This is a genomic window from Tenacibaculum sp. 190130A14a, from assembly GCF_964048965.1.
GTDB classification, from domain to species: Bacteria; Bacteroidota; Bacteroidia; order Flavobacteriales; family Flavobacteriaceae; genus Polaribacter; species Polaribacter polynesiense.
Genome location: NZ_OZ040189.1, coordinates 1,557,131 through 1,787,816 on the forward strand (window position 1 = coordinate 1,557,131; position 230,686 = coordinate 1,787,816).

Annotated in this window: 187 protein-coding genes, 4 tRNA genes, 1 other RNA gene and 1 pseudogene (2 of these 193 cut by a window edge); 114 read left to right on the forward strand and 79 right to left on the reverse strand. The window is 31.7% G+C overall.

From position 1 onward, the window contains the following. The 3 genes in view from dnaA to ABNT22_RS07685 are tightly spaced (at most 10 nt apart) and all read left to right on the forward strand, a layout consistent with a single transcriptional unit that may run on beyond the window. Positions 1-181: the 3' portion of a chromosomal replication initiator protein DnaA gene (gene dnaA, locus ABNT22_RS07675; protein ID WP_348715371.1), read on the forward strand. Its footprint begins 1,244 nt before the window's first position; 181 of the gene's 1,425 nt are visible here — the last part of the coding sequence; the start codon falls outside the window, past its left edge; the stop codon is at positions 179-181. Between the two features lie 10 nt (positions 182-191). Continuing rightward, on the forward strand, positions 192-635 hold the full coding sequence (locus ABNT22_RS07680) for a low molecular weight protein-tyrosine-phosphatase (RefSeq protein ID WP_348715372.1): 444 nt from the start codon (positions 192-194) through the stop codon (positions 633-635). 4 nt (positions 636-639) lie between these two features. Further along, positions 640-1,344 carry an SAM-dependent methyltransferase gene (locus ABNT22_RS07685; protein ID WP_348715373.1) on the forward strand — a complete coding sequence of 235 codons (705 nt, stop codon included), beginning with the start codon at positions 640-642 and terminating at the stop codon, positions 1,342-1,344. Positions 1,345-1,357: 13 nt separating this feature from the next. Here the strand turns inward: ABNT22_RS07685 and ABNT22_RS07690 are convergent, their stop codons facing one another. After that, positions 1,358-2,266: a lysophospholipid acyltransferase family protein gene (locus tag ABNT22_RS07690; RefSeq protein ID WP_348715374.1), complete on the reverse strand. Its 909-nt coding sequence runs from the start codon at positions 2,264-2,266 to the stop codon at positions 1,358-1,360. Positions 2,267-2,353: 87 nt separating this feature from the next. On the opposite strand from ABNT22_RS07690, the gene ABNT22_RS07695 reads away from it, so the two are divergent. Further along, positions 2,354-3,004 carry a rhomboid family intramembrane serine protease gene (locus tag ABNT22_RS07695; RefSeq protein ID WP_348715375.1) on the forward strand — a complete coding sequence of 217 codons (651 nt, stop codon included), beginning with the start codon at positions 2,354-2,356 and terminating at the stop codon, positions 3,002-3,004. Positions 3,005-3,052: 48 nt separating this feature from the next. Here the strand turns inward: ABNT22_RS07695 and ABNT22_RS07700 are convergent. The 4 genes from ABNT22_RS07700 to ABNT22_RS07715 all read right to left on the reverse strand — a co-directional run bounded on the left by ABNT22_RS07700 (position 3,053) and on the right by ABNT22_RS07715 (position 4,168). Beyond that, positions 3,053-3,125, reverse strand: a tRNA-Gly gene (locus ABNT22_RS07700). Between the two features lie 41 nt (positions 3,126-3,166). Continuing rightward, positions 3,167-3,239 (reverse strand) — tRNA-Gly (locus tag ABNT22_RS07705). Positions 3,240-3,281: 42 nt separating this feature from the next. Beyond that, positions 3,282-3,354, reverse strand: a tRNA-Gly gene (locus tag ABNT22_RS07710). Between the two features lie 367 nt (positions 3,355-3,721). Next, positions 3,722-4,168 (reverse strand): GNAT family N-acetyltransferase, encoded by a 447-nt coding sequence (locus ABNT22_RS07715; protein WP_348715376.1) that lies wholly within the window; start codon positions 4,166-4,168, stop codon positions 3,722-3,724. Positions 4,169-4,296: 128 nt separating this feature from the next. On the opposite strand from ABNT22_RS07715, the gene ABNT22_RS07720 reads away from it, so the two are divergent. From ABNT22_RS07720 to ABNT22_RS07740, 5 genes are all read left to right on the forward strand, one after another. Further along, entirely contained in the window at positions 4,297-5,184 is an 888-nt protein-coding gene (locus ABNT22_RS07720) for an MBL fold metallo-hydrolase (protein ID WP_348715377.1), read from the forward strand. 421 nt (positions 5,185-5,605) lie between these two features. Next, on the forward strand, positions 5,606-6,253 hold the full coding sequence (locus tag ABNT22_RS07725) for a response regulator transcription factor (RefSeq protein WP_348715378.1): 648 nt from the start codon (positions 5,606-5,608) through the stop codon (positions 6,251-6,253). A 60-nt stretch (positions 6,254-6,313) separates the two neighbouring features. Beyond that, complete coding sequence (locus tag ABNT22_RS07730) at positions 6,314-6,496, forward strand: hypothetical protein (protein WP_348715379.1); 183 nt, start codon at positions 6,314-6,316, stop codon at positions 6,494-6,496. Beyond that, complete coding sequence (locus ABNT22_RS07735; protein ID WP_348715380.1) at positions 6,468-7,154, forward strand: hypothetical protein; 687 nt, start codon at positions 6,468-6,470, stop codon at positions 7,152-7,154. The genes ABNT22_RS07730 and ABNT22_RS07735 overlap by 29 nt, the downstream gene beginning before the upstream one ends. Before the next feature lie 88 nt (positions 7,155-7,242). Continuing rightward, positions 7,243-7,425 (forward strand): hypothetical protein, encoded by a 183-nt coding sequence (locus ABNT22_RS07740; RefSeq protein WP_348715381.1) that lies wholly within the window; start codon positions 7,243-7,245, stop codon positions 7,423-7,425. A 27-nt stretch (positions 7,426-7,452) separates the two neighbouring features. Here ABNT22_RS07740 and ABNT22_RS07745 read toward each other — a convergent pair whose 3' ends face one another. From ABNT22_RS07745 to ABNT22_RS07755, 3 genes are read right to left on the reverse strand one after another with little or no spacing between them, the layout of a single operon-like run. Next, on the reverse strand, positions 7,453-8,289 hold the full coding sequence (locus ABNT22_RS07745) for a hypothetical protein (RefSeq protein WP_348715382.1): 837 nt from the start codon (positions 8,287-8,289) through the stop codon (positions 7,453-7,455). A 28-nt stretch (positions 8,290-8,317) separates the two neighbouring features. Beyond that, on the reverse strand, positions 8,318-9,370 hold the full coding sequence (locus tag ABNT22_RS07750; protein ID WP_348715383.1) for a hypothetical protein: 1,053 nt from the start codon (positions 9,368-9,370) through the stop codon (positions 8,318-8,320). 6 nt (positions 9,371-9,376) lie between these two features. After that, the gene (locus tag ABNT22_RS07755; protein ID WP_348715384.1) at positions 9,377-9,748 is read right to left on the reverse strand and encodes a hypothetical protein; all 372 of its coding nucleotides are present in this window, start codon (positions 9,746-9,748) and stop codon (positions 9,377-9,379) included. Positions 9,749-9,858: 110 nt separating this feature from the next. Between ABNT22_RS07755 and ABNT22_RS07760 the strand changes: the two genes are divergently transcribed. The 6 genes from ABNT22_RS07760 to ABNT22_RS07785 all read left to right on the forward strand — a co-directional run bounded on the left by ABNT22_RS07760 (position 9,859) and on the right by ABNT22_RS07785 (position 15,427). Then, positions 9,859-10,110: a hypothetical protein gene (locus tag ABNT22_RS07760; protein ID WP_348715385.1), complete on the forward strand. Its 252-nt coding sequence runs from the start codon at positions 9,859-9,861 to the stop codon at positions 10,108-10,110. Between the two features lie 199 nt (positions 10,111-10,309). Beyond that, positions 10,310-10,513 carry a hypothetical protein gene (locus ABNT22_RS07765; RefSeq protein WP_348715386.1) on the forward strand — a complete coding sequence of 68 codons (204 nt, stop codon included), beginning with the start codon at positions 10,310-10,312 and terminating at the stop codon, positions 10,511-10,513. 1 nt (position 10,514) lies between these two features. After that, positions 10,515-13,355, forward strand: coding sequence for a primase-helicase family protein (locus ABNT22_RS07770; protein WP_348715387.1), 2,841 nt, complete (start codon positions 10,515-10,517; stop codon positions 13,353-13,355). Between the two features lie 10 nt (positions 13,356-13,365). Further along, the gene (locus tag ABNT22_RS07775) at positions 13,366-13,653 is read left to right on the forward strand and encodes a hypothetical protein (protein ID WP_348715388.1); all 288 of its coding nucleotides are present in this window, start codon (positions 13,366-13,368) and stop codon (positions 13,651-13,653) included. A 111-nt stretch (positions 13,654-13,764) separates the two neighbouring features. Beyond that, a complete protein-coding gene (locus ABNT22_RS07780) occupies positions 13,765-13,959 on the forward strand; it encodes a hypothetical protein (protein WP_348715389.1) in 195 nt (64 codons plus the stop codon). Positions 13,960-15,103: 1,144 nt separating this feature from the next. After that, on the forward strand, positions 15,104-15,427 hold the full coding sequence (locus ABNT22_RS07785; RefSeq protein WP_348718951.1) for a hypothetical protein: 324 nt from the start codon (positions 15,104-15,106) through the stop codon (positions 15,425-15,427). A 377-nt stretch (positions 15,428-15,804) separates the two neighbouring features. Here the strand turns inward: ABNT22_RS07785 and ABNT22_RS07790 are convergent, their stop codons facing one another. After that, positions 15,805-15,981 carry a hypothetical protein gene (locus ABNT22_RS07790; protein ID WP_348718950.1) on the reverse strand — a complete coding sequence of 59 codons (177 nt, stop codon included), beginning with the start codon at positions 15,979-15,981 and terminating at the stop codon, positions 15,805-15,807. Positions 15,982-16,185: 204 nt separating this feature from the next. On the opposite strand from ABNT22_RS07790, the gene ABNT22_RS07795 reads away from it, so the two are divergent. Together ABNT22_RS07795 and ABNT22_RS07800 are read left to right on the forward strand one after the other, a co-directional pair. Then, positions 16,186-16,899 carry a hypothetical protein gene (locus tag ABNT22_RS07795; protein WP_348718948.1) on the forward strand — a complete coding sequence of 238 codons (714 nt, stop codon included), beginning with the start codon at positions 16,186-16,188 and terminating at the stop codon, positions 16,897-16,899. 248 nt (positions 16,900-17,147) lie between these two features. Beyond that, complete coding sequence (locus ABNT22_RS07800) at positions 17,148-17,804, forward strand: hypothetical protein (RefSeq protein ID WP_348718947.1); 657 nt, start codon at positions 17,148-17,150, stop codon at positions 17,802-17,804. A gap of 504 nt (positions 17,805-18,308) precedes the next feature. On the opposite strand, the gene ABNT22_RS07805 is transcribed toward ABNT22_RS07800, so the two are convergent. After that, entirely contained in the window at positions 18,309-18,530 is a 222-nt protein-coding gene (locus ABNT22_RS07805; protein WP_348718946.1) for a hypothetical protein, read from the reverse strand. A 1,160-nt stretch (positions 18,531-19,690) separates the two neighbouring features. On the opposite strand from ABNT22_RS07805, the gene ABNT22_RS07810 reads away from it, so the two are divergent. The 23 genes from ABNT22_RS07810 (at position 19,691) to ABNT22_RS07920 (ending at position 39,573) form a co-directional block, all read left to right on the forward strand. Then, a complete protein-coding gene (locus ABNT22_RS07810; protein ID WP_348718945.1) occupies positions 19,691-19,939 on the forward strand; it encodes a hypothetical protein in 249 nt (82 codons plus the stop codon). 126 nt (positions 19,940-20,065) lie between these two features. Then, positions 20,066-21,391: a transglutaminase-like domain-containing protein gene (locus ABNT22_RS07815; RefSeq protein ID WP_348718944.1), complete on the forward strand. Its 1,326-nt coding sequence runs from the start codon at positions 20,066-20,068 to the stop codon at positions 21,389-21,391. Positions 21,392-21,407: 16 nt separating this feature from the next. Beyond that, positions 21,408-21,860: a hypothetical protein gene (locus ABNT22_RS07820; protein ID WP_348718943.1), complete on the forward strand. Its 453-nt coding sequence runs from the start codon at positions 21,408-21,410 to the stop codon at positions 21,858-21,860. Positions 21,861-21,920: 60 nt separating this feature from the next. After that, the gene (locus ABNT22_RS07825; RefSeq protein WP_348718942.1) at positions 21,921-22,523 is read left to right on the forward strand and encodes a hypothetical protein; all 603 of its coding nucleotides are present in this window, start codon (positions 21,921-21,923) and stop codon (positions 22,521-22,523) included. Between the two features lie 74 nt (positions 22,524-22,597). Then, complete coding sequence (locus ABNT22_RS07830) at positions 22,598-22,948, forward strand: hypothetical protein (protein ID WP_348718941.1); 351 nt, start codon at positions 22,598-22,600, stop codon at positions 22,946-22,948. Positions 22,949-22,951: 3 nt separating this feature from the next. Next, positions 22,952-23,221 carry a hypothetical protein gene (locus tag ABNT22_RS07835; RefSeq protein WP_348718940.1) on the forward strand — a complete coding sequence of 90 codons (270 nt, stop codon included), beginning with the start codon at positions 22,952-22,954 and terminating at the stop codon, positions 23,219-23,221. A gap of 22 nt (positions 23,222-23,243) precedes the next feature. Next, the gene (locus ABNT22_RS07840) at positions 23,244-24,173 is read left to right on the forward strand and encodes a hypothetical protein (protein WP_348718938.1); all 930 of its coding nucleotides are present in this window, start codon (positions 23,244-23,246) and stop codon (positions 24,171-24,173) included. 2 nt (positions 24,174-24,175) lie between these two features. Further along, positions 24,176-24,361, forward strand: coding sequence for a hypothetical protein (locus ABNT22_RS07845; RefSeq protein ID WP_348718936.1), 186 nt, complete (start codon positions 24,176-24,178; stop codon positions 24,359-24,361). Between the two features lies 1 nt (position 24,362). Next, the gene (locus tag ABNT22_RS07850) at positions 24,363-25,136 is read left to right on the forward strand and encodes a hypothetical protein (protein ID WP_348718935.1); all 774 of its coding nucleotides are present in this window, start codon (positions 24,363-24,365) and stop codon (positions 25,134-25,136) included. 3 nt (positions 25,137-25,139) lie between these two features. Continuing rightward, a complete protein-coding gene (locus ABNT22_RS07855; protein WP_348718934.1) occupies positions 25,140-25,517 on the forward strand; it encodes a hypothetical protein in 378 nt (125 codons plus the stop codon). Next, entirely contained in the window at positions 25,517-26,077 is a 561-nt protein-coding gene (locus ABNT22_RS07860; RefSeq protein WP_348718933.1) for a glycoside hydrolase family 108 protein, read from the forward strand. Before ABNT22_RS07855 ends, ABNT22_RS07860 begins: the two co-directional genes overlap by 1 nt. A gap of 63 nt (positions 26,078-26,140) precedes the next feature. Then, positions 26,141-26,452, forward strand: a complete 312-nt coding sequence (locus tag ABNT22_RS07865; RefSeq protein ID WP_348718932.1) for a hypothetical protein — start codon at positions 26,141-26,143, stop codon at positions 26,450-26,452. Further along, complete coding sequence (locus ABNT22_RS07870; RefSeq protein WP_348718931.1) at positions 26,449-27,042, forward strand: hypothetical protein; 594 nt, start codon at positions 26,449-26,451, stop codon at positions 27,040-27,042. Before ABNT22_RS07865 ends, ABNT22_RS07870 begins: the two co-directional genes overlap by 4 nt. 5 nt (positions 27,043-27,047) lie before the next feature. Then, the gene (locus ABNT22_RS07875; RefSeq protein WP_348718930.1) at positions 27,048-27,602 is read left to right on the forward strand and encodes a hypothetical protein; all 555 of its coding nucleotides are present in this window, start codon (positions 27,048-27,050) and stop codon (positions 27,600-27,602) included. Further along, entirely contained in the window at positions 27,581-28,069 is a 489-nt protein-coding gene (locus ABNT22_RS07880) for a hypothetical protein (RefSeq protein WP_348718928.1), read from the forward strand. The genes ABNT22_RS07875 and ABNT22_RS07880 overlap by 22 nt, the downstream gene beginning before the upstream one ends. 12 nt (positions 28,070-28,081) lie before the next feature. Beyond that, on the forward strand, positions 28,082-28,714 hold the full coding sequence (locus ABNT22_RS07885) for a hypothetical protein (protein WP_348718927.1): 633 nt from the start codon (positions 28,082-28,084) through the stop codon (positions 28,712-28,714). A gap of 6 nt (positions 28,715-28,720) precedes the next feature. Continuing rightward, positions 28,721-29,176, forward strand: a complete 456-nt coding sequence (locus ABNT22_RS07890; protein ID WP_348718926.1) for a hypothetical protein — start codon at positions 28,721-28,723, stop codon at positions 29,174-29,176. 3 nt (positions 29,177-29,179) lie between these two features. Beyond that, positions 29,180-31,588, forward strand: a complete 2,409-nt coding sequence (locus ABNT22_RS07895; protein ID WP_348718924.1) for an ArdC family protein — start codon at positions 29,180-29,182, stop codon at positions 31,586-31,588. A gap of 221 nt (positions 31,589-31,809) precedes the next feature. Beyond that, positions 31,810-33,648, forward strand: coding sequence for a choice-of-anchor D domain-containing protein (locus ABNT22_RS07900; RefSeq protein ID WP_348718922.1), 1,839 nt, complete (start codon positions 31,810-31,812; stop codon positions 33,646-33,648). 81 nt (positions 33,649-33,729) lie between these two features. Continuing rightward, on the forward strand, positions 33,730-35,034 hold the full coding sequence (locus ABNT22_RS07905) for a hypothetical protein (protein ID WP_348718921.1): 1,305 nt from the start codon (positions 33,730-33,732) through the stop codon (positions 35,032-35,034). Positions 35,035-35,063: 29 nt separating this feature from the next. Continuing rightward, positions 35,064-35,561 carry a hypothetical protein gene (locus tag ABNT22_RS07910; protein WP_348718920.1) on the forward strand — a complete coding sequence of 166 codons (498 nt, stop codon included), beginning with the start codon at positions 35,064-35,066 and terminating at the stop codon, positions 35,559-35,561. A 350-nt stretch (positions 35,562-35,911) separates the two neighbouring features. Continuing rightward, positions 35,912-38,821: a histidine kinase gene (locus ABNT22_RS07915; protein ID WP_348718919.1), complete on the forward strand. Its 2,910-nt coding sequence runs from the start codon at positions 35,912-35,914 to the stop codon at positions 38,819-38,821. Between the two features lie 2 nt (positions 38,822-38,823). Continuing rightward, positions 38,824-39,573 carry a LytTR family DNA-binding domain-containing protein gene (locus tag ABNT22_RS07920; RefSeq protein ID WP_348718918.1) on the forward strand — a complete coding sequence of 250 codons (750 nt, stop codon included), beginning with the start codon at positions 38,824-38,826 and terminating at the stop codon, positions 39,571-39,573. 72 nt (positions 39,574-39,645) lie between these two features. Here ABNT22_RS07920 and ABNT22_RS07925 read toward each other — a convergent pair whose 3' ends face one another. Next, entirely contained in the window at positions 39,646-39,888 is a 243-nt protein-coding gene (locus ABNT22_RS07925; protein ID WP_348718917.1) for a hypothetical protein, read from the reverse strand. A gap of 110 nt (positions 39,889-39,998) precedes the next feature. Between ABNT22_RS07925 and ABNT22_RS07930 the strand changes: the two genes are divergently transcribed. Next, positions 39,999-40,742 (forward strand): SOS response-associated peptidase, encoded by a 744-nt coding sequence (locus tag ABNT22_RS07930; protein ID WP_348718915.1) that lies wholly within the window; start codon positions 39,999-40,001, stop codon positions 40,740-40,742. A 638-nt stretch (positions 40,743-41,380) separates the two neighbouring features. On the opposite strand, the gene ABNT22_RS07935 is transcribed toward ABNT22_RS07930, so the two are convergent. Then, on the reverse strand, positions 41,381-42,556 hold the full coding sequence (locus ABNT22_RS07935; RefSeq protein WP_348718914.1) for a tyrosine-type recombinase/integrase: 1,176 nt from the start codon (positions 42,554-42,556) through the stop codon (positions 41,381-41,383). A 125-nt stretch (positions 42,557-42,681) separates the two neighbouring features. Further along, positions 42,682-42,755: transfer RNA gene (locus ABNT22_RS07940), tRNA-Met, on the reverse strand. Between the two features lie 105 nt (positions 42,756-42,860). Between ABNT22_RS07940 and ABNT22_RS07945 the strand changes: the two genes are divergently transcribed. Next, entirely contained in the window at positions 42,861-43,244 is a 384-nt protein-coding gene (locus ABNT22_RS07945) for an START-like domain-containing protein (RefSeq protein ID WP_348718913.1), read from the forward strand. 96 nt (positions 43,245-43,340) lie between these two features. Continuing rightward, complete coding sequence (locus ABNT22_RS07950; protein ID WP_348718912.1) at positions 43,341-44,168, forward strand: aminotransferase class IV; 828 nt, start codon at positions 43,341-43,343, stop codon at positions 44,166-44,168. Here ABNT22_RS07950 and ABNT22_RS07955 read toward each other — a convergent pair. The 10 genes from ABNT22_RS07955 to ABNT22_RS08000 form a co-directional block, all read right to left on the reverse strand. Continuing rightward, positions 44,165-44,722 (reverse strand): YqgE/AlgH family protein, encoded by a 558-nt coding sequence (locus ABNT22_RS07955; protein WP_348718910.1) that lies wholly within the window; start codon positions 44,720-44,722, stop codon positions 44,165-44,167. The two genes, ABNT22_RS07950 and ABNT22_RS07955, sit on opposite strands and share 4 nt — an antisense overlap. 90 nt (positions 44,723-44,812) lie before the next feature. Next, a complete protein-coding gene (locus ABNT22_RS07960) occupies positions 44,813-45,562 on the reverse strand; it encodes a LytTR family DNA-binding domain-containing protein (RefSeq protein WP_348718908.1) in 750 nt (249 codons plus the stop codon). Further along, positions 45,562-46,404: a metallophosphoesterase gene (locus ABNT22_RS07965; protein WP_348718907.1), complete on the reverse strand. Its 843-nt coding sequence runs from the start codon at positions 46,402-46,404 to the stop codon at positions 45,562-45,564. Before ABNT22_RS07965 ends, ABNT22_RS07960 begins: the two co-directional genes overlap by 1 nt. Before the next feature lie 5 nt (positions 46,405-46,409). Further along, positions 46,410-48,401 carry a histidine kinase gene (locus tag ABNT22_RS07970; RefSeq protein WP_348718906.1) on the reverse strand — a complete coding sequence of 664 codons (1,992 nt, stop codon included), beginning with the start codon at positions 48,399-48,401 and terminating at the stop codon, positions 46,410-46,412. Between the two features lie 73 nt (positions 48,402-48,474). After that, a complete protein-coding gene (locus ABNT22_RS07975; protein ID WP_348718905.1) occupies positions 48,475-49,569 on the reverse strand; it encodes a hypothetical protein in 1,095 nt (364 codons plus the stop codon). A gap of 31 nt (positions 49,570-49,600) precedes the next feature. Then, on the reverse strand, positions 49,601-49,816 hold the full coding sequence (locus tag ABNT22_RS07980) for a hypothetical protein (protein WP_348718903.1): 216 nt from the start codon (positions 49,814-49,816) through the stop codon (positions 49,601-49,603). Positions 49,817-50,314: 498 nt separating this feature from the next. Next, on the reverse strand, positions 50,315-52,471 hold the full coding sequence (locus ABNT22_RS07985; RefSeq protein ID WP_348718901.1) for a PepSY domain-containing protein: 2,157 nt from the start codon (positions 52,469-52,471) through the stop codon (positions 50,315-50,317). Between the two features lie 10 nt (positions 52,472-52,481). Further along, positions 52,482-52,913, reverse strand: a complete 432-nt coding sequence (locus tag ABNT22_RS07990; protein WP_412766900.1) for a DUF2271 domain-containing protein — start codon at positions 52,911-52,913, stop codon at positions 52,482-52,484. A gap of 47 nt (positions 52,914-52,960) precedes the next feature. Beyond that, complete coding sequence (locus ABNT22_RS07995; protein WP_348718899.1) at positions 52,961-54,451, reverse strand: ankyrin repeat domain-containing protein; 1,491 nt, start codon at positions 54,449-54,451, stop codon at positions 52,961-52,963. Between the two features lie 6 nt (positions 54,452-54,457). Continuing rightward, entirely contained in the window at positions 54,458-55,363 is a 906-nt protein-coding gene (locus tag ABNT22_RS08000; protein WP_348718898.1) for a DUF6607 family protein, read from the reverse strand. Between the two features lie 101 nt (positions 55,364-55,464). On the opposite strand from ABNT22_RS08000, the gene ABNT22_RS08005 reads away from it, so the two are divergent. Together ABNT22_RS08005 and ABNT22_RS08010 are read left to right on the forward strand one after the other, a co-directional pair. Further along, a complete protein-coding gene (locus tag ABNT22_RS08005) occupies positions 55,465-57,567 on the forward strand; it encodes a TonB-dependent receptor (RefSeq protein ID WP_348718897.1) in 2,103 nt (700 codons plus the stop codon). A 26-nt stretch (positions 57,568-57,593) separates the two neighbouring features. Next, positions 57,594-58,211, forward strand: coding sequence for an HmuY family protein (locus ABNT22_RS08010; protein ID WP_348718896.1), 618 nt, complete (start codon positions 57,594-57,596; stop codon positions 58,209-58,211). 76 nt (positions 58,212-58,287) lie between these two features. Here the strand turns inward: ABNT22_RS08010 and uvrA are convergent, their stop codons facing one another. The 7 genes from uvrA to ABNT22_RS08045 all read right to left on the reverse strand — a co-directional run bounded on the left by uvrA (position 58,288) and on the right by ABNT22_RS08045 (position 68,819). Continuing rightward, positions 58,288-61,074: an excinuclease ABC subunit UvrA gene (uvrA, locus tag ABNT22_RS08015; protein ID WP_348718894.1), complete on the reverse strand. Its 2,787-nt coding sequence runs from the start codon at positions 61,072-61,074 to the stop codon at positions 58,288-58,290. Positions 61,075-61,214: 140 nt separating this feature from the next. Next, positions 61,215-62,279 (reverse strand): linear amide C-N hydrolase, encoded by a 1,065-nt coding sequence (locus ABNT22_RS08020; protein WP_348718893.1) that lies wholly within the window; start codon positions 62,277-62,279, stop codon positions 61,215-61,217. A 37-nt stretch (positions 62,280-62,316) separates the two neighbouring features. Beyond that, on the reverse strand, positions 62,317-63,453 hold the full coding sequence (locus ABNT22_RS08025) for a hypothetical protein (RefSeq protein WP_348718892.1): 1,137 nt from the start codon (positions 63,451-63,453) through the stop codon (positions 62,317-62,319). A 296-nt stretch (positions 63,454-63,749) separates the two neighbouring features. Continuing rightward, positions 63,750-65,513: an FAD-dependent oxidoreductase gene (locus ABNT22_RS08030; RefSeq protein WP_348718891.1), complete on the reverse strand. Its 1,764-nt coding sequence runs from the start codon at positions 65,511-65,513 to the stop codon at positions 63,750-63,752. 320 nt (positions 65,514-65,833) lie between these two features. After that, the gene (locus ABNT22_RS08035; protein WP_348718889.1) at positions 65,834-66,580 is read right to left on the reverse strand and encodes a response regulator transcription factor; all 747 of its coding nucleotides are present in this window, start codon (positions 66,578-66,580) and stop codon (positions 65,834-65,836) included. 7 nt (positions 66,581-66,587) lie between these two features. Beyond that, the gene (locus ABNT22_RS08040) at positions 66,588-68,039 is read right to left on the reverse strand and encodes a tetratricopeptide repeat-containing sensor histidine kinase (protein WP_348727281.1); all 1,452 of its coding nucleotides are present in this window, start codon (positions 68,037-68,039) and stop codon (positions 66,588-66,590) included. 288 nt (positions 68,040-68,327) lie between these two features. Then, positions 68,328-68,819: a hypothetical protein gene (locus ABNT22_RS08045; RefSeq protein ID WP_348718887.1), complete on the reverse strand. Its 492-nt coding sequence runs from the start codon at positions 68,817-68,819 to the stop codon at positions 68,328-68,330. Between the two features lie 293 nt (positions 68,820-69,112). Here ABNT22_RS08045 and ABNT22_RS08050 point away from each other — a divergent pair, with 293 nt between their 5' ends. Next, on the forward strand, positions 69,113-69,700 hold the full coding sequence (locus ABNT22_RS08050; RefSeq protein ID WP_348718885.1) for an RNA polymerase sigma factor: 588 nt from the start codon (positions 69,113-69,115) through the stop codon (positions 69,698-69,700). A 236-nt stretch (positions 69,701-69,936) separates the two neighbouring features. Here the strand turns inward: ABNT22_RS08050 and ABNT22_RS08055 are convergent, their stop codons facing one another. Then, positions 69,937-70,593 carry an endonuclease III gene (locus ABNT22_RS08055; RefSeq protein WP_348718884.1) on the reverse strand — a complete coding sequence of 219 codons (657 nt, stop codon included), beginning with the start codon at positions 70,591-70,593 and terminating at the stop codon, positions 69,937-69,939. Positions 70,594-70,627: 34 nt separating this feature from the next. Here ABNT22_RS08055 and bcp point away from each other — a divergent pair, with 34 nt between their 5' ends. Next, positions 70,628-71,080, forward strand: a complete 453-nt coding sequence (gene bcp, locus ABNT22_RS08060; RefSeq protein WP_348718883.1) for a thioredoxin-dependent thiol peroxidase — start codon at positions 70,628-70,630, stop codon at positions 71,078-71,080. 26 nt (positions 71,081-71,106) lie between these two features. Here bcp and ABNT22_RS08065 read toward each other — a convergent pair whose 3' ends face one another. The 5 genes from ABNT22_RS08065 to ABNT22_RS08085 are packed head-to-tail and all read right to left on the reverse strand — an operon-like array spanning position 71,107 to position 76,303. After that, positions 71,107-72,066, reverse strand: a complete 960-nt coding sequence (locus tag ABNT22_RS08065; RefSeq protein WP_348718882.1) for a sterol desaturase family protein — start codon at positions 72,064-72,066, stop codon at positions 71,107-71,109. A gap of 58 nt (positions 72,067-72,124) precedes the next feature. Beyond that, complete coding sequence (locus ABNT22_RS08070; protein ID WP_348718881.1) at positions 72,125-72,769, reverse strand: alpha/beta hydrolase; 645 nt, start codon at positions 72,767-72,769, stop codon at positions 72,125-72,127. Between the two features lie 9 nt (positions 72,770-72,778). Continuing rightward, positions 72,779-73,108, reverse strand: coding sequence for a hypothetical protein (locus tag ABNT22_RS08075; RefSeq protein WP_348718879.1), 330 nt, complete (start codon positions 73,106-73,108; stop codon positions 72,779-72,781). Between the two features lies 1 nt (position 73,109). Continuing rightward, positions 73,110-74,366: a dihydroorotase gene (locus ABNT22_RS08080; RefSeq protein WP_348718878.1), complete on the reverse strand. Its 1,257-nt coding sequence runs from the start codon at positions 74,364-74,366 to the stop codon at positions 73,110-73,112. Continuing rightward, complete coding sequence (locus ABNT22_RS08085) at positions 74,363-76,303, reverse strand: BatA domain-containing protein (RefSeq protein ID WP_348718876.1); 1,941 nt, start codon at positions 76,301-76,303, stop codon at positions 74,363-74,365. Before ABNT22_RS08085 ends, ABNT22_RS08080 begins: the two co-directional genes overlap by 4 nt. A gap of 122 nt (positions 76,304-76,425) precedes the next feature. Here ABNT22_RS08085 and ABNT22_RS08090 point away from each other — a divergent pair, with 122 nt between their 5' ends. The 3 genes from ABNT22_RS08090 to rlmF are packed head-to-tail and all read left to right on the forward strand — an operon-like array spanning position 76,426 to position 79,535. Next, positions 76,426-77,088, forward strand: coding sequence for a class I SAM-dependent methyltransferase (locus ABNT22_RS08090; protein ID WP_348718875.1), 663 nt, complete (start codon positions 76,426-76,428; stop codon positions 77,086-77,088). Continuing rightward, positions 77,089-78,681 carry a bacillithiol biosynthesis cysteine-adding enzyme BshC gene (bshC, locus tag ABNT22_RS08095; protein ID WP_348718874.1) on the forward strand — a complete coding sequence of 531 codons (1,593 nt, stop codon included), beginning with the start codon at positions 77,089-77,091 and terminating at the stop codon, positions 78,679-78,681. It abuts the gene before it with no gap. After that, positions 78,681-79,535, forward strand: a complete 855-nt coding sequence (gene rlmF / locus ABNT22_RS08100) for a 23S rRNA (adenine(1618)-N(6))-methyltransferase RlmF (protein ID WP_348718873.1) — start codon at positions 78,681-78,683, stop codon at positions 79,533-79,535. The genes bshC and rlmF overlap by 1 nt, the downstream gene beginning before the upstream one ends. A gap of 10 nt (positions 79,536-79,545) precedes the next feature. Here the strand turns inward: rlmF and ABNT22_RS08105 are convergent, their stop codons facing one another. The 8 genes from ABNT22_RS08105 to ABNT22_RS08140 all read right to left on the reverse strand — a co-directional run bounded on the left by ABNT22_RS08105 (position 79,546) and on the right by ABNT22_RS08140 (position 88,176). Further along, positions 79,546-80,256 (reverse strand): DUF6304 family protein, encoded by a 711-nt coding sequence (locus ABNT22_RS08105; protein ID WP_348718872.1) that lies wholly within the window; start codon positions 80,254-80,256, stop codon positions 79,546-79,548. A gap of 38 nt (positions 80,257-80,294) precedes the next feature. After that, the gene (locus tag ABNT22_RS08110; protein ID WP_348718870.1) at positions 80,295-81,965 is read right to left on the reverse strand and encodes an RluA family pseudouridine synthase; all 1,671 of its coding nucleotides are present in this window, start codon (positions 81,963-81,965) and stop codon (positions 80,295-80,297) included. Positions 81,966-82,010: 45 nt separating this feature from the next. After that, positions 82,011-83,783 carry a long-chain fatty acid--CoA ligase gene (locus ABNT22_RS08115; protein WP_348718869.1) on the reverse strand — a complete coding sequence of 591 codons (1,773 nt, stop codon included), beginning with the start codon at positions 83,781-83,783 and terminating at the stop codon, positions 82,011-82,013. Positions 83,784-83,855: 72 nt separating this feature from the next. Next, positions 83,856-85,628, reverse strand: a complete 1,773-nt coding sequence (locus ABNT22_RS08120; RefSeq protein ID WP_348718867.1) for a long-chain fatty acid--CoA ligase — start codon at positions 85,626-85,628, stop codon at positions 83,856-83,858. 142 nt (positions 85,629-85,770) lie between these two features. Beyond that, positions 85,771-86,691: a hypothetical protein gene (locus ABNT22_RS08125; RefSeq protein ID WP_348718865.1), complete on the reverse strand. Its 921-nt coding sequence runs from the start codon at positions 86,689-86,691 to the stop codon at positions 85,771-85,773. Positions 86,692-86,735: 44 nt separating this feature from the next. After that, positions 86,736-87,134 carry a YchJ family protein gene (locus ABNT22_RS08130; RefSeq protein WP_348718864.1) on the reverse strand — a complete coding sequence of 133 codons (399 nt, stop codon included), beginning with the start codon at positions 87,132-87,134 and terminating at the stop codon, positions 86,736-86,738. Continuing rightward, a complete protein-coding gene (locus tag ABNT22_RS08135; protein ID WP_348718863.1) occupies positions 87,134-87,493 on the reverse strand; it encodes a hypothetical protein in 360 nt (119 codons plus the stop codon). Before ABNT22_RS08135 ends, ABNT22_RS08130 begins: the two co-directional genes overlap by 1 nt. Before the next feature lie 47 nt (positions 87,494-87,540). Then, entirely contained in the window at positions 87,541-88,176 is a 636-nt protein-coding gene (locus ABNT22_RS08140; protein ID WP_348718862.1) for a TetR/AcrR family transcriptional regulator, read from the reverse strand. An 86-nt stretch (positions 88,177-88,262) separates the two neighbouring features. On the opposite strand from ABNT22_RS08140, the gene ABNT22_RS08145 reads away from it, so the two are divergent. From ABNT22_RS08145 to ABNT22_RS08155, 3 genes are all read left to right on the forward strand, one after another. Continuing rightward, positions 88,263-90,050 carry an acyl-CoA dehydrogenase family protein gene (locus ABNT22_RS08145; protein WP_348718861.1) on the forward strand — a complete coding sequence of 596 codons (1,788 nt, stop codon included), beginning with the start codon at positions 88,263-88,265 and terminating at the stop codon, positions 90,048-90,050. A 5-nt stretch (positions 90,051-90,055) separates the two neighbouring features. Next, positions 90,056-90,709 (forward strand): transglutaminase-like domain-containing protein, encoded by a 654-nt coding sequence (locus tag ABNT22_RS08150; protein ID WP_348718860.1) that lies wholly within the window; start codon positions 90,056-90,058, stop codon positions 90,707-90,709. A gap of 117 nt (positions 90,710-90,826) precedes the next feature. Then, positions 90,827-91,387, forward strand: a complete 561-nt coding sequence (locus ABNT22_RS08155; protein ID WP_348718859.1) for a Crp/Fnr family transcriptional regulator — start codon at positions 90,827-90,829, stop codon at positions 91,385-91,387. A gap of 91 nt (positions 91,388-91,478) precedes the next feature. On the opposite strand, the gene ABNT22_RS08160 is transcribed toward ABNT22_RS08155, so the two are convergent. From ABNT22_RS08160 to ABNT22_RS08185, 6 genes are read right to left on the reverse strand one after another with little or no spacing between them, the layout of a single operon-like run. After that, positions 91,479-92,345 (reverse strand): DUF5777 family beta-barrel protein, encoded by an 867-nt coding sequence (locus ABNT22_RS08160; protein WP_348718858.1) that lies wholly within the window; start codon positions 92,343-92,345, stop codon positions 91,479-91,481. Further along, positions 92,330-92,713: a hypothetical protein gene (locus ABNT22_RS08165; RefSeq protein ID WP_348721688.1), complete on the reverse strand. Its 384-nt coding sequence runs from the start codon at positions 92,711-92,713 to the stop codon at positions 92,330-92,332. Before ABNT22_RS08165 ends, ABNT22_RS08160 begins: the two co-directional genes overlap by 16 nt. Next, positions 92,691-93,233, reverse strand: a complete 543-nt coding sequence (locus tag ABNT22_RS08170) for a YceI family protein (protein ID WP_348718854.1) — start codon at positions 93,231-93,233, stop codon at positions 92,691-92,693. Before ABNT22_RS08170 ends, ABNT22_RS08165 begins: the two co-directional genes overlap by 23 nt. Before the next feature lie 15 nt (positions 93,234-93,248). Then, on the reverse strand, positions 93,249-93,584 hold the full coding sequence (locus tag ABNT22_RS08175) for a hypothetical protein (RefSeq protein WP_348718853.1): 336 nt from the start codon (positions 93,582-93,584) through the stop codon (positions 93,249-93,251). A 4-nt stretch (positions 93,585-93,588) separates the two neighbouring features. Next, on the reverse strand, positions 93,589-94,740 hold the full coding sequence (locus ABNT22_RS08180) for a hypothetical protein (RefSeq protein ID WP_348718852.1): 1,152 nt from the start codon (positions 94,738-94,740) through the stop codon (positions 93,589-93,591). A gap of 13 nt (positions 94,741-94,753) precedes the next feature. Continuing rightward, positions 94,754-95,134 (reverse strand): hypothetical protein, encoded by a 381-nt coding sequence (locus ABNT22_RS08185; protein ID WP_348718851.1) that lies wholly within the window; start codon positions 95,132-95,134, stop codon positions 94,754-94,756. Positions 95,135-95,282: 148 nt separating this feature from the next. Between ABNT22_RS08185 and ABNT22_RS08190 the strand changes: the two genes are divergently transcribed. The 21 genes from ABNT22_RS08190 to ABNT22_RS08290 all read left to right on the forward strand — a co-directional run bounded on the left by ABNT22_RS08190 (position 95,283) and on the right by ABNT22_RS08290 (position 123,064). Beyond that, on the forward strand, positions 95,283-95,576 hold the full coding sequence (locus ABNT22_RS08190; protein ID WP_348718850.1) for a DUF6787 family protein: 294 nt from the start codon (positions 95,283-95,285) through the stop codon (positions 95,574-95,576). 22 nt (positions 95,577-95,598) lie between these two features. Continuing rightward, a complete protein-coding gene (locus tag ABNT22_RS08195) occupies positions 95,599-95,859 on the forward strand; it encodes a hypothetical protein (protein WP_348718848.1) in 261 nt (86 codons plus the stop codon). 5 nt (positions 95,860-95,864) lie between these two features. Next, positions 95,865-96,710: an ABC transporter six-transmembrane domain-containing protein gene (locus ABNT22_RS08200; RefSeq protein WP_348718847.1), complete on the forward strand. Its 846-nt coding sequence runs from the start codon at positions 95,865-95,867 to the stop codon at positions 96,708-96,710. Then, a complete protein-coding gene (locus ABNT22_RS08205) occupies positions 96,711-96,953 on the forward strand; it encodes a hypothetical protein (RefSeq protein WP_348718846.1) in 243 nt (80 codons plus the stop codon). Between the two features lie 56 nt (positions 96,954-97,009). Continuing rightward, a complete protein-coding gene (locus ABNT22_RS08210) occupies positions 97,010-97,234 on the forward strand; it encodes a hypothetical protein (protein ID WP_348718845.1) in 225 nt (74 codons plus the stop codon). 71 nt (positions 97,235-97,305) lie between these two features. Further along, the gene (locus tag ABNT22_RS08215) at positions 97,306-98,292 is read left to right on the forward strand and encodes a sterol desaturase family protein (RefSeq protein WP_348718843.1); all 987 of its coding nucleotides are present in this window, start codon (positions 97,306-97,308) and stop codon (positions 98,290-98,292) included. A gap of 26 nt (positions 98,293-98,318) precedes the next feature. Then, the gene (locus tag ABNT22_RS08220) at positions 98,319-98,867 is read left to right on the forward strand and encodes a hypothetical protein (RefSeq protein WP_348718842.1); all 549 of its coding nucleotides are present in this window, start codon (positions 98,319-98,321) and stop codon (positions 98,865-98,867) included. A 16-nt stretch (positions 98,868-98,883) separates the two neighbouring features. After that, the gene (locus ABNT22_RS08225) at positions 98,884-100,116 is read left to right on the forward strand and encodes an aromatic ring-hydroxylating dioxygenase subunit alpha (protein WP_348718841.1); all 1,233 of its coding nucleotides are present in this window, start codon (positions 98,884-98,886) and stop codon (positions 100,114-100,116) included. 10 nt (positions 100,117-100,126) lie between these two features. Next, positions 100,127-100,738, forward strand: a complete 612-nt coding sequence (locus ABNT22_RS08230) for a DUF4377 domain-containing protein (RefSeq protein WP_348718839.1) — start codon at positions 100,127-100,129, stop codon at positions 100,736-100,738. Position 100,739: 1 nt separating this feature from the next. Further along, the gene (locus ABNT22_RS08235; RefSeq protein ID WP_348718838.1) at positions 100,740-101,807 is read left to right on the forward strand and encodes a ferredoxin--NADP reductase; all 1,068 of its coding nucleotides are present in this window, start codon (positions 100,740-100,742) and stop codon (positions 101,805-101,807) included. Positions 101,808-101,882: 75 nt separating this feature from the next. Beyond that, entirely contained in the window at positions 101,883-104,654 is a 2,772-nt protein-coding gene (locus ABNT22_RS08240; RefSeq protein ID WP_348718837.1) for a triple tyrosine motif-containing protein, read from the forward strand. A 298-nt stretch (positions 104,655-104,952) separates the two neighbouring features. Then, positions 104,953-108,123 (forward strand): glycoside hydrolase family 2 TIM barrel-domain containing protein, encoded by a 3,171-nt coding sequence (locus ABNT22_RS08245; RefSeq protein WP_348718836.1) that lies wholly within the window; start codon positions 104,953-104,955, stop codon positions 108,121-108,123. Between the two features lie 11 nt (positions 108,124-108,134). Then, entirely contained in the window at positions 108,135-109,562 is a 1,428-nt protein-coding gene (locus tag ABNT22_RS08250) for a hypothetical protein (RefSeq protein WP_348727284.1), read from the forward strand. 15 nt (positions 109,563-109,577) lie between these two features. Further along, positions 109,578-110,417 carry a glycoside hydrolase family 16 protein gene (locus ABNT22_RS08255; protein ID WP_348718833.1) on the forward strand — a complete coding sequence of 280 codons (840 nt, stop codon included), beginning with the start codon at positions 109,578-109,580 and terminating at the stop codon, positions 110,415-110,417. 17 nt (positions 110,418-110,434) lie between these two features. After that, on the forward strand, positions 110,435-112,525 hold the full coding sequence (locus ABNT22_RS08260) for an immunoglobulin-like domain-containing protein (RefSeq protein WP_348718832.1): 2,091 nt from the start codon (positions 110,435-110,437) through the stop codon (positions 112,523-112,525). Positions 112,526-112,614: 89 nt separating this feature from the next. Next, positions 112,615-116,052, forward strand: a complete 3,438-nt coding sequence (locus ABNT22_RS08265; RefSeq protein ID WP_348718831.1) for a hypothetical protein — start codon at positions 112,615-112,617, stop codon at positions 116,050-116,052. 4 nt (positions 116,053-116,056) lie between these two features. Further along, a complete protein-coding gene (locus ABNT22_RS08270; protein WP_348718829.1) occupies positions 116,057-117,337 on the forward strand; it encodes a glycosyl hydrolase family 17 protein in 1,281 nt (426 codons plus the stop codon). A gap of 50 nt (positions 117,338-117,387) precedes the next feature. Further along, on the forward strand, positions 117,388-118,833 hold the full coding sequence (locus ABNT22_RS08275; protein ID WP_348718828.1) for a glycoside hydrolase family 30 protein: 1,446 nt from the start codon (positions 117,388-117,390) through the stop codon (positions 118,831-118,833). A gap of 12 nt (positions 118,834-118,845) precedes the next feature. After that, positions 118,846-121,176 (forward strand): MFS transporter, encoded by a 2,331-nt coding sequence (locus tag ABNT22_RS08280; RefSeq protein WP_348718827.1) that lies wholly within the window; start codon positions 118,846-118,848, stop codon positions 121,174-121,176. Between the two features lie 14 nt (positions 121,177-121,190). Beyond that, entirely contained in the window at positions 121,191-122,087 is an 897-nt protein-coding gene (locus ABNT22_RS08285) for a glycosyl hydrolase family 17 protein (RefSeq protein WP_348718826.1), read from the forward strand. A 2-nt stretch (positions 122,088-122,089) separates the two neighbouring features. After that, the gene (locus ABNT22_RS08290) at positions 122,090-123,064 is read left to right on the forward strand and encodes a LacI family DNA-binding transcriptional regulator (RefSeq protein WP_348718824.1); all 975 of its coding nucleotides are present in this window, start codon (positions 122,090-122,092) and stop codon (positions 123,062-123,064) included. A 4-nt stretch (positions 123,065-123,068) separates the two neighbouring features. Here the strand turns inward: ABNT22_RS08290 and dinB are convergent, their stop codons facing one another. Further along, on the reverse strand, positions 123,069-124,286 hold the full coding sequence (dinB, locus tag ABNT22_RS08295; RefSeq protein WP_348718823.1) for a DNA polymerase IV: 1,218 nt from the start codon (positions 124,284-124,286) through the stop codon (positions 123,069-123,071). Next, the gene (locus tag ABNT22_RS08300) at positions 124,283-127,231 is read right to left on the reverse strand and encodes a DNA polymerase III subunit alpha (RefSeq protein ID WP_348727286.1); all 2,949 of its coding nucleotides are present in this window, start codon (positions 127,229-127,231) and stop codon (positions 124,283-124,285) included. The genes dinB and ABNT22_RS08300 overlap by 4 nt, the downstream gene beginning before the upstream one ends. 96 nt (positions 127,232-127,327) lie before the next feature. Between ABNT22_RS08300 and ABNT22_RS08305 the strand changes: the two genes are divergently transcribed. The 9 genes from ABNT22_RS08305 to ABNT22_RS08345 all read left to right on the forward strand — a co-directional run bounded on the left by ABNT22_RS08305 (position 127,328) and on the right by ABNT22_RS08345 (position 148,310). Continuing rightward, the gene (locus ABNT22_RS08305; RefSeq protein ID WP_348718820.1) at positions 127,328-128,098 is read left to right on the forward strand and encodes a LexA family transcriptional regulator; all 771 of its coding nucleotides are present in this window, start codon (positions 127,328-127,330) and stop codon (positions 128,096-128,098) included. Beyond that, entirely contained in the window at positions 128,098-129,510 is a 1,413-nt protein-coding gene (locus ABNT22_RS08310) for an exonuclease domain-containing protein (protein WP_348718819.1), read from the forward strand. The genes ABNT22_RS08305 and ABNT22_RS08310 overlap by 1 nt, the downstream gene beginning before the upstream one ends. A gap of 350 nt (positions 129,511-129,860) precedes the next feature. Further along, complete coding sequence (locus tag ABNT22_RS08315; RefSeq protein ID WP_348718818.1) at positions 129,861-131,729, forward strand: hypothetical protein; 1,869 nt, start codon at positions 129,861-129,863, stop codon at positions 131,727-131,729. Between the two features lie 176 nt (positions 131,730-131,905). After that, positions 131,906-140,551 (forward strand): hypothetical protein, encoded by an 8,646-nt coding sequence (locus ABNT22_RS08320; protein WP_348718817.1) that lies wholly within the window; start codon positions 131,906-131,908, stop codon positions 140,549-140,551. 86 nt (positions 140,552-140,637) lie between these two features. Next, a complete protein-coding gene (locus ABNT22_RS08325; protein WP_348718815.1) occupies positions 140,638-142,287 on the forward strand; it encodes a hypothetical protein in 1,650 nt (549 codons plus the stop codon). Positions 142,288-142,294: 7 nt separating this feature from the next. Beyond that, positions 142,295-143,158 carry a hypothetical protein gene (locus ABNT22_RS08330; RefSeq protein ID WP_348718814.1) on the forward strand — a complete coding sequence of 288 codons (864 nt, stop codon included), beginning with the start codon at positions 142,295-142,297 and terminating at the stop codon, positions 143,156-143,158. Positions 143,159-143,177: 19 nt separating this feature from the next. Then, positions 143,178-145,634, forward strand: a complete 2,457-nt coding sequence (locus ABNT22_RS08335; RefSeq protein ID WP_348718813.1) for a hypothetical protein — start codon at positions 143,178-143,180, stop codon at positions 145,632-145,634. A 293-nt stretch (positions 145,635-145,927) separates the two neighbouring features. Beyond that, positions 145,928-148,165 carry a T9SS type A sorting domain-containing protein gene (locus tag ABNT22_RS08340; protein ID WP_348727288.1) on the forward strand — a complete coding sequence of 746 codons (2,238 nt, stop codon included), beginning with the start codon at positions 145,928-145,930 and terminating at the stop codon, positions 148,163-148,165. Continuing rightward, complete coding sequence (locus ABNT22_RS08345) at positions 148,131-148,310, forward strand: hypothetical protein (RefSeq protein ID WP_348714279.1); 180 nt, start codon at positions 148,131-148,133, stop codon at positions 148,308-148,310. The genes ABNT22_RS08340 and ABNT22_RS08345 overlap by 35 nt, the downstream gene beginning before the upstream one ends. Positions 148,311-148,379: 69 nt before the next feature. Here the strand turns inward: ABNT22_RS08345 and ABNT22_RS08350 are convergent, their stop codons facing one another. Both ABNT22_RS08350 and ABNT22_RS08355 read right to left on the reverse strand, forming a co-directional pair. Next, entirely contained in the window at positions 148,380-149,078 is a 699-nt protein-coding gene (locus ABNT22_RS08350) for a response regulator transcription factor (protein ID WP_348714278.1), read from the reverse strand. Next, complete coding sequence (locus ABNT22_RS08355; RefSeq protein ID WP_348714277.1) at positions 149,075-149,674, reverse strand: sensor histidine kinase; 600 nt, start codon at positions 149,672-149,674, stop codon at positions 149,075-149,077. The genes ABNT22_RS08350 and ABNT22_RS08355 overlap by 4 nt, the downstream gene beginning before the upstream one ends. A gap of 394 nt (positions 149,675-150,068) precedes the next feature. Between ABNT22_RS08355 and ABNT22_RS08360 the strand changes: the two genes are divergently transcribed. The 7 genes from ABNT22_RS08360 to ABNT22_RS08390 all read left to right on the forward strand — a co-directional run bounded on the left by ABNT22_RS08360 (position 150,069) and on the right by ABNT22_RS08390 (position 161,596). Next, the gene (locus ABNT22_RS08360) at positions 150,069-150,935 is read left to right on the forward strand and encodes an ABC transporter ATP-binding protein (protein ID WP_348714276.1); all 867 of its coding nucleotides are present in this window, start codon (positions 150,069-150,071) and stop codon (positions 150,933-150,935) included. A gap of 20 nt (positions 150,936-150,955) precedes the next feature. Further along, entirely contained in the window at positions 150,956-154,546 is a 3,591-nt protein-coding gene (locus ABNT22_RS08365; RefSeq protein ID WP_348714275.1) for an ABC transporter permease/M1 family aminopeptidase, read from the forward strand. Positions 154,547-155,113: 567 nt separating this feature from the next. Continuing rightward, positions 155,114-155,845, forward strand: coding sequence for an AraC family transcriptional regulator (locus ABNT22_RS08370; protein WP_348714274.1), 732 nt, complete (start codon positions 155,114-155,116; stop codon positions 155,843-155,845). 226 nt (positions 155,846-156,071) lie between these two features. Beyond that, positions 156,072-157,172, forward strand: a complete 1,101-nt coding sequence (locus tag ABNT22_RS08375) for a DUF2911 domain-containing protein (protein ID WP_348714273.1) — start codon at positions 156,072-156,074, stop codon at positions 157,170-157,172. Positions 157,173-157,294: 122 nt separating this feature from the next. After that, positions 157,295-158,668 carry a serine aminopeptidase domain-containing protein gene (locus ABNT22_RS08380; protein WP_348714272.1) on the forward strand — a complete coding sequence of 458 codons (1,374 nt, stop codon included), beginning with the start codon at positions 157,295-157,297 and terminating at the stop codon, positions 158,666-158,668. Between the two features lie 4 nt (positions 158,669-158,672). After that, entirely contained in the window at positions 158,673-160,199 is a 1,527-nt protein-coding gene (locus ABNT22_RS08385) for a hypothetical protein (protein ID WP_348714271.1), read from the forward strand. A gap of 8 nt (positions 160,200-160,207) precedes the next feature. Then, positions 160,208-161,596 carry a DUF885 domain-containing protein gene (locus ABNT22_RS08390; protein ID WP_348714270.1) on the forward strand — a complete coding sequence of 463 codons (1,389 nt, stop codon included), beginning with the start codon at positions 160,208-160,210 and terminating at the stop codon, positions 161,594-161,596. A gap of 117 nt (positions 161,597-161,713) precedes the next feature. Here ABNT22_RS08390 and mnmE read toward each other — a convergent pair whose 3' ends face one another. Then, positions 161,714-163,108: a tRNA uridine-5-carboxymethylaminomethyl(34) synthesis GTPase MnmE gene (gene mnmE / locus ABNT22_RS08395; RefSeq protein ID WP_348714269.1), complete on the reverse strand. Its 1,395-nt coding sequence runs from the start codon at positions 163,106-163,108 to the stop codon at positions 161,714-161,716. A gap of 506 nt (positions 163,109-163,614) precedes the next feature. Between mnmE and ABNT22_RS08400 the strand changes: the two genes are divergently transcribed. The 4 genes from ABNT22_RS08400 to ABNT22_RS08415 are packed head-to-tail and all read left to right on the forward strand — an operon-like array spanning position 163,615 to position 181,977. Further along, positions 163,615-164,088, forward strand: a complete 474-nt coding sequence (locus ABNT22_RS08400; protein ID WP_348714268.1) for a hypothetical protein — start codon at positions 163,615-163,617, stop codon at positions 164,086-164,088. Between the two features lie 37 nt (positions 164,089-164,125). Next, on the forward strand, positions 164,126-179,122 hold the full coding sequence (locus tag ABNT22_RS08405; protein ID WP_348727290.1) for a gliding motility-associated C-terminal domain-containing protein: 14,997 nt from the start codon (positions 164,126-164,128) through the stop codon (positions 179,120-179,122). A gap of 9 nt (positions 179,123-179,131) precedes the next feature. Further along, positions 179,132-180,076 carry a type IX secretion system membrane protein PorP/SprF gene (locus ABNT22_RS08410; RefSeq protein ID WP_348717610.1) on the forward strand — a complete coding sequence of 315 codons (945 nt, stop codon included), beginning with the start codon at positions 179,132-179,134 and terminating at the stop codon, positions 180,074-180,076. 11 nt (positions 180,077-180,087) lie between these two features. Further along, positions 180,088-181,977: an OmpA family protein gene (locus ABNT22_RS08415; RefSeq protein WP_348717609.1), complete on the forward strand. Its 1,890-nt coding sequence runs from the start codon at positions 180,088-180,090 to the stop codon at positions 181,975-181,977. 94 nt (positions 181,978-182,071) lie between these two features. On the opposite strand, the gene ABNT22_RS08420 is transcribed toward ABNT22_RS08415, so the two are convergent. Beyond that, complete coding sequence (locus tag ABNT22_RS08420) at positions 182,072-182,563, reverse strand: CAP domain-containing protein (protein WP_348717608.1); 492 nt, start codon at positions 182,561-182,563, stop codon at positions 182,072-182,074. Positions 182,564-182,763: 200 nt separating this feature from the next. On the opposite strand from ABNT22_RS08420, the gene ABNT22_RS08425 reads away from it, so the two are divergent. Continuing rightward, on the forward strand, positions 182,764-183,102 hold the full coding sequence (locus tag ABNT22_RS08425) for a DUF4870 domain-containing protein (RefSeq protein ID WP_348717607.1): 339 nt from the start codon (positions 182,764-182,766) through the stop codon (positions 183,100-183,102). A gap of 113 nt (positions 183,103-183,215) precedes the next feature. Next, positions 183,216-184,157: a C1 family peptidase gene (locus ABNT22_RS08430; protein ID WP_348717606.1), complete on the forward strand. Its 942-nt coding sequence runs from the start codon at positions 183,216-183,218 to the stop codon at positions 184,155-184,157. On the opposite strand, the gene ABNT22_RS08435 is transcribed toward ABNT22_RS08430, so the two are convergent. Both ABNT22_RS08435 and ABNT22_RS08440 read right to left on the reverse strand, forming a co-directional pair. Next, positions 184,154-184,588, reverse strand: coding sequence for a DUF4268 domain-containing protein (locus ABNT22_RS08435; protein WP_299104962.1), 435 nt, complete (start codon positions 184,586-184,588; stop codon positions 184,154-184,156). The two genes, ABNT22_RS08430 and ABNT22_RS08435, sit on opposite strands and share 4 nt — an antisense overlap. Further along, complete coding sequence (locus ABNT22_RS08440; RefSeq protein ID WP_348717605.1) at positions 184,588-185,169, reverse strand: tRNA-(ms[2]io[6]A)-hydroxylase; 582 nt, start codon at positions 185,167-185,169, stop codon at positions 184,588-184,590. The genes ABNT22_RS08435 and ABNT22_RS08440 overlap by 1 nt, the downstream gene beginning before the upstream one ends. A gap of 265 nt (positions 185,170-185,434) precedes the next feature. Here ABNT22_RS08440 and ABNT22_RS08445 point away from each other — a divergent pair, with 265 nt between their 5' ends. From ABNT22_RS08445 to pbpC, 4 genes are all read left to right on the forward strand, one after another. After that, complete coding sequence (locus ABNT22_RS08445; RefSeq protein ID WP_348717604.1) at positions 185,435-190,954, forward strand: alpha-2-macroglobulin family protein; 5,520 nt, start codon at positions 185,435-185,437, stop codon at positions 190,952-190,954. Positions 190,955-191,104: 150 nt separating this feature from the next. Then, positions 191,105-192,232, forward strand: coding sequence for a metallophosphoesterase family protein (locus ABNT22_RS08450; RefSeq protein ID WP_348717603.1), 1,128 nt, complete (start codon positions 191,105-191,107; stop codon positions 192,230-192,232). Between the two features lie 128 nt (positions 192,233-192,360). After that, positions 192,361-193,674: a DEAD/DEAH box helicase gene (locus ABNT22_RS08455; RefSeq protein ID WP_348717602.1), complete on the forward strand. Its 1,314-nt coding sequence runs from the start codon at positions 192,361-192,363 to the stop codon at positions 193,672-193,674. A 47-nt stretch (positions 193,675-193,721) separates the two neighbouring features. Beyond that, the gene (gene pbpC / locus ABNT22_RS08460) at positions 193,722-196,070 is read left to right on the forward strand and encodes a penicillin-binding protein 1C (RefSeq protein WP_348717601.1); all 2,349 of its coding nucleotides are present in this window, start codon (positions 193,722-193,724) and stop codon (positions 196,068-196,070) included. Here the strand turns inward: pbpC and ABNT22_RS08465 are convergent. Next, positions 196,057-198,270 (reverse strand): SulP family inorganic anion transporter, encoded by a 2,214-nt coding sequence (locus tag ABNT22_RS08465; RefSeq protein ID WP_348717600.1) that lies wholly within the window; start codon positions 198,268-198,270, stop codon positions 196,057-196,059. The genes pbpC and ABNT22_RS08465 overlap by 14 nt on opposite strands. 6 nt (positions 198,271-198,276) lie before the next feature. Continuing rightward, positions 198,277-199,101, reverse strand: a complete 825-nt coding sequence (locus ABNT22_RS08470) for a universal stress protein (protein ID WP_348717599.1) — start codon at positions 199,099-199,101, stop codon at positions 198,277-198,279. An 84-nt stretch (positions 199,102-199,185) separates the two neighbouring features. Between ABNT22_RS08470 and ABNT22_RS08475 the strand changes: the two genes are divergently transcribed. Beyond that, the gene (locus ABNT22_RS08475) at positions 199,186-201,003 is read left to right on the forward strand and encodes a sodium:proton antiporter (protein WP_348717598.1); all 1,818 of its coding nucleotides are present in this window, start codon (positions 199,186-199,188) and stop codon (positions 201,001-201,003) included. Here ABNT22_RS08475 and dnaX read toward each other — a convergent pair. Then, a complete protein-coding gene (gene dnaX / locus ABNT22_RS08480) occupies positions 200,992-202,692 on the reverse strand; it encodes a DNA polymerase III subunit gamma/tau (RefSeq protein WP_348717597.1) in 1,701 nt (566 codons plus the stop codon). The two genes, ABNT22_RS08475 and dnaX, sit on opposite strands and share 12 nt — an antisense overlap. 142 nt (positions 202,693-202,834) lie before the next feature. Between dnaX and msrA the strand changes: the two genes are divergently transcribed. Then, positions 202,835-203,476, forward strand: a complete 642-nt coding sequence (gene msrA, locus ABNT22_RS08485; RefSeq protein ID WP_348717596.1) for a peptide-methionine (S)-S-oxide reductase MsrA — start codon at positions 202,835-202,837, stop codon at positions 203,474-203,476. 64 nt (positions 203,477-203,540) lie between these two features. On the opposite strand, the gene ABNT22_RS08490 is transcribed toward msrA, so the two are convergent. Both ABNT22_RS08490 and ABNT22_RS08495 read right to left on the reverse strand, forming a co-directional pair. Then, complete coding sequence (locus ABNT22_RS08490) at positions 203,541-203,846, reverse strand: DUF6787 family protein (RefSeq protein ID WP_348717595.1); 306 nt, start codon at positions 203,844-203,846, stop codon at positions 203,541-203,543. Between the two features lie 73 nt (positions 203,847-203,919). Continuing rightward, positions 203,920-204,567 (reverse strand): DUF937 domain-containing protein, encoded by a 648-nt coding sequence (locus tag ABNT22_RS08495; protein WP_348717594.1) that lies wholly within the window; start codon positions 204,565-204,567, stop codon positions 203,920-203,922. Positions 204,568-204,685: 118 nt separating this feature from the next. Between ABNT22_RS08495 and ABNT22_RS08500 the strand changes: the two genes are divergently transcribed. The 6 genes from ABNT22_RS08500 to ABNT22_RS08525 all read left to right on the forward strand — a co-directional run bounded on the left by ABNT22_RS08500 (position 204,686) and on the right by ABNT22_RS08525 (position 210,328). Continuing rightward, on the forward strand, positions 204,686-206,011 hold the full coding sequence (locus tag ABNT22_RS08500) for a dicarboxylate/amino acid:cation symporter (protein ID WP_348717593.1): 1,326 nt from the start codon (positions 204,686-204,688) through the stop codon (positions 206,009-206,011). 110 nt (positions 206,012-206,121) lie between these two features. Beyond that, positions 206,122-207,153, forward strand: a complete 1,032-nt coding sequence (gene gshB / locus ABNT22_RS08505) for a glutathione synthase (protein ID WP_348717592.1) — start codon at positions 206,122-206,124, stop codon at positions 207,151-207,153. Next, positions 207,143-207,982 (forward strand): sulfurtransferase, encoded by an 840-nt coding sequence (locus ABNT22_RS08510; RefSeq protein ID WP_348717591.1) that lies wholly within the window; start codon positions 207,143-207,145, stop codon positions 207,980-207,982. Before gshB ends, ABNT22_RS08510 begins: the two co-directional genes overlap by 11 nt. Further along, positions 207,946-208,308, forward strand: coding sequence for a hypothetical protein (locus ABNT22_RS08515; RefSeq protein WP_348727292.1), 363 nt, complete (start codon positions 207,946-207,948; stop codon positions 208,306-208,308). Before ABNT22_RS08510 ends, ABNT22_RS08515 begins: the two co-directional genes overlap by 37 nt. Further along, on the forward strand, positions 208,309-209,139 hold the full coding sequence (locus ABNT22_RS08520) for an N-formylglutamate amidohydrolase (RefSeq protein WP_348717588.1): 831 nt from the start codon (positions 208,309-208,311) through the stop codon (positions 209,137-209,139). Between the two features lie 31 nt (positions 209,140-209,170). Beyond that, complete coding sequence (locus ABNT22_RS08525; RefSeq protein ID WP_412766893.1) at positions 209,171-210,328, forward strand: flavohemoglobin expression-modulating QEGLA motif protein; 1,158 nt, start codon at positions 209,171-209,173, stop codon at positions 210,326-210,328. Between the two features lie 51 nt (positions 210,329-210,379). Here the strand turns inward: ABNT22_RS08525 and ABNT22_RS08530 are convergent, their stop codons facing one another. From ABNT22_RS08530 to ABNT22_RS08580, 11 genes and pseudogenes are all read right to left on the reverse strand, one after another. Then, positions 210,380-211,630, reverse strand: coding sequence for a hypothetical protein (locus tag ABNT22_RS08530; RefSeq protein WP_348717584.1), 1,251 nt, complete (start codon positions 211,628-211,630; stop codon positions 210,380-210,382). A gap of 202 nt (positions 211,631-211,832) precedes the next feature. Then, positions 211,833-212,561, reverse strand: coding sequence for a hypothetical protein (locus ABNT22_RS08535; protein WP_348717582.1), 729 nt, complete (start codon positions 212,559-212,561; stop codon positions 211,833-211,835). A gap of 31 nt (positions 212,562-212,592) precedes the next feature. Beyond that, on the reverse strand, positions 212,593-212,973 hold the full coding sequence (locus ABNT22_RS08540; RefSeq protein WP_348717580.1) for a VOC family protein: 381 nt from the start codon (positions 212,971-212,973) through the stop codon (positions 212,593-212,595). A gap of 204 nt (positions 212,974-213,177) precedes the next feature. Beyond that, positions 213,178-213,642 (reverse strand): carboxymuconolactone decarboxylase family protein, encoded by a 465-nt coding sequence (locus ABNT22_RS08545; protein WP_348717578.1) that lies wholly within the window; start codon positions 213,640-213,642, stop codon positions 213,178-213,180. Positions 213,643-213,713: 71 nt separating this feature from the next. Then, positions 213,714-214,283, reverse strand: a complete 570-nt coding sequence (locus tag ABNT22_RS08550) for a Crp/Fnr family transcriptional regulator (protein ID WP_348717577.1) — start codon at positions 214,281-214,283, stop codon at positions 213,714-213,716. Positions 214,284-214,329: 46 nt separating this feature from the next. Next, positions 214,330-214,761 carry an SRPBCC domain-containing protein gene (locus ABNT22_RS08555; protein ID WP_348717576.1) on the reverse strand — a complete coding sequence of 144 codons (432 nt, stop codon included), beginning with the start codon at positions 214,759-214,761 and terminating at the stop codon, positions 214,330-214,332. An 89-nt stretch (positions 214,762-214,850) separates the two neighbouring features. Next, complete coding sequence (locus ABNT22_RS08560) at positions 214,851-215,324, reverse strand: hypothetical protein (RefSeq protein WP_348717574.1); 474 nt, start codon at positions 215,322-215,324, stop codon at positions 214,851-214,853. Between the two features lie 154 nt (positions 215,325-215,478). Continuing rightward, the gene (locus ABNT22_RS08565) at positions 215,479-215,910 is read right to left on the reverse strand and encodes a hypothetical protein (protein WP_348717572.1); all 432 of its coding nucleotides are present in this window, start codon (positions 215,908-215,910) and stop codon (positions 215,479-215,481) included. A gap of 1,612 nt (positions 215,911-217,522) precedes the next feature. Beyond that, positions 217,523-218,245, reverse strand: a pseudogene (bla, locus tag ABNT22_RS08570) (subclass B1 metallo-beta-lactamase); the annotation flags it as partial. 85 nt (positions 218,246-218,330) lie between these two features. Then, positions 218,331-220,778, reverse strand: coding sequence for a TonB-dependent receptor (locus ABNT22_RS08575; RefSeq protein WP_348717570.1), 2,448 nt, complete (start codon positions 220,776-220,778; stop codon positions 218,331-218,333). Positions 220,779-220,808: 30 nt separating this feature from the next. Then, positions 220,809-222,497, reverse strand: coding sequence for a M23 family metallopeptidase (locus tag ABNT22_RS08580; protein WP_348717568.1), 1,689 nt, complete (start codon positions 222,495-222,497; stop codon positions 220,809-220,811). A 147-nt stretch (positions 222,498-222,644) separates the two neighbouring features. Between ABNT22_RS08580 and ABNT22_RS08585 the strand changes: the two genes are divergently transcribed. From ABNT22_RS08585 to ABNT22_RS08605, 5 genes are all read left to right on the forward strand, one after another. Further along, positions 222,645-222,935: a hypothetical protein gene (locus ABNT22_RS08585; RefSeq protein WP_348717566.1), complete on the forward strand. Its 291-nt coding sequence runs from the start codon at positions 222,645-222,647 to the stop codon at positions 222,933-222,935. Positions 222,936-222,947: 12 nt separating this feature from the next. Continuing rightward, positions 222,948-223,235, forward strand: a complete 288-nt coding sequence (locus ABNT22_RS08590; protein WP_348717564.1) for a cell division protein ZapA — start codon at positions 222,948-222,950, stop codon at positions 223,233-223,235. A 55-nt stretch (positions 223,236-223,290) separates the two neighbouring features. Beyond that, positions 223,291-223,399: non-coding RNA, 6S RNA (gene ssrS / locus ABNT22_RS08595), on the forward strand. A gap of 47 nt (positions 223,400-223,446) precedes the next feature. Beyond that, a complete protein-coding gene (rny, locus tag ABNT22_RS08600) occupies positions 223,447-225,012 on the forward strand; it encodes a ribonuclease Y (protein WP_348717562.1) in 1,566 nt (521 codons plus the stop codon). Between the two features lie 142 nt (positions 225,013-225,154). Beyond that, the gene (locus ABNT22_RS08605) at positions 225,155-226,753 is read left to right on the forward strand and encodes a DUF11 domain-containing protein (RefSeq protein ID WP_348717560.1); all 1,599 of its coding nucleotides are present in this window, start codon (positions 225,155-225,157) and stop codon (positions 226,751-226,753) included. A gap of 50 nt (positions 226,754-226,803) precedes the next feature. On the opposite strand, the gene ABNT22_RS08610 is transcribed toward ABNT22_RS08605, so the two are convergent. After that, positions 226,804-227,538: a hypothetical protein gene (locus tag ABNT22_RS08610; protein WP_348717559.1), complete on the reverse strand. Its 735-nt coding sequence runs from the start codon at positions 227,536-227,538 to the stop codon at positions 226,804-226,806. A 231-nt stretch (positions 227,539-227,769) separates the two neighbouring features. On the opposite strand from ABNT22_RS08610, the gene ABNT22_RS08615 reads away from it, so the two are divergent. Then, positions 227,770-228,267 (forward strand): DinB family protein, encoded by a 498-nt coding sequence (locus ABNT22_RS08615; RefSeq protein ID WP_348717557.1) that lies wholly within the window; start codon positions 227,770-227,772, stop codon positions 228,265-228,267. 15 nt (positions 228,268-228,282) lie between these two features. On the opposite strand, the gene ABNT22_RS08620 is transcribed toward ABNT22_RS08615, so the two are convergent. From ABNT22_RS08620 to ABNT22_RS08635, 4 genes are all read right to left on the reverse strand, one after another. Continuing rightward, positions 228,283-229,338: a D-alanine--D-alanine ligase gene (locus tag ABNT22_RS08620; RefSeq protein WP_348717556.1), complete on the reverse strand. Its 1,056-nt coding sequence runs from the start codon at positions 229,336-229,338 to the stop codon at positions 228,283-228,285. Between the two features lie 5 nt (positions 229,339-229,343). Beyond that, positions 229,344-229,583 (reverse strand): hypothetical protein, encoded by a 240-nt coding sequence (locus ABNT22_RS08625; RefSeq protein ID WP_348717554.1) that lies wholly within the window; start codon positions 229,581-229,583, stop codon positions 229,344-229,346. Then, positions 229,576-230,394 (reverse strand): N-acetylmuramic acid 6-phosphate etherase, encoded by an 819-nt coding sequence (murQ, locus tag ABNT22_RS08630; protein WP_348717553.1) that lies wholly within the window; start codon positions 230,392-230,394, stop codon positions 229,576-229,578. The genes ABNT22_RS08625 and murQ overlap by 8 nt, the downstream gene beginning before the upstream one ends. Positions 230,395-230,469: 75 nt before the next feature. Beyond that, a protein-coding gene (locus ABNT22_RS08635; protein ID WP_348717551.1) for an NADP-dependent isocitrate dehydrogenase crosses the window boundary here: on the reverse strand, positions 230,470-230,686 show its end. Its footprint extends 2,009 nt past the window's final position; 217 of the gene's 2,226 nt are visible here — the last part of the coding sequence; its start codon lies off the right edge, out of view; it ends in the stop codon at positions 230,470-230,472.

Below are 230,686 nucleotides of genomic sequence, written 5' to 3' on the forward strand. Positions count from 1 at the left end.
GTTAGCAATGTATTTTGCAAAACGCTTAACGAAATCATCTTTAGCAAGTATTGGTAGTCAAATTGGTCAACGAGATCATGCTACTGTATTGCATGCTTGTAAGACTGTTGATAACTTAACAGAAACGGATAAGCAGTTTAAAAAATATGTGGATGATTTATTGAAAAAATTAACACTCTAAAACTTACAACATGAAAATACTTATGGTTTGTTTGGGGAATATTTGTCGTTCGCCATTGGCCGAAGGTATTTTACAGTCAAAGGTAAAAGAATCTGTGATGGTTGATTCAGCTGGAACCTCTGGGTTTCATGAAGGAGAATTACCAGATACTAGGTCTATTGCAGTTGCCAGAAAATATGGTTTGGATATTACTTCTCAACGCTCCAGAAAATTTATCATAAAAGACTTTCAGGAGTTTGATTTGATTTATGCGATGGATGTTAGCAATTTTCGAGATATTTTATCGTTAGCTAGTACAGAAGAAGATAGAAGGAAGGTGAAAATGATTTTAAATGAATCTTTTCCAAATGAAAATAGAAATGTCCCGGACCCTTATTATGGAGGAGATATGGGATTTGAAAATGTATATGCAATGTTGGATGAAGCTTGTGAAATAATAGCTTCTAAATTATAGATTCATGCGAGGAAAACTGTATTTGATACCCACTACATTAGGTGATACTGAGCCGTTAGAGGTAATACCATTATCTGTAAAAAAAGTAATTGAACATTTGAATTATTTTATTGTGGAAAATGAAAAATCTGCAAGAAGGTTTATAAAAAAAATTACACCATCAAAATCACAGCCATCTTTAGAGTTACGTTTGTTAGATAAATATTCTGATGAATTTGAAACACAAAACTATTTAGATATTTGTGAAGAAGGCGTTTCAGTAGGGTTGTTATCAGAGGCTGGAGTTCCTGCTGTTGCTGATCCAGGAGCAAGTATTGTAAAGTTAGCACACCAAAAAGGAATTCAAGTAGTTCCGTTAGTCGGACCTTCTTCTATTTTAATGGCAATGATGGCTTCAGGAATGAATGGCCAAAATTTTGCATTTAATGGTTATCTGCCTATTGACAAGGGAGATCGAAAAAAAGCGATTAAAGAATTAGAGCGTTTTTCTAAAGATAAAAATCAATCACAAATGTTTATTGAAACTCCTTATAGGAATGAAAAGATGTTAGATGATTTAAGAGCGGTCTTATCACCAGAAACGAGAGTTTGTGTTGCTTGTGATATTACATTGCCTTCAGAATATATTAAAACATTATCGGTGAAAGAATGGAAAAAGACTAAGACCGATTTACACAAAAGACCCACAATTTTTATAATTCATAAATAAAAAAAGCTCAATATTATTGAGCTTTTTTTCTGTTCTTTAACCAGTCTTCATATTTGTCTTTGTGCTTGAAACGCTTATGAGTCCATAAATAATATTCAGGCTGTTTTCTAATATGTTCTTCTGTGATTTTTAAATACTTATCAGTGATTTCGAAATTCTCATAATCTTTAGGAGTTGAAGTGATTAGTTCGAATTCAGTAGTATAATACCCACGTTTTACTTTGGTAGTATTCATATTTACAATAGAGAAATCGTATTTTTTAGCTAAAATTTCCATCCCTGTATGAACTGGAACTTTTTGATTTAGAAATTTAGCCCAATATCTTGTTCTTTTTAACTGAGGAGATTGATCGCTTAGCAAAATATATAAACTTTGAATACCGTCTTTTACGCGTTCTTCTAGTTTCTTGTTAAATAAACCTGTAGGTACTCCATCGAAACCAAATTTAGTTCTTGATGATTTGATAGCCTTTTCAAAATATGGGTTTTGAATTCTTGTATATGCACCATAGCAGCTAATTTCCGCCTCAAGAGGAAGTCCAAAAGAAAGTTCCCAGTTACCTTGGTGAGAACCTGTAAGAATAATACTCTTGCCTTCATTAGCTAATTTGTTAATTACCTCTATGTTTTTATAGATGTATCGTTTTTGAATTGCTTTTTGGGAAATTGTAAAGGATTTGATACTTTCAAAAACTAAATCGATAAAATGCTTTTGAAATTTTTTTGATAATGAGCGAACTTCTTTGTCTGTTTTTTCTGGGAATGCCATTTTAATGTTTTGAACGATTACTTTCTTACGGTAACCGACAACGTTAAATATGATAAAACGGAAAAAATCAGATAGTATATATAATATTCTCATTGGGAGAATAGACAGTATCCATATAAGTGGATATACAATGACAAAAACGAGTAGTTTCATTAAGTTCAAAAATTTAAGCAAATATCGGACTAAATATTTAAAATATATTAACGTTGTTTTATTTATGTTTGTTAAAAATAATAGAAGATGAATAGAGTTGTTTTAATACTCATTATAGCGAATGTTTTAATTTCTTATAGAGGATTTAATGATTATTCCTTTTTTGATAAGTACAAATTTCAAATTGGAAGAATTCAAGCAGGGGAAAAGCTGAGAATGATTAGTTCTGGTTTTTTGCATGTAGATTGGATGCATTTAATTTTTAATATGTATGCCTTGTATTTGTTTGGAGGATTGGTGCTTTTACATTTTAGTACGATCCATTTCTTAGTAATATACTTAGCAGGATTGTTAGGAGGAAGTATGTATTCGTTTATTCAACATAAAAAAGAATATTATTATAGTGCAGTAGGGGCGTCTGGTGCGGTTTCTGGAGTTATGTTTGCAGCAGTCATGTTGTATCCAGATAAAACGTATAGTTTTATCTTTTTTCCTTTTTTTGATTTTCCAGCCTATCTATTAGGAATAGGATATTTGATTTATTCTATTTACGGAATGAAAAAGAATATAGGTAATATTGGACACTCTGCCCATTTAGGTGGTGCTATTGGTGGATATGCAGTGACTTTATTATTGAAGCCTTATTTACTTTCAGAAGAACCATTGATTATTTTAATTATGGGGGCTATTATTGGAGGATTACTACTTTTTGGAGATCAGCTAAAATTGAAGAAGTGATAAATAAAAAAAAACCGAAACAAATGTTTCGGTTTTTTTTTATTTTAGAGCGGGAGACCGGGTTCGAACCGGCGACATTCAGCTTGGAAGGCTGACGCTCTACCAGCTGAGCTACTCCCGCATGGTAAAGATTTTTTGCAAACTTAATTGCTATGTAATTAGAGCGGGAGACCGGGTTCGAACCGGCGACATTCAGCTTGGAAGGCTGACGCTCTACCAGCTGAGCTACTCCCGCATGGTAAAGATTTTTTGCAAGCTTAATTGCTATGTAATTTAGAGCGGGAGACCGGGTTCGAACCGGCGACATTCAGCTTGGAAGGCTGACGCTCTACCAACTGAGCTACTCCCGCAGTAAAGCGGTTGCAAATATAAGATTGTTTGTAAGATTACCAAAGACTTTTTTCGAAAAAAAATATGATTTTTTATAATGCCTCCGTAACTTTCACATAATGAAAAGATAACAATAAGATAAAATTTTAAAGTAAGATTGAATTCTTGGAGGAAGAAGACTACAAATCGATTAAAATTCATAAATACTACTTTTAAAAAAGAGAAAAACTTATTTGAAATTACGGATTTCCGTAAAATAGTTGTATTTTGAGGCATGCGATGTCTCGGGGGACTTCGCTCAATACATTTTATGTATTGATAAAAAAAGCACAGGTTCTCTTTTTACCTGTGCTTTTTGAATTTGAAATGCTTTTCTTTTAAACTTTATTAATAAAAAGTATTGTCGTCTCTCAATACTTTAACAAAATGAAAACCATAAATTTCAAAACCCTCGTTATAATAAAATTTATGTGATTTTCGATTTCCTGTATAGGTGTTTAGTTCAATGGCTTCACAACCTTTTTCTTTGGTATATTGATAGATCCATTCAAAAAAACGTTTTCCAATATTATTACCTCTATAAGACTCATCAATAATAACATGATCTGGTTCTACACTTTTACCTACATAATGACGGTGACTATACCATAACCCAGAAATTCCAATAAGTTTCTGATCATCATATGCACCAACACATTCGTAATTTGAACATGTTACCATATCAAGAATGCGTTTTTCTAATATGTCATGAGGAGTGGTAGTATTAATAATCTTTAATAAAGGAAGTATAGTGCTAATATCTTCCTTTACGATTGGTTTAAATTGAATATTCATTGCTAAAAAATTGTAAAGCTAATTTACGGAAAGTGGTGTTCTGAACATTGAAATTTGATTTAAATTTAAATAGTGTAAATTCAAGCTCATAATAACGACTTTATATAGCATATAAACTTTTATATATCATGAGAAAAATTCAAATACTATTCACATTACTTTCTTTATTTACCATTGTAACATATGGTCAGAATAAAGAAGTGAAAATTACTAAGGAGAAATTAACTGAGCATATATATGTGTTAAAAGGTAGGGGAGGAAATATTGGACTTTTTGTAGGAGAACAAGAAGTATTTATGATAGATGATCAATTTGCTCCATTGTCAGAAAAAATTTTAAAAGCAATTAGAACTATTTCAGATAAACCTTTAAAATATTTGGTAAATACGCATTGGCATGGAGATCATACAGGAGGAAATACCAATATGCAAAAGGAGGGAGCTATTATTGTATCCCATGAAAACGTTAGAAAACGTATGGGGACTGAGCAAGTAGTATGGGGGAAAAAGAGACCAGCTTCTCCTAAAGAAGCATTACCGGTAATTACTTTTTCAGATGATATGCGATTTTATATGGACAATGAAGAAATATATATAACCCATGTACACAATGCACATACAGATGGGGATGCTTTGGTGTATTTTACAACAAGTAATGTATTGCATGTTGGGGATACTTATTTTCAAGGAAAGTTTCCATATATAGATTTAGGTTCTGGAGGAAGTATAGATGGATATATAAAAGGAATAGAAAAAATGTTGTTGTTATCGGATGATGATACTAAAATAATCCCTGGACATGGAAATGTAACTTCAAAAAAAGAGTTGAAATCGTATTTGAAAATGTTACAAGGATTAAAAGATAATGTTGTAAAAGCTATTAAAGAAGGAAAAACTTTAGAAGAAGTTAAAAGTGATGTTTCTATAACAAAAGCATTTAAAGAGTATAGTGGTTGGATTACAGAAGAACGAATTCGAGAAACGATTTATAAAAGTTTGAAGGAAGCAAAAATGTAAAATGCTGAGGCCGATTAGACTAAATGTTCTCCCTCAGAAGTTAGATAAAACAAAAAAGGTTCAAATCATATGATTTGAACCTTTGTAGCGAAGGCGGGAGTTGTTAATTCCCGTTTATGTTTTCGTGTATATTGATAATCAAATAGTTACATTCTTTGATTTGTTGGTTATTACATTGGTTTGACGCGATTTTGACACGCTCCAATTCTTAATTTCTTTAGCATATATAATAGGTTCAGCGTTTTCAGAACTCAAAGAACACTCTAAAAACAGCAGTTTTTCACTTATTTTACAAAAACTAATACTACTACTATCACTTTATTATCATAAAAGTATCACTTTTTTATCATTTGCGACAAACGTCCACAAATTAAATTCATTCATTATCATACATTTGTGATATAATAGTTTAAAAAGAAAAATGAAAGTGTACCTGGTAGATGACCATCCAATAGTAATTGATGGTTATAAAGCCCTTCTTAAAGCTCATGGTATAAATGTCGTCGGATTCTCAACTACAGGTCAGGATTTAATTGATTGGTTAGAAAATAACTTCTGCGACATTCTGATTCTTGATTTGCAGATGCCTTATTTTTCTGGTTTAGATGTTCTAAAATATTTAAATGAGAAGAATAGCAGAGTAAAAGTTATTATAGTTACAAGCTATGGAGATGCAGCTATAATTCAAAAAGTCATTAACCTTGGAGCGAGAGGGTATATATTAAAAGATGAAGCAAGTGATTGCATTGTAAAAGCAATTAGAGATGTCAATAACGGAAAGACTTACTTTTCTGAATATGTTCGTGACGCAATAATTGATTTGCAACTAGAAACTTCAGAAGAGGTATTAATTACAGATGTACTTTCTAAGAAGGAAACGGAAGTATTAAAATTTTTAATTGAAGGTTTTGATACTGATGCTATTTGTGAAGAGATGGAAATCAAACCTACAACTCTTAGAAGTTACAAAGAGCGCATTCGTAAAAACTTAGGTGTAAATAATAATATTCAAATGGCTTTAGTTGCTGTAAAGCATAAAGCACAGTTATTTTTAAAGAAAAAATCTTAGTAATATAACGAAGCTAATTATCGTATTTTTAAAGTTTTAAATATTTAAACTATTATAAATATGAAAACTTTTACGAAAGTATTAGCAGTTGTTATGATTTTAGGGTTTGTTTCTTGTACAGATAATACAGAAGAAACAGAAATTCAATTAAATGAACAACAAGAATTATTCGGAATCAACAAAAATGACTCAACAACTCCAGGAAGTGACGGGGGTGAAGACCCTGACAACGGAGAAGAATAAATATATAGTTTACTTTTTATTTGCAATAGTTCTTGCTTTATCATTCTATTCTTTTGAATTTTTCAATGATTTTAGTGAGGAGTATACTGCTGCCATAAAATCACATTCTATTAAAAAGAAGAATAGAACTAAAGCCTTAAACAAAGTTAAATCTTTAGCTGAAGGAACACCGGAATATATAGCTTATTTAGAAGCTAAAAAAGAGACCGACAAGGCTTATAATAGCTTCAAAGAAGTGAAAAAGAAAGAAAAAGTATTTGGTTTTAAATCGTTTAAATTTTTTATGGAAAGATTGGGGTTATGGTTTGGAGTATTTCTCTATTCAATTTTTAATCTTTTTAACTCTTTTAGGCAGAAAAAGAAGTTTACGGGTGTTAAGTTAATTCATGGGTTAATAATATCTGTTTGCTTTTTCTATTTCTTTTGGATTTTTCAACAATTCCAAGATGTAAGTAAAGTTTCCTACTATTTTGCAACAATTGTTTCTGCAGTTTTTGTGGTCTTGGCAGTATACTTAATTGCAAAGTATAGGAAGGATAGGATAAATTCATTACAGGATAACTTAATGGAAGTTGCCAAGTTTACCTTTAAAAATACAAAGCCAGAAAAAAGAGAAGAAATGTTAGATATGATTAAGAAAATAGCCACGAACAAATAATCCCTATCCCTTAATACACTTAAATTCCATTCCAATTATTTAGCAAAGAGATTTGCTATGTATAACTATTCCCCAAAAGTAATAATAAATGGATTTTTTAAAGCTAATTGAAATAAAGAAACAAATTGAAAAAATTGAAAAAGACCCTAACTCAACTGAGTTTGAGAAGTTTTGTGAATTATTAATTCTTAAAGAAAAATTAGAAGAAGAAAGAAGAAAAAAAAATACCCAGAAGAATTCTGGGTTTAATAGATTATTTGGATTGAGTTGATTTCTTATTATTTAATTGTAGTACTATTTATTTAAACTTATTTTCTAAAAAATTTAAACCAATTATTATTTTTGATATAATAATTTGAGATTCATTTAATTCGAACATTTCCATTGCTTTAAGTGTTCTTTTGTATTTATCTAATTTTTCATTAAAAAGTTCTTGTTCGTAAATAAAACTTGCGCCAGTGGTAATTTGTTTAAGTTTATTGATACATTTTTCAGCCTCAACAAGATTTACATAAAAAGCTAAATCTGTTTCTTTTTTAGAATCTAATTGATTTCTGAATATAGCAAAGGTTTTTAGATAGTACGCGGCTGATAATCTGTGTGCTAGTGAAAGACTGAATTTGTTTTGGTTGTATCTTTTACGCGCTATTGATGCGTCTAAATTTCCAATTGTTCTAGATACATTATTTCTAGTTTCTTCAATTAAGTCATATTGACTTTTCATTTTTTGACCATGAACTTTTATTTTTTGTTTAACATATCTTTTAAGTTTCAATAATTCAGTTTTATAGAACCCCCAAGAAATAAGCCCAAATAGAAAAAGAATTACAGATACAGTTAAAACATAAAATTTACTTTGTTCTGCAAGTGCAGTTTTGTAAAAATCTTCTTTACTTTTAAAATAAATCAATTCGCTGTTAAGTTGGTGCTGATCTTCGATCATGATATCTAACTTTTTTGAAAGTTGATTTACTTCGGAGCTAAGGGTCTTAGTAACATAGGTTAAACTATCAGCCTTTTGCTTAAGCTCTTTTGTTAATTTAATATTTTGATTTTTTGGGTCTATTTTTTTTTGCTTTTGAGCATAACTTGAGATTGATAAAACTACAAGTAGTAATAATAATGTCTTTTTCAATTTTTTTAGGTTTTATTGTTTTAATTAATTACTTTTTAATTTTAGCTTTCCAGTGTTCAACTAATTCTATCCAATCAATAAATAATTCTGTTCCTTTTCTGTTTTTATAAAATTTATCATTAGTAACATCCATTATGAATAATAAATGGACAATTCCCATATAACGCATTAAAGTAGGAAAGAACTTAAATATATCAGCTTTAATTTCTTCGTTATATTCCTTAACAAGTGTTATTGAATGATTAATATCTTTGAATCCAATATTAAGTAAGATAAATTTTCCATAAAGGTTATTTAAATCCCTTTCTTTCCAGGTAAATAGGTCATCGTAGTGTAGTTTTAGAAATTCTTTAAAGGTTTCAATATTAAACTCTTGATTTGTGTCAAAACCTTTATTCGTTTTAATTTCTTCTTTAATATGTTCTTTATATCCTAAAATTTCTTTCCTCAAATTATCAAATTGATCATCTGCATTTTCTAATAGAGCGCTTAAAACGAATAATTTTCTTTTGTAAGCAGAAGGTACTTCATCCTCTGTTTTGTAATTAAGTTTGTGTGCTATTTCTGCCCAAGCATGCATTAGAACGGTTCTAACTTGAATTTCGAATTTTAATTTAACTAAATCTCTATAATTAGGTGCTTGTGTCCATTCTTTCTTAATGCGAGCAATAAAATGATGACTACGATATCCAAATTCCTTTTCCTTTAGCAAATTGGATTTATCAGAATCCTCTACAATTTCAAATTCTTTTGAGATAATACTTCTAATTCGGTTAATATCATCTGGGTAGTAACAAATAATTCTTATTCCACAAATGTCTTCCATTTCATTAAATGGATCTTCATAGTTTTTTCGATCAATTTTTTCAAGGAAGGAGTTGGTATCTTTTACGCGATAATAAATTTCTAAATATCCAATATTATTATCATCTAAAAACTTTTTTAGTGCGTTTACAACATTATTCCCGAGGTTATCGTATTGTTGTTTTTCCTGGTCGTATTTTAATTTATATACGTGCTCTTCAAGACTGTTTTTACTAACTTTTATGTTTTTTTCGGGGGTATCTTCTTTCTTAGTCATATTTTTTTAAATCTCTCTATTCTTTATAGCTTCATCGAGTTTTTCTTCTATAACCTTAAAGAAGGCATCTTTAAAAGTTTCAAACTCTTTTTGCAGTTTAGTAATCTTACTGTCCATTCCTAGCATACTGAGCTCATTTGAGATTTGCTCTGTAGTTTTTTGATTGGACTCAGGTGTAATTATCATTTCACCTTTATCCATTAGCAACCAATATATATTTAAATCACTAAAGTTTTCTAATATTGTTCCTAGTTTATCTGAAGTTATTGATCCTTTTGAATCTAAATAGCCATTGCTGAAACCACAAATCCTAGTGAATTTAGTTTTTGTAATCCCTTTGTTTTCAATGTATTGGAGTAGTTTTTCTTTATGGGTCATATAAAATAATTAGAAAATATTAGGATAAATTAGAAAAAACCCTAATATTTGTATCACTAAACTATCACTAAGGTATCACAAAACTTTAAATAATCAAATAATGTCTTTCTATGATTACAGAAACTCAAAAAAAGAAGATTTTAGGAATAATAGGCCATAGATATGTTGCGGATATTAAAGAATACTTAAGCGTAAATAATCTATTTAATAAAAGCGGGAAACCTCATTCTTCTTCTATGATTACTAATGTAATGAATGGCCAGTCACACAAAATAATAGAAAAAGCAATTTATGCTGTGGTACAAAATAAAAAGGAAGAGCAAAAACAAAGACAAGAACTTCTTAAAAAGAGGATTGCATAAAGTTGGTTAGTTCCTGGCGAGGAGAATAATACGTAGAATAGTTTTTCATAATTAAAACCACTCTGTGCACTTATCGGGGGACAAGGAATCGGGGTGGTTATTAAACCTACAACATGAAGCTTTACAGAAAATTTAAAATAAAAAAATCGGTAGCTGTAACTACCGATATAAATAATTAATCACTAATAATTAGAAGCAAATGATTAATCAAGGCAAAACTACAAACTTCAAATTAATTCCGCAAGCAGCAGGAATATCTCCCAATGATCATAATACTGAATTCATGGGTGTAAGAGAAAACAAACAAGAACTTTGGATTCAAAACGGGACCACAAGGTACTTTGCAGATTTACTAGTTAAATTAAGTTTGGCTTACTCTTTTTATCAAGAAGAACGATTATAATATGCAGCCAACTATAAAAGACTTAAAAGACAAAATTTTTGATGTAACCAATGGAGGTTTAGATATTATAGTTTCATTATATCCACAAGTTAATGAACGATCTCATTTTAAAATAAGAGAAGGGGAGAAGACGGCCAGTTCATCTTTGAAAAAATTAGATGATGGTATATATATCTTAAAGGATTGGGGACAATCAGAAAAAGCTAAAAATGCAATTCAATTATATGCTGACTTTCACGGATTAGAATTTGTCCAGGCATTACTACAATTAGCAAAGAACTATCAAATTCCAACATCAAACCAATCACAAGTTAATAATGCTAGTTTTAAAAGTATCGATTTAAGTGCATGGGATAAAGACCAAGAGTTTGATGATAATAACTTTTGTTTTGAAACCAAAGATTTTACCGAGTTCGAATTAAGTACTTTAGGTCCATTTGTAGATGATAAAACATGTAATAAATACAATCTATTCTCGCTATCCTGGTATGCAGTAAAAAAGGAAGGTAAAATCAAAATAGTAGAGTCAACAGATACCTACCCAATATTTATCTTTTGCTTCACCAATAATAAGAGTAAATTCTATAAAATCTTACAACCAAAATGCACTGATAAACAGTATAGGTTCTTTTGGAAAGGCAAAAAGTCTATTGATTTTGTTGGTGGATTAAAAGCTTTGGAATCTGAGTTTAGTAAAAGAAAAGCCCAATATGAAATTGAGCTACAAGATGAATCTAAATCAGCTAAGGCAAAATTAGAAAAGATAGATAAGGTCTTTTTATGTTCAGGAGAACGTGATGCATTAAATATGGCAAGCTTAGGGTATTTTGTTCTTTGGTTAAATTCTGAAACAGCAGAACTAACTACGGAACAATTAAAGAGAATTTACAATTGTTCGGATGAGTTATATAATATTCCTGATTTAGACGAAACGGGTAAGCGAGAAGGCTTTTCTAGAGCTTTAAAGTATTTAGATATCAAGACTATTTGGTTACCTAATTATTTAAGGAATAGAAGAGATTGGCGTGGGAATCCACGAAAGGATCTTTGTGATTTTTTTGAGTTGAATAAGAATCAAAAGGTAAAGAGTGTAGCCAAGAAAGTTAAAACCATGATAAAGACTACATATCCTATGAGGTTTTGGGATATGGCTGTAAATGATAAAGGAAGAACCACCTATACTTATAACAATGTACATGCTTTGAACTTTCTTTATCGAAATGGTTTTTGCAGGCTAAATGTAGAGGAAGATAAAGATGGATTTAAGTTTGTTTATGTAAACGAGCATATTGTAAAGGAGATTAAATCTATTGAAGTTAAGGATTTCGTTTTTGATTTTCTTGAAAAAAGAAACATAGAAACGGCTATTCGAAATATGATGTACAATACTACTCGTTTAAGTGATAATCAAATTGCCGCTTTACCTAGAGTTGATTTAGATTTTAAGAGTTTTGATCAAACTTTTCAATTGTTCTATTTTTCAAATCAGTTTTGGAAAATAACCAAAGAAGGGATTACTCCTTATACTAAGAATACGCACAATAAATATGTTTGGAGGCAGCAAATTATAGATCAAAAGGTAGATAAATTATATGCCAAGAAAATTGACAATCGGTCTATAAAACTAGAACACAACTTTTTTGATATAAAGAAAGTAGAGGAGAACTACACTATTGAAGTGAAAGAAGAGAATTGTGAGTTCCTTAATTTTCTCATCAATATTAGTCGAATTCACTGGAGAAAAGAGTTAGAAGAAGGATTTAAAAATGAAGAAGAAAAGCAGGATTATTGGAAGAAAAACTTATTTAATATTTCAGGTGATAAGTTAGATCAAGAGGAGAAGTTAGAGCAACAAGCACACTTGGTGAATAAACTTTTTACAATTGGTTATTTACTACATGGATACAAACAAAGTAGCAAAGCATGGGCGGTATATGCTATTGAGAATGAGGTTGTTGATGATAATGAAAGTCATGGTGGTAGCGGTAAATCTTTATTTCTGAAAGCACTCCAAATAATCCTTGATCAAAAGTACATTGAAGCAAGGAATAACCGTATTTGGGAAGATAAACATTTATTTGAAGGAGTAACGAAACATACGGGTTACGTGCTGTTTGATGATGCTAATAAAGAGTTTAAATTCAATAACCTTTATAGTTCCATCACAGGACCAATGAATGTTAACCCGAAAAACAATCAACCCTATACAATTCCTTTTAATGATGCTCCTAAAATTGCTATCTCGAGTAATTACTCTTTAAGAGAAGCAGACCCATCAACTACGAGACGTATTTTATTTACTGCAGTAAGTGATTACTATCATGCAGAAAGTGAAATTCATCCAATAAAACGAGATCCTAAAGATGATTTTGGACATGAACTATTTAGACATTGGGATGATGATCAGTTTAATAAAGTATTCAATCTTTTTGCTCAATGTGTTCAATTTTACTTAAGTGTTGATGAAAAGATTAATCCACCAATGAACAAAATTCGTTTAAGAAATCTTCAGGCAGAAATGGGAGGAACCTTTATCGATTGGGCGGATGATTATTTGAATAACCATTTAGATATAGAGTTTAATAAGAATGCTGCTTTGGAAGATATAAAATCTAAGAAGCAAGCATTAAGAAATATTACTTCAACCAAGTTTGTAAAGAAAATTAAAGCTTGGTGTGAGTTTAATGGACATTTATTTATGCCAAAGGCTAAAACGGATAGTGCCGGGAGAATTCAGAAGAAAAATGAAACAGGTAAGCGAGAAGATTTCCTTTTCATTGAAAGAAAAGAAGGAGTTGTAGATATCTCTGCGGGTGGTGAACCAGAAGAACTTTTCACTTAAAAACAAAATTATGGGTGCCAATTCAAATGTTAATCAAGTTATTGTTTCATTGACCTTAGTTTCAGCTGAGGCCAATGATCTAAGAAACATTAAAAGAAACATTGAACAGCCTGACGGATCTTTTAAACCAGAATATGAAAGAAGGTTAAATCTTCCATTTTGGTTAAGAAGCTTAGAAACAAACGAGATTGAACCTCAATGTTACTTTCTAGATGAGAGTAAGAAGCCTCATGAAATCAAAGAGTTTCTAGATGCTGGAAACATCTTTATTCATGAGTTACACAAAAGGAATTCATAAAACTGTATCATTTTTTTAAAACCAAAAAGAGGTTTTTTTGATATCGATAACAGTAAAGTTCATTGACAAATTTGCGGTAAGATATAATTGACTTAATTTTATAAAAAAATTATGGCAAGACACAATCCAAATACTCAATATGGAAGGCGTAAGAATAGAGAAGAAGCTTTCAATCGATATCGAAACTTAAAAGGTAAAGAAAAGGAAGAGTATGATAAGATTTATAATACTATTTATATAATTTTCTTTGTATTGGTTGTGATTATTGGTTTCGTTGTAATTTCGATGGGAGGAGAACTAAAATAAAACATTTTATATATAACTTACTGCAAGAGCTTCTTATTGAGGCTCTTTTTTATTGTCAAAGATTAAGTAAACGAATATTTAAAATATGTAGTTATGAAAGAAGTCAAAGAATTTTTTATCTCACTTATTGAGATGTTCCTATTCAAGACAGCAGACCTTATAGATATTCTCTTTGGAATTTTGGCATGGGTAGGAGTAATAATAATATTAATAAATCTGTAGTAAAAGAGAAAAGGAACCGATTAAAGTTCCTTTATCAGCCAGATAGCTAATCCCCTTACTAGCTAAATGACTATGCTAAATTATAAAAACCACAGTTGATTTTGAGAACCGTTAGTCGAAAAACAAGTAAGGAGAAGCCTTTTTTCAATTTGAATAAAAAAATATAAACAATAGTCTTATGATAATAAAAGAAGAAAGAATTGAATTAAAGAATAAAAAGTACAGACAAATATTAAATTCATCTGTACCAATACCTTAATGTGCAACCCCTTAATAGCACATATAGGAAAAAATTTGCTAGCTACTCAAATATACGTAAATAATTGAAATTTAATGTTTTACAAAAAAAAGGCAAGAAAAAAGAATTTCAAGCCTTTCTATTCATAAATAAATCTGTGGGAGATCCTTTTATAGAATAGTGTAAAGGTAAAGATAATTATTGAGAAAAAAAGCTCCTAATGGAGCTCCTAAATTAACAAGGAAGTTAATTTAAATGTATTGATAAATATGTTATAGCGTCCCCCCGGACTTTCTAATACATAGCTTATATATAATACAAATTCAAATATAAAAAAAAAAAAAAAAACACCGAGGTGGGCGCTTTTTAGGGAAAATGATTAAAAAAGAACATTATAATCATTCTCTCAAAAAGGAGAATAAAAGTAAGTAAAATATTCATAGTGAAATCACTGAATTTAAATAGTTAAAAACCTGTAGTTAGAAGAAGTCAACGTTATCTCCAGGGTCATAATAACTATTAGAAGACTTGGTGTTTTCACCGTAACCAAGATAATCTCTAATAAGTCCAACTATAATTCCTAGAACTATGACAGAAATAATAAATAATAGAATAAAACCGGCTTCTGTAATTAACATCATAAATCAAAAATAGTAAAATCAAAACAAAGTAAAACAGTAGGTTTTGGAAGATAAAAAATACATAGTAGGAATCAGTCCTAAAGATAAATTTCACCTAAGAATGCACATAGAGCAGCAAATTGGAGAAATAATTTACAAGCAACTAATATCATTGTTAGAAATAATAGGAGAAGAAAGAAATGATTTAGGAATGCCGCATTTAAGATTAGGTTATTACCTGGACACAAATAATACTGGTTCAAGGAGTTTTTTATTAGATGAAAAAGCTTTTGATATGATTTATGATAATTATTCTCATTCTTTTTTTAAAGAACTAAATGCTTTTGCGAGTAGAGAAAGAAAAAAAGGAAGTGAAGTATTATTTTAATTAAATAATGGTGAGTTAACCTTAGAGCAATTTAATGAAAAACTAAAATAAGTGTAGTTAATCTTATTTGTCCATTTCTTTATTGTCAAAATATTCTGCAATAACAGGGAAGATAACACCAGTAAGGATAAATATTATTAAAAATGTCATAAATCAAAAATAAACAATAAAAAATAAGTGTAGTTATTTTTTTAGGTGGCGTTTAAAATAGTTGGATTTAGATTTTCTCAATCGATTCTTGAGATAAGCGCCCCAACTAAATACAATTAGAATAATAGTAACAGATATAACAATATTTAGCATGTGTAATTTTTATTCAAATATAAGTAAATCAACAAAACAGTAGAATTAAGAGCACGAGAAATGTGCTCTTAATGTTAAGAGTTATACTTTTTTAAACATTTAATATTAATATTAATAGACTTCATTTCTAGAGTTCCAGGGTGAAACCAATAAATGATACACGATGTAGGTGTTTTCATTGCTCCGACGGTGAATTTTTGATTAGATGAATCAGATTTTAAAGTAACAACGTCTCCTGTTTGTATTTTCATAATTTATAAAATTTAATAACCAAAATAAGAAAAAATGAAAATTCAATTTTATGAAAAACCGTAATAAAAGTAAGGATTTACCTTGTTTAACTAAAATTAACAAATAATAAATAAGTGAAGGTTCTCAGATCCTCAAAACTGAAAAAGTTCTTTGACATTGTAGTAAGTATTTCTTATTTTCAATTATTAATTAAATAAAGAGAATTGAAAAGAGAACGAGAAGAATTTATATTTGAAAAATTTAAAAATTCCTATAAACACTTCCCTTTAGGGAAAATTGATAAAGAACATAAAGATATGCCTGACTTTATGTTATATTCAGAAGGAAAGAAAATAGGAATAGAGGTTACTGAAGTTTATCAAGATTCAAATGATAAATACTCTAGGTTAAAGCAGAAGTTTTCTGATAGACAGTGTTTTACAGAATTATTAATACAAGAACTTCAAGAATTAGTGAATTTTAAATTTGAATTATCAATATTGTTTAATGAACACGAATACATAAAAAAATCAGAAAGAAGTAATATTTCAGAGATACTATGTGAATTAGTGAGGGAAGAGTTTATTAAGTTGGAAAACAAAAATGAAATTGTTTGCAAAGATCAAATGATGTTACCTGAACAAATAGTTTCTATTCAGATTTTAAGGTTTGATGAACTTGATGAATCTTTTTATAATAATTCGGAAGGAGGCTCTATTGGCGCATTAAAGGATCCCCATATAGAATCGATCTTATTAAAAAAAGAAAAGGCTTTATTGAAATATATAGATTGCGATGAACAATGGTTGTTAATTTCTCAAGGTAATGGCTTTGCTGGTTATTTTGTAGGAACAGATATTAAGCCTAGTTTCGAAAGTAATTTTGATAAAGTTTTTTTATTTAAACTTGGAGAATCCAAGATAATTGAATTGAAATAAACTAAAGTTATAAATATACTTACTACAAGCACCTTTTCAAGGTGCTTTTTTATTGTCAAATATTTAGAAACAAATAATAAAATAATGTAGGTTCTCCGATACCTTAAAAACGGAAAACGTTCTTTGACATAATTGTGGTAAGAAATATTTTTCGGATAAACATAAATGTTTTGTTGGGTTATCCGGAAAAATATACAGGATAACATTTATATTTGTTTGAATATAACTAGTTGTACACAATTTGAGTAATGAACAAATATGACAAAATTGGAATTGGGTTAATTATTATTGGATTTTTGATTCCAATGTTTGTCTTTATGGGATTTATAATCGGGCTTACGATTTTTATTATTGGAGTAATCTCTCTACTCTTTGGTACTTTTAAATTAAAGCAAAAGCTAATTTGGATTTTAACACCTTTAGTTTTGTTCTATCCTACTTCAGAAGCAGTTTATGAAATATCATTTTACTTCACTGACATTCAAAAAGTTGATTTAATTTTACCTGAAAACTTTAAAGGAACTGCAATAATTATTGACAATTCAGACTTCGGACAAAAGTTTGACAAAAAGAATTGGCGAGAACAAATCGTTTTTAATGAAAATGGAATTGCTTTTTACCCAACTGAATTGGAATTACAAAGCTCTCGATTTAGGGTTTTTATCAAGCAAAAAAACGGAGAATTAGAGAGAATCTCTAAAAGTTCAGAGAAAACAAAACTTCTCGCTTATGGAGAAAGTAGTTTTGAAAAAACAATCGTATCTGAAAACAAATATATTCCATTCGATTTTGTGCGAATTGGAGAGAATTTCTCGGAACAAAGCAATTCGGAAAAAAGACGTGAATTAATTGAACTAATAAAAAAAGGAGAAATAAAAACTGTGTACAACACCGTGTATAATTAATTGTTTTGATCGTTGCTTATTTGGAAAATTCCTGTGGAATTTTCTTGCGTTCATTTTTGTTTACTAAATTAGTTGCTGAAACAGGCAACTAACCATACACAAAACCGTTAGTAAAACATATCATCTTACCACAAAGCACCTTAATTAAGGTGTTTTTTTATGTCAAAAATTTAAAAGTAAATATTAAAATAAGTGTAGGTAAAAAAAACTCCCTAAGGAGCTAAGAAACCATAATGGTTGAGATTATTAAGGGCTGTAATCAGATTTATTAAAAAAAAAGGGACCGAAATCCCTTTTTGGATATTTAAATTTTGAGTCCCCCGAATCAAACATTGTAATATCTATTTGTTAAGATACAAAATAAATATAAAAAGTCACATAAACAGTAGAAAAGAGAACGGAACTTTATAAGTTCCGTTAATCTCGATGAAAGTCCAAAGGACTAACTAATTGTTTCTCTTCAAAATTATGAAAAAACATTTAACAAAACTAGAAGAGCTATGATTATAGAGAATCAATCCATTTAGAGAAACCTTTAAGACTATTGAACGAATTAATTAATTCATTTTTTGAGTTATAAACTTCCAATGAAAGTTGTTTCTTGTGAAATTTAGCTAGGTACATAATTGTACCTTTTTTATAGTCATAATGTAATAAGTCATTAGAAGATTCAATGTCAGATCTAAACCTAAATCCATTTTTTAATAAGAGTGTGTGTGATATCATTTAGCGAAATTAGAAATAAAAAAAAGGTTAGTCAAATTAAAGACTCATTTATGATTGAAGGATAAATAACTAAAGAATTATATAAAAATAAAATTAAGTAGGGAATGAAAAATATAAAAAGGAACCATTTCTAGTTCCTTTTATGCAAAATACGAAGTCCCCCGACCTCATGTATAATATACTAATTAGACGATAAAAAATAATGATACTTACAATTAGACAAAAACTAAATGTTGGCATAAATGAAAATAAAAAAGTACAGATAAATATATTATTCATCTGTACCAATACCTTAATGTGCATCCCCTTAATAGCACACATAGGAAAAAATTTGCTAGCTTTTCAAATATACATAAATATTTACAAATCAATTATTTATAAAAAAAGACGTAGAGCAAACTCTATGTCTTATCATTCATAAATAAATCTGTGGGAGATCCTTTAATTGAATAGCATAAAGATAAGAATAAATAGATAAGTTAGAAATTAAAAAGAAAAAAACCCACCGAAGTGGGAGCTTTTTAGGGAAAATGATTACAAATATTATTGTAATCATTCTCTTAAAAAGGAGAATAAAGATAGGTAAATTAAACATAGTGAAAACACTGAATTTATACAGTTAAAAACCTGTAGAGTGTAAGAAAGCTCCCTAAGGAGCTTAATAAAATGTGAAAATTGATATATTAATTTTTGGATTAATGAAAATCCCAAACGAATTTAATTAATACTTGAAGTTTGGAACTAAATTTTAGACAAATGGTAAAAGTTAAAGGTTAAATAGTTTGATTTTGTAGTTAATTAGAATTTTAAACTAATTTAGAATACAACGATATGACAAAAACATTATCAGAAATTAAAAGAGAGAAGCATAAAAAAACCACTCAAAGAGAGTGGTAAAATTGCTATGAAAAAGAAAAATGTATAACCGATCTCCTCGATTATAAAGTAACTAAATTAAGAATAATAATTGTGTTAAACAATTTAGAGTTAGTGAAAATTTGCAACAAAATTGCAACAATTGAATTAAGTTGTTGCACGAGCTCACACAAACTTTAAATCTTAATTAACAATGAGTTACAGATGTTTATTTAACCCCTGCAACAATATTGCAACAGAAAATCAACAATGTTGCAACAAAATTGCAACAGAAATTAACGGCAATGAAACAACAAATTGAGGAACAAAAGAAATTGAAAATCGAAGAATTAAGAAATAACCCATTAGGATCAAAAGGAGCAATCTATAAAAGATACTTTAAAATTCCAGAACCTTTTCTAAGAGAAACTATCAATAATATTATTTCTGAATGCAGAAAAATAACAATAGACAAAGCCAAAAACGAAAAGAGAATAACACCTCGAGAGTATTATAAATTAGTTGAAGAAATCGAAGGAATTAAACTGATATAGTTCAGAAAACCTCCTGAATCCTCGCTAATCCTTTCTTATCCTCTTGAATCCTCCTGAATCCTAAGAGGAGCTTTGATTTACAATTCATATTTGCAATGTAAATGATATAATCAATTTACTTGTAACATGGATATAGACACAATTAATAATGTTTTACATAGAGATGTATTAACTCATGCTAAGTATGATAAATACTTTGCTGTTACTCCATGTAAATCGACTTATTTAGGTGATTATACCACTACAGGAGGATTAGAACAAATGGTAAAGATCTCTTTAGAATATAAAAACTTTGCCAAAAAAATTGCGCGACATCTTAAAGGTCGCACTCTTAGTGAAACTGTAACAAATATTTACAACTTCCTATATAGCCATATACAATACCAAGCCGACGGATTCGATCAACAACTTAGGACTCCTTCTTGTAGTTGGTCGAGCCGTTTTGAAGGTATTGATTGTAAGAGTTATAGTGTTTTTGCAAGTGCTATTCTTTTGAATTTAAATATTGATCATTCATTTAGAAAAGTTACGCAACCTTCTCAACCTTATAGATGGTCTCACGTATATGTCATAATTCACTCCCAAGGCAAAACTTTCATTATAGATCCAACTAAGAAAGTTAATACAGAAGTAACATACATACAAAAAGAAGATATGAAAGTACAGGACAAAAAATTGCCATACTACGGAATGCATGGTGACCTTACAAACTCAAATAGTGAGATAGAAACTATCGCACATGATACCATTTTAACCTTTAGACTTTTTCTACAGGATTTAAACAATTATGGAGTTTCTAAAAGTGTAACTCAACAAATTGAATCTGTAGTTCGAAGAAGTACCGATTCAGGTATCAATCCAAAAATTACATTAAGTCCAAGTTACATTAAGGTAAATCAAACTATAATCCACTATGGAATCACTTTACCAACTCCCCAAGGATTAGGATTTCTTGATGAAGCTGTAGGGGTATTTTCTAACCTTTTTGGACCAGAAGATAGAGCCAGTGTTTTGGCTAGAGCGGATGCGGAGGCCAAAAGAGATATTTCGCAGGCGATGACTATTGCAAATTCCCAAGGTAAGGCTGCAGCCATCAAATTTATAGATGATAAAGTATCTCATCATAGAAGGTTAGTATCTAAATACAAGTCTGCCAATTCAAAAGCAAAACACAGAAAAATTGCAGATGATTTAGAAAAGTTCAAAGTTCAAAGTCTATTAGGGAGCCAACCAGTAGGTACTACTTCTCACAACTATTCGCAACCTTCTAATCAGTATTCAACAACTTCAGTTGGTTTACCAGTTAATACTGCTAATCCAGTTAATTCTTCTGTTAGATCACAAGGGAGTAACATGAGTACAGGTAAAGTAGTGGCCATTGCAGGAGGTGGAGCCGTATTAGTTGCAGCGTTGACCTATGCTCTGACTAAAAAATCAAAAAGTAACAAATAAAAAAAGAAGAGAAATAATGAAAGTAAAATTCAATGAGAAAAAAGCAAAAGAAACTGCCGCTTTTGGAACTGGAGCAGCTGCAGGATTTATGGCCTCTAAAGGTGCTTCTGGAATAGTACCAGCAGAAGCTAAAACTCCTATTGTTAGAGGAGGAATTGCCATTGGAGCCTTGTTGTTTGCAAGTGCAATTCAAGGTACTGGTTATGTAGCTAAAGGCACACAAGGAGCTTTAGTTGGAGTTTCACTTGAGCAAGGTACAAGTGCAATCTCTGAGGTTCTTGCACCAAAAGTAAAGGAGAACGCCTCAACCTCAGGTGAAAGGTTTTTAAAAGCCATGGCAGGAATGAATGCTGCTGAGGAAACTGGTTACACCTACCAACCTAGAACAATTGATCTTTCTTCAGATGCTTGGAATCAAGAAGGAGTATTAAATACACAATCTCAAGCAGGATCTTTCGGAGCAGTGTAAAACCTGTCAAACTCAAAACAAAAACAATTTTAAAAAAGTACAAAGTAAAATCAAAATACAATGAAACAAGTATATAACTTACATCAAACGAATGATGCAATTTTAGAGATTCTAAGATTCAATGAAAAAAGATTAACAGCTCAGTTTGTTACTTCAATGAACCAACCTAATGCTTTAAAGGTATTAAACAATACTTCTATCTTAAGAAAAGAAGTTGAAGTAGGGGCCGGAGCAATTCCACTAGTGGATTCTAATACAAGAAAAGTAATTGGAGTTTCAGACTTTAATGAAAATCGTTTGGCTAATGATGAAGTATTAATTGTCGAAAAAATTAGAGTTGGGTATGATGTTAATGCAGCTTCTGGAAAGGAAACAGAATTGACGTATCAAAAAACTATGCCTGCATCTTTTAGAAATTCAATTCTTAGACTTAGACAAGCCGGTATCGTTATTGGAGAGTTCCCAATGTCGGATATTCAAAATAAGTATACAGGTAATTCAATGAAGGATGATTATTTAGAATTAAAGCATCCTTTAGTATTAGTTGGAGGTGCTGAGTTTGATTTTGAAATTGTTTTCCCTTCAGGTGCAACCCAAGCTACTGATAAGGAGTATTTCGAACTTGCGTTTGACGGACATAAAATCATCCGTTCTTCAAAGTAATTCCAATCCATCACGTTAATTAATTCAAAAAGCCTATATGGAACTTGTATAGGCTTTTTTTAAACCTATTTTTTATGAGAAAGTTTAAATCTAATGTTGTTAATGTTACAATTGAACAATCACAACCTTCAGGATCTCAAACATTAAAAATTGATAGTGGAATAGTAACAAAATGTGTGTTGTTAACCAACGATGTACCTGCGGAATTCATTAATGTAAAAATTGAAGATGTTCATGGAGATGAATTACATCCTTCTGTTTCTTACAAAGAGTACCAACCTACAAACGGTAATCATTTTGAAAGTAGAAAAGATATCTACTTCGAAGGAAATAGAGATATCAAAGTTACCGCTTACGCTGATGGGGCAGTTAGTAAAGCTTTTAAGTTTCAAATGCTTTTTTACGTAGAACCTTTACAAGATTAATCCATGAGATACAAAGGAAATTTAGTTAGTGATGTTATCATTTCTGATCAGTCTTTAAAGTTAAAGGATCTGAACAATATTTATTTTCAGAACAAAGGAGCTGTTAATGTTACCATTGGAACATACACTTTAAGACCTGAACAGGAATACAGAATTGAAACTGGTAATATTTCAATTGATACTAACCTTACAATTTCATTTGACAGAACTACAGGAGGAACCAAATCTCTTTATTACCACGCGATTAAAATAACAGAAACTATCTGTGATTAATTAAAATCATCACTGAATTACCATGCGAAAATTTTTAGACGATATACAGGAATACTTAAGTTCAAAAAAAGGAGCTTCTATTGATGTATTTGATTTTAAAACCAATGAAAGTTTTTATAAGAAATTAACTATAGAAGGTCTCAAGAAGAGTGATTTTGAATCATTTGCTGATTTAATTGATTACTTAAACCGAACTTTTGATACTTCTGTATTCGGGATTCAAAGATATAAATCCAATGGTAGTTCAAATAAACGTTTCGGTACTACAACACAATTAAATATTACAAGAGGAAATCAACAACATAAGCCAGAGGAGAAAGTGGTTAGTGAAGCAGCTAAAGGCGCAATTAATAATCAGCATATTAGTGCGCCTTCTGTTTCCACTGTACAACCTAGTGTTATTCAAACGCAACAACCTTCACCTATTGGAATGGCCTCTGCTTTTGGTATGTCTATGCCCGACGTTATGAACCTGAATACAAAAGCATCTAAATATGATGACTTAATAAAAGAGCATAACGAATTAAAAGAGAGAAACAAAAAGTTAGAGCAAAAGAATGACGCGCAAGCTTTAGAAATCCGTGAACTTAAAATGGATCTTAAACTTGCTGAAAGGCTTAAAGAAATTGATATAAAAGAGAGAGACTTAAAAGATAAGCCTGCCATTGATCCAGAAATCTTTAGCCGTCTTTTAGATGTTGCAGAAAATGTTGGAGCAACCGTAATGGCTAATAAAACAGGAGCTACTGCTGCAGGTATGGCGGCAGCTGAAACTTTTGAAGAACTATCTCAAAACAAACAAGATTTAATCTATGTAATAAAAAGTGAAAGTGTAACTGATGAAATGGCCAAGGAGTTAGCTCTAGTGGCTGTAGGGTTTTCACGTAATGCTGAATTTACAACTGCTATTAGAAAAAGTATTCAAGAATTTAAAATTAACGAATTAGTATAAATATGGGAATTTCATTAGAAAATAAAGGAACAGGAGCAATCGATAATATGAAAAGAGAAGAAGCTCTAAAAACTCTTAATCAATTCGGATCAACTAAGGCTTTGACTTTACTCGCCGAAATGGTAAAAAAACCAGGAGCCAGTGAAAAGTTTGTAAAGCATGCTCCAATGCTAAAAAAGTTTATCTAAAATGAGAAAGCCAAAAGGAATGGGGAACGCACTTGTAGCAGCTACAGCAGTTTCTGCTGTTAACAGTGAAGAAGGTAAAAAAACCATTAGTCAAGGTGTTTCTGCTTTGAAATGGGGAGTACTCCTTTTGGGTATTGGAAGTGGTGTTTTCTTGTTAAACAGACAATTTAAAAAGATTAGAGCAGAACGTTTTGCTAGAGAAAATGCTGGGAACCCTAATTTAACTGCAGCAGCAATTATTTATGAGTCTTTTACAAGAATTGGTTTTAGTCCTTCTAGCTTTTTAAACTTTTTAATCCCAGAGATAAATATCTCCACGGATGAAGATGCTTTAAATGATATTGCAAGACAGGTAACTAATATAAAGGCTGTATCACATGCCTATTATATTTTGTTTGACAGAAACCTGTTTTCAGATGTTCAAAAAGGACTTGATACAGAAGAGTTAAAAAGGTTTTGGGAAATCATAAACTCACCTTCGAAGAACTTTAACAACAATACGCTATTCCCTATAGGAAGTGATTTGTATTGTGCGGTTAAAACAGGAATAACCGTAAATATTGCCGAACTAGAAAACAACAATTGGAAAGGAACAGGGACACTCTTTGGGAAATTTGCATTTAGAGAAAAAGTAGGAGAAGTCATTGCTAATGGTGTATTTACCAAAGGCGATTTGACTAGAGAAAATTATTATATCGTAGAAACTTCCATTTTAGGTTTTTTCAAAAAAACGGGAGTAGTGCTACAACATCAAATTACTAACGAAGAAAAATAAGCTATGAGCGTATTAAGATCATATAGAAGTAGAATTGTTGATGATACGAATATGGGACTGCCAGATGTACATATCAAAAATTTAGCAATGCACTCTGGAACAACAACCAACATCGATGGGTATTTCAACATATTGGCCAACGAATCTGACATACTAGAGATATCACATGTCTCGATCAAAAATTTCACAATTCAAGCTAAAGATTTGAGAAATACTCTGACTACTTCATTTGGCGAAACGTTAGACGAAGTTGTGATAGCGCTTCCTAAGAAGAATAAATCTTGGTTAGGATGGTTGGCAGCAGGAGTTCTAGGAGTAGGATTGTTAGTTGCTTTTAGCAGTTCAGAAGAAGAAAAAGAAGTTAAACGCGTAGTATTATAATGTCAGTTTTTGAAAAATACATTGATGACTTAACCTTTATTGAAGGAGGATATCAAAACCGAGCAGATGATCCTGGTAATTATAATTCAGAAAAAGAATTGGTTGGTACCAATCATGGTATTTCTGCTCCAGTTTATGAAAGATGGATTGGCAGAGTTCCCACAGAAGCTAATATGAGGGCAATTACAAAACCCATCGCTTTACAAATTATAAAAGCTTGGTACTGGGATAAAGTACAAGCTTCTTTTATCAATTCACAAGCAGTTGCTGAAAACATAGCGGATCATGCAATTAATGCAGGAACAGGAAGTGCTGCAGGAATTGTACAGGAAGTTTTAAACTATGAGTTTAATAAAGATTTGAGTGTCGATGGAGTAATTGGTCCAATGACAATTGATGCGATTAATAGTGTTGATCAAACAAAATTGTTTCAAAAGTTCAGTCAATATCGAATAGATTATTACAGGTCAATCAACAATCGTTCTTGGTTAAGAATATGGGAAAATAGAGTGAAGTATCTAGCCCGTAAGTTCAATATTGATATAAAAAAAAAAGTGTAATTCTTTCCACCTTCATTCTCTTTGGTTTAGGTATAACAATTTATAAATTAACAAACCCCGAAAATGCAAATAATTGACCTACTAGAATCTTACGGAATCAAAATTGGTCTTTTAATCACAGGTACTTTATCTGGATTAATTGGAACTAAAATACAAGAAAAAACAGGCTTCTTTAACTACATGTTTGGAGCTTTTTGTGGAGCTTCATGCTCAACTTACTTAACCCCAATGTTGGTAGATTATTTAAACCTATCCCAGAGCTCTTCTTATGGAGTAGGTTTTTTAATAGGTCTGGTCTCAATGAATTTAGCGAGTAGATTTATTGAAATCAGTAAAGATTTACAATTCATAAAAAGATTACTAACAAAGCAATGAAAGAGATATTAAAATACATATTCGTATGCTATATACTAGTACTAATATTTCTAAACTTAAAGGAATGTAGTAATAGAGAAGAACCAATTGATTTAAAAGTTACTACTCAAAAAAAAGTAGTTAATCGTAAGGACAGTCTTGTAGTTGTTTTTGATACAATTTATCAAACTAAAAAGATTATGGTTTTCGATACCATTACAAATAAGATTATTCAAAATCGAATAGTTCCTGTTAATGATCACGAAGTAACCAGGGAAGTTTTTCAAACCAATGATACAATTGAGCTATCAAACGCGAAAGTTGTTTCTTCAATCATTGCTGAAGGCAGGGTTTTACAACAAGATTTTAAAGTAACTACTGCAGATTCTATTATCAATCATTTCATTGAAAAAACAATCTATAAAGAGCGTAATAAACTCTTTTTAAATGTATCCCCAACAATTGGGTTTAACGGAGTTTTTACAGGTGGTGAATTAAGTATTGATTATACAATTAAAGATAAAATTAGATTAGGAGTAGGTGTTGGCGTTTTACAGGATATCCAAACCAAACCATATATAAAATTCAGTGTAGGAGTACCATTAAATTAAACGCAATGAGTGAAGTTAAAAAAGTAGGTCAAAAAGGAAATTTAAAAGAAAAAGAAACAGGGAATTATTTAGGGTTCGCAGCCGCTTTAGTAATTGGTATAGTTGGATTTCAACGCTACAACAGGTTCAAAAATTTCATTGATTCTGTTTTGTTTGAAGTGGAAATTTTAAAGTTTGACTCGAATGATCTTTCAATTTTTATCAGTCCAGTAAGTAGTTTAAATGTCCCTTATTCGATTAGGTCTATTGAATTTGTATTTGACAACAAACTTTGGCAAGCCAAATATTGTGATCTACATAAAATGATTGTGGCTAATTCACAAATTCCAATGTCTTTTCAATTTGTGAAACCAATCTCAACAGAAGATCCAAATGTAATGATCATAACATATAATTTTTTCGGATTTAAGTTAGAAAGAGCATATCAACCGAGAATTGCAACTCTCCAAAGAAATTTCACTCCGAGAGTGCAAGCAGCAAACTTACAAGATAAACAGGTGTCTATTTCTAAATGTGGATGCACTAAAAAAAGTAACACATGGCAAGAACAATCAAGATAACGAAAACAGGAAATATAACTATAGTTACTACCACCATTTTCGGTAAAAGTAGTACTATCTATTCTTCAGAAAAAAGGTCGATTAAAGCTCATTTAAATGGAGTAATTGTTGAACCTAGTACCTCGGAGCCTACCTTCAGTAATTTTTATTTTCCAATTAATGAACTGGAAAACAATTTCGGTGCAAAAACCGCAGAGGAATTGGTTTTAATTTTTGCTGATAAAGGATTCTTTAGCGGTGATGATACTGGAGGGAACTCTTCAAGTGGTTCAGAGCAGAATAATAAAATCCTTCAATTGACTTTCCATAGTATTCCTCTAGCTCCAAAACAAACTCCTGAAGATGCTTTGGCGAATCATATGAATAATTACCCCAAAGCTATTGTTGTAAATGAAGATGAAATAGCCATCATTGATGCAACCTTCATACCTACATCACAAGAAGAAGAAGGACAATCATTATTTTAAAACTAACGTGCAATGAAATTTATTTTAAAAATAGGAAAGGGTAACTATGGAGCTGGTAATACACAATTAACTGGTGCAGATGTATATGCCTTAGATGTTGAGTTACATCAAGAAATAGCACAATTAAAAAGCACTGTTGCAGGAATTCCAAAGATTACTAATGCGACTCTTTTAAATTCAATTACTGCAGCACAAGTTGCAAATTGGAATGCAGGTGATTTAACAGACTCAGAAGAAAAACAAATTGAAACTTTACTTAAATGGAGAAGTGAATCTTTTAGTTTAAACAACTTCTATCAACCTGCCAGTATTCCTGCTTTCCCATGGACAGAAGGATCGAGTATTGTTACTTTTAACAACTACAATTTAACCGAGAGTTATTTACTAGTAAACACAACTGTTTCAACAAGAAGTGTTAATTGGGATAGTTTGAAAAACGAAACAAAAATTGGGATTTCATTCTATGTGGATTCATTGGAGGCTCCATTATCAATTTATTTAGAGAGAACAACCGAGATAGTCGTTTCAGACTTTGTAGTATTCAAACCTTCAGATATTAATTCAAGAAGTTTTTTTAATACTCATTTAGCACCAAATACAAACGGAGCCTACAACAAGGAATTACAGGTATATCCTATAAAATAATGTTCTATGAAAAAGGTAGTAGTTGCATCATTGGTAGGTATTGGAATTTACTCTGTTTTTAAATATCAAAGGTTAAAAAAAGGAGCTTCTAGCCTGCATGCAAAAATCATTGGAGTAAATGGGCTTGATATTGGTTTTGATAAAATCAATTTCAGGCTTTCTATTGCTTTAAAAAACAATAGTGATACAGATTTAGGGATTAATACATATAAACTCTTAAAGCTATCTGAAATCAACTTTTTCAATAAACAGAATGGTAACTATTTAGGAACCGCAAAAACAAACATTTCTGAGATACAAATTCCTAAAAAAGACATCTTAGTTATTAAAGATATCCCAACTGTTTTGCCTGTTCAAAACATATTATCAAACATAAAGCTGTTCAATAAAAATATTGAACAGAACTTAAAAATTGTACTCATTTTCGACTCGTTAGGTAAACGATTTGAAGTAATAGTTTAAAATATGATTAACAGAATTATTGAACAATACAACGCTTTAGACAATAACACAATAAACAGAGAAGTTTTAGAAGGTTTACTTTCTAAAACTTCTTTGGTAAAAAACACAACGGATCAAACTGCAGTGATCTATGAAAAGTTAAAAAAACTACTTGATCAAAATAAAGATTCCGAGTTTTTTATTGAATTATCTAAAGAGATTGAGCCGATTGATTTAGATATCAATGAAGGAATGGGAATTCCCCTTTTTAAAAGACCGGTTAGAGATTACTCCCAAGGAATGAATGGGAAAATAAACGCTTCAGAAATATATTCCATGATCACCGATAGTATGATCAAATTAATTGAAAAAGCAACCGGAGAAGGGTATGTAAAAGAGTGGCAGGAAAACCGAAATGACTTTATGCAGCCTTTAAACTTCATTTCTAAAAAGCCCTATAGAGGTATCAATCAATTATTATTAACCAATTTCGGGTTTACCACTTTTGAAAATCCATTTTTTCTAACATTCAAGCAAATTGAACGACTGGGAGGGAAAATTAAAAAAGGAAGTAAGAGTAAAAGAATCATCTATTTTACAAAGCTTTATGTTTATAGTAATAAAGAGTATAAACTAAAAATTGGTACCTATGACGTTAAAAAGTTCGTCAGGTATATAAACAAGCACAAGGATAAAATCAGCCATTTTAAAAAAGGAGGAGATTTAGAATCTTTTATTAGAAAAAATAATGTCTCCTTATTAAAGTACTATTTAGTTTTTAACGGATCAGATGTTGAAGGAATCGATTTTAAACTAGAAGAATTCAAAGCAAAATTTAGTAGAAATGAAAATGAAATAGTTGAAGCAGCAGAAGAAATAGTACAGCAATACCCAAATCCAAAGCCACCACTAAAACACGGAGGTAATGATGCTTATTATTCTCCTACAAAAGATTATGTTCAAATGCCAAAATTGAAAGATTTTGACTCAGAACAGGGTTATTATGCAACATTATTTCATGAGTATATTCATAGTACTGGCCATAAATCTAGATTAGATCGTTTTGTGCCAGGAGATTCATTTGGTAGCCCAGCGTATGCAAAAGAAGAATTAGTTGCAGAGTTTGGTGCCGTATTCTTATCGGCTGAAGCAGGTATTTTATGGAGAAATAATTCAAACCATGCCGAGTATATAAAGCATTGGAAAGGAGTTTTACCAAATTTAAAAAAGGATAATAGGTTATTGTTTAACGCAAGTAAAGATGCTCAAAAAGCTTCCGATTATATTTTACAAAGAGATGAAAACGGAGAACCAAAATATTTAAAGAAATTTACTAAGAAATTCAATGCAAAGAAGTCTACTAATAGCAATAAAAAAGATGTTGTTGCTGCAGGAATGAATGGTGAAGCTGTAACTGTTACTTTACCATCTATTAAAAAAGTATCAGTCAATTTACCTGAGAGAACTGGAACAGTTGCAACAACCGGTGCAATAAAAATGCAACAATCAAAAACCATTACCTCCGATAGTTTAAGTACTGAAAAGCAAGAAGTTAAAAAAGAACAACAACGGCCTGCAACAAAAGAGCAACAGTTTTGCAACAAAAGTGCAACAATTTTGCAACAAGAAAATACAGCAAAAAACTTAAATAGTGATCAAATGCAACAACCGTTGCAACAGAAAGAAACAATTGTTGCAATAACTCCACCGATACGTCAAGAGAAGAAATTGAAAACGAACATCACTACTCAAAAGAAAAATTCTGTATTAACTTCTTCAGATATCAACAACATGACTTTTGATACATTGACATTCTCCGGAGAGTGGGCAGACTTTATGCAAGAACCTGCTAAAACTATGAAGTTGGCAATTTGGGGAAAACCTAAAAACGGTAAAACGGCAGGGGCAACCAAATTAGCAAACTATTTAACCAACTTTGGAAGTGTACTTTATAATTTCGCTGATCAGGGTATTAATAAAAGTACGCAGGACCTTTGGAAACTTTCAGGTTTAAGTGAGAAGTCAAACGCTGCAGCAACAGGGATAAGAGATATCAAAGAACTTGACAAATTATGTGCCAGTGGCCAGTATGATTTTGTTTTTATAGATATGATCAATACCTATATACATAGAACTGGAATTAAATATTTTGAGTTTGAAGAACAATTTTTAAAGAAGTACCCAAACATTTCTTTTATTCTAATATTTGAGGTAACAAAAACTGGAAACTTTAAAGGTGATCAAGGCTGGACCCATTTACCAGATGCATTAATCACAGTTGATAGTTTTGTAATGCATAATCAAGGCCGTTACGGTGTTGGAGAGTATGTGGTTTGGAAAGAAGGATTAAAAAAGGTTAATCCTAAGAAATACAAAGAGTTCTTTACTGAAAAATTAGGTCAAGATAATGAAGTGGTTCATGTTAATATTTAGGGGTAATAAATGTTAATTAAGGGTTTAAATAAAATCAATTGAAATTTTGTTATAAAAAGTTCGGTAGCTTTTAGAAAGTAAAAGTGAGGAATGAGAAACGAATGACATCTCTTTAGAAAGTTTTTAAATGTTCTAAGAGGATTACCAAATAATTTTGTAGCCGATTCAAATAATTCACATTTGAACGAAAACGTATTTTAAAAAACAAAAAAAAACTCAAAATGAGGAAAAAAATTAACATGTATTTTAGTGCTATTCTTTTTGTACTAGCATTCATCACAAGTTGTGATAAAGATGAAGAAATAATGCCTGCAGTTTTTTCAATCACTCCTGTAGAAAAAGACTTTGGTATAATTGAAGTAGAAAAATCTACAAACTATTCATTTGAAATTACAAATGAAGGTGAAGCCGTATTAGAAATTAAAGAGTATGCTATTATAGGAACTAATGCATCTGATTTTTCTATAAATGCAGTAGCTGTTAATATCGAGAAAAACGATTCATACGATTTTGAGCTTACTTTTGCTCCATTGACAATTGGTATAAAAGAGGCTGTTTTAGAAATAACAACTAATGTTGGTGTAAAAAATATAGCCTTAAATGGAGAAGGAATTGCCAAGCCTATCCCTGTAATTCAATTCAGCGAGTCTCCTGTTAATTTTGGAAATGTTTTAATTGAGCAAAACTTATCTAAAAATGTTACAATTAGTAATATTGGAAATGCAGATTTAGAAATTACTAGTGCTAACATTTCGAGTGGTTCAACAGTTTTTTCGATTACTGGATCTCCAAGTTCACTTATAAAAACAATCCCTTCTGGAGACTCATATACTTTTGAAGTTAAATTTACTCCAAACTCTTTGGGAGCCGCTTCAGGTATTCTAAGGTTGGTTAACAATTCTAACGCCAGTGAAATCAATTTAGAAATGAATGGTATAGGGATAGTACCTGCTCTACCAGAAATTAATCTGAGTGAAACAGGTTTAAATTTTGGTAATGTGAACATTGGTAGTTCAAGTAGTGATTTAACTTTTGATATTCAAAATAACGGGCAAGGAAACCTAGAAGTTAGTAATATAAATTTAAGTGGGGCTAACTCGAGTGATTTTACCTTGGTTGGCGTATCATATCCAATTACAATATTACCTAATAACTCATATACAGTCACTGTTAGATTCACCCCACAATCTGAAGGACGAAAGTATGGAAGAGTTAATATTGTAAGTAACGATCCAACTAAACCAAATTATGCTTTAATAATTGAGGGCAATGGTTTATCAACAACAAGTAATATTGTTAACATTCCAGATTCTAATTTTAAAGCGGCATTAGTGGCTAATTCTTCCATTAATACTAATGGGGATTCTGAAATCCAAATATCTGAAGCTCAGTCTTATAGCGGTGTTGTTCGTGTTGATGGTTTAACTATTTCAGATTTAACAGGTTTAGAAGAGTTTGTGAATATTTCCGAGTTTCACGCAATGAACAATTCCTTAACAAGTATAGATTTAAGCCAAAATACAGCAATTACTAGATTGTCTTTAACTAATAATGATTTAACTTCTCTTGATCTTTCAACAAATATTATCCTTAAGACGATTTTAATTCAAAACAACAATATTAGTTCGATAGATTTAACAAATCATTCTAGTTTAGTTAATTTTCAATGTGGAAACAATAATATTTCAAACTTAGTGTTGCCGACAACAGCTAATGGGCTAAGAACTTTATATTTGGAGCAAAATAAAATTAGTACGTTAGATGTTTCTATGTATTCAGATTTAAGAACTTTGTCTGTATATAACAATAATTTAACTAATCTAGATATTTCACCAAACACCAAAATAAGGGCATTACATGTTAGAAATAATAAATTATCAAGTTTAAATGTAGCTAATGGTAATAATGTAAACTTCATTTATATGGTGGCAGACAGAAACACTGATTTAACTTGTATTCAGCATGATGCTGGATTTGATCCTTTAAACCCTCCAAATACTGCAGTAAACCAATGGGCCAAACCATCTGGAGCTTCTTGGAGTACTACTGCATGCCCTTAATCTATTTATTACCTTGTGTTAAATCCTGAAGTTGTCTACAACATATAACAGTAGGCAACTTCTTTAATTAAATATGTGACTATGAGACATAATATTATCAAGTTATCTTGTATTATTTTTTTTGGGATTTTTACTCCTTTTTTTGCCAATGCACAATTTGGAGGTATTATGAAAAAAGTAAAACAAAATGTAGTTGACAAAACAACGAAAAAATATAACTCTGGGAAAAATACTAATTCATCAAGTAAGCAAGATGAATCGAAGGAGAATGAATTATATTCAGATTCAGAGTATAAACTAGAGTTAGCTAGAAAATACCCAAATGATAAACAAAAACAAGAATACTATTACAAAAAGTATAAAGAATTTCAACAAAAAAAACTTAATGAACAAGAAAAATTATTAGCCAATACTAATAAAAAAGGCAAGGTAGTTAATAATATTCCATCTCCAATTGATAGTGAAGTTCAAGATAAATTTAAAGATAATGAAATCTATATACTTAATGGTGTTAAGTTTAGAAAGATTCCATCGTATAATGGAAAGTTTTACGATAAATTAGATCTATCAGGATATTATCATTTGTCTCAATATTTTGTAAGATATCCATCAAGTCATTTTGATAGAGAACCTGGACGAATTTATGAAGGCTTTTCAATAGAATATAACCCAAATACATATGAATTAAAAGCTTATTTCGATCCAGTTACAAAACGACATGGAGTGATTCCTAAACAATATAGAGAATCTGCAGATAAAGGTAATATTCAGTTTCAATTTGGAATTGGAGATGGACCAGAATGGACTAATGTTAACGCACTATTATTAGAACCGGGTGTATTATTAATAGGGGCAGAAGTTTATTATAAGAATAAAAAAGAAGGACACAAGTGGATGAATAATATAGAACCAAAGCAGTTTGTCATTGCTTCTAAAGATCCTGCAAAGATTTTAAAGTATTATAGAAACCCAGAGTTAACTTCACAAGTTACCTTCGCTAAATTTGATTCTTTACTTCATGATTCAGAAAATTTTTCTTTTTCTAAATTGAAAATGCCATCAAAAGGCAATTTGAATAATAACTTAATTGGTATTGCTACTAAAGGTTTGAACAATTATTACAGTAAAACAAGTATGAAAAACCTTAAGCAATACATTACTTCGAACAGATGGTCTACCGTTAAACATAAAATAACAGGAATCCCACAGTATCAATGGGCAGTTGGTGCAGTCATTCAAAAAAATTCAGATGGACAATGTATGTTGCAACAGTTCATAATTAGAAGGGATTATGAAGGAGGAGGGAAATTCGGAACAGCGTTTTTTAATGGGATTAGTCGAACAGGAAAAGCTCCATATGGAAGCTATTGTAAATGCATAAATTAACTAAAGATAATAAATAAACAAAAAAACAAATGAACAAATTATATATTGCAGCACTCTTTTTTATAACTATATTTTCCTCTTGCAGTTCAAATGAACAGGATTCATTATCAGAAACCTATAATAATACAATAAGTTTTGGGCAAGAAGAGTTTGGAATTCAGCAAGTTAATGTTGGGTATGATTTATTTGGTAATATTTCATTGCTATTACACTCTTTAAACAAAAATCAGTTAATTCAATTACCATCTGGAAGTGGTGCATTTATTGAGTTTGAAGGTATTAAGCAATCACAAATCCATATGGACTCAGATTATTATGTAGAAATTCCAGAGGCGCATTATTATTTAGGAGTAGTAAATGGAGATCAGCTTTTGAGGTCAAATGGAATTAACATTAAAAAAGCAGTTGAAGGATATGTGAAAATTATTGAATTATCAAATGATAATATTAAACTGAGATATTTATATAAGAGATTTGATGGAGTAATGTTCAAAGGGGAGTACAGTGGACCATATACAGAAAAATAACATCAACTAATGTTTAAAAATTTTATAGTTTTTTTCATGTTATATACGAGTAAATACAACAACATAAATTTTGGATTATTAAATCTTCTTTATTACTTCAAGTATTAAAAAATTATGTGGGTAATATTTCTCAAATAATGAATTATTTATTTTAGAGCAAAACAGTAACTCAGGTTATTAACTAATTTATATATTTGGTAACTTATTTTCTAGTATCTGTTTTAACATTATAATTTGATATTAAGTACTACCAGATAAAAATTAGTCGTTATTAAAAATGATTTTAATTATCATTAGCAACTTCTTTTTGTCAAATTTGTATTAGTACCATAAAGAATATAGTTAAATGAATGAAAAAGAGTTTACAAACAATTGTTATTCTTATATTGTTCTGTGGTAAAATTTTTTCCCAAGAACCTTACTACACAAAATTTACATCAGATGATGGATTGGTTGCATTAGCAAATTTCAATGTCGTACAGGATAAGGACAATCTAATTTGGGTTGGTACCAAACAAGGGTTGTTTTATTATAATGGGAGAAAATTTATAGAAGTTAAAAATTCGATTTCAACAACTAAAAGTATCTTCAATTTACAAATTGATAATGAAGGACAAATTTGGTGTTCAACTATTTCAGGACAGATTTATAGAATTGTAAACAAAGAGTTTCATCTTTTTAAAGATTTTTCTAAAAAGTTAAAAGGTGCTTTTCCTCACTTAATAGTTATGAGGAATTGCGTCTTTTTTCTTTCACAAAAGGAAAGCTACAAAATAAATATAAAAACAGGAGAAGTAAATAAAATAGATGGTCAGATAACTAAAATAGTAAAGTCAAATAATAGTTTTTTTTATTACAATCTAAGTGAAAATAATATAATTACTCAGATTTATCAAGATGAAGAAGAAGTTGTTACGAGAAAAATAAAATGTTACGGAAAGTTTCTTTTAGACAAAGGTAAATTCCAAATGTTCAAGTGGTTCGATGAAATTGTTATTATACCCGACAAGATGACAATTAAGCCATTCTCAATAGATATTAATACAAGGAAATTGAATCGAATTAAACTACCTAGTAGCTTTAAAAAGCTTCAGGTTTATAATTCTAAGAATTATCAAGATAATTGGTTATTAACATCAAATGGTATATATAGATCTATCGAGAAAAGAGCAATTAGTGATGCTGAACATATTTTTAAGGGTTTTCATATTACAGATGTTTTAAAAGATAATGAGAATAACTTTTGGTTAACCACACTTCAGAATGGTGTATTTGTGGTACCAAATTTAGGAATAAGGAAGAAAAATTTTTTTGATATAAAAGATGATATAATATCTGTAGAAACTTTACCTGAGAATCATTTATTATTAGGGACACAAAACGGTAAATTAATTGATTTTAATACTCAAAGTAATAGTTATACTCAAATTGATTTATTAAATCAGCGCCCAATAAATAGAATTAGATATGATAATGTTCTAGGTAGGGCTTATGTAAGTACAAATGGTACCAATAGCTACATTTATGATGTAAAAAGTAAAAGAATTAGAGAAGTTGGAGAGCAATTTGCAACGGCCAAAGGATTAGCTCAAATAAGCAAAGATTCATTAATCTATCTTTCATATCGACATGCTTTGGTATATACTAATCTTACAAAAAATAAGGATCATATTGTACTAGAAAATAAAAGGCCGATTAGTACTTTTTACGACTCTATAAATAAACTTATTTATATAACCTATATTGATGGAGCAGTAGTTTATGATAAAAATTTAAATAAAGTTCCTGTAAAGTATAGAAACAAACCTATTATTTTATATAAGTATACTCAAACCAATAATGGTAAAATATGGGCAACATCCGGTGATAAGATTTTAGAATTAAAGGCCGAAAAAGTTATTGATAGTTTAACTTACTCCAAAGGATTGTTAAGGTCACCCTTAAAAGGTTTAATGTCAAGGGAATGTTTTTTGTGGATTGTCACAGCAAAAGGTATACAAAGATATAATACAAACGAGAAAAGTATAAAAACTCTCAATTTGACGGATAAAAATACTATCAAATTCAAACATCCTGAAATTCAAAATGGTTATTTGTGGATACCAGGGAATAGTTTTTTATGTAAAATAGATTTGTCAATTTTAGATTCCAAGCAATCAAAAAAAGTACCATTAGCATATATTAGTAATGTGAAAATTGGAGGTAAGGAAGAAAAATTAAAAACCGAATATGAACTGCCCTATAAAACAAACGATATTACATTTAATTTAAATTTTAATGGATTCTTGGCTAGCAGTAAAAATGTTTTAGAATATAAACTTTTAGGTTTCAACACCGAGTGGCAAACATCAGAATTAAATGATAATATTGTTAGATATATTGGGATTCCATCCGGAAATTATGAGTTTCTATATAGAGCCAAAAGTTTAGATGGAAGCATTGGTAAACAGAGTAAGGGAGTTAAAATTATTATCCACAAACCTTTTTGGGAGAATTGGTGGTTTATCGTGACTGTTTTTATTGTATCATTTTTTATGATTGTAATATATTACAGAATAAAATTAAGATTGAGAGAAAAAGAAGTGGAACGTGAATTAGAAAAAGTGATTTTAGCTAGTAGAATAAGTAAATTAAAATTAGAGAATCTACGTTCTCAGATGAATCCACATTTTATTTTTAACTCTTTAGGAGCGATTCAAGATTATGTTATGAATAATGAGAAGTATTTAGCAAGTGATTATTTAGTTAAGTTTTCTCGTTTAATTAGGATGTATTTAAATCATAGTAGAATTAATGTTATATCTCTGAAAGAGGAATTAAAATCTTTAGAAATGTATATAGCATTAGAACAATTGAGGTTTGAGAATAAGTTTAACGTTCAATTTTTAATAGATAAAAGTATTAATCAAAATAAGGTTAAAATTCCTCCATTGTTTTTACAACCATTTGTAGAAAATGCAATAAAACATGGTCTTATTCATAGAAAAGAAGAAGGGAATCTATTGATATCAATTACAGAAGATTCTGCAGGTATAATGATTGTGACCATAGATGATGATGGAATAGGGAGAATAAAGTCTTCTAAAATTAATATGAAAAGACAAAATCATAAGTCCTTTGCCGTTAACGCAACGAAGGAAAGAGTTTTGCTATATAAGAAGGAAAAGTTGTTTAATATTTCAATAGATTTTATCGATAAAGTAGGAGAAAATAATGAAGCTATAGGAACAACTGTAATACTTAAAATAAAAAGAATTTAACGATGAAAGTTTTAATAATTGACGATGAAGCAAAAGCACGTAGTTTAATGGAAACATTGTTGACACAATTTTTTCCAGAAATTAAAAAAATTGTTAAAGCAGATAATTTATTAAACGGAGTAAAGCAAATAAATAAATATGAACCCGATATTGTTTTTTTAGATATTGAAATGCCTGAGTATTCCGGATTAGAAATTTTAGATTTTATTCCCGCTCCAATTAAGTTTCAATTAATTTTTACAACTGCTTATCAACAATATGTAAGAGAAGCATTAAGAATGTCAGCAATAGACTATTTAATAAAACCTATTGATAGAGAAGAGTTAAGAGAAGCTATAAATAAGGCTAAATTTAATATTGAAAAAAACAAGGTTTCAGTACAGTTTTCAGAATTGAAAAAGGCCATTCTTTCATTATCATCACATAAAATTGCATTAGAAGTTCCCGGAGAAATTATTTTTGTTACTCATGAGGAAATATTGTATTTGGAGGCCGATGGAATGTATACCAAGGTGCATCTTGCAAACCATGAAAAGCGACTAATATGTAAGCCTTTAGGGTATTTTGAAAATCAATTGCTCAATAATAATTTGTTTTTCAGATGTCATAGGTCTTTTTTGATTAATCTACATTATTTAGAAAAGTTTGTAAAGAAGGATGGTGATTTTCTACTTATGCAAAACCAAATTGCAATTCCAATATCCAAAACAAAAAAGAGTGATTTTTTAAGAATTATAAAAGAAGTCTTTTAAATTATTGTATAGAAGAATATAAAGTTAGAGATGTAACTAACGAAATTTTTATAGACAATAAATAATGATGATTTAAAAAGACAACTTAACCATTTCTTTTAACAGATCCTCAGGTGTTTGATTACCTGTTAGGTCTGTAAGTTGTTTTTGAACCTTGAAGATGGATATATGATTATCTCTAGATTTGTATTTTTTCATTCCATGTATTCTTTCTTCTAAAATGAGAATATTCATATAGCGTGCAAATTGATCAGAATTCAATGCTGGCATTCCTTTTACTTTATTACTGGTTGAAAAATAGTTTGTGTATTGCATAATGCAAAATTACATCATATATGTAGCGAGTCTTGCTACATATATTAGCATTCGTGCATTTTTATTCTTAAATTTAAAGGATAAGATAAATTCTCAAAAGTTTTCTCACTATGTGTTATCATATATCCAACAGGAGAAGAGAAGAAAGGGCACTACAAGACAGATTTGATGCCACTTTTGAACATCCTAAAGTATATCAGCCTTATCATCATTTTAATGGTTGGGAGTCTAAGAACTTATATATTATTAGACAAGAAGATCCAGAAAGTATCGATTTTGCTTCTTGGGGGTTGTTACCCACTGGATATGACTTATCATTAAGAAGCGAGTTTTTAAGAATAACCAATACGTTAAATGCAACTCGTGAAAGACTTTTTGAAAGCCAATTGTTTAATCAGTTTATTCATTGGCAAAGATGTTTAATTATTGCCGATGGTTTCTATGAACCACATAAGGATCCTGATATAAAAGGTTCGGTTCCATTTTATTTTCAATTAAAGAATAAAGAATTATTTGCGTTGGCAGGAGTGTATAGTGTTATTGATGATGGTATTAACCCACTTTATTCTGCAAGTATTATAACTACCGAAGCAAATCCATTATTTAAAAAGATTCATAATTCACCTAATAGTAAAGGGAGCTATAGAATGCCCTTAATTCTGAATCCTTCGGACGAATATGATTGGTTGCACTCTAATAATGATGAAGCTATAATAAATACATTATTACATACATTTACTAAATCTGAATTTGAAACCTACCCAGTTTCACAAGATATATTTAAAAGAGTAGATAGTAATCGTCCGGATATCACAAATCGGGTTGATTATCCTGAGTTGAAGATTTCATTTTAATTATAGTTTTCTCCGTTGCAAAGTTGTTTCAGTATTGTTGATTTGCTGTTACAGATGTTGCATTTTTGATTCAACAACTCAGCAACAGAAAAATTATTGATTAAAAAATTACCTATTAATTACTTGAATTATTGATTGTTGGAGAACACATTTTTATGGTGACTTTCTATAAGAAAGCAAAATTCTTTGATTCCCCTCAGACCCCTCTTTAAAATTCTCTGCAAGAAAAATGTGATTCTGTGATTCGGGTATAAAGTCAGGTGTAATAAGGGCTTAGGCTTATTTTATTTTTTGTGATTATTATATTCTTTCACAAAAAAATATTGTGATTCACTAAATAGAAAATAGATAAACTTAAAATCACAAAATTTATAAATACCCAATCACAAAATTTAAATAAGCTTAAGTGTTTGTATTTCAATATTTTATATCCTAATCACAGAATCACAAAAAATTTGCGGGTTTAAAACAAGAGAGGTTTTCTAGTTACAGACAAAATCGTCCTATTTTACCCAAAAACATCACTGTACTTTAGGTTTAATTCAGAAGAGTATAAAGTAATAAAGTTTTACGACGAAACATCCAAGTCAAATAAATTTGTTTTAGTTGGTAGGTAGGAATAATAAAGTTTTATTTTATTAAAAATTTAAGCTGGCATATTGAATATTACCTACAGCTTTTAATATAGTTTTAGGAATATAAGCTTCTGTTTGAGTAATTGAATGGTGCCTAGCTTGATTCTTTACATCAATTGTTGGTATTCCTAATTGCAAATAGTTTGTAATACCAGTATCTTTTAATGAGTACCACTGATAGGTGTTACTGAATTTAAGTTTTTTTCTTATTCTAGCCCATGTATCAGAAATTCTTTTGGGATCAAGTTGATTAGGACCAGGTTTAAAATTTTCTGAGAAAAGGAAATCTGAATTTTTGGCATTTTTGAGATGTTTAGCAAAAGAGTGCATTAATTCTCCAGGAATGGTAACCATTTGAGTTTTTCCGTTTTTGGAAACATAAGAAGGAATATTAATTATTCCATTTTTTAATATCACATCGTTTACTTTAAGCTTTGTCATTTCTGTTCTTCTTATTAAACAGTAGAAAGCTACTTTACACAGGTGATAATATCCTTTGTCGTAATCATATATATGTTTGAATATAATGTCTCTTACTTCTTTTGGAATTATTGTTCTCTTTTTTTCAGATTCCTTAATTTTCTTTATATGGATTGTAAAATCAACCGAGAGATATCTTTTTTTTATTAACCATCTATTAAAAACTCCAATAAAACGGAGGTAGTTATTATGAGTAGCAGCAGAATTCTCTCTTTCATAAAAGATTTCGTCTAAAAAGTCTCTACATAAATCTTCATTAAAACTATTAATGAACAAATGTTCTTTATTAATGGAAATTAGATATTGTTTAAAATTATTAATGTAGCTTTTGTAGGCTCTAATGGTATCTTTTCTTACAACTCCTTTTTTTAATTGTTGGTTGTATTTATTCAAAAAGATATCTAAGGTGTCAAATAGTTTGGCAAATGACTTTACATTTTTCTCATTAATAAAAGGAGTCCATCCTTTAGGAAGCTTTTCATTAAGCTTTTGAACTATTCTTTTTGCGTACTTCCTTCTTTCTGTTTTGTTTTTCATCGGTTTAACCCGAATTCTCTTTCTCTTAAGTTGTTTTGATACGTTAATCTCTGAAGGATCAATAGCATAATAAACGATTTCCCAAGTTTGGTTTTCTCTTAGTTCTGCTGGAACGTAATCAATAAAAGGAATTAGATTTTTTGGGTTTTGAAGTTTTGACATTTTTTTTTTACATCGAGATTGGCATCGAGAATGTAAAAATGGACATCAAATGACACGTTTTTGACACGCTTTTTTTTATATTTACTTCGGAACCATTGTGGTTATTATGGTTCCGAAGATTTCTGTAGCGAAGGCGGGAGTTGAACCCGCGACCTCAGGGTTATGAATCCTGCGCTCTAACCACCTGAGCTACCTCGCCTGATTGCGGGTGCAAATATAGACGATTTTTTGTTTTACCCAACAAAAATTTTCAATTTTTTTTTAAAAAAATATTTATCTATATTGCCAGCAAACTTAAACATAAATGAGTAAAGTAAAATTCGAATTAGAGTTTCCAATACATGCTTCTCCAAGTATGTTATATCAATACTTCGGAACTCCTGCTGGATTAGAGGAATGGTTTGCCGATAGAGTAAATTCAAGAGGTAAAATGATTACTTTTATTTGGGATGATTCAGAAGAAGAAGCAAAGATTGTAGCCAACAAAGCAGATGAGCGTATCAAATATAAATGGACCGAGAGTGAAGGAGATGAAAGTTACTTTGAATTTAGAATACAAGTAGATGCTTTAACGAAAGATGTTTCTTTAATTGTTACTGACTTTGCAGATGATGAAGATGAAGTAGAAGAGGCTAAAATGTTATGGGAAAATCAAATAGAAGAACTAAAACACACTATTGGTGCATAATTAAAATATCAAATACTATAAACTCGGCAATTTGTCGAGTTTTTTTATGTCTTATCGTTACTGAAATTAGTAATTTTGCTTTCAAATTTTTTTAGAATGGTAAATTTTAATGGAAGCATAATTTCAGAGAACGAATTGCAATTTTCGCATGAGAATAGAGCCTTTAAATATGGTGATGCTATTTTTGAAACAGTAAAGATTGTAAATAATAAAGTAGTTTTTTGGGAAGATCATTATTTTCGATTGATGGCATCAATGCGTATGCTGAGAATGAAGATTCCTATGGAATTTACTTTAGAGTACTTAGAAAGTCAAATTTTAAAGGTACTTGAGACGAAAGAAGGAAGTACTTTTAGAGCGCGATTAACAGTTTTTAGAAAAGATGGAGGGTTGTATACTCCAAAAACAAATGAAGTAGACTTTTTAATTGATGTTAAAGCGATAGAGGTATCTGTTAAAGAATCTTATAGAGTTGACTTATTCAAAGACTTTTATAATTATAGTGGTTTAATGTCAACTGTAAAAACAACCAACAGAATGCTGAATACCATTGCAGCAGTTTTTGCGGAAGAAAATGACTTGGATAATTGTATTTTGTTAAATGAGCGCAAAGGAGTTGTTGAAGTTACCAATGGAAACATATTTATTGTAAAAGGTACTACGATAAAAACACCAGCGTTAACAGAAGGATGTATTAAAGGAGTTGCACGAAAGAAGGTTATTGAGATTTTAGAGAAGCATCCAGAATATACAATAGAACAAACGGTAATATCTCCTTTCGAGGTTCAAAAAGCAGATGAAGTTTTTATAACAAATGTTATTTCAGGTGTACAGATTGTAACGAATTATAGAAAGAAAGAATTTGCTACAGAAATAGGTCAGAAAATTGGTAAAAGCCTACAGGTAAAAATGATTACAGGTTAGTTAAGCTGAACATCACTCGGGGCATTTGCCCATATTTTATATTTACCACCCCTTTGTAACAGTTTGTTTTTCCACAAAGATTCATTTTCAATGGAAAATATATTTTCATAATCGTTTTTAGAAACAAACCAAGAAGCCGTGTTCAATTCTTTTTCTAATTGATTACTTTCCCATCCAGAATACCCTAAAAAGAATCTGATCTCATTAGCGTCAATTTTATGCTCATTTAGTAAATCTTGAAGTAAGGTAAAATTACCTCCCCAATAAATACCATCTGATACTTCTATGCTATTTGGTAATTTCTCAGGAGCACTATGAATAAAATACAAATTATCCTGCTCTACAGGACCACCATTATAAACTTTAAAATTACAGTCTATTTCAGGAATCAAATCACTTAAAACATAGTTGGTAGGTCTATTCATAATAAAGCCAACAGAACTATTTTTAGAATGTTCAGTCAAATATATAATAGTACGCTTAAAAGAACTGTCATTAAGAATTGACGGCTCAGCAATTAGTAAACGACCTTTTTGAGGTTTTAATGCAACCATGTATGCTTGTTTAGTTTTACTAATATAAATAAAATTTTAATAAAAAATTAACAAACTATATAACAATAATTAAAAATTAGGGTTTTTCTCTTACAATAATTTAAGGGCTTCAGTTACTTCGTTTCGTTTACGAACAGATACCGGAACAGTTACTTTGTTGTTTAACAGTAAGTAACCTCCATCAGACTTTATGTATTCTTTTACATAGTGAAGATTCACTAAGTGACTTTGGTGCACACGTAAAAATTGATAGTCTTTAAGCATATCAGCAAAGTATTTAAGTGTTTTACCTACTAAAATCTTTTGTCCGTTGCTCATATAAAACTCTGTATAGTTATTATCAGCCTTGCATCTTACAATAAGATCTAGTTCTACAACTACTATTTTATCAGAAGTATGTAAAGATATTTTTTTAGGACGGGTGTTCGGTTGAGAAATTGATTGTTGTAAAACAGATAGCTGTTCTTTGTCGGGTTGTATTTGACTTTTAGCTTTTTCAATAGCGTTGCTTAAATCGTCATTTGAATAAGGTTTTAATACGTAATCAATAGCTGCGAACTTAAAAGCTTTGATGGCGTATTCATCACTAGCCGTTACAAAAATAATCTTAGAAGATAAGTCTGGATGGATTTCTAAAACATCAAAACCAGTACCATCACCAAGCATAATATCTAGAAACAAAATATCTGGTTGTTGCTTACGTAATAATTTCGATGCTTCTACAACACTTTTGGCAGTACCAATAATTTCAATGTCTTGATGATTGTTTGTAATATCTTGTTGCAACATATCTAGAGCTGCACTCATATCATCTACTAAAATTGCAGTGAGTTTATTCATTATGCTTTGGTTAATTCAAAAATTGTTATCTCAGGCCTTACGTTAAATCGTACTTGCCATAAATGTCCTAATGCTCTGTTAATATACAAAGTTCTGTCATTTTCTAATGCTATTTTACCTGAAGTATACTTTTTGTTCTTTACAGGTATCATAAAAGGAGGGAGAAAAGGAGCTTTGCATTGTCCTCCATGGGTGTGTCCAGATAAAATCCAACCTTTGTAGTTATTCCACACATCTAAATCGCATACGTCTGGGTTATGGCATAAAACAATACTAGCACTATTAGGACTGTAGTTTTGCATTGCTTTTCGAGGATTGAAATTTAATCCCCAGTAATCATCAAATCCAATAAAATTTAAACCATTTATTTCATATTGCTCATTACTTAAAACGGTAATTCCTGACTTTTTTAATAAGTTGGTTATTCCAGAGGCTACATTTTGTTCCGCCCAATTTTTACCATAGTCATGATTTCCCAAAATACCCAAAGTTCCTAATGTGCCTTTTACGCTATGTTGTAAAACTTCTTGAAGTTGTGTTAATTGAGTTTCATCTTCATAAGAAACATAATCGCCAGTGTATACAACAAAATCTGGTTTGTGTTTTTGAGCTTCTGTAAAAGCATCAATAATGTATTGATAGTTAAACCTATTTCCAACATGAATATCACTTATTTGCATTAGTTTTTTACCAATAAGATTATCGGGGAGATTTTTTATAGGCATTTTAAGTTGTACATATTCTAACCAAAAAGGTTCTATTTTCCACGCATACAATCCCGTTAGTATTCCGAGGCCTAAAGTTCCCAAAAATGATCTTTTTATAAATTTTCTTCTTTTCATAGATTTTAGAAATCTGTTTTTAAGGGTATTTTAAACCAAACCTTGGTGCCTTTTACGGTGTTTTTCTCTTTTAGTTCGCTAATGGTAAAACTGTGTGATCCAGATAAATTTTCTATACGTTCTTTAGTTACTTTAATTGCAAGAGAATGGTGTTTTTTATGTCCCTTAGTTTTTTGAGATTCATAGTAGCCAACACCATTATCAATAATTGTACAATAGAGAAATTGATTAAATACAGAGAATTCCAAAGTAATATGTCCTTGTGCACGGTTTTTCAGTCCATGTTTAATACTATTCTCAATAAAAGGTTGCATTAACATTGGAGGAACTAAAATTTCTTCAATGTCAATGTTTAGGTTTTGCTCTATAGAAAAACTGAATGAATCATTGTTTAATTGCTGTTCTAGCTCAACATAGTTTTGTAGTGTGTTTACTTCATCCTGTAAACTTATTTCTTCCAGTCTTGAGTTTTGAAGAATAGCACGTAATAAACTTGAAAATTTACTAATGGTATTATTCAATTCTAATGTTTTACCTGCATTTCCAAGTGCTTTTATTCCATTCAATACATTAAAAATGAAATGAGGATTCATTTGTAATTGTAAAGCTTTCTGTTCGAGAGAAAGTAAATGATTTTCTAATTGTAGTTTTTCAATTTTGGCTCTGTCTTTAGCTTTTATTTTTCTTATTCGTTTATAAATAAAGAAACCTATTAAAAGAAAGATTATGCTGGAAGCAATCCATTGAAACCAAATCTTTTCATAAATGGGTTTATCAATAAAAAACTGAAAAGAAATAGGGTTACTAACCTTGTTATTTATTTTCGATTCAACAAGAAAAGTATACTTTCCTGAAGATAGATTTGCAAAATTTACAGAGTTTTTTAAACCCCATGGACTTGTTTGGTCATTTAATTTATATCGATATTGTACATGCTTTGGTTTTTCAATATCTACTGTTTTAAAAGTAAATGATAAGTGATTCTTATTGGGGGGCAATTGAAATTCTTTGGTGTAATTATTAATATTTATACTATCAATTGATTTATACACAACTTGAATGTCTTCAAAGGCAATAATAGGGTTTTGGGTATTGTAAGTTCCAGGGTTCCGATATTTAAAAACTCCTTTATTATCAGTAGCAATCCATACATTTTGATGAGTATCTACAAAAAGTTTGTTGATTTTGTTGGTTGGAATTGAACCATTGTACTTATTTAACTTGTTGCTAAAACTAAAGTCAGTATTTAGTTTTTCTATACCGTCGTTAAAAGTACTAATCCAAATATTCGATTGGGTATATGCGATAGAGCTGATGTATTTTGGAGTATCAGTTAGTTGAATAACTTTATTATCAAAAAGTACCACTCCATTGGTGTGGGTAGCTGCAACTACTTTACGATCTTTAATTATTAATTGTGATGTAGTATTGTTGGTAATTTTATCTACTAGTTTTGGAGCATTTAAATTGTCAACTTTCCATAAGGCTTTATTAGTAGCCACCCAAAAATAGGTACCATCAAATTGAATGTCATTTATCTCAGATAAGTCTAAGCTATCATGTATTTTCAATCGACCTAAATAATCTTCCTTTAATGTGTATATTCCTAAAGAAGTTCCTACAAAGACTTCATTATTGTGGGCTATAATAGCATGAATGCTTTTACATTCAAAATTGATAAATTGATTCCCTTTTTTTATAGAAAGTCCTTTGTCTGTACCAATGTAAAGTTTTTGATTTTTTGCATATACTTTCTGAATCTTATTGGAAATTAAGCCGTTCTCTTTTTTTAATGAGGTAAATGTTTTCCCATCAAACTGGGCAAGTCCTTTATGGGTTGCAAACCATAGGTAGCCAATGGAGTCTTGTGTGATGTCTTTTATACTATTACTAGGTAAATCATTGGTAGAGGTATAATGAACAAGAGAATTTTGTGCAGCTATTGTTGCTGTACATAGAATAAAAAGTACCGTTAAAATCTTTTTAAAAGCAATCATAATAAACAAACTTAATAGAAAAAAGTAACTGTTCAAACTAAACAGTTACTTTTAGTAGACAATTAACATTACTTTATTTCATTGCATATAGACGTTTGTTTTGTGTATCAGGTTTTACATGTTCTAAGTTACCATATGGTTTTGTTAAAGGTTTTAATACACATAACACTGTTGTTTTTCCTTTGATGATAAGTTTACTATCTTTAATTCTATATGACCATCTAAATTTGTCAATAGGTATTTGTAATTTATTTATTTTAGTAACTAAATCTGGGTCTGCTTCAATCCAATCCATTAACTCTTCTTGATTGATAAATGATGGGATTTCATTGTCTGAGTTATGGTAATCAAATTCCCATTTAATTGGTACTATAAATTGTTTTGTATATGGCTCACCAACATAGCGTTCTCTTTCATTAGTTAAAGCTGAAAACCATTCTATTTCTCTTTCATCAGGGTATTTCCTAGCAATCTCTTTAGATAAATCTACTTTACCTGGAGAGTGTGCTGTTGGGTAAAATACATAGTATGGTTTAGCTAAATAATGTTCTGCGAATTCTCCACCAAATACATTGTAGAAAGGTGATGATATGACCTGTGGTACCTCTTCACTTATAAATGTACTTTTTAAAGCTTCCATTAACTCAATGTCACTACCTAAAGCATTTGAATGAAATACAATTTTAGTATTATTATTAACTGTATTGTTTAATTTTGGTAGACTACCTAAAGCTAAGCTTTTACTTAAAGATTCATGTGTAACACGAGCTCCCTTAACAACAGTTTCTAATTCAAGTCCTTTCCAAGGATTACTATAATTAACAATATGAACTTCACCATATGGATTTTTAGTAGCGTTACCATTCATCCAGTTAATAATTTCCTCTAATGAATAGGCTTCATTAATAATTTGATAATCTTTTGCTGAAAAATAAGCACGAGCACTATCATAGAAATGCTGATCGTTTTCATCATATCCAGCAATAAAGACAATGGGTTTTCTTGCTTTTTTAACATCCAATTTTAAAACTTCTTCTTTTTTTGCAATTGTTCCCACTTCTTGTGCTGCTTTTGGGGTAGTTGTTTTCGTATTGTTGCAGCTAGTAAATACTCCGATAAGTAGCAGTAATCCCATTACTGTGCCTACTTTTAAAATGTTTTGATTCATAGACTTAGAATTTTAAAGGTTAATATTAAGTTTATTGTTGTAGAATAATAGTTACATCTTTTTCTAAAGAAACAGTATTTGAAAGTTTGTTTAGTATGTGAGGTAAGTTTCGATCGTTAACCCACATACCATTTTCTTCTTTTTGTACAGAGGAAATGTATCCGTTTGTATTTACTTGTAATTTTAAGCTGTTGTATTTGCTTAAATATAATTTTAGAATAGATGAATAATTATTATTTGACCACATGTTTATTTGTTTTATATGATCAAAAGTAGGGTAGGAATACAATGTTGTTTTGAGCTAATTAGAATTCGTTGATTCTAAATTAGAATTCGTCGATTGATTTATAGATATGGGAAGTTCGATGAATGTGGGTAAATAGAAGTAGAAAAGAAAATAGCTGGAAGTTAAACAATGCAACTACCAGCTATTTAAAAATTTAAGGGATGCGATTATAGTAAAATACAACCACCCCAAGCATAGCATCTACATGGCTCTCTTAAGACGTGTCCGTTAGGTAGGGTAAGACAGCATCTCGATGGACCACATTGTTGCCAACCTGCTCCCCCGTTTATAGATTTTTGCTCTGATTTGTTTAAAGTTGTTCCTAAGTTTGAAATGTTTTTTAACATGTTTGGTTGTTTAAATTTCTTAAAATTAATTAGTTATGTTTTATTTTTAGAAAAAAAAACCATAAAAAAAGTAAGGAAAAACCGTAAAATTTGTGTCGTTTTTATTGAAGCATCAGTAACAGTCTGTTTTTATTTGATTTCTTTTATGAAAAGTAGTCAATCGCGTATTTAATTTTTCTAAAGTAATTTGATTTAAAACTATTAAAACACTTTTCATCATTGCAATAGATCCACAAATCATAATTGTGCCATCATTTTGTAGCACTGAAGAAACTAGGTCTTTTTGATTGGCGACAAGATCTTGAACATATTCTTTGTTGTTTTTTTGAGAATAGGCAACATGGATGTTATTGTTTTGTAAATAAGCATCGTATAGTTTTAGTGACTCTTTTGTTCTTCCGCCCCAAAAAAGATGTGTTTTTGTAGTGGTATTTAACATTCCTAAAAACGGAGCAATCCCTGTTCCGTTAGCAATTAAAATAAGCTCTTTTGATTTTTTAGGGAAATGAAAATCTTTGTTTTTTTCAATTACTGCCTTTATGCTTTCTTGTTCCTCTAATTTAAAAAGAAGGTTAGAGCAGATTCCTAATTCATGTTTTTTTATGCTTAGTAAAATATCATTTTCTATTTTTCCAATCGAATACAAACGTTTTATGTTGTCTTCTTTAGGCGTAATAGCGAGCAGATCTCCTGAAGAGAAGTTCAACTTTTTAGTTGGCTGTAATCTTAGCAAAAAGGAATCATCTATGTTTAAAGGTGTTTTATGAATCACTTTGAAGTTTTGCTGCTTTTTTCGTTTACCTAATTTTTGTTGTACTTCTAAAGAAAAGGAATGTGTATTAGTAAACTCTATAACCCAAGACTTAAAATCTGTAAAGCTTTGATTGTGAATTTTTTTCAAAGGAAGTGCTCTGGAGAAGTTATTGTTTTCTCTTAATTTATTATCAATTTCAATGGCAAAATGGCAAAATTTTCTATAGGCTTTTGACCCAAAACCAACCACAGAGAACAACAAAGAATTTTCTTGTTGAATTGTATCAATTAATTTCAAAAAATTAGTGCCGTTACTAGGAGCTTCACCTTCACCATAGGTTGAGGTTAACAGAATTAAATGTTTTGCTTTTTTGTAGGTAGTATAGTTGTTTAATACATCTATAAATACAGTTTTATTTTTTTTGATAAATGCATCGTACAATGCTTCAGCAAAACTAAAGGTACTGCCTGATTCAGAACCCACAAGAATAATAAATTCAGCGTCCTTTTTGTGATACTTATTTTTTGGGAGTTTACTTTTTTTACGTCTTTTAAGTGTTATTGCAAAACCAGAGTAGATAAAGAATAAAATTACAAAGCATGATGTTAAAAGTACTAAAGACCATACTATGGTACCTCGACCAGTATGTAATATCAAACTCCAATTAGAAATGATTTTATACCATGAAAGTTGTTGGTTACTGATAATAGCTCCCGAATATTGATGTACTAGTATTTCTTTAGTTTTTAGTTTAAGAAAAAAATAATCTTCTTCATCTTCAGAAAATGGAAACTCTAAACTATGGAGTTCACTAAGTTTGGTTTTTTGAAAAAGATTAAAATCCTGAATAGGTTTCTTTACATAACTTTCTGTATTGGAACCGTATTGATGATTGATTTTTGTTTTAGGTAATACAGAAAATTTTTCTAATGATAAATATACTCCAGTAAGTGTAATTATAACAATAGGAATTAAGAAGAAACGCCCTAAAATAACGTGATAAAATTGTTTAAAATCCTCCTTTACTACTTTTGTAAAGAATTGAATAATTCCACCTTGCCTTTTTATGAGTAATAAAGTACCGGTAACTGTTATAAGAAAGAGTAAAAAAGAGAAAAAACCGACTAAAATTCTACCCGTAGACTTCAAGAATAAAGAGCGATGCAGATTAGTTGCAAATTTGTAAATAGGAGCTCTTGAAGCAGTGTTTTGAATTTTTTTACCTGTTTTAGGGTTAACATAAAATGTTTCATTTTTACCATCTTTAGTAATTACAGATGTTGTGACATAGTTGTTCTCATCTACTTCTAACATAACTACTTCCTCATATTCTTTTTGCAAAGAAGTTAAGGTTTCTGATAAAGTGATGTTACTTGTATTTATAGCGTAGGGTTGCAACTGGTTTGAAATTGGTTCAAACGCTAAGATGATTCCTGTTAAAGAGGCAATAAGTATAAAAATAAAAGAAGATATAGCCAGCGTAAGATGGCTATATCTCCATATTGAAATTGTCATTTTTACAGATTTATTGTGGTATTAAGCGAATATAACGGATAAATCCTTTACCTTTAACTTTACTCTTTACACTTTCTGAAGTTAACTCGAATTGAACATCATCTGCATAGTACTCTTGGTCTTCTACCGCAGTTTCAAATCGAATTTTATATCCTTTATCAATTTTATCATTTGGAATTTCAATAAGACTAATAGCTCTATTTCCTCCACTAATAGTTGCCCCAGTTATAGCATCAATATCAGAGCGAACTTTTCCTTGAAACTTCCACCATTCATCAATATCATGATACCATTCTTCATCATCACCTTGAACGTACAATGTTTGTTCATATGCTCCTTCAGGATTTAAAAGAGAAATTACAATATATGCACCCTCACCTTCATAATTTGTCATCTGAATCATACATTTATATGTTGTTTTTTCAGATGTAGTAAAAGCCATTACTCCACATAGAATTAATAAGACGGCTATAATTTTTTTCATATTTCTTACTTTAAAAAGCTAATATCGGTATTTTTTAATGCTTCATTTTCCTTTGCTAAATCATATAAACTTTCATCAAAGTCTGTTTTAATATTCGTATTAGCACCTTGAGCAATTAAATACTTAATAACCTTATTGTTTTTTCCTGTCATTACAGCTTGTTGTAATGCCGTTAACCCTTTATTGTTTTTAGCATTGATATCAATTTTATAATTCTTCACAAAGTTAAGCATTGGAATACTCTGTTTTTCTACAGCTAAATGAAATAAAGTACTTCCGTCTTTTTGCGGAGTCTCTACTTTTAAACCTTTATTCGATAAAATATTAAGTTTTTTCTTGAAAGTTTCTTCGTTTTTAGGATTGTATGTTTTAAACAAATAATATCCTAAATGATTACCTTTATTGTCTTTAACTGTAACATCAGCACCTTTATTAACTAAAAAGGTTACAACTTCTGGAGTATTTCTAAGAGCGAATGTTAAAGCAGACTTACCATCTTTATTGATATGGTTTATATTTTTAGTTTTATTAGCAATCAGCTTAATAACATCAATAGAATTTCTTCCAGAAGCATTTAAAAGAGGTGAATTTCCTTTACTATCTGGTTGATTTACATTTACACCTTTATCAATGAAGTATTGTAGTGTTGCAATATCTTTGTTTCCATACGATAGGTTGTGTAAAGGGGTTTTACCTTCTTTGTTAGTAATGTTAGGTGAAATACCTAATCCTTCTAAATATTTAAAATACTCTAAAGAGTTATAACCTCTTCGAGAGCCTTTAGTAGCAAAAAGCATGGCATTGCCACCATTTTTATTAATGTTTTTATATGGAACTCCTTTTTTAATCAATAACTCTAACATTATTCTATTGTCTTTTTGAGCTACGTAATTAAATACTCCATTACCATGGTTATCAGTGTCATTTATATGAAGACCTTTGTTTATAAAATACTCTACCATTACGAAGTCTTTCAGATTTGGAATTATCAATAATAATGGATTGGCTCCTTTTGGAGTTTTTTCTGTCAAAACATTTGCTCCGTTATCAATAAGCAAATCGTATAGTTTTGGGTTTTCTACTCCAGCAACAGCTGCAAAGTTTAATAAAGAATATCCTTTGTCATCAATAACATCTGTTTTAGCCTTGTTAGCTAGTAAATGTTTAACAATCTGCATATTGTTTTTGTAGGCTGCCCAAAAAATATAGGTCCTACCATCATGAGTAAGCTTATTAACATCATTGCCTTCTTTGGTTAGTAGATGTTTAATAACTTTTTGATCTGCATTTTCCAGTAAAGCATAAGTAATGGCATCAAAACCCCATCTATTTAACTGAGTAGCACTATTACCTTCTTTAATTTTTTGTTCTACTATTTCTATGGTAGGGTTAGTTTTCCAAAAATCTCTTTGTAAGAAAATATTAGAATTTTGAGAAATAATTGATGAGCTTACAGTAAGTAAGCTCATCAATAAAAATGTTTTTAAGAAATTCATATTGGATTATTTTTTAACGAAAGATTCGATGATTGCATCAATTTCTTCTTCTTTGTTATATCCATCTTTTTTAAACAAGTACTTGAATAACTGCTTGTTTTTTACTTTTGCTTCTAATGAAAGCTGTTGGTTTCTACCATATACTTCATCCCATTTATTTCTTACTAATTGCCATTTAGCTTGGTTTTTCTTCCACCAATCTTGAGCAGCTTGACAACGAGCATCAGGAACTCTTTTGTAAGTATTGTACCCTTTTTCGTTGGCTAAAATAAAATCTTGTTCTCCAGATTTTCTTACAACTTTTTGATTGTCTTGGTCATGTACCCAACCGTAATCAGTAATTTCATGGCGATTTCCCCTTACAGTAACATTATAGTCACTTCTTTTTGTATATTCTCTTCTAGGTAATGGAGCGTCTGTTGTGTTTTCCCAATAGCTTTTTCCATCAACATGTACCCAAGTAGCAGAACCTTCATAACGAGGACTATCATCTACTTGATAAACTTTTTGAGTCCATTGTTTTTTGACTGCTGCTTTTGGCTTTTTAACAAATAACCAATTATTATCTCCATTAAACATATAGAAGTCTTGGTTTTGATATACCCAATCTTGTCGCCAATGTTTTACAATATGTGGACTAGCTGGATTACCAACTTGTAATAAATGTTGAATTGATATTTTATTTTTATCGTCTTCAATTAATTGTGCCCACTCCAAACCTCTAGAAACCTTATTCTTTGATGGTTTATAAGTGCTGTCTTTTGAGTGGTTAAAAGTTTCTGCAAAGTTGAAAGTAACTTCGAAGCAACCGCACATTTTTTTTATGGCTTCTCTGTCTTTAGTCTTCTTACTTTGAGCATTTAGAGTAAACGCTGAAAAAAGAACCAAACCTCCTAAAAATATTTTTTTCATTATATCTATATATTTTATGTTTTGAAAATTTTTGACAAAAATATAAATTTTATTTAGACTGATTTAAAATAAGTGTATATATTTGCCGAAAATTATTAAGAATGTTTCTAAATAGAGTTTTAGTTTTTAGTTTTTTGTTTGCAAGTGTTGCGATGTTTTCTCAAGAGGAACAAAAGAAAGACACTATAAAAGTGAATGATTTAGATGAAGTTGTAGTTACTGCTACAAGGACTAAAAGACAATTATCTTCTTTACCAATGCCAGTTACTTTAATATCAAAAAAGCAATTGCAACAATCGGGTTCAGTTAGATTGAGAGATATCTTGTTAGAACAAATTGGTATTGTAATGGTATCTGACTTCGGTAACTCTGAAGGGGTTCATTTACAGGGAGTTGCTGCAGACTATACATTAGTATTAATTGATGGGGTGCCGGTAGTTGGAAGAACAGCAGGAAACATTGATTTACGAAGATTAACAGTTAATAATATAAAGCAAATAGAAATAGTAAAGGGTCCCTCATCGTCTTTATATGGTTCTGAAGCTTTAGGTGGTGTAATCAATATTATAACTGAAAATCCAAAACGAAATAGTTTTAAGGGTTCGTTACAGCTTTTTACTAGAGAAGGAGCAAGAAATGAACTAGATATTAATGCGAATGTTGTAACGAAAAAGGAAAAAGTGAGTGTTGTGGCTGGCGTTAACTTGAATTCTAGCAAGGGATTTGATTTATCGCCAGATAACACTAGTTCAGTTACGGCTTATCCGCATCAGAATTTTACAGGAAACTTACAAGTAGGATATGATTTTTCTGATAAGTTCAAGACATTGGTTTCAGGTAGATTTTATCAACAAGAGCAAAACACACCGACATCAGATAATACACAAACTGATTGGAATATTAATACGAGGCTTACACATCAAATTTCTGATGTATGGGAAGTTGAATATTTATTCTACGGAACTCGTTTTAAAACAGAAAGTCTTTTTAACGGAGATGAAGCTATATTTAATAGAAGTTTATGGAGGCCAGAAATTAAAGCAAAGGTGTCTTTAGGAGATAAAAGTACCATAATAGCAGGTGTAGGAGCAAACTTTGATGCTTTAGATCGAAGTGCTTTTGATGGAGAGAAAAGATACGAAGCCCAATATGTGTTTGGACAATATGATTTTAATCCCATTAAAAATGTAAATGTTGTATTAGGAGCAAGGTTTGATAGTCATAATAAGTATCAATCAGCATTTTCTCCAAAACTATCAGCAAGTTATAAGGTTAATGATTGGATTACTACAAAAGGTTCTGTTGGGTATGGTTTTAAAGCTCCAGATTTTCGTCAGTTGTATTATAATTTTAGAAATACAGCCGGTGGGTATGCTGTTTTTGGAACACAAACAATACATGAGTTTTTTGCAGGAGAAGTTGGACTTAACCATATAGAGAGAGAATTAAAACCTGAAAGTTCTATAGGATATAATTTTGGTTTTCAATTAAAACCACTATCAAATTTAAAATTGAATATCAATTTGTTTAGAAATGATATTCAAGATTTAATAGACACTTTTGATGTTAACTTTTATTTAATAAATGATGTAAAGGTCGCTGAGCTAAATCCTCAAACAGCCGGGTTAGGAGATAATACTAGACTTTTTTCTTACCGAAATATAAATGAAGTATATACGCAAGGAGTAGAAGTAGAGGTTGATTATAGAATTAATCAGAACTTTAGATTATTAGCAGGGTACCAATTTTTAGACACCGGTGATAAAGAACAAGAAGCTAAGATAAAGGAAGGAACAGTTTTCTTTGATCATAGTAATGGAGGAGAAGGAAGAATAACACTTTCAAATTATTTTGGATTGCCGAATAGATCTACGCATTCTGCAAATGCCAAGCTTTTTTATGAAAATTTTGAGCATAGATTTTCGGCAAATATTAGAGCCTTATACCGAAGTAAATATGCTTTGTCAGATACTAATAATAGTCAAGGAATTATTGATAATTTCGATGAGTTTGTTGATAGTAACGTACAAATAAACACTGCTATAGAAAAAGAATTATTCAGTCTATTAAAAGTTCAATTTGGTATAGACAATTTATTTAATGAGAGAGGGACTTCCAATGCAAATAACCCAGCTTTTCAAAACAATGATGCTGTTTTATTATTAGGAAGAACCTTCTACGGACGTGTAATTATTAATTTTTAAATATAAATTTCAAAATAGGAAACAAAATGAAAAAAATAATTTTATTAATGGCAGCGGTATCTACTTTAGTTTTTACTTCATGTAGTGATAGTGATGGAGAAGTTTCGCAACCGGTACAAGCAGTAACGATAACTGATTTTTATGCTCCTCAAAATGCTGATTATACAGTGACTCCTCCAGTAATTTCAGGAGACTTTGCTAAATTTAGTTTTAAAGAGGGTAAAAAGGTAACTGGAGACAATTGGGATATTGCTATTAGAGGAACTAGAATTTTAGTTAACGGAGGAAGTGTAATTGGTTTAACCGATGAACCAGCTAGAACAGGAAGTGCTTCTTTAGCTGTAGTAAGCAACACTTTTGCTGAAGTAAAAACGGCTCCAGCTGATAGTGAATTTAAGCAAGATGCAGCCGGTGTTTACGCGTTACCTCATGGTTCTGGAAATGGATGGTATACCTATGCTGGTGGTGTAGTTACTCGAATTGCTGGAAAGGTTTTTGTTGTGAAAACAATTGATGGGAACTATGCTAAAATGAGCATTAAGAGTTACTATAAAAATGATGATTCATCAAATATTGCGAATGCAAGATATTATAGATTCGAATACGTTTATAACCCAAACGTAGGAGACAAGAGTTTTCAATAGAATATATTGAATTTTGTTAGTTTTTGTTACATTTGAGAATCGTTGAAGCAGCAATGTTTTGGCGATTCTTTTTTTATTACAACTTCTCAGCTAAATAAGAAGCGGTATAAGATTCTTTATTTTTAGCTAATTCCTCTGGGGTTCCTGTAAAAATTAAATTACCTCCATTTTTTCCACCTTCTGCACCCAAGTCAATAATATAATCTGCACATTTTATCAGTTCAATATTATGTTCAATTACAATAATAGAATGGCCTTTTTCTATTAAGGCATTAAAAGAGGCTAATAGCTTTTTGATATCATGAAAATGTAATCCAGTAGTAGGTTCGTCAAAAATAAATAGAGCCTTATCTTTTGTATTACCTTTAATTAAGAATGAAGCCAGCTTAATACGTTGTGCTTCACCTCCAGATAGGGTAGAAGATGACTGCCCTAATTGTACATAACCTAAACCAACATCTTGTAAAGGTTTTAGTTTTGAGGCTACTTTTTTCTGATCGTATTTCATAAAGAAATCAACCGCATCATCAATTGTTAAATTAAGAATATCATCAATATTCTTACCTTCAAAATTAACTTCTAAAACTTCTTTTTTAAATCGTTTACCATTACATGTTTCACATTTTAAATGAACATCTGCCATGAACTGCATTTCAATCGTAACTTCTCCTTCACCTTTACAAACCTCACAACGACCTCCATCTACATTGAAAGAAAAATGTTTAGGTTGGTAGTTTCTTATTTTAGATAGTTTTTGATTGGATAACAACTTTCTAATATCATCATAGGCTTTGATATAAGTAACAGGGTTAGAACGTGAAGAACGCCCTATAGGGTTTTGATCAATAAATTCAACATGCTTTAAGGTTTCAAAACTACCTTTTACATCAGTATGTTGTCCTATTTTATTTCCGTATCCTATCAATTGTTTTTGCATGGCAGGATAAAGAATTTTTTTAACCAATGTACTTTTTCCACTTCCTGATACTCCCGTAATAACGGTTAAATTATTTAAAGGAAAAGATACATCAATGTTTTTAAGATTATTTTCTCTTGCACCTACAATATCAATGGTGTTTTTAGAGTTTCTTCGTTGGTTTGGAACTTCAATTTTTAAATCTTCAGATAGGTATTTTGCTGTAAGCGTATCTGATTTCATAATGTCTTTAAAAGTTCCTTCAGCAACAACATTTCCCCCATAAGTACCTGCTTCTGGACCAATATCAATAATATAATCTGCCTCTTTCATGATATCTTCATCATGTTCAACAACAATCACAGTATTTCCTAGATCGCGAAGGTTTTTTAAAACATTAATTAGACGTTCTGTATCTTTCGGGTGTAACCCAATACTTGGTTCATCTAAAATGTACATAGACCCTACTAATGAACTACCTAAAGATGTAGCTAAGTTAATACGTTGACTTTCTCCTCCAGAGAGTGTATTAGAGGTTCTATTTAATGTTAAATAACTTAATCCAACATCTTGTAAAAATTGTAATCGATTATTAATCTCAGTTAACAAACGTTTTCCAATTTTTTCTTCATATTTATTCAGTTGAATCCCGTTAAAGAAATCGGCTAGTTCATCTAAAGGCATGGTCACCAAATCAGAGATTACTTTACCATATACCTGAACGTAATCAGCTTCTTTACGAAGACGTTTTCCATTACAGTCGGTACATTTGGTTTTTCCTCTATAACGAGAAAGCATTACTCTGTTTTGAATCTTATAGCTTTTTTCTTCTAATTTTTTAAATAAGTGATTGATTCCTTTAAATTTCTTAGTTCCATTCCAAACCAATTCTTGTTGTTCTTGAGTTAATTCGAACCAAGGTTTATGAATTGATATTCCGAATTCTTCAGCATTTAAAATTAAATCGTTCTTATATTTTTTATAAGAATCTGTTTTAAAAGGGAAAATAGCATTTTCATAAATAGATAACCCAGTGTTTGGAATGACTAAGTCTTCATCAATTCCAATAACACTCCCGTACCCTTCACAAGTTGGACAAGCACCATAAGGATTATTAAAACTAAATAAATGTGTATTAGGTTCTAAAAAACTAATGCCATCCAGTTCAAATTTATTACTAAATTCTGTAGTCGAATTATCCGTTAAGTTTTCAATAAAGCAAATTCCTTTACCTTCAAAAAAAGCAGTTTGAATGGCATCTGCTAAACGATTGTAAAAATCTTCTTCTTCTTTTACAACAATTCGATCAACAACTAACAAAAGTTCATTTCCTTTAAATTCCCCAATAGGAAATTCATCAATTCTATAAACAGTATCGTTGTATTTTAAACGAGCGTATCCCTGTTGAGTAAGTACTTGAAGAACCGTTTTAAGATCTCTATTTTTGTTAATAGCTATTGGAGCTAACAACAACATTTTTGTGCGTTCTTCAAAGGCTTTTACATGATTGATAACGTCAGTTACCGTATGTTTTTTTACTTCTTTACCAGAAATTGGAGAATAGGTTTTACCAATTCGTGCAAAAAGTAATTTAATATAATCATAAATTTCTGTTGAGGTACCTACAGTAGATCTTGGGTTGGTAGAGTTTACTTTTTGTTCAATAGCAATTGCAGGAGCAATCCCTTTAATATAGTCAACTTTAGGCTTATGTAATTTTCCTAAAAATTGACGTGCATAGGAAGATAAACTTTCTACATATCTTCGTTGTCCTTCTGCATATAAGGTATCAAAAGCTAATGAAGATTTTCCAGATCCAGAAAGCCCAGTAATAACCACTAATTTATTTCGAGGTATGACTACATCAATATCTTTTAAATTATGGAGTTTAGCTCCTTTAATAATGATGTTTTCTTTAGGGTTTACAGTAGAAATGTCTTTTTTCATTTGCTTAAAAAATAAGCAGTAAAAGTACAATTTTCTGAGTTAGGAATAAAATAAGAGAATCTTGAAATTTAAATAATAAAAGAGCTCTTCATTAAGAGCTCTTTTCCATATATCTCATATGATGGTTACAAGTAAATTAACTAAACTAATACAGCTTTAGATATAAATGGATCGGTCGCTTCCTTAAAGTTTTTGTTTTGTAAGCCGGTTAATTCATGGTTAATAAATACATTGTCTTTTTCTGAAACAACAATCAAATTAGAAACATTAGAAGGAAACAAATTAATTTGTTTTAAATCAACTTGGATACTACTCATTGTTCTTGCGTTTGTAAAGTAGTATGTAAGTTCATTATGACTTGAAATAGAAGTCCATAAAGTTTGTGCGATGTTTGGATAGTCATCTAATGTTGATTTGAAATTTACAGGAACAGAAGCATTCATTACTACCGATTGAGATTGTGTTAAAGAATCTTCGGTGCTTTTAGCTTCGTACAAATGATTTAAATAATAAGAAGCTCTTGCAAACCTATCAGAAGGAAAAGGACCTCCTGGTAGCGTATTACTAGGAAAATTATTTTCATTATTCCATTGCCATCTCCAAAATTGGTTTAATTCAATTTGTTTGGCATACGATGGTTCATTGGTCATAACCCTGAAATTCTCATTATCATAAATGATGAACTCTCCATTATGGACTTCGATGATAGCAGATTTTCCAAGTATATCAGATACAGATAAATGTAGCGATGCTTCTTTTGTTGATCCGGGAACAATACCTCCAATTAATTGAATTTGAGTAGGAGCGTCTTTACTAAAAGCGTCTTTTACCTCTTGAACAGAACAGCAAGTGTCTAATACAAATTGTACCCATCTTAAAACATCTAGGTTTTTGCATGAACTTCCATCTGCTCTATGATAGGTAGCATTACTATCATATAATAGATTTGCAACCAATCCTTCAGAGTTTATTCCGTCGGATGCACCAAATGGAGCTTCAGTTCCCACCATGGTAACAACACTATTATATCTAGGAATCCAGGTTAAAGAATGTTCATTTTCAGATGCTGTTCCTGATTTAATAGTATCCTCTTTAGAGTCTACTTTAAAAGCAAAAATAGTAGTTGGCATTTGAGTAGCCCAGTCCATATTTCTAGCTGTGGTCAAATATCTTTTATTGTAATTGTTGAATACTCTAGTACACATGATTATTTGTTTTTATGATGATTAAAATAGTTTGCTTCTAAGTCAAAGAAGTATCTGTAATTGTAGCAAGAATTAGTCCCTGTTGTCCATGTTTACTATTAATAGCAGCAGTTAATTCATGGTTATTACTTGTTTGCGAAACATATTCTTTACGTTTGTCATATAAACGATCATTTAGGCTTTTAATAGAAGTACTATCATCATCAAGTAGTTCAATATTTGTTCCGTTCGAAGCAGAATATGGTACTGCAAATTGATGCGCAAAGCTTAAAGGGTGTTTTTTAGAATCATTCGTAAAAACTATAGTTCCTTCGGTACCATAATATCCTAAACCGAGAGAGGTGTTTTTACTAGCAACATAAGTTCCAGCAAAGACCATATATTCAAATTCATCGGTATCTGAAATATCTTGACGCTTCATAATTTGAACATCTGGTGAAGACAGTAATATTCCATCATGATCGGCCATGAATTCATCTAATTTACCATGCTTTAAGTATAAATCAGAATCTTTCGCATTGTGGTTTTCCCAGTTTTTAACTATGAAATTATGATCGGTTCCATTAATAACCATGCCTGATATGATAGATGGTCTAAGACCTATAGCCCAAATAACTCCACCAATAATTGCACTTGAAACATAATTGATAAATTTTCCTGGAACAGCTTCTATTCCTTTTATAATTGAACCAATTAAAGGAATTTCATCAAGTAAAGCATTTGCTGTAGTTAGAGAAGCAATGTTACTAATGTTAAAAAGTCCTGCTCCTTCAATGTTTTTAGCCATTGCTTTTTTTGAAGATTGTTGAACTAGTTGGGAAAAATGATCTCCCTGATCTTTGTAGTATTGTTCAATTTCTTTGCCTTTATAACCAGCTAAGGTTTTTAAGTTTGCCATTGGCATAGATAAGTTAACAGATGTCATTACTGGATCACTGCCATCTGAAAGTAATTCGGTAAATCCAATATTTTTGTTTCTTCGGTCTATTCCAGATATTAATTCTTGAGTAGCACGTTTTTTAATTTGAAGGTAGTCTTCATCATTTGAAGATAAAATAGAAATCAAATCAATATCAAAAGCTTTTTCTAATTCAGAGATTTTTTTATAACCCCATGCTTCTAATCCATAATTTCTATATGTTTCCGTAGTAATTTCTTGTGTTAATTGTTCCATTGTTATAAGTAGTTAATTTCTTACTCATCAGGCTTTTCAGATTCCGCCTCGTTTTTTATTGTAGTTTCTGAACTCTACGTTTGGTTAATTTGAAAACTTAGATAGCGCTACAGTTGTTTTCTGATATGAAATTACTTTCAAATCAGTTACATTCTGAGATAGATGTTGCGAAACGGAGATTTTATGTTGTGAAACCGTTTTTTACGTTTTTAAAAACGACCAGCAGAAATACTATTAACTAAAGATGAACAACAGGTGCTTAATAAAAATCCCCTTCGTATGAAGAGGATTTTTATTTATATAATTGTTTTTCTAGTTCTAAAATGATTAAATGGATCTTTAGAGTATTTTTCTTTAACCCTAATAAGTTCCTCATAATTTTGAGCAAAATAGGTTTTTGTAGGAATGGAACTGTCTTTAAAACTTATAAAAGCACCAGAAGTGTTAGGAATATCAAAGTCTCTACAAACTTCAATCCAATCTAAAGCTCTGTTGGTATAATCATATAATGTATTGTCTTGGAAGTTTTTTATTTTTTCTTCGATATACTTTTTCATTTCGGGATCCATATTAGCATCTAAAGCTTCCCACCAACATTGATATTGAATAGTATATTGCTTATCGTTATAAGGAAAAGCACTTTCAGTTTCAGGATTGTTTTTATAAAAGTAACCTGTAATAGCTCCTAGTGTAATATAAGAAGTGATGGTGTTTTTTCTATTATGTTCGTTTAATAGAGGAGAGCATAAACTTTCAATTAACTTTTGATGTCCTTTTTTTCCTAAACCTACTTGATCAACCAATCTTGAAGTTATTTTATGCGGAGCTGGAAGATCTAAATCTGGTTGTAAAGGAGTACCGGTTAATAGATGATTATCCAATAAAGCCGCTCTAATTTCATTAAAAGATTCTCTATCCCAAGAACTCATTAAGTTTTCTCCGTAATTACTTTTGTGTTTAAAGTCCGCTCCTGTTGCTGGCTCAATACAAAGCATTTCTTCTGATACGGTAAGTATTCCTTTAAAGTTTTCGTTAACAAATGCTCTTAAGCTATCTTCATTACCTTCCCAATAACCGTTAAACTGACAATTAAGATTGAGGGTTTTATAAGGAACTGGAGTATTTTGATCCCAAGATCTTGCACTCATTTTAAGGTTAGTTCCTATGAGTTGAGGTGAATTGTTAGGTTGAATAAGCTCTTCCCATTTTTCTAATACATAAAGTGCAGGAACATTTCCTACAATTTCATCGGGGTTTGTTATGCTATATGGATTCCAAACAATGTTAAAGCGATGTAATACTTTTGGTAATTCAAATGTTGCAATTTGAAATTCAGTTACAATACCATAACTCATTCCACCACCACCTCTAAGTGCCCAAAGTAAATCATGTCTTCCAGAGCTTTCAGAAATTAAACGTATTATTTCGCCTTCTTTATTTAGCTCATATGTTCTATGAATAGAGCCTTCTTGTTCTATTTTTTGAATAGTACCATCTCCTAAAATAATAGTAGCACCGACTAACCTTTCACAACACATACCGTATTTTCGGGTCCAAGGTCCCCAGCCACCCCCCATGGTGAATCCAGCAATACCAACTGTGGCACAAGTACCGTGAGGTATCATTACATCTTTATCGGCTAATTGAGATGTTAAATCTTTAAAGCGAATACCAGGCTGTATATGAGCAATTGTATCTATTACTTGAACCTTATTCATTTTTGAAACATCTATCAATACAACATTAGTTCCTGTACATTCACCTTCATGATCATGTCCTCCAGCCCTTACGCGAAAAGGGAGTTTATTGTTTTTAGCAGCATTAAAGGTTTCATATACGTCAGATAAGCTCATGCAATACACAATAACAAAGGGGTTGAACTGTAGTCTTCTGTTAAAAATTTGACTGTTTTGGTAATGTTGATAAACATTGTCTAAGCTTCCCCAGTTGGTAGAAACTTGCTCTTTTGAAATAGAGGAATTATCTAATTCTATTAAAAAGTTGTCTATGTTTTTTTTTAGTAATTTATTAATGTTGTCTTGAATTGTGGGGGTTTCCATAATAAAATAGTTTTAAGTTAAAGATTAAAAATATTGACTAGTTAAATATGACTTAGAAAGTATTCTCTAAGCGATTAATTTTTGAATATATAATGGGATAAAAGCAGTATAAGAGAGAAATTTGTCTGTTTAAAAAGAAGTTAAATAAAATCTTTTGATAGATCTTCTCTTATTAGTAATTATCATTATTCTGATGTGAAATTAGCTTCAAACTAGTTACATTATAAGTTAGATGATGTAAAACGGAGATTTTATGTTGTGAAATTGGAATTTTGTTACCAAGTACTTTAAGGTAGCTTTTTGAGACAAAAAAATAGAGTTTACTTTAAAATGGAAAAACTCTTAATAATGTTCTTGTATTTGTCACTAAAAGAAATATGATGATTGTTTTTTAATAATAAAAGGCTTTCCGAAACCATAATTTCTTCTATGGCATGAATGTTTACAATATATTTTCTATGTACCTGTTGAAATTGCTCTTTGTTTAAATAGGTATGTATCTTGCTAAGTGATATTTGAATAACAAATTTTTCATGAGAGGTTATAATGTTACAATATCGATTCTCAACTTCTATAAATATGATATCTTGTAGCTTGACCTTTTTAAGTGTGTTTCTCTTTTTAATGAATAAATATTCATGAGCGATTACTGTATCTTCAGTGTTACTAGCAAAAACATTGATTTGATTGTAAAATTTTTCAATGGCCATTTCTATGGCATATATTAACTCTAGTTCGTTAAAAGGCTTCAATAAAAATCGGAAGGGATTTGTGAGTTTTGCTCTTTCAAATATTTGTCGATCTTTAGATGAAGTTAAGAAAAGAAATGGTTTTCTAGCGTTTGGAATGGTAGAAATAGTTTCCGCAAAATTGATTCCTTCTGGGTTTTCCCCTAGAAAGATATCGATGATTATTAAATCTATATTGAATTGATAAAATTGAGTAATAGCTTCTTTATAATTTTTGGCGGTACCTACAACCTTATAATTATAACGTTCTAAAATTTCTGTAATATCATCTGCAAATTCTTGCTGATCTTCTATGATAAGAATGTTTAGTTTTTCCATTGTTTATTTAAGGTTTAGGGAATTTTAAAATAATTTTAGTGCCAATGTTAACTTTACTTTCAATATGAAAAGAAGCATTGTTTTTAGCAGTAAGTGTTTTGCATAACTGTATCCCCAAACCCGTTCCAATTTCTTGTTGGTTTTTCTTTTTATGTAGAAGAGGAGTTTCTTTAAGAAGATTAGCCACAGTAGTATTGTCCATGCCAATACCTGTATCTTCTATAATGAAATAAATATTGTTTTGAAATAGGTAGGATGTGCATGTAATAATTCCTTTATGAGGGGTGAATTTTATAGCATTATCGAGTACATTTCTAATAATAATTTTCAGAGAGTCTATATCAACTGTTATAAAACTTGGCTGTATGATTTTGTTTGAAAAATAAATTTTTTTATGATCAAACAAAGGTTGATAGTTATAAGCTACTTGTTGCACGATTTGATAAAGGTCAACTTGCTCCATATGAAAATATAATTGCTCGGTTTGTAAAGTTGCCCAGTTTAATGAATTTTCAAGAAGGTTATAGGTAGATCTAGCGATAGAAACATTTTTGGAAGCGATTCGATTTAAGGTTTCATAGTTTTCATTTTCAATGTTTTTTAACAATTTGGAATTACTTTGTTGCATTAAGTTCACAGAAGAACGTAAATCATGACTAACCACAGAGAACAATTTATCTTTCGTTTTATTTAATAGGGTGAGTTCTTTCTTTTGCGAGTTTATAATTTGATGACTTTTACTTTTTTGAATGTAAAAAACACTTCCTAAAACCAAAAGGAGCACTAAGAAAAGAGAAGATATAATGAGGTTATTTCTTTGACTAGATTTTAACCTGTTTTCTGCTTCTAAAATATTAATCTGTTTTTCTTTCTCAGAGAGAGCTAGTTTTTTCTCGAATTGAGCAATATTCCATATATTTTGTTGGTTATTAATAGCGTCTTTCCATTTCTCATATTCTTTTCGATAAATTAATGATTTTGCAAGGTCTTTTCGGTTTTCTTCAACAATTGCCATGTTTAAAGAAGCCTTTCTTTTTACCTCAAAATTATTTGTCTTTTTAGATAGATCATATGCCTTTTTAAAAAAAGGTATAGCTATATTATCTTTGTATTGTTCGTAATACACATTGGCAATATCCATATAAGAACCAATTAACCGAATCGTATCCTTATTTTCTTCCTGTAGTTGCAATGCTTTGTTCAAATACTCAGTAGCCTTGGTATAATTAGATAAATGAAAATAAGCAATACCAATGTCGTGAATAACTGAGCTTTTATGAATGTTTTTTGAGAAGAAGTTAGATTTTCTTACTCTTTCAAAATATAAAATAGCTTTTTGATAAGCCTCTTGTTCTAGTGAAATACCTCCTAAGTTTTTAAGAATGTGATAATAAAAAGGAAAAGTAGAATCTACCTTTTGATAAGTGTTTATAGTTTCAGTGTAGATTTTTTTCTTCATAAAACTATAGCCTCTCATGTAATTTAAGTAATTAAGAATGTCTTTGTTATTATGGACTAAGAGTGCTTTAGAGGTTGATACAATGACAGAATCCCAATTCTTTTTTAAAAAGAATTGGGAGGACTTAAGGAAGTTTACTTCTTTTACTTGGAGTTGGTTAATTTGTTTTTCAAACTGATCAAATTGATTGTTTTTATTTCCTTGTGAAAAAGTTTGAGTACAAAAGAATAGAAACGTAATGTAAAATAACGTTTGTTTCAAATTCATTGATGAAAATTATCCAGGTTATTAATCGGTAGTCTGAACTGTTGTTTCAGTTCCTCTAGACGTTTTAGGATCAATATCCCATACAAAGGTTTGTACAACTTTTATATCACACATATCGATGTGTTCAGGAAATCCTTCAGTTAATCGGGTCGTGAATTCGGCAGTATAAGCTTGGTACTCAAATCCACTAGGAGCATCTTTTAAAAGTTGCGCCTGCGCTTCATCGGCACAGGATAAAAAGAATTGTAACTTACCATGACCAAAATTACTGATAGAAAACAATTGATGAACACTTACCGAGGTTAATTCTTGATAAGAATTCACAAAGAATAAAACGTTTACCGTTATTGATTTTTCAATATCGTCATAAGAAGCTTCTACTAAAGAAGGTAATGGCTTATCGAAATTATTATTAAAAATAATATTTCCTGATTCAATAACTTTTACTTGATTATCAATTTCAATTCCAGGAGGGAAGATGATTGATTCGGGCGAATTTACATTAATGTTCATGACTTCGGGGGTTATAATTTATGTAGTAAATATAAGAAAGTTTATGTACTTAATAAAGAAAAGTATGAATTGCTTTAACGAAAAAACGGTACAGAGTTTGTAAGTGAAAAGATATGAGTAGTTACATTTTTTTATCAAAATTTTATAATAATATTTGTATTTCTGTATAAAAAAATACATATTTGTAACTCGTTATTAATCAATGCTAAAGCCTATAGAATACAATTACTATTTAAAATAATTTCCCTTAACCCCGCAAAAGCCTGGAGCTTTTGTATAAATAGTAATGTATTATGACACATCGAGATTTTGTAAGTGATAGCGCTTTAGTAAAAGATTATATCAATGGAAAAGAAATTGCTATAGAAATTCTTATCAAACGTCATCAAAATAGGTTGTATAGTTTTATATACAGTAAAATTCAAGACCGAGACACCACCGAAGATATTTTTCAAGACACTTTTATCAAAGTTATTCGTACGCTTAAAAGAGGAAGCTACAACGAAGAAGGTAAGTTTTTACCATGGGTAATGCGTATTTCTCATAATTTGATTATTGATTATTTTAGAAAAAATAACCGTATGCCTACTTTTAATAATACGGATGAATTTGATATTTTTTCAGTTTTGAGTGATGGAAGTTTAAATGCTGAAAATAAAATCATTAAGGAGCAAATTTTAAACGATGTAAAAGAGTTGATTAATGAACTTCCAGAAGAGCAAAAAGAAGTATTGGTAATGAGGATGTATAATGATATGAGCTTTAATGAAATATCTGAAAATACAGGAGTTAGTATTAACACTGCCTTAGGAAGAATGCGCTATGCATTAATCAATTTAAGGAAGATTGTAGATAAAAATAAAATTATTTTGGTCAACTAAACAATATAATTGTAAAGTTGACGTTAAATATTTGATAATAAGGGAAAAATATTTATATGATGCAACTTTACTCAGAAAAATCATCTGATTTTCAGATGAGACCTAAAAAAGAAACAATTCAATTTTTGATTAATTACTCGAAAACGCTGAAAGTAGTGAAAACCAAATCAAACTATCTCATTGAATTGAATTTGAATTAAGAGTGGAAAAAGCTTTAACTTGTGTTAAGGCTTTTTTTATTTTTTAGATTTATGGTAATCGTCAATCACAGTTTTTCGACCTATTGTGGTAGTAATAATGTCATTTTCTAATTTCCATCCGCGTGCTGGAGAATATTCTCTTCCGTAATAAATTATTTGTAAGTGTAGTTTATTCCATAGTTCTTTAGGAAATAAACGCTTGGCATCTTTTTCAGTTTGCGTAACATTTTTACCATTGGTTAAATTCCAACGATACATCAATCGATGAATATGAGTATCTACAGGAAAGGCAGGTATGTTAAAGGCTTGTGCCATTACTACACTGGCAGTTTTATGACCTACTGCAGGAAGGGCTTCTAAAGCCTCCATATCAACGGGGACTTTTCCATCGTGTTTCTCTATTAAGATTTGAGATAAACCATGAATCCCTTTAGATTTCATGGGTGACAATCCCACAGGCTTAATAATCTCTCTAATTTCATCTACCGAAAGTTTGACCATATCATAAGGATTGTTTGCACGTTCGAACAATAAAGGAGTTATGGTATTAACACGAGCGTCTGTACTTTGTGCCGACATTAAAACAGCAATTAATAAAGTATAAGGGTCTGTATGATCTAATGGAATAGGAGTTTCAGGATATAAGTTTTCAAGGGTGTCTATTACAAATTGAACTTTGTCGGCTTTGGTCATTTTCAGTATCTTTATATCCACAAAAATACAAATTATGACAACATTAAAAACAGGAGATGCAGCACCTAGTTTTGAAGCTAAAGATGAAAAAGGGACAGTTAGAAAACTGTCTGATTATAAAGGTAAAAAATTAGTATTGTTTTTTTATCCTAAAGCAAGTACACCAGGTTGTACAGCAGAAGCTTGTAATTTAAGAGATAATTACGAATCGTTTTTGGCACAGGGGTATGAGATATTAGGAGTAAGTGCTGATTCTGCAAAACGTCAACAAAATTGGATTAATAAGCATGAGTTACCCTTTCCTTTATTGGCAGACGAAGAAAAAGAAGTAATCAATGCATTTGGAGTATGGGGTCCTAAAAAGTTCATGGGAAAAGAATATGATGGTATTCACCGTACAACGTTTGTAATTGATGAGAATGGTACTATTAAAGATGTTATTGCTAAGGTAAAAACCAAAGAGCATACTGCTCAGATATTAAAATAAAAAAACGAGCTAAATGCTCGTTTTTTTTATGCGGCTTTTGTAGCCTTATTTTGTAGTTGCTCTCGCAATTCTTTTTGTAATTGTTTACTTGTTTTGGAACTTCCATCATGGCTCCAGCCAGGAGGCATAAATACATACTTTAATCTTGTTCCTAATGGTAGGTGCTTTTTATTATGGAAAAAGTCTTTAAATATGTCTTTCCATTCATGAAAAATTATATTAATAGGACCTTTATCTTCTAAAGGTTTAGTCAAACCGAATTTTAATTTTTCATAATCTTCCTCGTCCTCTTCAGCTTGAAAGGTACCAAACATCCTATCCCAAATAATTAAAAACATACCCATGTTTTTATCTAAATATTTTATGTTAGATGCATGGTGAACACGATGGTGAGAAGGTGTTACGAATATATATTCCCAAATATTTAACAAGAATCCTACAAACCCTTTACGTTTATTTTTTTTAATAAAGTTAGTATGACATAAAGTACCATAATTTTGATTCATGGCATAAGCAAACATAATATGCAAAGGAGCAATTCCTATAAGGATTAAAGGAATTAAAAACATGAAACGATAAAAAGGTTGTAATACTGGTGAACGAAATCCAGTTGATATATTGTAATATTCTGAATTGTGATGGGTTACATGTACCGCCCAGAAAAACCTTGAATGATGATCAACATAATGATGAATATAATACAAAAAGTCTTGGCCAACAAAAGCCAATACCCAATATAAAACACCTGTATTTTCCCAATCAATAATTCTGTAGCTATAAAAGAAGTTCATCACAATAAAGGATACCCCATACATTAAAGCGTCTAAAAGAACATTGGTTAGAGCAAAATATACATTTGTAGAAACATCTTTAAACTCGTAGTTTTTAGCTTTTCTTTTGTAACTAAAATACATTTCTACGGCAATGGCTAGAGCACAAACAGGAATAAACCATCGATAAGCATTTTCGTGAGTGAAAATATCCATACTACACTATAATTTTGGGTGCAAAGATAGGAGATATTTAAAATTTATATAAGGCTAACTATAACTTTAACCTTTTTACAATCCAATCTTTAAAACTGTAAAAGTTTTGTGGAGCAACTCCATGTCCAACAGGATACTCCGAGTATTCACTTTTTAAATGGTAACTATTTAATATTAAAGGAGCTTTTCTAGCCCAATCTACAGGTAATACTTGGTCTACTGTTCCATGTGATATGTAATAATCTGTAGTTATTTCTGAAGAAACATTTTTAGGAAGTAATTCTTCATTAATGTATCCACTTAAGGCAATTACATGTTGTACTTTATTAGGGTATTGTAAACTAGTAGCATAACTTAAAATAGCTCCTTGACTAAAACCTAGTAAAAACGTTTTATCAGGATTTGTGTTATATTTTTCTTTTAGTTCATCAATAAAAGAAGCAATCATTTCAATTGATTCTTGCGCTTGTTTTAAATCAGAAAACTTTCCATTAATAGCGTCAAAGTTAATAGCATACCAGGCATAAGAACCAAATCCCATACTGTGAGGAGCTTGTGCACTTACAATTAAAAACTCATCTGGAAGTTCTTCGGCAAAAGAAAATAAATCACGTTCATTACTTCCGTAACCATGTAGTAATACTAATAAAGGAGGGTTTGTACTTGTTGTTTTCGGTTCTCTAATTAAATAATGTAAACTCATCGATGATAGTTATAATGATTTAAACCAATCTTGGAAATATTCTCCTACGATAGGTAACGGTTTTTCTTCTTCTTTTGAGGCATATACAATTCCGATTACTAATAATGCAATACCAATGATTGTTATGATGCTTTTGGTGTCTAAAAACAAGATATAGATTCGCGGAATGTATTTATTGATAATTAATATCAAGTGGATTCCTAAAGCTTGTCTAAGATGAAATTTAGTAAAGTAATTGTCTTTATCTTTATTCAAAAACAAAGCAATTAACCAACCAATAATAGTAAAGTAACTTACAATTGCAAGTGTTTTACCATCTTGCGCAGATAGGTTTTTCATTTTAAGATAAAACTGTTATGTTATTGTTGATACTACCGTAAACGGTACCTTTTAATTCTTTTTGTAGGAAAATACTATTCTTAGAAGTAGATAGTACATGCTTCTCAGTAAACGTATAACTTCCTTCAGGATTAAATAGAGTTAAGTCAGCTTTTTGATTTTCTTGAACGGAATTAGTTACTAATCCAAATCGCTTTTTTGGATTTTCGCTTAAACATTTAACAATAGTTTCGGTATCTAAAATTGTATTTAAAGCTGTATATGCACTTTCCAATCCTATGGTTCCGTTTTTAGCAATGGCAAATTCAACTTTTTTATATTCTACATCGATAGGATTATGATCAGAGGTAATAATATCGATAGTACCATCTTTTATACCCTCAATAAGGGCCTTGGTATCTGTTTGAGTTCTTAATGGTGGAGAAACTTTAGTATTGGCATCAAACCCAAATAATTCTTCATCATTTAATACTAAGTTATGTACGGCAGTACTACAAGAAACATCTAACCCTTTAGCTTTCGCTTGCCTTATTAACTCAACCGATTTTTTAGTTGAAATAGTTGGAATGTGTAATTTTCCGCCAGTATATTCCAATAAAAATAAATCACGAGCTACCTGAATTTCTTCCGCTAAAGCAGGAATTCCTTTCAACCCTAATCTTGTAGCATTAACACCTTCATTGGCAATTCCTTCTCCGGCGATACTTTTGTTTTTTGGGAAACTCATAATCAAACCGTTGAAGTTTTGAGCATAGAGTAAGGCTATTTTAAGCAAATTGTCATTACTTATCGGTTTATTATAGTCACCAAAAGCGATAGCTCCTGATTGTTGCATATCGAAAAGTTCAGCCATTTCAATGCCTTCACTTTTTTGTGTTAAGGCTCCAATCGGATATACATTTGTAGCAGTATTGAAAGCTTTATTGATAATAAACTCCACAGCTGATTTATTATCAACTATTGGGTTAGTGTTAGGATTTACAGCTACAGCAGTAAACCCGCTTTTACTAGCTACATTAAGACCATTAACAATTGTTTCTCTTTCTTCATATCCAGGTTCTCCAAAAGATACACTGGTATCAAACCAACCTGATGAAACATGTAAATTATCAAGTTCAATAATTTGTGTGTCTTTTTCAGGAGTGATGGTATTGTCAATTTGTGTAATAATACCATTTTCAATTAAAATGTCTTTTTGTTGTTGGTGATACGGACTTGAAGCGTCAATTATGGTTGCCGATTTTAGCAGCGTTGTCATGATTTGAAGAATTTTAAAATCAAAATTTCTAAAAGCAAAGATACAATGGCCAAGGTTAAAAACCATTTCCAAAGCCAATGAACTTTATTTTTATTGTTAATTTTTTTTAAGGTATCAGATAAAGAGGTAGATATATTAACATCTTTATGTGTTTCTGCTAATTGATTGATATTAAAAAAGGATAAATTACTTTCTTCTTTAATATAATTAAAAGCAGTGTTTTTAATACTAATTTGATTGTGTTCTACATTATAGAAATCAGCAATAATAGGTTGTTCGTTCGTGGTGATTTTAACCTTGTTTTGAAAAGCTTGTTGTAATGGAATGAATGAAGTTTCTTTATTACTAATTGATAGAATTTCATCTTTTCCTAATTGCTTTGATACTTCAATTGTATTTTCTTCTCCAATTCTATAAAAAAGTTTAGGATGTTGTAAACTCAATAATCCAATGTTATAAAAGGTTGGAACAACTAATGGGGAGTTAGTAAAATTGGTTATTTCTGAGTTCAATGGAGAAGCTACCCAAAATATCTTTGAGTTTGATGTACTAGTTTGTTGAATAAAACCTTCATTGTTTTCAAAGCTAACTAAAGTAGAAGCATTCGAAAGAGTGGTTTGGTAACGTACTGTAGCGTTTGGATATTGAAAATTAGTTACTTTTTTTTCAAATACTCCCTTAAAAATGGGATGTTCGTAGTTAATAGATGTAATTTTTAAAGTATCTTTTTTTTGTTGTGTAATATTTCCTATGCTGGTGTTTTTAAAGAATTGATTGTATGAATTTAGATCAATTTCAGTACTTGGAATGATTACAATATTACCACCATCATTGCTGTACTTTATAAGAGTGTTTAGTAAGCCATTAGGAATACTTTCAAGCTCATTTAATATGATTAACTGTTGTTTGTCTATGGTATTATAGTTTACGGCATTTAATGGAGAACTTTCAAAATTAAATTCGGTAAGTGTATAAATTCTCTTTAAGAAATCCGTATTATTTCCTATGGCAAGTACATTTGTTTTATTTGACGAATCAATTACAAATCGGAAGGTATTATCAAAAGCATATGTATCATTTACATTGATACTAACTTTCCCTATAAATTTTTCAGCTTTTTGAATTTGAAAAGATACTTTTAGGGTATTGTTGTTAGTAATATCAAAGGTTTGTTTATTAATAAGTGTAGTATTATTAAAAATACTAATAGGAACATTTTCTTTAGCACTCCCTTCATTTTTTACGAATACATCTACCTGTAAATTATTGGTGTTTTCAGAGTTTACAGATACACTATCAATACTAAGATTGCTTTGAAGTTCTGGAATCAACTGTGTAAAGGAGGTAACAGGTTGTAAATTTTGAAAGTCAGATTTAGAAACATTTTGAAAATCGGAAATAATAATATTTTGTGCCTTATTATTTTTATTGTAATCATTAATTTTCAAAAGAGTGTTTTTCAAGTTTGAAACACTTCCAGTTGCTTTTATATTTAAGAGTAATTCACGAAATCTAGCAGCCGTAATATTTTTATGAAAGTTATCATTAGTTAATAGAGTATACTCTGCATCATTGTGCAAGTTTTCAATGATATCTTGACTAGCAACAGGTAATAAATCACCTTTGGTTCCTTTTGCTGTTAAACTTAATGAATTATCAAGATAAATGAGAAACGATTTTTTTTCTTGAATGTTTTGGTTGCTAAAATATGGTTGAGCAAAAGCAATTATTAATCCAGCAAGCAATAATAAGCGACATGCTAAGATTAACCATTTTTTAAGTTGAGAGCTTTTGCGTGTTTGTAAAACCAATTTTTGTAAAAAGGCGACATTGGTAAAAGGCACTTTTACAAAGCGCTGCAATTGAAATAAATGAACTAATACAGGAATAATTAAAAGCCCTAAGAAGTATAAAATTTCAGGATGTTTAAATTGCATAGTTATTTTTTAACTAATTGTAAAAATAGATAAAAAGACGATTAAAAAAAGAAACTAGTTAAAAATCTGTTAGAAGATTGTTATAACTACGACAGAGAATCAAATTTTACTATTTTTGAACTATGACTACAAAAGAGAATGATTGTACGATTCCAGAAACTATTAATTATAAAGATCACTGGAATACAGCATATACCAAAAATACTACAGAAAAGTTAGGTTGGTACGAAGAGAGTTCAAAAGAAACCATCGATTTAATTAAAGAGACTAATCTTGATAAAAACGCAAGAATATTAAGCGTAGGAGTTGGGTCGTCGTTATTGATAGATGAATTACTTCACGATGGATATTCACAATTGATAGCAAATGATTTGTCTGAAAAGGCATTGAATGATATAAAGGAGCGTTTAAAAGATCAAGCGAATCAGGTTACTTTTATACCCGACAATTTGGTTGAACCGAAAGTATTAGGTGATATTGAGAAAGTTGATATTTGGAATGATAGAGCAGTATTACACTTTTTTTTAACGGAAGAAGAAAAAACGGCTTACTTCAATTTATTAAAGAAAATTGTAAAGGTAAATGGATATGTAATAATAGCTGTATTTGCATTGGATGGGGCAGAGAAATGCTGTGGATTAAATTTACAGCGATATAATACCGAGATGTTACAAGAAAGATTAGGTCATGATTTTTCACTGGAGAAAAGTTTTAACCACACTTTTGTAAATCCTTATGGAGGAGAGCGCCCTTATGTTTATACACTATTTAAAAGGAGAAGTTAAATGGAAGTAAAACAATTACCTTTTAAAGAGACTGGTTTTTTCTCAAAAACCATGATTGATTACTTAGAGCAATCATCAAAATTGGGTCCTTTCTACAATGAATTTCCTAATTTGGAGGGATTTAAAAAACAACTTAGTAATAAGGAAACTTCTTTTACAAAAGAAACAAGAGAGGTTTTAGTAGCAAGCTTAGAAAAACAATATAAAGACTTTCAAACAACAGATTTAACTCAAGAAAATATTCAGTTGTTAAAGAAGTCTAATACATTCACAATTACTACAGGACATCAATTAAACCTATTCACAGGTCCGTTATATTTTCTTTATAAAATTGTATCGGTTATTAATTTATGTGAAGAGTTAAGGATACAATTTCCAGATAAAAATTTTGTTCCCGTTTATTGGATGGCAACAGAAGATCATGATTTTGATGAAATCAATTATTTTAATTTCAAAGGGAAAAAAGTTCAATGGAATTCTGAGCAAACAGGTGGAGTAGGACGTTTTTCTACGGAAGGATTGCAAGAGGTGTTGGAGGTGTTTTCTGATCATTTAGGAACATCAAAGAATGCAACATATCTAAAAGAGTTGTTTTCAAAAGCCTATATAGCACATAATAATCTTGCAGACGCAACACGTTTTATAGCCAATGAGTTATTTGGAACCTATGGTTTAGTGGTAATTGATGCAGATGATAGGGAGTTAAAGCGTCAGTTTATCCCGTTTGTAAAACGAGAATTAGTGGAACAAATTTCCTTCAAAGCGGTTTCTGAAACCATTGAGGAATTTGGAAAGGATTATAAAGTTCAGGTGAACCCTAGAGAAATTAACTTATTTTACTTAACCGATTCTTTAAGAGAACGAATCATTTTGGAAAACGGAGTTTATAAAGTTAACAATACCGATATTCAATGGACTAAAGAAGCATTGATAGAGGAAGTCGAAAATGCTCCAGAACATTTTTCTCCAAATGTAATCATGCGTCCGTTGTATCAAGAAGTTATCCTACCAAATTTATGTTATATTGGAGGAGGAGGAGAGATGGCATATTGGTTGGAGTTGAAGAAGTATTTTGAAACTGTTGCGATACCATTTCCAATTCTTTTGTTACGAAATTCAGTACAAGTAATCTCTGAAAAGCAATCGAAAAAGCTAGAAAAACTTCAAGTTTCTACTAAAGAGTTATTTTTAAAGCAAAATGATTTGTTGGCAAAAAAAGTATTGGAGAATACTGAGGTTACTGTTGATTTTACCAATCAAAAGAAGTTTTTGCAAGATCAGTTTGATAACTTACGTGAAGTTGCGGTACAAACAGATGTTTCTTTTGTGGGAGCTGTAAATGCTCAGGAAAAAAAACAATTAAAAGGATTAGAAAATTTAGAGAAACGTTTGTTAAGAGCTGAAAAACGCAAACAACAAGATTTGGTTACTAGAATTACAGAAATACAAAATGAGATGTTACCAAATCAAAGTTTAGAGGAGCGTCAGCGAAACTTTTCTGAATATTATTTAGAATATGGAGCTCGTTTTATAACTGTGTTAAAAGATAATTTGCAACCTTTGCAGTTAGAATTTACAATACTAACACTTTAATGAGCAAGCAAAAAAGTTTACATCTTCAAAATATACATAATAACGGATATGATTTTGAAATTCTAGTTTCAAAATATTCGAAACTTGAAAAATTTGTCATTGAAAAGTTTGGGAAAAAGACTATCGATTTTTCAAACCCAGTTGCGGTAAAGGAGTTTAATAAGGCTTTATTATTTGCTTACTACGGAATTACGTACTGGGAATTCCCAGATGAGAACTTATGTCCGCCTATACCTGGAAGAGTAGATTATATCCATCATTTAGCTGATTTATTAGAGGGGAAGGAGAATGTAAAAGTCTTAGATATAGGTACTGGTGCGACTTGTATTTATCCATTACTCGGAAATTCGGTACATAATTGGGATTTTGTTGCATCTGATATCGATTCGAAATCTCTTGCAAATGCTCAGGAGATTATTGATAAAAATGAATTGTCTAATCAGATAGAGTTAAGGTTTCAAAAAGATGAAAACCATATTTTAAAAGGAATTGTAAATAAGGAGGATCAATTTACGGTTACTATGTGTAATCCTCCGTTTTACAAATCAGCAGAAGAGGCTAGGGGAGCGAATAGAAGAAAATCTAGAAACTTAGGAAACAACGCTGTACGTAATTTTGCAGGAAATGCTAATGAGCTTTGGTATATCGGTGGAGAAAAAGCCTTTTTACATACTTACTTATATGAAAGCTCTCAATTACCTAAAGCTAGTACATGGTTTACAAGTTTGGTTTCAAAAAAGGAAAATGTAGAGAGTTTACAAAATTCTGGTAAAAAGTTGGGAGTAAAAGAATTTAAAGTAATTCCTATGAGTCAAGGAAATAAAGTTACTAGGATTGTTTGTTGGAGGTTTTAGATAAAATCTATTAACCTCTATAGCCAGTGTTTTCTTTTCTTGGTAGGTATTGGTTACATAGATAGGTCTCTAGAACCTGTATTATTTCATTATTGGCCATAACTTCGAATAAGCCTAGTTTATCATGAACTTTTGAATACTTTTCTTTTAAGTGTTTAAAACACATCATATCTCCAAAGGAAGCTCTTCCATATGGGCTGTAATCTGAATATTTACATCCATAGCAGTTTTTTAGAAGGTAACTATCCTTTATTTTATTTTTTAAATTATCTAAAAGCTTTTCAAAAGAGTCTCCTGTTACTTCAATATTTGAGTTATTAATAATTGTTTTGATTTTAATAATTGAATTATCAATGGGAGAGAATCTTCCCAGACTAATAATTATTGTACCATCTATTGATTCAGAAGCTAAAGATTGTGTGTTTATTAAGTTTAAACTTACATCAAAAGTAATCATACAATCAGTAAGTTCTTTAACAAAGTTGTTAGAATGAAAGATTTGAGTTTTATTGAAGGAAAACCTTTCTAATTCTTTTTCTTGATTATTCTGCTCTTGTAGTTCTAATCCATCAAAAGTGTCTCCTTTAAAGAAAGTATTATTAAGTTTTAACTCTAATAAATAGTTGTCATGTGAGTTTTTTTCTGTAAAAGTATTTGTAATCATTCCACTGATTACCCCATATTTATCTTGATATATAGCATTATATTTTCTTTTTAACATAGGTCTTAGTTTATGAACAATTATAGGTAATTTAAAAATTAAAACTCACTCTTCACCATAAATTCAATTTGTTTCTTTGTTTTAGGATGGATAAAAGCAATGTATTCTGCATGTAAATGAAGTCTATTTGTCTTTTTTCCATATAAATCATCACCTACAATTGGGGTATTCAATCCTAAGTGATGCGCAGCGTGCATTCGTAATTGGTGAGTTCTACCAGTAATTGGATAGAAGTAAACTTTAGTTTTACCATTAATAACTTCGACAGTTTTCCATTTCGTCAGTGCTTTTTTTCCTTTATCAAAGCATACCATTTGTTTGGGTCTATAATGAAAATCTACTTTTAATGGAAGCGAAATCTCTCCTTTTTTTTCTGAGAGAACTCCGTCTAGTAGTGCTACATAGCGCTTTTGAATGGTTTTATCTTTAAACTGATCTTGTAAGAAATGATGTGCTTCTTTTGTCTTGGCAATTAGTAGAATTCCAGAAGTAGACATGTCCAAACGATGTACAATAAGAGGTCCAGTAGCATTTGGATATCTTTTTTTCATTCGAGTGTACACAGAGTCTTCAATCTCAGTTCCAGAAACAGAAAGTAGATCAACAGGTTTGTTGATAACTGCTAAGGTATCATCTTCATAAATAATTTCAATTTCTTTTGCTGCTTTTAACTCAACGTAAATAGGGTTTTCTTCAACATGCAATCCTTCCAGCATATGGGATAGGATAGGTTTGCATTTTCCTACACAAGCAGGGTAAAAATAACCATGTTTTCTTACAGAGCTAATTAAAGGCTTTCCCCACCAAAACTCAGCCATACAAATAGGGGTGAGGTTGTTTAAAAAAGCATATTGTAATAACTTAGGAGCACTACAATCACCTGCACCAGCTGGAATATTTTGTTTGGTGTTAGAAAAAATATCAAGAAGGTTTTTTTCTTCTGATGATGTGTTTAAAAAAGAATAGTTCTTAAAGATTTCTTGTTGTACCCAAGCGGATTTTTGAGCACGTTCCTTTTTAAGAAATTCTATTCGAGATTTAAACGAATCTAATTCAGTTTTTAAGGGATATAATTTATCGTTCAAATAAACTTCATACTCTCTTAAATAAAAACTTTCATTTATTTTAAGCTGATTGAGCTTGTTTTGATAACTTGTTATTTCTTCCTCCGATAAGCTCTGTTGTAATGCTTTATAAGTTTGTTTTCGAGTTTTTTGTCTGGTTTTTATATGTTGTTTTTCAGTAGCTAAAAGGGAATTGTGTTTTTGATATTGCAACTCGAAGTTTCGTTTGATGTTGATGTACTTACTATTATTTTCAATACTTTCTATCTCTTTATTGATCTTATTTAGTTCATTTTCGGTAGTACGATAAAAGCCATCTTTTACAAGTATGTCATAAATAGGAGGTACAAAAAAAGAATGTTGGGTACTTTCGGCTAATTTTCCTGAGAAAGCAGCTAGATATCCTAATTTGCCATCACAATCCTTAACTACTAAAACCCCAAACATTTTACCTAAAGCATTTTGAGAATTTGGATTATCAATTCCGAAATCATGATTAAAGTCCTTTTGGGTTTCTAAATAGTTCTGTAGTTCCTCTGTAGCAACCTTAGCCAAGGGATGAGGTGTATAATTAAAAGGAAAAGTAAACTGTTTTGGTAGTTCACAGTTCGAAATATCAGAAGAGAAATAGTGTAATTTATACATGCTTAGAGAAAGAAAAAGTGCTGCCTCAGCAACACTTTTGATAGATTAACAGTTATAAATTTTATCGTATAAATCTTTATAAATATCTTTTATAATTTTACGTTTCATTTTCATGGTTGGTGTTAAATGCCCTCCATCAATAGACCATTCATCTGGAGTAAGTTCGAATCGTTTAATTTGCTCCCATTTACCAAACTTCTTGTTGCAGTTATCTACTTCTTCTTGAATACGTTCAATAACTTTAGGATTTGCTATTACTGAAGCATTGTCTCCTAATTCAAGCTGATGTCTTTCAGCCCATTCTCTAACAAATTCAAAGTTTGGTTGAATTAAAGCAGCTGGCATTTTTTCTCCTTCACCAACAACCATAATTTGCTCAATAAAACGAGATTGTTTTAATTCTCCTTCTAACAAAGGGGGAACTACATATTTACCACCTGAAGTCTTGAACATTTCTTTAGTACGTCCAGTAATTTTTAAGAAACCATCTTCACTAATTTCTCCTTTATCTCCCGTATGGAAATACCCATCTTTTAAAACTTCTGCGGTTTTCTCAGGATCCTTATAATACCCTTGCATTATGTTCGGACCTTTGACTAATATTTCTCCGGTTTCAGCAAGTTTTACTTCAACACCATCAATTATTCTACCAACAGTTCCAACTCTAAAACCACCATTTCTTACATCATTTACAGAAATAACAGGTGATGTTTCTGTTAAACCATAACCTTCCATAACAGGCATTCCTGCAGCAGCAAAAACTCTTGTTAAGCGAGATTGTAAGGCAGCAGAACCCGATACCATTAACTTTAATTCTCCTCCAAGTGCGGCTTGCCATTTAGAGAAAATCAATTTTCGAGCTATGTTTAATTTCTTTTCGTACATCCATCCGTTGGCTCCATAAGGTTTAAATTGTAACCCTAATTCAATAGCCCAGAAGAATAACTTCTTTTTAATACCAGTTAATTCAGCCCCCTTTGCATAAATTTTATCGTAAATCTTTTCATACAATCTAGGAACAGCCGTCATAACATTTGGCTTAATTTCTTGGGCATTTTCACTTAATTTTTCAATAGATTCGGCAAAATAAATGGAAACACCACAATATTGATATAAATACAATATCATTCGTTCAAAAATATGACAGACTGGTAAGAAGCTTAATCCCTTTTCGTTACCATAAGTTAACGGAACTCTCTTTTCACTGCTTAAAACATTAGCAACAATATTATTATGAGATAACATAACACCTTTTGGCCTTCCTGTAGTACCAGAAGTATAAATTAACGTTGCTAAATCATTAGGTTTTACGTTGTCCTTTCTATCTTCTACTTCTTGCTGGTTACTGGCATCTTTACCTAATTCTAGTAACTCTTTCCAGTTTTTCTCTCCATCAATATCATCAAAAGTATAAACAGCTTTGAGTTTCGTTTGATCTTTAATCTGGTTAAGCTTTTCAAGAATAGCTGTATCAGAAACAAAGCAATAAGTTGCTTCAGAATGATTTAAAACGTATTGGTAATCTTCTTTAGAAATCGTTGGGTAAATAGGAACGTTTTGCGCACCTACTTGTAAAATACCAATATCACATACATTCCATTCTGTTCTGTTATTGGTTGAAATTACGGCAATTTTATCATTTGGTTGTACTCCTAATCTTATTAAAGCTCTACTTAAAGTATTAGCTTGATCAATATATTCTTGGGTAGATAAAGAAATCCACTCATTACCATATTTGGTTGATAAAGATTTTTTTAAGTTGTATTTTTCTAGTTGATAATAAGGAAAGTCAAAAAGACGCGTAATTTCAATCGACATAAATTCAAAATTTTGGGCTCTGCAAAGTATGAAAAATACGTCGATTGTACAAGATTTATCTTATTGCTTGATTTATTGTGGATTGTATATTTTTTTGTAGAGATTTTGGTATTTTTCTAAAATAATTTTACGTTTCATTTTCAATGTGGGAGTCAAATGTCCGTCTTCAATAGTCCAAACGTCTGGAGTAATTTCAAAACGTTTAATTTGTTCCCATTTACCAAATTTTCTATTATAAAAGTCAACCTCTTTTTGAATTCTTGCAATGAGTTTTTCATCGGTTGAAATGTCATTGATAGTATGATTATGACGACTAGCCCATTCTGTAACAAAATCGGGAGCGAGTTGAACCAAGGCAGCAGGCATTTTTTGTCCTTCACCAACAACCATTATTTGTTCAATAAATCGAGATTTCTTTAACTCGCTTTCTAAAACTGCAGGTGCAATATATTTTCCTCCTGAAGTTTTGAAAATCTCTTTTTTTCTATCTGTTATTTTTAAAAAGCCCTCTTCATCAATCTTGCCAATATCTCCAGTATGTAGATAACCATTTTGAATGGTTTTTTTGGTCAGCTCATCATTTTTATAATATCCTTGCATCACAAGTGATCCTTTTACTAGAATTTCTCCATCATCTGCAATTTTTACATCAACTCCTTCGATAATACGACCAACAGTTCCTATTTTAAACCCTCGGTTACGCATATCTGAAACTGATACCGCAGGAGATGTTTCTGTCATACCATATCCTTCTAAAATAGGAATGCCTGCAGCGGTAAATACACGAATTAAACGTGCCTGAGTTGGTGCACTCCCAGCTACCATAAAATGTAAATGATTGCCAAGTGCTTCTCTCCATTTTTTAAAAACTAATTTTCGAGCAAGCTTGAGCTGAAATTCATACCACCAACCATTTTCTTTATAAGGTTTATAGTCTTCTCCAAGGTTTAAAGACCAATAAAAGAGCATTTTTTTTATTCCTGTAAGATTACTCCCTTTATCTACAATTTTATCAAATACCTTTTCTAAAAGTCTAGGTACAACAGCCATATAATGCGGTTGTATCTCTTTCAAATTATCGCCAATTTTTTCAATGCTTTCAGCAAAATGAATTTCAAATCCCATTCCTTGACAATAATAGGCAGAAGCTCTTTCGAAAATATGACAAATAGGAAGATAACTAACCACTCTTTTCTTATTGTCATGTAAATCGATTCGTTTAGAAACAGCAAAAATATTATCTACAATATTTCGATGACTTAACATAACACCTTTTGGAGTTCCAGTAGTTCCTGAAGTATAAATAATGGTGGCCAATTCTTCTGGTTGAATAGCTTTTTTCAATGTGTCTATTTCTGAAGAAAAATCACTTTCTGAGCCAATATTTATAAAAGTGTTCCAATCATAATCAGTAGCTAAATCTTCAAAAGAAAAAACTTTTTGCAGTTGAGTTTGTGCTTTTACTTTAGTTACTTTTTGATAGAGTTCATTATCCGACACAAAACAATATACACTATCTGAATGATCTAAAATATATGCGTAATCTTTTTCAGAGAAGGTAGGATAAAGAGGAACGTTGATAGCACCAATTTGTAAAATTCCAATATCTAGAATGTGCCATTTAGGAGAGTTTTGAGAAACAATCACTGCAATCTTATCTCCTTTTTTTATTCCTAATTTTATTAAAGAAGCACTTACTTTATTAATTTCCTGTATATAAGACTCGGTAGAAGTACTCACCCATACATCATTGGCTTTATGCACAAGACAATGAGATTGAGGGTAATTTTCTAATTGATAATACGGAAAGTCAAATAACCGAGTAATCTTTTGAGAGTTCAGCATAAATAAAGGTTTTGCTAAAGCTAAGAAAAAGATTTTAATATGGAGTTTTTTGAATTAATTAAAGGATAGAAATAAACTGCATTAAAATTGAGAAACAATAAAAAAAGCCAGCATTAATGCTGGATTTTAGGTGTCAAAGTAATTATTGTTTTTGCAAGGTAATAGTTGTCCTATTTCCTTTAGCGAGTTTTTTATTACTAAGGGTTTTGTCTTCTCTACTCCATTTTTTTAACCAAGAAGATTGAAAATCTAATTCTGTTAGTACCGTTATTTTTCGATAGCTACTTTTTGGTTTTTGATCTGTGTTATCATTTGGAACCAAGAAAAATAATGAGACTATTTCTGAAGAAAAAATACCATTAGAATCAATTTCAGAATTCGTTGTTGTTACAAGAGTTTTTAAAGATTGTGTTTTAAGTTTCTTTATGGCGGTTATTCCATCGGTAGATGTTTCGTGATTAATTTTAAACTCTTCACCAAAAGAATTGAAAATAAAAGCTATTTCGGAATCCATAATGTCTTCCATACTTTTTTTAGAGCTATAAGCAACTTGCAATTTGTCTATTGCTCCGCCAATATATGAGTACAACATACTTCCCATTGGAGCCATTTTAGGATCCTTCTTCTTAATATCGCTAAAAAAGTAGTTTTGAATTTTTTTAGCGGTTTTTTTGTACTCCTTTTTTACATCTTTCCAGTTTAAAAGATTTAAAGAGTAGTCTTTTTTATTAAGGCTATAGGTATAATGAAGGTGCTCTAGTTCAGGTAAGACGTTTACTGTGTTTTTATAAATGTAAGTAGCCAATTTATAAGCAGGATTTACAAACTTGATATCTAGCGTATAATTTTCTGGAGTTTCGTCTTTTACATCAATAACTGTGGTATAACTCGTTGGGTTATCATAAAAAGCAGTATCCTTTTTTTGAACTACTTTCTGTATTTCATGTAGATATACTTTATGATCTCCTACAGACCATTTTAAAGGAAAAGTTTTTTTAGTATCCTGTGCTTTTGCTAAGAAGCTTAGCATTAAAACAAGGATAAGAGTATTCTTTTTAAACATAGGGTTGAGATTTTTTGCTAAAATATAAAAACTAGATGAATCACTTATTTTTTGGCGGTTACATACACCCAATGATTATTTTCTTTAGAAAAAGTAGAGTTTTCATGAATAATATCTATTTGACCGTTTTCTATAAAATAAGCTTTAAATTCAACTGTACCGATTATATCATTAGAGCCTCCTTTAGAGGTGTTTAAAACTTCTAATTTTAACCATTGTACCGATTTGGTCCATTGTAGTATTTCTTTTTTTTCTCTTTTATTAGGTCGAGTAGTAGTGTGATGGCTTTTTTGAAGATAAGCTATATCTGCCAAAACAAAAGCACTGTACCTCGAGCGCATTAATTGTTCAGCAGTTGTTACATCATCAATATTTGTATGTGCAATTTTACAACAATCGATGTATTTTTTATTAGGGTTACATGGGCATTGCATAGAAGACATTAGTTTAATAGTTCATTTTCTTCTTTTATTCGGTAGCAACGTTCTTCTCCAAGAAATAGAGGATTTCCATGTTTTTCTGACCAAAAACCATCTAGTATATCTTTAGTTAAACACTGGTATACCACAACACCTTTGTAAATTTGATTATCTTCTCCTTGGTAATAGAAATTAATTACTAAAATATTGTTTTTAAAAAAGCCATGACCAAATTGTTCTTGTTCATTATTAATTAACCACTTGGCTTGTATTCTATTATTAAAATCTAAAGTTAAATTTAATGTACCACGATAGGTAATAGTATTTTCGTTTTGATTACTCCCAATAATGGTATAGTCTCCAACTAAATCTTGTATAGTCATCTTAGAATAAAAGGGTAAAACTACAACTTTTCTTTGTTTTAGAAGTCTTATGAAATCATTGAAAGATATCCATTAGCGAAAGAATCTTTTCCTTTTTTAGTTAAAGAAGAATGAATCATAGAAAACAGCAGTTTAATATAATAGGTAGATTCTACGGTATCTTTATCCAAAGAATCTTCATAAAAAACGGCGTAATCAATAATCCAAGAATTAAAAATAATAAGCAATCCATGAATCTTTTTTCGTAATAACTTATCATCATTGGTAGGATGCATGTATTCATTTTCCATTAAGAAAATAGCGATTCTATAAATTACGGAATGGTATGCTTTGGAACGTTCTATAGTTTTTGCTTTTATGTTAGGGTAACGGGTAATAATATCGTAACTATTTACTAAGAAAAAACGATATTTAAAGGTTAAATCCATCAATTGCTTTAAACTTTGAAGCATAAAATGAAATTCAAAAATTTCACCTTCTAAATTTTCAAGAGTGTCATCCATTTCATCTAATAAATTTTGATGAAGTCGAAGAACTATATCGTCTTTCTTAGGAAAGTGATAGCATAGGTTACCATAACTAATTCCCATTTCTTCACTAATTGTTTTACTAGAAATATTCATGTACCCCTCTTTGTTAAAGAGATTTAGAGCTGCTTCTAAGATGCGATCTTTTGTATTCATAAAATCAAAATTAGGCATTTTTGCCTATTGAATGAAATTTATCTATATATTTGTCTAGGCATTTTTGCCTAATTAAACAAAGAGATATGAGTACAGAAGCAATAACCTTGAATATTGGAGGTTCATTTTTGGTAAAGGATGAATCACTTGATAATTTTTATACGACAGAGTTAAAATCAGAAGAATCAATAATGATTCAAGAAGCAGCGTCGCAATTTTTAGAAACGGAAATAGCACCAAATATGGAGGAATTAGAGTCTATTAATGGAATAGATAAAACTCCAGAATTACTTAAAAAGTGTGGTGAGTTAGGTTTTCTGAGTTTAGAAGTTTCTGAAGAGTATGATGGAGTCAATTTATCTTTAAAAGATGTACTTCACTTTGTAGAATCAATGAGTAAAGGATATTCATTTGGAGGAGCCTTAGGAGTACAAACAAGTATTGGTATTGCTCCAGTGTTATTATATGGAAGTGATTTTTTAAAAGAACATTATATTTCAAAAATGACTGATGGAACGTTTATTTCAGCCTTTGCACTAACAGAACCAAATGCAGGAAGTGATGCGAATGCCGGTAAAACAAAAGCTACGATTAATAATAATGGAGACTATATAATCAATGGTCAGAAAGCTTGGATTTCAAATGCAGGAATTGCTAATATGTTTATTGTGTTTGCAAAAATTGAAGACGACAAGAACTTATCGGCCTTTGTTGTAGATAAAAACTTCGGAGGAATCAGTTTTGGTCCAGAAGAAAAGAAAATGGGATTATCAGGTTGGAGTACAAGGCAAGTATTTTTTGAAAATACAATCGTTCCATCAACCCATTTATTAGGAGAACGAAACAAGGGGCTTAAAATAGCCTTAAATACTTTAAACACTGGGCGAATTAAACTAGCAGCTTCTTGTTTAGGAATAGGTAAATTGGCATTGGAACACAGTGTAAATTATGCAATAGAAAGAGAACAATTCGGTAAATCAATACTCGAATTTGGTGCTATGAAAGATAAAATAGCAAAAATGACAAGTAAAATTTTCACCAATGAAGCTATCGTTTATAGAGTAGCCAATGCTATAGATACAAATTGTGAAGTGCTGTCTAAAACCATGTCTTTTTCAGAAGCAAAAATAGAAGCTTTAAAAGAATTTAGTATTGAGTGTGCCATTGCTAAGGTTTTTGGTTCAGAAATACAAGATTTTATTGTAGATGAGAGTATTCAAATATATGGAGGAATGGGGTTCTCTGCAGAATCTCCTGTAGAAAGATTGTACAGAGGAGCACGTATTAGTAGAATTTTTGAAGGAACTAATGAAATTAATAGACTTGTTATAATCAAAGAGTTCCTTAAAAAAGGAATGAAGGGAGAAATAGATTTCTTTACACCATATACGCAGTTAATGTCTGTGCTTTCTGAGCCTATCGATTCTTTTTCAGAAGATAGTATTGAAAGATATGAACAGGTAGTATCCAACTTAAGAAGTTTATGTGTTGTTACTACAGGAGTATGTGCGCAGCAATACATGACGCAACTAGCGGAAGAACAAGAAATAGCAATGCTTATTTCTGATATGTTGATTACAATTTACGCTTTAGAAAGTGTAGTACTTCGTATGAAGAAGCTGAAAGAAATAGGAAAGTTTGATAATTCTATTCATAATGCACTATTAAAAACAATTGGTTTTGATTCATTTAATTCACTTGAAAATACGATTAAGAATTTAGTAGTTTCTTTCGATAAAGAAGAAGATGCTGAGGTTATCTTACAAGCATTTGCAAAATATGGGCAAATACCACATAGTAATGTGAAAGAAGCCCGAAGAGAGATTTGCGCTCACATAGAAGAGGCAAAAGGAATATATAACTTGAGTAATTAAGACTTATGTATACTGAAGAAAATTTCTATTTTGATTTTTCACATCAAATAGTTCAAAATGCAATAGAGGATATAACTTTAAAGCATGAAAAGCTTACACCAAATGAATATGCAGTGAAGGCTTATGAGTATGTGAGAGACACTTGGGAGTATTACCCGTATCATTTTAGTTTAAATGAGAAAGACTGGAAAGCTTCAAGTTTAATGCAAAGAACATCTGGACATTGTTTAGAGAAAGCAACCATTTTAATTGCTTTATTAAGGGCAAAAGGTATTCCGAGTCGATTAGGGTTGGCTAAGGTGAAAAACCATTTAGCGGTAGATAAAATTGTAGAAACTTTGCAAAGTGATGAGTTAGTTCCACACGGATATGTTGAGGTTTATTTAAATAAAAAGTGGGTAAAAGCAACACCAGCCTTTAATAAAACATTATGTGACCTATTAGGCGTAAATGTTTTGGAATTTAATGGAGAAGAAGATTCTGTTTTTCACGAATATGATCGTAATGAAGAAAACAAGTTTATGGAATATTTAGATGATTATGGAACTTTTAATGAAGTTCCGTTAGATTATATGTTCGAGTTAATGAAAATGCATTATCCTATAATTAATGAGAAAAGAATTGAAAAAGGAGAAGTTTTAGACTTATCTAATTTATAGTAAAAAAGGTTTCATTATATAATGAAACCTTTTTTATTTTTTAAAGTAGTTATTATAATTGCATGATATTTTTAGAATAAAAAAATATAGCTAAATCAATTTGTTTAAATTAGCAACATGCAAGAGTTTATAGATTATATTAAAGGATTTATTGATGTAAGTGAAGAAACAGTTGAACATATTTTAAATGTAGCTAATGAAGAAACTTTTGAAAAAGGTCAACAAATTCTTAACATAGGTAAGACGTGTAAATATTTATATTTTCTGAAGGAAGGAAGTGTGCGCAGTTTTATATATCAAAAAGGAAAAGATATTACCCATTGGGTTTATGGAGATAAATCGTTATTTACTTCTTGGGGAAGTTATGTATTACAGCAACCTTCAAATGAATACTTAGAAGCAATTGATGAGTGTAAAGTAATTGCTATATCTTATGATAATTGGCAAAAGTTATATCAAGAACATCCAGAATTGGAACGATTTGGTCGCTTAATGATGGAGCAGGAATTGGCTGTCATTGATGAGTTTTATAAAGGATATTATTTTTTGTCTGCCAAAGAGAAATATGAATTGTTAATTAGTGCTTATCCAAGAATAACACAAATTGCCAACTTAGGTCATATTGCTTCTATGTTGGGAATAAGTCAAGAAACATTAAGTCGAATTAGAGTAAAATAAAAAAGGGCCTTTCCTCAAAGAAAAAGCCCTAGCGTGAAAAGAGTGGGGGTTATTACCCTTTACAAATTAACACATGAAAAGAAGTTTGGATTTAAAAAACCCTTACTACATTAAATCCAAAAGAAATATCTCCTTTGCCCCAATCTCCCTGCGCTTTAGTTAAAAAGGCACTGTCGTTACTTCCTCGAGCATTTGAAAATAATAATTGAAATACATGCCCGCCAGTTTCAATATCTATTCCTAAAGTTAGCGGGTTTTTATAAATGGAATTGCTATCTCTATTAAAATTATAGGCATAATCTAAATTTACACTCATTCGTTTACTTACTTTTAAACGACCTCCTATCCCCATTAAAAACTGATTGTGATTTCTAGATTTTGTAGCATTTAAATCTTGTAAGTTTTGACGTACAAAAGAAGGAGCTACTTCTAATGATAAGTTTTTAGATACTCTACGAGAGGCTAAAACTTGAAAAGTATAACTCATACGATCACCAAACTTTAAATCAGGGTAATTTGCTTTTTTTAATTCTGAATTAATGTCTGCACTTACATACCCTACAAGATTAAGAGGGAATTTATTTGATTGTTTTGTGATCGCTATTTTGGCAGTTCCAGAATACGTTTTCTCAAAACTATCTCTACTTAGTCCTAATTGAACACCATCCCAGAAACTATAAACCAATTGAATTTTAGTGTTGGCTTGGTCCAATCCAAAAAACTCATCAATACCATCTTTTAACGAACCAAAACGGTGAGCAACAATAAGATATAAATCTCCTTTGTCCGCTATTTTAGTTGATTGTAAGTTTCCTATTTGCATTGCTTTAAATGCGGGTAAGTCGAATAACTTAGTGTTTTTGGTCTCCTTATCAAGTTCATTTAATAAATCATCTTGAGCATTTACACTCAACGACAAAAAAAGAACGATTAAGAATAAATTTATTTTAGTATACATTGATTTAGTTTTAATTCTTCCAATAAATCATCATATCCAATGACATGACCCTTTATTGTAATGTTTTGATTTAAGTTTAAAGTTGTTATTAAAGTTGGTGTTTTAAATTGACAGAATATTTGATTGTTTAAGGTAATTCCCTCACTATCTAATCCTGTAATTTTACCAGTTAGCTCTACTACTTTTGAATTCCATTCGTTAAAATTCGAACTAGCCTTTTCTAAGAAATCTTCCGAGCTTCCCTTATAACTACTATTTAGTTCTTCAATAGTTTTATGAGGCTTATATACATAGGTATATGCTGTAAATGCTGCTAGCATAATGAAAATACCTATTACAAAAAGTTTATTTTTTTTCAACCAATTCATAGTGTATGGTAATATTTATTTGTTCTGCAATTTTCTTACGGACAATACTTGGTATTTTAATATCGAAATCCTGTGGTTTCACTGAAAAACTAGCCTGTAGTTCTATTGTATTGCCTTGGAGATTAACTTTAGCAATGGTATTTACTTCTTTCTTTTTTCCTCTTATAGTAAGTATTCCATTTAGAGGGAATTCTTTTTGAGACTTCATTTTTTCTATAGAAAGGGCTGCCAATTTTCCTCTAAAAGTGGCCTTCGGATGTGTATCAGAATCCATATAATTTTCATTAAAATGTTCTTGCATCAAGGCAACTTTAAATTGAAAGGCGTTTATAAATAATTGAGCTGCAATATCTCCAGTATCTACTTTTAATATAGAAGTAGAACTATGGTTTGTTGCTTCAACAGGTTCAAAGGCCTCTACGGATGCTTTGAAATGAGTTGTGCCAGTTCTTGTAAAGTATTTTTGTGCGGCAATTGATTGTGAAATCAAAACTATGACTAGTATTATTAATTTTCTCATTATAATTTTTTAGGGTTAATCAATATATCCGTCGGTCTTCCATTTATCAAATAAAGCTCTTCTATCTGCAGTTAGAAGCCCATTTTGCGGCATAGGATTGGCAGCATCATTTATACGAGCTATTAGATTTCCATTTTGAGCTGAATTTTTGACTTGCTGATATGTTTCTAATATCAAACCATTAGCTGGGTTTACGGAACTGTGACAGGTTAAACAATTATTAAAAATTATAGGCTGGATGTCTTGCTTATAGGTTATAGTTCTGTTTACAGGAGCTCCTGCTAATGGTATTTCAGCAGTCGTACAACCTACGCCTAGTATAATAGTTGCTAAATAAAATATTCTTTTCATTCTTTTAATTTTGAACATCAACATTTGTTACATTTTCTATTTTGTTTTCTAATGGAGCTATGGTTACCTTTTTACTTATACTTAAAATATCACCTTCTCCTGGAGCGCCATCTCCATTCTTATCGGCAACAACAGTTAAATAATAGTCTCCCGGATGTAAATAGGTGTATAAGAAAGAATTTTCTTTATTCTCCAGTACTGGAAAATGTAAAAGAGTATCATAAGCACTTGTGTTAGAGGTAAGGAAACCGCTATTATCAGTTAATGGATCTCGTGACAAGTAAACGAACAGGTTGGTATCTGTTATTTCACTATTTCTTGTAATATTTGCGGTTAATGTTCCTAATCTTGGGTGATCTGTAATAATGTAAGGATCACCGGATTGCGGAGCTAATTCATATACATCATTATTAGTTTGTGAGGCTAGGAATGTAGCCGATTTAGCCGGTTGTCCCGCTTGTTCAGTGTATAAATGATCTGGATTAAATCCATTAGCAAAATCTAAACCTTCATCAATGGTGTTTTCAGGAAACCCAGTTGCGTTTTGAGCAGCTTGTGCTAATTCTATATGCATCTTTTTTCCTTTGAAGGTCATGTGTCTAGAAGGTACACGATTCCCTAAATTACTGGTATATGAATTAAAGAAAAGCTCATCATCTTTAAATCGAAGTTCCATGTACATAATTCCAGTTCCGCCAACGGCATCTACAAGTCTGTAATATTTTCCTTCATCATTTCTGTCTTCAACTTTATCCATAACAAAATAACTTGTACGATAAATACCATTTAATAGACCTCCATTACGAGCCATTATCGTTCTTTTTCCTTTGTAATTTGTGACAAAGAATGAGGTAAATAAGTTTCCTAATGATCCTCCTTCGTGTATTCCATGTATGTGAGATTTTGAAATAGCTCTATAATCCCAAGCAAACCAAGGGTATTCATCGGCAATTACTTTATTAGTTCCTACCCAATGCCCTTGCATTTTTTCAAGAAAATCAAATCCATCAATGGTAATATCTATTGGTTTCACTTCTGTATCAGGGGGTGTTGGAGGTGTAGGGTTGGTTCCTCCGGTGATATCTCTTACGTTGTCTTCACAACCTATTAAAAAAAGAACAAAAAATGTTCCTAAAAGCAAATGTCTTTTTTTCATAATTTAGTTTCTGTTATTGTTTTCTAGTCCAAATTTCTATTGAGGGTTTATTTCGTATATGAGTGGTAACCTCTAACGTATCTTTATGTTTTACTTTAATTTGATAATTGCTAGAAGTAGTTTGTGTAGCTCCAGATACAGCATCTATAAAAAGGCGGTCTTTATACTGTAAGTTTTTGATGAAAATATCTTTATCAGTGCCTGTTTCTCGAAGTATAGTAGTTCCATCGTTATAGTAAAGAAGTTTACCTACTATATTTTTTCGAACCTTTTCAAACTTATAAGTAGCTTCATAAAATTTACTATTGGTTTTCCAGATTCCAATAATCCTTTGATCAAAGGATTTGGAGCAACCTAGAAAAAGTATTACGGTTATTAATAAAAAACGTTTCATGACTTACTTGTTTAAAGCTGAGACAAAAATGTGAAGGATGTTAGAAAGTTTTTTTGACCTATGTCAAAATCATGTTTTAGTGTTTTTTTTGACCTATGTCAATTTGCATTTATGAATGCAATAGTAGTTTTGGAGAAAACTTTTTAAGATGAAAAAATTAATGTTACGTTGGAATATTGATACACCAAAAGATTTGATAATTATATTCTTTGTGTTTTCAATAACGGGGTCTTCTTCAGTATTAATTGGTAGACCTATTTTGAAGTTTTTAGGAATAACTTTAGAGCATATACATCCTATTATTTACTACCCATTATTTATTATTTCAAGCTTTATATTTTATCAAATATTTTTGGTGATATATGGATGGGTTTTTGGGCAATTCAGCTTTTTTTGGAACATGGAAAAGAAGATGTTAAAGAGGTTTGGAATAACTATTTAATATTTCTCTCTATATTTAAGATATGAAGAGTACAACAAAATGGAGAACTATAATTGCATTAATCTTAATGTACATTGCGATATTTATGAATTGGGAATGGGCATGGGGAATCCTTTTTTTGTTTTGGGTTATTCCTGATTTATTTTCAGGGGTTACCTATTTTGTTGAGCCCATTTTCAGAAAAGAGAATACTATTTTATATTGGGTAATTGTAATTTCCTGGTTATTAATGGCATTATATTCTTTATCAACTTTATTTATAGATATAAATCAATTTTATTAGTAATAATGAAAGACTTTTCTATTATTTCAATATTTAAAAAATACAAATGGAAAATATCTCTTACTTTTCTATTGTTGGTATTAGAAAATATTGCCAAAGTGTTACAGCCTTTGATATTGGGAATAGCCATTAATGATTTAATTAATAAGAAAAATGACGGGCTATGGTTATTTTGTATTTTATATGGAATTGGTTTTGTAATTGGAGCCATTAGAAGATATTATGATACGAGAGCGTATACCTCAATTTATACAAATGTGGCTACAGAAATTGCAGAAAAGCAGAATGAAAAACAAATTGAAGTTTCGGCTATTGCAGCAAGAAGTGCCTTGGTTAAAGAATTAGTAGATTTTTTTGAATATGATGTTACGCAAGCATTTACATCAGCTATTAGTGTAATAGGAGCATTGGTAATGTTGGCTTTGTTTAATTGGTGGATTTTTGGAGGGTGCTTGTTGGCAATTATCATTATTCTTTTGATTTACACTTTTAGTTCTGAACGAATTTATAAGTATAACATTGGATTGAATGATGAACTAGAACATCGAATTAACGTCTTAGAAAAACGAGAACATACAGGGATTTTTAATCACTTTAAAAATATAGCCAACTGGTTGGTAAAGATGTCAGATTTAGAAACCATTAATTTCTCAATTATTGAGGTAGTATTATTTGCTTTGGCAATTTTTGCACTTTATATCTCTGCAAGTGCTGTTAATGCTACCGCGGGAAGTATATTTTCTGTGTTAACGTATGTGTTGGAATTTTCAGGAGGTGTGTTTATGCTTCCTATTATATTTCAGCAAATTATTAGATTACAAGAAATTAGTGCTAGATTAAAAACAATATAAATGAAAAAATGGAAAACAATTGTGGCCTTGGTATTATTAGTACTAGCTGTAATCTTTGAATGGGATTGGTTTTGGGCATTTTTTATCTTGATGGGATTATTGAATGTTTTAAAGAGTAAAACAATTCATTTTGTAGAGGAAGTGTCTCTTGAAGAAACCCCAAGGTTGTATTGGACAATGATTTCGATTTGGACGTTTTTGGCGTTGTTTTCTATTTTAAATTATTTAAATATTTTGACTTAGGTCAAAGAGTAAATAGGCTATTGTACAGAACTTTGCAGTAAATAAAATATACAAAAATGAAACTAATTTTAACCTTAGCACTCTCGGTTCTTGCCTATTTTGGAATGGTTTATTACGGAGTAAGTTCACTTGTTATTTGGATTGTTTTGATAATCCTATGGACTGTTATAGACTATTTTACCTATGATAAACCATTTTCTTGGACAGATTATATTATTTTAATAGTAGTACTATCATTAGTAGAAATGGGTTCTTGGTATAATTATTTTGGAGTTTTATAATCGATTTTGACCTGTGTCAAAAGTAAAATAAACTACTCTAAGGATATTTGTATTAATTAAAAATTTAAAAAATGAGCAAAACAAGATTAATAATATATAGCCTAGTAATTATTGGAACCATTGTTGGTATACCACATTATGTGGCCGACAATTTTAATATAGCTGAATATACGAATGAAACTGTAGATCGTTTCTTTTATATTTTTAACGATTTAAGTGTGCTGTATATCATCGTACCATTTTTTGTACTTGAACTTGTTAGATATCTTGTCACAAAAAGGTTAAACAAAGATTTAGCATTAGATTCAGTAGCGAATGTATTAACAGTAGGGTTTTTTACTGTTATCAATTATATTTTAGGATTTTTATTCGCAACAAAACTATACGTTTGGGCGTGGGAATTTCGTTTTTTCGATGAATTGCCATTGACGTGGGTAACCATTACATCTTGTATTCTTTTAGCTGATTTTTTATATTATTGGGAACATCGACTAATGCACGAATTAGCAGCAGGATGGGTAACGCATACCGTTCACCACAGTTCACCACATTTTAATATGTCAGTAGCGTATAGATTTGGACCTTTAGATGGTTTTTTTCCATTATTTTTTTCGGTACCAGCCGTTATGTTAGGATTTAATCCGTTTTTAATGTTAGCAGCAGAATTGTTTGTGCAAACGTTTCAAGCAGTGTTACATACTGAAATTATAGGTAAATTGTTTAAACCAATTGAGTATATTTTCAATACACCATCTCACCATCGTGTACATCACGGTTCCAACAGACAGTATTGGGATAAAAACTATGCTGGAATTTTAATTATTTGGGATAGAATGCTAGGAACTTTTGAGCCTGAAGAGGAAAAGGTAGTGTATGGTATTTCAGAACCTTTGAATAGTGTGAATCCAATTAAAGTTTTTTTTCATGGTATTACACGTTTTTATGATAAGTTAAAACATACCAAAGGATTTGGAAATAAGCTACTGTCTTTTGTAAAAAGACCCCATTGGATGCCTAAAGGACAAACTTATCCACCACAACAAGTATCTGATAAATAATGTTTAACTTAAAGGAGTTTTAGAAAATGAAGATAGCAAACAGCATATTTAAAGTTTTAGGATATATAATTATTTTAGGCGGATTAGCAACACTCGTAGTTTATGCATTATATCCATCACCAGATGAATGGGAGTATTACACACAAGAAGGGTCTATTGAAACGCAGTATGTTACTAAAGACGTAACAGAGGAAAAGACAAAGAAAATAATAACAACTACAAAAAAGAATGTAAAAAATAATAATGTAGTTTCATTGGTAGGGAAATGGAAAGTGGTATATAAAAACTTAAATGGATCTGTGATTTACAATATTAAAAAAGAAGGGAAAACATACAATGCTTTTACCTACGAAGTTCAAGATGAAAATGGTTATGGGGAGAAAGTTCCATCAGTGAAAACCTTAATCGTTAAATATTTCAATGGTAAAAAAGGAAAGGGAATTTATAAAGTAGAGTTTGAAGGAAAAAAATATGATATTCCGTGTAAAATTAACTTAAAAGACAATAGTACATTTTTATTAAGTTATGATTATTATGGGTACAAGGACACCGAAGTTTGGAAAAGAGAAAACTAAAATGTTGTAAGAGATTATGAGCTCAATATTAAATAATGATAATTTAGCGTCTTCTAAAATGATGCACGCACTTCCAGTTGAAGCATATACTTCACAGGAGTGGTTTGATTTAGAAATGAAGCATCTTTTCTCTACTACTTGGCAATATGCTGGTTTAGTAGAAGATGTAGCAAATCCTGGAGATTATATTTCTGTGCAAGCGGGATTGAATAATATATTTATTGTAAAGGGAAGAGATCATCGTTTAAGAGCTTTTCATAATATGTGTCGTCATAGAGGAACACAATTGTTAAGAGCAGTGGGGAAAAATCAAAAAGCCATTACTTGTCCTTATCACGATTGGACCTATGATTTAGAGGGGAAACTGGTTAGTATTCCTAAAAAAGAACAAGAGTTTCCTGATTTAAATGGTAAAGAATTGCATGAGTGTGACTTAAATCTACACGAAGCTTCAGTAGATATTTTTAAAGGAATGCTTTTTGTGCATCCGGAAAAGAATGCTTCAAGTATTATGGAATTTTTTGGTGAAGTGGAACCTTATTTAGGCCCACACGTAGTTGAAGAATTGGTAGAATGGAGTGAAACAGATGGAGCACCTTTTTATGCCAAAGAAATTCAATCTAACTGGAAAATTGTCGTAGAAAATTATATTGATCATTATCATTTAGCACATTTACACGAAGGAACCTTAAATATGTACGATCATTCAAAAGCAGAGTTTGGGTGGAAAGGTCCGCACTATTGGTTTTATGAACCTTTGGTTGATGATTATTTACAAGATGTAGATAATGCTGCGCAATTTCCACTAATTGAAAGCGTGCCTAGAGAAAAAATAGGAGCCTATGTACCTTGGTTATTTCCTAATATTGGTATTACCGAAGGAGAGGCTCAATGGAATACTTTTCATGCGATTCCATTAGCACCAGATAGGACATTGGTAGTAATTAGGTCTAAAGTTGAAAATAAAAGTGAATGGGAGTTTACCAAACAATATGCAAAGTCTTCTATGAGTAAAGTTTGGCAGCATTATGGTAATAAAGGAAAGTATGAGGGAGAAAAAGATGATCCAATGGCTTCTGGAGATTTCATGGCTGAAGATATTTATGCGTGTGAACAACAACAAAAATCGTTAAGCTCGCCGTATTTTAGTGTTGGTGCCAGAGCAGTTAGAGGAGAATATGCTATAATGCGATTTCAGGAAGAAGTAAAAAAATGGATGGAAGCTCATGGGGCTTTTGATAAAAAATAAAAGAAATAAGATGAGAAAAATTGTATTAGGGTTAATGATTGTTTTAGCAGCCTGTAATACTGCACAGAATAAAAAGGACGCTTCACAACCTTCACAAGATAATTTGAATATAGAGAACAAAGAAGTAATTGTATTAAAAGTAAATGCTCAAGAAGTAGATTGTTACGGAGCTCATGGTAAACAAAAATGTTTACAGATTAAAGAGTTAGGGGTAGATAGTACTTGGAAAAATCAATATGAAGGAATAGAGGGGTTTAATTATAGTTCAGGGTTTGTATACAATTTACAGGTGGAAAAGATAGCATTAAAAGAAGCACCTCAAGATGCATCCTCAATTTTTTACAAACTCATAGAAGTGTTGAAAAAAGAAAAACCAATTACAGATGAAGAATTGGCAAAGTTTCCAATTTTAGAAGTTACTGAAATAAGAAATGGAAAAGATGGCTACACGGCTATTTTAAAAGACGATAAAGAAGGATTATATACCTGCACGATTAGTATTCCAAATCTAGAAGATAATTATGTGCAATTAAAAGTAGGAGATAAAGTGAGAATAGCAGGAGAATATGCCGAAAGTTATCCTGTACAAATCTTTGCAAAACGAATTTTAAAAGAAGAATAAGATGTCTAAGTTTCATAAATTAAAAGTACTGGAAGTAAAGAAAGAAACGAATGATTCCGTTTCGGTATCCTTTGATGTTCCTAATGAACTATATGAAACGTTTAATTTCAAAGCAGGACAATATGTAACTTTAAAGTTTATATTAAACGGAGAAGAAGCAAGACGCTCTTATTCCTTATGTAGCAGTCCAGTATTGGAAGAACCTTTAAAAGTAGGAGTAAAGCGCGTAAAAAAAGGATTGGTATCAAATCATATTAATGATAATTTAAATTCAGGAGATATAGTTGAAGTGATGGCTCCTGATGGACGTTTTTTTGCGGATGTTCAAAAAGAAAACTATAAGACCTACTATTTATTTGCTGCCGGAAGTGGAATTACTCCAATACTTTCTATTTTAAGAACAGTATTACTAACAGAAGAGAATAGCTACGTAAACATGATTTATGGGAATAGAAACCAAGAGACCATTATGTTTAAAGAAGAACTAGAAGCTTTGAAAAAAGAATTTCCTGAAAGGTTTGCCTTGGTGCATACTTTAAGTAAGCCAAAAAGCAGTTTTTGGTCGTCTAAAAATAAAATGGAGTACCGAAAAGGAAGAGTAGATAAAGAAGCTATAGAGTGGTTTGTTAATGAATTTCCACCTTATGCACAAAATACCGAATACTTTATTTGTGGGCCAGGTAGTATGATTGAAAATACGCAAAAAATATTACAAAGCATAGATGTTCCTGATTCAAGAATTTTTATTGAAAGTTTTGGAGGGGGAACTATTGAAGAAACAATAGAAGCTATAGAGAATGCGCATTTAACTGCTAATTTAGATGGAGAAATAATTAAAGTAAGTATTTCGAAAGGGAAGACCATTTTAAGAACATTATTAGATAACAAATATGACCCACCTTATTCATGTGAAGGAGGCGTATGTTCTAGTTGTATGTGTAAATTGAATAAAGGAGAAGTTTTTATGAAAAAGAACCTTGCTTTATCTGAAGAAGATGTAAAAGAAGGATATATTTTAAGTTGTCAAAGTGTTCCGTTGACACCAGATATAGAAATTGCATTTGAATAATTGACATGCTAAATCTTTAAGTGTTATTGATTTAATTTGTACATTTAGTGAATAACTTTATCTCTAAATTACAAATTGAAATTAGTTTTAAAACTCTCATTTTTCTATTGCTTTCTTAGCTGTTTTCATTTCTTTGCTCAAGAATTACCTCCTGTAACTAATTTTTTTCCTAAAGAATATAAAGGAGAAAAACAGAATTGGGCCATTACTCAAGATAGCGAAAAGACAATATATATAGCCAATAATAAAGGATTGCTAACTTATAACGGAGCATCTTGGAAACTATATAATTCTCCTAATGAAACAATAATAAGATCGGTAAAAGTTATCAAGGACAAAGTCTTTACCGGATGTTATATGGAATTTGGATATTGGAAAAAAAATGAGTTGGATGAGTTAGAATATACTTCATTATCAGAAACTTTAAAAGATACCTTGATAGAAGACGAACAGTTTTGGAATATATTATCTTTTGAAGACAAGGTTGTTTTCCAATCTCTTAACAGAATTTATATATATGACGTCTTAAGTAATGAGTTTAACATATTAGGTTCAAATGAATCGATAACTAAAACTTATCAAACTAAAAACACGATATACTTTCAAAAGACGAATCTAGGATTGTTTAAGATTGAAAAAGGGAAAGGAGTTTTAGTTTCAGGAAATATTGTTCTTAAAGAGAATAGAATAATTAATGTGTTTCAAAAGAACGAAGACCTTTTAATATTACTTGAAAATAAAGGGTTTTATTTACTTGCTAAAAATGAATTGACAGAATGGAAAACATCTTTAAACTTTACCTTTAATAATGCAAATGTTTATAATGCCATTCAGCTTAAAAATGGGAATTTTGCATTAGGAACTATATCAAACGGATTTATCCTTTTAGACTCACAAGGAGAACTCTTGTATCAATTAAATAGAAAAAAGGGATTGAATAACAATACGATACTCTCCCTATATGAAGATGTAGATGAGGATATTTGGTTGGGATTAGATAATGGAATTAGCTTGGTTAATGAAGAATCTCCTTTTACAATATTTAATGATTTCATTGGAAACTTAGGGAGTATATATACATCTACCATTTTTAATGATCATTTGTATTTAGGAACAAATCAAGGTTTGTTTTTTAAAGATTTAAATGGATCAGATGATTTTAAACTGGTCAGTGGCACTGAAGGACAAGTTTGGAGTTTAAGAGTAATTGATGAAGTTCTATTCTGTGGACATAATTTAGGAACTTTTACAATAAATGATGGTATTGCTAATCAAGTTTCTAATATTGAAGGAACTTGGGATTTTAAAAAGATAAATGACTCGCTAGTATTACAAGGAAATTATGATGGGCTTTATGTATTGAAAAAAGATAATCAGTTATGGAGTTTGAGAAACAAAATAGAAGGGTTTAATATTTCTTCAAAACAATTTGAAATATTAAAAAATAGACAAGTATTTGTAAATCATGAATATAAAGGGGTGTATGAACTTAACATAAATTCAGATTATACTTCAACGAATAAAATACAAAAAGATACGATTAACCTAGGAGTACATTCAAGTATTGCTTCATATCAAAATAAACTCTATTTAGCTTATAAAAAAGGAATCTTTGGCTATGAAGAAGATACATCTTCCTTTATAAAAGATACCATTTTGAGTAAAGTTTATAAGGATGATTTCATTTCAGGTAAACTAGTGATACAAGACAATGAAATGTGGGCGTTTACAAAGTCTAGTTTAGTACAAGTAACACCAAGTAAACTTTCTAATGGGATTGAAATTAGAAAAATTCCATTAGATAATATAAAGCGAAATAGTGTGGTTGGTTATGAGAATATTTTAAAAATAGAAAAAGACAAATATTTATTATGTTCTTCTTCAGGGTATATAATTATTAACACATCTAAGGTTCCTAAAAAAGAATTTGATATAACTCTGAATAAAGTACTCTTAAAAGATAATCAATTAGATATAAAGGTAAAAGGCATTTTTAAAAATCATGAGAATAATTTGACCTTTACTTATAATGTAGCAGAATTTGATAAATTCTTTTTACCTGAGTATCAATATCAGTTAAAAGGCTTGGAAAATAAATGGAGTCAATGGTCTACCAGTTTTTCAAAAACTTTTGAAAGTTTGCCGTATGGGAGTTATACTTTTTTGGTAAGAGGTAGAGTAGGAAACAAGATGTCTAAGAATGAGGCTAGTTACTCTTTTGAAATTAAGAAGCCTTGGTACGCGAGTAACTTAATGTTAGTAGTTTATACAATAACTTTTATCTTGTTTTCCGTAGCCATGCACGTGATGTATAGAAGGTATTATAAAAAACAACAAAGAAGAATTATTCAAGAAAATCAAAAGGAACTTAAAATAGCTCAAATAGAAAATGAAAAAGAAATCATACGAATTCGAAATGAAAAGTTAAGACAAGATTTCAAAGACAAGAGTAAAGAACTGGCTTCTTCTATTATGAGTGTTGTAAAGAAAAATGAACTATTAACAGCCATCAAAAATCAAATAGTTAAAGTAGATAACAAAAATTTAAAACCGGTTATCGATTTGATAGATCAAAGTTTAAAAGATAATGACGATTGGGAGTTTTTCCAAGAAGCATTTAATAATGCTGATAGTGAGTTTTTAAAACGTTTGAAAAGTTTACATCCTAATTTATCTCCAAATGATTTAAAACTATGTGCCTATTTGCGTCTAAATTTATCTTCTAAAGAAATAGCTCCACTTTTTAATATATCGGTAAGAAGTGTAGAGATTAAACGTTACAGATTGCGTAAAAAAATGAATTTACAGCACGAAAATAACCTTGTTGACTATATTTTGAACCTTTAAAAACTTAACACTTCTGTTTTAAGAAGGTTTTTTACCTATACATCACCTATACAACCATGTTTTTTACAGTGTTTTTTGTTTAAATAAAAGATTGTGATTTTTGCTGTTTAAATTAGTTTCTATTGGTTTAACTGTAAAAAAAAACGGTTTTTTTTACTCTGTATATTTTTTGTTGAGGTCTTTTTTGTTAATTCTGTAAATTATAGATGTAAATTTATTGAGTAAACATTCAGTTTTACAATTGCTATCAATAGCAGAATGAATAACTATTGTAAAAAGGATAAAAACTCAACATATAATGAAAGTAATTTTAAGAATAACATTACTTTTTTTTACATTAAACTTTTATAGTCAAGCTCAAAAAGTAGCTGTTGTAAAAAATAAAGAAGGAATTAAATTGACAGTTAACGATAAGCCATTTATTATTAATGGTGTCAATTGGGATTATGTTCCTATAGGTACAACTATTACTGACCCTGGAATTTGGAATCAATCTGATGATATCATAAAATCAGCCCTAGATTCTGAAATGTCTCTTCTAAAAAACATGGGGGTAAATGCTATTAGAACTTATAATTTGAAACCTCGATGGATTACTTATATCTATGATAGGTATGGTATCTATACAATGCTCAATATTACTTTTGGAGCATATGGATTAACAATTAATGGTGCCTGGGTACCTGAAACAGATTATGCAGATCCAGCAACTAAGAAAGTGTTAATGAAGGAGGCTACTGATATGGCCAAAACATATAAGAATACTAGAGGGTTGCTATTATATATGATAGGTAATGAGAATAATTATCATTTAGTTTGGAAAGGAACCGAAACAGAAGATATTCCAATACCCAAAAGTAAAGGAGAAGAAACTAGAGTTGCTGCAAGAGCACTATACAGAGCTTTTAATGAAGCAGTAAAAGAGGTAAAGAAGATAGATACGTCTCACCCTGTAGCTATTTGTAATGGAGATCTAGGGTTTTTAGATATCGTTAAGGAAGAATGTACAGATATAGATATCTATGGTACCAATATGTATAGAGGGAAAAACTTTACAGATGCTTTTGATCGAGTTAAAAAGGAATTGAACCTTCCAGTTTTATTAGCAGAATTTGGTTCAGATGCATATAATGCAAGAGATGGGAAAGAAGATCAGGCAATGCAGGCTTTTTATGATGTAGAAAACTGGAAAGATATTTATTCCAATGCAGCTGGTTTAGGAAAGGCAGGAAATGCCCTTGGTGGATTTACCTTTCAATTTAGTGATGGTTGGTGGAAATATGGTCAAACGAAAAACTTAGATGTTCATGATAACAATGCATCTTGGAGTAATGGAGGGTATGCTAGAGATATAGCTAGACCAGGTGATAATAATATGAATGAAGAATGGTTTGGTATCTGTGCAAAAGGACCAACCGATGCGCGTGGTTTATATCAATTATACCCGAGAGCCGCTTACTATGCATTACAACAAGTTCATAAGTTGAATCCTTATGATAATGGAATGACTTTAGATTTCCTCAATAATTATTTTGAAGGAATTAATGTAATGGATGCTGTTTTGAAAGCAAGAGGAGATCAAGCAGCTTTAAAAGCACAAGAAGGAGGGAAGATTAAGATAAGTCAATTAAGAGCAGAGTTTACTACTTTTTATACAGGAGGAAGTTTATTAACCACACCAGAAACTCCTGATCCAATACAGAATAGATATCCAAATCAAACAGGATTTGACTTTATGCATTCATATTACATTGGTATAGAAGGAAAACCTTCAGATAATATGAGAGCAGAAGTAAACTTTAATGTTATTGGAGAAGTAGCTGAAAATCCGATAGATGAAATCTTTTACGAAAATAGAGCAAGACCAATAGAAGATGTAAACACAGCTAATGGCAATGTTACGTTGGGAGATGTAAATAGAGTAAATGTTTACAATGCCTCATTTGAGTGGAATGCAAAAGATTTTAACCTGAGAGGATTTTATAGAACAGGACATTATCATTGGGGATATGAAGGAGATTTCTTCGGATTATATCCAGAAGCAAATTACGGACCCAATTTAGATATTTATGGAGGTGAGATATTAGGTGTTGAGATAGACGGAAAAAGATCATTAAAAGGATTAAAAGTAGCTGCTGGTCCGCAATTATGGTGGGGAGCAAACCCTACAATGCTATTAAAGTATTCAAAGAATGTTGGAGGGATAGATGTCACAGGGATTTATCATAGAGATATTAATACTGATTTAGAGTTTGATCAAACGGGTAGACGAATTTTAAACAACAATCAAGTTCGAAGTGGTGTTATACCGCCATGGCCAACAGAAAGAGCCACTTTAGTATTTGAAAAGAAATTTGGAAACATAGGAGTAACCCTAGGGGGAATATGGGCGGGGAGTCCGTTAAATGGAAGTTTATTTCAAGATGTTAGAGGAACTTCAGGAAATTACATAGTTTACACAGATAAGATTAACTCAGATGATAATTGGGGAGGTAAAGCTAAAGTAACTTATCAAAAAGGACGCTTTAACTGGTATGCCCAAGGAAGTATTATGGGATTGGTAGCCAATGGAGGTGCGGATCAAACACAAACATTTACTGGTTGGAAATTAAGGGATAATGGAAGTGGAAATCAAACCAACTTTTTATCAGGGTTTACTTATAGTTTCGGAAATTTTCAGGTAGCACCTAACTTCTTATGGCAGAAACCTATTGTAGATGCAATGCCTAATGATGTAACGGGACCGGGTAGATTGAGAAATGTTATTGATGATCCTTTTGTGGTAAGAGCAAATAGAGAAACTACAGCAGGAGAAATACTATTCACTTACGATCCAACACCAGGAACCTGGATGTATCAGTGGGATAATGATAGAAAGGAAGATGCAAAGTTTGCAATGAATCTTGGTTTTGTATACAGACATTTACCAACTACGCAAGATGCACATATTGGTTTTTTAGCTGATCGATCGTTTTTTGCTTTCAATAATTCAGCACCAGCCGAGGATTTATGGGAAGTACACTCAAGAGTGGTCTCTAAAATTAGTCCAGATTTTGGATTGATAGCCAACATTTATGCAGGGAACGGACAGGCAAATGGTGATAGTCAACGTACCATAGACCGTTTTGGAACAGATATAAGAGTCATTTATAAAAAAATGAAAATCATTGGAGGTGTGAAGGTTAATGATTGGGGACCATTTGATTATCATAGAGATTTTAATTTGACATTTCCGCTTCAGTTAATGTTAGATTTTTCTACCTCTGTAGGAAAGCAAGATTGGTTTATTCTTCCAAATACTAAAATTGGAATTAGAGGAACTTGGCGTTCATTAGATGAGTTTTCACCCAGATATGCTCCCAATGAAACACTGCCATTTGCAAACTCACCAATTATAAGTCCAGTAGGATTTGGAAACGGAACAGAGTGGGAAATAAGAACATACATTCACATCAACATAGGAAAATAAAGAACTATATAATGAAGACAAAGAAAAATTTTTATTCAAAAATAGCCTGCGTTTTAGGGTTAGTTTTATTCACAACAATGAGCTGTGAAAGAGGTTTGTCGGAAGAAGCTGAGTTTGCAACATATCCAACAAATGGAGGAATCTTTTTAGATGGATTTGTCGGAGGACTAGATTATTTTCCTTTCGGAGGTTCATTTGCAGAAGCTTTCTCTGTAGATACCAATGAAAAGTATCTAGGTACAGCATCAATGCGTTTTGATATTCCTGTATTTGGCGTTGGGTTTGGAGGAGCAACTTTTCAAAGCTTAGGACCAAGAGATTTATCAGGATACGATGCATTAACTTTTTGGGCAAAAGCATCACAAGGAGCAGATATAAATGAAGTTGGATTTGGTATAGATGGAGCAAATGGAAACAAATATCAAGTAACATTGCAAGATTTACAAATATCAACTGTATGGAAAAAATATGTCATTCCAATTCCAGATCCATCAAAATTGAATCAAGAAAGAGGAATGTTCTGGTATGCAGAAGGAGCAGAAAATCAATTTGATGAAGGAGGATATACCTTTTGGATTGACGAATTACAATTTGAAAAATTAGGTACTATCGCACAACCTCAACCTAAAATTTTCAATGGAGAAGATCTTGTACAGGAAACCTTTAATGGATCAACAATACAAATAAATGGAACCCAAACATTTAATTTAGGTTCAGGAGATAATGTTACTACTAACGTGGCTCCTTCATATTTTAAATTTGAATCATCAAATACTGATGTAGCCATTGTAGATGAATTAGGTAAAATAACGATATTAACTCAAGGAACTTCAGTAATCACGGCTACTTTAGGCGGTGTAGCTGCAAAGGGATCTTTAACACTAAACTCTTCTGGTGATTTTATTCCAGCACCAACACCTCCTGCAAGAAATCCTGCTGATGTGGTTTCAGTATTTAGCAATGCATACGCAAACATAAATATAGATTTTTATAATGGGTTCTTTGGTGGGCAAACGACTGAAGGAGGAGCTATAAACTTAGGAGTAGAAGATGTTATCAAGTATACAGGACTAAACTTTGTAACTGTTCAATTTAGTAATCCTACAGTAGATGTGTCTCAAATGACAATGCTTCATTTAGACATAAAAGTAGATGAGACTGTTGCAGGAGGAGATTCAATAACTATAGAATTGGGTGATTTTGGAGCTGATGGAAGTTTTGGCGGAGTTGGATCAGATGATTCGGCAGGAGCTGCAACACCTATTAGCGGATTCACCAAAGGAGAATGGCTAAGTGTAGATATACCTATAAATAGTTTTACAGGTAATACTGGAGCTGGTTTTACAGGATTGTCGAATACAAGTAACATGGCTCAAGTCACATTTGTATCAGGTACAATTTCAAACATAACCGTTGATAATATTTACTTCTATAAATAATAAAAAAATAAGTATATGAATAATCATATAAAGTATTCAATAATTAAACGCGTATTACCTAAATATGTATTACTAACGGTGATATTAATGTGCCTTGCATGTAATAAAAGTGAAGAGCAAACGGTAGCAACATTTTCTAGACTGGTATGGGGTGATGAGTTTAATACAGATGGAGCGTTGAATAGCTCTCTTTGGACCTATGATATTGGAACAGGTCAAAATGGATGGGGAAATAACGAGTTACAATACTACACTGATAGACCAGAAAATGTAATTGTGCAAAATGGAATACTCATCATAACTGCAAGAAAAGAAGCATTTAATGGTTCAGGATACACTTCAGCTAGAATAAAAACAGAAGGACTGTTTGAAGAGGCTTACGGAAGGTTTGAAGCAAGAATAAGAGTACCCTACGGACAAGGAATGTGGCCAGCGTTTTGGTTATTAGGAAATAACTGTAACGAGCCTGGTTTTACATGGCCCAATTGTGGTGAAATAGATATTATGGAATTTAGAGGTCAAGAACCTACCAAGATCCATGGAAGTGTTCATGGTCCTGGTTATTCTGCTGGGAATGCTATTACCAAAAGTTATCAATTAACGAATGATAGATTTGATACCGGTTTTCATGTTTTTGGTATTGAATGGGCGCCTGATTACGTAAACTTTTATGTAGATGATGTTTTGTATAATCAAATAACTAGAGAAGATGTTACTGGTACTTGGGTATTAGACCATCCTTTCTATATCATTATAAACTTAGCTGTTGGAGGTGGTTTTGTGGGACCTCCAAACAATGAAACAGTTTTTCCACAAAGTATGTTGGTAGATTATGTAAGGGTATATAAACAATAATTAAAAAGTCTAAGAAGATGAAACAATTAATTAAAAACATTAAAATATTATCAACCTTTATATTGGTTATAAGTTTAATAGGATGTGAAGAAAATGATGCAGTATTACCTAAAGTGAGTGCTGGTTTTACTTATACCGTTAATCAAGATTTGGGAAAAGTAACATTTATCAATATATCTGAAAATGCAGATAATTATGAATGGAGTTTTGGAGACGGGACTTCTTCAACAGAGATTAATCCAACAAAAATATATCCTACAGGAGAATATACGGTGATGTTAAAATCTACCAATATATCTGGAGCTACAGAAACTTTTGAGGATAAAGTTTATATAAATATACCAATTCCGGTAAGGTTGCCAATCAATTTTGATACAGAAAATGTGAAGTATGGAGATGTTGTAACTTTTCCTGCAGGTAATACATTTCAATTGGTAGAAAATCCAGATCCTTCAGGTTCAAACACTTCAACTTCAATGGTTGGAGAAATAACGAATAACGGTGTTAATTTTGAAGGTTTCTTTTATGACTTAGATGCACCAATAGATTTAACGAATAACAAGACGATAAAGATGAATTTATGGTCAAATGTAGCATTAGACGTATTGTTAAAATTGGAAGAAGGAACATCGGGGCCCACAGAATTACTTGTAAGTCATGGGGGAACAGGTTGGGAAGAAATGATTTTTACATTTACAGCTTCAAGTGCGAGTTATAATAGGTTAACATTATTTGTAGATGCTTTTGGTACTACCGCAGGTAAATTTTATATAGATGATATCGAGCAAGTAGCAACGATTGATGTTACAGCACCAACAATATCGTTGAATGGAGATGCAATGGTTACGGTAATTCAAGGGGAAACATTTACAGATCCCGGAGCCACCGCTGTAGATGATTTAGATGGAGACATTTCTGCTAATATTGTTGTGGGTGGAGCTACAGTAGATGTGAATACTTTAGGTACTTATGTTATCACTTATAATGTAAGCGATGCAGCAGGAAATGCTGCAACTGAAGTAACCCGAACGGTGGAGGTTGTTACTCCTCCTACATCACCACCAACTTCTGCACCTGTGCCGCCAGCAAGAGAGGCTGGAGATGTGGTTTCAATTTATGGAGGAAGTTATGCTACGATAGCTGTAGGTAATTATGATCCTAATTGGGGACAATGGGGACATATGCAGGTGAATACAGCTTTTGATCCGGGAGATGGAAATTTAGTATTAGCATATCCTAACTTTAACTATCAAGGAACAGATTTTGGTGCGGCAGGTCCCGTAAACGCTTCTACAATGGAGTTTTTACATGTAGATATATGGGTAGCTTCAACCGTAACGAATAGAATGATAAAGATAAGTCCGATTAATGCGGGAGGTTCGGCAACAGGCGCTGTAGAGGTATTAATAGAAGTACCTGTAACACCTGGAAAATGGAATAGTGTTGATATTCCTAAATCAGCATTTACTGGAATGACTTGGGATTCTGTAGTCCAAATGAAATTCGACGGTCAGTTTAACGCAGATGGTTCTGCAAACTTAACAGACCCAATAGATATTTATTTAGATAATATTTATTTCTATAAATCTCCAAGTTCGGGAGGTGGGGGAAGTTCAGGAAATATAGTTTCTATTTATAACAATGACTTTACGGATATTTCAGTAAATGAATGGGGTCCGTTTTGGGGAGATTCTTCTGCGAGAATTGTTGATGGAACTCTTAATGGGAGCCCGGCAAAAGTTATAAACATGGAAGGAGGTAAGACATTTGCTGGAATTGATTTTTCTTCATCTGCATTTGATGCAACCAATTTTACAACTTTCCATATTGATTATAAAGTAGACGTTTTGTTACCAGGTCAAGTGTTTAATATTAAGTTGTCGAACCATGAAGGAGGAAGTGGTGAAACAAGTGCAATTCAGTACACTCACGTACCCACAAGTACAGATATTTATTCATTGTCTATTCCTTTAGCAGACTTCGTTGCTGCTAGTGATCCTGAAAATTTAATTAGAAATGCAATCGCACAAATAGTAATTTCTGCAGCTAGAACAGATACAACTCAAGGAGTAAATATTACAATAGATAATATTTACTTCAGTGAGTAATTATAGCACCTCAGTTTGAATTAATAGAAAGGTCGAGGTACTACTCGACCTTTTTAAACAAAATTATAAGTTACACTAGTTACAATAAAATGAATTTAACTTTAGCACAAGAAGCAGTCAAAGAAGTTAAGTTAGAAAAGGTTTTTATAGAAGGAGAAGCTTTTTTTAAGATTAGCAATAATGACGAGATGCGTCCTTTTTTTATGAGTATTGTAAGCGCATCCAATCATTGGATATTTATTGCAAGCAATGGCGGTATTACTGCGGGTAGACAAAACAGTGAGTTTGCTCTATTTCCGTATTATACAGACGATAAAATAACGGAAAGCATTGAGGTTACAGGTAGTAAATCAATCTTTCAAGTACATAGAGAAGATAGAACATATTTGTGGGAGCCTTTTTCAGAACGAGGAGAAGGAATATTTAACATTACTAGAAATATTTATAAAAATAGTTACGGAAATAAAATATTATTTGAAGAGGTTAATCACGATTTAGAAATCACTTTTAGATACGGGTGGAATACGAGTGATAAATATGGATTTATACGAAGTAGTAAACTTATAAATAACTCTTTACACTCTGTAAATGTTGACGTTCTTGATGGAATTCAAAACGTGTTACCATATGGAGTTGGTAGTGATTTACAAAATGCAAGCAGTAACCTTGTAGATGCTTATAAACGAAATGAATTAGATAAGAAATCTGGCTTAGGAATTTTTGCGTTAAGTGCGATTATAGTTGATAAAGCAGAACCTAGTGAAGCTTTAAAATCAAATATTGTTTGGAGTTGGGGAATAGAAAATCCTATTTATCTACTTTCTTCAAAACAGTTAAGAAACTTTAGAAGAAAAGAAACCTTAGTTGAAGAAACAGATATAAAAGGAGAAAAAGGAGCCTATTATATCACAACTAAAATACAGTTAGCTTCAAAAAGTAGTAAAGAATGGTATATAGTAGCGAATGTTAATCAAAACCATTCAGAAATAATTAAGCTATCTGAAAGTATTCAAAAAGACACGGATTTATTAAAAAAAGTAAAACAAGATATCAATCTTGGTACAGAGCATTTGGTGCAATTAAATACAGCATCAGATGGTATACAAGTTTCAGCAGATAAATTAAGGAATACGCGTCATTTCTCAAATGTCCTTTTCAATATCATGAGAGGAGGAATCTTTGATGACAATTATACCATAGAAAAATGGGATTTTAAAACATATATAACAAAAGCAAATAAAAAAGTAGCTAGAAAGAATGAACTTACTATAGATAATTTACCTGAGAAGTTTATGGTTTCTAAACTAAAAGAGGTTGTTGCAAAAACAACAGATAAGAATTTTAGAAGATTGTGTTTAGAATACATGCCTTTAAAGTTTAGTCGCCGCCATGGAGATCCTAGTCGACCATGGAACAAGTTTTCTATCAATACACGAAATGAAGATGGCTCAAAGAAATTAGATTATGAAGGGAATTGGAGAGATATTTTTCAAAATTGGGAAGCTTTAGCTCATTCTTATCCTGCTTTTATTGAAAGTATGATTCATAAGTTTTTGAATGCAACCACATTTGATGGTTATAACCCTTATAGGGTAACCAAAGATGGTTTCGATTGGGAAACGATAGAACCAGATGATCCATGGAGCTATATAGGATATTGGGGAGATCATCAAATCATTTACTTACTAAAGTTTTTAGAACTTATAGAAAGTTATGAGCCTAAAAAATTGGATAGCTTTTTCAACAAAGATTTGTTTGTATATGCAAATGTTCCTTATAGAATTAAGTCTTATCAGGATTTGTTGAAAAACCCTAAAGATACTATTGAATTTGATGAAAACTCTGATTTAAGAATAAGACAAGAACGCGATGAGTTAGGTGCTGATGGAGCCCTTCTACGTGATGAAAATAGGTTTATACACAAAGTCAATTTTATAGAAAAAATACTAGCCACAGTACTGGCTAAATTATCCAACTTTATTCCAGAAGCAGGAATATGGATGAATACACAACGACCTGAATGGAATGATGCAAATAATGCCTTGGTAGGTAATGGAGTATCGTTGGTTACCTTATGTTACTTAAGACGATTTTTAAGTTTCTTTCAGGAAATTTTTGAAGACTCTCAATTAAAATCGGTAGAAGTTTCAAAAGAGCTAGCGACTTTTTACGAAGAGGTCTTACATACTTTTGAAACATATAAAGATTTCCTTTCAGATAGTTTTACAAACCAACAAAGAAAACAAGTTTTGGATGGTTTGGGGCAAGTAGCAAGTGAATATAGATTACATATTTACCAAAACTCTTTTTCGGGCAGAAAAACCTCGGTTAGCTTAGAATCATTAAGAACTTTTATAAATCTAAGTTTAGCTTATCTAGAGCACACGATAAAAGCTAATAAAAGAGCAGACAATTTGTACCATGCCTATAATTTGATGACTGTAGAAAGTGAAAAATCAGTTTCAATAGCATATTTAGATGAAATGTTAGAAGGACAAGTTGCTGTACTAAGTTCAGGAAGTTTAACTTCATTAGAGGCTTTACAAGTATTAGATGCCTTAAAGCAGAGTCGTCTTTTTAGAGAAGATCAATACAGTTATTTATTATATCCAAATAAGGAGTTAAAAGGCTTTATAGAAAGAAACACCATTCCTAATGAAGCTTTAGGAAAATCAACTGTATTACAAACCTTAGTTGATGTTGGAGATACTTCTATCATAGAAAAAGATATTCTTGGAGGATTTCATTTTAACGGAAATTTTAAAAATGCAAATGATTTGGCTATTGCTATGGATAATTTTTCGTTGGAAATTTCAGAAAAAGATAAAAATGAAGTATTCAAAATCTTTGAAGAAGTTTTTAATCACAAAGCATTTACTGGACGTTCAGGAACTTTTTACGGGTACGAAGGTTTAGGGTCTATATATTGGCATATGGTTTCTAAATTACTATTAGCGGTTCAAGAATGTTGTTTAAAAGCGATTAAAGAAAAGGAAAGTGAAGAAATTATAGGAAGACTGTTAGAGCATTATTATGAAATTAATGAAGGTATTGGAGTACATAAATCACCAACATTGTATGGTGCGTTCCCAACAGACCCTTATTCTCATACACCTGAAGGTAAAGGAGCTCAGCAACCTGGAATGACGGGGCAAGTAAAAGAAGATATTTTATGTCGTTTTGGAGAACTAGGAGTATATGCTTCCGAAGGAAAATTACACTTTAACCCGAATTTACTTAGGAAAAATGAGTTTTTAAAGGAAGCTAAGGAAATTAACTTCTTAGCAGTTTCAGGAGATCAAAGAAGAGTATTACTTCCAATAGAGTCTTTACTGTTTTCTTACTGTCAAATACCTATTGTATATATCATTTCAAAAAAGGTAGGAATAGAAATTCAATATAGTAATGGAGATTATAGAACTATAGAAGAATTGACTTTGGATGTTCCAACAAGTTCAGAAATATTTAATAGAACCAACAGTGTAGCACAACTTAATGTGTTTATAACAGAAGAATATTTAAAATAATTATATGAAGTCAAGAAGTCATATCATATTACTCATTGTCCTCTTGATTTCTTGTGGAAAAGAGAAAACAAATACTAAGCCCTTAAAGAAACCATATAAAGAAGTGAAAGCGAAAGACATACTAGGAAACCCTAATTACCTAGCTATATCTTACGGAGGATATCGTAAGAATACGAGAGAGATACAACCAACAATTGAAGAGTTGAAAGAAGATATGAAAATTCTTCATGCAATGGGAGTTAAATTATTAAGAACCTATAATGTGCATTTACCGCATGCTTCAAATTTATTGCAAGCAATTAGCGAGTTAAAGAAGGAAGAAGCAAGCTTTGAAATGTATGTCATGTTAGGTGCTTGGATAGATTGTAAAAACGCATGGACAGGCTTACCAGTAGACCATACACAAGAAAGCGAACAAAATAAAAAAGAAATAGATGAAGCTGTTAGACTAGCAAATCAATACCCAGATATAGTAAAAATAATAGCCGTTGGTAACGAAGCTATGGTAAAGTGGGCCACGAGTTATTATGTACAACCTTGGGTAATTTTAAAATGGGTAAATCATCTTCAAACCTTAAAAAAAGAAGAGGAACTGGATAAAGATTTATGGATTACAAGTTCAGATAATTTTGCCTCTTGGGGAGGAGGAAGCAATGAATATCATGTAGAGGATTTAAACAAACTGATAGCTGCTGTAGATTTTATTTCTATGCATACCTATCCGATGCATGATACCCATTATAACCCACGATTTTGGGGTGTAAGTCAAAAAGAAGATACACTTTCTAGCTTAGAAAAAATAAAAGCTGCAATGCTTCGTGCACGTCGCTATGCAGAATCTCAATACCATGGTGTTGAACGGTATATGAAAAGTATTGGAGTTGATAAACCAATTCATATAGGAGAAACAGGTTGGGCTAGTTATTCAAATGAGTTTTATGGTAATAAAGGTTCTAAAGCCACAGATGAATATAAAGAAGCACTTTTTTATGAGCATATGAGAGATTGGACAGCTAAAGAGGGCATGTCGTGTTTCTATTTTGAAGCTTTTGATGAAACTTGGAAAGATGCTCAAAACCCTGAAGGATCAGAAAACTATTTTGGTTTATTTACCGTAGATGGAAAAGCAAAATATGCTTTATGGGATTTAGTAGATAAAGGAGTTTTTAAAGGATTAAAACGAGGAGGAAATAAAATAGTTAAAACCTACAACGGAAGCAAAGAGAATCTTCTGGTAGATGTATTAATGCCTCCTTTAAGAAAGGAACTGGTAATAACACCATAATGATTATGATACTTATAAAGAGATTAACATTTTTCGTTCTAATTTTTATAATGATGACTCAATGTAAAAATAATTCAGAATTAAAGCTAGAAGTACTAGAAACATCAGCTAGTGGGAATAAACTAACGCCAATATCTGAATTTTCTATAGAAGGACATTTATCGAAAATAAGTATCAATCCTGAAAAAAAATATCAAACAATTACCGGGTTTGGAGGCTCTTTTACAGAAGCATCTGCCTATTTGTTAAACAAACTAAGTAAGAAAAATAGAGATAAAGTATTACAAGCATATTTTGGAAAGGAAGGAGCAAATTATTCCTTAACAAGAACGCATATAAGCTCCTGTGATTTTTCATTGAGCAACTATACATATGCTCCAGTAGCTGAAGATATGGAGCTTGAACATTTTAATATAGAAGAGGATAAAGAAGATTTGGTACCCATGATAAAAGATGCTATGTCTATTTCTAATGAAGGGTTTAAGATTATAGCATCTCCATGGACCGCTCCACCTTGGATGAAAGATAATAACCATTGGGTTGGAGGTAAGCTGTTACCAAAATATAATGATAGCTATGCGCTGTTCTTTTCTAAGTATTTAAAAGCCTATAAAAAAGAAGGAATTGATATATGGGGAGTAACAGTTGTCAATGAACCTCATGGAAATGGAAACAATTGGGAGAGTATGCACTTTTCACCGAAAGAGATGACCGATTTTGTACAATATCATTTAGGCCCAAAACTAGAAAAAGAAGGCTTAGAAAAGGTGAAAATTTTTGGGTATGATCAGAATAGAGATGGTTTAAAGGAATGGGTAGATGAAATGTACAAAGATGAAAATTCTTCTAAATACTATGCAGGAACTGCAATTCATTGGTATGAGAGTACAGTTGATTATTTTCCAAAGGCATTGCAATATGCACATAAGAAAGCTCCTAATAAGTATCTAATTCAAACAGAAGCTTGTGTAGATTCAGAAGTTCCTAAATGGAAAGATGATGCTTGGTATTGGAGTAAAGAAGCTACAGATTGGGGTTGGGATTGGGCACCAGAGCATCAGAAAAGCTGGCATCCTAAGTATGTACCCGTATACCGTTACGCAAGAGATATTATTGGCTGTTTAAATAATTGGGTAGATGGCTGGGTAGATTGGAATATGGTTTTAAATAAACAAGGAGGCCCTAATTGGTTTAAAAATTGGTGTGTAGCTCCGGTTATAGTAGACGAAGAAGCAGATGAGGTATACTTAACACCAATTTATTATACACTTGCTCATTTCAGCAAATACATTCGTCCTAAGGCAGTAATCATAGAATCAGAAACAAATGATGCTCAAGTTATGGTTACCGCAGCACTCAATCCTGATAAGACCATTTCAGTAATATTATTTAATCCTACTCATGAGAAGAAGCAGTTCACAATTGAGTTAAATAATAAAACGAAAAACATTTCAATAGGAAAGCAAGCAATACAAACTATCATCATTACTAATTAAAAGAAACTAACAATGTCACAATCAGTAAAAGTTCCATTCGGTCAAAAAGTCGCTTTTGGTGTTGGTATGTTTGCCAATCAAATGTTTCCTGCAATATTGGGTATTTTCATGGTAGTCTTGGTAGAAGATTTAAAATTTACAGGACTTATGTGGGGAATGATTTATTTATTCCCAAGATTGTTTGATGCTATCACCGATCCTTTAATGGGGTTTATTTCAGACAACACGAAATCTAAATGGGGAAGACGTAGACAATATGTTTTGGCAGGAGGAATTGTAATGGGAATTGCATATGTTTTTATGTGGCAACTCTTTAAAGAGAATACGGTACAATACAATTTTTGGTATTTCTTTCTTTGGTCTGTTGTGTTTTACTTGGGACTTACGCTTTTCAGTGTTCCTTATGTAGCGATGGGATATGAAATGAGTGATGATTTCCATGAACGTACAAATATTATGGCAATTGCTCAATGGATTGGACAATGGGCTTGGGTAATAGCACCCTTATTTTGGATTATTATGTACGATCCAGAATGGTTTCCTTCTGCAGATGTAGCTGCCAGAAAATTAGCCATATGGGTAGCCGTTCCATGTGCTATTTGTGCTATTGTACCCGCATTGTTTATTAAAAGTGAATCTACCTTAGATAAAGATTATGAGCCATTAAACATTTTAAACATTAGTGGTAGCTTAAAGAAAATACTGAGGAGTTTTGTAGAAGCATTTAGAATGAAAGAGTTTAGAAAGCTATGTCTTGCTACATTTTTTATTTACAATGCCTTTATGGCTGTATCCTCATTAACATTTTTTGTAATAGTCTATAAGTTATTTAATGGTAGTGCAGAAGCATCGGGTATATGGATATCCCTATTTGGAGCTTTAGGAGCTTTAGGAACCACTTTTATAGTAATACCTGTTGTAGCCTGGCTTTCAAAAAGAATGGGTAAGAAAAAGGCATTTATGTTATGCCAAACGATTTCTATTCTAGGATATATTATGATGTATTTTCTGTTTATTCCAGGGAAACCATGGATGTATATCATAGCCTTACCATTCTTTTCTTTCGGTATTGGGAGTTTATTTACCATTATGATGTCAATGACAGCCGATGTAATAGATATTGATGAATTGAATACAGGAAAACGTAGAGAAGGAATTTTTGGAGCAATTTATTGGTGGATGGTAAAAGTAGGTTTCGCAATTGCAGGAGCATTGAGTGGTGTTATCATATGGGCGGTTGGTTTTAATGCCGATTTACCAACAGTAGAGCAGCAAGCTTCAGTAGATGGATTACACGCATTTTTTTGCTTTTTCCCCATTATAGGAACAGTAGCGGCAATGTACGTAATGCGTAATTATAGTGTTTCAGAAGCAAGAGCGAATGAAATTCGTGCACAACTAGATCGTAGAAAGAAACCAGTAGGGTCTTCATACTATCAAACAAATAAATTGGCATCTTTATTTTCTTCTAATTTAAATATTGATAATTCTACAGAGATCGATTTCAAATCAAAATCAGCAGAAGAAATCAAAACAATGTTCAGAAACACATTGCAAAATAAAATGCACGGATTGTGTTTTAGTCCGTATTTAGAAGGACAAAACATAGGAGACCAGCTATCAGAAAGTCAAATTCAACAACGTATGGATATTGTTGCTCCTTATACAGGTTGGATTCGTTCTTTTTCATGTACAGACGGAAATGAGCTCATACCAAAAGTAGCCAAAAGCAGGCGCTTAAAAACAATGGTGGGAGCTTGGATTGGAAATGATAGCGATAAGAATGCAGTAGAGATTGATAATTTAATCAAGTTGGCTAAAGAAGGATATGTAGATGTAGCAGTTGTTGGAAATGAAGTTTTATTACGTGAAGATTTAAGTGAAGAAGAACTCATAAACAATATCCTCAAAGTAAAAAAAGCCTTGCCAGATATTTCGGTAGGATATGTAGATGCTTATTACCAATTTGTAGAAAGACCTAAATTGGTTGAGGTGTGCGATGTTATTTTGGTAAACTGTTATCCGTTCTGGGAAGGAAGTTCTATTGAAGAGGCTTCAGAGTATTTAAGAAAAATGTTTGCAGTTACACAACAAATAGCTAATGGAAAACAAGTAGTTATTACAGAAACCGGATGGCCTAATAAAGGAGATAATACAGAGAAAGCAGAACCTTCAGAAAGTAACGCGATGAAATACTTTATAAATACCATTGTATGGTCTCAACAAAAAAATATACCGCTGTTTTATTTCTCTTCTTTTGATGAATCTTGGAAAGTACATCAAGAAGGAGATGTTGGTTCACGTTGGGGAATTTGGAACAAGAATGAAAAGTTAAAATATTAAAACAAAGAATTGCAATGTCATTTAGAACGGGAAAAATAAAATCTTTAACAGTAAGTTCAGGAATATCTTTTGAGGGGAAATCTACAGAAGATTTGAAGGAGTTATTCAATGATATTTTAGCGAATGGAATGTATGGTTTATGTGCCAGTTTTTATGAAGAAGGTCAGGAACCAGGAGATCAACTAACCGAAGAACAAATAAGAAGAAGGTTAACCATTATGAAACCTCATATTAAATGGATTCGTTCTTTTTCTTGTACCGAAGGAAATGAGTTAATTCCCAAAATAGCTAAAGAAATGGGAATTAAAACCTTAGTGGGAGCTTGGTTAGGAGATGATTTAGAAATCAATGAAAATGAGATTAAGGGACTGATACAATTGGCAAAAAAAGGATATGTTGATATTGCTGCGGTAGGTAATGAGGTAATGTATAGGAGAGATTTATCGGAAGAAGAATTGCTAGCATATATGCAACAAGTAAAAAAAGAGTTACCTACAAATATTCCTATGGGCTATGTTGATGCCTATTATGAATTTACTGAAAGACCTAAAATTACGCAAGCTTGTGATGTCATACTTACCAACTGTTATCCTTACTGGGAAGGTTGTCATATAGATTATTCTTTGATGTATATGAAGCAAATGTATTATCAAGCTTTAGATGCAGCCAATGGAAAACCAGTTATTATTACAGAAACAGGTTGGCCAAGTAAGGGAGAAGGTTTAGAAGGAGCAATACCTTCTTATGAGAATGCCTTAAAGTATTTGATAAATGCTCAAAAATGGTCTTCAGAAGATAATATACCGATGTTCTATTTCTCTTCTTTTGATGAATCTTGGAAGGTTGGAGATGAAGGAGATGTAGGAGCATATTGGGGAATTTGGGATAAAAATGAAAAGTTAAAGTATTAAAAATGGTTACGTTAAAACAGTTATCTAAAGAGTTGGGAGTATCAATTTCAACTGTTTCTAAAGCTTTAAGTGATAGTTTTGAAATAAGTGAAAGAACCAAGAAAAAAGTACTAGCATTAGCTAGGAAATACAATTATCGTCCCAATAATGTAGCTGTTAATCTTAGAGCGAAATCTACAAAAACAATAGGGGTAATTATACCTAATATTTTCAATCATTTTTACACTAAAATTCTCTCTGGAATAGAACAAGAAGCAAAAAGGAATAACTATAAGGTTATTGTTTCTATCTCTAATGAAACAGTCTCTTCAGAAAAAGAAGGTATTTCTTTTTTCTCTAATGGAAGTGTAGACGGAATTTTGTTAGCACCTTCAGAAGAAACAGAAAAATTAGGAAACTATAAGCATATTTCTGCCTTACACCAAAAAGAGATTCCGTTTGTTTTATTTGATCGATATTCAGAAAAATTGAACTCAGATAAAGTAATTATCAATGATTTTGATTCTGCAAAAAAAACGGTAAAGTATCTCATAAATAAAGGAAGAGAAGAAATAGTAGTCGTTTCTTTAATAAAACATTTGAGTGTAGGAGAGTTGAGAAAAAAAGGAGCTTTTGATGCATCTAAGAAAATTACACTACTAGAATTTGAAAAAGAAGAGGAGTTAGAAGAAGCATTTCTAAAATTAATTAAGCGTAAGCGTATAGATGCCGTTTTAGCATTGGATGAGTTGTCGGGTATTATAACTTTAAACATAGCAAGAACAGTAGCATTTAAAATTCCTGAAGAGTTAACCATTATTAGTTTTAGTCAAGGAGTTTTATCTGAATATTCGTATCCGAAACTTTCTACAATTAATCAGCATGCAAAAGAAATAGGAGAAAATTCTGTACAGTTATTATTAACTAGATTAAAAAACAAAGAAGCCTCTTATAAAACAAGAATCATTAAAACAGCTTTAGAGATTCATCAAACATAACTAATTACCTTCTTCTATTGGCTAATAATGGAGGAGGTTCTCCTTTAAAAGGATTCCATCTAGAAATACTTTTAGCTTCCATACCTTGGGCACGCATTACAGCTCTATCGCCATACCGTTCTCTTAGTTTATCCATTGCGCTATATAGGTTGATAATCTTTTCATCATCATCAAAAAGATCAATTTGATGAGCACCTTCAACCAAATGAGAAAAACGAACCCCTACAAGGCGAACGAGCATTCTTCTTTTGTAAAGCTTTTTATAGAGCTCTTTAACAATAGGAATTATTTTATGATCAGCAGCGCTATAAGGAATACGTTGTTGTTGGGTATAGGTTTGGAAATCGGAATATCGTATTTTAAAAGTAATGCATGCAGTAAGTTTGTTTCCGCGTCGTAATTGATAAGCTAAATTCTCAGCCATAGCCACAATAATACTTTCTAATTTTCTAACATCTGTAGTGTCTTTATCAAAAGTACGTTCGGTAGAAATTGATTTTCGTTCATGATATTGTACAACAGGACTGTTATCGATTCCATTTGCTTTTTTCCAGATAGAAACTCCGTTTTTTCCAAATACTCTCGACATCATTTCAATAGGCATTTCTTGAATAGATTTAATTCTTTTTAATCCTAAATCACAAAGAGACCTATAAGTAACTTCACCAACCATAGGGATTTTCTTTACAGAAAGAGGGGAGAGAAATGGTTTTTCGTTGCCTTTATCAATCTTAATTTGATTGTTAGGTTTTGCTTCTCCTGTAGCAATTTTAGAAACGGTTTTATTAATAGAATGTCCAAATGAAATAGGGAGTCCGGTTTCTTTAATGATTTTCTGTCGTAGTTCTGTAGCTAATTGATGACAACCAAAGAATTTATCCATTCCAGTTAGGTCTATATAGAATTCATCTACAGAAGTCTTTTCATATAAAGGAACCGATTCTTTGATTACTTCAGTAACCAAATTAGAATACTTAGAATAAATTTGAGAGTTTCCCCGAATAATAATGGCTTCAGGACATAATTGCTTTGCCATTCGCATAGGCATTGCAGAATGAATTCCGAAAGTTCTGGCTTCGTAACTACAAGAAGCCACGACACCTCTGTCGGAGGTACCACCTATAAGAATGGGTTTTCCAATTAATTTACTATCTAATAATCGTTCACAAGAAACAAAGAAAGTATCGAGATCCATATGTACAATTGATCTTTGTGTACTCATAATATGCTTTTTTTAGGTTTAGGGCGTTGTGCTTTTCTACTGTCTGCATATCGGGGATCTTCTATAATGGCAAGGCGTTGCATTGTTTTTGTTTCAATAGAAATACAATCAAACTCCTCTATAACTTTACCTGTTATTCGGTAGATGCCTTTACCTCTAAATGGAAATTTTTTAGCCTCTGACGGAAAGTGAACCGTATCAATAAAATCACCTTCGAGGTCTAAAAATGTTCCAAAGTACATTTGTTGTCCTTTTGAAGTGCTTGTCTTTTTTATAGTAACCAAATACCCTTCAATAGTAATATATTTTCCTGTATAGTGAGGAAGCATTTTAGCACGAATAGGGTGAAGTTTTTTTTCTACAAGAAGGCTAAAAGGACTTGATAACGGAAAACCTAATAACTCAATTTGATCAAAGGCATTTTCTAATTGAGTAGAGTTTAACTTAGGAATCTCATAACGTACCTTTTCTACTTGAAACAGGGATATATGAAATTCATCAACCGTTACATTGTTAATTTTCATATGTGCTTCCCATAAGAGTTCTCTTTTGTGTTTTTTAGAAAAACGAAAAGCATCGATTTTTATTAAAATAGTAATCTGTTCTACAGAAATAGGAACACGTTCTATGAAATCATCTAAAGAGCTAAAAGCACCATTGGCATTTCTTTCTACTAAAATTCTCTGAATAGTTTTTGCTTCTAAAGATTGTAAAAAACGAAAGCCAAGATAAATATCTTTATCTTGAATAATAGCTAAATATTCACTTGTATTAATACAAGGAGCATGAATAATACCTCCATGTAATCGAGCTTCATGAATGTATAATTCAATACTATAAAAACCTCCTGAATTATTAATAGTAGCTACCATGTATTCTAGAGGGTAATAGGCTTTTAAAAATAGACTTTGATAGCTTTCTACAGCATAAGAAGCAGAATGTCCTTTCGCAAAGGCATATCCAGCAAAACTCTCTATTTGTCTCCATACATCTTTGGTCAGTTCAAAACTCTTTCCTGAGCTTTTACAATTATCAAAAAATTGCTGTTTCACTTTTAAAAATTCCTCACGAGATCGAAATTTCCCAGACATTCCACGGCGTAACATATCGGCTTCTCCCAAGGTAAGCCCTCCAAAATAATGTGCTACTTTAATCACATCTTCTTGGTATACCATAACTCCATAGGTTTCTGGCATAATATCTAATAGTACAGGGTGTGCATCTTTTCTTCTATTAGGATATCTGAAGCGTAAAATATATTCACGCATCATACCCGATTTAGCTACTCCAGGTCTAATCACCGAACTAGCAGCTACCAATCCTAAATAATGATCTACTTGTAGTTTCTTAAGTAGCATTCTCATAGCTGGAGATTCTACATAAAAACAACCAATAGCTTTCGCATTTTTTAATAGGTATTTAATTCGAGCATCTTCTTTAAACTTTGCAATATTATGAATGTCAATAGGAGGGAGTTCAGGGTGATTATTAGCTACAATTGACACCGTATCTTTAATTTTTCCTAGACCTCGCTGACTAAGAATATCAAATTTATACAAGCCAATATCTTCAGCAACGACCATATCTATGTGGGTGGTTGCAAAACCTTTAGGAGGCATAAAAGTTGCACAGTAATGATGTATTGGTTTTTCAGAAATAAGTATTCCACTGGCATGAATTCCCAAGTAATTAGGAAAACCTTGAATATAGGTACTGTAAATAATTACCAATTGTGATAATTTATCTAAGGTATTATAGTTGTAGCTTCCAGAAGACAGTAAATCAATTTCATTTTTTGGTAATCCAAAAACCTTTCCTAACTCTCGAATTGCAGCTTTAAACTTAAAAGTATTGTATACAGTAATTAATGCTGTATTGGGAAATCGGTTAAAGATAAATTCCGTTATATCATCTCTGTCTTGCCAAGAAAAGTCAATATCAAAATCGGGCGGATTCTTTCTATAGAGATTGATAAAACGTTCAAAGTATAAATCTAGTTCAATAGGATCTACATCAGTAATTCTTAAAAGGTAGGCAATAATACTATTAGCTCCACTACCTCTTCCAACATAAAAATAACCTTTAGAACGAGCGTATTTGAGTATTTTCCAATTGATTAAAAAGTAAGATACAAAGCCTTTTTCTTTTATAATTTCTAATTCTTTATCAATTCTTTCAAATACATGTGAATCAGGTTGTGGATAGCGGTACTTAATTCCATTAAGACTCAGTTTCTTTAAAAGTTTATAGTCTAAAATTTCATTCCCTGTGTATGCTTTTTGGTTATTGGTTGTTTCTCCAGAGAAATCAAAATCAATAGAACACTTTGAAACAAGTTCCTGTGTGTTTTCAATAATTTGCGGATACTCTTCAAAATAGGTTAGCAATTCTTCTTTTGAAATAAACTGATGCCATTCTTTACCTTGTTCAGTAGTTGCTAAACGACTCAAAAGCTCGTTATTATCAATAGCTCTTAAGAGTCTATGTGTATTAAAACCTTTTTTGTTTTGAAAACTTACCGTATGAAGAATTACAAGTTTATCTAATTTGTTTTTCCATTTTGAAAAAGGGAGTCGTGTTAATTCAGTATGAGAAATTCCTATAAATTCATTAGAAGCTAATTCAAAATCTATGTCTTTTTCAAAAGGATATATAACAAACGTATGAGCTAAGCTTTTGGCTCTTGTAGGAATCTCTAAATTCTCCTGATGCAAAAAATCAGAGAGATAGGTGTTTATATTTTGAAAACCATTATTATTTTGAGCAACTAAAACAAACTCTTGGCATGCCTTATTTCGAAAATCTACACCTATCAAAGGAGTAATGTTATATTTTGGAGCCAATCGTATAAACTCTAAACAAGCAGTAGTATTATTAATGTCGGTTAAAGTAATAGTGTTGATGTTCATGGTTTTAGCGAGTTCTAATAACTCTTCAGTACTCATGGAACCATAGCGTAAACTGTAATATGTATGACAATTTAGAAACATACTACAAAATTAAGTACAAAATATAGCAAAGATTGCTTATATTTGTAGCAAATGAAAAATATAGCAAAAAACATCCGTCATTTACGTAAGTTAAAAAGTCTTACACAAGAGCAGTTTGCTGATGATGTGTCTATTACTCGTTCTCGAGTTTCTTCTTATGAAGAAGGTCGGTCAGAACCTCCTATTGAAACATTGATTAACTTTTCGAATTACTTTAATTTACCGATTGATATTTTGGTAAAGAATGATTTGACTTATGCTACAGATACTTCTTTTATAGAAATAGGAAATCAACGTGTATTGTTTCCAATAGCGGTAGATAATACCAATGAAAATATGATTGAGGTAGTACCTACAGAAGCTTCAGCAGGATACCTTTTAGGATATGACGATCCAGAATATATTGAGCAGTTACAAAAAATAAAACTTCCGTTTTTGCCTGTAGGAAAACACAGAGCATTTCCTATTAAAGGAGATTCTATGCACCCTATGAAAGATGGTTCATATGTAATAGCGAGCTTTGTTGAAAATGTAAGAGATGTAAAGGATGGAACATCATATATCATTGTGACTAAGAATGATGGAATGACTTACAAGCGTTTGTATAATAAAATAGAGGAGAGTAATACTTTATTACTTGTGCCTGATAATAAAAACTATGCATCGTATAATGTTCCAGTGGCTGAGGTGGTTGAGTTATGGGAATTTACCTGTAGCATCAATACACAAGAGTATGATGAAAGAGATTTAAAAATAAGTAGTATTGCCAATATGCTCACTCAATTAGGAGTGGAATTAGAATCATTAGCCAAGCTTCAATAATGAATTACGCAATAGTTGATATAGAAACTGACGGAGGAGTAAAAATTACTGAAATAAGTATTTTTATTTTCGATGGAGAACAAGTAATTGATGAATTTACCACATTGGTTAATCCGGGAACTAACATTCCTGGATTTATTACACAGCTTACTGGAATTACCAACTTTATGGTAAAAGATAGTCCTAAGTTTGAAGAAGTGGCCAAAAAGATTTATCAGATTACAGAAGGCTGTATTTTTGTAGCTCATAATGTAAATTTCGATTATGGAATTATAGGAAAAGAGTTTAAATCATTAGGATTAACCTATCGAAGAAAGAAACTTTGTACAGTTCGATTATCAAGAAAATTATTGCCAAATAAAAAATCATACAGCTTAGGGAAGCTATGTGTTTCGGAAGGAATTACGATTGCAGACAGACACCGAGCAAGAGGAGATGCAGAAGCAACAGTTATTTTATTTCAAAAGTTAATCGAAAAAGATCGAGTAGATGATTTTAAAGTGATTAATTCCTTTTTAAATCCGAGATCTAAAGAAGCAACCTTACCACCTTTATTAGCGAAAGAAGTTTTTGATGGTTTATCAGAAAAACATGGAGTCTATTATTTCTGGAATAAAGATAAAGAGGTCATCTATGTAGGAAAAGCTAATAATATCAAGCAACGAGTATTAAGTCATTTTCATGATAAGAAAAAGAAAGAAATACTTATGTGTATGGCAACTGCTAATATAACGTACACAGAAACAGGAAATGAGTTATTGGCACTTTTATTAGAATCGGCAGAAATTAAGCGATTGTTTCCTAAATATAACAGAGCGCAAAGAAGAAAGCAGCATGGTTACGCATTGTTTAGCTATTATGATAGAAAAGGAATTCTTCATTTAGCGTGGAATAATTTAAAAATGGTGAATCAACCACTGATGAAGTTTTATACGCTTACAGAAGCACGAAATTTTGTAGAACGTTTGTGTAGCACTTTTGAATTATGTCCGAAATATTGTCATTTACAAACCAATGTAAGTAGCTGTTTTCATTACCAAATAAAAGAATGTAGAGGTATTTGTAGAGAAGAGGAAGCTATAGAAAATTATAACAGTCGTGTAGTTGAAGCAATAGCTTCGTTGGCTTTCGATAACAAAGATTTTGTAGTACATGAAGCAGGAAGAGAAGAGAATGAGATAGGCTATGCTTTAGTAGTGAATAATATTTATAAAGGATATGGTTATCTAAAAAAGCAGAAAACCTATACTTCAAAAGATTACCAAGAGAATCTACAAAGCCAATCTGATAATCAAGATGTACGAAGAATACTCAATGCGTATTTAAGAAAGAATTCAGAAGCAATTATTGAAATAGATGCAAGCTCTTATCAAGAAGATTCTGTGATAGAATTGGAGTTTAAGTTTGAGTAGTATTGCTTATAGTAACTAAAAGTTAGCTATCTCTGCTTTTGTACCATTACACCTTACGGTTGTGAAAGAGTAAATAGAAAGAATTATTATACATACGATTGTATCCCAGGCTCCCGCACGATTGTATCGTGTGGTAATTGGCAAATAAATAGATAGATAATAATAATGAAAACTACTTTAAGAAATTGAAGTAGTTTTTTATTTTAAATAAAAAGTTACTAACCATTTAGACTTCTTTATTTTCTTTTACATTACAATAGTTACTTCGCACATATAAATTTGTATTTTGTATCATGTATATTTGTTTTTAAATGAATAACATTTTATTTACCCTACATTTTTAGTTCATTATGTTAAAAAAATTAGTCGTATTCACTTTCTTATGGTTGATATCATTCCCCAGTATATCACAAAACTCTATTGAAGATTTAGAAAAAAAGTTAGCAACTGTTTCAGATAAAAATGAAAAACTCGAGATCTTAGATAAACTAACAAAAGCTATTCTTAAAAATAAGAAGGATTATGAATTGACCTATTTTAATGAATATGTAGCGCTTGCTCAGGAGTTGAAAAAATATGATTTAGCTGCTCAAAAAGCACGTTTTATTATACAGCATTATACCAATTTTGGAAAACTAGATTCTACAAAGTATTATGTAGATAAAATGTTAGGATATAAGGAGTTTTTTAAGGATCCAACAACAGAAGCACACTTACTACTTAAAAGAGCAAGTTACTTTTATAATACAGATAAATATCAAAAAGCAATTGCAGATTATAAACGTTCAGGAGATATTTTTATCAAAGAAAATAAAGGTGTAATTAATGCAGCAGATGCAAGACTTTTTACAGCGCAGGTTTATAACGATTTAAATGAGTTTTTAAATGCAGTCACTAATTACGAAGAAGCGTATAAATTATATGATGAATTAAATGATAATTTTTATAAAAATTTCACTTTGTCAGAGCTAGCTGGTATCTATTCTAAAAATGGTTTTCACGAAAAATCAATTTCAGAACGTGAAAAAGTGCTCCAAAACGCTAAGGAAATAAAAGACTACGCTTCCTTATTTTATGCTTATGGGAATTTAGCCAAGATTCATCAAAAAGTTAAGAATTTTGATAAAGTTAAAAAGTATATTGATTCTACAAAGTTTTATGCCGACAGTGTACAAAACAGGCAACGAAAGGTATTGTCTAATTTGTTTTTGGCAAACTTAAATATGGATTACAATTTGGATCTAGATAATATTTCTGAAGCAGAAAAATACTTGGAAGAAGCTAAAACTTGGGTTCAAAAATCTAGTGCTCCTGAATTTTTCCAGAGAATGAATTATGAATACCAGGCTAAAGTTTACAGTAAAAAGAAAGAGTATAGAAAAGCAGAAGAAGCATTACAAAAAGTATTAGCTCTGAAAGGTCAAGAGGGTCAAGAAGAAAAGGTTAAAAGTGCAGAAAAAGAACTTGCTAAAATTTATGGGGCTACTAGACAGTATAAAAAAGCATTCGAACATTTAAATACCTATTTACAATTAGAGGAAGCGAATAACAAACTTGTAAAGGACAATACGTTTTTATATTATCAATCTCAGTTTGAAACACAAAGAAAGGATGCCGAAATTCTTAAAAAGGAAAATGACATTCAACTGTTAGAAAAAGAAAAGGAACTATCTACAGCAAAAAGAAAAGTATTATGGTCAGTTTTTCTATCAATTGTGGTCATTTTATTGCTAACGGCATATTTCATTTGGAAACAAGGAAAGCACAAAAGAAGAGCATTGGCCAAGAAAATAGAAAAGAATAAGCAAGCGTTAGAAGAATATACCAAGCAACTTTTAGAAAAAAGAAGAATACAAGAAACATTAACAGAAGAGATAGAAAGATTAAAAGAAGAGGCAGGAAGTAAAAATTCTGCTGAAGAGGAAATTGAAAATTTAACTTCTGTTAAAATTCTTACAAATGAAGACTGGTATAATTTTAAAGAAAAATTTTCGAGTGTATATCCAGATTTTTTTAGAAATATAAAAGAAAAAGGGTATTCACTAACAAAAGCTGAAGAACGATTATTGGCTTTGGAAAAATTATATCTCGATACAAATCAAATAGCAAGTATGTTGGCTATTTCAAATACAAGTGTGGTAAAAAGTAGGTTCAGACTTCGAAAAAAAATTAACGTCCCTAAAGGAATTTCCACATTACATTATTTAGAAGCTTCTTAACAAAGTCATATGGGTGATTTATTCCGGTTTAAATTGTCTTTTTTTTGTCCATTTTAGTTGGTTTAAGTCTTGTTAATCAACGGTTTGGGTTTGTCTTTTTTTTGTCTATGATCATTCTTTAAGTAATTGAGAGTTTAGTTCTTTATTTGAACTAGACTTTAAATTCCTTAATGATTATGCAAAAAAGATTACTTATAGTTTTAGCTTTTTGTAACATCTTTATATCATTTACCAATGCACAATCTATAGAGTGTTCTTTAGATGAAACTACCTTTTCAGGAACGATAACAACAACAGGTGCTGGTGGAGTAAAAATAAAAGCGAGTGACGCTACTTCAAACTATAGATTTGGAGAGCGAGTAGCTATAGATGGTAATATTGCTGTTACAGTATCTCGCAATAATGGAGCAGTAGCAGGGAAAGTATATGTATATATTAACGATGGTTCAGGAAACTGGTCTCAACAAACCATATTAACAGCTAGTGATGGTTTTGCAGGTGATAATTTTGGATCTAGTGTTGCCTTAGAGGGTAATTACTTAGTTGTTGGAGCTAGATCACAAACCAATACATCAGTAGTAGATTCAGGAGCAGCTTATCTATTTGAATATGATGGAGTAAGTACCTGGACAGAAGTTAAAATATTTGAACCTAGCGATGGAAGTTCAGGTGATCGTTTTGGAGAATCCGTTTCTATTGAAGGAAACTTAATTCTTGTTGGAGCTAGGGATGGAGCAGTAGGAGGATGTGCTTATTTATATGAAAATGATGGAACCAATACATTTACATACACCGAAACTAAATTAGAACCTCAAGTACAATCTAATTATTCAGGGGCAAAATTTGGTTATGATGTTTTGGTTAAAGATGGTCGCGCCTATGTTGGTGGGCCTGCGGATTATTCTTCTGTAGGTAGAGCTTCTGCCGGATCGGTACAAATATGGGACCAAGCTAATGATGGATCTTGGTCGCGAACACACAGATTAAGAGGTACAGAAACCTCTGAGTATTTTGGTAGCGCTATTAGTGTTAATGGAGATTATTTAGCTATTGGTGCATATAATTTTGAAGTATCCTCTACACCTGAAGCTGACCAAGGTAGAGTGTTCGTTTATAAAGCCGATATAAATGGTGATTATTTAGATGCCAACAGAGTAATGGTTCAGAATGATGATAAGGACAGTTATAATGACCAACGTTTTGGAACAGATGTGGTAATAGATAATGGTTTTTTATATGTCGGAACTTTTGGAAATGGATCAAACAGCACTGATGCCGTTTATATTTTTAAAGATGATAGTACTAATAATTGGTCTCAATTAACTAAACTGACTTCTGGTGGCGGATGGGATGAATTTTCAAATAGAGCGTTAGCAGTTTCTTATCCTTATCTACTTATAGGACAAAATGAAGATGATTCACCTTCAAATTCCGGTGCAATTCATTTTGTATCTCTAGCAAGTACAATAACTCCAACTGCTTCGATTTCGGAAGTTACATCAGCATTTATAGGTCAAAATAATGCAACTATAAAACTTAATTTTACAGATGAAGCTACACGTACTGAGATTCAATTTAGTATTGATGGAGGAACAACTTACCCATATGCCTTTAGTGATGATTCAGGAACAGCTGATATAACTAATTTAGGAGTAGGTTCGTATGATCTTAAAGCAAAATATAATTCTGGTTCATGTGTTTTAGACTTAGGAACTGTATCTGTAAATCAAGCTCCCTATACGGCTATTCCAGATGCAAATTTTGAAGCTGCTTTAGAAGCCTTAGGATATGATGATATTTCTGGAGATGGACAAGTGCCAACAGCTATTATTGAAGTGGTAACTTCTTTAGATGTTTCGAACGGATCAATTTCTGACATGACAGGAATTCAAGATTTTCTTGCCTTAGAATATCTAAATTGTAGAGTTAATCCTCTTGAAAGTATAGATCTATCAAATAATGCACAATTAAAAACATTTATTAGTGACAGTAGTCGATTGGATGAAATTGACGTAACAAACAATCCATTATTAGAGGTATTAGATGTTTCTGCTAATGATGACATAGCAGTATTGAACCTTAGTAATAATTCATTACTTAGAGAATTAACATGTAATTTTAATTCAATTACTGCTTTAGATTTAAGTAATAATACAGTTTTAGAAGTTTTAATAGCGTATAACAATAATTTAACTTCATTAGATTTAACTAGCAATGCTGCATTAGTACAACTAGATGCTAGAAACAACAGCTTAACTTCTCTAGATATTAAAAACGGGAATAACACGAATATGACAACTTTTGATGTTCGTTCTAATTCTGGATTATTTTGTATTAATGTAGATGATAAAGCATATAGTACCACTAATTGGACTCAAATAAGTTCCGGAATGGTATTTAGTGATGATGGTTGTCGATATACACAAATACCAGATACTAATTTTGAAGCGGCTTTAAATACTTTGGGTTATGATGACCTTTTAGGTGACGGACAAGTGCCAACAGCTTTAATTGAAGTTATCACCACACTTGAATTAAACAATCAAAACATTTCAGATTTAACAGGAATCAATGATTTTATTGCATTAGAATCCTTAAAACTTCAATACAACAGTTTGACTTCTTTAGATGTTTCAAGCTTAGTCAATCTTAAAACACTTTGGGCTTCAAATGGAAATATTTTCAACACTATAGATGTTAGTAATAATACGGCACTACAAGATTTTAGAATTAGACAGTATAAAGGAACAACAATAGACTTGTCAGCTAACACAGCATTAACCCGTTTTGCTTGTACAAGTTGTGATTTAGAGACAGTAGATACAAGTAATAATCCCAACCTAAATTTTCTAGATTTATGGGATTCAGACATTACATCGATAGATGTGAGTTCAAATATAAATTTAGCTACATTAGACGTTGCATACACAAATTTATCCGAATTAGATTTATCATTAAATACTGGCTTAACAAATTTAATTGCTCATGATATAAACTCGTTAACGAGTTTAAATGTTAAAAATGGTACTAATACAAGCATTACTGGATTCAAGACTGCTGGAACCCCTGTTCCTTGTATTTTAGTAGATGATGTTACTTACAGTACAACCAATTGGACAAATATTGACGCAACCTCTACATTTAGTAATACCTATTGTAATTATACGGCAATTCCAGATGCTAATTTTGAAGCAGAGTTAGAAGCTTTAGGTTATGATGATATTTCAGGTGATGGACAAGTGCCAACCGCATTAATTGAAGTTGTAACAGCTTTAGATGTTAATAATAAGAATATTTCAGATTTAACAGGAATTGAAGACTTTACTGCATTAATAGAATTAATAGCTAATGCTAATAATATTACTAGTATAGATATTTCTCAAAATGTAGATTTAGAAACACTAATAATTGGAGCAAATGATTTAACGGTATTAGATATTTCTAATAATACGTTATTGAAGCGATTAGATGTTTTGTATAATGACATTACAACTTTAGACACTAGGAATAACCCTAACTTGGTTACTCTAAAGGCTTATAATACAGATGTTACTAGTTATGACTTTAGCAATAACCCTCTTTTAGAAAAAGTAGAAATATATAATAATAATGCTTTAACAGCTTTGGATGTTTCTAATCTATCTCAATTAGATGACCTTAGAATAAACAATACAGGGATTTCAGTATTAGATTTAAGTAATAACCCTAATTTAAGAATTATAAGAGCAAGTGATTCTAATATTCAATCATTAGACTTATCTATTCAAACTAGTTTAATACACGTATACGTTGATAATACCCCTATAAATCATCTTAATGTAAAGAATGGAAACAATACGAACTTCACTCAGTTTCATGCAGATGGTACACCAAACCTGAACTGTGCTGTTGTAGATGACGCAACGTTTAGCACTACTAACTGGACAAATGTAGATGTCGGGATGATTTTTAATGATACCTTTTGCAGATACACTGCTATCCCTGATGCTAATTTTGAAACACGATTAAATACATTAGGATATGATGATATTGCTGGTGATGGTCAAGTACCAACAGCTTTAATCGAAGGAATTACCACATTAGATGTAAGTAACCAAAATATAGCAGATTTAACAGGTATTGAAGGTTTTACAGCACTTGTAGATTTAAATGTAGAAACAAATACATTAACAAGTTTAGACCTTAGTAACAATACTAATCTTCAAGCTTTAAATTTTGATAATAATACTATTGCGAATTTAAACTTAGGCGCAATTTCAAATTTAACTTCAATAGAAGGTCGTTACAATCAATTGTTAACAATAGATTTGAGTAAAAATACCAACCTAACATTCGTTAACTTAAGAGATAATTTATTCACAAGTCTAGATGTTTCAAGTAATCCTCTTTTAGAAACGATTAATTTAAGAGGTTGTACCAACTTAACAAGTATTGATATAAGTAATAATCCTAATGTGAAGTTTTTATATTTTCAAGACACCTTGTTAAACGGATTAGATGTTTCTCAAAATCCATTATTAGAAGTTATAGTTATTGAACGTGTTAATTTTAATAGTATTGATGTATCTAATTTACCACTATTAAGACAATTAAGAATTGCAGATAATAGTTTTACAAGTTTAGATGTATCAAATAATCCAGCTTTAGTACGATTAGAATGTGAAAATAACAATCTAACATATTTAAATCTTAAAAATGGCAATAACACCAACATGCCAAATGGAGATTTTATAGCTACAGGGAATACTTCTTTAACCTGTATTATAGTAGATGATGCTATTTACAGTGCAACCAATTGGACGAACATTGATGGTACTGCAAGTTTTACTGATGCTGATTATTGTCAATATACTGATATTCCAGATGCAAATTTTGAAGCAAGATTAGAAGCTTTGGGTCATGATGATATTTCTGGAGATGGTAAAGTTCCTACAAGGTTAATTAAAGAAGTTACTTCTTTAACCGTAAATGGACATTCGGTATCAGATTTTACAGGAATTGAAGATTTTACGGGATTAACTTATTTAGATGTAGGTAATAATAATATTACTAGTCTTGATGTGTCAAATCTAATTTTACTAGAATTTTTAAGAGTTGACGGAAATTCGTTAACAAGTTTAGATCTTTCAAATAACACTATACTAGTAGATTTGAGATGTTCTTATAATTCAGGAATTGCTGGCTTAGACTTATCAAGTAATACATTATTAGAAACTGCACACTTAGGTAACAATAGTATTGCTAGTTTAGATGTAAGTAACAATACTTTATTGTACGATTTACGTCTTACGGGAAATAACTTAACTACATTAAGCGTAACGAATAATACGGCATTACAAACCTTAATTGTAAGCAGCAATCCTTTAACCACTTTAGATTTAACTGCAAATATAGCATTAACTTCTTTTTACGGAACTAATTGTGGTTTGACAACTGTAACGAATATCAATTCAACAGTTTTACAAGATTTATATTTACAAAGGAATAATCTTACTAGTATTGATTTTTCAAGTAGTGCAGCAACAATCACTAATGTTTATTTATCTGAAAATAGTATAACTGATTTAGATTTCACAGGAGCTATTAGTTTAAAAAAGCTATCTGTTTATGAGAATAATATTTCAAGTTTAGATGTTACACAAGCAGTAAGTTTAGAAGAAGTGTATGTTACTGATAATGATTTGACATACTTCAATATAAAAAACGGAAACAATACGGCAATTCATGAATTTCATGCAGATAACAATCCTTCTTTAACTTGTATTTTAGTTGATGATGCTTCAACAAGCACTACTCGATGGATTAGTGGTATTGATAATACTGCCAGCTTTAGTGATACGTATTGTCGTTATACAGCAATTCCAGATTCAATATTTGAAGCAAGATTAGAATCTTTAGGTTATGATGATATTTCTGGAGATGGACAAGTACCAACAGCACTAATTGAAACGGTAACATCGTTAACAGTAAATGATCTTGGAATTAATGAATTAACAGGAATTGAAAATTTTACTGCATTAGTTACATTAAACGCCAGAGGTAATAATTTTACTACGTTAGATGTGAGTGAGAACGTTTTATTACAGCACTTATATATCAATAGCAATAGTTTGCCATCAATCGATGTATCTAAAAATGTTGTTTTAAGAAATTTAAATATTGGTTCTAATAGCATTACTTCTCTAGATGTATCTAATAATCCAGATTTGAGAGATTTATGGGTACAAGGAAATGGAGGATTGACAAGTTTAGACCTAAGTAATAATCTTGAAATAAGAGAATTATACACATATAGTTCTGGAATATCAACATTAGATTTAAGTATTCATGTAGAGCTTCGAATACTTTCTGCTTATAGGACATCTATGACATCAATCGATCTTTCGAATAACCCTGAATTAAGATCACTACGTGTAGATGAAACTAATATTTCAACCTTAGATTTAACTAACAATACCAAAATCGAAACACTACGTGTAAATGATACAGGTATTGCAGTCTTAGATTTAAGTAATCAAACCAATTTAGAGAAACTTTGGGCACACGATACAAGCTTAGGTAATTTAAATGTTAGAAATGGTAATAACACTAATGTTACAACTTTTGAAATAGAGAACAATCCTAATTTAACCTGTGTTTTAGTTGATGATTTAGTGTATAGTTCAACCAACTGGACAAATAAGGATGCTACTACAAACTTCAGTGATACCTATTGTGAATATACTAGTATTCCTGATGCTAATTTTGAGGCAACTTTAGAGGCCTTAGGCTATGATGATATTTCTGGAGATGGACAAGTACCAACACCATTAATCGAGGTAGTTGAAGATTTAGCAATCGTATCAAAATCAATTGCTGACATTACGGGTATTGAGGATTTCATCGCATTGAAAACATTAAACTGTGCAGGAAATACTTTTACAAGTCTTGATCTTTCAAACAATACACAACTAACTTCTGTAATCACAAAGTTTACTCCTCTCACGACATTAAACATAAGTAACAGTACTAACTTAGATGTACTTGTTTGTTCATTCAATAATTTAACAACCCTTGATGTTTCCAATAATATAGCGTTAACATACTTAGAGTGTAATAATAATAACCTAACAAACCTAGGTGTTTCCTTGAATACCGCGTTATTAGATTTACGTTGTGGGAACAACAGTTTAACGGCTATTGATGTTTCTACTAATACAGCACTTACATCTTTCTGGTGTCAAGACAATTCAATTACCGATTTAGACCTTAGTAACCAAACAGGACTAGTTTCAATTACAGTAAACAATAACAGTTTAACTAGTTTAAACGTTAAAAATGGAAACAATACTAACGTTACGAATTTTATAGCAACAGGAAATCCTAGCTTAACATGTATTACTGTTGATGATGCCGCTTATAGTACTACAAACTGGTTAGGTGTTGATGATACAGCTAGTTTTAACAATTTAGGTTGTCGTTACACACAAATTCCTGATGTAAATTTCGAAGCGGAATTAGAAGCTTTAGGTTATGATGACATTTCTGGTGACGGACAAGTACCAACCTATTTAATTGAAGGAATTACGACTCTAAACGTAAATAACCTATCCATTACAGACTTTACTGGAATAGAAGATTTTGTTGGACTAACTCATTTAGATGTTGGAAATAATAATGCTGGAAGTATTGATATAACTAGTCTTGTTCTATTAGAATTTGTAAGACTAGATGCCATGTCGTTAACATCAATAGATCTTTCTAAAAACATAGCACTTACCGATTTACGTTGTTCATTTAATACAGGAATAACAAGTATCGATGTATCAAATAATGCTTTACTGGAAACAGCACATATTGGGAATAATGGTCTGACTAGTATAGATCTAAGTAATAACACATTACTATATGAGTTGAGAATGTCTAATAACAAGCTAACAAGTGTCGATTTATCAAACAATACAGCGTTAACAGAATTGAATCTATCAAATAATGAGTTAAGCTCTTTAAATCTTAAAAACGCGAATAACACTAATATTGTATTAATTTATATTACAGGTAATCCACTTTTAAGTTGTGTTTTAGTTGACGATGCAAATTACAGTACAATCAATTGGACGAATATTGATAATACAACAAGTTTTAGTGACACCAGCTGTTTAGGTGTTCAAATAGCTTTAAAAGTATACTTGCAAGGTGCATTTTTAAATCCAAATACAGGAGAAGAAAGCTTGATGCGAGATGATTTACGTGTATCAGGAGGCGTTTACGGTTCTACCTCACCTTATAGCGACAGCGCTACTATTTCAGATGCCATTAAAGTGGATGATGCGGGATCTGATTCAATGGTAGATTGGGTTTGGGTAGAGTTAAGAGATGCTGATAATCCAAGTCAAGTAATCGCTGGTAAATCTGGAATTTTACAACGTGATGGAGATGTCGTAGCTATAACTGATGATAGAAATTCTCCCATGTCATTCAATGTAAGTGCTGATAATTATTACATAGTAATTAAGCATAGGAATCACTTAAATATTATGACAGCTGCTGTCATAAACTTATCCAAAACAATTACAACTGTTGATCTCTCCTCAACTAACACTGCAGTGGCTGGGGGTGTAAATGGAGTTGTAGATATGGGTAGTGGAATTTTTGCCATGATTTCAGGAGATTTTGATGAGAATGGACAAATTCAAAACATTGATACTAATTCCGTAATCCAACAACTGGGAGTTTCGGGGTATAACAAAGCCGATTTTGATATGAACGGTCAGGTGCAAAACTCAGATATCAATAACCTTTTAAATCCTAACATTGGAAGGGGGGAGCAACTTCTTAAATAGCACCGATTAACCACAATAAGCATATAAAATTTTTAATTATAAAACGGGATTGCAGAAGATTTCCCAGCAATTTTAATTCAATAAACATGAAAAAATTAGGTACTTTTTTATTTTTAACTCTCTTCTCTTTAGTTTCTTATGCTCAAACTCCAGAAGGATTTAACTATCAGTCTGTTGTTAGAGATGCTTCAGGAGATATAATAGCAAATACCGCAATAGGAGTACAGTTTAAATTACATCAAACTACAGCAGTAGGAACGGTTGTATTTACAGAGACACATACACCAACAACAAACGCATATGGAGTTTTTAATTTAGTGGTTGGCCAAGGAACAACTACCGATGATTTTTCAAGTATTGATTGGTCTGCTCACAGTTACTTTATTGAAGTAAGTATTGATGTTGCTGGAGGAACAACTTATGTAAGTATGGGAACTACACAGTTATTAAGTGTTCCATACGCACTACAAGCGAAATATGTTGAAAATGGAGATGATTTAGGAAATCATACAGCAACGAAAAATTTCCAAACAGGAGGTTTCTGGATTTCTAATGATGGTGATGATGAAGGATTACTAGTAAATTCTGGAGGAAGAGTAACTACATCACACAAATTGTTCTTAGGTAGTAATATTAATCTTGACACGCATTGGATTAATGGCGATGGTACTGACAATAAAGGTATCCAATTTGATACAAGCGGGAATGTAACCACTTCTGGTAAAATTTCTTTAGGAGGTAATGTGCAGTTAAATGACAACTGGTTATCTAATGATGGAGACGATGAAGGAATTAAGATTTTAGATAATGGAACTATAGAACTTACGGGTAATATAAAATTAGCTGATAATTGGATTAACAATGATGGTGGTGACGAAGGTTTACAGTTCGATACTAATGGTAACGTAACTTCTTCTGGAACTTTAACTTTAGGAGGTAACGCATTATTAAATAATAACTGGTTATCTAATGATGGTGGAAACGAAGGATTACAAATTGATAACACAGGAAATATAACTACCTCAGGAGATTTAACTTTAGGAGGAAATTTTCAGCTAAATGGAATATTAACATCACCATCTGAAAACCAAATTTTTGGTACTTATGACAATACAAGTAATCTTTCAAATCTTGATAGAAGAAATGTAATTATTGGATATCAAGCGGCAGAAGGTGCTCAATCTGGAGATAGTAATGTTGTTATTGGATACTTTGCTGGATATAATTTAAACGGAGATTCTAATGTATTGATAGGAACGGCAGCAGGAGCAGGTGGAACATTCTCTAATCAATTACATATCAGGGATTTAATTTATGGAGAGTTTGATAATGATTTATTACAAGTAAAAGGAGAACTAAAAGTTGATGAAAATATATCTACTGATGGAAATGTAATTATTGACGAAGACGGTGATGATTTAAGAGCGGCAGGAGCGGCAAATAATGTAGAAATTATTTCTGTAATTGTAGATACTGATGGAACACTAAATTCTAATGTTACCAGCTCATCTGGTATTACAGCTTCTTTAAGTGGAAACATATACACCGTAAATTATTCGAATCACTTTTCAAGTATTCCTTCAGTAACTATTACTTGCGTTGCTTCTACTTCGAAAACTCGAAATGCACAAATTACTTCTCTCGCTCAAGGAAAAGTAGAATACTTAGTTAGAAGTTCTGGAGGTGATGCTAAAACTGATGCTATAACTGTTTTACAAATTATTGGTAAAAGATAATCAGAATATGAAACAGTTTTTATTCATGATATCATTGCTAATTACTTCTTCTTTGTCTTCTCAAACAATAGAACGAACTGTAATTGGATCAAGCGGAACAACTTTAAGCACGGCAAATGCTAGCTTAGGTTTTACCATAGGAGAATTAGTAGTTGCCACTAGTTCAAATGCTAGTAATACCTTAACTCAAGGTTTTCAGCAAGAAACAATCGTTTTAAAGATTAAACTTGCTCCAGTAGTGTTTTTACAAGGTCCTTTAATGACTTCTGGAACTACAATGGATGATAGTTTACGAGCTAATAATTTGTTGCCTACAACAAGTCCATATGCTGATGGATTAGCTTGTAATTCTTCAGTTTTTGATACTACTGGTAGCAATGCAATTGTCGATTGGATTTGGATAACATTGCATGATAAAAATGATAAAGCTGTTATTCTTGCGAGTCAATCAGCATTATTACAAGCCGATGGAGATGTTGTTGATGTTGATGGAGTATCAGTTTTAAAATTCAATTTGTCTTCAGATAGTTATTACATAGCTGTAAACCATAGAAATCATTTAGGAATTATAAGTACATCTACTGTTGCTTTAAATACAGATTCTTCAGTAATAGTAAATCTGAGTAATTCTACTGCTTCAGTTTTTGGAGGAATCAACTCTCTGGTAGACATGGGGAATGGAATTTACGCCATGATTTCTGGAGATTTTGATGAAAATGGTCAAATCCAAAATACCGATACAAATGCGGTAATTCAATTGTTAGGAATTTCTGGTTATAATAAAGCTGACTTTGATATGAATGGACAGGTTCAAAATGCAGATATCAATAATATTTTGAATACTAATATTGGTAAAGGACAGCAATTTTAACAACTAACCCCTAATCCTCATGGTTTATCATAAATCTACTACAAAACTATTTTCATGGAAACTTTTCATGTTTGTTTCTATGATGTTTCTGAACATTGGGCATCCCCTCATGGCCCAATGTCCTTCAGGATCTGTATATCTTACTTCTCAAACGGCAGTAAACGATTTTATCAAAAACTATCCTGATTGTACCTCAATTACCGGAAACTTAGTAATCTCTAGTACTTCCGTAACAGACATCTCTGGATTAAATAATAAAATCAAAAGTGTTACAGGTTTATTATCGATTTCTAGTACAAGCCTTACCAACTTAAGTGGTTTACAAGGCCTTGAAACTATTGGCAGTTCTTTATCAATAAATAACAATGATAATTTAACTAGTTTAACATCGCTCTCTAACTTAACAACCATAGGAAATGGATTAACAATATCAGGAAATGATGCTATAACCACAATTGATGGTATTGGAAATGTGTCAACCGTTTCATCAATCAAGGTAACTTCAAATTACGCCTTAACAGATATGAGTGTTTTTAGTTATCTCGCTAATGTTGATTTTGACATTACTGTTGGCTATAACAATTTGATGAATTTACAGGGATTACACAATTTAACAGGAGTAAAAAACCTTACCATTGCAGAACCTAAAATAACGGACCTTAAAGATCTTAATAAATTAACCAATGTCAATCGATTAATTGTTCAAAGTAATTCAATTATTACTTCTTTACAAGGGCTAGAGAACATCACAAGTGTTGATGAGGTTTTATTTTCAGATTTAACAGCATTGGTAGACTTAAACTACTTTCCTAATGTTAGTAATTTACCAAGGTTAAAATTAAGAGGGTTGAATACCATTACAAATCTAAATGGTTTAAGTAATCTTCAAACAATCACAACTTTTGAAATTGAAACTTGTAGTGCATTAGCATCTTTATCTGGAATTACAAATCTTACAAGTGTTACATCTTTATTCTCTTTAAAATACCTTTCTCTAATAGATTTATCAGGTGCAGAAAATGTAATTTCTTTAAATGATTTAACTATTGATACCTGTAATAATATAACCAATTTAACAGGACTTGATAATGTAGTTTCTTTGAATGATATTTCAATTACGGATGCAGGGGCTCTCGAAAATTTAACCGGTTTATCAAACTCAAATACGATTAAAAGTATCACAATTGATAACTGTGATAGCTTAACAGGTTTCAATGGTTTAAAAAAGAATGCAACAGATACAATTGACTTAAAAAATAGTGATGCGATGAATACTTTAAATGGCTTGAATTCATTTACTACCATGAGCTCTTTAAGTATTCAAAACTGTTCAGCATTTAATTCGTTAGATGGAATTCAAAACCTTACCAATCTAGATAATTTAACGATTCGAAATACAGGATTAACTAGCATGAATGGATTTCCGAATATTACAAGTATTGGATATGTATTACTACTAGATAATTCCGCATTAACTTCCTTAGACGGATTTGAATCGCTAACAAACATTGACAGGATAAATATTTCAGGGAATGGGCTATTAGAAGTTGATGGCTTGCAAAATTTAAAATCGATAAATGCTGCAAATATTGCTTCTGTAGACATTTACTTAGCTGAAGAAAACCTACAAACAGTTAACCTAAGCTCTTTACAAAATGTAAATGTTAGTTATTGGTCTTTATATATACCTAATACCAGTAATGTTTGCGGAATTGTAAACTATGCTTTAAACGGTACAAAGCCCACTTATATTTCTTTATATGCTGATGGAGGAAACTATAACAGTTTTGAAGACATAGTGAACGGATGCACAGTTCAATTAACTATAAAAACCTTTTTAGAAGGAGCAGGGATTCATCCTAATTCGGGAGAAGAGGATTTAATGAGAGATGACTTGAGACTAACAAATAATGTTCCTGTAATTAGTCCTTATAATAACTCAATAACCTGTGATGATGCCATTTTTTTAACATCGGGAGAAACAGCAATTGTAGATTGGTTGGAAGTTACATTATTAGATGGATCAGACATAAATACTGTAGTTAGTACGTACTCTTTTTTGGTTCAAAGAAATGGAGCTGTTCTAGATCCTACAACAAACAGTACTAGTTTAAAATTGATTGTACCTGAAGGAAGTTATTATTTGACCATTTCTCACAGAAATCATTTAACAATACAAACAAATTCAACCATTACTTTATCAAAATCTTCACAAACATTTGATTTTACAAGTGATACCTCTTTAACAAAGGGAGGAGGTAATGCGTTTGTACAATTAGCAAATAACAAATATGCAATTCCCTCAGGAGATATAGATCGTAATGGACAAGTTCAAAACTCAGATATAAACAATGTAATTCAATTTTTGGGTAGCTCTGGGTATAAAAATACAGATACAGATATGAACGGTCAGGTACAAAATACAGATATCAATGACCTAATAAACCCTAACATAGGTAAAGGGAATCAATTTTAAATAACGCAATAAACGTTTAACAGATGAAAATATTTAAAAGAAGAAATACCTTCAAGGTACGGCATGAAGTTAAGAAGTTTTCCTATTTCCCAATCTTTTACAAAAGATCGGTGTTTTGGTTATCTCGAGTAAAGATAGAGCGGTCATTTAATGGAATGACTATGCGGATTATAAACATTCAAAAAATTCAATAACCCCAATAACCCCAAAGATAAACAGAAGCTTCTTGGTTATATAGTAGTATAATTTTAAGGGATACAAGGAGCTGAAGTTTATCAATAAAACAGTTTAACATGATAAAAAAAATACAATTATTAGTATTAATTCTGATAACACCGTTGTGTTTCGGGCAAAACATAACATTTACCTTTGAAAATGCTCGAAATACGAATGATGGAATCGATGATTTTTATGAAGCCGATATTTATATAGCTTCAGATACAGATTTTAAATTAGGTTCAGGTCAAGTTTATTTTACCTACAATACAGCAGCTTTTGGAAGTAATATTCATACAAGTGGTAACTTTCAATACTTGCAGCCATCAGGAAGTATTTTAGGAGAAGTTTATGGTTTTCCTGCTTACAAAGATTTTATTGTAAACGATAATACAACATCAAGAGTATCTACTTCTTTCCAGCAAGGAGTAAGTAGTGGAACCATTACGGCGAATAATGTAACCACAACACCAAAACACTTATTTAGTATAAAAATCAAGTATACTGATATAAATGAAACACCAAATGTAGCATTTGAAACAGGAGCAGTGTATTTGGATCAATTTTTCACTGCTTGTGGACCAACTACATTTGGATTTCCAGACTGTACGAATCATCCTGGAGTACAATTAACAGGCGATTCTTTTGATTCAACAGGAGCAGTTGTTGTAGCTGGAGTATCTTGGTTAGGAACAGTAGATTCTAATTGGACAGTTACAGGCAATTGGGGTGGAGGAGCGCTACCAACAACCACAGATAATGTAGTAATACCAAATGTAGCAACGACTCCAGTAATAGGAAGTTCAGTTCAAATCAACGATTTAACAGTAGCATCACTTTCTTCTTTTGAAATCAATGAAAATGGAGGAGTACAAGTAGATGGTAATTTAGACAACAACGGAACTTTTACCATGACATCAACAGCAGCAAATAGTGCTAGTTTGATTGTAAAAGGAACTGCTACAGGACAAGTAAGCTATGAGCGTGGAGGTTTAGTAGCCAACAAATGGAGCATTGTAACCGCTCCAGTCTCTGGTCAAAGTGTAAAAGACTTTGTTGAAAACGCATCGAATAATATTCGAGTAAACACTACAGTAACTCCTAATAGGTATGCGGTAGGATACTATGATGATAGTAGAACAGCAGGAAATAAATGGGTGTATTATACGGTTGATGATTTGGCCTCTAACAGTATTACTTTTGAACAAGGAAGAAGTTATGCTATTTCAAGAGCAAGCAATGGAGCTGTTACATTTACAGGGACTGTAGCAACGATTGATGTAAACCATACAGTAACAGCCTCTCAATGGAATGCAGTAGGAAATCCATACACAGCTTTCTTACCAATTAATGAAAACTCAGGAACGAACTTTATCAATGATAACCTAGCTAGTTTTGATCCGACTTATGTAGGAGCCTATGTTTGGGACAATACTCAAAACAAGTATGTAGCTAAAACATTGGCAAGTGGAGAAAGTTCATTAGCACCCGGACAAGGATTCTTTGTAAAAACTACTAGTGGAATCAGTGCAGTATCATTTAAACAAGCTCAAAGAAAGGTACAACCCGCTACAGGAGGTACTTTTAGTAGAACAGCAAGTGTACCTTCTATAGAATTATCAATAGCTTCTAAAAGTATAAAAGTAAACACTAGCATTAGTTATAGAAGCAATGCAACTAAAGGATTAGATGCAGGATATGATGTAGGAAACTTTGATGGAGCAGGTTTAGATATTTACACCCGACTATTAGATGGTTCATCAGAAAAGAACTTTACTTATCAATCTTTACCAACAGAAACCAATGAAACTGTTGTTATTCCCGTAGGAGTTAAAGCAGCAGCAGGAACATCTATTATCATTAGTGCAGAAAGTACTTCTTTACCAGAAGGAGCTGAGGTGTATTTAGAAGATAGGTTATTAGAGAAGTATATTGACTTAACCAAAGAATCTTATCAAGTAACGCTATCACAATCAGAAAATGGAATAGGAAGATTTTATTTACACAGCAAAGTAGAAGTAATTATTCCAGAAGTGACTTCAGAAGATATCAAGCTTTATACAGCGAACCAAACATTATTTGTAGAAGGTATTCAAGGAGAGCGTTTTGAAGTAGCATTATACAACACTTTAGGATCGTTGGTATATCAAGGAGAATTTACAGGAAGCGGAAAGAATAGTATTGCTTTACCAACGGTAGAAACAGGAGTTTATGTAGTGAATGTAAAGAGTACTATTGGAGTAATAAATAAGAAGGTAATTCTAAAAAAAATAAGCATCGATGAAAACACAAAATACGACAAGTCAAGAAAATAAAATCACAAGAAAAGAAGCCTTAGAAAAGTTAGGGAAGTATGGTAAGTATACAGCATTAACCGCCTTAGGGACTTATATGATTTTAAACCCACAAAGGGCCCAAGCTCAGAGCCCAGAACCAGAACCTCCAGGGGGTGGTTTTTAACAAAGCAGTCAATAAGTTTGTTTATTAAAAAAGTCAGCTATAAATAGCTGACTTTTGTTTTTTTAATCCTTATTTTAACAGCTCCTCTATTCGATTTTTATAACTACTACCTATTGGGATAATATGTTTTCCTATGAAAATTCTATTTCCTTCAATACTTTCAATATACTTTTTATAGACAGCAAAAGAACGATGTACTTGAACAAAATCATCATGAGCGATTGATTCCAGTAATTCAGAAACTTTTTCTCGAACAGTTATAATATTACTTGTAGTAAAAACTTTGGTATAATTACCATCAGACTCAAGAAATAGAATAGTATCAATAGCTATTTGAACATGTTTTTTATTAGAACGTAAAAATAAGGTTCGTTTCAGTTCACTTTTAGATGTTTCAATAGAAGATTGTATTTTTTCATTGGGTTTTACTGCTTTATTTACAGCTTTTAAAAAACGCTCAAAGCCAAAGGGTTTTAGTAAATAATCAATTACGTTTAACTCATAACCTTCTAATGCATATTCCCTATAAGCTGTAGTAACTATAACTTTGGGTGGAGATGTTAGGGTTTTTAAAAAATCAAAACCTTTTAATTTGGGCATGTTTAAATCTAAAAAAACTAAATCTACAGTATGCTTACTCAAATATTCTAGTGCTTCAATAGCATCATAACACTGTTTTGAAAGTTGCATATAAGGAAGCATATCACAATAGCCCTTAATAATTTTATGGGACATTTGTTCATCATCTATAATTAAGTATTTGATCATGTTAGATATATGGTTAGTGTTGCTTTGTAGATATTTTTTAATTCCGTAAAACTAAGCTGATGTTTTTTGGGATATATCAGCTCCAATCTACGTTGTAAATTTTTTAACCCAATTCCAGAATGGCTATTAATTTCTTCAGGATCAAAGTTGTTTTCAATTTCAAAATAAATAACAGTTGAGCTCACTTTAAGTTTAGCCTTTATATAGGCATCATTTCTTAAATTTTCTATTCCGTGTTTAAACGCATTTTCCAATAAATTAATAAACAAAAGTGGTGTAACCTTAATTCCTTCATCTATAATTTCTACATCAAATGTAATATCTATATTTTTATAATAACGTATTTCATGAAGTTCAATATAATGTTCTAAGAAAATTACTTCTTCTTCTATAGTTACATAATCATTGTCACCTCTGTAAATACTATAGCTCATCATATCAGATAATTTAAGGATAAGTGTTTTAGTCTTTTCAGTGTCCTCATCTACTAAGCCGTATAAATTATTTAGCGTATTAAAAAAAAAGTGTGGGTTTACCTGATTTTTTAAATGTAATAACTCAGCTTTTTTATTTTCAGTTTTCAATGAAATAATCATTTTAATTTGTTTGAAAACCCAGTATAGAAAGAGCACTATTAAACTTAAAAAGTAGCATAATGCAATAGTCATATAAGGTTGTTTCCCTCCGAACTCATCATTAAAAGCAACAATAATCACCCCGAATAAGATTAAGAATATTGAGTAACCTCGTTTGGGAATTTTAGGGAGTTTATTAATTATTTTAGAAATCATCTTCAATTATAATTCAAAAAAGAATATAGAACAAATAAGTTGATAGAAACAGATGTTTTAGGGATTAATTGCTATAAATCTGTGATGAACTATTTTATCTCGTTTTTTGATTATTCTGCATTACAAAATACTATGTCTATCCCAACTATTAGAAGAGACGAAGAGGGTCATATATGTTTGATGAAAAATTAAAACAATTATGAGCAGTCTTATCATTTCCAATTTGTCAAAAACCTATACGAATGGCGTAAAAGCGTTGCAAAATGTTTCACTTGAAGTACCAGTAGGCATGTTTGGTTTATTGGGACCAAATGGAGCAGGTAAATCATCGTTAATGCGAACCATTGCTACATTACAAGAAGCAGATGAAGGAAGCATTACTTTAGGAGAAATAAATGTGTTAGAACAAAAAAATAATCTTAGAAAAGTACTGGGATATCTACCACAACAATTTGGATTATATCCAAAAATATCTGCCGAAGTATTGTTAAATCACTTAGCAGCATTAAAAGGAATCATTAATAGAGGAGAACGTAATGATTTAGTAGATGCATTATTACATAAAGTGAATCTATATGATGTAAGAAAGCAGAAATTAGGAGGCTTTTCTGGAGGGATGAAGCAACGTTTTGGTATTGCTCAAGCATTACTCAATAGTCCTAAATTACTGATAGTAGATGAGCCTACTGCTGGCTTAGATCCGATGGAGAGAAATAGATTCTACAACTTATTAAGTGAATTAGGAGAAAATACAGCTGTTATTCTTTCAACTCATATTGTAGATGATGTAAAAGAATTATGTACCAAAATGGCCATTATAAATAAAGGAAATGTTCTTCTTGAAGGGAATCCTTTAAAACTTATTGAAGATATAAAAGGGAAAATATATCAAAAAACGATTCATAAAAAAGAATTGACACTATATAGAAAAGCATACAGGGTATTGAGTGAAAAATTGTTTTTAGGAAAACCCATTATACATGTTTTAAGTGAAACAAATCCTGGAAGTGATTTTATTCCTATTGAAGCCCAATTAGAAGACGTGTATTTCTCACAAATATTTTAAAAATTAAACAAGTTAAAAAGATGTGGTACGAAGTATTTAAATTTGAATTAGAATATCGATTAAAACGTCCAGATACTTATATATTCTTTATTTTTTTATGGGTGTTTTCTACTATAGGAATAGATTTTGTCTTTAGTGGTGTTGACCTTGGGCAGGTTAAAAAGAACGCACCTATACTCATTGCTAAAACTATGGGGGTAATTTGTGGTATATCCATGTTTATCAGTTCAATGATAATGGGAGTAACTGTATTACGTGATTTTGAATATGATATAGCTTCTTTATTATACTCCAACCCTATAACAAAAAGAGATTATTTAGTAGGTCGTTTTTTAGGAGCATTCGTTATTCTTTTATTTGTTTTTAGTGGAGTTTTGTTAGGAATGTGTGTCGGAGAGTTTTTGCCCTGGCATAAGCCTGAAGAAATGCTGCCATTTAATTTTATGGCGTATTTACAAGCTTTTATTTTTATAGGGTTACCTATTGTTTTCTTAGGAAGCGCTCTCTTTTTTGTTACAGGTGCCCTAAGCAAAAAACTAATTGTAGTATATACACAAGGATTGGTGTTTTTTGTTTTGTTTGTGTTGATAAACAGTATTGAAAATAGCTCAATTCAAGCCCTTTTAGATCCCTTTTCACTGAATACATTAAATGAAGATACAAAGTTTTGGTCAGCAATTCAAAAGAACACTCAGTTAGTTTCTATTAGTGGTTTTCTTTTGTATAACAAATTACTTTGGATGTCAATTGCTGCAGTAATACTAGGTATAGGATATTATAAGTTTAGTTTTTCCATTATTCAAACTAAAACGAGAAAACAAAAAAGGAAACAATTAAACTATGAAACAGAACAGAATAAAACATATGAAGATATTAAAATTCTAAAAGCCACCAAAGAATATGGAATGTTAGCATGGTGTATCCAGTTGGTTGAACATACATTATTCCATTTTAAAGCAATTATCAAAGAAACCTCTTTCAAAGCCATTGCAATTTGTGGAATGATTATCATTTTAGTGAATTCTGTTAGTTTAGGTACAAGTTATGGTGTGGATAGTTATCCTACTACTTATTTAATTGTCGAAGAATTAAGAGAAATGGCGCTTTATTTTTTTCTAATTATCCTTCTTTTTTATTCTGCAGAATTATTTTGGAAAGAACGAAGCGTTCATTTAAACTTAATTTATGACGCGCTACCAATTTCTAACTTCCTTAATTTGGTGTCAAAATACCTAAGCTTATTATTAATTTATGCCCTCTTAATGTTTGTGTTAATAGGAACAGGAGTGCTATTTCAAACATGGAATGGATATTATAATTTTGAATTAGAGGTTTATTGCTATGGCTTTTTTCTTGAGTTATTCCCTTTTTTGGCATTGTATACTTTTATCTCCTTCTTTTTACAGGCGATTATAAACAATAAATATGTTGGTATAATAGCAATGGTATTCTTTTTTGCAATCAGTTTGGTTTTAGAGTTCTTTGGTTATACACATAGTCTGTATAAATTTGGAGGAAATCCTATTGGAGCTTATTCAGATATGAACGGGTACGGTCATTTTCTAAAACCTTATTTATGGGTGAAGTTATACTGGACATTATTAGGGGTACTCTTATTAGTTTTTTCTTCGATAATTAGTGTAAGAGGTACGGAAACTAGTTTGTTAAAAAGATGGAAAATTCGAGGGCAACAATTCAGTAACTCCTTCAGGAAATTCACACTAGCCATTGCTTTAGGTGTGATATTTGTTGGGAGCTATATTTTTTATAATACAAATATTCTAAATGAGTATTGGACAAACGACCATGAATTAGAGTTTAGAGCTGGTTATGAGAATGCATTAAAGAAATATGAATATTTACCACAACCTAAAATTACCGATGTTTATTTAAATATTGATTTATACCCTGAAAAACGTTCTTATGAAGCTAGTGGTTATTATGTTATCACCAATTTACACTCAGAATCTATTAAGGAAGTTCATGTACAAAAACGAATAGATTCACAGGTAAAGTTAGAGGAGGTTGTTTTTAATGTAGAAACAATAAAGAACAACACTTATGCCGAGTATGATTATACTATTTATCAACTAAGTAAACCATTAGAGCCCGGAGAGAGTATTAAAATGTATTTCAAACAACTATTTGCTCCCAAAGGCTTTGAAGAGGGTGGTTCTACTACAGAAATACTACATAATGGCACCTTTTTTAATAACAAAGTATTACCAACATTTGGATATAACAATAAATATGAATTACGTCATATAGATGATCGCAAGAAGTTCAATTTAGCAAATCGTGTTTATAAAAAGAACATTGATAACCCAAATGAATTGGTAAACGCTAGAACAGGAAGCGACTCTAAAGGTGTTCGTTTAGATATTACCTTGAACACTTCTGCAAATCAAAGTACCATTGTGCCTGGAAATCTAATTAGAAGATGGGAAGAGAATAATCGTAATTATTTTCACTACAGGACAGAAAAACCGATTATTAATTTTTATGGAATAGTATCAGCAGAATATGAGGTGTTAAAGGATACTTGGCAAGCTAAAGAAGAAGAAGATAATGTAGATTTAGAAATTTATTATCATAAAGGACATGAGTACAATTTGGCTAGAATGATGGAAGGAATGAAACATTCTTTGTCCTATTTTACTGTGCATTTTGGAGCCTATCAATACCAACAAATGCGTATTATGGAATTTCCACGTTATCGAAAATTTGCGCAATCATTTCCCAACACAATACCTTTTTCAGAAGCCCTAGGGTTTATTTTAGATATTAATGATGAAAAAGATGTGGATATGGCTTTTTATGTAACAGCTCATGAAATGGCGCATCAATGGTGGGGACTGCAAATAGAGGCGGCAAATGTGAAAGGGCAATCAATGATTTTGGAAACTTTAGCACAATATTCTGCAATTATGGTTTTTGAAAAGAGATATGGAAAAGGAAAGACCAGACAATTTTTAAAATTATGTTCTGAAAACTATTTTAATGGGAAGCTACAAGATAAGAATATGGAAGTACCTTTAGTATTGGTAGAGAATCAAGATTATCTTTACTATGATAAAGGAGCTTTAGCAATGTATGCTTTGCAGGATTATATAGGTGAAGATAAGGTCAATTTAGCATTGAGAAACTTTATAAATGATTGGAAATCTTTTAACAATCCAATAAAACCTGAAAGATATGCAACAAGCAAAGATTTAATAGGGTATTTTAGAACTGTTACTCCTGATGAATTCCAACAGGTTATTACTGATTTATTCGAAACTACAACTACGTATACTACTAGAATTTCTGAAGCAAGCTTAGAAGAGCTTTCTGATAGTTCTTATAAAGTGGAATTGTTGATTGAAATGCAAAAATCACACATAAATGAATTAGGAAATAAAGAGTTGGTACCTTTGAATGATTGGATAGATGTCGAAATAAATGATGAAGAGGGAAAGACAAACTATTTTAAGCAGCATAAAATTAGTCAAGAAGAGACAATGTTTGAAATCTTTTTAGATAAAAAACCTAGTGTGATATCGATTGATCCGATGTATAAGTTAATAGAAAAAAATAAAACAGATAATGTTTGGAATCTCAATAGGGAATAAAATCTATTTATAATCTTATGTAGTTGGATACAATGAAGCTTTAGATTTTGGTAAAGAAGTAATCAAAAGAAAGCATAGATTTAAAAGTGAGATTAATTTAATTTAATCTCGCTTTTATGTTTTTAATATTAGATTAATGAATATTTCATTAAGAACAATTAACTTTATTTTAAGTTTTGAATTCCCGATATTTATCACAAAAAATAGAGAAGCATAGAGTTTTTAGAAGGAATAACGGTATTTAATTTTTTACTTTTTTCAATTATCATATGGTATTTTAGAAAAAAGTTAGACATTTCAGTATATGTGTTTTCATTCTTTTTGTTAGGAAAAGGAATAACCTTGCTAAGTAATCTAATAATTGCTAGAGTAATTTTTCCCGAAAGTAAAGCTGTTTTTCTAATAGGTATATTCCTTAATTCATTTCTGTTTTTTTATGCCCCCATTTTATATCTTTTTGCTGTAAGCATTATTAAAGGAAGTATCTCAATAAAAAAACAGATCATCCATTTTATACCTTTTGCAATATTTTTGGTATTGAATATAGTACTTGTTCTGCTGTTTCTTTTGAAACGGGATAGTGAATTAACAGCAAACATTTTATGGATTAGAAATTCTTTTGACAAACTGTATTTTGTGCAAGTGATTGCCTATACATTTATTTCTTTTTGGGTGGTGTACAAGCATCAGAGCAATAACCTAAGGTTTGTGAAAATTTCCAAATGGCTAAAGCAAACTTTGGTTTTCTTTATTATGATTTGGTTGATGTTTCTTACCGGTTCGTTAACGGAAAGCTTACCAAAAATATCTTATACTTTTACATTTATAGGAGTATTACTATTGTTGGGACTGTCCAATATTACCTTATTTCAATTATTAAACCATCCAGAATTTTTCTACAACAATTTAACGGTAAAACTACGAAAGGAAACAGTTAATACTAAAATCAATAAGGAAATCTATAACAAGCTTTGTGATTTGTTGGTAAAGGAAAAGTTATATAAAAAAACAGATTTAAAGATCAGTGATTTATCAGATGCTTTAGGAGAATCTGCCCGAAACGTTTCAATTTTAATAAACACGTTCTATAAAGGTAATTTTTACGACTTTATTAATTTCTATAGAATAGAAGAGGCAAAATCTCTTTTAAAAAATGGGGACGAAGAAATGACAATCCTAACCATTTTATATGAATCTGGATTTAATAGTAAATCTGCTTTTAATGCTGTTTTTAAAAAGACTGTTGGTCAAACACCATCTAATTACAGAAAGAATTATATTTCTGCTATGTACGGATAACTTCACTACTGATTTCTTTCCTTTCTGCTGATGTAGATAATTTTTGTTAAATCACTCTTAAAAGTAAGTACTAATTTCTGTTTTTACAGGCATTAGGACGACTCAATATGCTTTAAAAATTAGGTTTGCACAAGATTTACTATTTCATTTTATCTAGCATAGAGCGCATTGAATAGTTCTTCTCAATTTTAAAATTAATTATAAATAAAATTAAAAACACAAAAGAATGAATAAGTTCATAGCTTTCCTGTTTGCAGCATTTTTAACGCAGAATTTAATGGCACAATTTCATACCTTAAATATGCCGCAAGGGAGTCCAAGGGTTCAAGAAACCCAAAAATTAGGGGTAACCGAGATCACATTAGATTATGGAAGTCCTGCATTACGTAATAGAAATGTTTGGAACAATCCTAATATTATACCACAGAACGGAAATCCTATAGCTTGGAGAGCAGGAGCCAATATGGGGACAACTATAGAATTTACAACCGATGTGCTAGTTGAAGGACAGCCGTTAAAAGCAGGTGTTTATGGGATTCATATTATTCCTGATAATGACACATATACTTTATTATTTGCTCATAATTACAATCAATGGGGAAGTTATTACTTAGATAAAGAGAAGGATGTAAGCTTAAAAGTAACTGTAAATCCTGAGCCTTGTGCAAAGTCAGAACAGCTAGACTATGAATTCTTAAACAGAACTGAAAACTCATTGGTTATTGGATTAGAATGGGGTGAAAAACGAATTCCATTTAAAGTAGAAGTTGATTTAAATACAACTGTTGTAGAAAGTTTTAGAAGTGAACTACGAGGTATTAATACTTACCATTGGCAAGCATGGAATGATGCTGCTTTATGGTGTTTAAATCACAATACCAACTTAGAAGAAGCTTTGCAATGGGCAAACCGTTCCATTAATGGTGGATATGGTGGTTTTGCTTCTGATAAGAATTTAACGAATATGTCAACTAAGATAAGATTGTTAAGAAAACTAAATAGAACTGAAGAAGCTAAAACTGCCATTGCAGAAGTAAAGGAAATGAATGCGACTGTATATGAGGCAAATGGTTTTAGTAGGTTTTTACTTCAAAATGGTTTATATCAGGATGCATTAGAGTACTGCAATAACTTACTTGAATCAAACCCTAATACATGGTTTTTAGAATTGAATAGAGGTATATGCCAATATTTTCTGAACAATAAGAAAGCTGCGTTAAAAGATGTTAGGAAAGTACTAAAAACAGCGCCAGAACAATTTAAAACCAGATTGAACGAAATTATAAAAGAGATCGAAACAGGAACATATAAATTACCTGTAAACTAATATAGTTGTTCAAAATTAAATTAGGAGTGACTAAGATAGAAGGTTGATGGTTTCTTCATTTAATAGTTTGAGTTCCTCTTCATTTTACCATTTTTTAATATTTAATAAAACCAAAGTAAAAGATGAAAACAAGACACATAAGTCTAATAATTATAATGTTATTGGCACAAAATATTTTAGACGCACAAACCTTAAGAAGAAAAGGTCTTTTAGGTATCACTATGCAAACACTAAACGATAGCATAGTTAAACAAGAAAATTTAAAAATCACCTCTGGAGTACTAATTAATACTGTAATGCCTAACTCAACCTTCTTTAATTTAGGAGTCAAGGAAGGTGATGTACTTTCTAAGTTAAATGGAGTATCAGTTACAACTGTTCAAGATGTATTAGTAATTACTAGACCGCTTTATGAAGGTGATAAAATCGAAGCTGATTATTATTCAGAAAATAAAAGAAGGAAAAAGACAACTTCTTTATTAGGTAGACCAATTGAAGCCTTTAAAAAAGCTAATGTCAAATATAGTGAAGTCATATATAAAGATAATGTACTAAGAAGTATTCTGGTTGCTCCAAAAAATATAAAAAATCCACCAGTTGTATATTTTTTACAAGGTTACACGTGTGGCTCTGTAGAGACAATTTCAGACCAGTACCCTATGAAAAAATTAATGAACGATTGGTTAGAAGCTGGGTTTGCTATTTACCGTATTGAAAAACCTGGAGTTGGAGATAGTAAAAGTAAAAAACATTGTTTGCAAATAAGTTTTAATGAAGAATTAAAGGCGTTTCAAGAAGGTTATAAAGATTTGCTAAAACAAAAATCTATTGATACTGATAACATTTTTATGTTTGGGCATTCTATGGGAGGTGTTATCGCACCACTTTTAAACGAACTTAAAGCACCACGTGGTATTTTAACCTATGGAAGTATTGCTCAAAATTGGTATGATTACATGGTAGATTTGTATACTATTCAACCTAAGCATTTTGGTGTATCTGAAGAACAGATCAAGGAAGACAACAAAATTAACTTAAAATTTAACAAGGATTTTTTAATCAATAAACTATCAGGTGAAGAAATATTGGCTAACAAATCTTATGCAGATTTTTTCAGTGCAAATGCAATCAATTTTAAACAAAACCAATATATAGGTCGTCATTTCGATTTTTGGCAAAACCTCTCTGATATAGATATTCCTGGGGCATGGTCAAAAGTAAAGACTCAGGTTTTAGCAATGCATGGTGAATTTGATATTCAAGCTATAAGTCCAAAAGGAGCCCAAAAGATAGCAGAAATAGTAAATAAGAATGGAGGTAAAGGGGATTATATTTTGATTAATAGAGCAGATCATGGCTTCGTAAACTTTAATTCAATGCAGCATAATGTTGAAACTCTTGGTAGTGGTAACTATTTAAATCACGCCATAAATAATTACAGTACAGATTTAGGAAAAGAAACTGTAAACTGGATGAAATCTAAACTCGAAAAATAGATTTATGAAAAAATTATTACTATTTATCTGTTACTTAATGTTTTCTTGCTCTGGAAACTCACAAGAGATAAACCTACAAATTGAAAAAGAGTTATGGAAAGAAGATATTAAATATTTAAAACAAAGAATTGAGAAAACTGCACCTATGTATCAATATGAAGCAGTTAAAAAAAACTTTAACTCGGTCTATAACAATCTATTGGATGTAGATTTTAATGGTTATGAAGCAACGTTTGGTATTCAAAAATTAATGAATACTCTAAATGATGAAGGTTGTAATGTACCATTATTTCAAAAAGGGCTTAAATTACAAGTTTTACCAATTAAAACTTATTGGTTTTCAAATGGTTTGTATGTTTTAGATACTTCGAATAATTATAAAGAAATTATAGGTAAACAAGTAATTAAAATCAATAATACTCCTATTGAAAAAGTGTTTGAAAAGTTAAAAAATTTCCTAAATGCAGATAATCTACATTATAAAAAATATCTCTTTCAAGTGTATGGATTTATGCCTTCTATGCTAAAGGCAGTAGGTTTAGGAATTAATGATAATGAAGTAAAACTAGAGTTTGGAACAGGAAAAACTATACTTATAAAAAGTGAATCAATTAATGAATATGCAAAATTAAATAGAAAATTACCAAACGATGAGTTTTTTAGTTACACAAATAAAAATCATGAAGGAAAGAATTATTGGTTAGATTTTATTCCAAATACCAAAACCTTATTTGTACAGTTACAAGCAGTTGTAAATAATAATGAAGGATCTTCGTTTTCTAATTTTGTTGATAAAATTGAAGAAAGTATAACTTCCAATAAAACAGATAAAATTATTATTGATGTTAGATATGGAGGTGGCGGAAATGGCTTTAAATTAAAACGATTTACGGATGTATTAAGAGATTCTAAAACCATTAATAAAGAAGGGCATTTATTTGTGTTAACAAGTAGAGCAACAAGAGGAACTTTATTAGAATTGGCATCAATTTTAAGCCTTAATACCAAAGCAATTCTTGTTGGAGAGCCAACAGCTGAGGGTGTAAATACTGTTGGAGACATCAAATACATTACTTTACCAAACTCTGGTTTAAAAGTTTCGATTACTCATACATTGTGGGCGACTAGCTGGAAACAAGATTCTAGTAAAACATTACTACCACATTTAAAAGTTAATTATTCTTTTACTGATAAAAAAGCAAACATTGACCCTTGGATTAAGGTAATAGAAACTTATTCAACAGGAGCTAAAAAGAAGTCTGTTCCAAAAGAATTAAGAAAGCAACTTGAAGGTAAATATAAAATTGAAGACAGAAAACTACGTATTATAGACACGGAAGGAAAATTGTATTTAAAAATGTCTAGACGAATAAGAAGTTTTTTTGAAATCTGTACTGAATTGTATTATCATTCAGAAGGTGTACTTTCTACAGATATTGAAAAAGTTTTTCTTAAATACAGTAAAAATCCTTCAGGAAGGATAAAAATTGAAACTGTAAGATGGAATAACTTAAATCTAAAAGTTGAATAATTGTGTATATGAATATTATGGAATCTCTAAAGAAAATATTTTTTGTTTGTACATTCATAACATTTACAAATGTTCTTGCTCAAATTAACTCTGTTTTAGTCTGTAAGGCTGAATTTAAAAACTCAAAGCTTGATAACGCTCATGCAGGAAGTGGTTTTTCACAAAGTCAACAATTTAATAAGGTTAAAACCGATTTTCTAAAACAATATCCCTTATTAAGAATTCCAAACTTGCAAATTAACTATGTGAATACATTAAATAGTATAAAGAGTAAAGATAACATTGCAATTCAAAAACTATTTTTTACTCAATTAAAAGAGGAATTAAAAAGAATAGAGGAGTCTAAACTAGCCGATAATCAAAAAGTCGACTATAATATACTTAGCTATGAAACTGAATTAAACTTAGAAAGAATTGAACTTGAAAAACAATGGAGTTATAGTTCAAAATTAGATGATTCGAGAAGTATTTTCACAGTACAAGATGGAAAGCAATGGTATGCATATTTACTAAAACGTTGGGTAGATAAAGAAGTGTCTCCAGAAGAGTTATATAAGTTTGGTTTGACTGAAATAGAAAACGTCAAATTACATATGAAAAGGCTACAACAAGCATCGGGTTTATCAAAATCAGATTTCAAGAAATACTTAAGTAATAATGAGTTCTTTTTTAAAAATCCAGATGATGTAAAAGCAGCTTTTGTTACTATTAAAAAGAAGGTTGCTATGAAGGCTAATAGGATGTTTCCTTATATAAATGACATTTCAGACGTAAGAATTGAAAGAGGCACTAATGCTTCGCTATCGCAAGTTCCGGCATACTATAACAATAATACATTTTATTTCAATTTTTTTGATAAATCATTTAATAAAAGAAAGTTAGGTTGGTTATATATTCATGAAGCAATTCCAGGTCATCATTATCAGTTTATGGTTAATAATATTGTTAAAAGAACAGAAATTCAAAATCTGTTTTGGTATCCGGGTTTTGCTGAAGGTTGGGGGGCATATGTAGAATATTTGGGTAATGAGTTGGGAGTATACGAAACTATATATGATGAATATGGTAAATGGGAGTGGGATTTAATTCGTTCAGTTAGAGTGTCTTTAGATGTAGGTATTAATTATTATGGATGGTCCGATCAGAAAGCTTTAGAATTTTGGAAACAACATATCAAGGATCAAGATGATATTGGAAAGCGAGAAATTAACAGAATGAAACGTTGGCCAGCTCAAGTAATTACATATAAATATGGAGCCAGTTTATTTTTAGAATTTCTTGAAAAAGCCAAAAGAGATAAAAATTTTAACTTCAAAAAGTTTCATAAAGAAATCCTTAAAAATGGAGATATTCCCTTATCAATTCTTAAAAAAACATTGACATATAAACCTAACTAATTAAAGATGTTAGATGAAATATTAGTTATTACAAATTAGTGTAATTGTTTTTCTAAACTTTATTGATTAGTTGAACATTAAATAAATTGTAGAATTACGAAATTTAGGAAAAAGGACCTATTTCCCGATACAGAAATTCCCAAAAATGTGTCCTAAAATATCTTTGTCTACATCATATTCACCAGTAATATTTCCTAAATGACGTAAACATTCTCGAATATCTATAGCAAATAAATCAGAAGAGATATTAAGTTCAATACCGTTTTTAACAGACTCAATACTTTCTAGAGCTAAAGTCAATGCTTCAAAGTGACGCGAATTGGTAACAATAGTTTCATTATTACTTAATGCACCCGTATTTACTAATGAAGTTAGTTCAGCTTTTAGTTCATCAACTCCAATTTTTTGTTTAGCAGAAAGTAAAATTACATTATCTATTTCAGATTGTAAGACAGCTGAATCATGACAAGATAACGTATCTATTTTATTCGCAATAACTAACAAACGTTTGTTAGGAAAGCGTTCTTTGATAGAGGCAATTTCTTCTAAGAACAGCTCACTTGAATGAATGTACTTATTAGAATCTATTAAAAAAATGACCAATTGAGCATTTTCAGCTTTTTCATAAGCCCTTTTTATACCAATGTTTTCAACTATATCTTCTGTTTCTCTAATACCAGCTGTATCAATAAAACGAAAGGCAACTCCATCAATAATCATTTCATCTTCTATCGCATCTCTCGTAGTTCCTGCAATGTCAGAAACAATCGCTTTTTCTTCGTTTAAAAGTGTATTCAATAAGGTAGACTTCCCTACGTTAGGTTCACCAATAATGGCTACAGGAATTCCATTTTTCATGGCATTTCCAAAAGCAAAGGAATCAATCAAACGTTTTAATACAGAAGAAATCGTGGCAACTAACTGTTTGAATTTTGTTCTATCCGCAAATTCAACATCTTCACCTGAAAAATCCAATTCTAATTCAATTAAGGCAGCGAAATCTAACAATTGAGCTCTTAACTCTTTTAATTCATTGGTAATACCTCCACGCATTTGTTGAATAGCTACTTGGTGAGAGGCTGCTGAATTAGAGGCAATAACATCAGCAACAGCTTCGGCTTGACTTAAATCCATTTTACCATTTAAAAAAGCACGCATCGTAAACTCTCCATTGTCTGCCATACGGCAACCATTTTTTAAAAACAATTGAATTATTTCTTGCTGTATAAAGCTAGAACCATGGCATGAAATTTCTACAACATTTTCACCAGTATAAGAATGCGGATTTTTAAAAATTGATACTAAAACCTGATCTAAAGTGATACCATTATGTACAATATGCCCCAAATGAAGAGTATGTGATTTTTGAAGCAGTAAGGACTTGTCTTTTTTTATAGATTTAAAAAAGGAGTTTACAATTTCAATTGATTTTTCACCAGAAAGTCTAATAACAGCAATAGCTCCAATTCCAGCAGGAGTAGCTAAAGCAACAATAGTATCGTTTTGTATCATATTGCAAAATTACCTATTTAATATGTAAAATCATTAAAAACTAATAAGTGAAGTGATCCTTTTTAAGCTTAGGGGAAATTCCCCTTTTTAGACATTTAGTTTTTTATAATTAAAAATAAGTTTTACTTTTGATATAGCCGAAAGGTAAAAAACGTAAACCCTATAATTCAAAATAACACTTATTAGTATATAACTCCCACGCAGTGTTATAGAATTATTCCCTATTTAAATTGTTGAAAAATGGTTCCCTGCCATTTACTGAAAGTTAAAGCTTCTATCGTTATGAGGCTAGGATTTTCATTACCTATAAACAATTGCCCTCAATAAATATTTAGTCCTCCCGAATAGAAAGTTGAAATTTCATTATGATGAAATTAGGATTTTCATTCCCTGTAAAAGTTTAAACCCTATTAAACATTAAAAACCCAATGTACAAGTTACACGAATAACTTATACGAATTGGTAGTAGGAATACTGCTATATGTTAAAAATTTAAACAGAGAGGTATGGAAAAAACAATTACTCTAGTTATTATTTTCTTTTTGTATTTGAATGTATTCACTGGCTTTTCTCAAAGCTCAGTCAAAGTTACTGTAATAGAGAAGAGTAGTGCGCCTAATTATGTAAAAGAACATTTATACAAAATCGAAGTAGAGAATAAAACGGCAAATACTACATCATATGAAATAAGCGTAAACAATTCATATTGTAAAACTAAAAATAGAAGCAACGATATTTCATATAAGCTATACGATACAGACTTAAAATTAATTGATAACCGAATTAATCTTCTAGCTAAACAAACCAAACAGTTTTATGTTAAATTGATTAAATCGAATATTTCCACCTTAAATTCTTGGAATTGTACAAGAATAATGGTGAATACTGCAAATTCTAGGTTACTGACGAATAATAATAACTCCCAATCAAACTCAGTAACTATAAAATCATTTATACCAGACCCCAATAACGATAATTAAATGAGTGACTAATTGTGCTTAATTAAAATTATTATTTATGAAAAATTTTATAAAAAATATTTCACTCTTTATTGGGTTGGTCTTTGCATTCAATAGTGGAATTATAACTGCTCAAATAAAGAAAAGTTTTCAGCCCAGATTTTCAGAGGCTGTAAATGGAAATGTAACACTTATAGCGAATAACGTATTGTCAAGACACCAAAGTAATAATTATAATGGTAGCGACGGAAATCATGATTTTAGTGACAATGTTTTTGTAGATATTGATAGCGACACATCTACTTTTAACTCTAGTAATGCCAATTTTGTAAATCCAGACCCATCGCAAAGCTGTTTAAGTATTAAAAAAGCGTATTTATATTGGGCAGCAGCAGATAGAGAAGAAGATGATCCAGATGATGAACCAGATTGGGATTATAATAAAGTAAAACTACAACTTCCAGGAAGCAGTGGGTATACTACTATTACTGCAGATGAAGTAATATATAGAGGAAGAGATGAAACGAATCATTTTGTCAATGATCCATATATCTGCTTTAAAGATATAACCAATGATGTAAAAGCATTGACAAGTCCATACGGGACTTATCAAATAGCTAATGTAAGAGCAAAGCAAGGTTCTTTAACATCACATGGAGGTGGAAATACTGGAACTTCCGGTGGATGGCAAATAGTATTTGTATATGAAAGCCCTGTTCTACCAGCTAAGAACATATCTTTATTTGATGGTTATGCACATGTAACAAGTAGTGTAAATAATTTTGAAATAGGCTTTAGTGGTTTTCAAACAGTACCGTCTGGAACTGTGAATGCAGATGTTGTAATTGGAGCTTTAGAAGGAGATAGAGATCTATCTGGAGATAGATTACAAATAAGAAATGTAAGTAATAATTGGGTAGACTTATCATATAGTTTAAGAAGTGCAAATAACTTTTTTAATAGCTTTATTGGAAAGAATGGAAGTGGTTTTACCAATAGAAATCCAGCAAGTACAAATACTTTAGGGTTTGATGCAGATGTATTTCCTTTAAGTAATCCAAGTAATAGTATCATTGGAAATAATCAAACTTCAGCAACCATTAGATTAACATCAGATCAAGAAACTTATGGGTTATTTTTAATAGGGCTATCTGTAGATGTATGGAAGCCAGATTTAGCCCCTTTAATACTTACTAGTGCACCACCTACAGGATCATCTGCTAATGTAGGTGATATGGTAGATTTTTCAGTGGCTGTAGAGAATAATGGAAATGACGATGTTAAAAACTTAAAAATAGAAACTACAATTCCTCAAGAGGTAGATTTAATAGAACCTATCACAGGTTTACCTACAGGAGTAACTTACACATATAATAGTGGAACTAGGGTACTAACTTTTAATGTAGTGGATGGAATAACCGACGTTGGAGATCCATCTTATACCTTAGGATTTAAGGTTACAGTAAAAAACCAATGTTATTTTTTAGAAGGAAGTTGTTCGGATAAATTTCAATTGCAATTAACAGCTACGTACATAGGAGAGGAAAATAGTAATATTCAAACTACTTTAAGTTCCAACGGAACAGATGCTTGTGGTATTGGAGACGATCAACCCAATACGATTAATATTAATCAACCAGATGAAGCGAGTTGGACCACTGCAGCAGGCACATTAAATAGAACGGTTTCTTGTGATGATACTATAGGTTTACAAGCCGCACAATTATTAGCACCTGTAGCTAGTTGTAATTTAACCATAACCAAAACCACTGGGGCTTTTGTTCCTTCTATAGATTGTCCGACAAATGGAACATATACCAATACTTGGACATTCACAGATGGTTGTGGAAGAGAAAGTGGCGTATTTACGCAGGTAATTACCATTCAAGATGTTACAGCACCAGTAGTAACAGGAAACTTAAACTCAATAGACCAAGAAGGTTGTGAGGCAAGTGATGCACCAGCTGCGGTAACTACAGTAGCAGGCTTGATAGCTTTAGGAGGCGTAACAGCAATTACAGATGCATGTGATTCAGACTTAACCGTAACTAGTAGTGATAGTTCAGTAGCAGGAACCTGTCCAACAGTATTTGTAGTAACACGTACCTATACAGTAACAGACGATTGTGGAAATAGTACTGATATCCAACAAACCATTAATATTAAAGATGAAACAGCACCAGTAGTAACAGGAAGCTTAAACTCAATAGACCAAGAAGGTTGTGAGGCAAGTGATGCACCAGCTGCGGTAACTACAGTAGCAGGCTTGATAGCTTTAGGAGGCGTAACCGCAATTACAGATGCATGTGATTCAGATTTAACCGTAACTAGTAGTGATAGTTCAGTAACAGGAACCTGTCCAACAGTATTTGTAGTAACACGTACCTATACAGTAACAGACGATTGTGGAAACAGTACTGATATTCAACAAACGATCAATATAAAAGATGAAACAGCACCAGTAGTAACAGGAAGCTTAAACTCAATAGACCAAGAAGGTTGTGAGGCAAGTGATGCACCAGCAGCAGTAACTACAGTAGCAGGCTTGATAGCTTTAGGAGGCGTAACCGCAATTACAGATGCATGTGATTCAGACTTAACCGTAACTAGTAGTGATAGCTCTGTAGCAGGAACTTGTCCAACAGTATTTGTAGTAACACGTACCTATACAGTAACAGACGATTGTGGAAATAGTACTGATATCCAACAAACCATTAATATTAAAGATGAAACAGCACCAGTAGTAACAGGAAGCTTAAACTCAATAGACCAAGAAGGTTGTGAGGCAAGTGATGCACCAGCTGCGGTAACTACAGTAGCAGGTTTAGTTGCTTTAGGAGGTGTAACGGCTATTACAGATGCTTGTGATTCAGACTTAACCGTAACTAGTAGTGATAGTTCTATAGCAGGAACCTGTCCAACAGTATTTGTAGTAACACGTACGTATACGATTACAGACGATTGTGGAAATAGTACAGATATCCAACAAACAATCAATATCAAAGATGAAACAGCTCCAGTAGTAACAGGAAGCTTAAACGCAATAGACCAAGAAGGGTGTGAGGCAAGTGATGCACCAGCTGCGGTAACTACGGTAGCAGGCTTAGTAGCTTTAGGAGGTGTAACGGCTATTACAGATGCCTGTGATTCAGACTTAACCGTAACAAGCAGTGATAGTTCTGTAGCAGGAACCTGTCCAACAGTATTTGTAGTAACACGTACGTATACGATTACAGACGATTGTGGAAACAGTACAGATATCCAACAAACAATTAATATCAAAGATGAAACGGCTCCAGTAGTAACAGGAAGCTTAAACTCAATAGACCAAGAAGGCTGTGAGGCAAGTGATGCACCAGCTGCGGTAACTACAGTAGCAGGCTTAGTAGCTTTAGGAGGTGTAACGGCTATTACAGATGCTTGTGATTCAGATTTAACCGTAACTAGTAGTGATAGTTCTGTAGCAGGAACCTGTCCAACCGTATTTGTAGTAACACGTACGTATACGATTACAGACGATTGTGGAAACAGTACAGATATCCAACAAACAATTAATATCAAAGATGAAACAGCACCAGTAGTAACAGGAAGCTTAAACTCAATAGACCAAGAAGGTTGTGATGCAAGTGATGCACCAGCTGCGGTAACTACAGTAGCAGGCTTGATAGCTTTAGGAGGCGTAACAGCAATTACAGATGCATGTGATTCAGACTTAACCGTAACTAGTAGTGATAGTTCAGTAGCAGGAACTTGTCCAACAGTATTTGTGGTAACTCGTACGTATACGATTACAGACGATTGTGGAAACAGTACTGATATTCAACAAACCATTAATATTAAAGATGAAACAGCACCAGTAGTAACAGGAAGCTTAAACTCAATAGACCAAGAAGGGTGTGAGGCAAGTGATGCACCAGCAGCAGTAACTACAGTAGCAGGCTTGATAGCTTTAGGAGGCGTAACCGCAATTACAGATGCTTGTGATTCAGATTTAACCGTAACTAGTAGTGATAGTTCAGTAGCAGGAACCTGTCCAACAGTATTTGTAGTAACACGTACCTATACAGTAACAGACGATTGTGGAAATAGTACAGATATCCAACAAACAATTAATATCAAAGATGAAACGGCTCCATCAGTAACAGGAAGCTTAAACTCAATAGATCAAGAAGGTTGTGAGGCAAGTGATGCACCAGCTGCGGTAACTACAGTAGCAGGCTTGATAGCTTTAGGAGGCGTAACCGCAATTACAGATGCTTGTGATTCAGATTTAACTGTAACAAGCAGTGATAGCTCAGTAGCAGGAACCTGTCCAACCGTATTTGTAGTAACTCGTACGTATACGATTACCGATGACTGTGGAAATAGTACAGATATCCAACAAACCATTAATATCAAAGATGAAACGGCTCCAGTAGTAACAGGAAGCTTAAACTCAATAGACCAAGAAGGCTGTGAGGCAAGTGATGCACCAGCTGCGGTAACTACAGTAGCAGGCTTGATAGCTTTAGGAGGCGTAACAGCAATTACAGATGCATGTGATTCAGACTTAACCGTAACTAGTAGTGATAGCTCAGTAGCAGGAACCTGTCCAACAGTATTTGTAGTAACACGTACGTATACGATTACAGACGATTGTGGAAATAGTACAGATATCCAACAAACAATTAATATCAAAGATGAAACGGCTCCATCAGTAACAGGAAGCTTAAACTCAATAGATCAAGAAGGTTGTGAGGCAAGTGATGCACCAGCTGCGGTAACTACAGTAGCAGGCTTGATAGCTTTAGGAGGCGTAACCGCAATTACAGATGCATGTGATTCAGATTTAACTGTAACAAGCAGTGATAGTTCAGTAGCAGGAATTTGTCCAACAGTATTTGTAGTAACTCGTACGTATACGATTACAGACGACTGTGGAAACAGTACAGATATCCAACAAACAATTAATATCAAAGATGAAACAGCACCAGTAGTAACAGGAAGCTTAAACTCAATAGATCAAGAAGGCTGTGAGGCAAGTGATGCACCAGCTGCAGTAACTACAGTAGCAGGCTTGATAGCTTTAGGAGGCGTAACCGCAATTACAGATGCTTGTGATTCAGATTTAACCATAACTAGTAGTGATAGTTCTGTAGCAGGAACCTGTCCAACAGTATTTGTAGTAACACGTACGTATACGATTACAGACGATTGCGGAAATAGTACAGATATCCAACAAACAATTAATATCAAAGATGAAACGGCTCCAGTAGTAACAGGAAGCTTAAACTCAATAGATCAAGAAGGCTGTGAGGCAAGCGATGCACCAGCAGCAGTAACTACAGTAGCAGGCTTGATAGCTTTAGGAGGTGTAACGGCTATTACAGATGCTTGTGATTCAGATTTAACCGTAACAAGTAGTGATAGTTCTGTAGCAGGAACCTGTCCAACAGTATTTGTAGTAACACGTACGTATACGATTACAGACGATTGTGGAAATAGTACAGATATCCAACAAACAATTAATATTATAGATACGACTGATCCTACTTGGACAAATGAACCAACGGATATGACTAGCGTAGCATGTGATCCAGCTACTAATGCACAAACTTTTAGTGATTGGTTAGCAAGTTTTAGTGGAACAGATAGTTGTGGAACGGCAAGCGTAACACATAATAGTACTGGATTAAGTGATGCTTGTGGAGGAACAGGAACAGAAACAGTTACGTTTACTTTAACAGATGGGTGTGGCAATAGTATTACTAAAGATGCAACGTTTACGATTATAGATACAACAAACCCTGTGATAACAGTACAAGCTCAAAATATAGAAGTAGAGTGTGACGGATCTGGGAATAATAATGAAATCCAAACATGGTTAGATAATAATGGAAATGCAGAAGCAACAGATACTTGTGGAGATGTTACTTGGAGCAATGATTATAATGGAGCAACATCCGATTGTTCTACTCCTGTATTAGTAACTTTCACAGCAACGGATGCATGTGGAAACAGTATAACTACCTCTGCAACTTACGCAATAAAAGATACGGTTGTTCCTACAATAACCGTACAAGCAGCAGATGAAACGGTAGAATGTGATGGAAGTGGTAATACAACAGCATTACAAACTTGGTTAAATTCTAATGGAGGAGCAACAGCAAGTGATGATTGTTCTTCGATTACTTGGACAAATAACTACACAGAACTTTCAAATGGTTGTAGTCCAGTTAACGGATCAGCAACAGTAACTTTTAGAGCAACCGATGGATGTGGTAATTTTAGTGAGACCACTGCAACTTTCACCATTCAAGATGTTACAGCACCAGTAGTAACGGGTAGTTTAAACTCAATAGATCAAGAAGGCTGTGAGGCAAGTGATGCACCAGCAGCAGTAACTACAGTAGCAGGCTTAATAGCTTTAGGAGGAGTAACGGCAATTACCGATGCTTGTGATTCAGACTTAACGGTAACCAGTAGTGATAGTTCAGTAGCAGGAACCTGTCCAATAGTATTTGTAGTAACTCGTACATATACGATTACTGATGACTGTGGAAACAGTACCGATATCCAACAAACCATTAATATCAAAGATGAAACAGCACCAGTAGTAACAGGAAGCTTAAACTCAATAGATCAAGAAGGCTGTGAGGCAAGCGATGCACCAGCGGCAGTAACTACTGTAGCAGGTTTAGTTGCTTTAGGAGGAGTAACCGCAATTACAGATGCTTGTGATTCAGATTTAACCGTAACTAGTAGTGATAGCTCTGTAGCAGGAACTTGTCCAACAGTATTTGTAGTAACACGTACCTATACAGTAACAGACGATTGTGGAAACAGTACTGATATTCAGCAAACGATCAATATCAAAGATGAAACAGCACCAGTAGTAACAGGAAGCTTAAACTCAATAGACCAAGAAGGCTGTGAGGCAAGTGATGCACCAGCTGCGGTAACTACAGTAGCAGGCTTAGTAGCTTTAGGAGGCGTAACCGCAATTACAGATGCTTGTGATTTAGACTTAACTGTAACAAGCAGTGATAGCTCAGTAGCAGGAACCTGTCCAACCGTATTTGTAGTAACTCGTACGTATACGATTACCGATGACTGTGGAAATAGTACAGATATCCAACAAACAATCAATATCAAAGATGAAACAGCACCAGTAGTAACAGGAAACTTAAACTCAATAGATCAAGAAGGCTGTGAGGCAAGCGATGCACCAGCAGCAGTAACTACAGTAGCAGGTTTAGTTGCTTTAGGAGGTGTAACGGCTATTACAGATGCTTGTGATTCAGATTTAACCATAACTAGTAGTGATAGTTCTGTAGCAGGAACCTGTCCAACAGTATTTGTAGTAACTCGTACGTATACGATTACAGACGATTGTGGAAATAGTACAGATATCCAACAAACAATCAATATCAAAGATGAAACAGCTCCATCAGTAACAGGAAGCTTAAACTCAATAGACCAAGAAGGGTGTGAGGCAAGTGATGCACCAGCAGCAGTAACTACTGTAGCAGGTTTAGTTGCTTTAGGAGGTGTAACGGCTATTACAGATGCCTGTGATTCAGACTTAACCGTAACTAGTAGTGATAGTTCTGTAGCAGGAACCTGTCCAACAGTATTTGTAGTAACACGTACTTATACAGTAACAGACGATTGTGGAAATAGTACAGATATTCAACAAACAATTAATATTGTAGATACCACAGATCCTACTTGGACAAATGAACCAACGGATATGACTAGCGTAGTATGTGATCCAGCTACTAATGCACAAACTTTTAGTGATTGGTTAGCAAGTTTTAGTGGAACAGATAGTTGTGGAACGGCAAGCGTAACACATAATAGTACTGGATTAAGTGATGCTTGTGGAGGAACAGGAACAGAAACAGTTACGTTTACTTTAACAGATGGGTGTGGCAATAGTATTACTAAAGATGCAACGTTTACGATTATAGATACAACAAACCCTGTGATAACAGTACAAGCTCAAAATATAGAAGTAGAGTGTGACGGATCTGGGAATAATAATGAAATCCAAACATGGTTAGATAATAATGGAAATGCAGAAGCAACAGATACTTGTGGAGATGTTACTTGGAGCAATGATTATAATGGAGCAACATCCGATTGTTCTACTCCTGTATTAGTAACTTTCACAGCAACGGATGCATGTGGAAACAGTATAACTACCTCTGCAACTTACGCAATAAAAGATACGGTTGTTCCTACAATAACCGTACAAGCAGCAGATGAAACGGTAGAATGTGATGGAAGTGGTAATACAACAGCATTACAAACTTGGTTAAATTCTAATGGAGGAGCAACAGCAAGTGATGATTGTTCTTCGATTACTTGGACAAATAACTACACAGAACTTTCAAATGGTTGTAGTCCAGTTAACGGATCAGCAACAGTAACTTTTAGAGCAACTGATGGATGTGGTAATTTTAGTGAGACCACTGCAACTTTCACCATTCAAGATGTTACAGCACCAGTAGTAACGGGTAGTTTAAACTCAATAGATCAAGAAGGTTGTGAGGCAAGTGATGCTCCAGCTGCAGTAACTACTGTAGCAGGTTTAGTTGCTTTAGGAGGCGTAACCGCAATTACAGATGCTTGTGATTCAGATTTAACCGTAACAAGTAGTGATAGCTCTGTAGCAGGAACCTGTCCAACAGTATTTGTAGTAACACGTACGTATACAGTAACAGATGATTGTGGAAACAGTACTGATATTCAACAAACGATCAATATCAAAGATGAAACAGCACCAGTAGTAACAGGAAGCTTAAACTCAATAGACCAAGAAGGTTGTGAGGCAAGTGATGCTCCAGCTGCGGTAACTACAGTAGCAGGCTTGATAGCTTTAGGAGGAGTAACCGCAATTACAGATGCTTGTGATTCAGACCTAACGGTAACCAGTAGTGATAGTTCTGTAGCAGGAACCTGTCCAACAGTATTTGTAGTAACTCGTACATATACGATTACAGACGATTGTGGAAACAGTACAGATATCCAACAAACGATTAATATTATAGATACCACTGATCCTACTTGGACAAATGAACCAACGGATATGACTAGTGTAGTATGTGATCCAGCTACTAATGCACAAACTTTTAGTGATTGGTTAGCAAGTTTTAGTGGAACAGATAGTTGTGGAACGGCAAGCGTAACACATAATAGTACTGGATTAAGTGATGCTTGTGGAGGAACAGGAACAGAAACAGTTACGTTTACTTTAACAGATGGGTGTGGCAATAGTATTACTAAAGATGCAACGTTTACGATTATAGATACAACAAACCCTGTGATAACAGTACAAGCTCAAAATATAGAAGTAGAGTGTGACGGATCTGGGAATAATAATGAAATCCAAACATGGTTAGATAATAATGGAAATGCAGAAGCAACAGATATTTGTGGAGATGTTACTTGGAGTAATGATTATAATGGAGCAACATCCGATTGTTCTACTCCTGTATTAGTAACTTTCACAGCAACGGATGCATGTGGAAACAGTATAACTACCTCTGCAACTTACGCAATAAAAGATACGGTTGTTCCTACAATAACAGTACAAGCAGCAGATGAAACGGTAGAATGTGATGGAAGTGGCAATACAACTGCATTACAAATTTGGTTAGATTCTAATGGGGGAGCAACAGCAAGTGATGATTGTTCTTCAATTACTTGGACAAATAACTATACTGAGATTTCAAATGGTTGTAGTCCAGTTAACGGATCAGCAACAGTAACTTTTAGAGCAACCGATGGATGTGGTAATTTTAGTGAGACCACTGCAAATTTCACCATTCAAGATACAAATGATCCTACTTTTGTAGAGGCATTACCAGGAAATATGGTAGTTAGTTGTGATGCGATACCAGATCCAGTAGTATTGACAGCGACTGATAATTGTGATACACAGGTAGATGTAGTATATACACAAACTACAAGTGGAGATGATGATGCGTGTCCATCGGAATATATAATCACTAGAAAATGGGTTGTAAACGATTGTTCAGGAAACACAATTGAACATATACAAACATTGACCATAGAAGATACTACAGCACCAACTTTTGTAGAAACTTTGCCAGAGGATGTTACTGTTAGTTGTGATAACATCCCTAATCCAGTAGTGTTAACGGCTACCGATAATTGTGATGCCCAAGTGGATGTAGTATATACGGAAACGAATACAGGTCATGATGATGCTTGTGGATCGGAGTATATGATAACGAGAAAGTGGAGTGTTAGTGACTGTTCAGGGAATACAACAAATCATATTCAAACAATTACAGTTCAAGATTTAGAAGCCCCAGAATTTGTAGAGGCATTACCAGGAGATATGGTAGTTAGTTGTGATGCGATACCAGATCCAGTAGTATTGACAGCGACTGATAATTGTGATACACAGGTAGATGTAGTATATACACAAACTACAAGTGGAGATGATGATGCGTGTCCATCGGAATATATAATCACTAGAAAATGGGTTGTAAATGATTGTTCAGGAAACACAATTGAACATGTACAAACATTGACCATAGAAGATACAACGGCACCAACTTTTGTAGAAACTTTGCCAGAGGATGTTACTGTTAGTTGTGATAACATCCCTAATCCGGTAGTGTTAACGGCTACCGATAATTGTGATGCCCAAGTGGATGTAGTATATACGGAAACGAATACAGGTCATGATGATGCCTGTGGATCGGAATATATGATAACGAGAAAGTGGAGTGTTAGTGACTGTTCAGGGAATACGACAAATCATATTCAAACAATTACAGTTCAAGATTTAGAAGCTCCAGAATTTGTAGAGGTATTACCAGGAGATATGGTAGTTAGTTGTGATGCAATACCAGACCCAGTAGTATTGACAGCGACTGATAATTGTGATACACAGGTAGATGTAGTATATACACAAACTACAAGTGGAGATGATGATGCATGTCCATCGGAATATATAATTACTAGAAAATGGGTTGTAAACGATTGTTCAGGAAACACAACAGAACATGTACAAACGATCAATGTAGAAGATACTACAGCACCCGTCTTTGTAGAAGCGTTACCAGCAAATGCGACAGTTAGTTGTGATGCAATTCCAGATCCAGTAGCATTGACAGCGACTGATAATTGTGATACACAGGTAGATGTAGTATATACACAAACTACAAGTGGAGATGATGATGCATGTCCATCGGAATATATAATTACTAGAAAATGGGTTGTAAACGATTGTGCAGGAAATACTACAGAACATGTACAAACGATCAATGTAGAAGATACTACAGCACCAGTCTTTGTAGAAGCGTTACCAGCAAATGCGACAGTTAGTTGTGATGCAATTCCAGAAGCTGAAGTTTTAACAGCAACTGATAATTGTGATGCTCAGGTAAGTGTAAACTATAGCGAATCATTCTCAGGTAATGACGATGCATGTCCATCAGTTTATACTATTACAAGAACTTGGAGTGTTAGTGATTGTGCAGGAAATACTACAGAACATGTACAAACGATCAATGTAGAAGATACTACAGCACCAACTTTTGTAGAAGCGTTACCAGCAAATGCGACAGTTAGTTGTGATGCAATTCCAGAAGCAGAAGTTTTAACAGCAACTGATAATTGTGATGCTCAGGTAAGTGTAAACTATAGCGAATCATTCTCAGGTAATGACGATGCATGTCCATCAATTTATACTATTACAAGAACTTGGAGTGTTAGTGATTGTGCAGGAAATACTACAGAACATGTACAAACGATCAATGTAGAAGATACTACAGCACCAACTTTTGTAGAAGCGTTACCAGCAAATGCGACAGTTAGTTGTGATGCAATTCCAGAAGCAGAAGTTTTAACGGCAATTGATAATTGTGATGCTCAGGTAAGTGTAAATTATAGCGAATCATTCTCAGGCAATGATGATGCATGTCCATCAGTATATACCATTACAAGAACTTGGAGTGTTAGCGATTGTGCAGGAAATACTACAGAACATGTACAAACGATCAATGTAGAAGATACTACAGCACCAACTTTTGTAGAAGCGTTACCAGCAAATGCGACAGTTAGTTGTGATGCAATTCCAGAAGCAGAAGTTTTAACAGCAACTGATAATTGTGATGCTCAGGTAAGTGTAAACTATAGCGAATCATTCTCAGGTAATGACGATGCATGTCCATCAGTTTATACTATTACAAGAACTTGGAGTGTTAGTGATTGTGCAGGAAATACTACAGAACATGTACAAACGATCAATGTAGAAGATACTACAGCACCAGTCTTTGTAGAAACATTACCAGCGAATGTAACGGTGAGTTGTGATGCAATTCCAGAAGCTGAAGTTTTAACAGCAACTGATAATTGTGATGCTCAGGTAAGTGTAAACTATAGCGAATCATTCTCAGGTAATGACGATGCATGTCCATCAGTTTATACTATTACAAGAACTTGGAGTGTTAGTGATTGTGCAGGAAATACTACAGAACATGTACAAACGATTAATGTAGAAGATACTACAGCACCAACTTTTGTAGAAGCGTTACCAGCAAATGCGACAGTTAGTTGTGATGCAATTCCAGAAGCAGAAGTTTTAACAGCAACTGATAATTGTGATGCTCAGGTAAGTGTAAACTATAGCGAATCATTCTCAGGTAATGACGATGCATGTCCATCAATTTATACTATTACAAGAACTTGGAGTGTTAGTGATTGTGCAGGAAATACTACAGAACATGTACAAACGATTAATGTAGAAGATACTACAGCACCAACTTTTGTAGAAGCGTTACCAGCAAATGCGACAGTTAGTTGTGATGCAATTCCAGAAGCAGAAGTTTTAACAGCAACTGATAATTGTGATGCTCAGGTAAGTGTAAACTATAGCGAATCATTCTCAGGTAATGACGATGCATGTCCATCAATTTATACTATTACAAGAACTTGGAGTGTTAGTGATTGTGCAGGAAATACTACAGAACATGTACAAACGATCAATGTAGAAGATACTACAGCACCAACTTTTGTAGAAGCGTTACCAGCAAATGCGACAGTTAGTTGTGATGCAATTCCAGAAGCAGAAGTTTTAACAGCAACTGATAATTGTGATGCTCAGGTAAGTGTAAACTATAGCGAATCATTCTCAGGTAATGACGATGCATGTCCATCAATTTATACTATTACAAGAACTTGGAGTGTTAGTGATTGTGCAGGAAATACTACAGAACATGTACAAACGATCAATGTAGAAGATACTACAGCACCAGTCTTTGTAGAAGCGTTACCAGCAAATGCGACAGTTAGTTGTGATGCAATTCCAGAAGCAGAAGTTTTAACGGCAATTGATAATTGTGATGCTCAGGTAAGTGTAAATTATAGCGAATCATTCTCAGGCAATGATGATGCATGTCCATCAGTATATACCATTACAAGAACTTGGAGTGTTAGCGATTGTGCAGGAAATACTACAGAACATGTACAAACGATCAATGTAGAAGATACTACAGCACCAGTCTTTGTAGAAGCGTTACCAGCAAATGCGACAGTTAGTTGTGATGCAATTCCAGAAGCAGAAGTTTTAACAGCAACTGATAATTGTGATGCTCAGGTAAGTGTAAACTATAGCGAATCATTCTCAGGTAATGACGATGCATGTCCATCAGTTTATACTATTACAAGAACTTGGAGTGTTAGTGATTGTGCAGGAAATACTACAGAACATGTACAAACGATCAATGTAGAAGATACTACAGCACCAGTCTTTGTAGAAACATTACCAGCGAATGTAACGGTGAGTTGTGATGCAATTCCAGAAGCAGAAGTTTTAACAGCAACTGATAATTGTGATGCTCAGGTAAGTGTAAACTATAGCGAATCATTCTCAGGTAATGACGATGCATGTCCATCAGTTTATACTATTACAAGAACTTGGAGTGTTAGTGATTGTGCAGGAAATACTACAGAACATGTACAAACGATCAATGTAGAAGATACTACGGCACCAACTTTTGTAGAAGCGTTACCAGCAAATGCGACAGTTAGTTGTGATGCAATTCCAGAAGCAGAAGTTTTAACAGCAACTGATAATTGTGATTCAGAAGTGATTGTAGTATATAACGAAGAACAGGGAACAGCAGCCGAAGGTTGTGCTTCATCATATACCATTACAAGAACCTGGAGTGTAAGTGATTGTGCAGGTAATGAAACAATTCATGAACAAGTAATCACAGTAGAAGATACAGAAGCTCCAATTTTGATAACATCTTTAGACGAAGAAATTACAGTTGAATGTGATGCGATTCCAGAAATTCCAGAATTAGAATTCGAAGATAATTGTACAGAGAATATTACTGATATCGATTTTGAAGAGACCAATACTTTTGATGGTACTGATGCTGATTATACAATCATAAGGGTATGGACAGTAAGTGACGAATGTGGTAATACTTCTGAATTTACGCAGCAGATTAATGTGTCTGTAAATGAAAATATTACAGAAGTGTCAGATTCAAAATGTATAGATGATGGTATTGTTGATTTAAATGATTATTTGAATGATCAAAGTACAGACGGAACATGGGAAGTGGTATCAGGAAATCTTTTATTAGAATCAGATGGAACATTCGATCCGCAAGATTTAGAATTGGGAGATTATGTCTTTAGTTATACGGTTTCGGATGAAGGATGTTTAGATACAACAAGAGTAACCATTAACATTAATGATGATTGTGTTGTGTTACCATGTGGACAAGAAGATGTTATGATTTCTAAGGCAGTAACTCCTAACGGGGATCAATGGAATGAAAATTTTGAGGTAACAGGAGTTGAAAGTTGTGGATTTATAGTAAAAGTACAAATATTTAATAGATGGGGATCAAAAGTATACCAATCTAACAACTATACAAATAATTGGAATGGAATAACAGATGGCGCCTCATTTGGAGGAGCAACAAGACTACCAGCGGGAACTTACTACTACATTGTAGAGCTAGAAAACAGTGGTTTAAAACCATTTACAGGAGCAATTTATTTAGGAACCAAATAAGTATAAGCTATGAAGCAATATTACAAACTTTATAGAGTAGTAGCACTACTATTCTTATTAATTACGAGTGAAGTAGTAGGACAACAATTACCTCAGTTTACACAGTATATGTATAATACTATTTCTATAAACCCAGCGTACGCTGGGAGTAGAGAAGTGTTGAGTATTGTGGGATTACATAGAAGTCAATGGGCAGGTTTAGATAGAGCACCAGAAACACAAACATTATCAATTCATACACCATTAAGAAATGAAAGGATTGGATTAGGTTTGTCTTTTATAAATGATAAATTAGGATATGAAAATTTCACTTTTTTGTATGGCGATTTTTCCTACACGGTCAACTTAAGTGAAGAAACTAAACTAGCATTTGGATTAAAAGCTGGATTCTCTCAATATTCAATTGATAATGCGTTGCGAAATGCGGAGGCCTCAGATCCTGGTATTGCAGGGATTCAGAATAGATGGGAACCTAATATGGGAGCAGGATTATTTCTACATAATAAAAGATGGTATGTAGGATTATCATCACCAAGAATGTTGAATATAGATCATAATGAAATAGAGGTAAATGGTATAGAGTATGGAGTTGTGGATAGAGCAGTATATTATTTAACCGGAGGATATGTTTTTGATTTGAATAACAGTGTTAAATTTAAACCAGCAGCATTAATTAAAGCAACAAATGGAGCCCCAATGTCATATGACATTACAGCAAACTTTTTATTTAATGAAAAGTTTTGGTTGGGAGCAGCTTATAGAATTAATGAAAATACAGGTGGTTTAGGTGCTTTGGTAGATTTCCAAGTAACTAAACAATTACGAATTGGATATGCATATGAATATCCATTATCAGATATCCAACAATATTCAAACGGTACACATGAGGTATTATTAATGTTTGAACTAGTTAGAGATAAATCCTATCGAACAAAATCTCCTAGATATTTTTAAAATGTATAATTATGAAAACAAAACTTACAGTTTTACTACTATCTTTTATATCGTTTAGTGTTTTTTCGCAAAGAAAATTAGCAGATAAATTCTATAAAGAATATGCATATGTTAAAGCAGCTGAGTTTTATAGGAATGCAATAAATAAGGGAGATGATGGAGTCGATTTACTTAGTAAACTTGCAGATTGTTACTATAATAATGCTGACTCCAAACAAGCTGTGTATTGGTATGGATTGGCAAGTAAAAGAGAAGGAGGTTTATTAGAAAACGAGAGTATTTATAGGTATGCACAATCTCTCAGAAGTGTTGGAGATTATAAAGAAGCAGAAGTATGGTTAAAAAAGTTACCTGAAAGTTATATCAATACACTTAATGTAAATCATGAGAAGTTAAAAACACTTCACAGAGATTCAGTGCGAATTTCTAACATGAGAATAAATACAAAAAACTCAGATTTTGGACCTTATGTACATAATGGAAAGTTTTATTTTGCTTCTGCAAAAAACGAAAAGGGAGCGCTTTACGAATGGAACAATGAACCTTATTTAGATTTGTATCAAGGTAAAATTATAAAAGAGAATCAAGATAAAACAATAGAAGATATTATTCCTGTTGTTTCTACAAAAGTAAATACAGGATTTCATGAATCAAGTATTGCTATCACTAAAGATGGAAAAACAATGTATTTTACTAGAAACAACCTAAATGAAAAAAACGAACTAGAACACAATAAAGAAGGTACATCTCATTTAAAAATATTCAAAGCAGAGTTAGAAGATGGTACATGGACCAATATTGAAGAATTACCTATAAATAGTGAACTTCACTCCAATGGACATCCTGCTTTGAGTCCCGATGAAAAAACATTGTTTTTTGTGTCAGATAGACCAAATGGATTTGGTCAAGCCGATATTTATAAAGTAGCAATTTTAGAAAATGGCGCTTATGGAGAACCTCAAAATCTAGGAGCAAAAGTAAATACTTCTGGTAAAGAAATGTTTCCATATATAGGAAAAGATAATACACTGTATTTTTCGTCAGACGGTTATAAAAATTTAGGACTATTAGATATATATAAAACAAACGTGTTAAATGATAATTCTTCAGAAGTGGAAAACTTAGGAGCTCCCTTTAATAGTGGGTATGACGATTTCGCTTTTTTTATGAATGAAGGAAATAGAACAGGGTATTTTTCGTCTAATAGGCCAGAAGGTAAAGGAAGAGATGACATTTATAGTTTTAAAATTGTTGAATGTTTTCAATATCTAAAAGGGAAAACTTTTGATGTGAGAACTAAAGAGATGTTACCAAATACTTTGGTAGAATTAATAGATTCTGATGGAAAAGTTATTAAAAGATTTGTAACAGAAGAAGATGCAACTTATTCTTTTCAAGTTAAATGTAAAAACAGAGAATTTACGCTAAGAGGAATGAAATTAGATTACAAAGATGATCTAAAGAAAACTTATTCTACAGAGGTGAGAGATGCAGAAATTACACAAGATTTATACTTGACACCTTTAATTGTAGGAAAAGAGATTGTAATCAATCCAATATTTTTCGATTTTAATAAATGGAATATTAGACCAGATGCTGCTTATGAACTTGAATTTGTAGTAAAAGTGTTAAACAATCATCCGAAAATGATTATTAAAATTGAAGCACATACAGATAGTAGAGGAAGTGATCGTTATAATGAGATATTATCAGATAGAAGAGCAAAATCTACAAGAGATTATATTATTTCAAGAGGAATAGCTCCTCATAGAATACAAAGTGCTATTGGTTATGGAGAGAAACAGTTGGTAAATAAGTGTAAAAATTATGTTCGATGTACTGAAGAGGAACATCAAGAAAATAGAAGATCTAAATTTATAATTCTAAATAATTATGAATAGCTTGTAGTTATTTAAAGTTTCCCGAGTAGTTCGGAACCTCTAATTTAATCTGGTAGGAAGGAGAGAATTAGGGGTTCTTTGTTTTTTAATGTTGTTACTTCTTAACAAAGATGTTTGTAAAATACCATCTTCCGTTTGCATCCTTTTCTGCTGTAACCTCAAAGTGTGTAAAGTCACCTTCAATATTTTTTCTGTGACCCTCACTTTTAATCCAAGCATCTACTACTGATTTTGCTGAAGAGTATCCGTATGCAACATTTTCTCCAACACCAAGAGCACCAGCATTATTTACCAAGTATTCTCTGCGCTTGTAAAAATTATCGTGAGATACTTTACTTTGCTCAATCATATAATTCGTGTGATTGCTTGTTTGAGACTTGATTGCTTGTAACTTACTTAGTGGAGAGAAACCATTGCTAACTCTGTAATCATTAACCTTCGTTAAGATATCAGCTTCAATAGATTTTTCATTAAGATTTACGGTAAATTCTGTGTTGTTTTCTACTAATTCAACTTCGTTTGAAGAACACGATGTTAAAAATAGCGCACATGCTACTATCAATAACTTTAGGGGTAAGTTATTCATTATTTTGGGGTTTAGGGGTTATAAATAATACGGTTGCAAATTTAAGGCCAAAACACAAAACAAACAAATTAAAGTGTTGGTTTATAGTGAATAAGGGTGTTTTTCCTATGGTTTGAAATATTGCTATTTGTGTTTAATAATAAATGTAACAAAAAGGAAAGTTGCTCGTCTTATTAGTACATTAACCAATTTTTACAAAGATGAAAAAGAACAAAGAATTATTAGTATTAACCCATTTAAGTCAGTTGTTAGATTTTATAACGGGAATAGGTGGACTTATCGTACCTTTAATATTATGGGTTGTAAAAAAGGATGAAGTTTTAGGAATGGATGAACATGGTAAATCGATTATAAATTTTAGAATATCGATGTTTCTATACATTTTATTATGTATTCCTATGGTTTTGTTTTTTGGTTTAGGATTGTTAGGGTTTTTAATAATCGGAGTATTCTATTTTATATTTCCAATAATAAATGCTGTGAAAGCTAGTAATGGAGAAGAGCCAAGCTATCCTTTTACTATCAGGTTTATCAGTTAAAGTAAAAAACTACATATTTAATATAAGAAAAACACTCTTTATAAAAGGGTGTTTTTCCATTTACAATTATTGGTAAATTTATACAACTAAACTAACCAAAACATAATTGTATCATGAGAAAATCGATTTTCTTAGCAGTATTACTGCTCCCTGTTTTTAATAGTGCTGCTCAGCAGTTTAATACGGTAAGTGATTTATTACCAGTAGTTCACTGGAAAAGCCAATCACCTGTTAAGAATCAAGGAGTAAAATTTACCTGTACAGCTTTTGCGGTGGCAGCGGCACTCGAAACATTTCCCGAAGTTCCAAAAGATTTAAGTGAAAAGTATTTGTATGCTATGCAAAAAGCGCATCAATACGATGGGAAAACAAAAGTTATGAGAGGGCACTTTTTAAAGTATTATCCAAACTCTTTAATACAGGATGGTGTTATAGAAGAGAAGTATTTGCCTTACACATTGAACTATGATAAGGTAAGACCTATGAATGAGACACAATTTGAGTCTTATATCATGGAAGGTGAAGTCGGTTTTTTTACCTTATTTAGGAAATATAAAAAGAAGGCAACGGTATTTGTACAAGATTACGAATATTTAGAAACTAAGAAAGCAAAGAATATAGCTTACATAAAACAACTACTAAGAAATGGAGTAAAAGCTATTCCGGTTTCATATGCTAAATTGTATATCCCAGCATGGCAAGCGAATCCTTCAAGAACATTTCAAACCATAACACCAGATAAAGGTTTTAAAGTAAGAGGAGCTGATGGTAGTTTTTCAAAGTACTCCCAAGCAAAAAGACGTTATCTCAATATAAATCAACAAATAATCAATGGAACAATCTCTATGCAGTTTTCAGACACTCAAGATAAATATATGGGACATGCGGTTGTTATTATTGGTTATGATAATCAAGGGTTTATCATTAAGAATTCTTATGGTCCTCAATGGAGAGTAGGTGGTTATGAGCGCATAAGCTATGATTTTCATGAGATATTTGCCGTTGAAGCGCTGGTAATTAAAAAGGTAAAGGTTAAAAAACGAGGATGGTTTTAAATAGCTTGCTTTATAAAGTCTTCATATTCGTAGAAGAATAATTCAAATTTAGACATGGTTGCTACGAAAAACTCGTAGCAATCTCTCCAAGTATTTTTATTATGAATGCTAAACTTCTTTTCATAAGGAACATAAATACGTCTAATTATTTTTCCGCTTTCTAATTCAAAAGTAGCATCATAAATAACCTCAGGAATTTCGGCTTCTAATAGTTTTCTCAAAGAAAGCATTTGATCGTATAATAGCTCATTAGCATCTTCATCTAAATGTTCAAAATCTAAACAAACAGAAGCCTTTTTTCGATCTGCTTGAAACTTAAAAGCAAACCCTTTTATTTTGGTATTGTACAATAACCATTTTCTTGGAAAAGATTTTCCAAAACTAGTCCAAAACTCTTTTCGTAAACGAGCTGATTCTTCTCTACTAAACACTATCCGTGAACTTTAGCAATGGTTCCTCTATTTTTCATCATATTAGCTTCAAAAGCTAATAAATCATTCCATTTTTTATCAACAACTTCTCTATCCATGTAAGTACGAGCGTATCCTAAGAACAAAGTATAATGATTTGCTTCAGAAACCATTAAATCACGATAAAAAGTAGCTAGTTGTTCGTCTTTCATATTGTCAGAAAATACTTTAAAACGCTCACAACTACGAGCTTCAATTAAAGCAGCAACCAATAAACGATGTACTAAAGCTTCTGTTCTATTAGAAGATTTAGGAAAAAACTGTTGTAATTTTAAGGCATAGTCATTTTTCGTAGCTTGTCCCAAAACCATTCCTCTATCAACCATTAAATTATGAACCATTCTAAAATGCTCCATTTCTTCAATAGCAATATCGCTCATATCTTTTACCAATGCGGTTTCTTCAGAATAGTTGATAATAATAGATACTGCATTTGAGGCAGCTTTTTGCTCTGCGAATGCATGATCTGTTAATAATTGTTCTAGTCCGTTTGCTGCAACATCTACCCAAGAAGTTTCTGTTTCAAATTTTAATCCTAACATGTTCTTTATTTCTGGGTGTAAAAGTAAAAAATATATGGCATAAATTATATTTCAAAAGTTTAAAATGGCTAGTTTTGTTTAGGTCTTATTTACTAAGTAATATTCAAAAGTTTTAAGGAGTTGCTTAGATTTAGTTAGCCTAATAAAAATTGCATTTAACACGAATACTCATTGAAATGATACGAATTCTAAATTTAGAATTGAGATAGCTACATTTTCAGTAACTTTAGTATTCAATTAAAAAGCTATCAAAAACATAACTAGAATGAAATTCAACCTTCCACAGCAACTTTCAAGAAATATTCAATTTCTTAGTGTATTATTTGTACTATTAACCATAGTTTCTTGTAAGAAAGATTCCAAAGTAGAGAGTAATATCAATGCATTTAGTGAATATATAAGCGTATATCCTGAAAAGCTAATTTCTACGACGGCGAACTTACAGTTTCTTTTAAAAAAGAGTCCGAAAGTTACAGAGATTAAAGATGATGTTATTTCTGTTTCACCAAAAGTAGCAGGAGAAGTTATTTTGAAAGACAATATGCTAAGTTTTGTGCCTGAAGATAAACTCCAAAATAATAAGGAATATACAGTAACACTACATTTATCAAAGTTGTATGATGATGTGGAAAGTGATTTAAAAAACTTAACTGTAAAGCTAAAAACAAAAGAGTTATTATTTAATGTATCCTTAGAATCACCAAAAGTGTATTCTAAAGACTTATACTATGTAGAAGGAAGTTTAACGACAAGTGATGTTGTGGAAAGTAGTTTACTTTCAGATATTTTAAATGCAAAATATCAAGGAAACGCGAAGGCAATAAACTTTGATACTAACGAAAAGTATGTATCAAAAGTATATTTTAAAATAGATAGCTTAGAAAGAAAAATAGAGGATACTTCTTTACATGTTTTATGGAATGGTAACGCAATTGGATCAAATTCAAAGGGAGATCGGGAAATAACTATAACAGGGAAAAATAATTTTAAAGTATTAAATGTAGAAGTTCTTGATACGGATAAACAACATATTGAAATAAGTTTTTCAGATCCTATTCAAAAATCGCAAGATTTGATAGGGTTAATTCAGTTTTCTAATACACAAAGAAGAAGGTTTACTTATAAAGTAAACAATAATATAGTTACTATTTATCCTACAGCTTCTTTTAAGAATAAAGTAGATATCGAAGTTTTTAAAGGAGTTAAAAATGTTAGTGGATATAGTTTAAAAAATGGTTTCACAAAAACCTTGCACTTTGAACAAATAAAACCAGAAGTTAGTTTTATTAAAAGTGGTACAATTTTACCAAATTCAGAAAACCTAAAAATAAATTTTAAAGCAGTAAACCTTAGAGCTGTAGATGCTACTATTTATAAGGTTTATAAAGATAACGTATTGCAATTTTTACAGTATAATAACTTAGGTAATCAAGGTAATTTACGTTATGTTGGAAGACCCATAGCAAAGTATACTGTTAATTTATCTAATCAAGGACTGAATCTAGATAAGGAAAATGCATTCGCCTTTGATTTAGCGGATATCATTTCTGTAGAGGATGGAGCTATGTATCGTGTAGAATTAGGGTTTCATAAAGAATATTCTAATTATTCATGTGATGGAGCATACAATACTACCACCATAGTATACGGAAAGAAGGAAATTAAAGAAGAACCATATAATAATCCGAATTATTACAATGATGATTATTATAGTTACAATTGGCGTGATAGACAAAATCCATGTACTACGTCTTACTATTACAATAAAAATAAAAGCACCAATATCTTAGCTACCAATTTGGGAGCTATTATAAAAAAAGGAAATAATAATAAAACCTTTATTGCGGTTACGAACTTGTTGACAGCTGCACCTGTAGATGGAGCTAATGTAACCTTGTATAACTTGCAAAAACAGCCTATTGTAAATACAAAATCAGATAAAGAAGGGATTGCAACTTTCGATGATGTTACGAATGCCTTTTTTGCTGTTGTAAGCAAGAATAATAATACTACGTATATCAAACTCAATGATGGAAATGCCTTGTCAATGAGTAAATTTGATGTGTCTGGAACGAAACTTCAAAAAGGGATTAAAGGATATATTTATGGAGAAAGAGGTGTTTGGAGACCAGGAGACCAATTGTACCTCACATTTGTTTTGAATGATAATGCAAATCCGTTACCAGAAAATCATCCAATAAAATTTGAGTTAAGTAATCCACAAGGAAAAATTGTGGAACGAAAAGTATTGTTTAAAAACGCTACAAATGTATACGGGTATAGTCCTAAAACAAATTCAGAAGCAATTACTGGAAATTGGAAGTTAAAGGTAAGTGTTGGAGGAGCTGTTTTTAATAAGACCTTAAAGATAGAAACGATCAAACCGAATCGTTTAAAAATAAAATTTGATGCCAAACCAGATTATTTCAAAGCGAAAGAACCTATTGCAGGAGATGTTGAAGTAAAATGGTTGCATGGAGCTATTGCTCGAAACTTAAAATTAGATATCAAAGGAAAGTTTACACAAACAAAAACAACTTTTCCGAAGTTTACTAATTACAATTTTGACGATGTTACCAGACGTTTTGGTACAGAGGAATTTTCAGTTTTAGATGGAAAATTGAATAATGAAGGAACAACTAATTTTTCAGTAAGGCCAACATTATCAACTAAAGCTCCTGGGATGTTAAAAGCTAGTTTTATTACGAAAGTATATGAAAATGGAGGGGATTTTAGTACAGATGTTTTTTCAAAAAAAGTATCACCTTATACAAGTTATGTAGGATTGTTGAATGCTGAAGAAACCCAATCAAAGAATTACTTATTTACAGATGAAAAATATACCTTTAATGTTGCTACTGTTAATGAAAACGGAAAAGGAATAGCTAATAACTTAGAGGTAAAAGTATATAAACTATCTTGGAGATGGTGGTGGAGTACGTCAGATAACGGATTGTCAAGTTATGACGGAACGCGTTATCATCAATCTTATAAAACGCTTAAAGTTAGCACAAATGCAAATGGAAAAGGAAGCTTTGATTTAAAAATTGATGAGAATGATTGGGGACGTTACTTAATCAAAGTAACTGATAAGAAAAGTAAGCATGTGACTTCTTCGGTAGTTTATTTTGATTGGCCATCTTGGTATGGAAAAAAGAAAGGAAGTCAAGATAAAACAAATGCTACCATGTTAGTTTTTACAACTGATAAGGAAAGCTATCAAGTAAATGAAACGGCAGTAGTTAAGTTTCCTAGTTCTGAAGGTGGGCGTGCATTGATTACTATAGAAAATGGTACAGAAGTATTGAACCATTTTTGGGTGGAAACACAAGGAAAGCAAACAGAATTCTCTTTTCCTGTATTACCAAGTTACACACCGAATGTATTTGTAAATATTTCGTTATTACAACAACATGCACAAACCGTAAATGATTTACCTATAAGAATGTATGGTTCCATTCCAATGCTAGTAAATGATCCTGCAACAAAACTAGCACCAGAAATAAGTCTAGCGGAAGAGATAAGACCAGAATCAACAGCAACGATTAGTGTAAAAGAAAAAGATGGAAAACCAATGACCTATACCATTGCTGTAGTAGATGAAGGTTTGTTAGATTTAACCCGATTTAAGACGCCAAATCCTTGGAGTACTTTTTATGCACGTCAGTCATTAGGAGTAAAAACATGGGATGTTTTTGATGATGTTATTGGTGCCTATGGAGGTAAAGTAAATCAGATTTTAAGTATTGGAGGAGATGAAGCTGAAGCGGGAAGTAAAAATAGAAAAGCAAATCGCTTTAAGCCAATGGTAACCTATTTAGGACCTTTTGAATTAAAAAAGGGAGCGACTGAGAAACATGAAATAAAAATTCCTAAATATGTCGGGTCTGTAAGAGCTATGGTGGTAGCAACGGATACTAAGAAAGAAGCTTACGGAAGTGATGAAAAAACGGCTTTTGTGCGTAAACCAGTAATGGTCTTAGCATCTTTACCAAGAAAGATAACACCACAAGAAACGGTTACATTACCGGTTACTGTATTCGCAATGAAACCATCTATTAAAAATGTAAAAGTAACGGTAGCGTCAAATGAATCCTATACCATTATAGGAGATAAAACTGAAACCATCAATTTTACTCAACCTGATGAGAAAATGGCCTATTTTACATTGAAGGTAAATGACTTTAAAGGAATAGGAAAGGTTAAAGTAGAAGCAAGTTCAGGAAGAGAAAAGGCTACTTATGAGGTGGAGATTGATGTGTTAAACCCAAACCCTGTTACAACAGAAGTAAAAGACATGGTACTGAAAACAAATGAGCAAAGTGAAATAAATTTTGCAACGTTTGGAACCGAAGGAACAAATAGTGCCAGTATTGAGCTGTCAACATTACCTCCTATGAATTTTACAAAACGATTGGGATACTTAATTCAATACCCACATGGATGTGTTGAACAAACTACCTCAAGTGCATTTCCTCAGGTATATTTAACAGAGATTTTTGAGTTATCAGATGACAAAAAACAATCGATAGAAAGAAATATCAAAGCAACCATTCAACGATTGTCAGATTTTCAATTATCTAATGGAGGCTTGTCCTACTGGCAAGGATCAGGATCAGCAAATAGTTGGGGAACCTCATATGCCGGACATTTTATGATAGAAGCGGCTAAAAAGGGATATGCATTACCAATTGGATTTAGATCAAAATGGATTGGTTATCAAAAGCAACAAGCTCGAAATTGGAGAAATGGAAATACGTATTATAACAATGCTTTATCTCAAGCATATAGATTGTATACACTGAGTTTAGCAAACAGTCCAGATTTAGCATCGATGAACCGTTTAAGAGAAACCAATGGTATTTCTAACGAAGCAAAAATGCGATTGGCAGCGGCGTATGCTTTAATAGGAAAAGAATCAGTAGCAAAGTCAATTTTAAGGTCGCTTACTTCAGAATCTTACCGACGCACTAATTATTATAACTATGGTTCTGAAACAAGAAATAAAGCCATGGCTTTAGAAACTTATACCTTGTTAAATGATGATACAAAAGCTATTAAACTAGCTAAAGAAATATCAGAAAGTCTCTCTGGAAATCAATGGATGAGTACGCAAACAACAGCTTATAGCTTGTTAGCCATAAGTCAATATGCTTTAAGAAACGGAGAAAATAGTGGAATTGAAGCAAACTATGCTTTTAATGGAGAAAGTAATAATGTGAATACTTCAAAATCTTTATATGTTAAAGACATACTTCAACTTAAAAAAGAAAATGTAGTTAAGTTGAACAATAAAGGCAAAGGAGTATTGTATGTTAGAGTTTTAAACAAAGGAATTTTACCAGTAGGAGAAGAGAAATCTCTTCAGAAGAATTTAGAATCAAAAGTGATTTATAAAACCAAAGAAGGAACTCAAATTGAACCAGACAAGTTAACTCAGGGAAGTAATTTTATTGCAGAAGTTACGGTTAGAAATACAACCAATAGAAAAGTAGAAAACGTGGCATTGACCCAATATATTCCATCAGGATGGGAAATAGTGAATACTCGCTTTACCGATTTCGGAAATAGCACAACTTCTTCTAATGTAGATTATACGGATATAAGAGATGCTAGTATTAGTAACTATTTTACATTGAAATCATACGAAACAAAAACATTTAGAGTGCTGTTAAATGCTTCTTATCTAGGAATATACTACCTACCAGGAATTCAGGTTGAAGCTATGTATGATAATGACTACATTTCTAGAAATAAAGGAAGATGGGTACAAGTAGTAAAGTAAATAACGATGTTTTGTTTTAATACAAAGAGTTAGATATGGTTTTGATCTTATAGAAATTTGAGTTATGCTTATCGAGTTTATTAGAATTAGTTGGTTGAGATTAACAGATAATATTTATTTTAGAATACTAACTAACTAAACAATAAACAAATGAACAAAAGTATTGTACTTATTTTATTAGCTATTTTAACGATAGGCTGTAAATCAAAAGAGAAAGAAAATGTCAAATCAACATCAGAAAAAAAAGAAATTGTAGAGAAGAAAAAAGATTCTGTAATTTTTAGTTTTACTTTTTTAGGATGTAATAGAGTAGATAGACACCAAGTAGGAGATACTACCGCAACTAATGCATCCACCGCGAACTTATCAGCAATGAAACGAATTTGGACAGAAATTGCTGATTTAAAAAGAAAACCTGATTTGTTCTTTTTTTTAGGAGATATGGTGTTGGCAGAATCAACAACTGAAAATTTAGAAAATCAATTAGTAGCTTGGAAAGAATTGTATTACAACACCAATTTTAGTACAATTAGTAAAGCGAATATAGAAATGGTAGCAATTCCAGGAAATCATGAAATGTTGTATTGGCATGACTATAATGTACCACATCATGATGAATGGCCTTTAAAAGGAGCTACACAAATTTGGATGAAGCATATGGCAGAATATATGCCAAAAGATAGAGATTATGTTATGGGAAAAGATAGTATAAACAATCAAATGACTTTTGCTTTTAAACGAAAGAATATAGGCTTTGTATTGATGAATACAGATACTTATAATACACCTACTACTGAAAACCCATATGGATTGGAAGGACAAATACCTACCAATTGGATAATTAATAAGGTTGAAGAGTATAGAAAAGATCCATTAATAGATCATGTTTTTGTCTTAGGACATAAACCTTATTATGTAAGTGGTAAACCAGAAACAGGACATGCTGGTTTTCCAGAAGGTCCAGTATTATGGCCCAAGTTAGTTGAGAATAAGGTAGTAGCAATGTTATCTGCTCATTTGCATGATTACCAGAGAATGCAACCGGGAGGAGAAGGAACCTATCAAGTAATTGCAGGGAATAGTGGAAGCCCTGGGTCTGCAAAGTTTTTCGGGTACTCTAAAATAGATATTTTGAGTTCAGGAGAAGTAAAGCTAACTTCAATGGGGTATGATGTTGGAAATCCATATTACAAAGCAGTTCCAGATAATCCTTCAACTGTAAGAGATCAAACGACATTAACATGGAGTAAAAATAAGAACCCTTATCTGAATAATTAGGAGAAGTAAAATCTTTTATATAGGGCTTATTAAGAACTTTCTTGATAAGCTTTTTTATTAAAAATTAAACCCTAATTACTGTAATAAGACTGACTATCTTTGTTGCAAATAAAAATTCATAGATATAAATGGCAAATACAATAAAGACACAAGAAGATATTTTAGCAAAGCTTAATATCTATGAACTAAATGAAATGCAAAAAGAAGCGGTTTCAGTGGTAGAAACAAATGTTAATACCGTTATATTATCGCCAACAGGTACAGGTAAAACCTTAAGTTTTTTATTACCAACCTTAAAATTGATAGACTCTAAAAATAATAATGTGCAAGCATTAATTTTGGTTCCTTCAAGAGAATTAGCAATTCAAATAGAGCAAGTACTAAGAGAAATGGGTACTGGGTTAAAAATAAATGCAGTATATGGAGGTAGAGCAATGTCAAAAGATAAGATAGAATTACAACATACACCTAGTATTTTGATAGGAACTCCTGGGAGAATTTCAGACCATATTGCAAGCGATCGTTTTTCGAAAGAACATATTAAAACTTTAATATTAGATGAATTTGATAAGTCGTTAGAAGTAGGTTTTGAATATGAAATGAAAGGAATTATTAATCAGTTACCTAACATAAGTAAGAGAATTTTAACGTCTGCTACACAAGAAACGGAGATACCTAGCTTTGTGGGGTTAGATTCTCCAAAAGTATTAAACTATTTAACTGGGAAAAAATCTAAAAAATTAACGCTAAAAACGGTTGTATCACCTTCAAAAAATAAAGAACAAACATTAGTAGATTTATTGCAACACATAGGAGATAAATCGGGAATTGTATTTTGCAATTTTAAAGATAGCATACAAAGGGTAAGTGAGTTTTTATCAAAAAATAGAATAGCACATAGTTGTTTTTCTGGAGGAATGGAACAAAGAGATCGCGAACGATCACTAATAAAGTTTAGAAATGGAACAAGTCAAGTACTATTGGCAACAGATTTAGCAGCTAGAGGAATAGATATTCCAGAGCTGAATTATATTGTTCATTATGAATTACCGCAGCGTATAGAAGAGTTTACACATAGAAATGGTAGAACAGCAAGAGTGAATGCAAAAGGAACTGCATATATTTTAAAGTGGCAAAAGGAAGAATTGCCTGAGTTTATTGAAAATGCATCAAATGCCGATATATCGCACAAAGAGAAGGTAAAACCTCGCTATTGGGAAACGTTATTTATTTCAGGAGGAAGAAAAGATAAGATTTCCAAAGGAGATATAGCAGGGTTATTTTTTAAAAAAGGAAACCTAACTAAAGATCAATTAGGTGTTATTGAGTTAAAACAAGATTGTGCTTTTATAGCAGTACCAAAAACAGAAGCTAAAAGATTAGTAGAAAGTTTTAATAATACACGTTTAAAGAATAGAAAGGTGCGCGTTTATATCGTATAAGTTAGTCTTTACGTGTAGTTTTTACTTTTGAAATAGATAAATTGTAAATGAAAAAAAAGGATAACATCTTTAAGAGGCATAGGATAAAAATTATCACTATTGTTTTTTTTATGGTTTTATACTATTTCTGTTTACCTAAACAACTTTTTAATACGCCTACATCAACAGTAGTTACCGCTAAGAATGATGCTTTGTTAGGTGCAATAATAGCTAAAGATGGGCAATGGAGATTTCCAGAATTAGATTCGGTTCCTTATAAATTTGAACAGTGTATTTTACAGTTTGAAGATGCTTATTTTTATGATCACTTTGGATTTAATCCAATTTCTATAGCTAAAGCTTTACAAGAAAATATCAAAGCAAAAAAAGTTGTAAGAGGAGGTAGTACTATTACCCAACAAGTTATTCGTTTATCAAGAAAGAATACGACTCGTTCATATACGGAGAAATTAAAAGAACTTGTTTTAGCTACACGATTAGAGCTTCGTTCTTCAAAAGAAGAAATTTTAACACTCTATGCGTCTCATGCTCCTTATGGTGGGAACGTAGTTGGACTAGAAATGGCAGCTTGGAGATATTTTGGGTTAGCACCACATCAACTTTCATGGGCAGAAAGTGCTACGCTGGCAGTTTTACCTAATGCTCCTTCTCTTATTTACCCAGGTAAGAATCAATTAAGACTTAAAAAGAAAAGAGATACTTTATTAAAAAAGTTGTTTCAAGAGGAGATCATTGACAAAGAAACCTATGAATTAGCTATTGAAGAAGAGCTTCCTAAGAAACCTTATAAATTACCTACAGTAGCACCACATTTTGTGCAAGAAGTAGCCAAAAAACATCCTGGTAAACGTATAAGAAGTTCTATTGATATTTATTTGCAACGACAAATAAACACGATTGCTAAAAAGCATTATGAATTACAAAGACAAAACGAAGTACATAATTTGGCTATTTTAGTGTTAGATGTTGAAAAGAGAAAAGTACTTAGTTATATAGGAAACGCTCCTACCACCAAACATCATCAAAAGGATGTGAATAATGTGATAGCTCCAAGAAGTACAGGAAGTACTTTAAAGCCTTTCTTATATGCACATATGCTAAATGAAGGTGAATTATTACCAACGCAATTGGTTGTTGATGTACCAACAGAAATAGCTGGATATACCCCTAAAAATTTCGATTTAACTTTTGATGGAGTAGTTCCTGCAAATGAAGCGTTGACAAGATCCTTAAACATTCCAGCAGTAAGAATGTTGCAAAGCTATGGTTTAGAGAAGTTCAGAGAAGATTTAAAAAAGTATAATATAAACGATATTAATAAGTCTGCCGATTATTATGGACTTTCTTTAATCCTTGGAGGAGCAGAAGCTAGTTTGTGGGATCTATGCAAAACATTCGCTGGATATGCTGGAACTATCAATCATTATGAAGATTTAAAACATCAATATTATTCACAAGAGTTTATAGAACCAAGTTTCTTACAATTGAAAGAAATCGTTTACGGAAAGAAACAAAAAGAATATACTAATATAGATGCAGGATCAGCCTTTACAACACTGAATACACTTACAGAAGTAAACAGACCATACACAGATCAAGCATGGAAGTACTTTGACTCCTCTCAAAAGATAGGATGGAAAACAGGAACTAGTTTTGGTAATAAAGATGCTTGGGCTATTGGAGCAACTCCAAAATATGTAGTAGGAGTTTGGGTAGGAAATTCAGACGGAGAAGGAAGAGCGGATTTAACAGGAGTTGGGAGTGCAGCACCTATCATGTTTGATGTGTTCGATGTATTACCTAAATCATCATGGTTTTTAGAACCTTTTGAAGATTTAGTAGAAGAGAATATCTGTAAAAAAAGTGGGTATTTAGCTTTACCTATCTGTGAATCTACAAGAAAGAGAATTCCTAAAAAAGGAATTCGTGTAAAGCCATGTCCTTATCATAAAGAAGTTACGGTAGATAAAACAGAGAAGTATCGAGTAAATACCAATTGTGAATCTGTTAGTAATATTAAAAGAAAACCATGGTTCGTATTACCTCCATTAATGGCCTATTATTACAAACAGAAAAATGCAGATTATAGTGTGTTACCAAACTATAAACAAGGATGTATTGAAGAAGATCTAAACACAATGGACTTTGTGATTCCAACCAAATATGAATCAACAGTTTCATTAACCAAAGGAGCAGATGGAAATGTAAATCCATTAATTTTGAAGTTGACACATTCCAATCCTGAAGCAAATGTATTTTGGTATATGAATGAAAAATACATTGGTAAAACGCAACAATATCATGAAAAAGAAATACTCCCTAAAAAGGGAGTATATAAAATTACGGTCTTAGATGATTTTGGTAATGAAAAAACACGTATGCTTAAATTGCAATAGCTTCTTTTTTCTTGCATATAGTATTTTGTAAACGCATACCATAATCAGCTAACGCTTTAATTTCTTTAACACCGGCTAAACGTTCTCTACCAATAATTAATAACCCTCGATTGCTGGCTTCAATGTGGTAGTATGTATTACTTTCGAAAAAGAGTACTAATTCATCTGTAAAGAAATGCTTTATTTCTGAAGTGCTTTTACCAGATAAATAAAAACGTTTAGAAAAATCTGGATGCTCATCTATATCAATATCTTTAAATCCAGCGAAATGATATATATACTCAAAAATACCTTCACGATCTAAAGTAAAATCAGGTACGTCATTTTCTAATTGAATATGTAGCATCGTTGCTTTTATAATTTGCTTGGCAAATAATTCACCCTCATGAAATTCAACATCAAACAACGTACAATTTTCATTAGAAAGTACATTTGATACCTTTTTAATTGTACGAGTTTTGAAATAACCAAAGCTAGGGATTTTTGTTACCTGAGAAGGCAATAATTGATATTCCCAACCTAACTCAGTACTGATATGTTGTAGTGATTTTTGTCTTTTAGTTAAATTATGAACGATACCTAAATCTTCTTGTTGCGTCGGTATATTTTTACGTAAAGCAAAAGGATGTTCACTAGTAGAGTTATGACTATCTAAACCAATTACTTCAAAATGACCTCCTTTACGTTTAAAAGATTCCGCATAATTGTTGAGGTTTTCCATTACTGAATGATCTACAAAATCACATAAGGTAAAGTCAATAATAGCATCTTCATTTTCTGGGATTTGATCTAATTTTGCTTTTAGTTTAGTGTAGTTTAAAAAACTAGAGAAGTTCTTTACTGAAACGTAGTACTTATCATCCTCTTTAAACATTAGAACATTGGGTTTTAATAAGTTTCTAAAAAACAAACTAAAACTCTTATTGATAAATGTATGAATTACAAAAGTGGCTAGAATACCCACTAAAATACCAGTAATTAAACTTGTGGTAATGGTGGTTAACAAAGTAATTAAGAAAATAACTAACTGTTCCTTTCCAATTTTAAATACTTTGCTAATATTTTCTGGAGAAGCGAGCTTGTAACCAGTGTAAACTAAAATAGCGGCTAATGCTGAAAGTGGAATCTTACGTAATTCACTAGCAAAAAGCAAAATAAATATTACTAAGAACGAAGCATGGAAGAAGTTTGCAGAACGATTGCTTCCCTTATTATTTACGTTTACAGAACTACGAGCAATTACTGTTACCACATTTAAACCACCCAAGAAACCACTAATTACTGTAGCTAATCCCAAAGCTCGAATGTCTTTGTTTACATTAGAACGACGTTTTAATGGATCTAATTTATCTACAGCTTTAATACTCAATAAACTTTCTATACTAGCAATTAATGTAATAGAAATAACCGCGCTGATGAAGTCCATTTCATACACCTTTCCAAAATCAGGGAAGTTAAAATTAGAAACTACATCATCAGGAATATTAATTAATAAATTGGCATCGATAGGATAGTTACTAGCAGAAAAATACTCGAAAAAGTAATACATTCCAACACTTAACATTACAATCCACATAGGAGCAGGAACCAATTGGAAATACTTATTTCTAATTTTACCATAGAATACCATAATAAGCAAACTTATAATACCTACACCACCAGCATACAAAACACTGGTACTATTAGAGGTAACGTAATTATATAACCCTTCTGGTGTTTGTAATACTAATTGTACAATACTTCCTTTGGCATTTAAATTTCCTAACATTACATGAATTTGCTTTGCAAAAATTCCAATACCTATAGCGGCTAGCATTCCTTGTATGGCAGATGCTGGGAAAAAATCTCCTAATGATCCAAGTCTTAAAAAACCTAGAATAACCATAATGAGCCCTGAGATAACTATGGCAGCCAAGGTATATAAAAAACCTTGATGCATATCTCCAGCTCCAAGCGTGGTAATAGCCCCTAAAATAACTACTACTAAACCATTTCCTGGTCCTGTGATAGTTACATTAGAACCTCCTAATAAAGCTACTACAGAACCTCCAATAATTGCTGCTATAATTCCTGAAATAGGAGGTGCTCCTGAAGCCAATGCTAAACCTAAACCTAGAGGTAATGCTATTAAAGAAACAACAAAACCGGAAAAAAGGTTTTGTGGTATATCATTTATAAATGTTTTAAAATTATTCTTCATATTAAGTTACTTCACTATTAAAACATCGGTTGGTAATTCTGATAAAATGTATTCTAAGTCCTGAGGGAAAATTCTATCAAATATCCCTGTTTTTGTTGGAGCATTCATAACAAGTAAATCGGCACGTTTTACTTTTGCATAATGTCCAATAGAATATCCTCTTTTACCAAAGATGTTTTGTGTTTTTACAGTAATATCTTTGGTGTTGATTTCTTCTAAAATTGAACGAACGCGTAAATTTTCACGTTTTTTTATCTGCTCTTTTATTTTCGTACTTTCTTCTAGAGTTTTATCATCGTTAACCCTAACATTTAATTCAGACTGACTAGTTTCTTCAACGATGGTTATTCTTTTACATCCCAAACTATGAGAAACATCAAAAGCTGTTTTTATAGTATCTTGTGTTTTGTCGTCTTTTAGACCATTCACAACAATATGTTTACAAGGAATTCTTTTTACAGAAGGTTTTATCATCAATAAAACAGAACATGGAGCTTTTCTAGTTAGTTTTCTGGCAATTGACCCTACATAATACTTATATAAATTTTCTCTTTGTAAAGCTCCTAGTATCAATAAATCAATTTGATGTTTATGAATAGTGTTTAGTATAACATTTACAGGGTTTCCTTCTTGCCAAATAGTGGTATAAGAATTTGTTTCTGGAACAATATCTAGTAATTGTTTTAGTTTTGCTTCTTTCTCTGGAGTTTTCTTACCAACATGAACTCCAACAAGTTGAGCGTTGAGCATATCAGCTAATCGAATTGCTTCAAATAAGTTGGCTTTTAAATTTGGAGAAAAAGCAATACCAATAAGAATTTTTTTCGTCAAAATTTGTATTTTAAGCCGCCGAAGATAGAGTTTTATTATCGCATACGAAAAAATAACTATTAAGAACACTGAACTTGACAATATATGATTGAATTAGCAGGAATTATCATTCTAGGAATTTTAGCACAATGGGTAGCATGGAAATTCAAAATACCAGCAATTTTACCATTAATATTAATAGGCCTTTTTGTTGGTCCGATTGCGGCTGAATTTTTTAATGAAGATGGAAGTAAATGGATTGAGCCTGTTTGGAATGGAACCAAAGGATTGTTTCCTGGTAATGGTCTGTTTTACTTTGTTTCGTTAGCTATAAGTATTATCCTTTTTGAAGGAGGGTTAACTCTGAGGAAAAGTGAAATATCAAATGTAGGTCCCGTTATAACTAAGTTAATAACTTTAGGGTCTGCCGTGACTTTTGTGATTTCGGCCATATTTGCGCATTATATTTTCAATTTAGGGTGGGAAATTTCTATGCTATTTTCAGCATTGATTATTGTTACTGGACCTACCGTAATATCTCCTATTTTAAGAAATATTCCTTTAAAGAAAGATGTAGCAGCAGTATTAAAATGGGAAGGAATACTAATTGATCCTATTGGAGCTTTAGTAGCGGTATTAATGTTTGAGTTTATTAGTGTAGGAGGAGGAAGCGGATTTACTAAGACAGCTTTATTAGAGTTTGGAAAGATTTTATTGTTTGGGTTTACCTTCGGATTTACTTTTGCACACGCTCTTATATTTGTTGTAAACCGAAAATTGGTTCCTCACTATTTATTAAATGTAGTAGCATTATCATCGGTATTATTAGTTTTTGTACTATCGGATTTGTTCGCTCATGAATCAGGATTACTTTCTGTAGTAGTTATGGGTATGGTCATTGCAAACAGTAAAATTCATAGTTTTGATGAACTACTTTATTTTAAAGAATCATTATCAGTTTTATTGATTTCGATCTTATTCATTTTATTAGCTGCCAACATGAATATTAGCGAATTAAAATTAGTATTCAATTGGGAAGCTCTATTGTTATTTGCATCAGTTGTATTAATTATCCGACCATTAGGAGTATTTCTAAGTACCTATAATTCTAAACTAAAATTGAATGAAAAGTTATTTATAAGTTGGGTTGGTCCTAGAGGTATTGTAGCAGCTGGTATTGCGTCTCTATTCGGAACAAAATTAATGCAGCAAGGAGTAGAAGGAGCCGAGTATATTACTCCTTTAGTATTTATGATTGTGTTAGGAACAGTTTTATTAAATGCAACAACGGCAAGATTGTTTGCAAAGTTAGTTGGGGTTTTCTTAAAAGAATCGAAAGCAATTGTTATCATTGGAGCTTCTGAAGCATCTCGCTTGATTGCTAAATACCTAATAGATAATGATCGAAGAGTGGTGTTGTTAGATAGAAATAAGAGTTATATCAATGAAGCAAGAGATAATGGAATAGAAGCATTTGATGTTGACATTTTTCACGATAGTTTAGATGAAAATGTAGAATTGAATGATGTTGGATATTTAATAGCAATGACAGGTAGTGATGCGGTAAATGAATTTGCAATAAATCAATTTTCTGAATTATATGGAGAACAAGGAACCTTTAGAATTGCAACTTCAAATGAGGCTAAATTGGAAGATAATCAGATGAATGGAATGCTATTAAGTTGTAAAGATGATTATATTAATTTAAATGACAGTGCTAGAGATTATCCTAACATGAATGAGTTAGTAGTAAGCTCTTCTGAAGATTACCTTAATAAGTTAAAAGTAATTAATGATGAGTTAAAGTCAATTCCATTATTTGTGAAAATGGGAGAGAACTTTGAAGTAGTTACCAATGTAAAAGCAGAAGATATTCAGGAAAATAATACAATTGTTTATCTAGGAAAAGAACTAGACATCTAATCCAAAGGTGTTTTTAAGTGTTTCTAAAAGAGGATTCTTCTCTTTAAGCTTTTGATATTTTTCGTGTGGAGTATATGCAAATTTCTTTTCGACTTTTTCATTTACGACCACTTTAATACTAATACCATAGTTGTTTAACGTTTCACGTAAATGTTTTAATAACTTTGGTTTAGCTTTTTCAAGCTGATTAGACATTAAACTATTAGGTAACGAAAAGAGTATTTCGAAGTTGTTTGATAGTTTTGGTTCTCCTGCAGTAATTACAGAAGCTACACTTCGTTCACCACCATTATAAAGCTTAAAATAATATTTTTTCCAAGCATCCTTTAATTGCTCTTCCGTAAAAGGTGTTTTAGGATGATTATCGAAGTTTTCTTCTAAATCAGAACTTTTTTCTTCACGCTTCTCATGAACACTTTTTAACGTAAGAGAAGATGAACGTCTACGAACTCCTTCTAATCTAGGTTTCTTTATTTTAACCTCTTCCTGAGGAATAACTTTCTTTTCAACAGGTCGTTGTTGAACGGGAGAAGGAGTAGGTTTTACTTCTTTCTTTACTTTTGAAATTTTAGGAGATAAAGAAGTAAAAAATGTAGCAGGAATTATGTAGTTGCTAGATTTTTTTTTTGCTCCATCAAAAGTGATAGAGGCAATTTGCATTAAAGTAAGTTCTACCAGTAAACGCTGATTTTTACTACTTCTGTATTTTAAATCACAGTCATTAGCTTTATCAATGGCAGGTAATAAAAACTGCATACTAGCCTTATTAGCCTGTTCTAAATATTTTTTCTTAGTATTATCACCAACTTCTAAGAGCTGAATGGTTGCACTATCTTTAGCAACCAATAAATCTCTAAAATGAGATGCCAGTCCGCTAATAAAGTGATGTCCTTCAAAACCTTTAGAAAGAACTTCATTAAAAGCCATTAATACTTCCGGAATTTTGTTAGATAATAACAAATCAGTCATATTAAAATATACATCATAATCTAAAACGTTCAAGTTTTGAGTAACTGCCTCACGAGTTAGATTATTACCAGAAAAACTCACCACTCTATCAAAAATAGATAGGGCATCACGCATAGCTCCATCTGCTTTTTGAGCAATAATATGAAGCGCATCATCATCGGCAGTAATATTTTCTTTTGCGCAAATCGTTTTTAAATACTCTTTAGCATCTAATACACCAATTCGTTTAAAATCAAAAATTTGACAACGAGATAAAATCGTTGGAATTATCTTGTGTTTTTCAGTGGTGGCTAAGATAAAAATAGCATGTGCAGGTGGCTCTTCAAGCGTCTTTAAAAAAGCATTAAAGGCTGCTTGTGAAAGCATGTGCACCTCATCAATAATGTATACCTTGTATTTTCCAGTTTGAGGAGGAATTCTTACCTGATCTGTTAAATTACGAATATCATCAACAGAGTTATTCGAAGCTGCATCTAATTCGAAAATATTAAAAGCAAAATCTTCATCTTCTGTGGTTGAACTTTCTTGGTTTATTCGTTTTGCTAAGATTCTAGCACACGAAGTTTTACCAACACCTCTTGGTCCTGTAAACAATAAAGCTTGTGCTAAATGATTGTTTTTTATAGCATTTTCTAACGTATTTGTAATGGCTTGTTGCCCTACAACATCCTCAAAATTTTGAGGTCTATATTTACGTGCCGATACTATAAAATGTTCCATTAATTACTTTTGTTTACTTGAACAAAAATAGAAAACCCAACAGCAACACACAAACAATTTTCTTAAGGAAAACATAAAGTTGTAAACAATTGTATGTAGTTGTTTTTTTTAACGACCAATGAGTCATAAACATTATAAAAGAATGAAAAAATACATTTTAGCAGTACTTACTTTAAGTTTAGTGTTTTATAGTTTTAAAACAGTAGGAGAGCATGATAAAGAGAAGGTATTACCTAAGAATATTGAAACTAAAGTAGCATATTTTGCAAGTGGATGTTTTTGGTGTGTAGAGGCCATTTTTGAAAGTGTAAATGGAGTAGAAGAGGCTGTTTCTGGTTATGCTGGAGGACATACAAAAAGACCTACGTATCAAACTATAGGAACTGGAAGAACTGGACATGCAGAAACGGTAGCAGTATATTACGATCCTAAAATAGTGAGTTTTCAAACCTTAGTAGATGTTTTTTTTGGATCTCATAATCCAACAACAAAAAACGGGCAACATCCAGATTATGGAACACAATATCGTTCTATTGCTTTTTATCAAAACGAGAAGGAGAAAAAAATCATTGAGAATACCATTGAGAAATTAAATAAAGAAATTTATAAAGGTAAAATAGTGACTGAAGTTACCAGTTTTACTAGGTTTCATAGAGCTGAAGAGTATCACCAAAACTATGAAAAGTTACATCCTTATAATTCTTATGTAAGGAATGTCTCAATACCGAGACTAAACAAATTCAAAAGAAAGTTTCCCCATCTTTTAAAAAATAAAGTTCATTAATAGAATTTATTAATTAATAGTTTGAATGCTGAAACCTTTTGATCTAGTGATAGGTCAAAAGGTTTTATTTTTTAAATAAAAACCCAAGTCCTAAGCGACTTAAAAACTTCTTTTCAAATTCCCAGAAGAAATCAAACTTTCCAAATAACCAACCTACTATTGGTAAGGTAGTTTGATAAATAGGAAAAATCAATAGGAAACGATAAAGACCATATAAAAACCAATGTGTATTATCTGAAGTGATATTAAAAAATGATAAAACAGGACCTCCTATTTTAGCGGCAAAAGACCCGTTAATTGAAAAAACCAGTAGTACTGCAATGACATCCCAAGTAGTTTTTAGCCCCCAACGTTGTTTTAATTTTTCCATGGTGCAAAAATAACTAAAAGAAAAAGGGCAAACAACAAATGTTTACCCTTTTAAGAATGTATTTTAATTAAGTTTATTTCTTACCAAAAAGTCCACCAAGTAATCCTCCTAATAATCCACCTGATTTTTGATTGCTAGCTCCACCTAATACCATTCCTGCTACATCATCTACAACACTACCATCTCCATCAGCATCTAAGATTTGCTCAAGGAAGCTTTGTTCTTTCTGAGCAGAGTTACCTCCTAATAAACCTCCAAGTAGTCCAGTTAAGTCACCAGAGTTATTTACATTACTTTGACGTGTTTGCTTACCTAAAACCCCCATTAAAATTGGAGCTGCGGTTTTTAAAATATTAGCAACTGATCCAGCATCAATTCCTGCTTTTTGACCAATAACTGCCTCAACACCTTGTTGTTTATTACCCAAAACATGACCTAAAATTTTGCTTCCATCTTGTAAAACATCCGCATTTACTCCACCTTGAAATAAATCTCCAAGATTATCTAAAATACTTCCATCATGTTTGTTAGATAAAGCACCCATTAAACCTTCAGCACCTTGCGGTGTAGCTGCATTACGTTGCATCGCTTTCATTAAAACTGGTAAAGCCATAGTTAATACACTTCCAGTTTTATTAGTGTCTTGCCCTGTAGATCCTGCTACTCCTGAGATTATAGTTTTTCCTAAGTCGCTGTTTAATAGGTCTAAAATTCCTTCCATTTGTTCTTTTTTAAGATTAGTAATTCGTTTTCAGTAATTGAGACACAAGTTACGAATTTAAAGTCACATTTGTTTCAATAATTATTTTTACCTTTCAGCTTTTAAAATAAACTATTACATGAAAAAAATGGCATTACACTGGAAGATTCTTATAGGAATGGTTCTAGGTATATTATTTGGATTGGCAATGACTGCAGTTGATGGTGGAGCAGATTTTGTAGGAGATTGGATAAAACCGTTAGGGACAATTTTTGTTAAACTACTAAAATTAATAGCGGTTCCATTAATTATAGCATCTTTGGTAAAAGGAATTTCTGATTTAAAGGACATTTCAAAGTTTAAAAATATTGGATTACGAACCATTGTGATTTATGTGGGTACTACAGTGATGGCAATTACGATAGGATTGTTACTAGTTAATATTGTAAAGCCAGGAAATGGAATATCTGAAGAAACGATTACCAGATTAACGGAGACTTATGCTAATAGTGGTGGTGTTCAGGCGAAAATTGCAGAAGCATCAAAACAAAAAGCAAGCGGACCTTTACAGTTTTTAGTCGATATGGTGCCTGAGAATGCTATGAAAGCAATGAGTAATAACAAAGCTATGTTGCAAGTAATTTTCTTTACCATAATTTTAGGGATTTCCATGTTACTAATTGGAGAAAAAAAAGCTAAGCCATTAAAGGACTTTTTTGATTCTCTAAACGAGGTGGTATTGAAAATGGTAGATTTAATTATGTTATTTGCTCCTTATGCCGTATTTGCTTTATTAGCAAGTGTAGTAGTATCATCAAATGACCCAGATTTATTATTAGCACTATTAAAATATGCGTTTACTGTTGTTGGTGGTTTATTAATAATGGTTGTGTTCTATATGATTTTAGTAAGTGTGTTTACGAAAAAGAATCCATTATGGTTTTTACAGCAAATAAGTCCAGCGCAGTTATTAGCATTTTCAACAAGTAGTAGTGCAGCAACCTTACCTGTTACTATGGAGCGTGTAGAAGAGCATGTAGGAGTAGATAAAGAAGTATCGAGTTTTGTACTTCCTGTGGGAGCAACTATTAATATGGATGGTACTAGTTTATATCAAGCAGTAGCGGCAGTATTCATTGCTCAAGCTTTAAGTTTTGACTTAAGTTTTGCAGATCAGTTAACGATTATATTAACAGCACTATTGGCATCAATAGGTTCTGCTGCAGTTCCAGGGGCTGGTATGGTAATGTTAGTGATTGTATTAGAAGCAGTAGGTTTTCCAGGAGATAAATTAGCTATTGGTTTAGCGCTTATTTTTGCGGTAGATAGACCGTTAGATATGTGTAGAACAGTAATCAATGTAACAGGTGATGCAACGGTATCTGCATTAGTAGCTAAATCAGTTGGGAAATTAGGAGATCCAAAGCCTAAAAACTGGGATGATCATTATGATGAAGTAAAGTAAAATTTCACTTTTATATATTAAAAAAAAAACTATTTTTATAAACACCAATGTACATAGCTATATTGGTGTTTATTTTATTAATCAAACTAAACTAATACCAGTTTAATTATATGAACATTTGTTTTTTAATGTATCCTTGGGAAGAGATTGACCCAGAGAATGATACTACATTAGCACTTATTCATGAGTGTGCAAAAAGAGGGCATGGAGTAGCAATTTGTACACCATCTAATTTGACAATACGTAACAGTATAACGAATGCGTTTTGTACGATTATTAATAGAATGGAGAAAGTACCATCAAGTATAAAATCGTATTATAAAAAAGCAACTACAAGGGAAGAGATGTTACCATTAGCAGGATTTGATGCTATTTTTATGCGTGCGAATCCACCATTAGATCCTTTAATGCTGAATTTCCTTGATTCTGTAAAAGATGATGTGTTTATCATTAATTCTGTTCAAGGAATGAGAGAAGCTAATAATAAACTGTACACTGCGGTTTTTGAAGATCCTAATAATGAAATTATTCCAGTAACACATGTATCTAAGAATAAAGATTATTTGATAAAAACGATTGCAGAGTCATCATCTGATAAAATGATTTTAAAACCACTTAATGGTTATGGTGGTTCTGGAGTAATCTTAATAGAAAAATCGGCAATGGGTAATATTAATTCGTTGTTAGATTTTTACATTAGTAAAAGTGATGGGTCTTCAGATTATGTAATTCTTCAAGAATATATTGAAGGAGCAGAAAAAGGAGATGTTCGTATTTTATTACTAAATGGTGTTCCAATTGGCGCAATGAAACGAATTCCAGGTGAAAAAGATCATCGTTCAAACGTTACTGCTGGAGGAAGAGTGGAGAAGCATAAGTTGACAAAAGCAGAAAAGGTTCTTTGCGAAAAAATAGGGCCTAAATTGGTTAAAGATGGATTGCTGTTTGTAGGAATTGATGTAATTGGAGGAAAGTTAGTCGAGGTGAATGTAATGAGCCCAGGAGGAATAACCTATATCAATAAGGTTTCCAAATTGAAACTTCAAGAAAAAGTAATCGATTTCTTAGAAAGTAAAGTGTTAGAAAAAAATGCAGCTTTCAGAAGAATGACAGATTTAAAGAGAACAGTAAATGAAGCTTAAAGTACCTTCTTCTTTAGTTAATGTAGATTGGTTGTACAATAACTTGAATAATGAAAATATCATTGTGTTAGATGCAACTATTCAAAAAGTAGGAGCAAGGAGTAGTAACGATACTATAAAAGAGCAAATACCTCAAGCTGTTTTTTTTGATTTAAAGAATGTGTTTTGTGATAGGGAAGGAGTATTCCCAAATACAGTGCCTATAAAAGAACATTTTCAAAAAGAAGTTAGGAAGCTTGGAGTTAATAATGACAGTTGTGTTGTAGTATATGATACCTTAGGAGTGTATTCTTCACCAAGAGTTTGGTGGCTTTTTAAATTATTTGGATTTGAAAATGTAGCTGTGTTAAATGGTGGATTAAATGAGTGGAAGCGTTTATCTTATAAAGTTGAATTAGCTCAAGAGTCAAAGATACAAGAGGGTAATTTTACAGCAAGTTATAATAAAGAGGTATTCGCAACTTCAATAGAAGTTCTGAAATCGTTAGATGAAGATGTTTGTATCCTCGATGCTCGATCAATAGGAAGATTTGAAGCAACTACTCCAGAACCAAGAGAAGGTTTAAGAGGAGGACATATTCCGAATTCTAAAAGTTTACCATATGCTGTTTTGCAAGAAGAAGGTAAAATGAAAACGTTAGAAGAGTTAAAGAAGCTGTATGCGAATAGAAATCCTAAAAATCAAGAGATGATTTTTACATGCGGTTCTGGAATTACAGCATGTATTTTAGCTTTGGGAGCTGATGTATCAGGGTATAAGAAATATAAAGTTTATGATGGCTCATGGACAGAATGGGCAAGCAAGTTAGAATTACCAATAGAGAAATAATGGAGTTAGATTGGACAAAGAGAGAATTTGAAATATATGTACTGTTATTCGCAGCACATTGTAACTATATAGAAACAGAAGAAGAGAGAAACTACATTTTAGCTAAAGTAGATGAAGTTACTTACAACAAAATGCATACAGAGATTGTTGCAGAAAGTGACCATACTAATTTAGAAAAGATAAAACTATATTTAAAAGAGAATAAGTATTCAGAGAATGAGAAAGATGATTTAATTAGAGATATTAAAGAAGTCTTTTTTGCTGATGGTACGGTAGATGCAATGGAAAGGAAAGTATTTGGAGTTTTACAAAAAATATTGAGTTAAATGCTGAAATTATCTATTGATGATATCATTGAGAAGATTCATAAAGAAGAATTTTTCGAAGCAGTAAGCGAAGAGTATTCTTTTATTTTAAAAATTGATAATTATGTTCCTTATGTATGTGGTGCTGTGCATGATGGGCATCAATTTAGAAAAGAACTTTGGACTAATTGTAAACATACCGAATATGAACGTTGGTATGAAGAAGATCCAGAAACTAAAAACATGGTCATCTCTCATCCTATTGTCATAGCGGGTTTAGATTCTCGATTTGAATATGATCTTAATAGGGCACCAGAAACAGCGATATATGAAGATGCTTGGGGAAAACAATTATGGCACAAACCACTTTCAGAAGAAATGAAGGAAAGAAGTCTTCAAAAACATGCTGATTTTTATAAAGTTGTTCATGCCTTAATTACAAAAATAGAGGAGAAATTTGGATGCTGTGTGGTATATGATATACATTCTTACAATTGGCAACGATGGGAACGAGAAGTGCCCGTGTGGAATTTGGGAATTGCGAATGTAGATAATACCAAGTATGCAGATACTATAGAATCTTGGAGGAAGACCTTAGAACTTATGCCATTACCTAATGGGATACAATCTACCTCTAAAATCAATGATACTTTTCAAGGAAATGGGTATTTTCTAAAATATATAACTAAAAATTTCAGTAATACTTTGGTTTTGGCTACAGAAATAGCAAAAGTATATTGTGATGAAATGAACCAAGTAAACTACCCGGAAGTAGTTTCTGCTGTAGAAAAGTATTTAAGAATTGAATTAAAAAAACACGCTGAAACTTTTTACCAAAGCTTTAAATTGTAACTTTGCAGCCACTTTTTCAAATTGAATTATGATGAATGATATGAATGTTGCTACACAGGAACTGTTCAAAATAGATACATATATTGATACGCTTGTTAAAAAGATAGAGCTATTAAATTATGTTAATCCAACTAATATAGAAGAGCAAAAGGAGTTGTTTTTTACTTCGAAGTATTTAACAGATCCAGTATTTGAATATCCTAAAAGAGATTTTGATAAGTTTAAATTACATAGAGAATTTTTTACACTTGAATTAGAGAAGATTAGTGATGAAAGAATTCGTAATTTGTATGAAGAAATTGTTTACTTCTATTCTGGTTTAATTCAATGTATAGAAACAATAGGTGAAGGGAAAAAGTTCTATTATAATAGTTTACGTTCTTTTGGAACACCTACTGAAGAAGATGTAGAAAATGCTAAGTTTATCTTACATTTTGAAGATAAGGATAAAGATTCTGATGTATTTAAACCTAAATTTTCACCAGATCAGGCTGTTGAAATATTTAAAGAATATGGTAAAAACTATGAATTTGATTTTCATATAAAAAAATCAACAAAAATGAGTGCTATTGCTATGGTTTTAAATAGTATTAAAACTTTAGTAATTAGCGGTAATCATACTTTTTCTGAAAATGAAATGTCCATTCTTACAAACCATGAAATAGGAGTGCATATGGTTACTACCATGAACGGATTAGAGCATCCATTAAAAATATTTTCACACGGTTTTCCAAACAATGTTGAAACTCAGGAAGGATTGGCTGTGTTTAGCGAATATATGTCTGGTAATTTAACATTGAAAAGACTTAAAGAATTAGCTTATAGAGTAATAGCGGTAGATGCTTTAGCAAAAGGATATTCCTTTTCTAAAACATTCAGACTATTACATAATACTTATGATTTGGAAAGAGAAGATGCTTTTTACAAAACGGTGAGAGCCTACAGAGGAGGCGGTTTTACAAAAGATTATTTGTATTTGACAGGACTCAAAAAGATTTATAACTATTACAAATCGGGAAAAGATTTGAGTGTATTATTAACGGGTAAAGTGTCATTAGATTTTGCTGAAGATATTGAGTATCTGATGAAAAATAATTATGCGGTACCTTCAAGGTTTATAACAGATTCTTATGCAGAAAATAAGAATGAAAATAAAACCATTGATTTTATCTTAGAGAATTTAAAATAAAATCAATGGTTTAAAAACCTGTAACAGGTTTATGGGCTTAAGATTTTAGGATTACCATCCTTCTCCGCCACCATTACCGCCACCTCCGGTTGATTGACCGTTGCTTAGATAAATATTTCTTTCTTTGGTAACAGTTTGACCATTCTTTGAAGCTCTTACATATATGGTAACATTACCACTTGTTGTTGGAGTCATTAATATAGAACTTGTTGTAGAACCGTTTATTTGCGAACGTTTTCTTGCCCCATTAGGATATCCAATTCCCCATACCCAATTGTCTACAGAAGTATTGCTAGATACCCAAAATTTATGATACAAATATCCACCGATATATACATGGTCAATTTCAAGATTAATCGAAGATAACTGTAAATTTACAATAGGCTGACAATCACTAACAGCTAAACTAATAGGGTTACTTGCAGGCGAACTACCGTTATATGAAATATTAGATACCTGGTAAAGCTCAACACTACCGCTATTTAGTAAACTCTTAATATCAATATTGGGCTTTGTAGTACCTATAGTAGCCATTCCTGGCCAACTATCTTTAATTACCCAACGATTGTCATTTGTCCATCCAATAATGGTAAATGCATGGTATGAAAGACCTCCAGCAGGAATAGTATAGTTTCTAAACTTTGTGGCATTATGAATTCCACTTTGACTTCCTGAAACCTTTAATACAATAGGTCCATCGTCTAATATCTTTTGTTTTATGTCTTCATCTGTGTTAAGAGCATTATTATCTAATTGATACGCGTTTCCAACGGTCACATAGTTTCCTAATGCTCCCCCATCGGTAACTTGCCAAACAGGAGGAGTAACATCAATGTTTAAAGAGATATTATAAGATTTTTGACCACTTGAATGATTGATATATGCCAATACCTGTGATCTTGGGATGCTACAACCAGAAGGATCTGGATTATTAACAGGACAAGATATTGGAGCAAACGAATTAATAGCAGAATTGGATGTGGTTAAAGGAATTTTAAAGGTTGAGTTTAGAATAGAAAGGTAATTAGTAGCACTCCAAACTTTATAATCTAAATAAGCTTCAGATAAAGAGAATAAACTGTTACCAGATACATTATTTTCAATTCCATAAGTCGTCTCAATAGCCGCATTAAAAGCAAAAGAAAGACAAGGCCCCTGATAAGGTTGTGATTTTGCTTCCGTAACAAAATCTTTTGTTCCGTTCGTTGTTGGTGCACTATTCCAAGAAAAATCACAAGGAATGTTTTGTGCAATTAAGTTCATTGAAATCAATGAAGCGAGAAGTAATAATTTTTTCTTCATAATTTGACATTTTTATTTTTAATGTAATTTTAAAAATGCGTAGGGACATTTATTATACTGTGTACAGTAATGAAAAATGTTACCCCAACTTTTTGAAAATTAATAAAAAAGCAAATAAACAACATCAATTTTATGTTGGATAATAAGAATTTCGTCTGAATGAAAGGTTGTCTTATTTACCTAAGAAAAAAGAAATTTTTGTTTAGTTCGATACGAGGGAACTACGATCTATTTTTTCAAGATAAGTATATAAGATTTGTTCATTTACATGAAGGAAGTTTATAAGTTTTAAAGCTACAATTATAGCATTATTAATGAGACCTTCTTCATCAGTACTAAATTCAACTTGTAATTTATGGTTTTTAGCCTGCTCATCATTTGAAATACCTTCAGGGTCTAACCAAGTGCCCTTTACATCTATTTCAGTAACGGCTTTTAAAAAAAAGAAAGTATCAGATTTACTTTCTGGAAGTATAATAGTTAAAATTTCCTCTTTCCCCCTTTCCAAATCAATATTCATAGTGTTGTCACCGTATAAGCAAACGTAAAGTAGATCTCTAGCTTTTTCTAAAAGTATGTTTCCTTTTGGTGTTCTTTGGTTAGGTGTAATTATTTCAAGTCCCATATGCGATGGGTTAATCAAGTAATTTTCACTTTCGAGTTGTTCTCTTGTTACATGTTGGTAATGCTGAATAAAAGTGTTAAAAAAATGTGTAGTATAATCAGTTTTACGAATCCTATTTATTCTCTCTCGTAAATTGTTAAAGCGATGGTTTTGCTCATGTAAACTATGTCTTTCGCAAGTAAGAAAAATGATTTGCTCGATAAGCCAATCTTTATCTTTAGTAGCTAATTCGGCACGGATTTTTGCTTCCAATTGAGGAAACAAATCATCTTGAGCTTTTTTAATAATACGGTTGATGTGGTCCATTGAATTGATTTTTTTGGTAAAGAAGATTGTGCTATTCTTTAAGTTTAAAAAGAGGGTTATAAATTAAACCTATAATATTACCGAATGGATCTTTAACCGTTCCAGTCATAATTTCTCCACCAACATTAAAAGGTTTTTCATGTGCTGTTGCACCTAATTCAATGAGTCTGTCATAAGATTTCAGAATATCATTAACGCCCCAATAAGTAATTACACTTTCTGTTTTGTTAATATTAGGCTGTTCTTCTGGTTGTAATCCTAGTTCATAGCCTCCAATATTAAAACCTACATAAAAAGGTTGGTTAAAATAGGGTTGGATTTCAAATGCTTTAGTATACCATTCTGTTGCCTTGGCAATATTTCCTACTTTATAAATGGTAGTGCGTAAGCCAAGAAATTGAGATTTCTTCATTTGGTTAGTTTGTTTAGATTCATCGGGGTTTGTGCACTTCTTATTTGAGTTATTAGAAAAGATCGAAGAAACGTTTTCTTTTCATAATTCAAGAATTTAGCAAATTATTTTGGAGGTAATTTACAAAATGTAAAGGAATGTTTTGATAAAAAAATAGATCAAACATTCCTTTGTGGTAATTAAAGAATTGGATTGTTAGTTCAATTAATCTAGATTAAACTGATTAATTTTATAGTTTCCAGGAGTGAAATTAAATACTTTCATTAAGCGATTCCAGGTATTACTTTGCGAAATTGCTAAGCTTAAATAGCAAATTTCTTCATTAGTCAAGTATGAGGATAACTGATGAATTAGTTGCTCTTCAATACGAGCAGAAGATAGTTTAGTTAGCGTTTCTGTAAATTTAAGTATAACCCTTTCCTTTTCAGAAAAATAGGGAGTGTCTTTCCATACACAAAGAGAAGATAATCTCAAATCGGTTTCTCCTAAATGCTTTAGCTCTTTATGATGCATGTCAACACAATAAGCACAACCATTGATTTGAGAGGTTCTCAATTTTACGAGTTCAATTAATTGTTTGGTTAAAGTAGATTGTAATATTGTTTTTTCAATAATTCTTAAGTTTTCAAACATTCCTTTAGGAATGTCTGCATAGGTAATTCGTTCCATAATTTAGTTTTATAATCACAAAATTATAAGAGAGAAAGTAAGTAAAACTTAAGATATCTTAAGAAAATGAATTAGGTGTTTTTTCTAATTTCACTAAGGTATTCTGGGGATATTTCAAGATATGAAGCAAGCATGTATTGTGGCACTCTTTGTGCAAAATTGGGAAGCTTTGTTATAAAATCAAAATAACGTTCTCTACTTTTCATTTGAAGAAAGACATCATTTTTTCTTTGAACTGCTATGAGCATATTTTCTGCAATAATGCGAAAAACACGTTCTAATTTTGGTAGTTTTATGTAGAGCTTTTCTAAAGCTTTTTTAGATAAGCACAATACATCGGTATTTTCTATAGCTTGAATTGCTTGTTTGGAAGGACTTTCAGAAACAAAACTTTCCATATTGGTGACCCACCAATTATCAATAGCAAATTGAGTGATTTTCTCTTTTCCACTAGGAGTATTATAAAATGAACGGACTACTCCTTTTAGAATAAAGTATTTATAAGTACACCTTGAATTTTCTTTTAACAAAAATTCCTTTTTTAGAAATGTTTTTACTTCTAAGTTCTCATAAATTAAATCTATTTCATTTTCACTGAAAGTAGCATATCTATTTAAATATGAATGTAATTTTTCTTTCATGATAGGGTAATGTTCATCAAAAAACTAAAATTAAATAAAGTATATCTTATTTTAAGAACGATGCTAAACGCTCTTTAATAAACCAATTCCAACCTCCAACACAACTTTCTCTTTTAAACTCTTCAATATTTGTGGTGAAGCTTTCTGTTATTTTGTGTGTTAAGACTAATTGAGAACCCTTTTCAGTTTCAAATACTTCAAAAGTTACAAAAGAATCACCTTCGTATCCTTCATATTTCCAGTTATACCTGACCCTCTTTAAGGGTAGTACTTCTGTTATTTCCCATAAGTGAGGAAATACTCTATCTTCGTTTTGAACAGTAAATTTAGTTTTAAAACCAACCTTTGGTTCAAAAGTTTCAATATTCTCAAAGAACCATTGTTTCATTTGGTTTAAATCGGTGATTGCTTTCCATAGTTCGTTTATGGAAACATTAAATGATTGTTTTACAATTACAGGTTTATCAGTGTTTTTCATGTTTGTCAAATTATCGTCAACGTTTAGTATGTGAAGTTAAGCCTACCGATAGGCAGCCATGATTTCATTTAGATTGTTAGCAATTGTATTTATCGTAAATCATTTAGTTGTATCAAATTGCCGTTCCAATTATCATGTGAATCTATAATGTCCTTAGTTTTAATTATAGAATATTGGGAGTTAAGATTTAATGTGTCATTATAAAAGGTTATTTGTTTAGTTTTATTGTTATACTCTAATTCTGGCCATTGGTCAATTGGCGTTTTGATGGTTTTTCCGTTGCTAGTTTTAATTGAGTTCTTAACGATTTTGTTGATTTTTAATTCATTTTTTATGGTTACTCCATTAAACTGTATTATTCCAAAATAGTTAATTTGACTGCTCTTTTTTTTTCCAAAAAATATCCAATTAAGTACAAAAGAGGAATCTTTTATTTCGATGCAAACTACTTCGTTTTTTGGAGTAATATAAATAAGCGTTTCTTGGAGTTTATTTCTTTTAGCTGAGTTACATCCTATAATTATAAATGAAAGGAATAAGAGTTTAGTAAAAATGCGATTCATGAATCAAATAATTGTTAACGTATTTGTGTAAGATCAGTTACGGAGTAAGTTAGTTATTATTTTCTGTTATTGTACTAGTGTTAGCAATTACGAATGGGTTCGGACTTAGTTGAACCTGCCATAATTGCGGTTATCCCTTGTGGTAAGTAGTGTTTTATTCAGTTTTATAATGCAATAATCCTTTTTCATAAAGCATATTTTTAAATTTTTTAGAATTACAATGCACTTTATCAGTTGATATTCCGCTTCCAATTCCATAAATAAAAGGTCCAGGTCTATTACTCCAACCTTTTCCAAATGCTCTCGGTTCATAACCAGCAATTCGTCCACTTATTAAAATCCGATTTTTGTTTGTTACTTTTTCAACTATTAAGTCAACACAAGGGTAAATTTTGTTTTCTCCGAGATAAACTTTTTTAGTAATCAGTTCAGTTACATTATCTCTTCCAGTTGCCTTTGTTTTCTCAGCTAAATGCCATTCAAATTCAAAGTCGTTTGGTAATTCTTTTCCCGAATGTAATTCAGCATAAAGTTTTAGTTCTGAAAGAGTTTTTTCGATATGTTTTTTGAATTCGTTACGGGTCATTTGTCAAATATTGCACAATGATTTATGTGTATGGTTTGTTGAGTATTTTTTATTTTAATAGTTGCTCTTCTTTGATCATATAAAGAGTCTCTTCTGTTTCATTTGGTTTTAAATCGGTGATGGCACTCTACAATTTGTCGATAGAAACATTAAAATTTTCCTCTATAACGATAGGGTGATCTGTAGATTTCATGTGTTAGTGCTTTTTTAATTCATTCTCAAAATGTACCCATTTTACAGTCCATTCTTTATGAGAAGTAGTTCCTTCAGTAGTAAAAAATAAGAATTTGTTATTTGGTGTTACATATGGATTTCCTTGATTATAATCATTTATTTGAGCGTCCAACTTTTTTGCCGTCATCCATTTCCCTTGTTTATCTTTGAAACTAATCATCAAATTCAAATGTTCTTCAATGGTAGCAAAAATAATATAAGATTCATCTGGAGCTACATAAGGCGTACACTTTTGAATTTTGTTTATAGATGGAAAATCAATTTTCTCTGCATTATTAAATGATGTTTTGTTCGATTTAGACATGTAAAGATACATATCGCTGTAGTCTAAATTACTTGCATGAAAATATAGGTTCCCGGAATTTGTAATAACTGGGTGAGAAACTAATTTATCTCTCAAATTGGGAATGTCGATAAAAACAGGTTTACTCCAAACTCCCTTTGTTTTTTGACACTTCCAGAGGTGCCAGGTAGGAGAAACTCCATGCAATTTTATGGGCCTAGTAGAACTGAAGTATATGGTATTTCCATCAGGAGAAAAGCTCATACCATGATCGTTATACTCGCTATTGAAGAAAGCTTTTTGGGGCTTAGACCATGTTCCGTTGATATTTTGTATCATATAAACATCAAAATTATCAAAGGTTTTATCAGAGATGGTGTAATAGTATGCTTTGTAATCTGGACTAAAGATTCCTTTATGAATAATTTTATTTGTTGGTGTTAATTCTGGTTTGAACGGAATTGGAATTTTTGTTGGAACCTTAACAGTTGAAGGAAATGATACATCGGTAGTTTCTAAAAGATAGTTTCCTTTGGCCCAAGCTATGGTTGGATTGATCCATTCTTTTAAAGGTTTAAACAAAAAACCGTGATTCATTCCAGTGTTCAATTCAATTTCTTTGAAGTGTTTAATTTGACATGTTGAATGTTGTTTTCGAGACAGAGCAGAGACACCATAAGGATCAGACTTTTCATAGATATTTAGAATATTTCCACAGAAATTAATTTCAGGAATATTTTGAATGTCACTGTTTCGAAAACTAGCTATAAAGACAAAATTTAAATCCGAATTGTTGGCAATAGTAGAAACATACTGAGCAATATATCCTCCTTTTGATGTCCCCACAACAGTAATGTTATTAGCAGGAATACCAGTCGTAATCAAACTATCAATTTGATGTACAACATTTAAAGCATATTCACGTGCATTTACGTTTCCTTTTCTTTGCTCGCTAATTACTTTAAGTCCGTTTTTTTGGAAGGTGTTAAGTATCTTTTTGTATTGTGTTTTACCATACTGTGGGTGTACGTCGTTTAAATTATGCTCCTCTAGAAAACGGTTGTGAAGGAAGAAAAGAATCGGTTGTTGTTTCGGCTCAAATAAGTCAATGGTATAGTTTAAAAGTTCTATGCCACCACTTTTGCCATGTCCAGGAATAACTGTTTTCAAATAAGGGTATTCTCTTTTAATTTTAGTTACCGTTGAAGACCATTCAATAATATTGGCATCTGCTAAATTACCCTTAGGAGCATTTACCTGCTTAACTAAACAACCACCAAACAAAGTATTTTCTGAAGGGACATATCCAATAACATTGTCTTTGGTATGTCCTTCACCAAAGTATTTAGCATATACTTCTTGATTTCCAATGATAAATTTATATTCTTTATCAAAACTATGTTGGGGAAGGGGCTGTTTATTATTTTTCTTAGCTAATTGAATAGTCTTGTTAGAAGCGTATGATTTTATTCCTTTTGAATGAAATGCGTTAAGACCACCCAAACAATCAACGCGAAAATGTGTAACAACTAAAGCTTTTACTTGCTTTTCTCCAATCCAGTTAAGCAATGCTTCTGAGGCTTTTTCATCTATTGGGGTATCGAAAACGATAGCTTCATTTTGATTGAAATATATCATTCCATTGCTAGGAACTTTACCTAAAGTTTTGGTAGATAAATAGGAAGTATGCTGAAATACATTCTCATTAACTCTTTTAATTTTTAAAATATCAGATTCATAGTCGTTCCATTCTTTTTTATGACTAGAACAGCTAGTAAAAATTAAAGCAATTAGTAATATTTTCAGTATACGCTTCATTATGCAAAAAAGTATGTGGTTATAATAAGAACCATAGATTAATTTGAAAAGCTTCTATACTTCAAAGAATCATTGAATAGGCTAATTAAAACTTCATTCCAACTTTAAAATTTAATACTCTTCCTGTCATAAAGTTTGGTATACCATACTGACGTTTACTATAAGCATCACGTACCCAAGTATTGGTAATAGAGTTACGAATGTCGAACATATTAAACAATTCTAATCCTAAAGTAAGCTCTTTGAAGTTAGATAAAAAACCATGTTTGATTTGTTTATTATTATCAACAAAAACATAGGAAATACCTAAATCAGCACGTTTGTAATCATTCAATCTATTTTGAAATTCGTATACATCAGCATAGGCAGGAGCTCCTCCTGGAAGTCCAGTGTTATATACAATATTCAAATAAGCTTTTAAATCAGGTAGGTTCGGAACATAATCTTGAAATAATAAACCAAACTTTAAACGTTGATCTGTAGGTCTAGCAATATAACCACGATCATTAATGTTCTCTTCCGTTTTTAAATAACCGAAACTAATCCAACTCTCATTTCCAGGAACAAATTCACCATTTAACCTTACGTCTAGACCATATGCATAAGCATCGGTTACATTGTCGGCTCTATAACGTATACGAACATTGTCAATAGAATAGGCATTTACATCAGATAAATTTTTATAATAGGCTTCGGTGGTTAATTTAAATGGACGATTCCATAAAGTGAAACTGTAATCATTTCCTGCTACAATATGAATTGACTTTTGAGCTTTAACCTCGGGATGAATTTCTCCATTAAAATCACGTAATTCCTTATAAAAAGGTGGTTGAGAATACCAACCTCCGGATAGTCTAAACAACATATCCTTATCCCAATCTGGTTTTATGGCAATCTGTGCTCTTGGACTGAAGGTAGTATGATTTTGAGAAGCTTGATTACCTGTTTTAACGCTCCAATGATGAGAACGAACACCAATATTATACCATAGTTGATGATCATTTAGCATTGTTTTTCTACTAAATTGAACAAATCCTGTAAAGCGATTGATATCTACTTCGTTTTCAGTACGGATATTTTGATATGGTTCTATTGGTCCTGTAAACGGTTCGTATGGTTGATTGTTTGTAATATTATGATGAGGAGGGCGTACAGAAAAACCTAAAGAATCAATAACCTCCCATTCTCTAATACGATCTTTGATATTTTCTTTTTGATATTTAATACCAGCATTCCATTCAGTATTACCGTCTTTAAGTGTTGCTCTTAACTGAACATTACTAATTAAAGCATCTAAATCATTTCGGGCGTGATTTATTTGAGATCCAATTCCTTGTGAAAACAACACATCACCAAAGTTTTCTGAGCCAATATTACCGTTAACTTGACCTAGCGCATATGCTGCTGCTATATCAAAATATTCCTCTTCTTGTGTGTTAAAAGAAGAAACAGTAGCCGTAAGTTTTAGTTTGTTATTTACTTTATAATCTGCAGAAAAAGCGCCAAATAGTGTTTGGAACTGATCTTGTTCTTGACCTTGATAAAAAACGATTAATTCTAAAGGATTCGCTAATCCACCAAAACGAGTTCGTCTTGTTAAAGGTTTGTAATTATAATCGTTTAATGAAAAGTTACCTAAAAAGTTTAAAGTGAACTTATCATTGAATTCATAACTTAAAAAAGTTTGAACATCGGTAAACTGAGGTCTAAAATTTACTTCTGTTTGTTTGCTATTCACAAAAAGACTATTGTCTCGATAGCGTACACCTAAAATGGCACTTAATTTATTGTTAGCAAATGTATCTTCAATAGTAAAACTACCACCTAATAAACTCAAATCAACTTGTCCTTGAAAATCTGTAGGTTTTCTATAAGTAATATCTAAGACGGAAGATAGTCTGTCACCATATTTAGCTTGAAAACCACCAGCAGAAAAATTAATATTCTGAATCATATGAGGATTGATAAAACTCAACCCTTCCTGTTGACCAGATCTAATTAAAAAAGGACGGTAGATTTCAATACCGTTTACATACACCAAATTTTCGTCAAAATTACCCCCTCGAACATTATATTGAGTACTCAATTCATTATTATTACTTACGCCTGGTAATGTCATTAATACATTTTCAACTCCAGCATTGGCCCCGACAAGGGTATTTACCTTTTTAACATCAATTTTCGTAATACCTTGAGCTTCCTTTTTTTGATTTTTAAGAACAACTTCTTCTAATTCCTGTGTTTTAAAATTTAAAGTAGGAGAGAAGTTAAAAGTTCTACTACCCCTAGCAGTAAATTTCTTTGTTACACTTTTATAAGAAACATGCGTAAAAGTAACGGTAACCGTTTTTCTCACGGGAATAGTAAATTCATAATAACCGTTTGCATCTGTTGTAGTTCCTTTATCTAGGTAAGAAATAGCAACACCGTCTATAGGTGAATTGTATTTATTGATGATCTTTCCTTTTACCGTCGCCGTTTTTTGTGCAAAAATGGCAAGAGGGAACAATAATAATAAAAGTAGTTTCTTCATGTAGGGTTTTAATAGTATCTGTAAAGATTTTTACTTTCTAAAGAACGTTGCAGAAATTGTTTTGGTATTTCCAACATTATCAGAAACTACAAGTTTAAAAAGATGTTTGCTTCCAACCAACTTTTTATCACTAAAATCGTAAGATAAAATTCCTTTTTTATGATTGTATTCCATTAAAACCCAGTCGTTATCAATGGTAGCGCGATAATTTTTTATACCAGACCCTTTATCTTTAATTTTTATTTTGAGTTTTTTTAGTTGAGAAATCCACTGTTTGTTTTTAAAATTATATAAAGTTGCCGTTGGTGGTATTGAATCATACTTTAGTGAATACGTTCCTAGTAATTTAGTAGTTGTATATATTTTATCTAATTTTTTCTTGGTCGAAGTATATCTCGAACGATTTTTAGTAATGTTGGCTATATACACTTGCTGTTTTTCTTTTTCCGTTAAATGTTGAGTGAAAAAGGTTAAGGTATAACGCTTATCTAAGGGAATAATAGGTTCATGAATTTTAGCAGTATCATTTTTTACAATAAAATCGATAAAAGAATCTTTGTAAAAAGTATTTTTAGGAAATGCTATAGTAACATTGTTTTGTTCAAACTTATGAAACTCCTTAGCATTAATTTTATATGCTGTAGTATCCTTTTGAGTAAAAAGAGTATTGCTTTTTACCCCTTGAACAGGAATGTTTATGGAAGCCATGTTCCCTTTAAAATCTTTAGCAATAATTTCTACTTGATAGGTATATCTATCTTCAACATGTATTTTTCCATTGTTTATTAAATCTTCATAAATACTTAATCTGTTTTCTTCAACTTTATGTGTTTTTTGAAGTCTATTCCTGTATTTATTATAATGTTTGTAATCAATTAATAAGTTGATGTATTTGCTTTCGGCAAATGAAAATGTTTCTAGATCGTGATAATAAACACGAGTACCGTTCAATTTCATTTCGAGACTATAAATACCATTTTTGTTTAAAGCTCCGTCTAATCTATCAAAAACTTGAACACCAAAACCAATAGTCCCACTTGCCTGAATTTTATTGGTAATGTATTGGTTATTTCCTTTATTACGGAGTTCTAAGGTTGTTTTAATGGAAGAGTTGTTTATTCTTGCATCTTCAGATAGAGGGTACACTACCAATTTTCTTACAGTTGGGGCTTTTGTATCTACAGGCAATAAGCCAAATAGCATTGGATTAATGATATGTTCTGTTTTAGTATCTCTTATTTCATAATGCAAATGTGGTCCCCCAGAACTTCCTGTATCACCAGTATACCCAATAATATCTCCTTTTTTAACAGGAAAACGTTCTGGTTTAGGGAAAAGATTTCCGGTTGCATACTTTTCTTTTTTGTATTGAATATTCCTAACGTATGTTTGAATTTTTGGAGAAAATCTTCTCAGATGGGCGTATACTGTGGTATATCCGTTAGGATGATTTAAATAAAGAGCTTTACCAAAACCATATTGAGCAACTTTTATTCTGTACACATAACCATCAGCAGGTGCAAAAATAGGAATCCCTTCTTTACCTAATGTTTTAATATCTACTCCCGAATGAAAATGATTACTTCTAAGTTCTCCAAAAGTACCCGAGAGTATTATTGGGATTTTTAGAGGAGCATTAAAATAGTTTTGAGGATATTGCTTTTGAGCGACCCCAATTTTAAAAAGAAAAAAAGTTAAAAAGGTTAAGAAATATTTCAATTTGCAATGGTTTTTAACAAAAATAGTAAAAATTATGCCAAAAACTTAGATGGTTTATAACCAGTTACATAGGAAAAAGCATTAAAAATTTTGCTATCTAGTTATAGATTAATAACTTTGTGAATATAGTTTTAGTCTGAAAAATAGATGGGTAACACTTTAGAAGCAATTCATTTACTGGAAGATAGATTAGAAAAACTTTTAGCTAACTATGAATTTTTAAAGGAGGAAAATGAAGTTTTACTTCAACAAAATACAAAGTTACACTATTTGTTAGAAGAAAAGGACATGGAGCTTAAAGCAAAGGAAGGAGAATACAATTTGCTTAAAGTAGCCAAAACTATAGAAGGCAGTAACGAAAATACAAGAGAAACAAAACTCAAAATAAACGCTTTAGTTCGAGAGATAGATAAATGTATTGCACTCTTGAACGTTTAAAAAGTTCTTTACATGGCAAAATTAAAAGTTAATGTTGTAATAGCTGGAAGAAATTACCCTTTAAGTGTGAATAATGTTGAAGAAGAGGAGGGGATGAGAAGAGCAGCAAAGAATATTAATGAATTAATTGCTAAATTTGAAGAAAATTATGCAGTTTCTGATAAGCAGGATGTATTAGCTATGTGTGCTTTACAATTTGCTTCAAGAGTAGAGATAGAAAAGTTAGCGAGCTCTATAGAAACTGAAAAGGCGCTAAAAAAAATAAATGAACTAACACAAAAGTTAGCTCAACACATATAAGTTCTTTAAAATAAAAATTTAAATATACTGCCTACATTAGTACATTGTTTGATAAACTCAACGTTATATAATTATAAAGGATGAGTCTCGGTTAGTAAAGCATGCCGTTTTTTTTGCGGATCCTTGATCAATCGGTTAGTCCTAAACCTGTTTTTTTGGAGTTTATAAAACCCTACTGATGTAGGCTTTTTTTATACAATCAATCAAAATTATGGAAGAAGTGTTATTTCCTGTGTTAGCAGGAATTATAGGATTAGCAATAGGTTTTATTATTGCTAAAATGTTAGAAAAAACGAAAGCAAATAAATTAATTCAAGAAACAGAAAAAGAGGCTAAAAGCATTATAAAAGAAGCTAAAGTAGAAGCAGAAGCCTTAAAAAAAGATAAAATATTACAAGCAAAAGAAAAGTTCATTGAACTTAAAGCAGAGCATGAAAAGGTAATTTTAGGAAGAGAGAAGAAAGTTTCTGATGTAGAGAAAAGGATTAGAGATAAAGAAAGTCAAGTTTCTTCAGAATTAGATAAAAATAAAAAACTTAACCGATCATTAGAGCAAAAAGAAGCAGATTATAACTATAAATTAGACTTTTTAGAAAAAAAGGAGTCTGAAGTAGAGAAACTTCATAAACGTCATGTTGATATGCTAGAACAGATTTCTGGTTTATCTGCTGACGAAGCTAAAACTGAGTTGGTAGCTTCTTTAAAAGATGAGGCAAAATCAGATGCAATGTCTTTCATTCAAGATACGGTAGAAGAAGCAAAAATGACAGCACAACAAGAAGCTAGAAAAGTAGTTTTAAATACCATTCAAAGGGTAGGAGTTGAGCAAGCAGTTGAAAATTGTGTATCTGTTTTCAATTTAGAATCTGATGATGTAAAGGGTAGAATTATTGGTAGAGAAGGACGTAATATTCGTGCTTTAGAAGCGGCTACTGGAGTTGAAATTATTGTAGATGATACTCCAGAGGCAATTATTTTATCTTGTTTTGATCCAGTACGTAGAGAAATTGCACGTTTATCAATGCATAAATTGGTTACGGATGGAAGAATTCACCCAGCAAGAATTGAAGAAATTGTTAAAAAGACAGAAAAGCAAATTAATCAAGAAATTATTGAGGTTGGTAAGCGTACTGTGATTGATTTAGGAATACATGGATTACATCCAGAATTAATAAAAACTGTGGGTAGAATGAAATACCGTTCTTCTTATGGTCAAAACTTATTACAACACTCGAGAGAAGTTGCTAACTTATGTGGTATTATGGCGGCTGAAATGGGCTTAAATGCAAAAGCAGCGAAAAGAGCTGGATTACTGCATGATATTGGTAAAGTTCCAGAAACTGAAAGTGAATTGCCGCACGCTTTATTAGGAATGCAATGGGCAGAAAAGTATGGAGAAAAGCCAAATGTATGTAATGCAATTGGTGCTCACCATGATGAAATTGAGATGAAAAGTTTGATAGCACCGATTGTACAAGTTTGTGATGCTATTTCTGGAGCAAGACCAGGAGCAAGACGTCAGGTATTAGATAGTTATATTCAAAGGTTAAAAGATTTAGAAGATATTGCTTTTGGGTTTAATGGAGTACAAAAAGCGTATGCTATTCAGGCAGGTAGAGAATTACGTGTGATGGTAGAAAGTGCAAAAGTAAATGATGCAAAAGCAGCAGAATTATCATTTAATATTTCTCAAAAGATTCAAAATGATATGACATATCCTGGTCAAGTAAAAGTAACAGTGATTAGAGAAACTAGAGCTGTTAATGTTGCAAAATAGGATAAATAGAAGAAATAAAAGAGAAAACCAAATAAGATAATTATTTGGTTTTTTTTGTTTTTATCTCCATATTGAAACTTGTTTATGTAAATTTGTAAAGAAAAGATATAAAATACAACTAATAACATACACTCCCCTAAGAATGATTAAAAGTAGTATTATAAAGTTATGGTGTTTTGTACTGTTAGTTTTAACGGTAAACACAGTAACGTCTCAAACAGTAATTACAAAAACTTATACTGGTGGTACTGTTTCGATTGATGATGATACAGTTTCTATTCCCATAACCTTTAATAGTGCGGATTTTCCAAACGGTACTAATATTGAAAACGTTCAGGTATCTATTACCTGGACAAAAACAGATGGAACTTGTGCGGTTCAAGATACAGGAAGTGCCTTTCATGATGAAACAGGGTTTGATTTACAAGGGCCAGGAGGAACGGTTCAAATTGCTGCAACAGGAACTTGGTCTGGAAATACAGATATAGGTAATGTGACAACCGTTTTTGATGACTCTTTTGGTACGAGCCCAAGTGGCACACCAGTAGGAGGGAACTTTTCTCCCTCAGGAAGTTTGGCAACCTTTAATGGAGGAGATCCAGTTATGACTTGGAATTTGTTGGCAACTGATACAGTTGGTCAAGATCCCTTATGTGTTGAATCGTATTCAATTACTATAACAACAACCGATACTTCGACATCTACATGTTTGAATGATATTCTATTAAATTCAAATCCAACAGATGATTTTGTAGGCCCTGCACAAAATTGTAGTAATCATACAGGAGGAGATCCAACGAGTAACGCAAGTGATATATTCAGATACCCTGCTTCAACTGCTTGTTATGAAAGTGTAGATGTTTCAGTTACAATTATTCCTGATAACCCAAATAGTGCAGGTAATCCTGGGTTTGAAGGAGGGGATTATGTAGAAATTACATTAACAGATGATAATGGTAGTACCACCACAACGATTGCTGGTAGTACATATAATGGAGGAGCAAGTAATACTTTTACTGCAACTAGAACTAACCCAGGAGCTAATTTAATCATTGATGTTTTTATACATATTACAGGTAACTCAAATGCTTCGAATGGTGGGGCCTGTTTAGAGCGTCTTAGAGTAACTAATGTAACTGTAACAGGATCTGATACAACACCGCCTCCAACACCAACTTTAAGTAACGCAACATTTGATTGTAGTGGTACTCCAGCGGCTCCAACAGTTACAGATACATGTAATTCTAGTACAATAACAGGAACAACAACAACATCTTTTCCTATAACTACAGTTGGTACCACAGTAGTTACTTGGACATTTACAGATAGTTGTGGAAATACCACAACAGCTGATCAAAATGTTATTATAAATGGATGTGCTGATTTAAAGCTTACAAAAACTGTGAGTAGTGCTTTACCTAAAGTAGGTGATAGCATAACCTTTACTATTACATTAACCAATGCAGGGCCTTTAGCGGCAACGGGAGTCGAAGTAACCGATTATACTTTGCCAGGGTCTACAGCAACTTTGCAGTATGTTAGCCATACAACTTATGGAAGTTCAACATACAATCAAGCTACTGGAGTATGGGATTTAAGCTCAGAAACAATTCCACTGAATACACCGGTTCAATTGACCATAACTGTTAATGTGATAGCCGCTGGTCAAATAATTAACACTGCTGAAATAACCAATAATGGTCTCGCAGATACAGATTCTACAGAAGGAAATAACAATTAGAATTATTAACATATAAAAAATAACCTCATAAAAAGAGGTTATTTTTTTGTTTATCTATTAGATCTTCTATTTGATTTATCTGCTCTGTTTGGGTTTGCTTTGAAGTAGATATCGTCTCTTCTTTTCTTTGGCTTACGTCTTTTTAAAACTTTACTACGTTTTCCAATTTTAGCATTAGGAACGGCTCTATAATAAAAGAAATTATCATCTTCTCTAAATTGACGGTAGTTATTTCTAAAATCTCTTCTGTAAAAATATACATCATCATAATCAAAAACATCTCCAATATTAATATCTATATCAATTCCACCATCATTGTAGTATACATCATCTTCACAATAATCATTGTATTTTACATTTCCATAAAATCTCGGATTACCCCAACGATCGTATCTAATTCTTAGGTTACCTACATCAGTTAGCTGTCCGAATCTATATCTCATGTATACACTACCAATTCTTTTTACGTTACCTCTTGCATCATAATTGATAAAAGTATTCCCTACACGTCTTACACGACCTCTTCGATCTCTTTCAATACGCACACCTCGATTGGTTTTCATTCGTTTCCCGTAGTAGTCGAAATATCTTGTATTTCTATGGTGTGTGTTAAAGTCGAAATCACCATTTAAAAATACATGAAATTGTACACCTCTTTCTACGAAGGTAACAGCGTCATTATAACGAGATGTAACCCCAAGTTTGCTAGTTGATTTTGTGATGTTGTTAGCGTTCATTGTTGCTATAGTCATCATTCCTAATAATAAAAGTATCCCTTTTTTCATAATTGCTAGTTTTAGGGTTATGCCTACTCTATATGCTTTTCAGCTTCCGCATTCTGTATAGGCATTTTTCAAATAACGTGCCAAAAAAGAGTCTTTAGAGCAAGTGATTGTTTTTTGTTATTGTAACTGTTTGTTAGTAAGAGTGTTAAAAATGTTTTTAAAAAATAGTTATTATAGCTCGTAAAAAACTTTATATTTATACGACTCTTTATTCAAAACCAATATTTAAGCATGATTGACGCCATCGAGAAAAATCTTCAACGAGGAATTAAATTATTAAGTTCTATAACAGATGAACAGTACAGTAATAATACGATACCTCCGTATTTTTCAAGTATTGGAAGTAATATGCGTCATATTTTAGATGTGTTTTCTTGTATTTTTAATGGAGTTGATTGCTGTTGTGTTGATTTTTCTGATAGAGAAAGAAACACCTTAGCTGAGCAAAAAACAGCAGAGGGAATTGCGTATTTTGAAAGGATAATTAAACAATTAAAAGCGTTAGAAGCAGAAGACTTCGATAAAATAATTTCTGTTACGGATGATTTAGGTACGGGAAGAGTTACCGCCAATTACACTTTAGGTAGCGCTCTAATTCAAGCGCACAGTCATGCCATACATCATTATGCCAGTATTGGATTTATCATAAATCAATTAGGAATAGAATTACCAGATGCTGATTTCGGTTATAATCCAACCACGCCACGATTAGCGAAGGTCGATTCATAAGTTAAATTCCCATTATTAAGTATTCAACTTTTTTATAGTAGCAATGTATTTTTTTAGCTCAAACATTTCTTGAATGAAGTTTGAGGTAGATTTATAGGGTACACTATGTTTTTGATGATTTGCGATAGAAACATCAAATAGTGATTTCCAGTGTGTTCTTATCGATTTTAATGCTTTGAAATAAGTGTAGTTTTTAGAATCATAAATATGTGTTGGCTCTGCTATGATTCCATTAATTTCCAATACTTTAAAATGACTTCCATTTTCTAGCTCAGAAAAATCATTGTATTTCAAGTCTACTCGCCCATAGTACCAACCATCAATAGACTTACTCAATTTATCAAATGTTTTCACTAATTGTGGAGTGATAAGGTGATTCCCATTAATAAATTGAGTTCCTTTAGAATGATTTCCTATTGCAGTTAATTTAACTATCTGGTTTTCTTTAGGAATTGAAAGAAGTTTGTTTTTATGAATTTCAACAAATAAATCGTAATAAAGCTTAGCTCTTGAATCTTTTAAAATTAATTCTTTTAAAGTAGAATTACCATTCCCCGTAACAGTTATAAAGTTTTTTAAAGTTAAAGAGGTTATTTGACCAGAATTTGCATTTGGGTTACGATGATAGAAAACACCACATTCGTTTTCATAATCAAGAAATTCTTGTATAATGATATCTATTGGGTATTTTTTTAGATATTCTTGTAGTTGTTTTGAAGAATCTACTTTTTTGACTAACAAACCTCTAAAGCCAATGTCAGGTTTAGCAATCAAAGGAAAAGATATATTTTGTTCCTTTAATTGTTCTAGAATCTTTGAGAATGGTGTTTTTGGTGTTGCTAAAACAGATTTAGGTCTAAATTCTTTAGGAACTAGTTGTATCGTAACATACTTACTTTCTGTTCCATTACCAGAACTTTTAATAGAAGGATTTGCAGCTGTAAAAAAAGCTAAATGTTTAGCTCTAAAAGCAAGATAAAATGCATAGGGTAAATTAGGAACATAAAACATTGAAGAAGGCCAATGTTCCCAGTTTAATAGCTTTTCTAATGTTGCTGATCGTTCTTTCAAAACCGTTAATTGTTAAAAATTAGGTCTAATATGGTTTTAAAGGTTTTAATACCAAAATAAACCGTATATAAAATTAAAAAAACTCCTAAAGTTACCAGTATGTAAGCAATAAAAATTTTAGGAGTGTTAGCAAAAGCACGCAAAGCTTTAATTCCAAAACTAATAACTAAAGGGGAGAGGATGAGTAATCCCAATAAAATCAGTAATCTCTTTACTCCAGATTCGTTATTTTTAGATTTATCCATTAGTTGTATAATTTTTTATAGCTTCTCTAACATTCCTGTACTTATCCAGCAATTCACTGGCAAGTTTTTGGTCGATTTTTAACTCATTAACTAACATTCGAATACCTCTATCTACCAACTTATTGTTGGATAGTTGCATATCAACCATTTTGTTTCCTTTCACTTTACCTAGTTGAATCATGGCAGCAGTTGAAAGCATATTTAGTACTAACTTTTGAGCAGTACCTGCCTTCATTCGAGAACTTCCTGTAACAAACTCAGGGCCAACGATTACTTCAATAGGGAATTGTGCGGTTAAAGACAAGGGACTATTTTTATTACATGTAATACACCCTGTAATAATATTATGTTGGTTGCATTTTTCTAAAGCAGCAATAACATAAGGAGTAGTACCAGAAGCAGCAATTCCAATAACAACATCATTATTTGATATTTGATGTTCTTGTAGGTCTTTCCAGCCTTGCAGCGTAGAATCTTCGGCAAATTCAACAGCTTTTCTGATGGCACTATCTCCACCAGCAATTAATCCAACTACCAATTCATGAGGAACTCCAAATGTAGGAGGACACTCACTTGCATCAACAACGCCAAGGCGTCCGCTTGTTCCAGCTCCCATATAAAACAAACGCCCACCTTTTTTTAATTTTGAAACGATTTGCTCTATAAGCTTTTCTATTTGTGGAAGTGATTTTTCAACCGCGTACGGAACAGTTTTATCTTCGTTATTGATGTTGGTTAATAATTCAGAAATACTCATGTTTTCTAAATTGTTATAATTGGAATCTTGTTCTGTTGTTTTAATAAAATCCATAGTTCAAATGTACATATAATACAATAAAAAAGCAGACTCAAATGAGCCTGCTTTTTAAATGAATTTAGATTGTTATTAAATACTAGCTAAAATTGAGTTTAAGGTAGTATTTGGACGCATAGCAGCATCAGCTAATTCATCTTTTGGTTCATAGTATCCACCAATATTAACGGCATCTCCTTGAATTTTATTTAACTCTTCTACGATAGTAGCTTCATTTGATTCAAACGCTTCTGCAACCGAAGTAAATTGAGCTTTTAATTCTGCATCAGCATCTTGATTAGCTAATTGT

Excerpts from the sequence above, each read along its gene's own strand:
- ABNT22_RS07825 (WP_348718942.1), top strand. The coding sequence starts at position 21,921 with ATGAAACAAGTATATAACTTACATCAAACGAATGATGCAATTTTAGAG.
- ABNT22_RS07730 (WP_348715379.1), top strand. The coding sequence starts at position 6,314 with ATGAAAACTTTTACGAAAGTATTAGCAGTTGTTATGATTTTAGGGTTT.
- ABNT22_RS08010 (WP_348718896.1), top strand. The coding sequence starts at position 57,594 with ATGAAAAAAATAATTTTATTAATGGCAGCGGTATCTACTTTAGTTTTT.
- ABNT22_RS07985 (WP_348718901.1), bottom strand. The coding sequence starts at position 52,471 with ATGACAATTTCAATATGGAGATATAGCCATCTTACGCTGGCTATATCT.
- ABNT22_RS08340 (WP_348727288.1), top strand. The coding sequence starts at position 145,928 with ATGATAAAAAAAATACAATTATTAGTATTAATTCTGATAACACCGTTG.
- ABNT22_RS08090 (WP_348718875.1), top strand. The coding sequence starts at position 76,426 with ATGACTACAAAAGAGAATGATTGTACGATTCCAGAAACTATTAATTAT.
- ABNT22_RS07875 (WP_348718930.1), top strand. The coding sequence starts at position 27,048 with ATGAGTGAAGTTAAAAAAGTAGGTCAAAAAGGAAATTTAAAAGAAAAA.
- ABNT22_RS07800 (WP_348718947.1), top strand. The coding sequence starts at position 17,148 with ATGAACAAATATGACAAAATTGGAATTGGGTTAATTATTATTGGATTT.
- ABNT22_RS08585 (WP_348717566.1), top strand. The coding sequence starts at position 222,645 with ATGGGTAACACTTTAGAAGCAATTCATTTACTGGAAGATAGATTAGAA.
- ABNT22_RS08615 (WP_348717557.1), top strand. The coding sequence starts at position 227,770 with ATGATTGACGCCATCGAGAAAAATCTTCAACGAGGAATTAAATTATTA.
- ABNT22_RS07695 (WP_348715375.1), top strand. The coding sequence starts at position 2,354 with ATGAATAGAGTTGTTTTAATACTCATTATAGCGAATGTTTTAATTTCT.
- ABNT22_RS08150 (WP_348718860.1), top strand. The coding sequence starts at position 90,056 with ATGTATACTGAAGAAAATTTCTATTTTGATTTTTCACATCAAATAGTT.
- bshC (WP_348718874.1), top strand. The coding sequence starts at position 77,089 with ATGGAAGTAAAACAATTACCTTTTAAAGAGACTGGTTTTTTCTCAAAA.
- ABNT22_RS08430 (WP_348717606.1), top strand. The coding sequence starts at position 183,216 with ATGAGAAAATCGATTTTCTTAGCAGTATTACTGCTCCCTGTTTTTAAT.
- ABNT22_RS08310 (WP_348718819.1), top strand. The coding sequence starts at position 128,098 with ATGAATTACGCAATAGTTGATATAGAAACTGACGGAGGAGTAAAAATT.
- ABNT22_RS07820 (WP_348718943.1), top strand. The coding sequence starts at position 21,408 with ATGAAAGTAAAATTCAATGAGAAAAAAGCAAAAGAAACTGCCGCTTTT.
- ABNT22_RS08365 (WP_348714275.1), top strand. The coding sequence starts at position 150,956 with ATGTGGTACGAAGTATTTAAATTTGAATTAGAATATCGATTAAAACGT.
- ABNT22_RS08390 (WP_348714270.1), top strand. The coding sequence starts at position 160,208 with ATGAATATTATGGAATCTCTAAAGAAAATATTTTTTGTTTGTACATTC.
- ABNT22_RS08075 (WP_348718879.1), bottom strand. The coding sequence starts at position 73,108 with ATGAAAAACCTATCTGCGCAAGATGGTAAAACACTTGCAATTGTAAGT.
- ABNT22_RS08085 (WP_348718876.1), bottom strand. The coding sequence starts at position 76,303 with ATGCAATTTAAACATCCTGAAATTTTATACTTCTTAGGGCTTTTAATT.
- ABNT22_RS08550 (WP_348717577.1), bottom strand. The coding sequence starts at position 214,283 with ATGAAAGAAAAATTACATTCATATTTAAATAGATATGCTACTTTCAGT.
- ABNT22_RS08005 (WP_348718897.1), top strand. The coding sequence starts at position 55,465 with ATGTTTCTAAATAGAGTTTTAGTTTTTAGTTTTTTGTTTGCAAGTGTT.
- ABNT22_RS08195 (WP_348718848.1), top strand. The coding sequence starts at position 95,599 with ATGAAGAGTACAACAAAATGGAGAACTATAATTGCATTAATCTTAATG.
- ABNT22_RS08205 (WP_348718846.1), top strand. The coding sequence starts at position 96,711 with ATGAAAAAATGGAAAACAATTGTGGCCTTGGTATTATTAGTACTAGCT.
- ABNT22_RS07720 (WP_348715377.1), top strand. The coding sequence starts at position 4,297 with ATGAGAAAAATTCAAATACTATTCACATTACTTTCTTTATTTACCATT.
- ABNT22_RS08320 (WP_348718817.1), top strand. The coding sequence starts at position 131,906 with ATGCAAAAAAGATTACTTATAGTTTTAGCTTTTTGTAACATCTTTATA.
- ABNT22_RS07970 (WP_348718906.1), bottom strand. The coding sequence starts at position 48,401 with ATGATTGCTTTTAAAAAGATTTTAACGGTACTTTTTATTCTATGTACA.
- ABNT22_RS07750 (WP_348715383.1), bottom strand. The coding sequence starts at position 9,370 with ATGACTAAGAAAGAAGATACCCCCGAAAAAAACATAAAAGTTAGTAAA.
- ABNT22_RS08020 (WP_348718893.1), bottom strand. The coding sequence starts at position 62,279 with ATGTGTACTAGAGTATTCAACAATTACAATAAAAGATATTTGACCACA.
- ABNT22_RS08250 (WP_348727284.1), top strand. The coding sequence starts at position 108,135 with ATGAAGACAAAGAAAAATTTTTATTCAAAAATAGCCTGCGTTTTAGGG.
- ABNT22_RS07925 (WP_348718917.1), bottom strand. The coding sequence starts at position 39,888 with ATGCAATACACAAACTATTTTTCAACCAGTAATAAAGTAAAAGGAATG.
- ABNT22_RS07755 (WP_348715384.1), bottom strand. The coding sequence starts at position 9,748 with ATGACCCATAAAGAAAAACTACTCCAATACATTGAAAACAAAGGGATT.
- msrA (WP_348717596.1), top strand. The coding sequence starts at position 202,835 with ATGAAAAAATACATTTTAGCAGTACTTACTTTAAGTTTAGTGTTTTAT.
- ABNT22_RS08200 (WP_348718847.1), top strand. The coding sequence starts at position 95,865 with ATGAAAGACTTTTCTATTATTTCAATATTTAAAAAATACAAATGGAAA.
- ABNT22_RS08545 (WP_348717578.1), bottom strand. The coding sequence starts at position 213,642 with ATGGAACGAATTACCTATGCAGACATTCCTAAAGGAATGTTTGAAAAC.
- ABNT22_RS07780 (WP_348715389.1), top strand. The coding sequence starts at position 13,765 with ATGGCAAGACACAATCCAAATACTCAATATGGAAGGCGTAAGAATAGA.
- dinB (WP_348718823.1), bottom strand. The coding sequence starts at position 124,286 with ATGAGTACACAAAGATCAATTGTACATATGGATCTCGATACTTTCTTT.
- ABNT22_RS08450 (WP_348717603.1), top strand. The coding sequence starts at position 191,105 with ATGAACAAAAGTATTGTACTTATTTTATTAGCTATTTTAACGATAGGC.
- ABNT22_RS08280 (WP_348718827.1), top strand. The coding sequence starts at position 118,846 with ATGTCACAATCAGTAAAAGTTCCATTCGGTCAAAAAGTCGCTTTTGGT.
- ABNT22_RS08220 (WP_348718842.1), top strand. The coding sequence starts at position 98,319 with ATGAAGATAGCAAACAGCATATTTAAAGTTTTAGGATATATAATTATT.
- ABNT22_RS08590 (WP_348717564.1), top strand. The coding sequence starts at position 222,948 with ATGGCAAAATTAAAAGTTAATGTTGTAATAGCTGGAAGAAATTACCCT.
- ABNT22_RS08455 (WP_348717602.1), top strand. The coding sequence starts at position 192,361 with ATGGCAAATACAATAAAGACACAAGAAGATATTTTAGCAAAGCTTAAT.
- ABNT22_RS08290 (WP_348718824.1), top strand. The coding sequence starts at position 122,090 with ATGGTTACGTTAAAACAGTTATCTAAAGAGTTGGGAGTATCAATTTCA.
- ABNT22_RS08315 (WP_348718818.1), top strand. The coding sequence starts at position 129,861 with ATGTTAAAAAAATTAGTCGTATTCACTTTCTTATGGTTGATATCATTC.
- ABNT22_RS08125 (WP_348718865.1), bottom strand. The coding sequence starts at position 86,691 with ATGTTTAAAAAGAATACTCTTATCCTTGTTTTAATGCTAAGCTTCTTA.
- pbpC (WP_348717601.1), top strand. The coding sequence starts at position 193,722 with ATGAAAAAAAAGGATAACATCTTTAAGAGGCATAGGATAAAAATTATC.
- ABNT22_RS07885 (WP_348718927.1), top strand. The coding sequence starts at position 28,082 with ATGAAATTTATTTTAAAAATAGGAAAGGGTAACTATGGAGCTGGTAAT.
- ABNT22_RS08465 (WP_348717600.1), bottom strand. The coding sequence starts at position 198,270 with ATGAAGAATAATTTTAAAACATTTATAAATGATATACCACAAAACCTT.
- ABNT22_RS08230 (WP_348718839.1), top strand. The coding sequence starts at position 100,127 with ATGAGAAAAATTGTATTAGGGTTAATGATTGTTTTAGCAGCCTGTAAT.
- ABNT22_RS07845 (WP_348718936.1), top strand. The coding sequence starts at position 24,176 with ATGGGAATTTCATTAGAAAATAAAGGAACAGGAGCAATCGATAATATG.
- ABNT22_RS08165 (WP_348721688.1), bottom strand. The coding sequence starts at position 92,713 with ATGAATTGGTTGAAAAAAAATAAACTTTTTGTAATAGGTATTTTCATT.
- ABNT22_RS07830 (WP_348718941.1), top strand. The coding sequence starts at position 22,598 with ATGAGAAAGTTTAAATCTAATGTTGTTAATGTTACAATTGAACAATCA.
- ABNT22_RS08245 (WP_348718836.1), top strand. The coding sequence starts at position 104,953 with ATGAAAGTAATTTTAAGAATAACATTACTTTTTTTTACATTAAACTTT.
- ABNT22_RS08255 (WP_348718833.1), top strand. The coding sequence starts at position 109,578 with ATGAATAATCATATAAAGTATTCAATAATTAAACGCGTATTACCTAAA.
- ABNT22_RS07855 (WP_348718934.1), top strand. The coding sequence starts at position 25,140 with ATGAGCGTATTAAGATCATATAGAAGTAGAATTGTTGATGATACGAAT.
- ABNT22_RS08215 (WP_348718843.1), top strand. The coding sequence starts at position 97,306 with ATGAGCAAAACAAGATTAATAATATATAGCCTAGTAATTATTGGAACC.
- ABNT22_RS07775 (WP_348715388.1), top strand. The coding sequence starts at position 13,366 with ATGGGTGCCAATTCAAATGTTAATCAAGTTATTGTTTCATTGACCTTA.
- ABNT22_RS07890 (WP_348718926.1), top strand. The coding sequence starts at position 28,721 with ATGAAAAAGGTAGTAGTTGCATCATTGGTAGGTATTGGAATTTACTCT.
- ABNT22_RS08440 (WP_348717605.1), bottom strand. The coding sequence starts at position 185,169 with ATGTTAGGATTAAAATTTGAAACAGAAACTTCTTGGGTAGATGTTGCA.
- ABNT22_RS08275 (WP_348718828.1), top strand. The coding sequence starts at position 117,388 with ATGATGACTCAATGTAAAAATAATTCAGAATTAAAGCTAGAAGTACTA.
- ABNT22_RS07860 (WP_348718933.1), top strand. The coding sequence starts at position 25,517 with ATGTCAGTTTTTGAAAAATACATTGATGACTTAACCTTTATTGAAGGA.
- ABNT22_RS08300 (WP_348727286.1), bottom strand. The coding sequence starts at position 127,231 with ATGAGTACTGAAGAGTTATTAGAACTCGCTAAAACCATGAACATCAAC.
- ABNT22_RS08225 (WP_348718841.1), top strand. The coding sequence starts at position 98,884 with ATGAGCTCAATATTAAATAATGATAATTTAGCGTCTTCTAAAATGATG.
- ABNT22_RS07685 (WP_348715373.1), top strand. The coding sequence starts at position 640 with ATGCGAGGAAAACTGTATTTGATACCCACTACATTAGGTGATACTGAG.
- ABNT22_RS08625 (WP_348717554.1), bottom strand. The coding sequence starts at position 229,583 with ATGGATAAATCTAAAAATAACGAATCTGGAGTAAAGAGATTACTGATT.
- ABNT22_RS07770 (WP_348715387.1), top strand. The coding sequence starts at position 10,515 with ATGCAGCCAACTATAAAAGACTTAAAAGACAAAATTTTTGATGTAACC.
- ABNT22_RS07915 (WP_348718919.1), top strand. The coding sequence starts at position 35,912 with ATGAAAAAGAGTTTACAAACAATTGTTATTCTTATATTGTTCTGTGGT.
- ABNT22_RS07850 (WP_348718935.1), top strand. The coding sequence starts at position 24,363 with ATGAGAAAGCCAAAAGGAATGGGGAACGCACTTGTAGCAGCTACAGCA.
- ABNT22_RS07810 (WP_348718945.1), top strand. The coding sequence starts at position 19,691 with ATGAAACAACAAATTGAGGAACAAAAGAAATTGAAAATCGAAGAATTA.
- rlmF (WP_348718873.1), top strand. The coding sequence starts at position 78,681 with ATGAGCAAGCAAAAAAGTTTACATCTTCAAAATATACATAATAACGGA.
- ABNT22_RS08025 (WP_348718892.1), bottom strand. The coding sequence starts at position 63,453 with ATGGAACAATTAACACAAGAAATTACTACGGAAACATATAGAAATTAT.
- ABNT22_RS08110 (WP_348718870.1), bottom strand. The coding sequence starts at position 81,965 with ATGTATAAATTACACTATTTCTCTTCTGATATTTCGAACTGTGAACTA.
- ABNT22_RS08105 (WP_348718872.1), bottom strand. The coding sequence starts at position 80,256 with ATGTTAAAAAGAAAATATAATGCTATATATCAAGATAAATATGGGGTA.
- ABNT22_RS08400 (WP_348714268.1), top strand. The coding sequence starts at position 163,615 with ATGGAAAAAACAATTACTCTAGTTATTATTTTCTTTTTGTATTTGAAT.
- ABNT22_RS07865 (WP_348718932.1), top strand. The coding sequence starts at position 26,141 with ATGCAAATAATTGACCTACTAGAATCTTACGGAATCAAAATTGGTCTT.
- ABNT22_RS07815 (WP_348718944.1), top strand. The coding sequence starts at position 20,066 with ATGGATATAGACACAATTAATAATGTTTTACATAGAGATGTATTAACT.
- ABNT22_RS08035 (WP_348718889.1), bottom strand. The coding sequence starts at position 66,580 with ATGGAAAAACTAAACATTCTTATCATAGAAGATCAGCAAGAATTTGCA.
- ABNT22_RS07760 (WP_348715385.1), top strand. The coding sequence starts at position 9,859 with ATGATTACAGAAACTCAAAAAAAGAAGATTTTAGGAATAATAGGCCAT.
- ABNT22_RS07895 (WP_348718924.1), top strand. The coding sequence starts at position 29,180 with ATGATTAACAGAATTATTGAACAATACAACGCTTTAGACAATAACACA.
- ABNT22_RS08305 (WP_348718820.1), top strand. The coding sequence starts at position 127,328 with ATGAAAAATATAGCAAAAAACATCCGTCATTTACGTAAGTTAAAAAGT.
- rny (WP_348717562.1), top strand. The coding sequence starts at position 223,447 with ATGGAAGAAGTGTTATTTCCTGTGTTAGCAGGAATTATAGGATTAGCA.
- ABNT22_RS08605 (WP_348717560.1), top strand. The coding sequence starts at position 225,155 with ATGATTAAAAGTAGTATTATAAAGTTATGGTGTTTTGTACTGTTAGTT.
- ABNT22_RS07930 (WP_348718915.1), top strand. The coding sequence starts at position 39,999 with ATGTGTTATCATATATCCAACAGGAGAAGAGAAGAAAGGGCACTACAA.
- ABNT22_RS08040 (WP_348727281.1), bottom strand. The coding sequence starts at position 68,039 with ATGAAGAAAAAAATCTACACTGAAACTATAAACACTTATCAAAAGGTA.
- ABNT22_RS08560 (WP_348717574.1), bottom strand. The coding sequence starts at position 215,324 with ATGAATCGCATTTTTACTAAACTCTTATTCCTTTCATTTATAATTATA.
- ABNT22_RS08350 (WP_348714278.1), bottom strand. The coding sequence starts at position 149,078 with ATGATCAAATACTTAATTATAGATGATGAACAAATGTCCCATAAAATT.
- ABNT22_RS07975 (WP_348718905.1), bottom strand. The coding sequence starts at position 49,569 with ATGAATCAAAACATTTTAAAAGTAGGCACAGTAATGGGATTACTGCTA.
- ABNT22_RS08170 (WP_348718854.1), bottom strand. The coding sequence starts at position 93,233 with ATGAGAAAATTAATAATACTAGTCATAGTTTTGATTTCACAATCAATT.
- ABNT22_RS08375 (WP_348714273.1), top strand. The coding sequence starts at position 156,072 with ATGAATAAGTTCATAGCTTTCCTGTTTGCAGCATTTTTAACGCAGAAT.
- ABNT22_RS08575 (WP_348717570.1), bottom strand. The coding sequence starts at position 220,778 with ATGAAGAAACTACTTTTATTATTATTGTTCCCTCTTGCCATTTTTGCA.
- ABNT22_RS07980 (WP_348718903.1), bottom strand. The coding sequence starts at position 49,816 with ATGTGGTCAAATAATAATTATTCATCTATTCTAAAATTATATTTAAGC.
- ABNT22_RS07900 (WP_348718922.1), top strand. The coding sequence starts at position 31,810 with ATGAGGAAAAAAATTAACATGTATTTTAGTGCTATTCTTTTTGTACTA.
- ABNT22_RS08355 (WP_348714277.1), bottom strand. The coding sequence starts at position 149,674 with ATGATTATTTCATTGAAAACTGAAAATAAAAAAGCTGAGTTATTACAT.
- ABNT22_RS07790 (WP_348718950.1), bottom strand. The coding sequence starts at position 15,981 with ATGAAAATACAAACAGGAGACGTTGTTACTTTAAAATCTGATTCATCT.
- ABNT22_RS08535 (WP_348717582.1), bottom strand. The coding sequence starts at position 212,561 with ATGGACCACATCAACCGTATTATTAAAAAAGCTCAAGATGATTTGTTT.
- ABNT22_RS08530 (WP_348717584.1), bottom strand. The coding sequence starts at position 211,630 with ATGAAGAAAAAATTATTACTTCTCGCTTCATTGATTTCAATGAACTTA.
- ABNT22_RS08065 (WP_348718882.1), bottom strand. The coding sequence starts at position 72,066 with ATGGATATTTTCACTCACGAAAATGCTTATCGATGGTTTATTCCTGTT.
- gshB (WP_348717592.1), top strand. The coding sequence starts at position 206,122 with ATGAACATTTGTTTTTTAATGTATCCTTGGGAAGAGATTGACCCAGAG.
- ABNT22_RS08510 (WP_348717591.1), top strand. The coding sequence starts at position 207,143 with ATGAAGCTTAAAGTACCTTCTTCTTTAGTTAATGTAGATTGGTTGTAC.
- ABNT22_RS07955 (WP_348718910.1), bottom strand. The coding sequence starts at position 44,722 with ATGGTTGCATTAAAACCTCAAAAAGGTCGTTTACTAATTGCTGAGCCG.
- ABNT22_RS07725 (WP_348715378.1), top strand. The coding sequence starts at position 5,606 with ATGAAAGTGTACCTGGTAGATGACCATCCAATAGTAATTGATGGTTAT.
- ABNT22_RS07715 (WP_348715376.1), bottom strand. The coding sequence starts at position 4,168 with ATGAATATTCAATTTAAACCAATCGTAAAGGAAGATATTAGCACTATA.
- ABNT22_RS08120 (WP_348718867.1), bottom strand. The coding sequence starts at position 85,628 with ATGCTGAACTCTCAAAAGATTACTCGGTTATTTGACTTTCCGTATTAT.
- bcp (WP_348718883.1), top strand. The coding sequence starts at position 70,628 with ATGACAACATTAAAAACAGGAGATGCAGCACCTAGTTTTGAAGCTAAA.
- ABNT22_RS08000 (WP_348718898.1), bottom strand. The coding sequence starts at position 55,363 with ATGAAAAAAATATTTTTAGGAGGTTTGGTTCTTTTTTCAGCGTTTACT.
- dnaX (WP_348717597.1), bottom strand. The coding sequence starts at position 202,692 with ATGGAACATTTTATAGTATCGGCACGTAAATATAGACCTCAAAATTTT.
- ABNT22_RS08490 (WP_348717595.1), bottom strand. The coding sequence starts at position 203,846 with ATGGAAAAATTAAAACAACGTTGGGGGCTAAAAACTACTTGGGATGTC.
- ABNT22_RS08130 (WP_348718864.1), bottom strand. The coding sequence starts at position 87,134 with ATGTCTTCTATGCAATGCCCATGTAACCCTAATAAAAAATACATCGAT.
- ABNT22_RS08160 (WP_348718858.1), bottom strand. The coding sequence starts at position 92,345 with ATGTATACTAAAATAAATTTATTCTTAATCGTTCTTTTTTTGTCGTTG.
- ABNT22_RS08115 (WP_348718869.1), bottom strand. The coding sequence starts at position 83,783 with ATGTCGATTGAAATTACGCGTCTTTTTGACTTTCCTTATTATCAACTA.
- uvrA (WP_348718894.1), bottom strand. The coding sequence starts at position 61,074 with ATGAAAAAAGACATTTCTACTGTAAACCCTAAAGAAAACATCATTATT.
- ABNT22_RS08185 (WP_348718851.1), bottom strand. The coding sequence starts at position 95,134 with ATGAAACGTTTTTTATTAATAACCGTAATACTTTTTCTAGGTTGCTCC.
- ABNT22_RS07690 (WP_348715374.1), bottom strand. The coding sequence starts at position 2,266 with ATGAAACTACTCGTTTTTGTCATTGTATATCCACTTATATGGATACTG.
- ABNT22_RS08265 (WP_348718831.1), top strand. The coding sequence starts at position 112,615 with ATGAATTTAACTTTAGCACAAGAAGCAGTCAAAGAAGTTAAGTTAGAA.
- ABNT22_RS08045 (WP_348718887.1), bottom strand. The coding sequence starts at position 68,819 with ATGAACATTAATGTAAATTCGCCCGAATCAATCATCTTCCCTCCTGGA.
- ABNT22_RS08180 (WP_348718852.1), bottom strand. The coding sequence starts at position 94,740 with ATGAAAAAAAGACATTTGCTTTTAGGAACATTTTTTGTTCTTTTTTTA.
- ABNT22_RS08325 (WP_348718815.1), top strand. The coding sequence starts at position 140,638 with ATGAAAAAATTAGGTACTTTTTTATTTTTAACTCTCTTCTCTTTAGTT.
- ABNT22_RS07740 (WP_348715381.1), top strand. The coding sequence starts at position 7,243 with ATGGATTTTTTAAAGCTAATTGAAATAAAGAAACAAATTGAAAAAATT.
- ABNT22_RS08405 (WP_348727290.1), top strand. The coding sequence starts at position 164,126 with ATGAAAAATTTTATAAAAAATATTTCACTCTTTATTGGGTTGGTCTTT.
- ABNT22_RS07945 (WP_348718913.1), top strand. The coding sequence starts at position 42,861 with ATGAGTAAAGTAAAATTCGAATTAGAGTTTCCAATACATGCTTCTCCA.
- ABNT22_RS08335 (WP_348718813.1), top strand. The coding sequence starts at position 143,178 with ATGGTTTATCATAAATCTACTACAAAACTATTTTCATGGAAACTTTTC.
- ABNT22_RS08380 (WP_348714272.1), top strand. The coding sequence starts at position 157,295 with ATGAAAACAAGACACATAAGTCTAATAATTATAATGTTATTGGCACAA.
- ABNT22_RS07920 (WP_348718918.1), top strand. The coding sequence starts at position 38,824 with ATGAAAGTTTTAATAATTGACGATGAAGCAAAAGCACGTAGTTTAATG.
- ABNT22_RS08145 (WP_348718861.1), top strand. The coding sequence starts at position 88,263 with ATGAGTACAGAAGCAATAACCTTGAATATTGGAGGTTCATTTTTGGTA.
- murQ (WP_348717553.1), bottom strand. The coding sequence starts at position 230,394 with ATGGATTTTATTAAAACAACAGAACAAGATTCCAATTATAACAATTTA.
- ABNT22_RS08030 (WP_348718891.1), bottom strand. The coding sequence starts at position 65,513 with ATGGAAACCCCCACAATTCAAGACAACATTAATAAATTACTAAAAAAA.
- ABNT22_RS08190 (WP_348718850.1), top strand. The coding sequence starts at position 95,283 with ATGAAAAAATTAATGTTACGTTGGAATATTGATACACCAAAAGATTTG.
- ABNT22_RS08080 (WP_348718878.1), bottom strand. The coding sequence starts at position 74,366 with ATGACAACGCTGCTAAAATCGGCAACCATAATTGACGCTTCAAGTCCG.
- ABNT22_RS07910 (WP_348718920.1), top strand. The coding sequence starts at position 35,064 with ATGAACAAATTATATATTGCAGCACTCTTTTTTATAACTATATTTTCC.
- ABNT22_RS07835 (WP_348718940.1), top strand. The coding sequence starts at position 22,952 with ATGAGATACAAAGGAAATTTAGTTAGTGATGTTATCATTTCTGATCAG.
- ABNT22_RS08500 (WP_348717593.1), top strand. The coding sequence starts at position 204,686 with ATGAAAAAAATGGCATTACACTGGAAGATTCTTATAGGAATGGTTCTA.
- ABNT22_RS07905 (WP_348718921.1), top strand. The coding sequence starts at position 33,730 with ATGAGACATAATATTATCAAGTTATCTTGTATTATTTTTTTTGGGATT.
- ABNT22_RS08385 (WP_348714271.1), top strand. The coding sequence starts at position 158,673 with ATGAAAAAATTATTACTATTTATCTGTTACTTAATGTTTTCTTGCTCT.
- ABNT22_RS07680 (WP_348715372.1), top strand. The coding sequence starts at position 192 with ATGAAAATACTTATGGTTTGTTTGGGGAATATTTGTCGTTCGCCATTG.
- ABNT22_RS08495 (WP_348717594.1), bottom strand. The coding sequence starts at position 204,567 with ATGGAAGGAATTTTAGACCTATTAAACAGCGACTTAGGAAAAACTATA.
- ABNT22_RS07990 (WP_412766900.1), bottom strand. The coding sequence starts at position 52,913 with ATGGCTTTTACTACATCTGAAAAAACAACATATAAATGTATGATTCAG.
- ABNT22_RS08175 (WP_348718853.1), bottom strand. The coding sequence starts at position 93,584 with ATGAAAAGAATATTTTATTTAGCAACTATTATACTAGGCGTAGGTTGT.
- ABNT22_RS08260 (WP_348718832.1), top strand. The coding sequence starts at position 110,435 with ATGAAACAATTAATTAAAAACATTAAAATATTATCAACCTTTATATTG.
- ABNT22_RS07995 (WP_348718899.1), bottom strand. The coding sequence starts at position 54,451 with ATGAATTTCTTAAAAACATTTTTATTGATGAGCTTACTTACTGTAAGC.
- ABNT22_RS08410 (WP_348717610.1), top strand. The coding sequence starts at position 179,132 with ATGAAGCAATATTACAAACTTTATAGAGTAGTAGCACTACTATTCTTA.
- ABNT22_RS08055 (WP_348718884.1), bottom strand. The coding sequence starts at position 70,593 with ATGACCAAAGCCGACAAAGTTCAATTTGTAATAGACACCCTTGAAAAC.
- ABNT22_RS08155 (WP_348718859.1), top strand. The coding sequence starts at position 90,827 with ATGCAAGAGTTTATAGATTATATTAAAGGATTTATTGATGTAAGTGAA.
- ABNT22_RS08330 (WP_348718814.1), top strand. The coding sequence starts at position 142,295 with ATGAAACAGTTTTTATTCATGATATCATTGCTAATTACTTCTTCTTTG.
- ABNT22_RS08360 (WP_348714276.1), top strand. The coding sequence starts at position 150,069 with ATGAGCAGTCTTATCATTTCCAATTTGTCAAAAACCTATACGAATGGC.
- ABNT22_RS08420 (WP_348717608.1), bottom strand. The coding sequence starts at position 182,563 with ATGAATAACTTACCCCTAAAGTTATTGATAGTAGCATGTGCGCTATTT.
- ABNT22_RS08070 (WP_348718881.1), bottom strand. The coding sequence starts at position 72,769 with ATGAGTTTACATTATTTAATTAGAGAACCGAAAACAACAAGTACAAAC.
- ABNT22_RS08135 (WP_348718863.1), bottom strand. The coding sequence starts at position 87,493 with ATGACTATACAAGATTTAGTTGGAGACTATACCATTATTGGGAGTAAT.
- ABNT22_RS08345 (WP_348714279.1), top strand. The coding sequence starts at position 148,131 with ATGAAAACACAAAATACGACAAGTCAAGAAAATAAAATCACAAGAAAA.
- ABNT22_RS08610 (WP_348717559.1), bottom strand. The coding sequence starts at position 227,538 with ATGAAAAAAGGGATACTTTTATTATTAGGAATGATGACTATAGCAACA.
- ABNT22_RS07935 (WP_348718914.1), bottom strand. The coding sequence starts at position 42,556 with ATGTCAAAACTTCAAAACCCAAAAAATCTAATTCCTTTTATTGATTAC.
- ABNT22_RS07870 (WP_348718931.1), top strand. The coding sequence starts at position 26,449 with ATGAAAGAGATATTAAAATACATATTCGTATGCTATATACTAGTACTA.
- ABNT22_RS08235 (WP_348718838.1), top strand. The coding sequence starts at position 100,740 with ATGTCTAAGTTTCATAAATTAAAAGTACTGGAAGTAAAGAAAGAAACG.
- ABNT22_RS07880 (WP_348718928.1), top strand. The coding sequence starts at position 27,581 with ATGGCAAGAACAATCAAGATAACGAAAACAGGAAATATAACTATAGTT.
- ABNT22_RS08210 (WP_348718845.1), top strand. The coding sequence starts at position 97,010 with ATGAAACTAATTTTAACCTTAGCACTCTCGGTTCTTGCCTATTTTGGA.
- ABNT22_RS08555 (WP_348717576.1), bottom strand. The coding sequence starts at position 214,761 with ATGAAAAACACTGATAAACCTGTAATTGTAAAACAATCATTTAATGTT.
- mnmE (WP_348714269.1), bottom strand. The coding sequence starts at position 163,108 with ATGATACAAAACGATACTATTGTTGCTTTAGCTACTCCTGCTGGAATT.
- ABNT22_RS08050 (WP_348718885.1), top strand. The coding sequence starts at position 69,113 with ATGACACATCGAGATTTTGTAAGTGATAGCGCTTTAGTAAAAGATTAT.
- ABNT22_RS08270 (WP_348718829.1), top strand. The coding sequence starts at position 116,057 with ATGAAGTCAAGAAGTCATATCATATTACTCATTGTCCTCTTGATTTCT.
- ABNT22_RS07765 (WP_348715386.1), top strand. The coding sequence starts at position 10,310 with ATGATTAATCAAGGCAAAACTACAAACTTCAAATTAATTCCGCAAGCA.
- ABNT22_RS08540 (WP_348717580.1), bottom strand. The coding sequence starts at position 212,973 with ATGAAGAAATCTCAATTTCTTGGCTTACGCACTACCATTTATAAAGTA.
- ABNT22_RS08425 (WP_348717607.1), top strand. The coding sequence starts at position 182,764 with ATGAAAAAGAACAAAGAATTATTAGTATTAACCCATTTAAGTCAGTTG.
- ABNT22_RS08445 (WP_348717604.1), top strand. The coding sequence starts at position 185,435 with ATGAAATTCAACCTTCCACAGCAACTTTCAAGAAATATTCAATTTCTT.
- ABNT22_RS07965 (WP_348718907.1), bottom strand. The coding sequence starts at position 46,404 with ATGAAAAGAAGAAAATTTATAAAAAGATCATTTTTGGGAACTTTAGGC.
- ABNT22_RS08475 (WP_348717598.1), top strand. The coding sequence starts at position 199,186 with ATGATTGAATTAGCAGGAATTATCATTCTAGGAATTTTAGCACAATGG.
- ABNT22_RS08525 (WP_412766893.1), top strand. The coding sequence starts at position 209,171 with ATGAATGATATGAATGTTGCTACACAGGAACTGTTCAAAATAGATACA.
- ABNT22_RS08565 (WP_348717572.1), bottom strand. The coding sequence starts at position 215,910 with ATGACCCGTAACGAATTCAAAAAACATATCGAAAAAACTCTTTCAGAA.
- ABNT22_RS08520 (WP_348717588.1), top strand. The coding sequence starts at position 208,309 with ATGCTGAAATTATCTATTGATGATATCATTGAGAAGATTCATAAAGAA.
- ABNT22_RS08140 (WP_348718862.1), bottom strand. The coding sequence starts at position 88,176 with ATGAATACAAAAGATCGCATCTTAGAAGCAGCTCTAAATCTCTTTAAC.
- ABNT22_RS07950 (WP_348718912.1), top strand. The coding sequence starts at position 43,341 with ATGGTAAATTTTAATGGAAGCATAATTTCAGAGAACGAATTGCAATTT.
- ABNT22_RS08415 (WP_348717609.1), top strand. The coding sequence starts at position 180,088 with ATGAAAACAAAACTTACAGTTTTACTACTATCTTTTATATCGTTTAGT.
- ABNT22_RS07960 (WP_348718908.1), bottom strand. The coding sequence starts at position 45,562 with ATGAATAAACTCACTGCAATTTTAGTAGATGATATGAGTGCAGCTCTA.
- ABNT22_RS08285 (WP_348718826.1), top strand. The coding sequence starts at position 121,191 with ATGTCATTTAGAACGGGAAAAATAAAATCTTTAACAGTAAGTTCAGGA.
- ABNT22_RS07805 (WP_348718946.1), bottom strand. The coding sequence starts at position 18,530 with ATGATATCACACACACTCTTATTAAAAAATGGATTTAGGTTTAGATCT.
- ABNT22_RS07840 (WP_348718938.1), top strand. The coding sequence starts at position 23,244 with ATGCGAAAATTTTTAGACGATATACAGGAATACTTAAGTTCAAAAAAA.
- ABNT22_RS08515 (WP_348727292.1), top strand. The coding sequence starts at position 207,946 with ATGGGCAAGCAAGTTAGAATTACCAATAGAGAAATAATGGAGTTAGAT.